The organism is Chitinophaga pinensis DSM 2588 (assembly GCF_000024005.1).
In the GTDB taxonomy this organism is placed as follows: Bacteria; Bacteroidota; Bacteroidia; order Chitinophagales; family Chitinophagaceae; genus Chitinophaga; species Chitinophaga pinensis.
In genome coordinates this window covers 7,496,205-7,726,890 of sequence record NC_013132.1, presented here as the reverse complement: position 1 = coordinate 7,726,890, position 230,686 = coordinate 7,496,205, and the positions used below count along the sequence as shown (strand labels likewise).

Below are 230,686 nucleotides of genomic sequence, written 5' to 3'. Positions count from 1 at the left end.
CACGTTTTACATCCTGGCCGCTTGCATGTGTGTCATCAATCAGTTCCTGGAATCTTCCGGTTGTAAATGCACTGACCGGGGAGACACACAGCGGATGCCTTAAAAGACTTTTAGGCGTGAAAATTATCAGCGGGATACGAAAGTCACGTTTTAACTGACGGCGTAGTACGTGGAAGAAATTGGCAGGAGTTGTACAATTAACTAATTGGATATTGTTATTAGCACAGAGTTCCAGGAAGCGTTCAATTCTGGCCGAAGTGTGCTCTGGCCCCTGTCCTTCATGACCATGTGGTAGTAGCATGACAAGTCCGTTGCCCAATTGCCATTTCGTTTCAGCACTGGCAATATATTGGTCAACTATTACCTGTCCGGTATTGAGAAAGTCGCCGAATTGCGCTTCCCATAAGACCAACGCATGCGGATTGGCAGATGCATACCCGTATTCAAATCCCAGTACACCGTATTCGGATAGTAATGAATTATGGATATCAAATTTTGTTGTAGTTCCCAGGCAATTGAGTGGTATGATCTCTTCTTCTGATTCGGTATCTGTTACTGTTGCATGTCGATGTGAGAATGTTCCCCGCTTTACGTCCTCACCCGTCAAACGAACGGTATGGTTTTCCTGTAACAAAGAACCATAGGCTAATAATTCGGCCATTGCCCAATCAAAAACCTTTGTCTCATTGACCATCTTATGCCGGTGCTCGAACAGTTTCTCAACTTTTTTTAAGAATATTTTTCCCTTCGGTAATGTGGTGATGCCATTGCCGATACGCAGTAAGGATGCTTCCGTTATAGCTGTATCAGGCGACTGACTGAAATCTTTGTCCTTTGCCCTGCGCAGACCTTGCCATACCCCCTGGAAAGCGGATGACGCAGAAGGCGTGTTGCCATCCTGCCTGGCTTCGTCCAGTGACGCTTGTAGCTGCTTTCTGAAAGAAGTCTCGATTTCACCGGGAAGTGTTACATCGATACTTTTTTCAGCAATGAGTTGCCGGATATAAATATCCCGTGGATTAGGATGTTGATCAATTGCTTTATATAAAACCGGCTGTGTAAATTTTGGTTCATCTGATTCATTGTGTCCATATTTTCTATAACATAGAATGTCAATGAATACATCCCCGTGAAAGGTCTGACGATAGTCCAGCGCCAATCTGGTTACATGTACCAAAGCTTCCGCATCGTCTCCATTCACATGAAAAACCGGTGCTCCGGTTATTTTAGCCAGATCTGTACAATAGATACTCGAACGGCTGTCTTTATAGTCTGTTGTAAAACCTACCTGATTATTAATAACCAGATGAATAGTGCCGCCTGTATGATATCCCTTCAGCTTTTCCATCTGTAATACTTCATACACGACTCCCTGACCGGTAATGGAGGCATCACCATGTAAAAGTATCGGTAAGATCTTTGAATGGTCGCCATTATATTTGTAGTCAGCTTTAGAGCGGGTCATACCTTCCACAACGGCATTGACAGCTTCAAGATGGGAGGGATTGGGGCTCAGGCTGAGATGCACTGTTTTTCCATCTGATGTGGCTACATCATTCGAATATCCCAGATGGTATTTCACATCACCACTTATCATGGTGTCCTGCTCATTTTTCTTGCCCAGAAATTCCCTGAAGATTGCTTCGTATGGTTTCTCCATCAAATTTGCCAGCACATTTAACCGGCCGCGGTGTCCCATTCCGATAACGATTTCCTCTACACCATTGCTGGCGCACTTTTGAATAAGGAGATCCATTGCAGGAATGAGCCCTTCTGCACCTTCCAGGGAGAAACGCTTTTGTCCGATAAATTTTGTTGCCAGGAAGCTCTCAAATACAACAGCCTGATTTAGTTTGCAGAGAATGCGCTTTTTCTCTGTTGATGAGAATGGAGGTTTATTTCCGGGGATTTCAATCCTCGCCTGAAACCACTTTACCCTTACAGGATCATTGAGGTACTTATATTCTATGCCGGTAGATCCACAGTAGACTTCCTCCAGTAACCGGCGGATCTGTCTTAATGTGCCTGGCCTGAGACCAAGCTCATTTCCAGCATTAAAAACTGTGTCCAGATCACTGTCGGCCAGGCCGAAAGATGTCAGTTCTTTTCCTGGGAGATGTTTTCTTCGTTCTCTTACAGGATTGGTTTTCGAAAACAGATGCCCTCTGTTACGATAGTCTTCAATAAGCTGAAGCACTTTTATTTCATTGGAAGATATTGCCGGATTGACAGACGGACTAGCTACTGTATCGGAGATATTTGTGGCTTCCCGGGAGAAGCCGAGATCAAACCCTTCAAAAAACTTACGCCATCCAGACTCTACTGATGCGGGATCATGTCTGTATGTGTCGTAGAGTGTATTGATATATGTTGCATTCCCGTCATTAAGATATGTAAAACGGTCCATGATGATGATGATTTAAAACGTCACATTTCATACATAAAGGTAGACCTAAATGAGGGGTTGGATTAGCTGGAACGCGCCAAAGGTTTGAGGAAGTGGGTCAAAAAAGGTAGCCGATATGATTGTGTAATGCCTGAAAATGATCGATCAGCATTGATAATGTGAAACCCCGGTTTAATCCGCTGGTATTAGGTAATACCCATACAATTGCATTACAGAGCGGTTCTTCCTGCAAGCCCCACTGAACGTTCTTTTTTTCTGAGAAAGCCATATAAGCAGCCTTCCCAAGAAAGGCCAGATAAGTAGGTTTGTATTGCTCTATCTTACGCTTGAATGTCTCAAAGGATTGATCAAATTCAGCTTTGGATAATTCATCTGCCCGGACTGTAGCACGTTCTACGGCTGTTGTCAAACCATAACCAAAATCAAGGATCGTGCTGTCGAGTGTTGGGTCTATCTCATGAGGCGTAAAACCTGCCTGATGCAATACTTTCCAGAATCTGTTGCTACGTCCGGAGAAATGATGCCCTTGGACGGCAGACTTTAATCCTGGATTGATCCCACAGAATAGGACCGTCAGATTTTCAGTAATAATATCCTGTAGATAATTGTCCATATGGTTACTTTAAATCAGCTGATATAAAACAGGATAGCCTGACCTTCGTTGAATACTGGCCGGATGAATTTCTAACATCTGTACCAGTGTATCATTGAAGTCAGGCATTTACTCCTGCATCGGGAAACGCACAGCAAAGCTAGGGAACTTTATATCGAAGAATCAGACAATTTGCGCCAGAATTTAGTGCTTTCCGGCCAGTGATAGTAAATGACAGTATTACCGATTTAAATTTAGATATGAACAGAACGGGTTTTGACAATATTGGCGCAAATCGTCTAATAATTGGCCGGAGATGGATCATTCAAAGGGTAGGCTGTTCGTAAATTTGTATGCGTCAGCCGGCGCCGGAGAGTTTGTTTACGTTTGGATCTACGCTGGTTGCCGGCTGACAAATTTTAAATACAGTGTTTAAACCATGCTGTTGAGATGAGCGAATTCTGAGGGCCGCATATTGGTCACCTGGTAAAAAGTATAGCTGAAGGACGCCAGGCTCTGATACCCGGTAAGGTAGGCGATCTCACTAAGTGAGTGCGCTTTTTGCTGGATAAGTTCAAATGCCTTCACCATACGGAGCAATTTGAGATACTGTAAGAAAGATATTTTTAATGTGTCTTTGAAAAACCTTGACAAAGTTCTGTCACTTAGTCCAAAACGTTTGCTGATTGTTTCAAGCGTATGTTTATCGGATATATTCTCTTCTATGTAGGATATGATCTGTAGCATACGCTTATTTTCTGTATATGGCAAGGCAATCGGTAGGTGCCTGATACTTATTTTAGGTAGAATGGATTTTATAGATTGTAAAAACATAAAACGTTCATCATCTGGCAGGATGTGTCCCTGCCATTGCTCTGTGTATCGCATCATTTCGATTAATAGATCATTGATAGGATATATTCCCACGTCATTATAAAATGCATGTTTGTTTTCTCCTTTGGTAGTGAAGAGAATAGATCGGAGATGCGTCCCGTTTTGTCCGATAGTAAGACTATGTGGAATACCTGCCGGTATCCAGCAATAGTGGCGCGAGGGGATTACCAGTAATTGATCCGCCAGCCGGATGTAGGCGATCCCTCCGTCTACATAAAATAGCTGACTTTTGGAATGTTGGTGAAGCGGAATCTGCTTTTCGCATTTTTCGTGTATAACAAAAATTGATGTCGCTTGTTGTTCTATTTCTGGTAGAGATGCTATGAGTCCCATCGTTATTGTTTTATAGATAATGCTTATTTCGTTGAATAACATCTGCTCCAGTAGTTCCATGTTTTACTGATAGCAGGGATAATCAGTGAGAGTATGGCGATAGCCAACATCAACAGTGCAAAGGTCATGAAGACAGCCCGGTTGGTCAGTAACTGACTTTGTTGCCCCAGGTTTTGCCAGATGATCGTCTTTGCGATGTATGATCCCTGCTCAGTGGAAAATCCTTTCGAGGTATACAATGACTGATAGATGTTCAGCCGGCTTGTTGTAGTGGGATTGTCTGCTGTCAGGGAACTGAGAAAGCTCTCTTTAAAATACTGGTTATGGTATAACTGAAGATTATAGAGTCCTGCTATAGATTGGAGTGTTGCGGTGAACCTTGTACAGGCTGCCAGTACGATACCACTGGTCCCGCTGAATCCGGGTGCGGATGTAAGAATGTATATAATAATAGGAACAAATAACAACCCCGATGCAGCGCCCTGGATAAATATGGGGAACAGTAGATCTGTGAAAGACAGATCAGGCGTCATTATATACCACATCCAGAGATTGAATAATGCCATTAAACTGAATCCTGTTACAAGGAAGACCTGGAAATGATGTTTCCTGAACATGATCAGCCGGGTTGAAAATATGGCAAAAGAAACAACGCCTGCAATATTGCAAAAGCCAAGCGTCGCCACTTGTAACGGAGTCCATTTAAGTGTACTGAATGCATAGTTATAGACCAGATTGATACTGTCCTTGCCTCCATAGTAAAGTCCCAGTAAACAAAGTCCTGTTAAGAAATAGAGGGACTTAAATACGCCGGGATGGATCAGCGGTCGTTTCAGTAGACTTTGTCTGTACAGGAACAGAATGGTACCTATCCCTGCCATACAACTACTGTAACAGATACGTTTGTCATTAAACCAATAATATTTCGAGCCGTAAATAAAAGTATAGGCCAGCGTAAGTAAACTAAATGCAAATAAGATGAATCCGGCCCAGTCAATCTGATACAGCGGAATTTTCCGGTGTCCGGAATGTCGCTGCAACATTGTTATCACGATTAGTAAAGTCAGTAGCTGTATAGCCATCAGGCAATAATAACTAGCCTTCCACTCTGATAGGTCAATGAATATGGCGGCTATCAGCGCAGCCACTATTATATTCCCGAGAATGGTCGGATAGAATACAGCTGCACCCATCAGTTGTGCACGGTGGCTGGGTACCCGCGAAAAGATCAGTATCAGCGTGCTGACACATATCCCCCCGGTAAGAACACCCTGCAGGAATCTGATGAATAACAGTAAATTGATATCCTGGCAACCAACACAAAGCCAGTTGAGCAGCATTGCCAGTATAACGTTGGTAGCGAGGTAATTGCGGATTTCAAAGTGCCGTATGAAACGGAATTGCATAGGTATGGAGGCAACGATGCCTGCATATGTAGATAGCAGACAAAAGGAGATGTCTTCCGGCTGTGCACCCAGATAGGCGATGATGTAGCTACCTGTTAATGCAAACACGCCAAGCTGCATCAACGAGGAGAGGAGAAGCAATAGTAACGCGATCCGTATACCCCAGTCCCAATCCTGTACCCAGGGTTTAAAATATGCTGGTTTCATGATCAGGCTCTTTTTTTAACAGCAACAGTGACATTCATACCTGCGACCACATTGCCCGTGCCGGGGCCTTCAAACGCGATCTTTACGGGAACACGCTGGATGATCTTGACAAAGTTTCCTGTCGAGTTATCTGGTGGCAATAATGAAAACCGTGCGCCTGTTGAACCGGCAATTGCCATGATCCTGCCCGGAAATACTTTTCCATCTATTGCATCGACCCTTATTTCCACTGATTGTCCCACATACATATCCGCTACCTGTGTCTCTTTGTAATTGGCAGTGATCCACTTTTGTTTTTCATTGATAATGCTTACCAATGGCTGGCCTGGTTGTATTTGCTGCCCTTCCAGTATATTTTTCCGTCCCAGTCGTCCTGAGTAGGGCGCACGGATGACCGTGTAGGAAAGATTAAGACGGGCCAGCTCCAGTGCTGCTTTTTTTCGTTTAATATCAGCCTGCAGGAGTGCAAAATGTGTTCTCAATTCTGCGATACGCGCTTCATTCGTTTTCAGGCTATTCCTGGCAGCGCTGTAGTCACTCTCTGCAACATCGTATCTTGCCTTCACCTGCTCGAGCTCCGCACCTGTAGCTGCTTCTTCTTTCACCAGGTTCGTATACCGTTTGATATCGAGTTGCTGTTGTACATATTTAGCCGCTGCGCCTTTTATCTGGTCCTGATTGACCCTGGTGCTGGTTACAGCTGCTGCAATATTGGCCGTAAGTACGGTTAGCTGGGCATGTGCATCTTCAGTGGCGGCTTCGGCAACCTGTAGCTGTGCGCGATATTCTCTGTCGTCCAGTATGACGAGCGTATCGCCTTCTTTGACCAACTGATGTTCTTCAAAGCATACACGCTGAATATAGCCCCCGGCACGTGCAGAAACCGGGTTGATGTAGGATTCGACCTGTGCGTCATTGGTTTCTTCGTATTGCTGACTGTACCGCCAGTACCTGGTGATATAGTATATTCCCGCAAAGAGAAGCCCTGCGGCAATGATTGTTAAGACAATATTGCCCGGGTGTATTTGGGTCTTTGTTGCTTTCATTTTTTTCCCTGTTATAGATTATAAATTGCCACTGGTATAAAGCAGGCGATAGTAAATGACGAGTGCTTCAGTTTGTGCTTTCACCAGGTTGAATTGTGATTCCTGGTACAGATTGTCTGCATCCAGCAGATCAGTCAGTAAGGCTAACTGGTTTAAATACTTATTGTTGACGATCCGGTAATTGACTTCCGTTTGTTGGACAGAATGCTCATTAACCGTGATCCGTGATAATGCTTCTGCATATTTTGCATAATACGCTTTGGCTTCTGACCGTATATTATCTGCAGATGCCTGTTGTCGCAGTTCGAGTTCTTTAACCCGGAGTTTAGCGGCTGCTATCCTGCTTTTATTATGATAGACCGATGAAATACTATACTGTGCTTTCAATCCTGCGAAGCCAATCGCATACGCTTGGTCAACAGGAGGGAAGAATAAATAGTTTGGGTAATTGATACCATAGCCGGAATAGAAGCTCAGATTTGGTTTATTATTACTCCGAACACCTTTTACCTTTTCCTTTTGTATTTCGACGTTTTTAGCGGCTTTTAGTACACTATAGGAGGATGTTTCCGCAGCATCAGCGATCGGTAACAGCGAATGAATGTCGGGCTTTAACATACCCGCAGAATCGAGTGGTATGATGTGTATGGCGTCCGGTACATTCATCAGTACCACCAGCTTCTGATTGGCGATTGCAATGTCATTTTCATTCTGTTCCAGGGAAAGCCGTACGTTTGATAGGTTTACCTCCGCACGTAGCACATCACTCCTGGTTACTTTCTGGTTGTCGTAAAGTGCATGAATATCTTTTACTCTTACAGCTGCCCGTTTTACCTGTTCGTGGATGAACTTTTCCTGTTCATTCAGTCTGACTAGTTCGAGGTATTGGGCGGCAGTCTGATACGCGATAATCCCCGACTGATCTTTTGTATTTAACTGTTCCAGCTTTTCACGGAAGGTATATTCACGCTGCAGGGCTTTCTGCTTGCCACCACTATAGATGTTGAATAATGCCTCAATACCCAAGGCTGCTGAAGTTGATGTGGGCCTTCGTGCTTCCGTATTGGCATGACGAAGACCATCGTTGAACAATGTGAGACCGCTGAATCTTTGATAGGAGCCATTTACACGGATATCCGGCAATACTGCTTTGTATACGTCCTTTTTGTCTTCACTCATGGCAGTTTCTTCAAAATTCGCTGCCTGAACAAGCTTGTTCTGGATCTTTGCAAATTCGACTGCTTCGTTAAGGCTGATTTTATAAGTATTGTTATTTGCTGTTTGCCCGTTTGCGATTGTGATATGCATCAGTAAGATGGCAGCAGACAGACAGCTTAATAACAAACAGCTGTATCCTGTGTTTGTATGTTTGATACGCATTTTTCATTGTTTTAAATTCATTTCTATCTGTACATGTAGCATCATTCATCATTGTTATCGCCCCGGGGGCCGGTGTGATAAGGCAAAAGATATCCACCTTCAGTCGCTGCGCTGCGAGCTGTAGTGATATATATAATATGCGTGATGGGTTGCTAAATGACACGTGTCAAAACAGCGCCGGAATTGGCGGCTGACCTGTGTGTTTGCCGTTAGTACAGGTTAGGTCACTGATTCGTTGTATGATCATTTTTCAACGGTTCATTGATTTCGACAACACAAATGTCTGATTTAATCATGCGGTAAATTGGATGGAAATGCCTCAATGTTCGTCGAAATGGCTGATGTGGACAGTCAGGAGATGTAAGCGTTGGGGATTAGTTGAATTTTTTGCGGTATTCAAGAGGAGACATACCAGTATTGGTGCGGAAGAACTTTCCGAAAACGGACTGCTCTGAGAAGTTCAGCATATTACTTATCTGCGCTACTGTAAGAGTTTTGTTCTGGAGTAATACTTTCGCCTCCAGTGCGATGGCGTCATCAATCCATTTCCCTGCAGATTGCCCGGATTGCTTTTTAATAGCCGCTGAAAGCGACTTTGGCGTTAAATGAAGTTCGCGGGCATAAAAGTCAAGTTTATGCTCCTGGATATAGTGACGCCTGAGCAACTGTTTAAATTTTGTAAATAAGGGATCTGGTTCCTGCGAAGCGGGGACATTCGAAACAGAGATCCTGCGACAGGCATCAATTTCAAATATAAGCGCAAAGATGTAACTGCGGATGATTAAACGCTGGGCATAACTGCCGGCGTCCTGTGTCATCTCCAGCAGTTCATATATCTTACTGAATTTCGCGACATAGGGCTCTTTCAGCGGCAGTACATGAAGGTCATTGTTGTCGAAAAATTCATACCGCGAGAGGAAAAAGACGTCTGCGTGATTCTCGAGCTGAAAAGTGTCTTTGAAGAATATAACATCCATATTCAGCTGGTCGCTGCTTTTTGTGAAAAAACGGACAACCGAAGGACCAAGCGTAATAATAGCCGGTGCGTGCACATCCCATGATACCAGTCCGGTATTGAGCCTTACACCGCCTTCCCTGATAAATACGATCGCATAACTTTCTGCCCGGTAGGGCTCTTCATGGTATGGATGCTGACCTGATCTGACAAACAGATATTCTCTGCTCGTGTCAGGAACAGAGAATAATCGGCTATGTCTGGAGAGTGAAAAGGTTTTTATGTCATCCATCATCATGAATTTACGACATTTGGCGGGGAAAAATCCCTGGTCTCTTCCGCTACGAGTGTCCGATTAAGGTGTTTTGCATTCACTCGTTCTGAAATAATAACTACAGCTAATGCCGCGGTACCCCATAGTAACATCTGCCAGGTGGACAGGTTCCACCCGCCGGTCTTCCAGGAAAGTAATCCAAAATAGGTACCTATGGCAGCTCCGATAAAATAGGTGGTCATGTAAATGGTATTTAACCGGCTGTGTGCATGTTCATGCAGACTATATATCCTGGCGAAATTTGTGATCTGTGTGGCCTGTACGCCAATGTCAAGGAAGAAAATACAAACGATCAGCGCAACAAAAGAATAGGGAAAGATTTTGATCAGTATAACACTGCCAATAACAAGCCCAACTGTGATCAACAAAGATTTGTAAGTGTTTCCCTTATCGGCAAGTTTACCAAAATAGGGGGCAACAAGGGCTCCGCCGATGGCAATGAGGCCAAAACTGCCAATGGTACCCGGTGAATAATGCAGCGGTGCAGATACCAGGTGGAATGTGAGCGTGGTCCAGAAGGAACAAAAGACGCCAAATGTGAGGGATCCCAGTAGGGCAGCCTGTCTTAATAACCTGTACTCTCTGATAAGCGATAAGGTGGATTGTAATAGTTTAAAGTAGTTGCCTTTAAACTTAGGCGCTACATCCGGAAGGAAAAGCTTTAGCAGGATAGCGACACTGCTCACCATCATCGCGGAAATGCCATAAACATACCGCCATCCCAGCCACTCGGATATTAACCCGCTCAATACCCTGGCGCCCAGAATACCTACCAGGATACCGCTAAAGACCCGGCCTACCGTTTTCCCGCGGTTCGTACTGTCTAAGGTCGCTGCCATGGGTAAAATGATCTGTGCAGGAGTGGAAAACAAGCCGATAAAAAAGCTGAGGACATACACCTGGGCGGGCGTACTGGCAAATGCAAATCCTGTCAGGGTCAGCGCAAGACATGCAGCAAGGAAGATTATCAGGCGCTTGCGCTTTAGCTTGTCACCGAGCGGAAGCAGGAAAAACATGCCGAGACCGAATCCCAGCTGTGAAAGCATTGCGATCCTGCCTATAGCAGCTTCGCTGGTGTTAATAGAAGCGCCAATTTCTTTAAGAATGGGCTGGTTATAATAGATGTTAGCTATCATAACACCTCCGGAAATAGCCATCAAAGGAATGATACCGGAATGTAATCTCGTTTTGTCTTGATTCATCTAAACGTAGTTTACTGATACAACTGGTTCTTTGCGTTTCCCTTTGATGGCGCGAAATTAAATAAATATTAAGAGTAATAAGCAGACCTGTCTATCTATAATATCTATCGGCTGGGGAAGAGATGATAAGGTTTTTAGATAGGGGTGTATTGTTATGGTGGTGTATAAACAATGATGTGCAGAGTTACACGTCGTATGGAGATACTCCGTATATACTTCGTGTATGAAGTATGTTTCAGGTAGCGATTGAATGGCTGATCTGTATTATCTGTTAGCTATATCTTAAAAAGAAATTGCCCGTCCGCTGCCTGTGAAGAGGACGGGCAATAAAGCACACGCGGGTGCCTTTGTATAGTCATACATGCAATCCGGAATCCGGTATGGAAATTAAAAAAAGGTACGACGAACTTAATTAGAGGACTGAATATTTTTATACTTCTCTGCGTGGTCAAAAGCCCCTTTTAATGTCTCTATATAAACCTTTATGATCATCTGTTCCTCCGCTTTACTATATGCCTTTTCCCCTCTGACGCCCGCTCTGCATTTGCGGTAATAGGTAGGGACACTCCAGTTACATTCTTCACAGATCCTGTCTCGTAGAACGATCGGAAGATGTGTCATTGTTGCATGAAAATCATTAAGTACGTTAATGGCCGTTGGATTGGTTTTGGATTTTAATTGATTGTTTTGCATATCATTGGATCTTTAATAGTTATCTCATCTTACTGATGCCTTTTGGGGCGATTTTCATCGCTGTAACCTGAGCGTTCTGTTGAGAGACCAGTTATAAAATTATTGGGTATGCTTCGGGCCTAAATACCGGAAACGGTTATATGCGCTACGCCGAAGCTCAGCAAGCATAGTTCCGCTGCAAAGATAAGTATAAACATCTGAAAATAGGCTATTATGATATACATATTTATTTATACCCTAATAAATAGGGTTATTTAAAATATGGATATTATATTAATTGCAGAATGGCTAAAAATAAACGCAAAGAGGAACGAAAGAAGGCTACGTTAGGGCATTTTGATCATGACGATTTCATAGAGAAACTAAGCAAAAGAATTAAGGCTTTGCGTAAACAGCAGGGATTTAATTCTTATGAGTTATTCGCTTATGATATCGAAATTTCCCGCGCTGGTATGTCCAAGTACGAATCAGGAGCGTTTGACGATATCAGAATGAGGACCCTGCTGAAAATAATAGATGGATTAGGTATTAGTCCGAAAGATTTCTTTTCAGAAGGATTTGAATAACCTGTGCAGGGGTAATGTACTATAGCAAGATAAACAATTGTAAAGCTATCCTATAGCAGACGGAGAAATGGGCCCACTAGCCTGTAAGTCCGGCACTGATTTATAGAAGATGATGTTGCTGCCGACTTTCATGGATGCTGGGTGGTGCGCCATTTAGAACTATTTCCCGGGCCCGGGTACTTGAAGCCGTAAAATAAGGACTGTATCCGATCATAATCGAAACGTCCTGATTATTGATCGATCCATCCTGAAAATATCTTTGCCCAATCGTCAACTTCGTCCTGTCAAAAACAATATCAGGATGAACATCGCATTGATACTCACAACGGCTATCGGTCCTATCAGCATCGGATTACTCTGCATCAGCATTATGTCTCTGGTGAAAGAGCCTAACAGACAGATTATAAATGCACTTGCTATTGCCGGCGCAGGAGCTGTATATTGGAGTGGGGGATTAGGGTTTTATGAATTTCCACTGGGAATTATTATGGTATACCTGGCTTTTAAAGGACTCAGAAACTATAAATACCTGGCTGCCGGTTGGATAGTGCATACCGTATATGACATTCTCCATCATTTATATGGGCAGCCAATCATACCTATGGTGCCGACTTCTTCATTGGGTTGCGCTATCTGTGACCCTGTATTGGCCATCTGGTTGTATTTCGGAGCGCCGTCTATCTTCGAAGTATTAAAACGAAGGAGAGCCGCGTAGCTCTCCTTTTGTCACTATTGCGCCGGATAATACCTCCTGCGTAATCTGAATGCAATATTTACGAGCGCGATCAATGCGGGTACTTCTACCAGCGGACCGATTACACCGGCAAATGCTTGTCCTGAATTGATACCAAATACTCCTATAGCAACCGCTATCGCTAACTCAAAGTTATTACCTGTTGCTGTAAATGAGATGGCTGCATTTTCCGAATAATTCGCCCCCATGAATTTTCCTGCGAAAAAACTGAGCAGAAACATGATGGCAAAATAGATAACCAGTGGTAAGGCAATACGCAGTACATCGCCAGGTATCTGCACTATCAATGCGCCTTTGAGACTGAACATGAGTATGATTGTAAATAATAAGGCAATCAGGGTAATAGGAGAGATCGCCGGTATAAACTTCTGTTGATACCATACTTCGCCTTTTAACTGTAAAAGCAGGTATCTGCTTATAATACCAGCTGCGAAAGGAATACCCAGATAAATAGCCACACTCTCCGCTATCTGTCCGATAGAGATGTGGATAGCCAATCCCTGATATCCGAACACCGGAGGTAACACCGTTAGAAAGAAATAAGCATAGACACTATATAAAAGCACCTGGAAAATACTGTTCAGTGCAACAAGTCCTGCCGCATATTCCCTGCTTCCATCCGCAAGTTCATTCCATACAATGACCATTGCAATACAGCGCGCCAATCCTATTAATATCAGTCCGGTCATATACTCCGGGTAATTATGCAGAAACAGCAGCGCGAGTGCAAACATTAATATCGGACCTACCACCCAGTTGAGCAACAGCGAGACACTTAATACCCTCACATTGCCAAACACTCTTCCTATCTGTTCATATTTAACTTTTGCCAGTGGCGGATACATCATCAGAATAAGTCCTGTAGCCAACGGGATATTGGTGGTCCCCGAAGAGAATGAATGTATAAATGTGTCTGTTCCGGGAATAAAATAACCGATACCAACACCTATTGCCATAGCTACAAAGATCCATAAAGTAAGAAAGCGGTCCAGGAAACCAAGTCGCTTCCGCTCATGTGCAGGATAACAGTTGTTTGCAGACATTGATCAGGAAATATGTTGCTGAATGAAATCGCTGCAATATTGCTTTATCTGTTTCCGTACCAGTCTGAATTGTTCCATAATAACCTCTTCACTGCCAGTAGCTTTTGCCGGATCCGGGAAGTTATAATGAAACTTGAGCGCTTTACCCGGAAAATAAGGACAGCGTTCTTTTGCATTATCACAGACAGTGATGACATAGTCAAAATCAATGTCCCTGTATTCTTCCATATTGTTGGAGGTATGTCCCGAAATATCTATCCCATCTTCCTGCATGGTGGCAATGGCACGGGGATTAACGCCATGTGTTTCCACGCCGGCACTATAGATCTCGGCCTTGTTTTTTGCAAAATGTCTCAGGTAGCCTTCTGCTAACTGACTACGACAGCTGTTGCCGGTACAGAGCACCAGAATTCTTTTCATATATGTTTAATTGCAGGTAAAATGATTAATCGCAGCAACCAGGTGCGCAACACGTCGCCGCTGGTTTTTCTGCATATACAGTAATGCTGTAGATGCCTGTATTACTGTTCCTGAACTGATCTATTTCGCTGGAAGAGAGATAAGCAGATAATATATCGTCCGGTATAAAAATGGCCTTTTCTTTTTGTATCGTTATATTGGTGAACTGATTACTACTGATCAGATGCAAATATGCCTCTTTCTGTATAGCTCCTGATACGCAACCTGCATACATTTCAGCCGCCTGCTGGATGCTAGTGGGTAAGACGCCTTCCAGTACAATGTCCGAGATACTGAAATGTCCCCCTGGTTTTAATACACGGAAGATCTCTTTGAATACATTTTCTTTATCAGGCACCAGGTTAAGCACACAATTGCTGACCACCACATCTGCTATATCGGCCGTTACAGGCATCTTCTCGATATCACCCTGTCTGAACTCAACGTTATTATATCCCCGTGTCGCTGCATTAATCCTTGCCCGCTCAATCATGGCAGGGGTGAAGTCGATACCGATTACCTTCCCGCTTTCTCCCGTTTCATGCCGTGCGATAAAACAGTCATTCCCGGCGCCACTACCCAGGTCAATGACCGTATCCCCGGTTTTTATACGTGCGAACTGTGTAGGTAAACCACAACCCAGACCGAGGTCTGCCTCTGCATGATAGCCCTCAAGAGCGGTGTAATCATCGCTCATGATGTTGTACACCTCACTGGAACAAGCACTGGCGCCACAGCAGGATGCCTGATTACCTGTTTTATCCTGTAAGGCAATCTCACCATACTTCTGCCTGACCAGGTCTTTCTTTTCCTGTTCTGTAGACATGATAATTAGTTTATTGTATTATTGCAATATTGCGATGAATTAAGGCAAAAAAAATCAACAGCATTTCGCACCTTCCAGGGTAACATCCCCGAAGAAACTATTAAACAATGCTTTATACTCCTTCCATACCACCGGATTGATACAATAACAAACACTCGCGCCCTCTATATTCCCCTGTATAATACCCGCCAGCTTCAGCTCCTTCAAATGCTGGGAAGTCGTAGCCTGGGCTAATCCCAATTCCTCCACCAGATCTCCACAAACACAGGAGTTCTTCTTTACAAGATATTGTAAGATGGCTATGCGGGCCGGATGTGCCAGCGCCTTTGCCATATTGGCTATCTCATTCTGCTCTTTTGTGAATAAAGTTGTTTTTGTTGCTCCCATAAATCTATCGCAATATTACGATGATTATTTAAAATGCCAAATCTTTCCGGAAAATAATTTTGAAAAATTCAGACTCCCTGGACCACCTACAAATCTCCAACCTGGATTAGCCGGCATTTTCCAACTCCATCTACTTTTGCTCTTTAATCAATAGCAAACCATGAAAGAAACCATCATCAATAACCTTCATACCGTTCACAACCGCATCGCACACGCCTGTGAAAAATCCGGCAGGAATCCGGCAGATGTCCGGCTTTTATTGGCTACCAAAACAGTTTTTCCTGAATACATCCGCATCGCTATCGAAGCTGGTGAACGGCTGATCGGAGAGAATAAAGTACAGGAGTTCCGTGATAAACACGAAGCCCTTTCTGATCTTTCTGTTGAAAGACACTTTATTGGTCACCTGCAACATAACAAGGTAAAAGATGTCCTGAAATACGTTTCCTGTGTCCAGTCCCTCGACAGGCTATCTATCGCACAGGAACTGGACAAACGACTGCAACAGGAGGGGAGAAATCTCGACGTTTTTATCCAGGTAAATACTTCTTATGAAGAAAGTAAATTCGGTTTGCAGCCTGCTGACGTAGCCGGTTTTATCCGAGAGTTGAAATCACTGGATACACTACAGGTTAAAGGCTTGATGACCATCGGTCTCCTTGATGTAGACAGAGAAAAAATGCGCCCGTCACTCACCTTGCTCCGGCAGACCAGGGAACAGCTTATCGCAGCTGGTATTGAAAATAGTGATCAGTTCAAATTATCAATGGGTATGTCCCAGGATCTCGATATGGCGATAGCGGAAGGCGCTGATATCGTTCGTGTAGGTACTGCCATCTTTGGAAATCGCGTGATTGGAAAAGAGATCTGGAATGAAAGTGAAGCAGAAAAGTAAACAGCCGGAGCAACTCCGGCCGTCGTAAGGAGAACTATTGTTGATTTGTATAGCCACTTGTTAAGGCATCCAGGAAAGTGAACAGTTGTTTGTTCATCGCGGTAAAGTCATATGCACGTAAGGTCTCCGCATCCTGTACGAAGAGATGCCGGCCTTTATTCAACAACTCCTCTCCGGCATGTTTGATCAGCAATTCTATCAGCGCGGTGTTAAACTCCATATGACATTGTAAGCCATACACCAGCTCCGTATAGGCTATTATCTGTCGCGGACAACCATCACTATAGGCCAGCACTTTGCTTTCGGGTGTCAGCCCCGGCATATCATTATGCCAGTGTCCTACTTCACAACCCACCGGGATATGTGCAGATTTGCTATCGTGCTTACCGGCTGCTGTCAGCTGAATGGGAAATACGCCGATTTCTTTCTGCGGACTTTGCTCAACGGCAGCGCCTAATGCTTGTCCGATCAACTGTGCTCCCAGGCAAACTCCCACCACTGCTTTACCTGCATTGATACAATTCCTGATCAGTGTCATCTCCGCTTCCGCATCAAAATAAGGACATTCTAATGTTGTCGTGCCCGGACTTTGCGGTCCTCCCATCACTACCAGCAGATCAATCCTGTCTATGGTATCAGGTAAGGTCTCCCCGGCATAAACACTGGAATAGCCGATGGAGTGTCCCCTGTTTTTTGCCCAGTCGATAAATGCCCCCGGTCCTTCAAATACTTCGTGAATCACAAAGTGTATGTGCATGTTGTTGATATTTCTGATAAGTGATTGTACAAAACTAATAAGCTGTCAATTGGCGATACTGGTGCAGATCGTACAAAAAGAACTGGTCCAGCCGGTTTATCCATACTTTGTTATCTCCCTAAAACTACCGAGATTGCCCATACAATAGCACCGCATGATCCGTCACGCTAATACAGATATCGCCAGTTACCAGTTCAAGGAAGGATTGCCCGTGGAGTTCGAACTGATCTCCCTGGGAGATCTTTATCAGAATAATAAAATAGTCCTGACTGCGCCGCATCGTGCCGCTTTCTATCATATCCTCTGGTTTAAGAAAGGTGGTTTCGATCATATGGTGGACTTCGAACCGGTACCTGTTGAAGATAATATGCTGCTCTTCCTTAATAAAGACATCGTCCACTTTTACGATAATGATGCAGACGTAAAAGGTAAAGGCATTCTCTTTACTGATGCATTCTTTGGCTCTACCGAAGCAGACGTCCGCCTCCTGAAAGAATCTATCCTCTTTAATGATCTCTTTGGCGTATCAGCCATCAGACTACCCGCCGGGTCTTCTGTCTTTAGCGCCATGTTTGCGCTGATGGAAACAGAGGTACAGAAAGCTGCCGATCCCTACCAGGGAAAGATCCTCAAAAACCTCCTGCACAACTTCCTCTTACACGCAGAAAGGGAAAGACGTACACAGGACTTCAAAGAGATCAAAAAAGGTCCCGATCTGGATTATATCCTGTTATTCCGTGATCTGCTGGAAACACATTACCGTGTACACAAACAGGTCAGCTTTTATGCAGGAGAGTTGAGCGTAACAGAAAAACGCCTGAACCAGGCCACTTCCCGGATACTAGGAAAAACATCCAAACAGATGATCGATGACCGTATCCTCCTGGAAGCAAAAAGACTGCTGGTACACTCTACCGATACGATCAAGGAAATCGCGTATCAGTTGGGATTTCTTGAGCCTACGAACTTCATCAAGTATTTCCGCAAACATAGTCAGCATACCCCTGTAGAGTTCAGAGAGAAGCTGACCGGCTCATAAGAAAAGCTGCCTCTGCTGTGTGCCGACAGGTCGGAAAAGTATCATCGAAAGGCTTAAATTTACCTTTCCCCAATGCTGTAGTATCAGGATCTTTGTATCACAAAAATCGTAGAAATGGCAAATATCATATTAATCGGAGCCAGTGGATTTGTAGGCTCAGCTATATTGAACGAGGCCCTCTCAAGAGGCCATCAGGTGAAAGCAGTTGTGCGTCACCCCGAAAAAGTAACAGTGAAGCATGATAAACTGGAGGTAGTAGCCGCTGATGTACAGGATGCTGCCGCACTGACTGATATTATCAAAGGTGCAGATGCAGTGATCAGCTCTTATAATCCGGGCTGGACAAATCCTGATATTTACAACGATACTTTGAATGGTTACAAATCCATCATCGGAGCCGTAAAGAATGCTGGTGTACAGCGTCTGCTGGTAGTAGGCGGCGCAGGTTCCCTCTTCGTGAAACCGGGTGTAACCGTTATGGATACAGGCGTATTGCCGGAAGCAATCATGCCTGGTGTAAAAGGTCTTGCGGAAGTGTATCACAACCAGTTAAAATCAGAAACTTCCCTGGATTGGGCGTTCTTCTCTCCGGCAGGTAATATCGCTCCTGGTCAGCGTACCGCTAATTACAGATTAGGCAAAGATGATCTGATCGTAGATGCAAAAGGAGAAAGTAATATTTCAGTGGAGGATTATGCAGTAGCTATGATCAATGAACTGGAAACACCAGCACATCATAAGACCCGTTTTACCATCGGATACTAGTCAATTCAATTAGGAATTAAGAATTAGGAATTAGGAATTATACACAAGCGCGTTTCAATTATAGAAACGCGCTTTTAGTTTTGGAGGAAGCTAATTGTTCTTAATTCCTAATTCTTAATTCCTAATTCTTAATTCTTTCCAGTTCATTCCCGATTTTTTCCACTTCACTCACTTCTCCTCTTACCGCTCCCCCTATCCCTCCGACCTTCGCCCCGGCAACCTGAAAAAACCTGCCTTAATCAAGAACATGAGTAACAATAGAATGCCGGCGCTACTGGCCTCTTTCGTGACATGGATCGTCCTGAATGCCTGTCAGTCCGGTAAAGCAAATGAAGGGGCAGCTCAATCAATGCCCGTTCCTGAATTGCCGGTGTTGACACTCGATACCACTACAGCACTTACCTCGCGCGAATACGCTGCTAACCTGGAAGGAAAGGAAAACGTGGACGTACGCACACAGGTGGAGGGATATCTGGAAAAAGTATTCGTAGAAGAAGGCAGTTTCGTGACGGCAGGTCAGCCACTGTTTAAGATCAATGACAGGCCCTATCAGGCGCAGCTGGAAAGAGATCAGGCTTCGCTGCGCGCAATGCAGTCGGCAGAATCAAATGCGGCGCTGGAAGTAGATAAAATGAAACCGCTGGCAGATAATAAAGTGGTATCCGATATACAGCTGAAGACAGCCCAGACAAACCTGCAGACCGCCAGTGCCAATGTTGCACAGGCCAAAGCTGCTGTCGCAGCTGCACAGGTGAATGTGGGTTTTACGCTCATTAAAGCGCCTGTAAGCGGTTATATAGGCAGGATCCCTAAACGGGTAGGAAACCTGGTAAATAGTTCAGATGCAGCTCCGCTGACCACCCTTTCAGATATCAGCAGGATCTATGCTTATTTCTCTATGAGTGAAAATGACTTTATCCGTTTTAGTAAAGGCGCTGCCGGTTCTACTTTGCAACAACAGCTGCAACGTATGCGTCCGGTGACACTTGTATTGTCTAATGGGGATGATTTCTCAGAGAAAGGTCGTATTGAAATGGTAGACGGACAGTTTAACAGAACGACCGCCGCTATCAGTCTCCGTGCTACCTTCCCTAATCCTGCCAGCGTACTGAGGTCCGGTAATACCGGTAAGGTGCGCATAGAGCAACTTAATGCCGGTGTTGTACTGGTACCACAATCCGCTACCATGGAAATGCAGGATAAACTGTTCGTATACCAGCTTACCGACAGCAATACAGTGAAAAGACAACCCATTGTTACCGCCGGTAGCAGCAAGGATCATTTCATCGTAGTAGACGGTGTGAAAACAGGAGACAGGATCATAACTGCAGGCATGGAAACCATCACCGAAGGTGCTGTGATCAAACCTGCCGCAAAGAAATAACAAGCCATAAGCCTCATCATCTATGCTTAATAAAATCATTCAACGACCCGTACTGGCTACAGTATTGTCGGTCATCCTCGTAATATTAGGATTGGTGGGACTAAGCCGTTTGCCGGTAACACAGTTCCCCGATATCGCTCCGCCCAGTGTAGTAGTCACTGCTACATTTCCTGGTGGTAACGCCGCTACCGTACTACGTTCCGTAGTAACGCCCATTGAAGAAGCGGTAAACGGTGTGGAAAACATGACGTATATACAGTCCACCGCCAGCAATGACGGTACGGCCACTATCTCCGTATTCTTCAAACTGGGTACCGATCCCGATCAGGCGGCAGTAAACGTACAGAACCGTGTAGCACAGGTGACCAGCCAGCTGCCGGCAGAAGTTGTGCAGGCAGGTGTTGCTACTACAAAGCAACAGAACGGTATGATCATGGTACTGGATCTGTTTAGCGAAAATAAGGCGACTTATAACGAGACCTTCCTGCAGAACTATACAAAGATCAACGTAGTACCCGAACTGAAACGTATTCCCGGGGTAGGACAGGTACAGATCTTCGGCGCCAAAGACTATTCCATGCGTATCTGGCTGGATCCCGCGCAGTTGTCTGCACATAACGTCACCTCCACTGAAGTACTCAACGCTATACAGGATCAGAGCCTGGAAGCTGCACCGGGTAAGTTCGGTGAAGGCAGCCATGAGCCCTTATCATACGTGATCAACTATACTGGTAAGTTCAATAAACAGGAACAGTTTGAAAACATCGTTGTACGCGCAGGAACTGACGGATCTGTGCTTTACCTGAAAGACCTGGCCCGTATCGAATTAGGTGCTGCCAACTATACAACCGATAATAAACTGAATGGTAAGGATGCTGTCACCATGGCCGTATTCCAGACAAACGGATCCAATGCCAATGCGATTCAGCTGGCTGTGGAAGCGGTAATGAAGAAAGCTGCTGCCAGCTTCCCTAAAGGCATTAAGTACCATGTGACCATGAGTACCAAAGAACAGCTGGACGTCTCTATCGAACAGGTAAAGCATACCCTGATAGAGGCATTTATCCTGGTATTCGTGATCGTGTTCATCTTTTTACAGGATTTCCGTTCCACACTGATACCAGCCATTGCGGTGCCCGTATCACTGGTGGGAACGTTTTTCTTTTTGCAGATGTTGGGCTTCTCCATCAATATGTTGACCCTCTTCGCACTTGTACTGGCTATCGGTATAGTGGTGGATGATGCGATCGTTGTCGTGGAAGCAGTACATGGTAAAATGGAACGCTCACACCTGAGTGCCCGTGCAGCTACCGTTTCTGCCCTGAGTGAAATCTCCGGTGCGATCGTGTCTATTACACTTGTGATGACAGCGGTATTCCTGCCCGTAGGTTTTATGGAAGGTCCGACAGGGGTGTTCTATCGCCAGTTCGCTTTTACACTGGCTATTGCCATCCTGATCTCTGCCTTCAACGCATTGACGCTGAGTCCTGCCTTATGTGCACTCATTCTGAAGAATAACCATGCGAATGGTCACGAAAAGAAAGGTTTTGGGAAACGCTTCTTTGCCGCCTTCAATACCGGCTTCAATGCGGTGACCAATAAATATACCCGTGGTGTAAAATCACTGGTCCGCTTTAAATGGATCGGATTGACAGCACTTGCCGTTATCACCGGTGTATCCGTATGGCTGATGAATACGACGCCGAAAGGGTTTATTCCCAATGAAGACGCCAGCTTTGTGGCAATGTCCCTTTCTCTGCCTGCAGGTGCAGGTCTGGACCGTACCACGGATGTACTCAAACGTGCAGATAGTCTGTTTCGTACTATTCCGGCAGTGGAATCCGCCACGACCATCTCCGGTTTCAACCTGTTAAGTAACAGTTCCGGTCCTGCTTATGCCCTGGGCTTTATGAAGCTGAAACCTATCCAGGAACGTGGACAGATCCAGGATATCAATATGCTGGTAGGGGTTATTAATGAGAAACTGGCCAGTATCAAGGAAGGTACTTTCAACATCTTCACTTTCCCGACAGTACCGGGCTTCGGTACCTTCAATGGTCTGGAACTGATGTTGCAGGACCGTACCGGCGGATCGATAGATAAATTCAGTGAAACTGCGAATAAGTTCATCGGGGAAATGATGCAGCAACCGGAGATCGCCGTTGCATTTACCATGTTCCGTTCCGATTTTCCGCAATACCAGCTGGAGGTAGATGCGGTGAAAGCAAAACAGCTGGGAGTAAGTATCAGTGACCTGCTGAGTAACCTGCAGACCAATTACGGTAGCCGTCAGGCGTCTGATTTTAATCTCTTCGGAAAATACTACCGTGTGATGGTACAGGCTAGTCCGGAGACCCGTAGTGCTCCGGAAAGCCTGGAAGGCATGTATGTGAAGAATGACCAGGGAGCAATGGTACCGGTGAATAGTATCATCAAACTGAAAAGAGTATATGGACCGGAAACCATGAACCGTTACAACCTGTATAACTCCATTTCTGTGAATGCGATTCCTAAGCCAGGTTACAGTACTGGTGATGCGATCAATGCGGTAGAGAAACTGGCAGCGAGTAAACTGCCTGCCGGTTATAGCTTCGAATGGACGGGTCTGAGCCGGGAAGAGAAACTCTCGGGTAACCAGATGGTGATCATCTTCGCACTGGCCCTCGTCTTTGTATACTTCCTGCTGGCAGCCCAGTATGAAAGTTATATCCTTCCGCTGGCTGTACTGTTGTCGATTCCGACAGGTATCCTCGGTGTATTCCTTGCAATACGGGCAGTGGGTATTGATAACAATATCTATGTACAGGTGGGATTGGTCATGCTGATTGGTCTCCTGGCAAAGAATGCGATCCTGATCGTAGAATTTGCCGTACAACGCAGAAAGGGGGGTAAGACCCTGGTAGCTGCCGCAATAGAAGCAGCGAAACTGCGATTAAGACCTATCATCATGACTTCCCTGGCATTTGTGGCTGGTCTGTTGCCGCTGATGACAGTAAAAGGGCCTTCCGCAGAAGGAAACCATTCCATCAGTATCAGTACCGCAGGAGGTATGCTGACCGGCGTTATACTGGGTGTTTTTATCATTCCGGTACTCTTCGTGGTATTCCAGTATCTGCAGGAAAAGGTATCCCGTAAACCGCCTGTGGATCAGTCAGCAGACCACGTAAAGTTATTGCACCATACTCAAATGCAACACTAATCGTCAACAATGAACAAGTACTTATATATCATAGGTTTTGCAGGTATTGCTGTTATAGCATCCTGTAAAGTAGGGAAGGAGTTCGCCAGACCATCCGTGGATATGCCTGCGCAGTTCCGCGGAGAGGCATCCGCAGATACCAATAACATTGCCGTATTGCCTGTATCGTCTTTCATCAAAGACGCCGCGTTGCTGAGATTGATCGATAGTGCTGTGGCAAAGAATTTCGACGTACAGGTAGCACTGAAGAATATTGAATCGGCCGGTGCGTCTCTTAAATCTGCCCGATCAGGCAGATTACCGGACCTGAACCTTAGTGTACAGGGGACCCGTAACTGGCCCTCTAAAAACAGCCTGAATGGCTCTCTGTCAGAACAGTTCATCGGTACCCGCTATATGGATGACTATAATGCTGGTCTGAACCTGAGCTGGGAGGTAGTAGCCTGGGGAAAGATCAGCCGTTTGAAAGAAGCTGCGCTGGCTACCTACCTGCAATCCACGGAAGCCTCCAAAGCGGTAAGAACAAGAGTGATCAGTGATGTGGCGCAGGCATATTATAATCTGCTGATGCTGGATACACAGAAGGAGGTGGCTTACAGAAACATGCAACTGACCGATAGTACCCTGCGTATTGTACGTCTGCAATACAGTTCGGGTATGGCGACCAATCTCGCCGTTGAGCAGATCGAAGCCCAGCTCCGTGTATCCCTGGCACTTATTCCGCAGATAGAACAGCAGATTGCTATACAGGAAAATGCATTGAAAACGCTGACAGGCGAAATGCCCGGCGGTATAGTCAGGAACCGACTGCAGGACCTTACAGCTGATACAACGCTTGCCGCAGGTGTTCCTGCCAGTCTGCTGTCCCGCAGACCCGATGTACGTGCAGCCGAAATGGCGGTAAAAGTCGCCAATGCACGTGCAGGCGTAGCAGAAGCAGCGATGTATCCGGCCCTCAATATTACTGCCGGGGTAGGAGTGAATTCATTTAAGATCGATAACTGGTTAAATATTCCGGGCAGCCTTTTTGAAACAGTAGGCGGCAGCATCACACAACCTGTATTCAGACGCAGGCAATTAAGAACAGAATGGGAAACAGCTAAAATCGATTGGGAAAAGAGCGTGATTGAGTTTAGGCGCTCTGTAACAACGGCTGTACAGGAAGTAAGTGATGCGCTGGCAAAAATGGACAAGCTGAAAGAGCAGTACATTTTTACACAGCAACGTGTGGATCGATTGGAAATTGCTACGCACGACGCCAGCCTGCTGTTTCAAAACGGTATGGCCAATTATCTTGAAGTGATCACCGCCCAGAGTAATGCCCTGCAAAGTGAACTGGACCTGGCAGCTGTCAAACGCGATCAGCTCAATGCCACCGTCGACCTCTACCGCGCACTGGGTGGTGGCTGGAAATAAAAGGCTTGTGCCGAAAATGGCTATCTTCATTTAGAATTAAGAGTTAAAAATTAAGAATTAAGGTATTCGGAAAAGCACCAATCTTCATTTTTAATTTTTAATTCTTAATTCTACATAAATGGCAGACAAGGATAAATTCTTCAACAAATACTACCGGGCATTCGTCATCCCTTTGGGGTTCCTCCTATACGTGTTTGTATCATACATCATTAATCCGTTCAGCAGATACTGGGAATATGTTTCACGCCTCTCTGGCGGCAGACAACTGGTCGAACTCTTTATCGCACTCATTATCTCCTGGATGATCGCAGAAATCAGTCTCGCTACTGCCCGCTGGATGGATAAATGGATGCCATGGGAGCGACAACCGCTGAAACGCAGTATTACCCAGACCATCGTAGTACTAGTGGCTGTGTTTATTGCACTGAATGTGTTAGACTACATATCCATGCTTTTATTCCCGCCCCCACCTGAAGTACAAGAGCTTTTTAGTAAGGTCGATACCTGGCAGTTTTTCGTCGTGTGTAGTCTTGTCTCCATCTTAATCAGCGCCGTGCATACAGGGAACTATTTTTTGAAACGCTGGAAAAACTCCATGCTGGAAGCCGCACAGTTACAACTGGATGCCGCTCAGCTAAAGGAGACCGCTATGCAGGCCCAGTTACAATCACTTAAACTACAACTTGATCCGCATTTCCTTTTTAATAACTTCAGTACGCTCTCCGCATTGATAGAAGAAGATCCTGCTTTGGCTACCTCCTTCCTGGAAAAACTTTCCAGGGTCTATCGCTATATGATCGCAAACCTGAACAGCGATGTGATCAGTCTTAATCAGGAATTGAATTTCATTGCCGCTTATATCTTCCTGATCGATATCCGGCATGGCAGTAACGTTAATATCAGCGTAAATGTCTCCGACGCCAATAAAGACAAAGGTATTCCGCCTATTACCTTACAACTGCTGATCGAAAATGCGATCAAACATAATATTGCCTCCGCACAGCAACCACTATATATCACTATCTACGATGAAGGAGATGACCTGATCGTTAAAAACAATATTCAACTGATACAGCATACACTGCCATCCACAGGACTCGGACTGGAAAACATCCGGAAACGTTATGCATTGCTCTTTGAAAGGGAAGTAGCGGTCAATGATACACAATCTGCATTCCAGGTACGCCTGCCTTTGGTTGATTTCTAAAAAAAGCTTATTTATGAGGGTAGTAATTATAGAAGATGAAAAACCAAATATCACACGTTTGAAGAAAATGCTGACAGATGTCGATCCTGACATCGAAGTCATCGCCGTACTTGATACCATTACAGAAAGTGTAGCCTGGTTTGCAGCACATCCACATCCGGATGTGGTACTGATGGATATCCGTATTTCCGACGGACTAAGCTTTGATATCTTCCCCAAAGTAAAATTCGCTTGTCCGGTAATCTTTGTGACCGCTTATGATGAATACGCGGTGCGCGCTTTTAAGGTCAATAGCCTTGATTACCTGCTCAAACCTGTAGAAAGAGATGACCTGCAACAAGCACTCAATAAAGTAAAAGCGGTAAAACAACCACCCGATACCGAAGAATTGATGAAGCACCTCCTGGACCTGCTCAGTAAAAAGGAAGCAACCTATAGAACCCGCTTCATGATTCCTTTCCGCGATGAATACAGAACTATTCCTGTTACAGATATTGACTTTATTTACTATAGTATCGCTGGTACCCATCTGGTACTGAAGGACCGTACGCAATTACCCATCAGCCTTACCCTGGAGGAACTGGAAGAGCAACTGGATCCGCAGGTATTCTTCCGTGTTAACCGGCAGCATATTATTCATGCGGACAGTATTGATAAAATACAGACTTATTCTACCAGTAAGTTGCGTGTGGTGCTGAAACGCGATCTGGAAAGAGAAGTCCTGATCAGCAGGGAGAAGGTGCCTTTGTTCAAACAGTGGCTGGACAGGTGATAGAGGACTAATTACCATATAGCTGTTCCCATTCCTCGCGGGTATATATCATCAGTTCTTTTTTCCGGAAGTCCCATACATTCACATAGCGTGTTGATATCACATAATGCTGTTTCCAGAAGGGATCGACACTATACAGCATTAATGTACAAACATCTGTGGCGGTTATAAACTGGTCCGCTTCATCGATATGGGAGTGTGCGCCGCCGGTAAAGGTGGTATCCAGTGCATTTCCTCTTACAAAGCTTAGCGTATTGATATGTTTATGTAACTGTCTGGAGTCTGTTAACTGATGTTTTACGTTGTAGGTCAGCAGATAATCATTTCCCAGCATCATCGTACCGCCATCTTTGGGTTGGGTCAGCATATATACTTTTCTTTTTCCACCGGCAATAATCGGTATCAGATGGTATTGAACATTTGAAAAATACCTGAAGAGGGTGTCTGTCTGCATGGCATGTTCTGCTTGTTTGCGCAGCGCATACAGTTCTTTTTCTGTAGGAGAGAGGTCCCGCTCTGCCATGGAACTGACTACTGTTTCCGGGGATGATTGCTTGTCAATGATAAAAGTGCCGATCACCCTGGGGGTATCACCGGAAGAGTAAAAAATACAGCGTGTGGAATCATTTTTAATGTAGGTAATATAACCACCTACAAATGAAGGATCTTTATAGGTTGTTCCCCAGAAGATCTGTCCACCTATCAGGGCGGCCATTTCCCTTCTGTATAACAAGATCCCTTCTGTTACTATCTCTTTTTTGACTATTTCAAGCCGTTGGCGTTCGGTCAGTGGTTTTCTGGTCTGGGCAGCCACACTAAAGCCGGATAGCAGGATAGTAAACAATATGCTTTTTTTCACCATGTACTGCAATTACTATTCAAATATCCCAAAAAAATTTGTGAGGGCCGCACAAATGAGACGAAACAATCCTACTTTCGGGTAACAATTCATAATCCGTACAACCATGGCAAATACTGAGCACCCCACCCTGGGCCACGGAAAGATCTGTTATATTGAAATGCCGGCTATTGATGTGAATGCTTCGGCTACATTTTACGAAAAGACATTTGGATGGACTATCAGGACCAGAGGAGATGGCTCCGTTGCCTTTGATGATGGTGTAATGGAAGTCAGCGGTACTTTCATTGAAGGGCTTCCGCCTCATAACGGCGAAGGTCTCACGATCCATATCATGATCGACGATATGGACAGTATACTGGAAAAAATCACTGCCAACGGAGGCGTCATTACAGTTGGCGTCGGTGCACATCCGGGTGAGCTCACTGCCAAATTCCGTGACCCCGCCGGTAATATCATGAGTGTGTATCAGCAGAGGGGCTAAGCCAACATTATTCGTTGTTATCACTCGTCATTATGTACCAATTATGGTGCATCCTTTTCCGCTTAGCGGAGGCGCTCTCCAGCTATTTATCCCGGCATGTTTTTAGTCCGCCGATATACGGCATGATATAGTACGGCATACGGCTGTATTGTATCCGCCTGTATTTCATCACCCTAAAAAGATATGTCATGAAGAGCTGTTCGCACAGGAAGCAGGAGTCCGCATTTGCTGCGTTGGGTACTGCTATCGGGGTAGGGCTGCTGGCCGGACTGGCAGGAACTGCGGCTATTACGATTTCACAGATGATAGAAATGAAAATAACTAAACGGCCACCGAGTAAAACACCTGTGGAGGCTGCTTCAAAAGTATTGGATGTGGACGCTGTTTCCGAAGAGAAAGAGCAGAAGGTATCCCAGGAGATACACTGGGCGTATGGTACTACATGGGGCGTAGCAAGAGGTTTACTGGGACTTACCGGACTGAAGGGATGGACGGCTACACTTGCACATTTTGCAAGCATATGGGGGGCGTCTCTGGTGATGCTGCCCGGACTGAAAGTAGCGCCGCCTGTTACTGAAGAAGACCCTAAAACGATTGGTATTGACGTATTGCATCATGCGGTCTATGCGATAGCCGCCGGACTGGTTTATGATGCGATTGAAAAACCCAGATAAAGTGTGAGGTTGTACCGGTTACCCCGGTACAACCTTTTTAATCTTAGTATTTTTTCTGCTGACCAGGAGCATAAGGTTTAGCCGATTTTGACCCTGTTATCTTTTTAGCCTGTCCCGGTGGCAATCCATGCGGATTCCCCCGGGGAGCAGCCTTGTAAGTACAGGCGCTCAGGGCTACCGCCAGCCACAGACAATATAACAGTGTGAACAATCCTGACAATCTTTCAGTGCGCATATATAGTGGTGTTTTAATACTTCCTTTATTATTCACAGGCAAATATAGTACCAGTTGGTGTTTTGGCTAAAATCAGCCTTTTTTCTGCCGCTATTCTCCCGGTACTGGTATGTGTATTTTACAAATTGTAAAGGGTATCAGTTTGTAAAACAGCTGAGCCGGTTTTTGCAGGAGGAAAAAGAGTAGATTGCATTTATATGATAAAGTATCCGTCTGCCTGCTTGCTATTGGCCCTGTTTTCAATGACTATTTTTTCCTGCGGAAGAGTAAAGGAGAAAGGCCAAGCCTTGATCAGTGAATCTAAAGAGACAGTTGCGGAAGGGATTGATGAGGCAAATACTGACATCAAAGATGCCAGGGAAAGTTTGAAGGAAGGAATTAATCAGGCGAAATCAACTACGAAAGAAGGTATCAGCCAAAGCAAAGCCTTTGCCAAATACAAACTGAACCAGGCGAAACAGGGTATAAAAGAGCGCATTGACAATGTTATTCCTGCTTATGATGCTGATCAGCCGGATACCGACAATAATAAGAAGCGTTTCCAGGAATCTTTCGGTATCAGGGCGGGTAGTGAGGTGAAGCAGCTGTATACCTATGGTGATTTTATGGGCATCGATTATACCGTGTTGATGACTTTTACCTGTGACAAACCGATGATCAAGACCATCGTTGAAAAGGACGGATTAAAGCTGGCTGAGCATAATGATGATCCCGGTCTTTCAGGCATGTATACACCTGACTGGTGGAAGCCGGTATTGTTGCCCAAGGTGGTATGTTACAAAAGAGGATCGGTAGAGGAAGGTTATTTTAAATACCTCTGGTATAGCCCTGTCAGCAAACAGGCATTCTACGAAGTATATAGTATATAAGGTCAGGCGTCTCTGCATGTATGACCGTATACCTGCCAAGAGGCTAATAAAGCAGCTGCCCGCAGGCTGTACTCACAACGGCTCCTTCTTGCGAAATATCGCCGGATATACACTATACATGTTCTTAAACGTTCTTGAGAAGTTATAATCATTACTATATCCCAGTTCCTCTGCGATATCCGCAACGGTCATATCCGTATTCTCCAGCAGGTACTTTGCACGCTGCATGACCTGTTCCAGGATAAAGTCGCTGATCTTAATACCGAAGGTTTTTACAAAGGTCCTGCTTAATGACTTTTCGTTGATAAAATGCTTCTTGGCAAGTGACCGCAAACTATGCACATGAATATTCGGATATAACATCACTTCATTTCTGATCAGCATCATCGTTGTATCCAAAGCCGTTTCAGCACTTAGGGCAGATACCTGCTTTTCCTGGTATTCCGTCAGCAGTTCGATGCCAATATGCTGTAAGGCATATCCGGGTAGTTGACCGCCTTGTATGGGTTCCGTGACATGATCGAGGTAACGCATCATGGATGGACTGATGGTAACAGGGGGGACTGTACCATCTGTATTTTCATGTGTGGATGCGGGCGCTACGGCTACCTGTTTTGTTCGTATCAGTTGCAGTAGTAACTCAAAAGGGGCCGTAGTTTGGGGCTTGTCGTCCGCCGGACAAGCATCTAGCTCAAAATGAAGAGCTGCGAATACTACCAGTTGCATACAGGTTAAATGATTAACAGTGATTAAGTTACGTTATTTAACTGCAACCGGGACGGATCCGGTCGGAAAAATTTACTGGTATGAGATCGGATATTTATCTGGTGTGTATACCTGAAACCAATTGCACACCTATCATGGCGGGAATGTGGCCCTGAACGGATCGTAAAAATGGGGCAGTCACGTTTTTCTAAATACTGTTCCAGAATAACTAAATCAATTCCCTGTCGGAAGTGGAATAGTGCTATTCCATTTGTAATAATAAGTGGTAGTTTTACAAAAAATATAAAGGCTATTTATATCTGATTTTTCAGATACGGATGTAAGTCCGGAATAGCTATCTGCATTCACAGCAAGGTGCTAACTGAATAACATGAAGCGAAAGGATCTATTGAAAGGTATAGTTGTTTGTCTGGCGGTAATCGGATTGTCGGCCTGCAATAACCAATCCGGCCAACTGCCCATACTTGGTGAAAGGACGCTGACGACCAACCCGGTTACGGGTAAAAGAGATACGGTTTATCCCTCCATTCCCACATTTCATCTTACGGATCAGGATAGCGCCCATGTAACAGGCGATAGTTTTTCCGGTCGTGTGTATGTCGCTGATTTTATTTTTCTTTCCTGCCCGACTATTTGTCCGAAAATGACAAGGGAAATGTTGAAGGTCTATCACGCATTTGAAAATGACGATCACGTCGGATTCCTTTCGCATACAATAGATCCTGAATATGATACTATTCCTCGTTTGAAACAGTTTGCTACGTCCATCGGTGTCAGTTCGCCGAAATGGCATTTTGTGACGGCGCCGGCTGATACTATTTACAAACTGGCAGCTTCGTATTATGCTACAGCTTATCCTGACAGTACAGCGGAAGGTGGTTTCACGCATAGCGGAGGTTTATTGCTGGTGGATAAATACAAACATATCAGAGGGGTGTATGATGGAACGGACAGCGTGGAAACAAAAAGACTCATTAAAGATATTTCGAAATTGCTAACCGAAAGCAGGTAGACGTCATTTGAAAAAGCCAGCAGTCATATTGCTCATTTTAGTGTTATTCGTTCAGACAACGGCAAACGTCTGGCTGATAGGCTTATTTCATCTGCAACGGAATTTTATTGCGAAGAACCTTTGTATTAACAGATTTGATCTTATACCCGTCTGCAGAGGTGCCTGTTTCCTGCAAAAGCAACTGGATAATGAACAGGAAAGGGAGAAGAAAGAGGTGGAATTAAAGCCCTCCGTCGTCACGCTCTGTATGAATGATATCGCCATTGAATTGTTCCTTTGCCCCGTTACAGCAAAACCATGTTGTTATCCTGTAACCGATACCGCACTGTTGACTGGTGTTGCAGGATCTATTCTCCGGCCTCCTATCGGATGATATTCTCTATCCGTTGTGCCCGATGCCTGCTGTGTTATCGGGTGTGTAAGACTGTAGCCTGTGGCTTCGGTTGAAATCTCATTTTCTTCATCATCACTCGTAGTCATTTTATGAAAAGGGAAACTATTTCAGTTTGCCCTCTCAGTGTTTTTAATTCACATATCAGCGATTTCTGGATAGGAAGCCTCTCTGCTGTGTCGGAGAATTATCCTTTTATAGAATACCCGCACAGGCCATCCTATTATATGCTTATATATATCTGGAAGGCGGCAGGAGAGCTGATAATCGATAATGAGAGGGTTTTACTGGATGGACCGAAGGTGGTTTGTGTCAGACCGAATGCCGTATTCAGTATGCGGATGATCAGTCAGGCTTCCGGATACGTCGTTTGTTTCAATGACAGCTTTTTTTCATTGCGATACAATAACAATGTACTGTACCGGTTTCAGTTTCTTGTACAACGTGCAGTTGCTGTTTTCAGAGTCAGTACTGAAAAGGCAGGCGCCTGGAATTATTTTCTTAACCAGGTCATTGAAGAGTTTACAGCTGAGATGGAAAGCAGCGAAGATCTGTTACGGTCTTTCCTGAATATTTTGCTACATCAGCTGGATCGTAGTTTTTACCGCTTATCCGGTAAGGAAGAGAAAAGCATCAAACATGCCAAGATGATCCGGTTTGAACAATTGGTAGAGCAATATTTTTCGGTGCATAGAAATCCGTCTTTCTACTCCGAGCAGTTGCACATCACCACGAATTATCTGAATAAGCTATGCCATGAGTATTGCCATACTACAAGTGGCAACCTGATAAGAGCGCGGACCATCAAAGAAGCACAGCGTTTATTGCATCATACACAGTTGTCAGTAGCCGAGATTGCCTATGAGATCGGATTTGAGAGCGCTTCTTATTTTAACACATTCTATAAAAAAGAGACCGGTGTGACGCCGGAGAATTTTCGCAAAATCAAACTCAAACTCAGTAAACATGAAAAATATTGAATCTAAAGTACCTGTTGTCGGATATATTCATTTTATCAACCGCATTACACTATTTCTTTTCACGGTACTATTGATCTTTTTTCTTTTAAGAATGATTGTGAATGGAAGAGTGAGTGTTGAAAATGTAAATATCAGGATTGATTCGCAGAATGAACAGTATCAAAAGTTGTAAGAGTTGTCCGTTTCATCATAACAAACCAGCCCTGGCTTATTGCGACCTTTGTGGTCTAAAAGTCAATATAGCATGGATTTTCCATTATTTCACCTGGACTGGTTGAATGATCGTTTCCTGATAGCGATGATCGCTATCATACATGTAATTATTAATCACGGACTGGCTGTAGGATTTATACCGCTTGTAACCTGGCTGGAGCAAAAGGGTGTAAAGAACAGTCATGCAATGGAGATTACTGATCTGTCATGGGATAAGCTGGCCTGGAAAATGATGAAGGTAGGTTTTATCATTACTACTACGCTGGGAGCCATGACAGGTGTGGGGATCTGGTTTTCCGTGGCATTGGTAAGTCCGGCTTCAATCGGTAGTCTGATACGTGTATTTTACTGGGCCTGGTTTACAGAGTGGATAGTGTTTGTAACAGAAGTGGTGTTAATATTGATTTACTTTCTCAGCTGGGAGAATGCCAATAAATCGCTTACATCAAAACTACGACATATCCGCTTCGGATGGTTCCTGTCTATATTCTCATGGATCACAATGGTTATTATTGTGTCTATTTTAGGGTTTATGATGGACCCGGGGAACTGGAATACACATCATAGTCTGTTGAACGGATTTACCAATCCCATTTATATTCCACAACTACTTTTCCGTACGCCGACTGCCATGGTGGTGGGCGGTGTATTCGGATTAATGCTGATCACTTTATTTACAGAGAACGGGACCAGCATCCGGAAACGTGCCATCCGCTCTGCATCTGCCTGGATACTTTGCTGGGCGCCATTATCACTTGCCGGTGCTGTTTACTATTATGGTGTAATGCCCTCAGCTATGACTGCCAATATGAGTACGGCTGTGGGCACTATGGACTTCTCACAATATTATGACCTGCTCCGCTATGTAATCGGTGGTGCTATATTTCTTGTTGTCTTATTATCTGTTACTGGTTTGATTAAATCCTCCCTGGTGAGATTTCCTTTTGCACTTTTTTGCTGTCTGACCGTATTTGGATTCCTGGGCATCTTTGAGCGCGTCAGGGAATTTATCAGAAAGCCTTATGTCATCGGTGGATATATGTACAGTAACCTGTTAAAAGAGGAAGATTATCCGCTGTATAAAAGAGATGGTATCCTTAAATATGCCACCTATACCAGTACGCCGACAGTTACCGCAGAAAATAAGATCGCAGCTGGCAGAAATGTATTTATGTTATCGTGTAGCCGCTGTCATACTACACAGGGGGTGAATTCTATTGTGTATGTTTTTGAGCGGATGTATGGATTTGGTAAACCGCTGGATGAAAATTCTATGGCAGGTTACATTCCGAATATGCATAATGCCCGTACTTATATGCCGCCGTTTCCGGGTAATCGGGATGAATTGCAGGCATTGGTCGCCTATATAAAGTATGTACAACAGACAGGGGAGGTGTTGGAAGGTGCGCAGACGGAAGGCGTTACGGTCAACAGTATGAATGATGTTAATGCTGCCAGAATTTTATTAGAAAAACAGCAACAGGAGAAAGCAGCACTGCTTACAAAAAAAGACACTACCTCCGCTAACTGATCGCTTACAATAATATTATTTCAAATTGAACTTTAGTATGTTAAATATATTGCCGGCAACGACGCCTGTACCGAAAGATATACCTTTAGATCTGCCATTGCCACAGTGGTTGCTCGTGACGATACTGGTCATTTCTTTTCTTGCACATATTGTTTTTGTGAACCTGATGGTGGGTGGATCTCTGCTGACTTTATGGGCGGAGATCAAAGGACTGAAGGATAAGGATTATGATAAGTTTGCCTATGAAATGGCGAAGACGATCACGGTGAATAAGAGTCTTGCAGTAGTATTGGGAGTAGCGCCTTTGTTAAGCATCAATACCCTCTACAGCGTATATTTTTATTCAGCAAATGCCCTGACGGGATTGATGTGGATATCGGTTATTCCGCTGGTCACGATCGCTTTTCTGCTGACTTATCTGCATAAATACAGCTGGTATAAATTATCAGATAATAAAGCATTACATATCGCTATTGTCGGGGCTGCAGTACTCATTTTTCTTTTTATACCCCTGATATTCCTGGTGAATATTAACCTGATGTTGTTCCCTGAAAAGTGGGGGACTGTGGGCGGCTTTTTAAGTGCGCTGGTGTTACCAAATGTCTTTCCCCGTTATTTACATTTTATCTTCGCTTCATTGGGGGTGACCGGTTTATTTGTCTTCTGGTATACGGGTCGTAAGAACTATCCCTTTGAAACCTATTATACACATCTTACCAGGTATGCCATCAAAAAAAAGGCGTATTCATTGACGCTTGCAGCTTCGGGAGCACAGTTTCTCATTGGTCCGATCGTCTTATTTACCTTACCCTCAAAAGGACTTGGCTGGAACCTGATAGCGGTGATACTGTCGGGTGCAGGGCTTGCCATTCCTGCTATGATATGGATATGGAAGGCGATTAATGGTCCGGAGGATAAAATAGATCGGCACTTTGGTAAAGTGGTACTGGCTTTAAGTATGACTGTTTTGTTTATGGGCAGTGGCAGACAGATATACAGGGCGAATGCACTGGCGCCACACCAGCAATTGATGGCGGCAAAAACAGAAGAGTTCAGACGATTGTCAGCAGAAGCGCGTGCACATCCACAGGAAGAAAATGTAGCATTAGCAATCGATACATCATTGGGAGCTGTTGCAAAAGGAGCGGCCTTGTTTAAGATGAATTGTAGTGCGTGTCATCAGAAGGATACAAAATTAGTCGGCCCTCCTATGCTTGAAATGGTGGAGATATATAAGGGGCAGGCAGATAAGCTGAAAGAATGGATCAGGAACCCCGGGAAGAAACGTCCGGATTATCCGCAGATGCCGGCTTTTGGTGACAGACTTTCCGCAGATGACCTGGATGAATTATCGAAGTATATATTAGCTGTAAAGTGATTAAAAATGACAATTATGACAAGTACTGTATTTGTGATAGCAGGTCTTTTGTTAGTGGCAGTTATTGCCCGCCAGCTTGTATTTATATATTCAAGGACATTGCTGCTACGAAAGGATACAACGATTACAAAGGTTCGTATCAGGGAGGAAAAGGAGTATCTTTTTATAAAGGGGCTTTATTAACAGCGAGGCATTAAAGCACCTCCTGAAGGAGGGATGTAAATGAACAGGGGCTGATCTTAGATCGGCCCCTGCTATTTTATTTAAACATGGTTACGGTACCTTGTTGTTTCATGGGTTGCTTCTTACTATCTGTGTAGATCACACTCCAGATATAGGTGCCTGATGGCAGATCAGCGCCGCGCATTTTACCATTCCACCCGGCTTCCGGATCACTGCTCTCGTATACGAGTTGTCCCCATCTGCCGAAGATGCTCAGGCGGAAGTCGGTGACGTCGTCCTGTACACGTGCTTTGAACAGATCGTTTTTACCATCGCCATTCGGACTGAATGCGGAAGGCATATACACTGCACAATCATTCATCCCTCTTTCTACTGTAATATTGCCTTCAACAGTACAATTATGGTCATCGGCAACTTTGTAATGATAACTACCAGCGTCCAGTCGACGGAAGCGGTTTTCCAGTTGCGTAGCTGTATCAGATATGCTGTAATGATAAGGCGTAGTACCACCGCTCATGGTGATAATGATCTGACCGTCTCTTACGCTGCTGCAGGAAAGCGACTTCGTACTGGCGTCTTTTACCTGGAGTACCAGAGGGTTAGGGATGTTGATGCTCTGCATCTTATTACAACCCATACTATCGGTTACCTGCAGTGTATAATAATTGGCGCGCAGGTTACTGAATACAGGGGAATCCTGTTCAGGAAACTGGTTGACCAGGGCATATTTATAAGGCGCTTTACTACCACTTGCATTTGCATTGATAGCGGCATCCGATTCTCCGTTACAACTGATAGGTGTTACGATGGGATTGATGTTGATATCCCATTGTTTGACCTCTACGGTTTCCGACCTGGAATTACCTTTCGTGGTATTGGTGACGGTCACCGTGTATTTGCCTGCCGGTAGCTGAGAGACTTCCGGTGTTGTATAACCTCCGGGCATCCAGCGAAATACGTAATTGTCTTTATCCATGGTATGCATCTGTACTGATACCTTCCCCTGACTGTGTCCATAACAGGTATTCTCTGCATAGGTATCGAAGTTGAGTGTTTCTTCGATCATGGAGATATTGTCGAGGAATGTGACGACATAACAAGTGTCGTCATAGTCAGTTACGTAAGGTTCAAAGCGAAGATGTGCGTATGTCTTTTTCGGTTTCAGTACAGCTGTGATTCTTCCCCATTTTCTGTCGTAGTAAATACCTGAGTACCAGATGCGTTCTCCTATATCCTGTTCAGAACTGGAGCCCAGTATTGCTAAAGCAGTAGAGGTAGCAGCTGTCTGATCACTCTTATCATCTTCGGGCATCAAGGCCATATCAAAAGATATGAGATAGGCTTTACCTGCTTCGATGGGATGTGATAATTGTTGTCCGATAGAAGTCCATACAGCATGACCGGCAGATGTATTATTCTCTGATGCTGCGAGCAAAGCGGCATATGTCTTACCATCTGAAGGGGGTATCTCATTGTTCGATCCAAGCGGTAGTGTGTATGCTATCAGATTTACAGAACGTTGGTACCAGGGTGCTGGTATACCATTCATTGTAGGTTGTCCTTCGAATGATGGATTCTGCAAATAAATCGGCATCGATTGTGACCCCGCTGTAAATGGTAGCATGATCAATAAAGATACGGAGATGGTTTTCAGTATGTTGAATAGTACACTGAAGGTTTTCATAGATTATATTACGGGTATAGGTAATACAAATTTACATAAAAACCATGAGAATGCACCTCAAAATGCCAGCTGGATCAGCTTTTTTCTGCTATCAGTACTGCTTGTCCGGCAGGCAGATTTTTCTCCCATACTGTTACGAAACTTCCAGTGAGTTGATATGGAAGTACTTCGGCAAGAGCGCCGTCCCATTTTTGAAGAATTCTTATCTTTTTTGTAAAAAAAGAAAAAGGAAAAACATCGTCAATAAAATTTGTTTTGCCGAAACGCACAATTTTAAACCGTGTTTTCCTGGCCAGATTTTCCAGTGATTGTTTGCTGAAAAACTGCACATGTGTGAGGTCATCGGCATCTGATTGTACAGTCGTGCCTTTATATCCCATTATTGTCTTGAGTTTCAATAAACATTTCCATAACCAATTATCTTTTTGCCGGAGGGCAATAACGGGTTTTGTGACCAGTACTTCTCTGGGTCCCATACCGTTAGGTACTGTTACGATCAATACACCTTCGTCGGTGAGAGACTGGAATAATACATCCAGCAATTTCTCAGGATGATTCAGGTGTTCCAGTACTTCGCTACAGATCACGGCATGATAGCGGTTGCCATCAGCGACAAGCGCTTCTGCACTGATGACGTCAAAGGTAACATGGGGCATATGGGTCAGTGAACGGGCTTTTTCGACAGCCTTATGACTCACATCGATGCCGTATACCTGGAAGCCTTCTTCTCCAAGTCCTCTGGCAATGATGCCGTTGCCGCAGCCTACGTCCAATACGGTGGCGCCTTCGGGGAGATGTTGTTTCAGGGTGTGGATAATAAACTGTAAGCGCTTTACATCAGCGAGCCTGTTGTATTCCATATGCATAGTGCTTAATGATTAACGAGCGGTCCATACTTCGGGTCTTTGGATGGAGGGAACTGGGGTAAGATTATTCTGCCATGTGTAAGTTCGTCAGCCGGAGGAATATGGCCATATCATTTACGGAAAGATTTACCCTCATTTGAGGACAAAATAGTAGTCAGACTATAATTATCTTACCTTGATGCTACGTCTTTTTCGGAGCATCAACGAAGCATAAGTATAGTATAATGGGGAAAGAACCGGTGCTGAGTATTGCTAAGATAAAGTAACTGACTGCTGATTGTTTACAGTATAATCCGCTTGTGAGTGAAAACGTGTTTTAAGGCATTTTAAGGGCATTAAGGACTATATTGACCATAATCGTATATTCATATGAAAAGAGGGCCTTCCTGACGTCAGGAAGGCCTTCTTTTCATATGAATATGCTGTTACTTTATCTGTGCCACTTCGAAGTGCATACCGTCTTTACGGGTGAAATGTCCGCCCCAGTAGAAACCATTCTTGTTGGCGATCTGTACGAGTTCGCGGACAGATCCTTTTTGTCCGACGAGTGCAGGTACGGCGCCCAGCGGGTTCCAGGCCACATTGATATCGAAAGCTGAACCGAATGAGTGGTTACTGAGTGTTTTTCTGCTACCTCTGATGAATCTTGGTACAAATGATCCCGCCCAGGTTAATACCAGCGGTAATAAGCCGGCATCTTCCCAGTCCTGCCAGAGGCTGATCAGCTGTCCTTCTGCCTTCCGGTGAAACTGTACCCTGTCTGATCCTTTGATGTTGATCAGCTGGGGGATAGATACCATCTTGATATTTTCAGTGGCCCAGTTGTCAGTGATACGGATGTTTTCGGGGTTGCCGGGTACCGGATCTGATACAAAAGAAAAGCGACCGAATACAGCGGCTCTTTCATCATTTGAAACCAATGGTTTGAAAGATGGCGATTTGGGGAAATCAGGACCTGATTTATCGTCCCTTTCGTCCAGGATGCCATCGAAGCCCAGCTGCATCGCAACGCCGTATGTTTTGTTGCCTACTACGCCATCGGGCTGGAGGTTGTGCTTTTGCTGAAAGGTGATGGTCGCCTGCTGTACTTCACGGGAAAAAACACCATCGGCTTCGCCGAAGTAAAGATGTTGTCCGATGAGAAAAAACTGCCAGCTTTCTACCAGTGGACCTGTACTATTGATTCTGATAAGTTTGAGTGCTTCCATAATATTGGAATGGGGTATTTGGTGAAATAAAGGGGTTGTGGTTTATGGGGATTCCTAAACATTCTTTTGTTGGGGTATACTTCTATAACGTCAAAAACAATGCTGCTAAGGTACGTTTTTTTTCAATGGAATGCTACAAAAAAACAGTGATTTTGTTCGCTTTATCTCTATCTGACTGCCGCCTCATTTCCCTCATAGGCTGTAAATTACAGCCTCTTAAACTCCCAAAATATGACCATTTATGCTGTACGTTCGTGGTGCATTTTCCTCTTTATTTCCCTCATTGTTGCTGCATGTAACAAAGAAGAACAGGCACCTTCCCCTGAAAACACGATTGCTGTCGCCGACCAGTCGGCAAGAACACCCGCTGGTGCCTCCATTCCCGTTTCCTGGTATCAGCTGGAATTTAAACTTATTAAGGAGACTCCTGGTTTCACACCTCCAGTTGCTGCGAGAGCACTGGCTTATACCGGTATTGCCCTGCATGAAGCCGTTGTATGGAGTGATCGCAATGGTCATTCGCTCAGCGGACAACTCAACGGTTTGTACAACATACCCCGCCCTGAAAGAGGGAAGCGATACAATTGGGAAATAGCAGCCAACAGCGCCATGGCTGACATTATTACCCGTTTGTACCCTAACGTAAATGCTGCCAATGCGGCTATTATCAAAGCGCAGGATAGCCTGAACCTGGTGAACCTCTCCGGAGGGTGTGACCAGGATGAAGTTAACCGTTCGGTGAACTTTGGTAAACAGATCTCTGCGGCCATCTACGCATGGTCAGCCACTGACGGTGGTAAAGACGGTTACCTGAATGGGTTCCCGACTGATTATATACCTCCTGTCGGACCGGCATTCTGGGTGCCTACACCGCCTGCTTTTCAGCGTGCATTGTTGCCTTACTGGGGTAATAACCGGCTGCTGGTTAAACCCCGTTATCCTGAAACAGCGCCTGTTCAGCATCCGGTGTTTTCTACAGATACCGCATCTGCTTTCTACAAGGCGGCTTACTATGTGTATAACAAAGTGAATACACTGACGCCTGAAGAAAATACCACTGCACTTTACTGGGCAGACGGTGGTGGTACCTTTACACCTCCGGGACATTTACTAGCCATTACTGCGCAATTGGTGACAGACGAAGGACTGAACCTCACCCAAAGCGCTACACTCTTCGCACAGGCGGGTATCAGCGTAAACGATGCAGGTATCGTTTGCTGGAAATACAAGTACAAATACAACCTGCTGCGTCCTGTTACTTACATCCAGCGTCATATCAATGCCGGCTGGGGTTCATTGATCGCGACACCACCATTCCCTTCCTATACTTCCGGCCATGCTTCCTTTACAGGTGCAGCCGGTACAGTACTGGCAGAATATTTCGGTAACGCGTATACATTCACTGACAACCAGAAAGTAGCGGAAGGATTTGCACCGCGTTCTTTTGGTAATTTCCAGCAGATGATCGATGAAGCTTCCATATCGAGAATCTATGGCGGGATACATTACCAGTTTGACAGCGAAGTAGGTGCGCAGACCGGAAGAGAGGTGGGATTGAGGGTGTTGTCGTTGAGATACTGATGTAATTAGGAATTAGGAATTAAGAATTAGGAATTATCTGGCAATTTTCTTTCGGAGGAATAAAAGGCGTCTGTATCATGAGATGATACAGGCGCTTTTTGTTTGGGGGACTTAACGGAGCAAGTTAGCCGGGAATAAGGAATTCCTAATTCTTAATTCCTAATTTTTAATCCTTAATTTTCCTACCGTTAAATTTGCTAATATGCCACGTGAAAACAACACCTCCATCAACAGACGTACATTCCTTACACAAATAACAGCCGCAGGCTCGGCTATCGTATTGGCATCTCCGCTGACTGCCATGGTAGCAGGATTTATACCGGTACAGGAAAAGATCACTGTCGGACAGATCATGGATGCCTTTATCAAAGAAGTACCCGGCGGACCATTTTCCAATACCGTAGATACATTAAAATCGGGCAACCGGGATGTCGTAGTAACCGGTATTGTTACAACCATGTTTCCTACAGTGGAAGTGATTAAAAAAGCCATTGCATTAAAGGCCAACTTTATCATTGCCCATGAACCTGCCTTCTACAATCATGCGGATGAAACAGACTGGCTGCAAAAAGATGATGTATACCGTTATAAGGCTGAGCTCCTTCAACAACACAATATTGTAGTATGGCGTAATCACGATTATGTACATAGCATCCGGCCGGATGGTGTGCGAAAAGGATTGAGTGAACAGTTGGGCTGGGAGCAATTCGAAGAGGGCAATCACCTGATCTATCATCTCGCACCTGCGATGACATTGAAAGCGCTGATCGCTGATCTGAAAAAGAAACTGAATATAGAAGCAGTCAGGTATATCGGTGATCCTGCACAGTCCTGCAAACGGGTGTTACTGATGCCGGGAGCAGCCGGTGGCAGAAGACAGATACAGAACATGATCGATACACAACCTGACGTACTTGTCTGTGGTGAAATAGCAGAATGGGAAACGGCAGAGTACGTACGCGATGCACGGGCAGCAGGTAAAAAATTATCATTGGTGGTGTTGGGACATGTCGTCAGCGAAGAACCAGGATCGGAGTTTATGGCGAAATGGTTAGCGGCAAAATTTCCTGCCGTCAAAGCAACACATATCCCAAGTGGCAGTTCGTTGAGGTTTTTGTAAGCGGCTTTCCTGAAACGTAAAAGACATTAGTTTATTGCAATCAGGAATCAGGAATTACAAATTAGGAATAAGCACAATCAAACGGCTTAATTCCCCATTCGTAATTCCTGATTCCTAATTGATTGAGCCTATATTTTGTGAAGAGGGTTTTGCTTTTAATGTTTTGATTATTAATATTTTCAGACTTCCGTCCTTCTTTTTTCTTCTATATTTTTCATATACTCTCACCGTGGTTGACACCTGATAAGTATTTTCACCGCGGAAAAGCCATATCATTCCAATTCTCAAAAGAACCATTTATTTATTCATCAAATTTCCCTCAAATGAGAACGCTATTATGGGCCTTGTGTGCCCTTCTGTTGTTCGCGTGTAACAAATCGTCACTCGAACCTGTCACTCCACGTCTGAAAGCTGATCTGAAAGCCGTTGTACCAGTCACCAAAACGACCAGCAAGAAGATCTTTATTCATTGGATGCCCTGGTTTGAAACACCTGCATCCAGAGGCGCCTGGGGTTATCACTGGAAAATGAACAACCAGAATCCTGACATTATCGTCAATGGTAAAAGACAGATTGCCGCTTATTTTTATCCTAAGACGGGGCCTTATGCTTCCGCTGATCCGGACATCATCGAATATCAGCTCCTGCTGATGAAGTATGCCGGTGCAGATGGTGTATTCATTGACTGGCCGGGTACCAGACAGCGGTATGATTACCCGGATAATCTGGCTAATTCCAATGCGCTGATCAGTAAACTGAATGCTGTCGGTTTACAATTCTCCATCGTACACGAAGACAGAAACTGGGATCCGGGTATGGCTGCGAATGCCAATGGCGATTTCGTATACATGCAGAATAACTATTTCAATCAGGGTAATTACCTGCGTAACAGCAGTAATGAGCCTGTTGTACTGAACTTCGGACCTATCACCTTTCATCAGCCTTCAGAGTGGAATACCATGCTGAATGGGATTAATCCGCGTCCTAAGATCATTCCGTTGTTTGGCTTTACCAATGAAGTAGGGGCGAACAATGCCGGTGGAGAATTCCCCTGGATCTACCAGGAGCATCCGGGTGTAGTAGACCGTTACTACACACAGGCAGCCAGCTTCCCGCTGTCTATCGGTGTGGTATATCCTGGGTTTAAATCTTTTTATCAGGCAGGCGGTGCTGATGGCCCTACCTGGCAGATTGCACACAATGGCACTTCTACCTTCTCTACCATGCTGGATAAGGCGTTGGCTTCCAGTGTGAAGATCATACAGTTTGCTACCTGGAATGACTATGGGGAAGGTACTATTATCGAACCTACAGAGGAGTTTGGTTATTCTTTCCTGACCGTTATGCAGCAGAAACTGGGGGTACCTTATGGTCAGCATGAACTGGAGGTGATCTACCGTCTCTATCAATACAGAAAGCAATATTCGGGTAATGGCAGTATACAGCAGCAGCTGAACCAGGTATTCTCTTACCTGGCGAATTTGCAGGTGGGAAATGCCGAGAACCTATTGAACAGTATCAGTGGTGGCAACAATCCGGGTAATCCGCCTGCTACGGGAGTACTGATCAAAAACAGGTGGCTGAACACTTACCTGTATGAACAGAACGGACAGGTAAGATATAATACCAGCAATACGGGTAATCAGTATCGCTGGATACAGGAAACGGTAAACGGGCATATCCGCTTTAAGAATGCGGCTACCGGCAATTACCTGAACATCGAGCACCTGTATAACTATGTGGAAAGTTCTAATGTGCCTGATACCTTTTACAGCAGTTACTGGGCCCTGGAAAGTTACAATGGTTATACCCGTTTGAGAAATGAGTGGCAGAATACTTACCTGAACCTGGAGAATCAAAGCGGTCTGGCGCAATGCACTAATGTTCCGGCTAATTTTGAGAGTGGTCAGTGGACTTTGCAGAATTAAGACTGCATATATGGAGGAAGGGCCGTTCCGCTGTAATGTGGACGGCCCTTTATATTATTTCGTTTATTCCGAACGTAAACTCTTCACAGGATTGATCGTGGCTGCCCTGATGGCTTTGATACTGACAGTCGCCAGTGTGACGATGACCATCAGTAAAATGGATAATACAAAGACTACCCAGTTGATATTGATCCGGTAGGCGAAGCTCTGCAACCACTTATTCATCAGTAACCAGGAGAGTGGCACTGCGATGACAGCTGCAAATGCAATGAGTTTGACAAAATCCGCAGAAAGCATTGCTACAATACTGGAAACAGAAGCCCCCAATACCTTGCGGATACCAATCTCTTTTTTACGTTGTTCTGCCGCATAGGTGATCAATCCGAATACACCCAGGGACGCAATAAGAATGGCGAGAATCGCAAAGGAAATAAAGATCTTACCGGTGCGGTCTTCCGACTGGTACAGGCGATTAAAATCATCATCCATGAAGGAATAATGGAAGGGCTGACCCTGCATGGATGGCCTTGCGTGATAGAGTTCTTCAATTTTTTTAATCGTTGCCTGGATGTTATTGGTATTGATGCGGAATGCCATCCTGGACGTGTATTCTCCCAGTGTAAAGACAGCTGGCGGGATCTTATCGCGTAAAGAACCGGCATTGAAATCTTTGACCACACCAATCACCTGCATTTTCTGGTTACCCCTGTAGAGATATTTGTCTGTGATATCATTAAAGCCTAAGAGTCTGGCTGCTGTTTCATTGAGGATAAGCGTATTGGAATCAGTCGGCATATCCGGAGAAAAATTCCTGCCACTGGCCATGTGCATACCAAGTGTAGGGAAGTAGTCTGTATCGATGTACCATTCGTTGATACCTAATACCTGGCCTTCGCTTCTGGCGGCATCTTTTGAAAAGATATTGGTATCGTGACTTGTTTCGGTCGGCAGACTGCGGGTCATGGTACCTGCAGTTATTCCCGGCAGTTTCTGTACCTCTTCTTTAAACCCTTTTGCATGGATCCACAAAGCCTGTGTATTGTCCAGGACTAATACCTGCTGACGGTCATAACCCAGTTGTTTATTACGGATATAGCTCAGTTGATTGTAGATGACCAGGGTACCTACCAGGAGCAGGATGGCTGCGGCAAACTGGAATATAACCAGGCTATTGCGTAGCCAGCTGTTTTTAAAGCCGGAGGCCAGTTTACCTTTCAATACTTTCACCGGTTCAAAGGACGACAGGAAGAAAGCCGGATAACTACCTGCGAGCAAACCGACTACAACGACGATGACCAGTAAGAGCGGTAGTATCCAGGTGAGTGCAAGTGGTGTAATGGCCAGCGATTTGCCGGAGAGGTCATTCAGGTAGGGTACCAGTAGTGCGGCGATGACGATGGCGATCAGCATGGCACAGAAACTGGTGATTACAGATTCGGCGAGGAACTGTATAATGAGGGTACCGCGTTCGGAGCCCATTACTTTCCGTAATCCGACTTCTTTGGCTCTTCCTGCAGAACGGGCTGTAGAAAGGTTCATGAAGTTAATACAGGCGATCAGCAGGATGATGATGGCGGTAATGATAAAGATGTATACGTACTGTATGTTGCCGGAGGTTTCCTGTTCGCTGGAAAGGTCAGAGTAGAGATGTATTTTTCTCAGGGCAATTGCTTTGTATCCAAAATGTCCGCCTTTCTTTTCCAGGTCCTCCATACCGCTGCCGGTAAGGCGGCGGAGATCCTGTTCCATATACTTTTTGGTAGCCTGACGCAGGTAGCCATTCAGTTGTGTTTCTGTGATACCCGGACGCAGCCGTACATAGGTCGTGAAGTTATCGGACATCCATTCTGTCTTTCTGCTGTCTTCCCGACCGGACATTGCCCTGAGGAAGTCAAAGTGCAGGTGCGCCTGTGCCGGTACGTCTTTGATGACGCCTGTGACGGTATAGGTGTAGATATTATCTGTTTCCAGGATTTTCCCTACGACATCAATGGAATTGAAGTATTTCTTTGCCATGCTTTCGGAGATGACCATGGAGTTAGGATTGCGCAGGGCCGTTAGTGGATCGCCGGCAATCATTTTCAGGTCGAACATGTCAAAGATGCTGGAGTCGGCATAACAGACATTGTTTTCCAGCAGGGTCTGTTGCCCTTTTTTCACCAGTATGTTGCTTTGTTGAGCGAGGCGTACATACTCCTCAATCTGCGGATAATCCTGTTTTAGTACAGGGCCAAACTGGGAAGGTGCATATCTTTCCCGGAATGCGCTGCCATTCACCAGGAAGTCGGCATTGATACGATAAATACGGTTGGCATCCTTATTATAAGCATCATAGCGCATTTCATCTATTACAAAAAGCGCGATCAACAGGCAGGTGGCTAGTCCGATAGCCAGTCCCATAATGGTAATGGCGGAAAAGCCCTTATTCCTCCAGAGATTGCGTGTGGCTATCTTATAATAATACTTAAACATGTGTTTTCATTTAGGGGAAATGATCCTTTAAATATACGTTTCACAGGAACCCAAAGGAATGCCAATTTGTAAGGGTGTTGATAATGAGTTATTTAGTGCGTATTTGCTCATAGAACTGTCCGCTTTTGATATAGGGCGTGTCCGATTTCAGCGGCATGTCCGGGTATGAAAATTGTGCATTGAGTTTTACATGAACGGGTTGCTGAAGCCTGAATTTATGAATATCTTACTTGTACTCATCTTTTTTAAAACCCAGCCCTTGTTATGAAAAACACAAGAAGACACTTTTTGCACAAAATTACTGCTTCCGCTATTGCATTGACCGTTATACCCCGCCTGGGAATGGCAGGCATACCAGATCTGACAGAAAAGCCATATGACGGCCCTGTATTGCGGGTGGCTATTATGGGACTGGGTGGTTATGGCACCCGTGTGGCAGAGGCCATGCAATCCTGTAAAAAGGCTAAACTGGTAGGTGTTATCAGTGGAACGCCTTCCAAGATCAAAACCTGGCAGGAGAAGTATGGTATCCCTGAGAAGAACTGTTATAACTACGAGAACTTCGACAAGATCAAGGATAATCCGGATATCGATGCGGTGTATGTGATCACACCCAATGCGCTGCACCACGACCAGGTGATCAGGGTGGCGAATGCGGGCAAACATGCGATCTGTGAAAAGCCAATGGCCCTGAACGCCAAAGAAGGGCAGGAAATGGTGGATGCCTGTAAGAAGAATAATGTGAAATTGCTGGTAGGGTATCGTATGCACTTTGAACCGCATACACTGGAAGTGATCCGGATGCGGAAAGCAGGGGAGTTCGGGAAGATACTCTTCTTTCAGGGATTGTGTGGTTTCAAGTCGGGTGATCCTAATCAGTGGCGTCTGAACAAAAAATTAGCAGGTGGTGGTTCGATGATGGATATTGGTATCTATGCGTTGAATGGAGCCCGTTATATGATTGGAGAGGAACCGGTGTGGGTGACGGCACAGGAGACGAAAACCGATCCGCAGAAATTCAAAGAGGGAGTGGACGAAACCATTCAGTTCCAGCTGGGTTTTCCCAGTGGGGCAGTGGCGTCCTGTTTGTCCACCTACAGTATGAACAACCTGGACAGGTTCTTCCTGAACGGAGATAAGGGGTTTGCGGAAATGCTGCCTTCTACGGGGTATGGTCCTATTAAAGGGCGTACGCATAAAGGGGAGCTGGATCAACCTGTGGTCGTGCATCAGACAGTGCAGATGGAAGAGATGTCGGATATTATTCTGCATGGTAAGCAGCCGGTAGTGGATGTGAGCGGGGAGGAAGGGGTGCGTGATCTGAAGATCATAGATGCGATCTATCTGGCGGTGAAAACCGGAAAGAAAGTAGACCTGAAATAGCCGGTTTTGCTGTAGGCATGAGAATGATGACGAGAAAGGAGAAAAGAAAAGTGTTATATCTTTGGATAGGAGAGATCATTCTCTTGCCTATACTTATTTTTACTTTGAGATAATCTTTGATATCGATATGAAAATTGATAAGCAATTTAAGCAGCTTACGCTAAAAGAGTATTTCTACTACATTGATCATCACAAAAAGTATACAGACTTCAATACACTGGGTTTGTACCGCTCGCTTACCGAGAATGAACGGCTTTCTATTGAAGAAAAGATTGCTGTAAGAGATTATGCGAATCAGTATTTCCATAAATTTTATGATTTCTTACAGGTAAAAGATCCAGACACTTACCTGGACGTATCAACACTGGGCATGGATGTGCGCAAGCCGGAGAGAAGGCAATTATGGGATGATCTCAGAAGAGATCAGCAAAAAATACTGGCGCGTAAGCGACTGAAGCATAGAAACTTTGGCGTCTATTCAAAACATGGTTGCGGCTATGATACCTGTCATCTGAATGGACTGATGATCAGGCAGGGAAGTAAAATAACTGAAGCGGAGATGTATTTTGATTCAGATAAACCCCGATGGACAGGGAAAATGAAGTCCATGCAAAATAGAAAAGAACGTAAGCAGCAACAGCAGATCATCCGTAAGCAGCTGCCGGATAGTGAATGATTATTCCTCTTTGGGAGTTTCTTCTCTTTCTACTGTGATGGTACATTCTCCGACGAGCGCTGCCAGTGCGCCTACTGCTGCCAGTACAGGCGCTACGAGCAGACCTACTACGCCGATGGTGAGCGGGAATGTCATTAATTCTTTGCCTGCTTTATCAGTGATGGTGATTTTTCTGACATTGCCTTCCGCAATGAGTTCCTTTACTTTTTTGAGCAGTTGTTCTCCGTTGAGTGAGAAAGATTCTTTGGTTGTCATGGGGGGGCTGTTTACAGTAAGGTACTGTTTTTTGGGGAGAACTTTATCAGGACAATGTGTATATTGCTGCAAATATCCTTACCTATGGAACAAGAGATTCCTCCGAAGCGGAAGAGAGACTGGTTTTTTATTCTTACTCCCTGTTTATTTATTACAATATTGCTGACTACTATCATTGTACTGCCGTTGTTGAGGCCTGGCGGAGCAATAGAGGCTATCTGGATGAGAATCCTTTTCCTGCCAGCGCTGTTGTTGGCATTGTTTGGAGATATTGGCTCCAGGGTGTTTCTGTATCAGCATGAGGACAGAGGCAGGATTATATGGATCGTGCAAACGATCATGATGATGGCTGGTTTTATACTTTGGAAAGTATTTATCCGATAATAGTGAAACGCCCGGTAATTATTGCCGGGCGTTTGCTTTTGTAAGATTATTTCATGATCACTTTCTTCGTCACATGCTCATTGTTGTGTATTAGTTTCATAATATAGACTCCACCTGGCAGGTGCGCGGCAGAGAACGATCTGTTGTAGCTGCCGGCAGCGAGATGTTCCCTGAATATAGTGGCCACCTGTTTTCCATTCATGTCATAGATCAGCATAGCTGTCACCATGCCATAGCCATGACCTCTATTTTAAGGGTGAGAATCGTTCTCTAAAAGGATATTTTGAGTTATGCTACCGGGCTTTTCAATATTTATAAATATAAGAATTCGCATAATATGAAGTGCGGTTTTGGATACTTTCCTTAATATCGTATCATTGTTTCTTCCAACACTCAACACCATCATTATGAAATTCAGAATATTGGCTTTCTGCCTTGCTGCATTTATAGGAAATGCAAACGCGCAACTCAGTACACCAGATACGATCAGGACAGGGAAAGGACCATTGGTGATTCAACCTGTTGAACATGCGAGCGTTGTATTTACGGTAGCCGGCAACGTTATCTATGCTGATCCGGCGGGTAAAAAAGAACTGTTTAAGGGACTGGCGGCGCCTGACTTCATCCTGATCACGGATATACATGGCGATCACTTTGATTCATCGGCTATTGCGACATTGAAGGCAGCTAAAACAAAGCTGATTGTGCCGCAGGCGGTAGCTGATAAACTGCCTGCTTCTTATAAACCTTCAGTGATTGTGTTAAAGAACTTCGGCGTTACAACACAGAATGGTATTACGATCAATGCGATCCCGATGTATAATCTTCCTGAAACACCTGATTCCAAACATCCGAAGGGAAGAGGAAATGGTTATATACTGACTGCAGGAGGTACGCGTATCTATCTTTCCGGTGATACCCAGGGCATACCGGAAATGCGTTCATTAAGAAACATCAGTGTAGCGTTTGTGTGTATGAACCTGCCTTACACGATGGATGTACCGGAAGCTGCAGATGCTGTGCTGGCGTTTAAACCCAAGATTGTATATCCGTATCATTACCGTGGTCAGAAAGGACTGAGTGATGTTAATGCATTTAAAGAGAAGGTGAATGCGGGATCTAAGGCAATAGAAGTACGTCTGCGTGACTGGTACCCGAAACAGTAAATAATCAGGCATGATGGATTTGGTGCAGTGGTGTAGTGTGACGGGATATCGTTTGCTATGATTGTTTTATTTGTTAACAGGTACTGTCCGGTTAATCATCGGATGATTATCGTCTGTAGGGCCAAAATCGCTATCCGGATGCCAGGTGATAAGGTCTATGGCTTCATTGTATGTATTGAATGAATGCAGGCAATCGGGCGGAATTACCCACAGGTGTCCGGGCTGTAACATTGTTGTTTCATTCTTCAGTATGCATTCGGCTTGTCCTTTAATGACAATGCCGACACGGTCTGAAGGATGTGTATGCGGTGTTTGTTTTACCTGTTTGGGAATATGTAAGTGATTCAGACAGGGATCGCCTGATTTTGCGGGCGATACGATGATGGTATCATAACAATTGTCGAGATATTTTAAGCGGCCCTCATCTTCGATAGGGCCGCAAAATTGCCTGAGTCCTTTGTAGTTTTCCATCCGGATAATGATGCCTTGTCCGTCGGGTAGTCTGGACGCATCCACTTCTCCTTCTGATACGACAAAGCTCATTCCGGCGCTGAGTGTACAGGTACCGAATTTATCAGTCACTGTGATATGTCCCTGATAAACGATTCCGAAATAAGCAACACCGGGCGGCAAGGAGATTTTATTGCCGCTGACCCCGATAATGGAATAATTGGGGGTTCTATCGGCATTAGTGTATAATACTCCCGTTTGTATTGATAGTTTCTGAAACGTGTTTTCCATGGGTGATGAAAGGTTTGGTTGAAGGGTGGGCGTCCAGATAATCAAGGTGCTCCTGGAACTGCTGTAATCCGATGCCAGCTGTGAAATCCAATTTTACCTGCGTACTGTGAATGGCTTCATATCCATATCTGTAAAAGCCAATGTATACTTCGTCATCAAATTTATACATGGAGAAGAGCGGCATTAAGTCATATTGCATGGCGATCAGGTTATCGGCATTGCAATGATGCCTGGTTTTTATCTCATTGAACAGTGTTTTTATTGTATCTCTATTGGTTTTTATCTTTTCTTTTACAAGATCCTTATCAATTTCCCCGGCAGCGGCGTTCAGAGGAGTTATTCCTTCTGATCTGAATACGGTGATGGGGGATTCGGGATTTAGTAGATATAATTTCAGCTTCAGGTTCGAGTTATGCGCGAAGGCGCGTATGAAATCCTGGTAATAATTATCCAGTCCGGGAATGTAGGTCTGGATGATTACGATTTCCTTTTTTGAATTGGCGATCAGCTCCCGTATACTGGGTAGTTCGTCATAGATGCCTAAGACACGATGCCTGTAATAACTATCAAATGAGGGTACATACCTGGATAAAATGGACTCTACTTTTTCATTGAAATCCTTTTTGTAGGAGACTTTATAAATCAGATCCACTATTGCAGCTGTTGCCAGGATGACGGCAATGTGGTAAAATAACATCGATAGACCGTGTCCATTTGTAGGGTCTTGTTCCAGTCTTACGGTGTCATTGGCATCAGGTACTTTAATGATAGTTCCGGAGTAAATCAGGTTTGGCTCAAGCTCATGCCCTATTAAATATGCAACTACCCCCATGATCAAACAAATCAACGCAATTAAGGTAGTTTTCGTTCCTATCCCGGATTCCACATACGACTCTTTGTTGTCAATTTTATTTGCCATAAGATTAAAAAGTTTCTTTTGTAAAATCTACTGTAGTATTATACAGCACCTGCGATGGCTCAATTGCAAACTGCACTTCTAATTTTCCATTCACCACTTTTGACATCCAGTGTTTATGGAAGCCCTGATGATCCTGTGGTCTTAATATCATATCGCCTTGTGGATAGGCGTAAGATTGTTTAATGGAAGTGGTGTCTTCCAGTGCTTCAATGAGTCTGTTCGTATCCTCTTTTTTGTTCTTATATTCAATTTTCTTCATTATTTCTGCCACCAGGTTGATATGCTGGAAAGATGCCCAGTAGTGGGAGCCAGCCAGTACCCGTTGACGGTTGCCGATCTCATATCCTTCGTTGTCTACATTCACCAGGGATCTGAGTTTTTTATTAAATGCATTATCTGCGTATTGTAATTGTCTGGGGAAATATTCGACGAGATACATTCCTTCTACTGCTGCACCGAGAGAGGCTACATCAATCGCTTCCAGCGTACATATCATTGTGAATTTCTGTTTGCGGTATCCATGTTCATACAGTTGCTGAATAAAGCCGGTGCTGTCTGCTCCGAAGAAAATGAAATAGATGCCTTCTGTGTCTTTGGGTATTTTACTCAAGTGTGGTGAAAAGTCTTTTGTGCCTACAGGTACACGGATTTTTGCCAGTACCTCTCCACCCTTTTTGGCAATGTCATGGGAGAACATTTCTTCGTGTGACCATCCCCATGAATAGTCGGCAACAACAATTGTCCATTTTTTTGCCAGTTGTTTCACCATCCATTCAGTGCTGGCCTGCGCCTGGGTGCATACTTCACTTTCCATCCGGTATATGTACCGGTTACCTTTTTCTGATGTTGCCTCACATGCCATGGCAATGGGCATATATAGTGTCTTCAATTCTTTGGCGAGCGGAACGGTGGCCATCATCACACCTGAATGGACTGATCCTATGACAAAGTCCGCGCGATGGTCATTGACCAATTTTCTGAATTTCCTTTGCCCTACCGTCGGGTTGGTTTCCGTGTCTTCTACCACTAATTTAAGTTGTCTGTCATTGATGCCTCCTACCTTATTGATTTCGTCAACTGCTGCAACCGCAGCCTTATGGATCCAGTAGCCCCAGGAAGAAATACCGCCGGTAAGATCTGCCTGGTGGCCGACTATGATGGGACCATTTTCCTGTCCACCAATACAGCTTCTGAACGTTGTCCCCAAAATGGTGCTCAGAAGAAGTCCACCCGTCAGTGTGGAGGACTGGGTAATAAATTCTTTCCGGGTTAAGTTTTTGTTCATATATGGAGGATTTTGTTGTTAGGTTGATTCTCCGGAACTGCGCCCAGCAGGCCGGATAATACTGTTTCGTTGTTGAGGAGGTAATCAGGTTCGCCTGTGTATACGAGCCGGCCTCTTTGCATTACCATTACCTTATTACACATGCTCAGAGACCAGTTAATCTTTTGTTCGATAAACACGATGGCGCATCCTGCTTTCGATTTTTCATGCAATAGTTTTTGCAGTTCTGTCATTACAGGTAGTGAGAGTCCGCTGGTGGGTTCATCAAAGAAATAAACGGGGCTGTCGTTGATGATTGTCCGGATCAATGATACTGCCTGGCGTTCACCACCACTGAGGCAACCGGCGTTCCTGTTCATCCTGGGTAATATCCTGTTCCTGAAATGTTCCCATAAGACGGGTGCATGTTGGGCGATCACCTTTTCTATGACTGCTACTATATTTTGCTTCCTGATGGTATTTCCTTTTACATTGAAAAGAAGATTTTCCAGCACTGTCAGCTGGTTGAAGATCCTGCCTCCCTGCGGCATATAAGAAATACCATGCTGGTAGATAAAATGAGAAGTTCTGTTGGTGATGTCCAGCTGATTTATGACAACGCGGCCTTCCCATTTATCGGTGATGCCGGCAATGACATTGAACAAGGTCGATTTACCTGCTCCGTTTCTTCCTATCAATGCCAGCAGTTGTCCGCTGCCAACTGTAAAAGAGACATCATCCAGGATCTTTAATTTTTCATATCCTGCGGAGATATTTTCTGCAAGTAATAAGACATTCTCAGGAGGCATAGAACTTCTCTTTTACATAGTTTAACTGAAAGATCTGATCAGGGGGACCAGCTGCTATAATCTCACCATCTGCCATAAAGCAGGTGGTGAAGCCCAGTTTTCGTACCACCTCCAGGTCGTGCTCTATCAAAATGAGCGTATGTGTTGATGACAATCTTAACAGGAGATTCGTTATGAGTACTATTTCATGTGGGCTTACACCTGCCGTTGGTTCGTCCAGTAATAATATCTGACCGCCAGATGCAATAGAGAGTCCTATGTCGAGCATTTTTTGTCTGCCGTAGGAAAGATGTTGTGCTGCTGTGTATTTTTCTTCCGTCAGATTGACCAGTGAAATGATTTCTTCGACGATTGTAAGACGCTGTGCTGCCTGTTCTCTGTCAGTGCTATAATCCCATTTATTGATCTTTGCCTGCGCGGCAATCTGAAAATTTTCAAGTACTGTCAGTTCGGGGAATAGTTGTACCTGCTGAAAGGTTCTTGTCAGTCCTTTTTCAACGATCTCGTGTTGACTGTATTTGATTTTTGAATAGCCTTTTTCTTTGACAAACAGCTCTTCGTTCAGCAATTTCATCTGGCCATGCGCCTTGGTATACACACCACTCAGGATATTGAATAAGGTTGTTTTGCCGGCGCCGTTTAATCCTATCATCGTCAGGCAGGGGAAATGTTCATTATTGTTCTCTTTAAGAAACCATTCCGTACCGGAGGGTGTATTTGTTTTTATTTTTATTTCACGGCAGGAGAGTTCCAGTGTTACTCCTTTAACGGCTTTCATGCCATCGAAGGAAATGCCCAGGTCATCTGTGGAAAGAATAAAATGCAATCCTGTATTATTGGATGGTGATGGAGGGGCGGTGGTGGCTGGCTGTGTCAGCTGTCTTTTTCCGGCGTAATTGTTTATCCATCCGGGGGGTAGGGGGATCATGCCCATGAGACCATTCTTTCGGTACCTGATCAGGAGGATCAGGCAGATGCCTACTATCAGCGGATAATATTCAACCCGGCTGCTCAATTCGTCTTTAAATAAAAGGAATCCGGCAGTGCCGATAAAAGGTCCGAGGAAAGTACCTCTTCCACCGGATATTGTCCAGATGATAGCCTCCCCGGATAAACTCCAGAGAAAGAAGATGCTGCTGGTATACTTGAATGCGAGCACATATAAGCTGCCGGCAATGCCGGCAAGAACAGCACTGACGATATACGCCAGGAACTGGTACCTATGTGTATTGTAGCCTAAAAACTGTGCACGTACTTCGTTCTCGCGCAGACCTTTTAAGATAAGGCCGACCGGAGATTTCAGAAATCTGTAACAAAGGAAAAGGACGAGGATGGCAAGTGAACAAACCGTCCAATACATATGCCTGGGGTTATAGGGGGACAGACCTGTACCAGGAATAAGCTTATCTGATAACTGAACTGAAATGCCATCGTCTCCTCCTGTAATCTGTGGGAAATGATTGGCGAGGTAGAACGGTATCAATGTAAGCAATACTGATACGATTACAAAATAGTGACTTCTGATTTTAAGGACGAGCAAACCTGTCAGGGTGGCCAAAGCGGTTGTCAGTGCAATAGCAAAAAGGAGGGCGCCCGGGATTGAAAGTTGCCAGTGTATCAGCGATAGGGCAAAGCCGTAACAGCCTGCGCCAAAAAAAAGAGAGACGCCAAAACTCAACAGCCCTGTATAGCCATAAATGATGTTGAATGACATCGCGAATAGTGACCAGATAAATATTTCCATGATAAATGACTGGAAATATGCATTGGCAAATGCACCAGCTGTCAACGGAATGAACAACAGAAAAAATGGAATATAGGTTCTGACTGTATGCATTTTATAATCGTCTTGCTGATTTGGGAACTACGAAGAGGCCTTCAGGTCTGAAAAAGATAAACAGGCAGGTTAGTAGCAGGAGCAGCACTTTTGCATATGCAGCTTCCATAATGGAGGTCAGTTCACATTCAATAATGCCGATGATGACGGAGGCTATAAATGTGCCCTGCAGACTTCCAAAGCCTCCGATGATGACTGCCATGAAGGCAAGCACAATGATATCTGTCCCCATTCTGAATTCAACGGCGGTGATCGGAGCAGCCAGTACGCCGGCTAATGCGGCAAAGCCGCTACTTAAACCAAACGTGATTAAATAAATACTTTTTATAGGAACGCCTGATACCTTCGCCAGGTATGGGTCCTGTCCTGCGCCTTTCACCCATAATCCATACCTGGTATAGTTAAGAAAGTAGGTAAACCCTGCAAACAGGATACAAGCCATGATAATAATGAATATCCTGTAAGCCGGATACCCTGTACCGCCCAGATTGAATATAATGCCGATGGGATCTGCGATCCGTTGTGGGGCTCCTCCAAAGAAATATAATACGATATATTGCAGACAAAGAGAAACCGCGTAGGTAGCAATGAGGGTTGCAGAGATGTCCCGTTCTATCTTTCGCAGCACAAATCTCTCTATCAGTAAGCCCAGGATCGTCACCAGTGCCGGCGCGATAATTAATGACAACCAAAAGGACCCTGTGATACTGATAACATAAAATGCGATGACTGCTCCGAGCATATAACATTCGCCATGGGCGAGGTTGATAATTCCCAGTTGTCCATATATCATGCAAAGACCAAGGGCTATCAATGCAATCAGCGAACCCCAGAAAAGACCGTTGAGCAACTGGATCAGCATAAAAAGATTTCGGTTTGGTAATAAATCAGATGTCAGTTACAGTGCAACCTCTTATCTCCGCTGCTGCTGAAAATCGATATCACAATTATTCTACCTGGGAATATCAGGTGTTTGGAGTTAAAAATTTGCTCACTGCAATATGGAATAATTGCTTTGATATCGTTCTCTGCACCTGCCGAATAGCTTATTTGACCTTTTGAAGATGGGGGATCTAACTTGTGAGGAGCAAAGTGCTTCTATATGAAGTGGATATATCTGTCTTATTTTCAATGTATTACATTACGTGTAGAATTAAAAAAATAGCTAATCGCGGAGTCTGCCGTTTCAACTTTTTACATATCTTGCCGTAAACTACCCCTTTATGTCTTTACCCCGGACCCTCGCCTTGTTATCACTTTCATTATTAGCCTGCCGTGATACTAAAACAGACGTTCCGATCAATTGTGAGTCTTTTAAACTGTTAATGTCAACAGCAAACAACGAAAAGGAAAAGTTCGCTGTACGGCTTTCTGCGATCCGGCGGGCATATGCATTTGCGAAACAACAAGGGGATGTTTCCGGACAGCTTGAAAGTCTGCGTACAAGAGGCGTCGTATATCTGAAAATGGATAGTACAGATGAAGCGTTGTCTACCTATCGGCAGGTGGTTACATTGGCGGCAAATGCGGGTGATGAGGAGAATCAGGGTATGGGGCTTAATAACATAGGCTCTATTATGATTGAGAGGTCGGCGTACGACAGTGCGATTATTTATTTTGAGCAGGCAGGTAAACTATTCAGACATATCGGCGATACTTTGCGTGTCGTTCAGGGTAATGTCAATACGGGAATCGCTTATAAGAATATTGGCGCTTATGAGAAGGCATTCAGTATTTCCATGGATGCAGCCGGTATGATGGAGAAGATGAAAACCTCAGCAGACCTGGCCACTGCATATAATACGCTTGGGAATACCATGAAGGATCTGCACCGGCCCGGTGAGTCATTACAGTACCACAACAGGGCAATGACGATCCGGCGAGGGCTGAATGACAGTACGGGTATCGGGAGTTCATTGAACAATATAGGGAACGTGTATAAGGAGACAGGAGAATATGCACGTGCATTGCAATATTATCTGCAGGCTTTGGAAATAAAGAGGAAAGCGGGTTCGAAGCGATCGGTGGTCACTACTATTGATAATATCGTGGAAGCTTATATTGGCATGGAACAATACACCATGGCCGAACAATATGAGCAGGAAGCATTAGGTATGCGGGATGAAAACAAGGACAAAGACGGCTGGATGACATCTGCGAACCGTCTTATCCGCATTTATGTGGCTCGTCAGGAAACCGCCAAAGCAAAGGAACTGGCGTTGTATGTGGCAAAAATTGCGGATGCATCTATCTATGTGAACCAACGACTGAAAAATACCTTGCTGCTGAAAGAAATCTATTTGCAGGAGAAAGATTATGCTAATGCTTTAATACAGTCAGGGATAGCATTGGGTTTAAAAGATAGCCTGTTCAATACTGATATGTCTACGGCCATAGCATCCATGGATGCGCGTTTCAGGGTAGAAGAAAAAGAGCAGCAATTGGAACTGGCAGGGAAGAATGCTATTATTCAGCAACAGCAGATCGGTATGCAGCACAGATTCCTGTTATTACTGGGGACCATTATCTTATTACTGCTGGTGGTCTCATACCTTTTATTTCTTTCCGGCAAACTCAGAAAAAAAGCCCGTGAACGCACAGAGTTGCTGATGAAAGAACTCAACCACCGTGTGAAGAATAATCTACAGATCATTTCAGATATTATGAATCTGCAGACTGCTACAGTAGATTCTCCTAAGGAGCGCGCGCTGATTGAAGCGGGTAAAAGTCGTGTACAGTCTATCAGTATTGTTCATAATCTGCTATACCGGCAGGCTTATACCGGTAATATCAATATGCAAGCTTTTATTAGTGAGATAGTAAAGAATGTGGAGCTGGCGTTTCATGGCCACGGGCGGCAGGCATCTGTTATATCAGGTGTGGATGACATCCTGTTAGATGAAGATCTGGCGATTCCCTTAGGGCTTATTACGAATGAATTGCTGACGAATATCTACAAATACAGTCAACCTGCTGTTGCCGGTCATTTATCTATCCGTGTGCAAATGCGACAAGAAGGGGAGGGCTACCTTCTGCTTATCAGTGATGACGGGTTGGCCTGGGATGTGCAGGCTGCCAGGATGCAAAGCAGCGGACTTGGTTTGTTATTAGTAGATATGCTGGTGAAGCAACTTAAAGCGTCCTGGCTGTCTTGTCGTGAAAATGAGATCACTATTCATCGCATTCGTTTTAGCAATGTTTAATCCCCAGGTTATGGAAAAGAAAAAGATACTTATTGTTGAAGATGAAATTATTGTAAGTACCAGTATGACGCTTACACTTAGCAGGAAGAATTACGATTGTATGGTCGTTACATCCGGGGAGCAGGCTATTAATGCACTGGATACTTATGAGCCGGATCTTATATTAATGGATATCGGACTTGATGGTAAAATTGATGGAATCTCTGCGGCCAGTATTATCCGCAAGCAATATGACAGTCCCATTATTTTTGTAACGGAGCAGCAGGATACCAATGTATTTCAACATGCGATGATCGCTTTCCCACAGAATTATCTCAGCAAGCCATATACTGATATAGCGCTCTTACAGGCTGTTGAGATGGCCATTCATCAACCTGTTGCAGCGGGTAATCCGGCTACTCCTAAGCCAATGGACGACCGGGTTTCGGATGGTATTTTTATTTACCTGCATAATCAGTATGTGAAGGTATTATTTGCCGATATTCTATATCTGAAAGCAGACGGAATGTCTACGGTTATGTATTGTGCTATGAATAAAGAGTATACTATCTCGCTTCCGTCGAATAAGGTGGTTGCTCAACTTGCCTGTCCGTGGATCGTACAAACCAACCGGTCATTTTATGTCAATATTCATCGTATTGATAGTATAAGACATGATACGCTTATTGTGAACAGGAATGAAGTGCCGATGGGTAAAAAGTACAAGTTTAATGTGTTGAGTCGCCTTAAGAAAATTACGCAAGGTAAACAGGAATAGACAAACGCCCCGGAAGCAAGTCCCGGGGCGTTGTGCTGCGAACAAAAGATACTATTGTTCGATCAGCTCATTCACTCTTACGCTGAAGGAGTCCACCACATTGATCATCGTATCGATCTCCTGGTAGCCGGAACTGTTTATTTTGAGGTGAAAGATTCCATTTCCTGGCAAGGTGAATGTGCATTCACCGGCGAGGTTGGTAGACAGCTGGATACTGTCTGTTTCGTTCTCATCGATCATTTTTACGTCAGCCAGCGGAATAGGCGTTCCGTTGCTTCTTACTACTTTGTGCATGATGATGGGATCGTCATCATCATCACCCCCACGCCGTGCATTAGCGAATGTTTCGGCTCTTTCGGTTCCCTGATTGGCAGGAGCAGGCATTACATCTCCTTTCTGGCAGGAGGTCATGAGAGTGGTCATTATGGCAACAAAGGCCAATATCAGTTTGAAGTTCATTTTTTTGCGTTTTAGAAAGCAGCGGCATGGCGGTCCCGGTCTGTCCGGCAAGGACAGTTTGATGTAACGGCTTCATGCCGCTGCTGATGAAGAAATAATCGGGGAGATTTGAGGCTGTGTGAGGTGTTGCTATCCGGTTGGCCTGCCGGACTGTCTATCCCCTGATAAGTCGCAACGCTACACACTTTTCACAGCCGCTGTTTGTAGTTGAAGAACGGGCGCCGCACCAAAACATATAAATTGTTAACTTAGCAAGCGAAGTATATGATCAGGTGCCATCCTTCTTTCTGATTTCAAAGTAACGACACCCCGGAATGTTTAGAAAAAATAGACCAGTTCTGACCAGCACTGGCCGGATTTGACCGGTCAGCTTATCATTAATAATTGGAAATCGCCCACGTGAAAGCTAAAATCATTATCGACGAGGTACGAAAGGAGAAAATATTGCGTATCTGTTCTGTACTTAAAAAAGGGGACTCCCGGGATAAACTTGCGGCATCCCTGCGTGATTTTATTAAAGAGGTGCTGATCAACATTGACAATAACCTGTATAGGAATATCGGAACGAAGCATTTTCCCGGCGAGTCGTCATTAAGGCGGTTATTGTATGAGGAGAACGGAGAATTACCCCGGGCTAATCATCCCTATCTGGAGAAAATACTGGACAGATATATTGAAACGTACCAGGACAGCATTGAACATATTGTTATAGCACCTCTTACTGACGCCGGGGTTATTTCCGATCCGGTTGCGTCAAGGTCGCCCTTTTCTCAGGCGACTATTGATGAATTATGTTATCGTGCCGCGCATCTTTGCTGCTACCCCGAATGTTATCAGCTTACATCGGGGTCTTCACTTGCCGGACATGCAGATACGCGTCCAGCTGGACAAGCTTGTCTGATCAGGGGGACGAAAGCAGGAGACATCAGATATGACAAAGCGGGCATTGCGGGAGAAGATGCAATCGGGAATGGCATCTGGCTTTGTGCACATCACGCAGCAATGATCAATCAACATGAAGGGAGGGAATATTCTGCTGAAATACTGGCATCATGGAAGGGTATTCATGAACAACTGATGCAGGACCTGCTCAAAGGGAAAAGCAAGGCGAATGTGCCTGCAGGTCCTTCCGATCATCGTCAGGAGACGATGGCGAACCTTATACTGGGATATTTGGATGCACAGTACGCCTTATTTGCCCCGTGGGGCACGCAGCCACCTCAAAACATAAAAGATACGGTGGCAGATATTGTGGCATTTCTTATGGAGAAAGACATCGAGATAGACCCATACAGCAGGCTGCAACAACAAACGGATGCCCTGTATGCCGTCAGCGATGGATTTATTAGGATGACTGCCTATACCAGTAACAGCCAGATGGGCTATACATTATCAGCATTTAAAAAGACAATTGGCATGATCCTGTATGAGATGTCTGCTGTATATGGATCAGCTTTACCAACCAACATCCGCACGATTATACCGGTATCAGATAATTCCATTGCAGAAAATATATGAAAAAGAATTACGGTCACACTATCTGGAAAATGTTACGGGAATACGCCATCTGGCAGCCAGGGGATATCGTCGCATTGGGCGATTTCGGCGTTATCAGGGACAATTGTTTTGAACGGATCGGGAATATCAGGGACTACATTTCCGATACGGAGATCAAGGCTAAAGCCAATGAATTGGGGGAGGTTTCGGTCCGGTCGGACTACGATGTGGAACGCAGTAACCAAAAGGATATCGTCAATCTGAATTATCAGTTTAAGAAAAACAATGGTGTGTTATTGTCTGCCAGGGAAGTACAGGTAAATACTTTTCTGGAATTGCAAAAGACGGCAAGGCTTATTGCTGCTGAAGAGCGATGGGACAGGTCCTGGTTTGTAGTGACCTCTGTCAGGACAGCGGGAAGATTTGTATTGGTGATTTCCAAAGATCTTAATATGTCTATCGAAGGGGAAGCCAATGCGGTGGATGAATTCCTGGAGGGTAGATCCGACAATGCTTCAGCAGTGAAATTGACGGGAGCGATCAATCTGAAAATTGTCGGGGGGAATGGACCACTTAGCGTAAGGCTGCACCAACTCAAAGAACAGGGGGATTCATTTAAACACCTGGAACATGGGGTGCCGGATAGAAATGCCTGGGTACTGGCACCTTACATGAACGCTATTCCTGAAGAATAATATTTATGAACAATACGATTACAACCAGAGAAGCTATTACGCTTTTACAGGAGGAGGCATTTGCTGCAAGTGGAATGACGTATTATGATGTGCAGTCATTTTACAAAAGAGAGCAGGAAAGGATCCGGCAATTTAATGTCGATAATCCTGGCTATCTACGTTCCGAAGAAGAACTACTTGCACGTGATCCTTCTCTTCACTATCTCGAAACGGATCTCTCAAAAAGATTTGTGGATGATGTTCCTGGACTGCCTTATCAGCATCCGTATCTATACACATGGCTACAGGATACCGTCAGGTACTGTAATGAGAAAACAGGGCGCACACAAAAAGGGCTATCTAATATAATCCTGGCAACGGCTCCTACGGGACTATTTAATGCAATTGCGCTACCAGGTGAAACCGAGAGTGGTATTATACTTGAAGACGGATTACTGAATGTTGCCAGTCATTATGCTAACGAACTCGCATTTCTTTTCTATGAAAAACTGGAAGATGGCAGATACTGTGAGTTGGAGGGAGATGAATTGAAACAGCATATTGAAGCTAATAAAGAAACGCTCGATTACCTGGCGGAGGTTATCTGGCAATATATTATCGAGGGATATAGTACATTGCCTGGTCCGGTGGGTGCAACCAGCGAAGAAGATTTTTCCATAAGGCATGTACTCAGGCAGGATTTTATACTTTTTGTGCTGGAACATGAGTGTTTTCATATCGATTGGTGGCATAGTAACGGGGTGCATGGTAAACATCCGTTTGACAAACGTTACGAACAAATGTGGCAGTTCTATGAGCGACACCTTGCAAGTGTCCTGCCAGATAATGACAAATTAACGTATGATCAGTTTGAACGCATTTACTATGCACAACAAGAGGAACTGCTTGCGGATTTTGCCGCATTTCAGGTTGTGATGATGATGGGTGAGAAGCAAAGAACATTTACTGCATCTGTAAAAGGGGCGCTTCTCTTTTTTGTGATGGCAGAGTTGATTCAACACCTGCTATTCCTGTTGAATGATCCCGACTTCGTGGATAAACTGGCTACTTACGATGGAAGCGTACTAGCCCTTACGGCGATAGCCGCCAAAGAAAGTCATCCTTACGCGTTTTTACGGAAAGCCAGTTTATTAAATCTGATCAGGCAGTCGCATCCTCTTTATTTGCAAAGTGTAGAGAATGAAAGCGCTAAGATGGACTTTATCATTGAAAGCGTGAAAAAGCTACTTGATGAAAAAGTGGCTACTGCAACTACACCCCCGATTCCCCATGCTAAATGGTCGGCCCTTGAAAAATTTAATGCCTTGTAACACATGTAGATGTGTTTTACAAGGCATTTTCGTATTAGGTAGCAACCCTCAATAATAAGTTCTGCTGGTAGATTTAACATCCTAACAACAGTACTTGGTCGTATATTCGGGTACGTGTTAACCGTATATTTTAAACAGTTTTTTTAACCCACAATTCCTTTACCATGAAAGCATTATTAGTGCTTGTTTTCGGCGCTGTGTCAAGTGCCACATTTATCCCTGCTTCTTCTTCAGCTACCAGACAAGCTGTGGCCTCCACTAACACCAGTGCGGATCCTTTTCCCTGCAGACAGGCATTTTTAGCCAATCCGGGTACGGATACTGCGGTTGTACAGGTACAGGCCTGCGGTGGTGAGACTTTCTCTTATACATTGGCTCCGGGTACATTCAGGACAACTACCTGTTTGAGTACTGCGTATGGCGCTAATGTGGTAAGAGGGGCAGTCGTAGTAGACTGGATGGCTTCCTGCGAATAGCAGCAACATTATTTAATGAGCAGCCGGCATCTTTAAAAGGTGCCGGTTTTTTATTGTCCGGGAAAATTATCCATCAGGTATGGAAATACCGTCATTCTTCCGCAGGTCACTTTGATGCAATTTTGTATCACACAAAAACACAAAACAATGACAACATCTGCAACAACAAAATGGTATATCAATGGCGCACTGCTCGCGGTAGTAATGGTAGTAATGAACCTTTTCGCAGCATCTGCTGCACTTGCCCAGAAAAAAACAGCTAAAAATATTGTAATCGTTCATGGCGCGTTTGCCGATGGTTCAGGATGGAAGAAAGTGTATGAGATACTGGTGAAGAAGGGGTATCATGTGTCCATTGTACAGAATCCGCTGACCTCTCTGGAAAATGACGTAACAGCTACCAAGAATGTGTTAGATAAACAGGATGGTCCTGTGGTACTGGTGGGGCACTCCTGGGGTGGTACTGTGATTACCCAGGCGGGTACACACGATAAAGTGGCTTCTCTTGTATATGTGGCTGCATTCCAGCCTGATAAGGGAGAAAATACGATTCAGTGGGTAAAATCAGCACCAGCGGCGCCTGAAAACGGTATCCTGGCTCCGGACGATAAAGGATTTGTATATTATGACAAGGCTAAATTCCATGATGGTTTTGCGGGAGACCTGCCTACAGCAGAAACTGATTTTATGTATGCTTCCCAGCAACCTATCGCTGCTGCCAGTTTCGGTACACCGGTAACTGACGCTGCGTGGAGAACAAAACCAAGTTATGCGATTGTGGCTACTGAAGATAAAAGTATCGTACCTGATGTAGAGCGTAATATGTACAAACGTTCAGGTGCGAAAGTAACAGAAGTAAAAGGCAGTCATGTAATATTTATGTCTAAACCGGCGGAAGTGGCGAAAGTGATTATTGAGGCGGCTGAGGGAAAATAAGTGTAGAGGGTTACCATCAAAGACAGACATCTGCCAAAAAGTAAAGGCCGTTATTACGGCCTTTACACATTTTTATCCCCAGGCTTTTTTCAGAGAGTTTCTATATGTCTGCGGAGAAGTTTGCGTGATATTCTTAAAGTACCTGCTGAAATGATATTCATCTTTAAAACCAAGATCATACGCGATTTCCTTGATGGCTTTATCGGTCAGGTACAGTTCACGTTTGGCTTCCACGATGATGCGGGTTGCGATCAGATCGGTCGGCGTTTTCTGATTATATTCCTTCACCACTCTTCCCAGGTTCTTAACAGAGGTATTCAGCAGTTCGGCGTAATCGCCGGGACTGTGTTTTTCCCTGAAGTACTGTTCGATGTAAGTTTTAAAGGAATGGAGCAGCACCGATTCGGTACTTTTTTCACTGAAAGGCGCCTGTTCTGTGGATTGGGCCATCTTAATGCGCGTAACGTTGATCAGCAGTATTTTCAGGTAGGAGGTGATCAGGTCATGTTGCGCCAGTCCGGCTACCTGCAATTCCTGCTGGATCTGATCCAGTACCTGTTCCAGCATAGGCGCTTCATTCACAGGAATATTCACGATGGGCGACTGATCGATGTTATTGAACAGGATACCGTCGCAGGCTACTTCCCGGTGATGTTTGATAATGCAGAAGAAGTCATGATGGAAATTAAGGATTACGCCCTTGATGTCCGTTCCTGTGATCTGGAAAGGCTGGAAGGGCATAAAGAACAGCATTGTGCCTGGTTTCAGGTCATAAGACGTGAAGTCGGCCTTCAGGGAGCCGTTACCTTCCAGAATCCATATAATAGAAAAGAGGCCGATTTTCTGTACTTCATTAAAGTCGGCGTCACTGGTGAAATGTTTGATCCGGAAACCCAAACTGCCGTCAACCGGGTTTGTGATTTCGGGAGAAAGTGTTGTTGTCATAATTAATACTTACCGGTTCTCCATCCAGGTCAGGAAGTTCTGTACTTTTTCCTTATTGACCAATAATTTCTCAGGTGTTGGAATGCTTAGGGTAACCAGCAGTTTTCGCGCAAAGTAGTGTTCTACTTCTTTTACTGCATGGAAATTGACAAGGTATTGTCTGTTCAGCCGGAAGAACTGTTCCGGCGCCAGCAGACTATAGATCTGATCGAGCGACTGGTTTATGCTGTATTCCTGCTGATCAAAGGTTTTGATCATGGTCGCTTCGTGTTTGATATAGAAAAAGGCGATTGTATCGGTTGCGATATTGAGGTATTTGTTCTGCTTAAAGACCAGGAAGTTTTTCTTACCGGCGGTACCTGCGACTTTCGCCAGCAGATCGTTTAACTGCGGGAGGGGATTCTGCTGAAAAAAGTTCTTCAGTTCGTCTACCTTTTTAAAGGCGTTTTCAATGTCCTGCTGAGAGAAAGGTTTCAGTACATAGTCAACGCCGTTTGCCTTGAATGCTTCCAGGGTATATTCGTCATATGCGGTACAGAATACCACGGGTGCGGATACTTTAGCTGTTTTGAAGATGTTGAAACTTAGTCCGTCGGACAGCTGTATATCCATGAAGATCAGGTCTGGTTGTTCATGTTCTGACAACCAGGCGACGCTGCTTTTTACGCTTTGCAGTTGTGCTACGATACGGGCTTCCGGCTTTATTTTGCCGATCAGTGTAGCCAGCGAGGTAGCTGCTTTGATCTCATCTTCGATGATCAGTATATTCATAGATTACTGGTAGTTTTACCTTGAAAATTTTATCAGTTTCTTCTACAACAATGTCTTTGTCCAGCAGGTGATGATACCTTTCATGGACGTTATTGAGTCCTACATGCAGGGAAGTTTCTGCGGGGTCCATTTTAGGCTGCAGATCGTTTTCTATTACGATAAAGTCCTTTTCCACATACAGTCTTATTTCCAGTGGTTCTTCCAGTGATACCACGTTGTGCTTTACACAGTTTTCTATGAGCAGCTGTAACGTGAACGGAGGGATCATGGTGTGCTGGTATTTTGCAGGAATGTCGTTTCTCATGCGGATACCATCTTCGAATCTGGCTTTCAGGAGGAACATATAGGCAGAGATGATGTCCAGTTCTTCTGAAAGCTGTATAAGGTCCAGTTTACGACTTTCCAGTGTGAACCGGTAGAATTCAGAGAGCTTCAATACGAAGTCAACAGATTGTTTATCGTTCACTTCGATCATTGTTTTTAGTGTGTTCAGACTGTTGAACAGGAAGTGAGGATTGATCTGCTGTTTGAGGAGTTCATACTGTGCGCCCAGGTTATCGGATTTACTGCGTTCCAGTTCTATGCTTACCCGTTGGTTGTGGTAGTTCTGGTAGAGCAGGTGGAGGAACATATAGAACATCAGGTTGATCAGGATACCTCTGACTTCGATCATGAGCATCACCGGTCCGAAACTGAGGGTGGATATGAGCAATTGCTGGATAAATGCGAGCAGCAGCATGACTGCCATACCGAAGACCAGGCTTCCCATGAGGCGTGTCAGGGAAATGCCTTTATAGATATCCTTTCTGGAATAGGTAGGTAGTGTATAGATATTGTAATACCATACGACCAATGCGAAGATGGCGGTGACCGCAGAATTGACTACGGCTTCTTTTGTATTGAAATGGTGTTCCGCTATTTTGGGTACAGATGCCAGTATTCCTAGAAAGATGGAACTGACCCAGATAATGAGCGGCGACACTTTAAATGAACGCTTGTTAGTCACTGTAAATAATTGACTTATGAAATATAATGCTCTTTAGCCAAAGATATGGCTAATTCCAGCTAGTCAGGCATTTGCGGTCGTGAACCGGGCGGATTAGTGGGAGAGGTGGACAATTTTGAGCTTCAATACACCGGCCGCTTTTGTGTAGCCGCCTTCCGCGCCATCTACGAAGTGGATATGTTCCTGTTTGAAGTCGCGTACATAACAGGACATGACGGACTCTTTGCTGACGTAGAAAGCATAAAAGATCCTGCCGGCTTCTTCCAGTTGATTAAGGTGTTTTACGAGCTGGAGGCGCTGGGTTTCGGTACCGGTGATCACGGTATTGATTTTGCCGTCAATGACCAGCGTGTCTGACATTTCGACGAGGCGTGTGAGGTAGGACTTACCTTGCCTGGTGCGGAAGTAGATATAGCCTAAAAATGTAGTAAACCATGACTGGATCAGTTTGAATAGTCGTTTGCGGCCGAATCGGGCGCGTAGTTCGAGACCCAGCTCTGCGAAGGTGGTTTTCAGGCGTAGTTGCGGGATAGAGATTGGCTGTCTTTTTTCAGGGGCGCCGTAAATAGCGTCGATATGTGTAATGACCTGCCGGAAGGCGCTGGCCTGTTCTTCGGGTTTGGTGGCCATTACGATCAGTGATACGACCTCATAATTGCTTTCCGGTGGTTTGATCTTATCCCAGCGGCATTGCATTCCACTGAGGTCAACTTCATCATCTGCCAGGAGGTCGCCGGGGAGGAGGTAGTCTTCTCCTTTGATCAGTCTTTCGGCATAGTTCAGTCCGTTGCCCAGGACAACCGGAATATGAAAGTTACCGCTGCTATTGAATTTACTGACCCTGAGTGTATGACCGGCGGCATAAATATCATTTACGGCTACGACGCCGATCCGGAGGTTGATATCAAAGCTCTCCTGCGTATTCTTTTTATACAGCAGGAGGGCTTTGATGGCCGCATCTTTTACTGAGGGAGGGATAATGAAGGTCGCTCCATCACCTCCGAAGAAAAAAGGTACGGTAATATTGGCTTTAAAACTGATGTTCAGTACGGCAACGATACTTCCTGTAGCAACCAGGTTGACGGTTTCGTGTTGTCCGCTTTGTACCACGGCAGTGGATCCTTTGATGTCGGTGACAATCACGAACCAGTCTTCCGGTATTTTGTAGAAGAGGTGGTCTTCCGTGAGTAATTCGCTTAGTGGAATACGGTTGACCGGTAACCGGGAATAAAACTGATCGCTGTTGACTGTCATAAACTATTACTGCCGCTTTTTCTGTTGTTATAAGTGCAACCTGAATTCCATCATCAGGGCAGGTCCGGTTTTCCGGTCTTTTATTTCGGTACCGGGCACCTTATCACCACCGTCGGTATATACGTTGGTGGTCTGCTGAATAGATGAAACAAGGAACTGTGCTCCAAAGCTCGCTATTCCTGGTATTACTTCAAAATACGGGCCTATTCCAGCCAGTTCGCAGAAGGCATGTCCTTTTACTTTGACGTAGGCTTCTTCTGCTCCGGCAGGAGACACCATGGATTTGATATTCATGGGACCCCAGGTTGCTCCGATAATCGGTTGCAGGAAGAAGGATTTGGTTACCGGGATGATGTATTGGGCTATAGGCCCAACGAGTAGGTTGACTCCCCTGTTGTACACGCCGGCGCTTTTCTTGCTGGCGACGCTGAGACCACCTGTTACGCTGAAACCGATAGACATTTTATCGATAAAATGGTAACCAGCTCTGGCTGATAGCTGGGCTGCTGTTCCGATGTACTGTCCCATGGGCACAACGGAGCCGGTCAGGCCGAGGCCACCGCCTACCCACCAGGATCCTTTGTTGATTTTAAGTGTATAAGGAACGTGTTTTTTCATGCTTTGCGCCGGATCGATCTGTTGTGCGGAACATACCTGGATGGTCGCGAACCAGCATACGGCGGACATGAGTAACGCGAAGATCCCGCTTGCAGGGATTCGACTGTGCTTGTTTTTCATGGGAGATAATTGGAGGTTATAAAAGTATAAGATAAGTCAGCTTTTTCCCTGCGTGTAGCGGGGAATGAAGCCTGGAGCTGTTGCATGTATTTAAGTCATATAGTGTCTTTTCTGATTTACCTGGTCTTTGCTGACGGGAAATCTTCGTTTACGAAGATGCGTGTGAAAGATCACTTCACCTGATAGACTGTCTTTGGCGATTTGTCTGGTCGTTATGGACAGGGATTCTCCGTTTTACGAAGAAAGGAGTGAAAGCTCATTTCACCTTTGGTGACTGTCTTTTCCGATTCGTCGGATCGTTGCTGACAGGGAATCTTGGTTTCAGGATGAAAGATGCGAAAGGTCATTTCACATGATATACTAATACTGGTTGATTTTTGACGAAAGCCTGGGGCCTGAATAGTTAGTTTTGGCGTTGCGGCACTACATTACTATGTAACAAATGTAATAACTTCTTTGGAAAAGTAATGCGTTTTGTACATATGTTGAAAATGTGTTATAAAAGTGTCATCCGGACAGGATATCAAGATAAAAAAAGCCGTTCATTTATTGAACGGCCCGGGGTCAGATAAGGACATGGTAAGTATGTCTTGTTTTTATTTTTTCATGTGGAGGTCCAGCAATCCTGTTACTTCTGTGGATATCTCACCTAACCAGCCTGCTTCTGCGCGCATACCGGTATATACTTTTATGAAGTCAACACCTGGGAGGTCTACAGTATTACCGTTTTTGTCGACCGCCCAACTGATCTTGATAGCTGCATTTTCTTCGGCGTCGCCTACATTATCTGCATAGCCCCAGGCAAAGGGTTTACTAACGAAGTAAGTACCGTTTCCTGACTGGTCTTCTATGTTGTTGCTGGTGAGCAATGTGCCGGTGAAGGAAATGCTGTCGCCTTTCCATTGCGGATAATAAGGGGCTGTATTGAATACGTTTTTAGAGAGAAATCCTGATTTGCCCCGGTTATCTTTCCACCGGATATAGGTAGTATCGAGCATGTACATACCATCGGGTTTCTGTTCTTTGTTTTCGTCCGGTTTGTAATAGGTGATCTGATAGCCGTGTGTCGTCTCGGGGCTGTTATAATCGGAGCCAGCGATCTCGTACCATTCATCATCGGGTAGTCCGTTGCCATTGGCATCTATAGCCACCATCACGATACCGGCTTCAGACCAGTTAGGAAAGGCATTACTTTTCAGGAGGAAATCATATTCCTCTTTTTTGCTGATGATCGTATGATCTGTTCCGAGTACAACATAACCGCCGAAGCCACCGAGGGAGATCATGCCATTTGTATTCAGCTGTTCCTGCGCTTTTGCGATCATTTCTTTATCTGTGTTACCTTCTTCCCAGGGAGGCAGACCGTTGGTGAACTGTCCTGGCGCGGGGAAGTAATCAAACACCGTTACAGCGCCTGTGTACGTCTTTCCCGTCACTTTTACAGTAATCTGTTGCTGTGTGCTGCCGGCGTTATTTTTTGCGGTAAAGGTGAGCGTAAAGGTGCCTGCATCACCGAATGCATACAGCAGATTTTTTGCTGTACTGATGGTATCATTATTCAATACCCAGGTGTAGGTGGTAGAGACGGAATCGCTTACTACGGCGGGGTTTACTTTGAACCATTTCCTGTTATCCACCGCGAAACCGCCGTCGGGAGTGGTAATGGTGATTTTAGGCGCTTCGGCAGGCGGTTGTTGTACATCTTCATCTTTCGAACAACTGCTGATGATAAGCGTAATCGCTGTTGCAGCGAGTAGAATTTTTCGCATGATAATCTTTTTTGTTAAATGGTAAATGACTCCGTGTCTCTTCTATCAGGTGATGAAGAAACACGGAGGGTTTATGAGTTAATGAAATACGGGCATGGCAGGGAAGTACCAGCCATTGAAGACATTTGAGTTAATCAGTGCACCAGTGCTTGCGTTGTAGCGGAGGACCGTGTTAACGCTACCGGTAAATGGCCCATTGACGGTGGTTACGACGAGTGTATTGTTACTCTTGTCGTAGGCAGTACCTGCGCCGTAGAAGTATTGTCCGGATGGCAGTGTAATGAACGGTGTAGACAGTGAAGCGGTGTTACCGATAACGTAACGATAGAGCGTGGTGCCACCCATGAAGCCATTGTTACGTACGATAAAAATGCTGCTGTCTGTCGTAGAAGACGTAATCGCGGAATGGCGCCATGCCCCCCATGGAGATGGTGTGGAGAATGGCAGTTTAACGGCGCTACGTGCCAGGGTAGTGGAGTTGATACGGATCAGGGAGTCTGTGTTAGCGGCATATACTGCGCCGTCTTTACCCAGTGCAAAACAAAGGTTTGCCGTACCGAAGGAACGTGCTACTGTGAGTGAGGAAGCGTTGTAGGCGACGATACCTTCTGTTTGTGCATGTACAAAGATATAATTGCCTGCTTTGATCATATCGCCGCTATAGCTGCTGATACCAGGCAGTTTGGCGCCGGCAGTGAGTCCGGGGAGGGCAATCGGATATACGCCACCGCTGGTGGTGAGTAAGCCTTTGGTACTGTCAAGTCCGAGGAAGGCGTGTCCGTCATTGTCGGGCATAGTCGTCAGCCGGGCTGTTTCCACCATGGTGTTAGCGTCTGTTACAACCAGCGGACCGCCAGCTTTGACAACGATGTACATTTTGTTTCTGAACGTAGTGGCGAACTGTAAAGTACTGGTAGCGCCACCTAATGTTTTGCCGGGGTTTGCGGCTGCGTAAATGTTGAGTCGCAGGGTATCGGCACTGTAGTCGTAGAAGTGCAGGTCACCGGAACCGTGTCCGTACCAGCCTTCATTGGCGATAAAGAAGCCGTTCGCGAAACCGGTAGCAGCGATGGCATTGTTAGCTGCGATAGCGGGCAGGGACAGTTGTTCTGTTTCATCTTTTCTGCATGCGTGCAGTAAAGGCAGTAGTGCTACGAGTACGAGCAGGTAATGTTTGATTTTCATATAAAGGGTTGAGTGATTAAGCACATCCATACCCTTCATTCAATGATGCGACCGAGTTTGAAATGTAGTCATACGTATGCCTGTCTACTGTTGATAACGGCATAGGTGGGAATACGTATCAATCATCTCTTACACACACGGTATGTATGTGATATGGTCATACGTATGCCTGTCAGCTGTTGTTAGCAGCATAGGCGGGCGTACGAATCAACAATCACATTACACACGGCAACAATTGCGGTGTACATGTAACATGGCGTATATGTATGCCTGTTTGCTACAGATAGTGGCACAGGAGCATACATATAACAATCACATCACACACACGACAGCTAATGCAGTATGCGCAAAGGGGGTAAATAAACACCAGAAAAGAATATAGAACCTTTACAGGCTACACTCTTCGCCTTTCACCCGAAAGCGCTTGAATGAAGTTGCAAGGGGCAGGTCTTCTGGCTCCCTGATGTTCCGGTGGCCTTCCCGTCCGCCTGAGGCGAGACAGTGGCAAAGAGAGAACCGAAATGATACTCAGGTTACAGCTACGGGGATAGCTCCGGTTTTGCACCGGATTCCCTTTTAATGCCCGGAGTGCGGGCAACCATTTGCAGGAGCGAAAGTACGGAAAAGAATTAAGAATTAGGTGATAGCCATACAGGAGATGGGAGAAGTCACAATAAATGTGCGTTCCGTTTTGTGGTATGAATAAAAAAGCGTCCGCTGTTGGCAGGACGTTTTTTTTATAATTTTTTAAGTTCTGATTGCTATCTGATGATAGTGGCATTTTGCGACAGCAGTTCTTTACCGTCTTTGGTGATCTTTACAAGGGCTGGCGGAGCCTCTTTTTCGCCTAATACGGTGAATACGCATTCGTAGGTGTAGCCATTGTTGACGAATTCGTAGTAATGATTACCACCTGTACCTTCAAAGACAACTTTGCCACCATCTATTACGAGGTCAGGCGTCTCATTCATCTTGCTTTGTAATTTCCAGGAAGAATAGCGATACTGGTCTTTTCCCATATTATCGATCCTGATGCGGAACTTTTGTGTTTCCAGCAGGTACACCGGTCGTTTATATTTTCTGACTGATTTGTCCAGTTCTTTTTTATCGCTGGAGATCAGTGCGGCTTGTTTTCTTTTTTCAATAGTGGATTGATAATTCACTGCAATCAGTTTACCATTATCATCCAGCCATACTTTACCGTGTTCAAGCATTATGCCACGCCATCCCATTGCTATCCAGTCTTTATCTGGTTTGGAATTGACGATTGCTTTTATGAGTGATTCATCAAAGATCTCGTTATATCTCTCCAGGAATTCTTCCTTTGTTTTTACCGGTGGGATAGGTGCATCTCTTCTTAGGGGGAATGCTACTTTAGCAGCCAGTGCTTCCTTGTTTTGTTGTTTTACGTTGCTGATAAATTCGGCAATTACTTTCTGATGTTCAGCTGTTGTTTCCTGTGCCTGTACTGCCACAAAACTGGTGGCCAGTAATAAGATGGCGATGAATACTCTTTTCATAAGTTCGTTTGTGGGTAGTTAACAGAAATGGATCTTTTCCACTGCAAGGTAAATTATTCTTCTATGCAACGTATAGCGTGTTTCCCTGGTATTTCTCATTCGGGAAAACTACGTCACTTTGACAGTGTTTTGTGCTCGTAGTTTCGGAATTCCGGAAGTAAATTGGCCCGTAGTTATAAGCTAGTGTATGTGTTTTGTGTTGACTATTATAATGTTATGGTTTGATTGTCCTGAATGCCCCTCATTTTCTGAAAAATAGGCTTGATACGATATATACATGCTTTATATACGGCGTATATACGACGCATCTATACTGGATCTCCCTATGACGCGTAAATCAGGTCAATCTGGCAGCATCAGAGATACTTACCCAGTAGGGTGATCCCTTCGGTCAACTGTTCTTCTGAAAGTGACCCATAGCTCAGTCTGAGACCGTTGACAGGTTGATCGATGCTATAAGTGTCGGGAGGGATGATGCTGACGCCTTTGACTTTTAGTTTGTCCAATACCTCAGTCCAGTTGATATCTTTTTCCGGGGTCAGCCAGAAGGCAAGTCCGCCTTCAGGAAGTGTATAACTCACTTTATCACCTATTTGTTTTTCCAGCAGTGCTGCAGTGAAGTCTCTTTTGGCTTTGTAGTGATGGGTGGCTTTTCTGATATGCCTTTTTATAGTGCCGTCTTTGATCAGTTGCAGTACGGCCTGTTCCATGATTGTATCTCCCTGTACATCGATGATCTTTCGCAGTGTTCCTACTTTTTCGATCAATTCCGGATTATTGCTGACGAGATAGCCGATGCGTAATGCAGGGGCTACGACTTTACTCATGGTGCCGATATAGATATAGTTCTTCAGTTCAGGGAAACTGGAAATCGGGAGGACAGGGCGGTATCCGAAGCAGAATTCATTGTCATAGTCGTCTTCAATGATAGTGAATCCGTATTCGTTGGATAATTTCACCAGTTCCAGTCTTCGTTGCAGGCTGAGGGTCACGGTCGTGGGATATTGCCGGTGCGGCGTGGTATAGATCGCTTTGATCTTTTTACGGGCCTGCAGGTGAGCGATCACTTCCTCTATGATCAGTCCGTCTTTGTCCACGCTGACAGGCAGGAGTTTGGCTCCTGCGTTTGCTACTGTTTGCCAGGCGGGTTTATAGCCCGGATTTTCTACCATTACATAATCTCCTTTTTCTATCAGGCATTGGGTGGCCAGGTACATGGCCATCTGACTGCCCCTTGTAATGCATATAGCGTGTTCATGGGTGTCTAGTCCTCTCTGTTGGTTCAGCATCTGGACAATAGCTTTCCGGAAGTCGGTATCGCCATATTCATCGCCATAACCCATCATCTGCCAGCGGGCTTTCTGGTTGAAGATCTGGCGGTAGGCTCTGGCGAGTTCGGTGATAGGTGCGATTTTACTGTCTGGATGGCCGTCGTCGAAATTGATATGATGACCTTGTGCTTTTGCTGATTTCTCTGCCGGCGGGTGGTTACTGTCTTTTTTCGGGATAAGGGCTGGGAGTACTGCAGATACGAAGATGCCTTTGCGTTCGCGGGATACGACCCATTCTTCATTGATCAGTACGTTGAATGCTTCTACTACGGTGTTTCTGTTGACATGTAGTAGTTGCGCGAGGTTTCTGCTGCCGGGGAGGGCATCGCCGGCTTTTAGTCGGCCGGAGTGAATGTCTTTGATAATCGCGTCGGCGATCTGGAGGTAGATTGCTTTGTCGGCGGTAGTGTCGAGTTGTATTTCTAATTGCCAGGGTCTTAGCATCTGGACTAGTTGTTTTTGTGAAAACTGTATCAGATTGATGGGCCAAATGTACGGTAGTTTTGTGGAAGAGTTTGTCTTTGCTGTGGATTGATAGTTGTTTTTAAGGGTGGTGGAGGGAGTTTGGGGTGGCTGCTTTTGCTGTGGTTCAGATACCTAGCGGACTGACGCCCGTTTTTAAGAGGATTGGGCGGTGGGAGTTGGGCTGTGCGGTGGAGACTTTGGGGGAGGGTAGCTGGATGCAGGGGACGGGCTAAGGTCCGCGTAGGCATCTGAAACCGCAGCAAAAGCGCCTAAGGTGGGCGGTAGGGTGGTTGAGGGTAATTGGGAGGGGGAGTGTGAGAGCGAATGATGGGAGTGAATGATGGGAGCGATTTTAGGGAGCGAATTATGGCAGTGAGTTATCGGGGCGAGTTATGGGAGCGAATGGAGGGGGAGAGTTATGGGAGCGAATTATAAGGCGAATGATGAAGGTGAATTATTTAAACATCATATCTAAATTTTAAAATTAAGTAAAATGGGAAAAGCAGTTTTTTATCATGCGGGTTGTCCGGTTTGTGTGAGTGCTGAACAGGATATTTTGCAATTAATACTGGCTGAGCAGGTAGAGGTGGTGCATCTGGGTACAGAGAAGGGAAAAGTGAAGGATGCTGATGCGGCTGGTGTGAAATCTGTACCGGCATTGGTGCTGGCGAACGGGAATGTGCTGCATATTAACTTTGGTGCATCTATAGATGATCTGAAGTAAGTATTATCTGTGTGTTGCAGGCGGAGCGGTCCTTCATGATGAGGGGCCGCTTTGTCGTGTTGGGGCAGGTTGGATTGACAGGAATGTGATGGTAATCATCGCGGTTATTGCTGGACGGGTTGAAGGAAGCAGTGGTGGAGAAAAGGGAAAAACAGGCATTAAAAAGGGAAAATCTGTCATGGTCGTTGCGGATAGGTACAATTATATTTGTTGTAAATATCCGGCGAGATAATGGCTAACGGTGTTCTTATCAGGATGGGCATATGCCGGCGTCTGTCAGGAGTCATTAAAAAGTTAGTATCATGTTAAAATTTAGATTAAGCAGTAAAATTTTGATCACCAGTGTGCTGTTTCTCGTATTTAATAGTGGAGTGTTTGCGCAGGAGATCAATTTCACAAATGGTAGCTGGAAGGAAGTGACTGCGCAGGCTGCTAAAAGCGGTAAACTCATATTTGTAGATGTCAATACGACCTGGTGTGGTCCCTGCAGGTTGCTGAAGTCGACTACATTTAAGGATGAAGGTGTTGCTACCTATTTTAATCAGCATTTTATCAGTTATAGTGTAGATGCGGAAAAAGGAGAAGGGGAGACCCTGGCAGAGCAATGGAAGGTAAGGGCGTATCCCACTCTATTACTAGTGAATGCGGAGGGAAAGATTGTATCCCGGCAGATCGGATATGTGAACGCAGATCGATTACTGGGCTGGGGTAAGGAAAGTGCAGTACAACGACCAGTGGCTGCAAAGTAAAAACCGGATGGTCTGAAAATTTTTGGATTTAAAAAGTTAAAAAGATGAAAACATTGATCAGGCAGATGGGTAGTTATTTTTTCCTGTTATTTTTTGCTCCTTTTATGGCATGTGCGCAGTCACATCCGGATATCAGCAAAAGCGGGACTTTTAAAGAAATGGAAAAGGCCGGGGAGGCAAAACATACGGGTAACAAGGCCGATACCGCTACCTTTGCGGCGGGTTGCTTCTGGTGTGTGGAAGAGCAGTTTAAACAGCTGGAAGGTGTCATTAGTGTGGAGTCTGGTTTTACAGGTGGTAAAGTGCCTAATCCGAGTTATGAACTGGTATGTACGGGTACAACAGGGCATGCGGAGGCATGTAATATCGTCTACGACCCATCGAAGATATCTTATGATGAATTACTTGCGGCTTTCTTTGTAGCGCATAATCCTACTACGTTGAACCGCCAGGGAAATGATGAAGGTACCCAGTACCGCTCAGCTATCTTCTATCATAATGAAGAACAGCACAAACTGGCACAGTATTATATCAAAAGGCTGGATGATGAAAAGGCGTATGATGACCCGATCGTAACGGAAGTGACTCCATATAAGCAATTCTACAAAGCGGAGGATTATCACCAGAACTATTACGCATCCAATTCAAAGGCGCCGTATTGTCAGTTCGTGATCAAACCTAAGAGAGACAAGTTTAGAGCGGCTTTCAAGGGAAAATTAAAACAGGAATGATGTTTGATTAAATCATATAAACATGAAAGCAGGATTTATCATTGTATTCGTTTCCCTGCTGCTATCAGCCTGTCAGGGGAATGCACAAAAGAAGAAAGATATGAACAAGGAAAACAACCCATACTACTCACGTACTGACACGAGCCATCTGAATGTAAGCAATGCAGAATGGAAGAAGATTCTGCCTTCGGATCTCTATAACGTATCCAGGGAGCAGGGTACTGAGCGCGCCTTTACCGGTGAATACTGGGATAGTGAAGCGAAAGGTACTTACTACTGTGCGGTGTGCGGTAATAAACTGTTCAGATCTGATGCGAAATTTGCAAGCAGTTGTGGCTGGCCGAGTTTCTTTGAACCAGTGCGGGAGAACAGCGTGATCTATAAGGATGATAACTCGTATGGTATGCATCGTATCGAAGTAGAGTGTGCCAGATGTAACTCTCACCTGGGGCATATCTTTGATGACGGTCCCGCACCCACGTATAAAAGGTTTTGTATGAACTCCGTATCATTGGACTTTGATCCGGATGTGAAGTAAGGTGAATATTTGTGTTAAGGCCGGCATGTGAATGCCGGCTTTTTTGTTATATCTAATCCATTGTTCTAAGACGTACTATACCATATGAAGGAATTGTTATATCCCCACAGGTCCTGTGAATGTTTATGCAGAGAAGTTACAACCCTCTGTCGGATTTCGTAAACAGGCGATTAAAGTTATCAGCACTATCGTGTTATTTCTGATAACCTACCTGATTTTACTGGCTGCATCTGTAGCTTTTGCTGTATTGTGTTGTTATATAGGGTGTTGGCTGGCAACTAAGGTACCAGGCGTTATGACTATTATCGCGGGGCTTGGTCTGCTCGTGCTGGGCGGTGCTGTTGTATTCTTCATGGTAAAGTTCGTTTTTACTGTTTCCAAAGATGAAAAAGAGGCAAGAGTGGAGACGAACGAGACGAATACCCGGTTTCCCAAGAAAATATATCTTTCTCAGGATGTAAATGCCTGTGTATTTTATCATTCCAGTTTCTGGAGCATGTTTCCTGCCTATTCCGAAGAACCTTGAAATAGGATTGGGACTGGTCAACAATATCAATATCGCGTGATGCAAAACGTATGCCGGCGAATGAACTGATGGAAGCTGTTTATAAAACTGTCCGGGAAAAACTGGATGAGCAGGAATAGGTCGAAGTTATGTTCCTTATTGCATGTTTAGCTTTTCTGCTACTGTTATCGCTGATAGTACGGCTCCTTCCATATAACCAGGATGTAAGGCGGCTGTTTCTGTGCCGCAGAAATAGAACCTGTTGTTCAGATATGCTTCGTGTAGCACCGGATGACCGTTGTACTGGTGTGGCCGGAAATCGGGTGAATTGCTGTAGAGCAGGTCTTCATCCACCCATACTTTGTCATAGTAGGCCGTCATACGCAGGACATCCTCTCCCAGGAGATCCTGCAGCTGTTTTATTACATATACTTTTCTTTCTTCCTGGCTATAAACAGCGGTAGCGCCGTTCAGGAAACCTGTAAATCCAAATCTGTTTTCTGTTGCATTTGTATGATCATACATTTCGGAGATGATGCCGGTATGGCTGAACAACATGCCGGAAAAGCCTTTTTTCCGCCAGAATGGAGATTCGAATTCCAGGACGAATTTTATAGCGCCGGCCATCCAGGTTTGTACACGATGTAGTATCGATCGGACATCTTCTGGCAGCGCAGGAGAGAATTCTATCAATGATACCGCCGTCTTAGGGGGCATACAACTTATCACAATATCAGCCTCGAATTCATTCCCATTTTCTGTTATTATGAGCAGGTTTTCCGGCCTTTCTTTTATTGCCGTGACCTTTGTATTTAATAACAGCCGATCTGCCGGTATTTGGGTCTGTAATGTTTTTATGAGTTGTTCCGTTCCTCCGGTTATTCTGTAAGAAGGCGCTTCGCCTGCTGGTATAAAGAACTGTTGCGGTGGTTCAAATGATTTGGTTAGAAACAGGGAAATACCTTCGGAGAATTGCGGGAACTTTTGCAGATGCAGTTCCTGTAATAGTGCTATCATTTGTGGATGCTGGTCGGAGAACCAGGTGGCGCCCAGCTCCAGTGGAGTGCCTGCTACGCCTATCTGCGTATGGATCCTGCCTCCGGGTCTGTCAGCAGCTTCCAGTATGGTTGCGTTAATTCCTTTCTTCTTTAATGTATAGGCCAGGGTAAGACCACTGAGTCCGGCTCCGATAATGACAATCCTTTTATCCGTTTTCATCTTGTAAAGATGTACAATCGTAGTTGGTTTAGTATTGTACTTACCGGAGAATTCATGGTAATTATCGGCAAATTATGGTCAGGGTGAGGGATCTTTGTAATTTAGAATTGAATATCTACCATATGGCTAAGGAGAAGGCAAATATTATCAGTGAATATCATCTGCATCAGCACCAACCTCAAAAACCGCAATTTGCCATTCATGATCTGCAAGAATATTTGCAGCAGCATCATGGTAATGCCTCCAGACCGCATATACACAGTTTTTATCAGATTATCTGGTTTCAGTCTGGTAACGGCAAACACTTTGTTGATTTCCAGGAATATGAGGTGTTTGATAATGCGATATTCTTCATTGCAATGAATCAGGTCCATTATTTTGACAGTAGCAGTGATTATAAGGGGATGCTGATCCATTTTAATGAATCTTTTCTAGTGCAGGATAGTAATGAGGTGGCCTATTTTCTGAAATGCAGTCTGTTCAATAATCCTTATCGGCAGCCATCCTGTTGTATAGGCAAGGGCATTGAAACCGTATTGGAAAGCTATATACAACAGATCCGCCGTGAGCTGGAAGATGGAGAGGAGTTTGGCCGGGAAGAGTTATTGAAGATCTACCTGAAGGCGTTCCTGGTACAGGTACAGCGCCGGAAGAATGCTTTTGAGCAGACGGAAGGAAAGACGCCGTTTATGGTAGACGAGAAAAGGTTGCAACTGGTGCAGTTTGTGAATTTTATTGACGATAATTATATGAAGGGGCTATCGGTGGCAGAGTATGCCCGGCTGATGCATATCTCTTCCAGGACTTTATCTGACCTGACCAGTCAGCTGCTGAATAAAACGCCCTCATTAATGATCCAGGAGCGGATTATCCTGGAGGCGAAACGTTTGTTGCTTCATTCCAGTCTTAATATCAACCAGATTGGTTACAGACTGGGTTTTGATGATCCTTCTTATTTTGTCAAGTATTTTAAGAAACATACGATTATTTCTCCGTCGGAGTTCAGGAAGGCTGTTTCCTGAATTTACCACTTGTTTTCCCGTCTGTCCATTTTCAGAAGGCGTGTGAAGTCAGAATTTTGCCTTGTAAATATTTTACTTTTTACAAGGCAAAAAGCATATTAAAAATGAAAGAAGCATTAATAGCAGGAGGTACCACAGGCATGGGCAGGGCAACCGCAGAGTTATTGCTTAACCAGGGAATCAGTGTGGCTATATTGGCGAGAAACAGATGGCCGGCAGGAATTAGTAGGACTGAGAAAAAAAGCTTTTGTCAGATAGTTAAGTGAAAGAGGCTGCTCAATATGTTGAGACAGCCTCTTTTAATATTATTTGTTGTGCAATCTGAAGAAGGCAAACTGCGCGTTTTCGTTTTTATTGCCGCTGTATTGCAGACCCAGTCGTGGACTTCTGTCCCATTGCGCTAAAGATCCTGTTGCTAAGCCGGTAGCCAGCGGTATCCAGGTAGCGTCGTCCGTTTGATAAAAGAACTCGCAGTTGCTGCCGCCAGACATGGCTATTTTCAGTCCGATAGCGGAGGACGGCACAGCGGCTGCCTTTATGGTGATACGTTGTTTGTTTTCAGTTTTCCAGACTTTTACACTGTCTCCTTCTACACCGATACCAATGGCGGCGTTTGCGTCCCCATAGATGACCAGTCCCTTGAGGGCTTTGTTGTGATTCGTTACGCTGGTGGACATTTCAAAGTTATCGGCAGTTGGTCTTACTGTCAGTACGATACCGGCTGGATTTTCTTTTGTTGCTACACCTGATAAGCGAAGCGTTCCTTTCTGTTGTTGTATGGAAGGGGTAGAGTGGCGGAAGTCCCATTGCCAGTATTTCTCTGTTTTTTTTCCATCAAACGGATCGTAAAGATCTACCGGTGTTGTTGTGCTGATATCGACTGTTTTCAGTGCGGGCCAGCCAGAAGGTGTTTGCCAGGATAACCGGGAGAGGAGTGCTTCTCGCCCTGTGAACACGGTGCTTTTCTTATTGTACGCATGGTGCAGGTAGTAGGTCTGATTATCATCAGCGGTAACGAAGGTACCGTGTCCCATACATTTCCAGCTGTCGTTTTCACTGAGGACAGGGTTGCCTGTAAAGTATTCATAAGGGCCTTTGAAGCTGGTGGAGCGGGCGACGTTTACAGAATAGGTACATCCACCGCCGCAGCAATTGCCGGCAGAGTAAAAGAGATAATAATAATTATCTTTTTTCAGGATGCTTTGTCCTTCCATGCCTGCGCGGTTATCATCTTTCAGTAAGGTGAATGCTTCGCCTTCCGTTTTCAGTCCGTCGGCAGACAATTTATACCCAAGTATTTCAATGGGTCTGTTTTCCAGTCCGTATGCCTTAAATGTGATATATCGTTGGCCATTGTCATCGTAGATAAAAGCATCGATGGCTTCTTTTCCATGTTCGATGATGACGCCATGGTCAATAAATCCATGATCGGGGTAGCGGGATGTTGCGACACCGATAAAGGATTGGTTGTCCGACTTTCGTCTGGCGGTATAATACATGTAATAGGTGTCGCCTATTTGATAATATTCCGGCGCCCAGAAGGAGCCTACTGTCCAATCCGGTGCTTTGTCAAACACGTAGCCTGTCTGTCGCCAGTCTTTCAGGTTAGACGACTTGTAGACAGGATAATAAGGCGCCCATTCTGAGGAGGTACCTGTTGCATAGTAGACGCTGTCGACTTTTATGATGGATGGATCTGCCAGGTCGCCTGCGATAACAGGGCCTGTTGTGGACTGAGCGTGGAGCGTGGCACACATTGACAGACAAACAAACGAAAGCAGTAGAGCAAGATACTTTTTAGTCCGATACATGTGGTTCTGGTTAATGAATATGAAAATGTGGAATCAGGTTGTTTCCGGCTGATTAAGGGGAATAAAGTTAAAATTAAAAATGAGGAATTTATGCTGATTTTGTGGAGGATGTCTATTAAAAAAGCACAGCTGGCGTTATAATTTATAGCGCCGGCTGTGCTCAGGAGATATTATATGTGTGATTGTTATATGTTGTGATTACTGCTTAATCCTGGCATATTTTTGTCCGCATAATTCGATGCAGAATCCGTTCAGTGTCAGGGTATCAGCGTCTAGTTTTCGTATGATGTATCTCATCGTATCTTTTGGGGTACCATTATGTTGGTATACAAATATTACACTGTCGAATGGTCGTACGTAATTGTAGTTGGTACCGACTTTGAAGGCATTGTAATCATGTCTGTAATAATCTCCCGTCATACTGCCATTTGCGTTAAGTGTCATCTCTTTCTCTCCCGTAGTGGGCGTCCAGAGGATTGGTTGGTCGTCATTGATATAATCATAGGTTGCGACCAGTTTCCATCGGCCTACGAGGGCTTTGAATTCGTCGGGAACAGGGGAAAGATGGTCGTCTTTCTTACAGGTAACAAAAAGCAGCGCGATGGCACATGTCAATAAGCTTATACGTTTCATAAGGTTGGGTTTAAGGCAGATCGGGTCTGCATTTGATGATGCAAGATAGGAAATGCTCCAGTCTGGTTAAAATTAAAGAAATGTAAATGAAGTGCCGTTGTATCATTATTGAAAATCATATACTTATACAGGCTGTGCTATATGTTTTTTTTGTTTATTTTGATTCGTATCTCTATCTTTAAATAATCCGTAGAGAGCCTGCGAATGTTTACTGTAGCTATGTTATAGCTGTTACATCCAGATTAAGCCATTAAGAGAATATATCCTTATTTATGCAAAAGATAATTGTACTAGACGACAATGAAGGCATCCTTGAGGCTGTGTCGTTGGTGCTAAGGAGAAAACAAATGGAGGTAATTGCTCTGCGGGATCCCGCTGACCTGGAAAAGAATATCGCCTTACATCAACCTGTTTTACTGCTCATGGATATTTTTCTCGGCGGTTATGATGGACGTAAGATCTGTCGCCGGCTAAAGGAGAGTCAATTATCTGATCAATTATGGGTGATTTTATTTTCTGCGCAGACTTATTCGAAAGATTCTGTAGTGGAGAGTGGGGCTGATGCTGTGTTGAATAAGCCGTTTTCCTTAAAGACCTTATATAGTGTCATCGATAATATGTTGAGCAAGCAGCATTGAGGCTGCAAAAGTGGGCAATAAAAAACCGGAGAAGGTTTCTCCGGCTTAAACCACTTTATTTATTCTGTCACCATGTCTGGTTGTCCGACATTTCTTTTTATGACGTCTTCGGCTATACTGATCAGCAATCTGGCATAATTGTAGCCAAATGGCTTTAAGCCATAGATGAAGCATTTATTGTCTTTTACCTCCACATTCACATCTCCTGCATTCAACATGGTGTTAAACAATTCGACACCTATTACCTGTTCTATCGTGCCTGCCTCTTCGGATTCCAAAATATATTTGTGATTAAAGGCCGGTACTGTTTTCACTTTAACAGAATTCGGGAAATACAGGTTCAGGAATTTATCACCCTGTGTATTTGCCCTGATAATAAAATCGGGCATTGGCTGATCGAACTTTACGTAGATACCTGCGTACTTCACTGTGGTATCAGCAGGAAGTGTCAGATCTGCCTGTGAGGGTGTTGTCGTGGTTTTGTGTGAATTGCGGTACTTTACAAAGTAAACCCGTTGTAAAAAGCTGGTGAATTTCCAGGCATAAGTCACTCTGAAATGCTCACTTCTGTGGAGTGAAGAAAATTGACTTAGATCGATTTCTTTCAGCGACTCTTTAGTCAGCGGGAAATCTTTTTTCAGTTCAGCGAGTATTTCTTTCTCCTGCTTTGCGTCTTCAGCCATGTTAAACCTTATTAACGATATTGATTATTTTAGATTGTTGCACCTGACAACTGCTGCTTGTAGATGGTTTTTCTGCATGCATTGTCCTTATCCGGGGATTCCCGGTTATTATTCCTCTGCTGAATAACGTTGAGCGCCGGTTGCGGATAGAAAGCGTGCCGCGGTACCGGTTGGTCGATTTTTAAAGAGTGATGTGTGTATGATGATTGTAGCTGTTGAGGACAGCCCAGTCATCGCAGCCAGATTACTCATAGTATAGTTCATGGGCATAAATATACTAACTCTTACAGTATTGTTCCAAGAATATGGTAGGAATGGGAGTTGGTGGAGTGAGTAATTGGTATATTTAAGTGTATGATTTTTATGTTTTTGTGCCATTTGGGGGTGGTTGGAAGGTGTGGTGTTATAAATCTATCTTTTCTTTGGTAGTGCTTATTTATTTGATTGAATATTAACATTTTTGTGGTGTTTTTTTGTCTTTGGTGTGTTAGGTTGACTGTGTCAGGTAAATAAGGGGGGCTTGTGATGAAAGCCGTTTTAAGGGGGATTAAGTTGTATCTTTGCGCCCGATTTTACATGTTCGCTGCGGTTTCAGGCCGCTGATTGATGTCTGTCAGGGGGAGGGACGTTGGGATACGCTGCGGTTCCACATGATGCCGCGGACTTTTTGGTGGTAGGGAGGGACGTGGGGGATACGCTGCGGTTTCAGATGATGCCGCGGACTGACGCCCGTTAAGTAGGTGGATTGGGCGGTTGGTGAAGGACTGTGGGTTGAGGCTTTGCTGGGGCTTTAGCTTTGTGCAGGGGACGGGCTAAGGTCCGCTTTATCATCTGAAAGCCTTCGCTTATTCCCGCGGTCAGTATGGGTAATGGAGGGGTGACGATTTAGGAGTGTAGGTGGAGATTGATGATAATTGATCTGGATTGATGGGGATGATGAATATTGGGGATTGGTGGTGGAGGATGAAGATTGGATTTGTGAGGGGGGATGAATATCGGGGATCGAGGGAGAGGCAGGAGATTATTGATAATTACAGCGTTTATTTAATAGTATGATAAGTCCAATTGAGATTACGATACCGGTTCAGCAACTGATAGACCGGATTGGGGCAGCATATATGCATGAGATGATTCCTGTACAGCCTGATCCGGCGGCAAAGGCAGGGCACTGTTATGTTAATGTACAGCAGAAAATGGCTAAAGATGGTGGAAACCTGGTGTATGGCTGGGCGGTATGGTTGGGTGATTTTATCTGTGAGGGAGAGCACCATGCTGTGTGGGAGGATGAAGATGGGCATCTGATTGATGTTACGCCGCATCTCGGAGCACCGGAACAACTGTTGTTTATTCCTGATGACAGGTATGCCTATGAAGGGAAGTATATCAGTAATGTGAGAGTGGGTATTGGTAGTAATCCCCTGATAGAACATTTCATCCTGTTATCTGAGATGAAGGACTTTCTGAGGCAGTTTTCTACACGTGTGGATGATGATAACATTCACTTCAATACCTATACGGGTAATGTGTATAATCACTATAATACCTTGTGTGATAATATAGAACTTTACATAAGAGAAGGCGGTAAGTCTGGTACACCGTGTTATTGTAAGAGTTCGAAGCCTTACAGTCAATGTCATGGCAAGAACCTTTTGTCTGCGATGGAAAATGACAGGAAGAATGTTACAAAAGTAAATAGCTGATCACATCTAATGTAATCATGATGCATACATTTGCCGAACAGGTTATTGCATTCAACAGTCATCTGCATTATACGGGTATACTGCCTCCCGGCATCCGGATCATGAATCCGTTTCGTGAACAGCCGCAGGTAATGGATATTATGCGGCAATTTTACCGTAAATATTATGGCGATCATCATCAACGCCGTATGATAATGGGAATTAATCCTGGCAGACTGGGATCCGGAGCAACAGGTATTCCTTTTACTGATACAAAGCGGTTGACAGAGGTGCTTGATATTGGTATTGAAGGGGTGAAGACGCATGAACCTTCCTCGGTGTTTGTGTATGATGTTATCAGTGCTTACGGCGGACCAACAGCCTTTTATAAGGATTTTTATTTTGCTTCTGTTTCTCCGCTGGGATTTACATCTGTGAAAGCGGACGGTTCGGAGGTTAATTATAACTACTACGATAGCAAAGCCCTGACAAATGCGGTGTATGACTTTATGGTGAGCAGTATCCGTGAACAACTGGCTTTTGGTATTGATACAGATGTGTGTTATTGTTTTGGAACGGGAAAGAATGCTGCTTTCCTGCAACAACTGAATGCCAAGGAACAGTTTTTTAAAACGATTGTTCCGTTGGAACATCCACGGTTTGTTATGCAGTACCGGCTGAAGCGTAAAGAAGAATATATTACCAAATACCTGGAAGCTTTTGCTGCCTATAGTAAATAAAGCGTAAGTGATACATAGATATACCAGCAGGGGCCACTGATACAATTGTATCAGTGGCCCCTGCTGGTATATCTATGTATGATAGTTGAGTGATTAAGGTCGGGTGAACAGAATACCCTCGCTTTTCCCTGCGTCGGAATTAAGGATAATCTGGTGTACTTTGGCGCCGTCGTTGATCTGCATGGAGGCTGTGTTAGGCGGAATTGATCCCAGGTTTTCCGCGTGCATGACGAGGTAGTTCTTTTTATGTATCAAGGGTACAACAATCTTCGCACCGGCTTTTGATACCACCAATCCTTTTATGATCCATTCACCATTCAGGTTAAGCGAGATAATGTCCCCATCTTCTTTTTGGGCATCGTTTATAAAGACGTCGACGTGATCACCATTTACCTGGATCGTCTTTGTGAAATCAACTTTCCTGCCTTGTAGTATGGTGGGTTGTGCATGTTTTTTCCGGAAACGGATATCAAAGAGGAAATTATTTTCATCAAAATCGCCTACAAAATGAATCAGACTGCCTTTTCGTTGCCAGTAACCTTTTTTATTACAGGTATAGGAGAGGTATTCATAATCTTCGGGCAGATACCAGGCATAAGATAAGCGGCTGTTGATACTACGGGTGACTTCCTTGTCGTCCATTATACGGATGCCATAAGAACCAGGGTATTTTACAGATTTGGCGCTGTCTGTTTTGTAGATGATGGTATCCCCTTTAAACGTGAGGTTGTTGGCCAGTTCTTTTTCTTCTATATAAGAAAAACCGCCTGTAGGGAATTTAATCTGTACTTCTCCATTATTCATAACTGTATCTACGGGGGCCGGAGAGAAATACAGGAACTTCCGGGCTTTGTCCTGTGCGGTCAGGAGCAGGGCAATACTGTCAAAGCTGGTGGTTTTTAGCTGACTGAATACGACTGCCTGTTTAAGGCCGGCATCCGGTACGAGAATAATACTGTTGAAGTTGCTTTTAGACCATTCGTCCCGCTTTTTCCTTAATACTTTCTCAAAAGTCGCCATTATTGTTTCGTTCATGGATGGGGCTTGGGCAGATAGTATATCGGGTATCAGCAGGCAAAAAGCTAACAGGGATGCATAGATAAGGCGCATAATAATTTCAAAGGTTTTAGGGAGCCGCAAAGATAGTTAATGCGCAAAATGTCAGAGGAAATATTATGCGGAAAGCGATCATCCGGTAATGTCAATGCCGGATGATCGTATTGATGGCATTATAGCCCGGTAGTAGTACACCAGAATGTGTTAGGAGGAATGGTGACAGCCTGCATTTTCTTTTCGGCGGTTTCACTCAGTCGTGCGATCTTCAATTTACTGATGTTCAGTTTTTTCTTTGTTTTCTTTTTCATGGACGGTTATTTAGGAGGAAATAAATGCCTACTCTTTTTTAAAGGTTTTCGGCTATCCCTTGGTGAAAAAAGGTGCGTTGTAAGCAATCAGCGGGGCCATATTACAGGTTAAATACAGTGGCTAACGGGTTATTAAATTTACTGCTTTTTATGCGGTAATCCCTCCCTGCGTGCTATTTATATACCATAAGTTATCTTGTGGATAAAGCAACCTTATCTACTTTTTCCTGTACACGTTGCACGTGTCTTAGCGCCAAGGATTTTTTCCAGTAAATGACCGCCTGGGCTGAGTCTCCTTTTTCCATGTAATAATCGCCCATGCTATCATAGGTATTGTAGCTTGCCGGGAAATATGCGATGTTGAGCTCAAAGAACATTTGTGATTTTGCGTAATTCTTTATGGATAAATGGTGGTAGCCCAAACTATTGAATTCCCATTCGTATGGAAGCACATTGTATCCCATTTCTTTGCTGAGTGTTTTGTAGTGTGTGGTAATCAGTGCGCGTAATGAGTCTGTATTTCCTGACTTATCCGGGTAGAGGTAAGTGGGAAACCAGTAAGCGCGGAAGATTGTCCGCAGACCGTCGTACTGGGCAATCAGCGGAATGGAATTGTGGTAGTCGTTGGGGTAATAGTTATAGGCCCAGTTGAGATGATTGCGGGGATGTTGTTTGAGTTTACTGGCCAGTTGCAGGATGGCGCTGGTATGTATGGAGCCCATCGTGTTATCTTTTTTTACCTGAATGGTATCAAGGCTTGCATTCATTGTATGGGCAATGGCCAGATAGAAACGTTTGTTGTTGAAGTCCTGGTGTTCCAGTAAACTGTCGAGGGCCTGAAGGATGCGGCTATCATTCCAGGAAATGCTCGGATCTGAGGCGATATAGGCGTTAAACAGGGACGGATGATGGAGGAGGGTATTAATAACCATCAGTCCTCCCAGGGAATGACCGGAATAGACCCTGTAAGGGGCGGTAGGATATTTATTATCAATATAGGGGATGAGTTCTTTTTCGATGAAGGCGGTAAACTGTTCACCGCCACCAGAACCGGGCATTTTAGGATCAACAGTAGGAGTAAGGTCGTGCATACGATTACCGTTTGTACTGGCGATGCCAACGATGATCATTTGCGGGAGGGCAGTAACGCCGTTCTCGCTCATTTGCCGGATTATGGTCTGGAGGTAGGAGAAATGAGCGTCCCCATCCAATACATATAGTACCGGGTAGGCTGCTTTTGCAAAGAAACTGGTGTCACTATTGGGGCTATAGATCCAAAGCTCCCTTTTTTCTTTGAGAATGTCAGAGTAAATGCTGTCGGGTTGTCCGAAAGAAACCAGCTGCTTAGGCGTTTGGGCGGATGCTATTAATGGTAGCAGGAGGACGAGGAGGAATAGTTGTCTCATGAGGCTTTTTAAGCAACAATGTCGGCAGATTATCAGATTCCCGGGTGAATATGTGATGTAAGTGCAGGTAAATGGGACAGAAGATGGCCGTTTAAGAATGACCGTTGGTATAGTATAGTTGACAGCTCGTCAATCAGGGTTGCCAGGTTGTGTGTGAATGACTAATTTAATGGGCGATTAGTCCTGTTTTTTAGGCTTGTAAATCATGTTTCTGATGGCGGAGCATAGACGTCTTTCCCGGAGAACTTTCCTGCGTAATACCGGTATGTCCGGAGTCGCTTTAACAATCGGGCTTTGCTGGCCTGCATTGGGAAGAAATGGTAGTAAAATTATCAGTGCCAGCGAGGTAGCCCATGCGGTGACGGAATTGATGTACTGGATATCAATTGACAGTACAGGGAGGGTGACCATCTGTAATCACCGTTCGGAGATGGGACAGGGTACCTGGCAGGCGATACCACAAATCATTGCAGAAGAACTGGAAGTAAGTATGGATCAGGTATCTGTACGTTCGCCGGCGGCTGATCCTAAAAAGTATGGTCCGCAGCCGCAGGAAGGTAGTTTTTCCATTCGTGGCTGGTATCAGCAGTTATTACGCGTTGGCGCTTCCGCCCGGGAGATGCTGATTCAGGCCGCTGCGCAACAATGGAAGGTGGAGGTAAAGGCGTGTTATGCAGAGAATGGACAGGTGATACATCGTGCAACGGGGAGAGCGTTAGGGTATGGGCAGCTGGTAAAAGCGGCTTCACAGTTGACTCCACCAGCGGATGTTACATTAAAAGCCCGTAAGGATTATAAAATCATAGGTAAACCTTTGCATAGGAATGATACCCTGCTGAAAACGAATGGCAGCGCCATATTTGGTATGGATAAAAAGTTGCCGGGGATGTTGTATGCAGTGGTGGAACGTAATCCACGGTTCAGGGGAAAAGTAAAAAGTTTTAATGATACAGCTGTAAGGGCGGTACATGGTGTAACGCATGTGCTGAAAGTAAAGCGGGATGTGTTCGGATTATTGTTTGAAGGCGTAGCTGTTGTGGCCAATTCTTCCTGGGCAGCCATGCAGGGGCGGAAAATGTTGAAGGTGGAATGGGATGATGAAGGATTTGAGCACCTTGATTCTGAGCAGTTGTATACAAGGATGCGGGAAGATCTGTATAAGCTGCCGCCATCGGCTGCTTTTGATATTGCATTAAAGGAAACGAGTGCCGGTTTTGAAGCCATTTATGAAGCGCCGTATCAATCGCATAGCTGTATGGAGCCTGTGAATTGTACGGCAGACGTAAAGGAGAATAGTATAACAATCTGGGGGCCGATACAGGAAGCGAACTGGATACAGGCTAGTCTGAGTGAACACTTGCATATTCCCGTTGAAAATGTTCATGTACATATGACGTTTTTAGGCGGTGGTTTCGGGCGTAAAGCATTTACAGACTATCCGCTGGAAGCGGCGCTTATATCAAAGGAAATAAAGGCGCCGGTGCAGTTGCTTTGTACGAGAGAAGATGACATGACGATGGGGCCTTTTCGTGCCGGTGCGGTGTACCGGTGCAGGGGAGGTGTGACAATGGATAAAAAGATTGGCGCATTACAGATTGTTTCTGCTTCGCAATATATAGGGCCTGGGCAGTTGCAGGATTCGACACCGGAGGCGTTACCAGTTAATGGTGGAAATTCGGCTGGGCTGGCGGAAGATTACTATAAAACGATACCACATTATAGTTTTGGAGGGATCTCTACCCGGTCGCCAATACCAACTATGTGGTGGCGTGCACCTGGCGCAAATGTGGATTTATTTGCCAGTGAGAGTTTTATCGATGAACTGGCGCATCTTGCCCAGGAGGACCCTCTGGTATTCAGGAAACGACATCTTAATTCTGCGCGTTATCAGGCGATGATCGATCAACTGGCTGCCTTCAGCAAGTGGAATACACGGGAACGGAACGCAGGTTGGGGCGTCGCTATTACGGAATGTTTTGGTAGTCGGGTAGGACAGGTCGTGAAGGTGTCTTATGCCAAAGATAAGGGTGTTAAGATTGATAAGGTGTTTGCTGTTATAGATTGTGGCTGGTATGTCAATCCTGATATCATCCGGGCGCAGGTAGAGGGAAGTATTGTTATGGGCCTGGGAGCGGCAGTACATCATGCGACTCATTTTAAAGTAGGAAAGGCTGTTGAGAAGAACTTCAATACTTATCCTATGCCGCGTATTTATGAGGTGCCTGCAATAGCCGTACATATTATGGAGAATAATGAAAATCCGGGAGGTGTAGGTGAACCAGGTTTGCCGGCTTTTGCGCCTGCATTATGTAATGCGATTTTTGATCTTACAGGAAAGAGGATCCGTAAGTTGCCTTTTGCACTGGAAGAGGTTTAAGTATTCATCCGCTTCATCTATGGAAGTTGGTTAACCTATTGTCAGACGAGCATCAATACAAAGAGATCAATTATGAAATTTATAACTACCGGCATAGCGGCACTGCTATGCTCCTTATTGCCCTTGACAAAGAGTGGCCCGACTATGCACATCCAACATGCTTATACTGTGGATTCGCTGGGTGCTTGTCAGGGAGTGTCTAATCAGCAGGGGAAATATTTTCTGTATGGGGATCGTGAAGTTGGCGTAATCAGAGAGTACAGACTGCAGGGAGACAGCCTTGTTTATGCCAACAAAGAGATGAAGCTGACACTACATGATACGGATGTCATCAATCATCCTACAGGTTTTGCTTATCATGAAGGGGCGCCTTTCTTTATCGGAAACAGTATCCGGCTGAATAAGGAAGGCAGCCGCTGGCGTGCAGTGATTTACTGTGTGGATTGGGAAGGGTTACAGCGGACGGGTACACTGGATGGTAATCTGATTAATACAATCGAGGATGACGCCTGTATTCAGGGTACAAGGCCGGAATATGTGGAATATAATAAGAAGTGGTATATTGCTACAGCAGATTATGGAGATAAAGGTAATGAGGTACGGTTGTACGATCATGCTGCGTTAAAGAACGCAAGACGAACGTCAGATAAAGGGGTATTGTATAAGAAATATACCTGTACGGCATGGGTACAGAATGTTCACTGGATGCCGGAGCAAGGGTGGTTGGTATTGATACAGAACCAGATAGAAGGACGGAAATGGCGGTTTACATACGTGGATCTCGCGGAGAGCATTGCAATGGGTAAACAGAAAGTGGTGAAAGTAGTGGATATTGACAATAGGGAGGATGAATTAGAAGGATTTACTTTTATGCCTGGCGCCGGTAAAGGAAGCGGGATTGCAGTAACTTCTTCAAGGAAGGAAAATGTAAATATCATGCATATCGGATGGAAATAATCAGGTAAGATATACGAATAAAAGAGGCTGCGTAAACGTATATTACGCAGCCTCTTTATTTAAGCATATTAACAATCAAGTGATACTCGTTTATTTACGCAGGCGTAACAAGAGTTCATCCAGTTTTTCCAGTGTTGCGGTCAGTCCCTGTTCTATGCCCATCTGTATAACGGTTTCCAGATCAGAGAGCGATTTATAGGTCACGACTGTTTCTACCAGTGCATTTTCTCCTTTATCAGTGAAGGTCACTAACCATTCAGCACGCGGCAGTGCTTCATTGATTTCACCTTCTGCATTACAGAACGCATCCAGGGAGGTGTAATAATCGATAGGATGGATCTTCACGTAGTCGGTATATCCCCAATATTCGGTGCCATTGGGATCTATCATTGCGTAGTGCCAGTGACCGCCTTCGCGAAAATCCATGGATTTTGTTTTTGTTGATAGCGGGGCTGGGGCAAACCATTGGTCAAGCAATTCGCTTTTCGTATAACAATCCCACACTAATTGCCGGTCGGCCAGGAATTCGCGTCTGATGGTCAGGGTATTTTTCTGTTTATCAGCAATAAAATCGAATTGCAGGTTGTGTTTCATTTATTGTTCTTTTATGGATGACGGTGATTGACAGTCTTTTATTATTTTTTGACCATTGGCAGGTATTTGTGCCAGTTTTCGATGATGACCCAGGTGATAACAGCGATTATTATCAGTACGATAGGTAAACCGGAAGGGGCCATGGTGATATTGGTCAGCAGGATACCGACCAGTATAGGAAGAATAACAATGGCTCCAAGTGCTCTGGTCCTTTTGAATATCAGCAGTATGCCGCCAATAGCTTCTACGGCGCCTACCAGTGGCATGAGCCAGCCGATCTCCATGAATGCCATGCCTGCTTTTACCATTTTCTCAGGCATATCCTTGGGAACAGGCATATAGTGGAAGAATTTGTCCAGGCCTGCATTGAGGAACATCAGACCTGTCAGTAAGCATAAAACAAAAAGAACTTTCGCTTTCATAGTTATTAGTTTTTATTGAAACCATTCGGTTGCAAATATACTTGCAACTAATCGGTTTCTCAAAATTATTTTAAGTAAAGTTACCGAGTGATGTTTTTGGAACTGTAAGATAAGATATGGAAGGCGGAGAAATGCCAGACTGAGCTGCCTGTGATCAGGTCTATTTGCTAAAACGATGTAGAATGCTGACTTGTTCCCTAAAATATGTGGTGTCTATGCCGACCACGTTTTCGGTTGGTTCGGAAGCTGTTGTCTGAATTAAATGGGCGATTGTTTAAGGTGTAGTTTTATTGTTATTGATGCGGTATCTTTTTCTTCCAAATTCGGTTTCATTTGCTACCTCATGCGGTTCATATTTTTTGACAAGGAAGATCTCACCGGCATCTTCCAGATATTGCAGGTCTTCTGTTAACAAATCATTGATGGAGAGTTGAATGGTTTGTTCCGGAGAGACTTCCAGTTGCCAGGGATACCAGTTAAGGCCCCATATTTCGAAGTAGTATTCAAATTCATTGCTGTTATATTCCTGGCATTGGTGTTTTATTTCCTGCAAGATCTGTCGTCTTCTTTCGTCCATCTTATAAGATTGATACAATAATGGGATATAGAAAGGTGGTAAAGCTAGTGCAAAAAGTATATAGATTGGAAGTGTAATTGGTGTATGATGTTTATCAGCCTGCTGTTTGATCGGGATCAGTGGTCATTATCAACAGGCAGGATACTTTTGCCCTCCTCATGAAACAGATTGTACGACTCACCAAGATATTCAGGTTTGAGATGGCGCATGCGCTTTCCGGTTATAAAGGACTTTGCAGGCATATTCACGGACATTCCTATCAACTGGAAGTGACGATCAAGGGGCAGCCGGATAATACGCCAGGGCGCAGCAGTGAAGGTATGGTGTTGGATTTTGGTGATCTGAAAGCGATTGTGCAAGAGGAAATTATTGCGCCGCTGGATCATGCGTTGATGTTAAAAGAAGGAAGTGTATTGTCTCTGGGTGGAGTGGATAATGAATTGTTTGCCCGGATTGTATGGACACCCTGGCAACCGACCTGTGAGAATATGGTGCTGGATTTCGCCGGACGTATTATTGCGCAGCTGCCGGACGGGGTAACCCTTTGCAGGCTAAAGTTATATGAGACGCATACTTCATATGCCGAATGGTATGCCAGTGATAATATTGATTGAAAGAAGTTACCAAACTATAGCAATATACTTCATGGCTGCTTTACTGTATTGGAATAAAAGGTGATATTCGCTTTATGGATATTACCAGGAGCATTTCCTGTTCAGTTAATATCGGATATTGAACAGATCAGCAAATGAACGAAACAAGTAAACAGCAATTAAGTCTTTTACGGCAGCGGATTCCTGTAGGTTTATCATCCGGATTGAAATTGCTTGAAAACGCAGGCGGAGACATCAACAAAGCAGAGCTCCTATTCAGGGAGGATATTTTACAAACCCTGGTCCGCAAAATTGGTTTGCCCGAGGATGTCATTCAGCGACATCTGATCAGCAATAACTTTGATATTGATGCTACGGTAAAGCGTATTGATGAAGAGCGTTTTACTTTGACAGAGCGCATTTTGAGGCGGTATAAGCATAAAGCGGAAGCCGTGGATCAGGTCAGGTTTGCAGTTCTGGGTCAAAATGATGTATACAAGGGTAGTTGGCTGGATTTTAAACAGCTTACCGCTTTTCCCAAGGAGGTATATTGCCTGCTGACGCTTAATGAATGGCTACTGTATGCAGACTATGAAGGATTGGATGTGGCATTGTCTTTCGAACTGGAGGTGATTACTAACCAGCTGGAGACCGTGTTGGGCCTTTCTGCATTGGCTGACGCACTGAGACAAACACAGGAATTGGCGGATTTACTTTATAAAAAGTATGAGATTACCGGGAATCATGAAAATTATATAAAAGCAGCACGGGAGCTGGACGAAAGTGATATTTACAGACAATGCGAGCAGATGTATAAAGAACAGCGGGATTTGCTGATAGAAAGGCTTTACGACCTCGTCACGGCAAACGTGCATCTATTCCCCTAAATACCTGTTTCAGCTACCGGAATGGCCGGCCTCGTACATCTGTTGTCCTCAAACGGACAGTTTTCCTAAAATTATATCCTTTAACAGGTTGCAAATCAGTATTTTTTGATTTGGCATAGGCATTGACGTAGCTTGATGTTCCAACTGTCTCCTATGTTTAAGAACTATTTCACTATTGCCCTCCGTAATCTGGCCCATAATAAAGTTTATTCTTTTATCAATATTGCCGGGCTGACCATTGGTCTAACCTGTGCGATGCTGATCCTGCTTTATGTGAAAGATGAGGTCAGTTTTGACCGCTTTCATGACAAAAGTGCGCGTATCTACAGGATAACGCTTAGTTCTTTCAACGGGGGGAAGCGCGCAAGTTTTCCAGTACTGGTTTGTTACAAGGCCCCAGGTTCACCCAACATGTCGCCGGGATTAAGTCATTTGTGCGTGTGCAGGATGGACGGGTAGACTTTAAGAAGGACGGGGATATTGAAAGCAGGAATGTATTTTTTGTAGATGCTAATTTCTTCTCACTATTTTCTTTTCCCCTGCTCCGTGGTGATGCGAACACCTGTTTGCAGCAACCACATACTGTTGTACTGACAAAGGATGAAGCAGAAAAGCAATTTGGTACTGCAGATGCTGTGGGTAAAGTGCTGACACTGGCGGAGGGTAAAACATTTGTGTCTTACGAAGTGACAGCTGTAACGGAGAACTGTCCACAGAATTCATCTATCCAATATAAAATACTGTTGCCTATCCGGCAGGCCGAGGCCGACATGCAGAACAATGATAACTGGTTTAGTTATTTTCTTAACACTTTTGTTGAGCTGGAAGAACGTGTTAATCCGGTGACCGTTTCCACACAAATGCAGCGATTTTATGAAAAGGATGCCCGGGGGGCGTTTGATGCGATGACCTTAAAATTTGGTGGTGAAAAAGGCGGTGATATGGGTACTTATGCTTTGCAGCCTTTTGCCGACATACATATGAGTACAACGTTTCCGGCGCAGAATGGTCTGGAGAAAGCCAGTAATCCGATCTATGCTTATATCCTTTCCGGACTGGCGCTTTTCGTGCTGCTGATCGCCAGTATTAATTTCGTAAATCTGACGGTGGCCCGTTCTGTAAGAAGGGTAAAGGAGATTGGTATCCGTAAAGCAATTGGAAGCGACAGAAGACAGTTGATCATACAATTCCTGGGCGAATCTTTTATCTTATGCGGCATTGCTTTTGTGCTGGCTATTGCATTAGCGCAACTGATTCTGCCCGTCTTTAATGAACTCGCTAATAAGAAACTGGCCATTGGTTATCTCGTAGATGCCCGGCTGATCACAGGATATATTGCGCTCTTTCTGCTGACTGGTTTACTGGCTGGCTTTTATCCGGCGCTGGTATTATCAGGGTATAGTCCAGTAGAAACGCTTTATAGCAGGTTCCGTTTAAAAGGGAAAGGATATTTACAGCAGTCGCTGGTGGTGTTGCAGTTTACACTTGCCTCATTTCTGATCATTGGCACTTTTACAATTTATTCCCAGTTTAATTATCTTGTTAAGGCCGATTTAGGGTATGACGATCATGATATCGTTCTGTTGGATAAGGGAAATATGACGCACCAGGATGCTGCTGTGTTCAAATCAGAGTTGCTGAAGTATCCTGATATTGTGTCTGTAGCTCCGAAGAATGGTGGTTCCTGGGCAACGATGGCGCAGCTGGAGAACGATTCTTCCATCAGGTTTGCATGGGAGACGGTAGATGAATCTTATTTAGCGACCTTAAAGATCCCCTTGGTACAAGGAAGGAATTTTTCTGTTACGCATCCGGGCGATTCTGCGCATGCGGTATTGGTAAACGAGGCTTTTGTAAAAGAGGCGGGATGGAAAGATCCGATTGGCAGACAGATTGTTTTTAATTTTCAGAACAATAAGACTTTTGAGGTGATCGGTGTAGTAAAGGACTATCATTATGCGGCGCTTAACAATAAAATAGCTCCGCAGTTGTTTACCATGAACAATGCGAATCCTTATGGCACATTTTATATCAGGATCAGTCCTCGTTCGGCTACGCGTAGTCTGGCATATATTCAGCAGCAATTCAAACAGTTTTTTCCTTTCAGTCCTTACGCCCCTATCTTTAAAAATGAGGTGAACCAGCGGAGCTATGAGTCTGAGGCCAGGTGGAAGCAGATTATCTTATTCGGTGCGATACTGACCATTTTTATATCCTGTATTGGTTTGTTTGGTTTGTCCGTGTTAGCGGCGGAAAAGCGTATTAAAGAAATTGGCATCAGGAAAGTGTTGGGCGCATCTGTGCAAAGCATTGCTACTATTTTGTCGATGGAGTTTGTAAAGCTGGTGATGATCGCGTTGCTCATTGCCATTCCTTTAGCATGGCTGGCAGCTAGTAAATGGTTGGAAAACTATCCATAACGTATTTCTCTGAGCTGGTCTCTTTTTGGCTGGGGAGGCGGATTGGTGGTGTTGATTGCTGTATGTACCGTTAGTTTTCAGTCGGTAAAAGCGGCATTGGCTAATCCTGTAAAAAGTCTGAAAAGCGAATAAGAAGGGGCAACGCTGATAAGAGACAATAAGCAGGGTTCAACTTTTCCATTTCACAGCGACCCGTTGCATTTCTTTTTGTTTTCCTTTTAGTTTGATCGGACCTAAAGTTTGTGCGGCGAAATGGCCATGCTACAATGACTTCATCACTTACGTATTGGTAGATCTCTCCTTTCTTGTCCAGGATAGGATTGGTGATGTCCGTGAATATATCTTTCAGGAATGCGTGATATCTTTTATCACCCAGTGTTTCTGCAATGGTGGTAGAGGAGTTCAGATCCAGAAACATAAAGATCCTGCGTTCTTCTTTAGGGGTATTGTATGGTATCAGAAAGGATGGGAGAGGTAGTTATACAACAATACACCCGCTACAGGAGCGGGTGTATCGTGTAATCAGGTGGGCTGTATGTAGCTTTAGATCTCTAATAAATTCTCTCCGGTTTTAAGCGGATACTTTTTGTTTTTCCATAGCAGGGTGCCGGTAGTTTTCGCCGGTAAGTGGATTTTTATTTTCCACTTATTCCTGTCGAAAGTATAAGTAGCAGCGACCTTTCCGTTTGGATGCGGGATCTCTCCGCTGATATTCTTCAAATCTCCCAGGTGCGGCGTTATTTTTATTTTGCGGAAGCCTGGTCCGTCGGTGTCGATGCCCAGGATCATCCGGAAGAATTCGATGTTAGGACTGGCGCCCCATGCGTGGCAGTCGGAACGGCTGTTGGGCAGATCGGATATTTCGGCCCAGGTGGTTAATCCCATTTTGATATTGTCCCGCCATACATCCAGCCATTTGATGTAATCATTACCAAGGCCACCTTTGGCCAGTGCCAGGTGCAGGTAATATTTGAAATAGATGGTGCATTGTGTGAGGGATTTATCCGTCAGCAGTTGCTGGCAGATGTCAGACAGGTCCTGCTGATTGGCTACACCCGCCAATATAGCGAGTGCATTGGCGTGTTGTGAATAGACGTCTTTTTCGTCAGTATCTGCGAATAGTTTTCTGCCGGCATTCCAGTATTTGTTCCGGATGGTTGTTTTTAGCAGGGCTGCCTTGCTTTTGTACAAAGCGACATATGCGGGCATCCCCATGCTGGCTTCGAGTTCGGCTGCCCATTGGTAGGCCATCAGTAATTGCAGATCAAGGATCGCGGATGCTCCGTCTGCGCCTTTAGGCGGCATGGCAAAGTTCCATCCTTTGCCACCGACCCAGTCTATGAAGTTCCAGTAAGGAGTACTTCTCAAGGAACCGTCCTGGCCCTGGTAGCGGCTAAAAAAGTCGAGTACGGCACGTTCTCCTGTCAGTTTACTTCGGATAAAACTACTGTCAGGTCTGTACATCCAGAAATCGTGTAACATACCGATATACCATAAGGAGAAGGTGGATATAATCTGCGTGCTACGGGTTGGCCAGCGGCTTTGTGTGGCGCCTTCAGTAATACGGGAATGATCCATCAGGTCGATGGCATTGCGTGCCAGTCTGTCGTCACCGCTGTTGTAGTAGCTGATCAGCGCCTGTATACGCGTATCGCCTATGTACTGCAACTGTTCATAATAAGGACAATCGAAATAGGTCTCCATAGCGCATAGACGGGCAGTACGCCAGCCGATATCCAATATCTGTTTTAACTCATTATCCTGTGTATTAAAAGCTGCGTTAAATGTAAAGGGATAGCCGGTAAATACACCGGAGATGTCGTCTATTATCAATGGCTCCTGCTGCGTATGTATTGTCACCAGGATATAACGGAAGGTTCTCCAGTATAGCGTCGTATAAGACTGTCCCATATCGCCGGCTGATACCAGGCTGTCTTTTCTGCCTTTGAAGTCTTTACCATCCACATCATTGCGGTTGCCTTTACGGTCGCCATACTTTGCCGCATCATCATAAAGGGATTCAGCATAACGCATGGATATGCCGGCATTTTTACCCTTACTGAAGTGCAGGTTAATATAGGCATTGGTCAGGAAAGTCTGGTCCAGGATAAAGGATACTGTTGTATCAGCAGGAATGGTAATGGCTGTTTTCGAAGCAGGGAAAGTTTCGGGCAGTGTAATACCGGTTGTCTTCCTGACAAGCGGTAATCGTTGCTGCGTCAGTTCCATCTGTGGTAAAGAGGAGGGTACCAGCATCCAGGCTAAACCATCCCCATCGCCCTTGATATGTCCCTGGAACAGGTGAGCGGCGGCAGGCCAGTTGTGGTCATTAAAATCGAGACTTGTCCAGTCTTTAACGGATTGGTTCATATCTACGAATTCGCCGGTACTGGCGGCAAAGAAGCCGGTAATCGGCTGATAGCCGTTGTCGCGTGTATATTTCCAGGAATTATTGGTATTTAAGATTTCTTCTTCCGGTCCCTTTCCTTGTAAGATAAAAGCCGTTCTCACTGAAATCTGTGCTTCAGGACGGTTTTCGGCCTCATTAAAGACGAGGGCTGCCACAATATTTTTACCGGCAGTCAGGTAGGGAGCGAGATCTACCGTTTCATAATTCCAGTAATAGGTATCACCACGGGCGGGCCCTAAAGAGACCAATATGCCATTAACATATAACTTATAGCGGTTATCGGCTGATACATGGATAATGAAGCTGGACGGTTTTGCAGGGAGATCAATTTTTTTCCTGAAATAGTAGACCCCATAATTGTTGCCGGACTCATTCTGTGGCGCAATCCAATTGGCATTCCATGGCCTGCTCTGCGAGGCATACACAGCGGATTGTGCATAGCTGAAGTCGGGTAGCAAAAGAAGGCAGAGCGCTACCACACTGAGTAATTTCTTCATCCAATAAACGTGAAATTGATTAAAAGTGTAATATAATTGTTATTGTACATCCTGCATCCTACACTGTCCTGTTTATGGGGCGTGTTGGCGATGCGGGATTAAAATATTTTCCGCTCCCCAAACTTTTTCTTTATTATTGAGCGTATAGTGAAAGTGCCTGAAAAGGGAAAGGAAGGGGATGCCCGGCTAAGAAGCGATGGGTCTGAAGTATAGCTAATAGTTTTTTATAAAATAAACATATGAACAGGATTTGTGTTTTCACGTTATTGGGTTTCATGTTAACCGCGACAATTCATACAGTCGTTGGACAGCAGTTATCTACACTCCGGGTAGTTGCCCCGGGGGCAGCATTAAAAAAGGTGGATGGCGTATTTGCGTTTTCTGAAGGACCAGCTGTTAATAAGCGGGGAGATATTTACTTTACTGACCAGCCTAATGACAAGATCTGGAAGTATGATATACATGGCAAACTGTCTTTATTTATGGATAAGACGGGGCGCTCAAATGGACTTTATTTTGACCGGCAGGGTAATCTGATCTCCTGTGCAGATGAAAAAGATGAGTTGTGGTCCATTCGTCCGGATAAAAAGGTAACAGTGTTGCTGAGCGATTTCGAAGGCAAACGTCTGAACGGACCTAATGACCTGTGGATAGATCCTAAAGGGGGAATTTACTTCACGGATCCTTATTACCAGCGCGACTATTGGGATCGTATACAGCCTGATATTCCGGGCCAGAAGGTGTATTATCTGCCACAGGGAAAGAGGCAGCCGGTGATCGTTGAGGACAGTGTAGTAAAACCGAATGGCATTGTTGGGACACCGGATGGTAAATATCTGTATGTAGCCGATATTCAGGCAAATAAGACTTATCGTTATGCGATCGGGCAGGATGGTAGTCTGCAGGACCGCCAGGAGTTTGTGCCACAAGGATCTGATGGTATGACGCTGGATAGCGAAGGCAATCTGTATATTACCGGAAGAGGCGTGACTATATACGACAACAAAGGGAAGAAGCTGGGCAATATACCGGTATCAGCCAACTGGACAGGTAATGTGTGTTTTGGCGGTAAAGACCGGAAGACGCTGTTTATAACGGCATCAGAGTCCGTATATACGCTGCGGATGCTGGTGAAAGGAGTGGAGTAATGCCTCTCTTTAGCTGCGGAGGATCTTTTCCATTTTCCTGCCCTTTGCTAATTCGTCGACCAACTTATCCAGGTACCGGACTTTCTGCGTTAATGGATTTTCGATCTCTTCTATGCGATATCCGCAGATCATGCCGGTAATAAGATGAGCGTTAGGGTGGAGGGAAGCGCGTTGGAAAAAAGTGTCAAAGGTGACTTTTTCGTTTATCAGTTCCAGCAGCTGACTGTCATCGAAACCTGTCAGCCATGTTATGACCTGGTCTAATTCTTCTTTTGTTCTGCCTTTTTTCTCCACCTTGGCGATGTACATGGGGTAGACGGAGGAGAAGGTCATTTTAGCGATACGTTCATTGTGTGTGTTGGATGTTTCCATACAGTGTAAGTTGACGAACTGATGATTGAAAAGTTGATGGCGCTGACTAAAGGTACTATAGAATGATGAATTCTTATTTTTATACATCCCGAACCATTTATTAAGTATGCGTAGTGTAGCTTTTTCTGTGTTTCTTTTTACTTTATGCTGTAGCATGGCTGCGCATGGACAGTCACTGTTTCATTTCAGGGATTCTGTCAATGGTTTTTCTATAGGTATACCATCAGGTTGGACCTATAAGGTGGCGACTGAATTACCCTCAATAAAGCTGATGGCCTGGTCGCCGGATTCCTCAGGGAAAATTCGCGAGAACATTAATGTTAATATAGTGGATGACGCAGTCGCCGGTATCGATGATGCTAAAGATAAACTGTTGAATGCTATCGAAGTTGCCAGTGAATTTCAGTTAATAGATTCTGGAAGAACCGTTAATAGTGGTCAGCAGGTCTTTTGGCTGAATGAATATCACAAAACGCCAAAAAGTAATAATCCGGTGTTTTCTACTGTATTTCTGGTTTGTGATAGTGGTAAGGCGTACATATATACTGCTACGAGTGACCGGACACTTGAGGTAAAGACGAAGCCGCTTTTTCAATATATAGGGAAGACATTTAAAACAGGTATTGCGAGCAGACGGGAATTTGTTAAAGTAGCATTTCCGGAGATAAAGTCCTGGCAAAAAGCGTATGAAGCAAGTGATTCTTCCACTTATATGATACAATGGTTACCTGTGAACGAAACAGCGGCAAACTGGAAAATCATGGTGTATCAATCTGCTATAAAAGACCAGGCTGTAGAAAGCATCCACAAAGCGGTACAAACTTTCGCTGAGGCAAGCCGGAAAGAGAGTGCACTCACTAAAGTAACTATATTAAAGGAAGTAAACCAGTCTAATCAAAAATGGGCTTTATTTAAAGCAGAAGCACCAGGTTTTCCCAACGACCCTCACCCTGAATCCCAGCTTTTTTATCTGGTGCAGGGTAAGAAAGCATTTCATGTGCTTTTTGTAGCGGTAAAGGAAAAAGAACTTTCGGCTGCTTTTGTCAGCAAATGGACTGCGATCTTCAGGAATAGCCAACTGATGTATGACTAAGCCGTTGGGTACTATTTTTTCTGTAACCAACGGAATGAAGCTGTATCCGCTACCAGGACTGCCGGTCCTCCTTTTACATCTTTGAAAGACAGTTTCAATAAACCTGTAGCACGTGGTGATACTTTTTCTTCCGAGTTATGTGTATGTAGTACGTAGTATATGTTATGCCTGCTGTCAGTGAATACGTCTCCGTGACCACTGCCGCTATGTCCGATGTTATGTCTGCTGATGACCGGGTTGCCGTCATATTTTTTCCATGGTCCGTAGGGAGATGTCGATGTTGCGTATCCTACCGCATAGTCTTTATTCCGGAAATCATTTGCAGAATAGATCAGGTAATAAGTTTTCTTATGTTTTAATATCGTAGGTCCTTCTGTGACAGGCCAGTCTGATGCGGCTGTATTTTCCCATCCTGCTGTACCCGATATGCATTCTTTTGCCGTGCCGGCTACGACGTCAGACAGATCAGGTTTCATCTCTGTAACAAAGATGCGGTTGCCGTTCTGTAATTTGACATGATAAAGGTATATTTTCCCATCATCATCAAAGAAGAGGAATGGATCGATCTGTTTGCCTGTTCCGCTGAGGGCTACGAGAGAATCCTGTTTAAAGGGCCCTGCCGGACTGGATGCTTTAGCGATCGCTATGTGTTCGTCGGCAGTGTATGCCATATAATAAATGCCTTTATAAGTAATGATCTGAGGCGCCCAGAAGCCACCGTTACCAAATGCGTCGCCGCGCCGCAAAGCCAGGTCGTCAGCTACACCTTCTACTGATTTCCAGGTTTTCAGGTCTGCTGATACATATACAGGAAATCCCTGATTACTGCCGGTCCCATATAAGTAAAAGTGCCCTTTATCCTTAAAGATTGTGGGATCTGCAAGAAATACGGAGGGTTGTTGTGCCAGGCTTCTGGAAGCAATACCGGCCACAAGGAATGCGATGAAAAAAGAGATCTTCAGGTTAGCCATACCTTTAAAGATAATATTGTGAACGAATATTTTCAGAAAATAATATTGTCGTTGGCCGGTATGCGTAAGTTCAGTAAGCCAGAGTGTATGGCTCCAAAGCATAAAGCCGCATATATCATTATGATTGATGCGGCTTTATACTTTGGAGCATATTAATTGTCGGCGATATCAGGCGTCTGGTATTTCCGGCTCTACTAATTTAGCCAACTTTTCCAGTGACTCCTGCCAGCCCAGGTAACACATCTCTGCGGGGATGGCAGCGGGAATCCCTTCCTGGGTAATTTTGATATCTGTACCTGCGATTGTTTTCTTCAACCAGACAGAAGTAGTCATTTCTCCTGGCAGGTTAGGGTCGTCAAATTTATCCGTGTATTTTAAAAATTCATTGGGTTTGAGTTCTACATATTCTCCGCCGAATGAATGACTATTGCCTGTTGTAAAATTCCGGAAGGACATTTTGAAAGTGCCGCCGGTTTTTACATTCATTTCATGGACGATGCAGATAAACCCATAAGGAGGCAGCCATGAAGCGAATGCAGCGGCTTCCGTGAATGCACGGTATACTTTTTCAGGAGAGGTTTTGAGCACCCTGTGTAGTGAAACAGAATTATTTGACATAAGATGTATTTTTGTTCCTACTCGTCTGGCTTTTCGGCTTCGCCCGTTTTTTGAGTGGTCGCTGCTCCACCTGGTTTATTGCTTGACGTTGATAACACAAAGGTGATTGGAAAAGTTGGCATTGATAGAGGTCGTATGCGACATTGTAAGGGGGGATTTTCGACCTGCCTGTGGCCGGATGATTTTAATAAACATTTATCTTTAATAAAACCGATCAATATGCCCTGGAATCCTGATGTGTATAACCAGTTTAAGGAAAAAAGAGCTGCTCCTTTCCATGACCTTATCAGCCATATTCATGCAGCACCGGGTATGCGTATGATCGATCTGGGCTGTGGAACGGGAGCGTTGACAAAAGTACTGGCAGATAAATTCCCGGAGTGCCAGGTGCTTGGTATTGATAGTTCTGCTGAAATGCTGGCCAAGGCTCCACAGCAGGAGAATATTTCCTTTGCGCAGCGGTCAGTAGAAGCGCAGCTGGCATTATCCGAAAAATGGGATGTCATTGTTGCAAATGCTTCCTTGCAGTGGGTGGAAGATCATCCCGTTCTTTTTCCTCAGGTTATTTCTAAATTATTGCCCGGTGGACAATTGGCGGTGCAGATGCCATCACAGCCGGAAAACGTGCTGAACCAGCTTCTCTATAAACTGGTACATGAAAGTCCCTTTTATGATGTTTTAAAGGATGTTATCCGAAATTCGCCGGTCCTGTCACTTGATGACTATACGACGCTGCTGTTTGGTAATGGGGCGAGAGAGGTGACCGTGTATCAGAAGGTCTATCCGATAGTCGCTCAATCTATCGAAACACTGTATGAGTTTATATCAGGATCTGCGTTGGTGCCTTATATGGAAAAGCTGGAAGAGCCTTTGCAATCAACGTTTGTGCGTGTATTTAAGGAAAGAATAGCACAACATTATCCTACTTCACCAATGGTATACGCATTCAAACGGATCATACTAGTAGCCAGTTTTTGATGGGTCCAGAAAACAAAGTGAATTAGGGCTTTCAAACAAAGCCGGCTGACGAGGGGTGTTCTACTTTTGTATCACAAAACAAAAATACAATGATACAGAACAACAATCAGGGAGCACTTCAGCATCCACTCGGCACAGGTTTTAACGCTCAGTCCACTGCTTCAGATGTTATCAGCGGCATAGATCTGACAGGTAAGATTGTTATCGTGACAGGCGGTAATGCAGGTATTGGTGTGGAAACTACAAGAACACTGGCAGCAGCCGGCGCTACCGTGATCGTTCCGGCGAGGGATGTTGATAAGGCCAGAAAGAACCTGGAAGGTATTCAACGGGTAGAGATCGAAGCGATGGATTTTATGGATCCTGGCTCTATTGATGCCTTTGCTGATAAGTTCCTTCACTCCGGCAGACCTTTACATCTGCTTATAAACAATGCCGGTATTATGTGGGTGCCTTTACGAAAAGATGCGCGTGGCATAGAGTCTCAGTTTGTTACGAATTACATCGGTCAGTTTCATCTGACGGCAAAACTCTGGCCTGCGCTTAAACGGGCAAATGGCGCACGTGTGGTGAATGTATCTTCTCTAGGTCATCACATGGGTAATATCGATTTTAACGATCCGAATTTCGAACACCGGGATTATGAAACACTGGCGGCTTATGGTCAATCCAAAACAGCCAGCAACCTGTTTGCCCTGGAACTGGATAACCGTGCCAGGGACTATCATGTACGCGCATATGCTGTACATCCCGGATCTATTGGTGGTACTGAATTAGCGCGTGAGGCTCCTGTAGCGCTTTTTCAGCAAATGGGTTTCCTCGATGAAAACGGCGACATGCGTCCTGAGGTATTGGCTTCACTGAAAACAATCCCACAGGGAGCTGCCACTACAGTATGGGCAGCAACCAGTCCGCTACTCAATGACCTCGGCGGCGTATACTGTGAAGATGGCGATGTGGCTGAGTTATTATCTTTTGATCCTGCTGTTGAGAGCAATGCTAAATTTCACCAGAGCGGGGTTATGCAGTATTCACTGGATGAACATAGTGCAAAAAGACTGTGGGTAATGAGCGAAAAGATGACGGGTATTGCATTTGACGTCAAATAAGCAAGCGATGTATGACATCTTAGGCTTTAAGGTGCATTGCTAATCCGAAAACATGCAGGATATGGAACATCAGTCGGTGTACTTAACACCAGATATCAAAGTTTCCAGTTACGTGGATAAGTTGTCCAAAACAAAAATCATGTTTGATCATCATATGCTGGTCTGGTTTATTGCCGGAGAAACGAGGATCGTTCAGGCTGATACCTGTTATACATTTAAAGCAGGAGACATTTTTCTGATTCCCCGCAATCAGCCGGCTACGATCATCAATTATCCCACCAATCATCAACCACATAAAACGGTTGTCATGCATCTTTCAACCGTCAGACTCCGTGCGTTTTATGCCGGATTAAATATAAAGGCTTCGGTCAGCAGTTCCGGTAAGATCAGGCGCTTTCAACATCATCCGTTACTGGAGAGCTGTTTTGCTTCGTTGCTCCCATACTTTGAGCTGAAGGAACTTCCGGAGGACATTGCTACCATAAAAATTACAGAAGCTATCAGCATATTGCGGCTGATTGATGCGGATATCGATGGAGAGCTGACCAACTTTGAGTTACCGGGAAGGATGGATCTTGTCGACTTTATGGAGCGGAATTACATGTTCAATATGCCCCTGGAACGTTTCAGCTATCTGACCGGCAGGAGTCTTAGTACGTTTAAGCGTGACTTTAAAAAGGCATTCGATATTTCACCACAAAGGTGGCTTACGCAGAAAAGACTGGAGCTCGCCTATGTTCATTTTACAGAGAAAAAGCTGCGACCTGCAGATGTGTATTTCCAGGTTGGATTTGAAAACCTGTCTCATTTCTCCTACGCTTTTAAAAAGCATTTCGGATATACTCCGACGGATTTGATTTCTTAATGCAATAGCGCTGCCATATTATTCGCTTTTGCGGTTGTGTGGCTTATGTGGATCGTTACTATCAGGAGCGATGAAGGCAGCCTATTGCTTAAAATAGCAGCTGGTTGCTGTCCTTGTTGTCTTTGTTGAGCGGTTCAGGAGATAGAGATTGTCAGGCAAATTATATATTCAGAGGGGGAGACGGTCCTCCGAACAAAGTAAAGTTGGTCTTATAAACAAAGTTAAATCATAACAGATCCACTACATTTGTTATGTGCTTCTTCAATATGGAGGAACGCCGGTATAAAACTTTAGCACATGGAATATCAGGCTAAATACATTACAGACGACATTAAGTTGTCCTGCTACCAGGACAAGTTCTTCAAATCGGATATCATATTTGAGCATCACATGCTTATCTGGTTTATCTCCGGGGAGACGAAAATTGTGCAGGCAGAAGGAACGTATATGTTTCAGAAGGGAGATATTTTTCTCATACCGAGGAACCAGTTAGCTACGATTATCAATTATCCTAAAGATGGTTTGCCGCATCAGACGGTTGTTATGCACCTGACGACAGACTGGCTGCGCAACTTCTACGATAAGATCCAGGTGAAGTCGAAGACGGTTGCAGAACAGAAGATCCGGCATTATAACAATCATCCGTTGCTGCAAAGTTGTCTGTCATCGCTCATTCCTTATTTTGATATGACGGAGTTGCCTGAAAATATTGCGAATTTAAAGATTACGGAAGCCGTTAGTATACTACGGTCTATAGATCCGGACCTGGATAATATGCTGGCGAATTTTGAGGAACCTGGCAAGATCAACCTGACGGATTACATGGAGAAGAACTTTATGTTCAACATGCCAATGGAGCGATTTGGCTATCTGACGGGGAGAAGTCTGACTACCTTTAAAAGAGATTTTAAGAAGGCATTTGACACCACTCCACAGAAGTGGCTGACGAAGAAGCGCCTGGAACTGGCGCATTATCACCTATTAGAGAAAAAAAGGAAGCCTATTGATGTTTGTTATGAAGTGGGTTTTGAGAACCTTTCACACTTTTCATTTGCATTCAAGAAGCATTTCGGTTATGCGCCTACAGCACTGTTGGGGGCGCGGCACTAAGGATAACTAATGCGTGTTATCTACCAGGCGATCTCCCATTATTGCCTGCAGGTATTCGTTAAACCCTTCTTCTGCTTCGACTTCGGAAATGTCTACCACTACTTTTTCCAGGTCTCCTGTTATGTTTGTATCCAAAACGAAGGTGATCGCATCCTTTTCTAAGATGACCTGTGTGCAAACCTTGTAGGCCGCATTTTCCTGTCCGTTTATCTCGAAATAGTGTCCATCCATACCTGTTTGCTTATCCTGTTCACTGAAGGAGAATGATTGCTGAAGCAGGATATAATTTTCGAAATCGTATTCATCGTCAGCCAGTCCTATCATAAAGAACTGATCTTGTTCATTTTTTTCCGCGGAAGCTACTGTTGCCTTAAAGCTGATCGTATTCATGGTTTACGTTTGTTGAGAAGGGCGATATGCGTTCGCCCTGCAATAGGCAAAGGTAACTAATTGTAGTTAAGGGAGCTGTATGTTTAGTGAGCAGACGTTTGATAAGTGCAGTTTATTGAAGATGTATATTAGCAGATAGCCGGGAGTATATCATTAGGACACATACTGTGCCCGGTATGAAAACTCCTGGAGATGCAGCCGGATCATGTTGACCAGTTTTTTGTGGAACCAGTCAATCGTTGCCAGGTCTCTGTTTGTCGAGATATATTCCATTGCCTGTCCTTCCAGAAGTTGCTTTAGCTTACCTGTATATTTTCTTGTCCACAGTTGGAAAGTGTTTTCATTTTTTAGTCTGTCCACGTCTTTAATGGAGAAGATGAACTCAGTGTAGATGGAGTTGGCAAACAGGTGTGCCGTTTCATCAAAAGTGTTCAGGAGATTTTCAGTGTGACTGAGCATTAGTATACATTTTATTAATTAGAAGAAGCATTGTCTTAAATGGTCCAGGCCATTTTAAAAGTCGTTGGGGATCTGTATGTTATAATAACATAAGTGGGTATGATATTATTGGGGAATGTTTGTTTTAGCGGATAAGCGTGTTATTCAAGGATCCACAACGGACTGTCGCCATTGGTGCTATACAGCATGATTTCCTCTTCTGTCATTTCCAGGCGGAACAGGCTCTCATTCGCTATTTGTTTTGAAACCTGGAGATAGAAGACGCCATCCAGCATATGGATTGCGATAGGAATAGTGGCACGACGGTCCAGCAGGAGCGCTTTGTCTGAAAACCTGAATTTATGTTGTCCGGTTTTCTCATAATAGGCTCTGCTATATAACCTTGCGTATATATCACTTATGGTCATAGTTTAAACTTTTAATGACAGGAAAAGGAAAATAGTAAGGACTCGGATTAGATATATGAAATATCGATCTCGTGAAAATTAAATTTGAGCAATGTTCGATTGAAATAACGTAGGTGGTAAAAGAAGGCTATAAAGGAAATGTGTTTACCAGTAATGATGAAACTCAAACATTTGATCTTCTTAAAGGTATGGATTATTATTTCGCCTACCTAATTTAATTCCCGCTGGTCTGACGGGGTAAATGACGTTGCAACGTATAAAAAGCAGGTATAACGGATATATTGTCATTTGTACATTTTCCCGTTTTAGACGGGTGTTGTGCTTTTGTATTCGTACCTTTCACCGCTATGGCATATAACGAACAGGAAAAAACGGTCATTTTTGATAAATGTGTCGCCTTTCTCAATCATGTTGGTATTCCGACTTTCTTTCGGAGTATCAGCCACGATAGCTTCTTACCAGGGTTTCTGATTGAAAATGGTACACTGGTAATTGATAAGGAAGCTTTGCAGTATCCCGGGGATATTCTGCATGAGGCCGGCCATATAGCGGTTGTCTCAGCTGCGGATCGTGGGCGTTTATCAGAAGGAGGGATCATTAAGAGAAAAGACAGGGAAGCGGAAGAAGTAATGGCTATTGCCTGGTCTTACGCTGCCTGTATGCATCTTGACATAGATCCGGCCTTTGTTTTCCACAAAGACGGCTATAGAGGTGGTAGTGCCAGTATCATGGAGAGTTGTGACAAGAACGAATATATTGGCATGTTAATGTTGAAGAGTGTAGGTATGGCTGCTGCTGATGCCAGTTTGTACCCTCAGATGAATAAATGGTTACGGGACTGATCCGTACAGATTATTTTAGTTTCCCCTCCTGCAGGGCGTTTTTATAGAAGTCTTCCACCTTTGTTCTTGCCCAGGGTGTCTTCCGCAGAAATTTTAAGCTGGATTGTATAGAAGGATTGCTGATAAAGCAATTGATCCGGATCTGATATCCCAGTTCATCCCATCCGTAGCTGTCTACGAGTTGTGTGATGATTTTTTCAAGCGTTATTCCGTGTAAAGGATCTTTTGATTTATTCCCCGTTTCCATATGCTGTTGTTTCCGGGGCAAAGATACAGTACATAATACAAAGAGGCTGTGTCTTATCGGATAGCGTGGTTTTTCCCATTTTGCTCCCCCCGGGACTGTCCTTTTAAGCACCAAATCTTATTTGTAATCAGCCGGTTATTTGGAGAGATTGATGTATTGTTACTAAATATTATGTGCAATATCTTGATCAGCATAATTAAACTGGCTTTCGGGTCTTGTTTTCCTGCTGTGGTCCATTGTCAGAGAAAGGGATCTGGTAAGGCGCTTTTTTCCCTTCAATTAACGACCTTTGTGCCCGGAAGGCAGTCGCCCGCCATTTTAAAATAAGAGATCATTGGACCAATCAATCAGTTTAAACAAGTTTATCAGTGATACCGGATATTGTTCACGTCGTGAGGCAGACAATCTCATCACCTCAGGACGGGTATTATTGAATGACCGGCCGGCTGCTTTGGGTAACCGTTACAAGCCGGGAGACACTGTAGAGGTAGATGGCAGCCTTATCACTGCTGCCAAAAAAGAGAAACGGGTATACCTGGCGCTCAACAAGCCGCCTGGTATCACTACGACCACAGAATTGCACATCAAGGATAATATTATCAGTTTTGTGAATTATCCACAGCGAATATTCCCGATCGGTCGTCTCGATAAGGACTCTGAAGGACTGATTTTCCTTACTAACGATGGTGATATCATCAATAAGATACTAAGGGCTGCTAACAATCATGAGAAAGAATATGTCGTAAGGGTGAACAAACCTATCGATACTAACTTTTTGCATCAGATGTCGCAGGGAGTACCTATTCTGGATACCCGGACCCTCCCTTGTAAGGTGCAGATGACGGGGCGTCAGACCTTTCGTATCACCCTGACGCAGGGGCTTAACCGGCAGATCAGGCGCATGTGTGAATACCTTGGCTATACGGTAGTTGGTTTGCAGCGTGTGCGTATTATGAATGTACGGCTCGACAAACTGCCCCTGGGTAAATGGCGCTATCTCAGTGAGGCTGAAATCGCATTTATAAAGGAAAGTGTGGCAGATTCCACGAAGGTTAGTGGTGAAAGTAAACCATCTGGAGCACGTAGGAAGACAGCGAAACCTGTTGAGGAGAAGGAGCATCTCAGAACTGGTTCTACACCGAAGAATAAGCCCGCTACGGGTCATAAGCGTGTAGCAGCACCAGCTAAGCACAGAGAAGAGCAGGAACCTGCTTTTATGCCCAAAAATAAGCCTTCTGCGGGTCATAATCGTGCAGCAGCGCCAGCTAAGCACAGGGAACAGCAGGAACCTGCTTTTACGCCTAAAAATAAGTCTTCGACGCATAAGCATAAACCTGCAGATAAAGATAGTAAACCTCAAACTGGCAAAGCGACAGAGAAATCCTGGAAAAAGGAGCATCCTGCACAAAAATCTACGACGTCCCGTAGGGGAAAGCCGGCTGGCGCAGCAAATAATACAGGTAAAGGAAAAGAAAAAAAGGACGGTAGGAGAGGAAGGCGGTAAAAGTATCAAAAGATTTTTTCCGTAGTTTTGCTCCCCAAAATTTGTAGTATGAGTCAGAGCATAACGTTATATCGTATATCGCAGGAGAGTTTTGAGGTAATGAAGGCAAATCCGGAAGGAACTGTTATACTGGATATCTCCAAAGAAAATATTGTTTTTCCGCAAACTTTTGAAGGATTGAAATTTGTTTTATCTAAGGAGCAGGATGAAGACGCTGTTTCTTTGCTGGAGCAGATATTTTATCCTGAAACGTATATAGGTAAGGAGATTGATCTGGATGAACTGGAGATGTTGTCAGATGATATTGACTTTGAAAGTACTGCTATCTATTATAACGATACAGATGATGTTGCGGATATGCACGCTGTATTAAGTAATATATCGATTGAACAGTTTCATAAGCTGTACGACGCAAACGAACTGAACGAAAACCGTATTTACCCTGATAATGTCTGGATCGAGGAAGGTGAGGAGGACAGAGCATTTACCCGTGAGCATCTGGCAAGGGAATTTACTGACCTGAAGAGTTTTATAGCAGCAGCGAATGCGGACAATGATTATGTTTTGTCTTTGGTAAGATAGTTGTCCGCTACTCCGGCAAACAGGCTATTTCAGCAAACAGCAGCAGAAGATATATGAAACGGTAAACCCGCACTACGGTGTGATCAGAAGCATCTGGCTTTTGGCCCACTCCATAGTGCGGGTTTCCTGTTTGTTGCATACCCTGCTTTTTCTATGCTATCATTATGACTGTTTTAGCGAATATTAGAGAATTTTATATTTTATTCATAAGTTGTGTATACAGTCCAATAGTATTCGATGGAAAAACATAAAGATATTCCTTCCGCTGCCATCTGGAATACAGCATGGAAAGAATGGATGCTGGGAGTGCAAAATGATCAGGGAGATAAAACCGGTATATGGGTAGCCTGGCATACAGATGGGCATCGCTGTGGAACGACCGACTATGGTGATGGTACTCCTCCTTTTTTAAACAAGCGCTTTCATCCTGATGGTACACTTGCGCAGCAAGGGTATTGGTGTGGCGAAAACAAATGGATAGGTTGTTATCGCTGGATTAAAAGTGAGCATGTTACCCCCGAATATTTTCCTGGTGGCTATGAAAATGCGGGGGTATGGAGTATAGAATATGATTATGCAGCAGAAGGAACTGCATATAATGCCCGGCGTTATTTTGACAGGGAACATCAGCCTGTCAGTGAAAAAGGCGCTCCTTTACCTGCACGTCCTTTATCTGTTCCTACCCGTGCTTATTTCGTGGATGCAGATGGTTCAAAGCAGCTCCTGTCACATTGGGTAATGAGTGAATTTGATCCCTGGAAGAACAGGTATATCGGTGAATATGCCGAGTGGGACATGGAGGGTAATTTGCTGTTGAAAAGGCACTATGATCAGTATACTGGTATGCCGGAGGAGCTATTCACGGCAGCTGTTGTACCTGAAAAGATCAGCTATGAATATTATCAGGATATTGAACCGCTGGTGGTCCGCCAGAGCAGACATTATGCGTACAACAAGAATGACTACAGACAGTTGTTTTATGATACAGGAGAAACGCTGCTTTATTCTGTCCGCCAGCAATATATAGCCAACTTCATTACCCGAAGATATTACAATAACATACTGGTCTATGAGATCGTTCGTATACCAGATGATGCAAAACAGGTGCCGGTTAGCGTGAAGTATTTTTATCCTGATGGCGTTACACTGATAGACTACATTTCCAATAACGATGGTACCGGCAACTGGTTCATGTATGATGAGGCGGGAGCATGCTTATTGACGATGCGACTGGAAAAAGAAGCGTTTGTTAATGAGGAAGAAAGATGGAATTATTTATACCCACATGGACGTCTGATCCGGAACATCCAACTATTGCCGCTTACTTAGATGCGATTATCCTGAACTTCCGCGGGGAATATGAGCAGCATCTTATAGTAAACAGTATAAAATCATTGCCTGTACCAGACTATCTGCAAAAGGAACTGGATAATATTGACTGGGATCATATTGAAACATCCAATAGACAAGGAGAAGAATTGCCTGCGGAAATAAACGGATTATTATCCGGAGATGATGAAATCGCTGCTGCAGCTGCGACGCGGATCTGGTGGAAGATCGTGTATCAGGAAGATGTTTTTGAAGCGACCTATACAACGGCAACAATAATAGCACGTATGCTGCCGTATTGCATAGATAAGCCAGTTGTAACGGAACGTTTATTCGGTTTTTTATATGAGATAATGATACAGCCGAATATTCGCAGGGATGGATATGAGGACATGGTATCTTCCATGGCATTTTTAATTCCCCGGCTATATCAACGGGCTGGCGTCGAAGACCGCCTAACTGCAAGTCAGGCTCAATATATACTGATACATGTCGGTAAAAACCTGCCGGAAACCGCTACTTTATTACGGCGTGAATGGCAGGATATAAATCATGCGAGAGAGCGAAGGGCTTATGCGCTATTTTGTTTGGGCAGGTGGTATGAATTAGCAGACGAGCTGAATGAAATGGATACTTATCTGGCGTCTGCATTTCAACTAGAGACGGATGTTTTGCTACAGGCGATAATTGCAATCAACCTGGTTAGAAACGCAGATGATAATGCACAGGATAGCTGGGTGACTTATATCATGGATATTTTGGGCAGTGAGGGTAAAATCATCGCTGCGCTTGAAGATATGCAACCTTTCATAGGGGAGAATGGTGCACCTCAATATCTGATAGATTTACTATATAATACGAATGGAACTGCATTGGCAAAGCATATCAGGTCCTTGATCATGGCGTTGCCATCATGTGCGTTGACACATCAGCAGGCATTGATGGGAGCGATCTGTTCGACATTATTTACACCAGGGTATTTTGAAATGATGGAGGTGATACCTGTGATTGGTCATGCATTACGGGCATTGACTGAATTGGGGGAGAAGGATCCGGCGTTTATTACTGTCCATCATGAGGTGTTGTCATCATATGAAGTCCGCTTAGGAATATAGGTGTCAGAACTACTCCTGATATCTATAATCCTAAGCGGATCAATTTTTCAATGAAACTTTGAGTATTGAAAGCCATTTTAGGCTGCTTTCAGTACTCTGCTAAGCACATTCAGGTTGGCGATATATCTGTCAGCATGTTCCCTGTTTTCGATAAGCTCTGCCCAGATGATCTGACGATCAATTGCAACCTGAATAACTGGTTTGTTTTCTGCTGCAATAGTGCCTTCATCTACCAGTTGAGCGAATCCCGTGGCAATAACTGAAACGTCTAACGTATAGAAATAGTAATCGTCATCGAAATCCTTATCCAGGATGCCTGCTTTTATTTTTTCGCGATCCAGCAGTTGCTCGTTATAATCTTCCAGTTGTATTTCTCCTATACTTTCTATTACCCATTTCAGACATTCTATGGTAGGCGTACTGGGGTTTTCCAAGCGCCAGTCACGGTATTCTGCTAATGCGGTATCACCTTCGTCTGATCCGAACGGTGCGCATTCGTCAAAGTTGCTCCAGAAGAAATCTTCAGGAATGAGTGCTATTGCTTTTTTATGTGCATTTTCAATGTCGATGCCGTATTGTTCTTCGTTCATATTATGGGATTAAATATTTCGTTCCTGATCTCTGCGGAAAGCTGATAAATCGGGGACAGGTAGGATACTACCTGTTCAGGTGACATTACGCCATTCCAATCGTCATCAGTTTGAATTTCTAAAACGACTGTACCGATAATTGCATCATCTATATCTTCTGTAGGGCTGATAGATTCAGAGATGCAAAGTTCTCCCCATCTAAACCGAAAGTAGAACATTTTACCATTATCCAGTGTGCCTTCATATTGCGTAGGGAAGGCAGAACAGGTACGTTCAATCTTTACAATTACGGCTTTCATCTAACTTAGCGCTTTTGGGCCCCTGCAGGAACCTGACCTTGTTTAAAAGCTTTCTGTTGCTCTTTGTTAGCCAGGTCCATGGAGAAGTTCTCCCATTTACCATCGGCATTTAATACCGCACAGTTCCATTCACCATCAGCGTCATCAGGGAACTGCCATAAAATATGATAGCCTTCTTCGTTGGTAAATCCTTCTTCGTCAGCCTGTAAAATGCCCTTTACTTTTTCCCATATGCAAGTCTGGACAGTGGTGATAATATCGTAATTATCATCTTCCATAGCCATCGGTAATAATCTGAAGGCATAAATAACCTGTACACGGTCAAAGAAGTCATTCAGCCATTTGGCGGCGCTGGCTGGCTGAAAATCAAGGATACTTGCCCTGAATTCATCCAGTTCTTCTTTGCCCATCCCTTCTGCTGTGACCGCATCTCTTTCAATGACGGCTAAGCGTTTATTATCTTCGTTCTTTAATTCGATATGCGTCCATTTTTCGGGCTTCTCATTTTTAAGCGCATCCAGTTGAGCGTTAAGCCCGTCCTGATCCAGTGCTTCTAAAATGTCATCTAAATGAATATCCGGATTTTCCGTCCCGAGAATGCGTATATAGTAACTCATATTTGCGAAAGTAGAATGAAAGTTTTTTCCGGCCAAATGTCAGATAGGTATAAGGAGAGGATGGGAGGAGGTAGGTTGACAGGACTCAGTATCGTTATATAGTGTGTCTGTGGCAGATTGTTGATTATCTTGTAATGCAAATACTGTTTATTTTAGTATAATGGAATCTATTGTTCTTACAAAACAACAGGCGCGAAAGATCATTCTTGAAGCCGCCGGTCTTGCCCGGAAAGCACAGTTCGGGACTGGGGCTGAGGCTGTTTTTAAAGTAATTGATCATTTAGGGTTCGTACAACTGGATACGAACTTTGTCGTGGAGCGTGCCCATCATCATGTAATGGCGGCGCGTATCCCTGATTATCAGCTGGAGTGGTTATCAGATCTTTGTGAAGACGGCCGTGTTTTTGAATATATGACATCAGACGCCGGTTTTCTGCCTATGCATGACTTCCGGTTTTCACTGCCCGTAAAGGAGGCTTTTAAAGCGCAGAGTAAACCGTTTACCCAGGCTGAGCAAAAGCTGATGAAACAGATTATCGATCAGGTAGAGCGTGATGGGCCTGTTAAGGTAGGAGACTTTGAAAATGATCGCCTGGAAGCGAGTTCTGGCTGGTGGGACTGGCGCCCTGCAAAGGTGGCGCTTGAAAGGTTATATTTTAACGGGAGTCTGATGATCAGTCGGACGAAAGCCTTTCAGAAAGTCTATGACCTGCCGCTTAACCTGGTGCCACAGGAGACAGATATAAGTGTACCCACCGATGAAGAATATGCCCGTTTCGTTATCCGGCGTACCCTGGGAGCGCTTGGTATTTCATCCGCCAGGGAAATAGCCTGGCGTGCCCGCCGTGTGAAAGGAAATCTGGTTAAAAAGGAGCTTGAGAAGATGGCGAAGGCTGACGAATTGAAAAGTGTGACGGTGGAAGGTCTTAAAGGGCCGTTCTATATGCTGCCCGGTCAGAAAACGAATATAGAGTTATCCAATGAAGTATTTATCCTTTCTCCGTTTGATGTGTTAAATGTTTTCCGTAATCGTTTAAAAGACTTCTTCAATTTTGATTACCAGATTGAATGTTTTGTGCCAGCACCCAAGCGCCTGTATGGTTATTTTTCACTACCTATACTTGCCGGGGAGACCTTTATAGCCAGGATGGATGCCAAGGCGGATCGTAAGCAAAAGGAACTGATCGTACACAATCTTCATTTTGAAGCTGTTAATCTTGATAAAAGCGTAATTGAGAAACTGGTCCAGGCATTAAAAGCATTTGTTCAGTTCAATAAATGCCGGACGATCACATTCAGTAAGTCTAATAAGAAAACTTATTTGCAGGCAATCCGTAAAGGGTTATCTGAATAGGTGGATAATTGTATAATTTTCTGCACATAATGGAAGCAAAAGACCTAGATGTTTTAAGAAACGCAATACAACGCTTCTTAAAAATAACGGATGAAGAATGGGCATTACTGACACCACATATCCGATACCGCTCATTGGAAAGAGGGGAGAAATGGATTGACGAAGGACAAAGGGAACAGGATTTCGGAATCGTGCTGGAGGGCAATATGCGGCATTATTATATCCGTGACGGTGAGGAGAAAACAACCTACTTCTACTTTGAGCATCACTTTGTCAGTTCTTATATCAGTGCTATAACCGCTACACCGTCCAGGTTGACCATCGAGGCACTGACAGATAGCCGGCTGCTCGCTTTTTCCTATAAACATCTGCAATCCCTTTATGAGCAATCTCCCAAGTGGGAGCGGTTTGGGAGGCTTGTTGCGGAGTACCTGGCCATCGGATTGGAAGAACGGATGGCAGGATTACTCATTCTGAGTCCTGAAGAGCGCTATCTGGAGTTGTTAGAGAGTAATAAACAAAAGATCGTCGAGCGGATTCCCCAACATTATATTGCTAACTATCTCGGTATCACACCGGTGAGTCTGAGTCGTATCCGTAAGCGTGTCATAAAAAAATAGTTGGGCCTGTTTTTATTATCTTTTGTTAACGTTTGTAAGTTGACCGGTGTTCGATCTTTGTGCTATCAAAATATAGAACACTATGAAATATCTCTTACAAGCAGAAGCAATCGTTCCTTTTATACTGTCAGTTGTCTTACTTAATCTGCTACCTGTGCATTTTGCCTGGTGGGCCTGGATATTGCTATTTTTAGCGCCGGATATGGGGATGATCGGATATGTTGTCAATAATAAGGTCGGTGCATTTGTTTATAATCTCTTTCATCATCAACTTGTGGCGGTTATCGTATGGGGAATCGGACTATTCATCCAGCAGCCATATGTGGAAATGGTAGGGCTTATATTATTGGGACACAGCAGTCTGGATAGATTGTTCGGTTATGGTTTGAAAAGGTCAGAAGGATTTAAATTTACCCATCTTGGCATCTTGGGACAAAAGTAAAAAGCCGCACATCAGGCACCGTTCATTCAAGGGGACATATGAAAGCATCTATCTATATCAAAAGCATACAGTTTAATAGTGTCCGGCTGTTTCACAGAAAGTATGAATACCATTATATTCTGAAAAATAAGGAATATAGATAAATCATGACAAAAAGGCCAGGGATATTATCGCTGGCTTTTTTGCTTCTATAACGGCGATGTTGGGAATGAAGCACTGCTAGCAGAGCGAACTCAACGAAAATGAAGCAATTAATTATGCGACTCCTTTCAAAAACAAATATTTAAATTAGTGCGTTCTCCTTATTGTTACTATGTCAAAAAATAAGGTTTATGACTACCAGATTACCAGTACAGGCTGTTGCTACCGCTTTGTTTTCTGTATCGCCTGAACGCGTTTTTGATGCATTCCTCAGTACGGAAATGGTGGGGAAGTTTATGTTTGGTCCTCAGTTGCGCGATGAAGAGATTGTCAGTCTGAGCAATGAGCCATGGGAGGGAGGAAGTTTCTCTTATCTTGTTCGCCGGCAGGGCGAATTAATCAATCATATCGGTAAATATGTAGAGATCGCATATCCGCGGCGTCTGGTATTCACCTGGCAGATAGAGGAGGAAGGATCTGATACGTCAGAGGTTATAATAGAGATAGCTTCCATCATTGACGGATGTGAACTTACGCTAACCCATGAAATGTCCCGCAAATGGGAGGATTTTGCAGCACAATCCAAAGCTGCGTGGGGCAAGATGCTGGATAAGCTGACGGAAGTGTTACAATAAGGAGGGTTTTATGTTGATGACGCCCCATTTGTCGAGGGCTTAATGTACCTTAGGAGGCGAACATGGCCATCAATGAAGAATTCCCGTAATATTCCTTTGCATACTTTACCGGCATTGCCATTTCTGGCATCTGATCAGCGTACCGCATTTGGAGAACACTGGCCCAGTCACCGGATTGACTTTTATGCGATTGTCTGGTTCACTGAGGACAGTGGTGTTCATTTTATTGATTTTGAATCTTATCCTATCAGGGAAAATACGGTTTATCTGATAGGGCGGAACCAGGTGCATTCTATCCCATCTGAAGTGTTACCCAAGGCGAAGACAATTGTTTTTGCTGCATCGTTCTTTCATCGGATAGAAGAGCCATTTCTCCGACAACTGTTCCTGCCCTTTTCGAATGAGGGGATCCTCATTCCGGATCAGATGCACGAGGCCTTAGTGAATCTGTTTAATCTGATAGTCCTGGAGAATAAAGGGCATAATGAGCTTAAGCTGTTGCTGAAATATACAACCGCCTTTTTGTGGCAGCTGTATCGTTTCGCCAGTCATCAGTTATCCCTGCCGGCAGGCGAAGACAGCCGCATTATTCAATTGTTTCAACTGTTGGAAACGCATTATACAGAAGAAAGGTCTGCCAGTTTTTATGCGCAGCAGATTGGGTTAACTCCAAAACGGATCAATGAGATTCTACGGGAAAAAACGGGGATGACCATCAGTCAGTTGTTATATCAGCTTTTGCTTATTGAAGCAAAACGTGAATTGTTTCATGGTAACTTACCTATCAAGGAAATTGCCTATCAACTTGGTTTTGCCGACCAGTCTTATTTCGCACGATTCTTCAAAAAGCATACAGGGATCACACCAGAAGAATTCAGGGAAAAGGAGAGCCTTCGTTTTCGTGTGTAATTACAGCCAACTAATAATGTTCAGATTGTGCTAATGCATGTACAGATTGTGCTGCATTTACCGCCACTTTTCCGGGAACTTAGATCTATGGGGAGCGGTTCTCCGGGAACGGGGAATGGCTTATCTGTTAGCCGTCTGACGGCTTTTGTTTCACACATTAAAACATAGATAGATGGGACGTTTAAAAGATAAGGCAATTGTTATTACAGGTGCGGCTATGGGTCTTGGTTATGCAGCAGCATTAGAGGCAGCTAAGAATGGAGCAAAATTATCTCTTGTGGATTATAACGGGGAATCGCTGGAGAAAGCGAAAACTGTGATCCTGGAACAGTACCCGGATACAAAAATCATCACACTGGTTGCAGATGTTTCTGATGAGGCAGCGGTGAAAAGGTATGTAGATGAGACCGTGAATGCGTTTGGTACGATTGACGGATTTTATAATAATGCAGGTATTGAAGGCAGACAGGCGCCATTGATTGAGTACGACCTGGATGTATTCAGAAAAGTGGTCGATATTAACCTGATGGGTGTGTATTATGGCCTCAGGTATGTGATTCCCGTGATGCAGCAACAGGGATATGGAAGGATCGTGAATGTTGCTTCTGTAGGCGGTATAAGGGGCGTAATGAATCAGACGGCTTATGTGGCAACCAAACACGCAGTGGCTGGTGTTACTAAAAATGCATCACTGGAATATGGCAGATACGGGATACTGACGAACGCAATTGCCCCGGGAGCTATTCTGACACCAATGGTAGCAGAGGCATTTAAGCAGGTAAATCCGGCAGATCCGAAGAAAGCGGAGGCTGAATATGCACAGGCGAATCCTACTAAAAGACTTGGTTTGCCGGAGGAAGTGGGTAAGTTGGTGGTATTCCTGCTCAGTGAGGATTGTAGTTATGTAAATGGTCAGACTATCGCAATTGACGGCGGACAGTCTAACAGCTATGGAAATGTTTAGTCAGATAATATACTTATAGAACAGTGGCTTTTCTGGAGGGAGATGCTATGTGCATCAAAATAAAACCTGCTCATAGAGCAGGTTTTATTTTGATATCGGGTTATAAAGGTTGCAGACTTAATTGCTTATTCAACGGTACATTTCACGGTTGTTTTACCGTTGCAGGTTGCACTCATGGTCAGACCGGATACGTCAAATTCAAACTGGAACTGAATGTTGGAGTCAGATTGTTCTGCAATTTTTTTATTGATATCGAATATCATGGTACCGTTACCAGTACCAGCACCAGTGCCAGCGCCATTTCCTTTATTATCGTTCTGCACCATACTCATGTCCATGGTAATGTTCTGTTTCAGATCAAAGATCGCTTTACGATCTTTAATTTCTTTCAGTGTATACTTTGTAACGAGCATCATTTTCATTTCCGCCTGCGGAATCGGAAGGTTCATGGGTACTTCCATATCGAATGAATCGCCGATTTTCAGCTCTTCCGTAGGAAATTTAATACTTTGCTGCAGGTTATTCACCATCTGTCGGAGGGACATTTTCAAGGCGTCGTCCAGTTCTCCTTTGATGGTGTCAATGGAGATTTTTCCATCCCCGTTGGTGGTTCCTTCAATGACAGCATCTGCGAAAGGGTTTTCGTTTTGAACAGTTTCTTGTCCGCTAACAGACTGGCTCATGCTCATCTGATCAAACGTCATTGTCAGCGGCGTTTTTTTATCTGCCCGTTGCTGACCAGTCTTTGTTGTGTTCGCGAACTGTTGTTTCATATGCATCACAATAGGGAGTTGCATACCACTGGCATTTAACTGGTTGATGATAGCAGAATCGCCTTTAACTGTCATTTCCATATCCATGATGGTCGTCATCTGGGTTTTGTAGGTCTTGCCGGGATCCATTGAAATTTTAAGCAAAACTTTATTCTGAGCAGATACGAGCTGGGTAATGTTACCAAGGAGTAATAACAAGAGCAATCGATAGTGATTCATTTATAAATTGGATTTTCCCAAAGATGAAGAATTTTTAATAAAATCTCTGTTAAGCTATGTAGATGGGTGGGAATCCTTATTGAAAGGGGATTATTATAGCTTTTATATTATAATGTAGTTTGAAATTTAATATATTGGCGGCGTTAAAACCATCACCTCAAATAAAATGGAAAAACCCGCACACATTCCCGAAGGAGCATTTTATAATGAACAGGACAAAGAATGGCTCCTCGGAGAAACAAATGAAAAAGACCAAAGAACCGGCCTCTGGCGAAAATGGCATGAGCAAGGATATCTTGGGTAACAATTGAATATGGTGATGGTACTCCGCCATACCATGTGCAACGTTTTCACCCCGATGGTACACTGGCAGAAGAAAGCAACTGGTACGGGGGATCGAAATTCCTGGGTACTGTTCGTATGATAAAAAGCGATCACCCTACTATCGAACCATTTCCTCCTGGTGGTGCGGACAAAGCTGCTAACGTATGGATAGCAGAATTTGACTATATAGAAGAAGCAATTTACGAGGCGCAACGATATTTTGACAGAGAACATAATCCTGTTAGTTCTGATGGAGATCCACTGCCTGCAAAACCGGCCAATGTGCCTGTGCGTGCTCATTTTGTAAGAAACCAGTTTGCAGCTCCTTATTGGGTAATGGGCAACGTTGATGTTCGTATACCTGGTTTTATCGGCGAATATTTTTGAATGGAACCTGGATGGCAACCTGCTTACGACGAGACAGTATAGTACAGCCGGTGCGGTCATTGAAAATCATGAATATGATGGAGGGAAGCTATATCGGTGGCAGGGAAGGAGCAGCGGCAGATATCAGTTACAATGGATGATAATGAACGTTACAAACTGACAAAGTGGAATGCATTTATGGCTGTATCGGCAGACTATAAGGCAAAGACAAACAATACTGACTGGGATATTATTGTAGCAAAATTCAACCGTTACTACAACCAGTTTAATATTATGCAGCGATTGGAGGAGCAGGAAGTACCCGCCTATCTGCAGACCGAACTGGATAAAATAGACTGGGAAACGATACGGACAGCCATGGGAGGCGGCCAAAAGCTACCGCTTGGTATTAAAGGGTTGCTCTCCGAAGATCAGGCGATGGCAGATATGGGCGCGAGGATTATCTGGATGGAGATAGAGCACCAGGGAAGTGTGTACGAATCTACTTACAAGGTATCGGTTATACTGGCGCGCATGGTGCCGCATTATGATCACTTACCGGCAGTGCAGATGAGGCTGTACAGACATTTATATGATGTACTGGATCTGACCTATATCAGCGAGGATGAAGATCTCTATGAAGAACTGATTCATACCATTAAGTCACTAGAAGCCCGTCTGTTGCAGATGGCAGTGAGTGAAGTTTCGGATACTGCCCGTATGGCAAAGTATATCCTGGCATATACCGGCAGTACGGCAACGGAGCAATTCCTGATGACGGAATGGCAAAATACTACGCATACCAGCGAAAGAAGGGGATACGCTGTTTATTCATTATCTGATTTTTATGCCGTCAGACAGGAGAGCGATAAGCTGATCAATACTTTCGCTAAGGCTTTCACTACTGAGACGAATGCCTTTGTCCGCTTTGTGATGGCAGTGCAACTGACATCGCTGAAAAGGAAAGAAGCAGCAGATGCCTGGTTGTCGGAGTTGCTGCAAGTACTGACAAATCATGAAGATATTGAAGAGGATTATGTTAATATGATTCTTTTCATTGGAGGTATCTACGATATAGAGGAATACATACTGATCGTATTGCGTAAATCCCGTCCGGAAACATTGGAAACAATGTAGAGCCAATGATTGCTACCTTGCCCACGCTGAACTGGCAGCAACAGCTCACTTATCTCCGGACGATATTCGCTGTATTGTTTAAAGAGAAAACTGCATTAGAGAACATAACGCCTATAAGAAAGAAAGCATTGCTGGCAGCAGCGGAGGCTGTGGCGCAAGATCCTGGTTTCATTAACCGTAAAGAGGTTTTTGACGATTATGGGTTGCCTCATGATGTATATCAGCTTAGACAGCTGGCAAAATAGAGCGGCTATCAGGCATTAAACAGGCAGGCGCCGGAGGTATCACATCTCCCGGCGTTTGCTTTTATAGTCTTTTGGGAATCAGTTGTTCATGATTATGGGTGGACATCAGATGAATGAAAGTCGGATATGTGGATGATAAGTTGTGTTCCTGATAATAGGATAGTTTGGACGTAAATAAAACGTTGTAAATCAATCGGGATATTAGATTTTATGTTATATTTATAGTATGTCAAAATTCAAAGATGTTGTTGTAACGCTTTCAAAGAAGCACCCCCAAACCGGCGAACCCGCGCAAGCCGGACATTCCTTCGTTATTGGAACCTTAGGTAAGAAGACAGGCTTTTATGAGATTGAAACAGAGCAATTGAATAAATTAAAGAACGAAGATCTTCAGCAGGAGCTTTTCAAGTTGTTACACCCGCAGACTCATCACTAATAGATGAATAGGGCTTTTTATAAATTATTGTCGCAATAAGTGTATTGTGGCAAGGGATGTTTATGCGCCGGATTAATGGTCGTATTAGTGCATTTATGTATTTCTTTTGACCTTACGGCAGTGTACATTTAGCGCTCTATCTAATAGCTAAAAAGCGGGCCTATACATATGCATAGGCCCGCTTTTTAGTATAGTGTATAGTCCCAATTCAGTTCTCATTGTAAACGATGTTTAACTAAGCTGAGATGTCTCGTATTGAGTGACTATATTATGATTATTGTTTGTTGTAATGAAATCTTATGCCGTACACTTCGTTAACGCCACGTGAGCCAGACTCAATATATTGAAAGGTTCTTATGGTGTTGTCTGTGTTGAATACTGCCGGAGAGGTATAAGTGAAATCTTCGGAAGATTCAATATTAGTGATGTAATCAGCACGGATTGTTCCATTACCGAACATCTTGTCGTCAGGAGAGAGGAAGTTAAATAATGCTTGTCCGCCAATCATAGGGCACAGCGTCATATCTTCTCTCTGAGCCATCAATAAGCGATATCCTTCAGGCATTGCATTCAATGATGCATTAGCAGGAGAAACATCTGTTGAAGGGGTGATTGTCCGACGTGTTATATTTGTTCCTCCCTCTTTATACTCCAATTGCAGCGCGATTGATTTTACGCTTCCTGAACTCTCTCTTGTATATTTTACCGTATGAATAAAAAGGAGCGAGGGATGTAAACTACCAAATGATGATGTCACTGATGCGACTTTATCATTGGTATCATAAGTTACTTTCAATTGATTTCTGCCGGTACCCATCATTGATACATGTTCAATGATGATAATGCTGTCCAGGCGGTTGTTGATATATTGCAGATTGAAGGAGAATGTGGGTTCCGGATTATTTATGCCCAGTAATACGGTAGACAGTTTTCCGGCGTCGTTATAGATAAATGTATCAATACGACTGGGATTACTAAAGGAGCCTTCTATTATTTTTACCAACTCTTTTTTCTCATTATAAATAAGCGAGTCAAGATACAGAGGAGCTTTTTCAGGATTGGCGGCGGTGTCACTAAGCGGTTTGAAATACTGCACTTTAGTCAGTAAATTAACTTTAGGTGTGGTATCGTCCGGTGTTTCTCCTGGAGGGTTGGTTTGGCCTGGTGAAGGTTTATCATCTTTCTTACAGGCAGTTAGCAGTGTGATACATGACATTATCAACAGCACAGATCCGAGTTTAACAAATTTCATAGATATTATATTTAGGAGGTGCAAATGTATAAAGATTTGATTATGTATCAAAATGAATAGATATTGTTGTTTCTGGATTAGGAACTTAATAGTTATTATGGTGTTTGTTTTTTTAATATTCAGTATTAGAGGATACGTGAAATGAGCTTATGAAGATTATCAATGCTGTATAAATCCTGTAATTTTGGATTGATTTCATAAATCGTATAATTTCATTCAATATGAATGTTAATAAGTCTGACATCCCGATTTACCTTCAGGGAGAGAAGTATCTCGTAAGTCTGAGGTGGATGTGAGGCGCGAATCGATATAATAATGGTGCGACACGGTATAAGAATAAATATTTTTTCCACTTATTAATTGGAAGAGTGAAGGGGGCTGCGCGACTTGCATAATAATGTTTGCTCAGAGAAGATTGTTTTGTAGGAATAATAAAGGGCTGGTTCTTTTGAACCAGCCCTTTATTATTCTTTTCTATCTTGATGTTGTTTTTCAACATAGTAGACACCTTCTTTTATATTTAGACGCCTTCAGGTATGAGAACTATCTTACCAATATGTTGATTGCGTTCTAATGTGCGATGGGCTTCCACTACCTCAGTTAGTGAAAACTTGGGTCCGATGACCGGTTTAAGCTTCTCATGCTGAACGCCGGTTTTTACAAAGGCGATCGCTGCGTTGATTTTCTTTGCGTCCATCAATGTATCGGTCATATCATAACCGGTAATAGAGATCTTTTTTAGTACGACTCCCAGCATAGGCCATGGTCCTGGTTCCAGATCGAGCGCGCCGTATGCAAACACCTTCGCATAATTTGCAGCTGCGTTGATAAGGAGTTCAAACTGTTTGCCTCCGACAGCATCCAGGATTACATCTGCACCTTTACCGTTGGTTATTTTGAGGACTTCTTCTGATATATGCTGTTCAGTTGTTACAATAATGTGTTGCACGCCGAGATCTGAAATGGCCCGTTTCTTTGATGGAGTGCTAGTTAATGCAATGGGAATACCACCTAACAGTTTGATGGTTTGAGTGATAGCGTGTCCTGTGTTACTGGATGCTGCATTGTACAGCACATACTGGCCAGGCTTCAGGTTTGCACTATCCACCAACATGCCATAGGCAGCAAGGTAACTTACCCATAATGCTGCAGCCTCTTCGAAAGTCAGATTAGATGGGTGTTTCTCCAGGCTGGCTGCCGGCAGTATAATAAGATCTCCGTATGTACCATAATCATGATTGGAAAATTTTGCGATAACGCTCACAACATCTCCCGGAGCGAAATCTTTTACCTGGTCGCCAACAGACTCGATAACGCCGGAAGCTTCAAAGCCTAAGAGTGAAGGGAAGATAGGTTGTTCGGAAAAGTAACCGCTTCTGAAGAATGAGTCGATACGGTTTAAGCCGATTGCTTTCACCTGGAGCCGCACTTCCTGTGGTCCGGGGGCAGGTACATCGACATGTTCAACTTTTAATACTTCTGGTCCACCAGCCTGATGGAACCGTACGCCTTTTTTTTGTCTTGTTTTTATTTCCATTATTTTGGATTTTCTGCAAGTTTAGCAGCAATACAGTAAATTTGTACTGTTACCAACCGAATGTCCGGTACGTACAAAAATGTTCGTAATGGCTAAAATTAAAGCTACTTCTACCAATAATTTAAACAGACAGCTCTTCCTGGATTGTAGTCTTACCTATGCTTTGCAGTTGGTCGGCGGGAGATGGAAACTGCTGATTTTGATGGAGCTAAGTTCAGGGGCTAAGCGCTATAATGAACTGAAGAAGAACACACCCAACATCACTGAACGAATGTTGACATTACAGCTACGCGAATTAGAGGCAGATGGTTTGGTGGTGCGAAAGGTGTATGCGGAAGTACCGCCCAAAGTGGAGTATACACTAACGGCTATCGGTCATGAACTCACACCCATCTGTATGCAGTTACATGGTTGGGGGGAGCGTCATAAGGACAACGCGGCATCTAAGATGCAGACGGTAGCTTTCGATGCTGTTTCTGTCTGCAAGTAGTATTGATTTAATTGTCTGAGTGGCTGTTTCAAAAGTATTGAGCAGCCATAACGAGTACGAATGGTATCAGAAGAAGTACATTGTCAAAATATAGATCACTGCAAGAGGAATGATAACCGTTCTGGCTATTTGTCTATATCCAATATAGGCGCCAAAATAGTCCGCTAACGGATCTATGCATAAGCAGTATGCAAAAAATCCCCTTATCATCACCGGTATCAGAAAACCGTCGATGCTACCATTATTTTTGAAATAACTGTATACCATGCCTATGTGAATGACCAGAGAGAACAGTTGTTCCACATAAATGTAGATCCAGCCCCACAGTTTCTTTGGTTTAGACAGTTTATAGAAGGCCAAGGGGATGTAGAATAGTGAAAAGAATTTCAGGAACAAGTAGAGATTTAAATGACAATCTTTACAGTGTATATAATCGTCTAGTATAATGAGTGTTCCTGCAATAGACCATGAATAGAAAATCACAAGGAGAATCACTAGGAATTTTACCCATATAAGGGGATTGTCTTTTCTAATAGAGTATATAATAGGTTTCAATATGGAGGCATTAAAGGCTTAAAATAATAAATTTATGTATTATTTTCAATCTATATGATTGTTTAGCGTTTAGGGTCGTTGATGCAATTCGCTTTTCAAATGATCGAATTGTGCAAAATGAGTACAGATCCTTCTAAATAAAATATTATTAAGGTATTGAAAAAGATCAGCAGGTAGATTACCTGCACGAATATTTATCAGCCGGAGTTGTTGAAAATAGAAAACGTAAGGAGATGCTTTCATATTCCGCAAAGCTGTTATAGCAAAGAAGCCGTCTCAATAGTAGTGAGACGGCTTCCTGATTTATATAGTAATTGGTAACATCTGACCAGCACAGCATGTACTGATTATAGGATTAATAAACGTATGCGACTATCGTCGGGAAAGCATAGCCAAGTGCTCCACTTCCCAATTCGTTCCAGTTGGTTGTATAAAAGTATACCTGATTTTGTGAATTGTAGTATCTATACAGCGGGCGCGTACCTGGTACCTGTGTAGCGTATACATAACATTGTACCCATTGATAAGCCCAACCATCTCTTCCGTTTCCAAATATGCTAAAATCCGTAGTATAATAGTGATCTCCTAAGCCTGCATGATAATATCGAATCACCAATACGTTGACGGAGATTACTTTCCTCTCCATTTTGCTGATTGCTTTTCTCATAGTGTTCACGCGCTGACTGCAGTGACATAATAGCATCACCACCAATGATAAACTCTTTGCTGGAGTCTATATATTGGATCTTAGCTTCTGAGACTTTAATCTTTCCACATAAAAATGACTTTAGGGTCTCTACTTCCTCAGATTGTGATACAATTTTCTCAGCGTTTTGTACTTCTTTGTTACAGGCTACAAACAGGACGCTACAACTCAACAATGCGAATCCAAACTTGACAACAACCGCAAGTGGATTTCTTTTTTAAGCATAAGGATATTTTTCTGAGGTGCAATTTTAAATAAATTATTTATCAACGGACTAAACTATTTTAGCATATTGTTATTTCTATCGAACTTAATTTATATCTTAAACCTATGGGACTATTTCTTACGTATTCTATTGTTCAGAATAATCATCAACAGGAATTAATCTCGGAAATCAGAGATTATGCATTAGCAAATGGTGGCGGGATTCAAGCAGCAGATGTGAACTGGAGTGATGATAACTTTTGTGCTGTTTCATCCAGTGACAACAAAACAGTCATTACGTATCCTTCACATTTTACAGAGTTTCTCTCATTTTCAGCGCAGCTTTCTCAGCATTTGCAGGCACCAGTTTATACATTTCATATACATGATGGCGATAAATGGGTATTATATACTTTTGACAAGGGAAGATTGATATCAACGTTCGATCCTATTGATGAAGATGAAAGTCACGGTTTTGATTTGCAGCGGTTCTGTACAGATTTAAATGTGCAGATTAGTGATGTTGAGAAATATTTTGTTTATTGGAATAAGAAGAATAGTGGAATAAGTGCGTATAGGGAAGATGCATACCCTTATGGTGATTGTATGCAGGTATTTGATCTTACTTTAAAAATAGGACTTACCTATGCTAATGTGATCAATTATGAAAGGAAAGGTACAAGTTTTAAATTGTGGACTAAGACTTTGCGACTTGAACCGGCACCTGGATTAACACTGTCAGATATTAAAAAAACAAAGCGTTATACCAAGCATCACCTGAGACTATTACCTGCTGAAATTGAGACTATTCTCAAAATGGACTTTAATTATTTTTTAGAGAGTATATTAACACGGGGATATTGTAAAAATTGCTGGCCTGCCACTGTGGCGATGGAGGACATAGATTATTATCTTTCCATCGACGAGCTGATAATTAAATATACGGGCCATTGTAAGTCTTGTGGTAAGCAAGCTGGCGGAGCCTGGGGAGTACAAGATCTTGCAGCTTTGAAAATAGTGCTGGATAAATAGACTGAGTGCATAAATTTCCGATGCCCGAGTACAAATTGAATAGATGAGCCTCGTTTTAACTGTTTTAAAGACAAAGCTGACTATAACAATGTACCCAGCAAGTGCCACAGGTACTTGCCGATGCAGTAATGAGTTAACAATTGGCTTATAAAATAATATCTGCTATACCTTGTGCAATAATCGCTGGATTACTCGGTTCTGAATTTGTAAGTATGATAATCGCGGTGCGCTCATCAGGGAACCTGAAATACTGAGACCTGAACCCAGGTAACGAACCACCATGAAAAACTGTCTTCCGGTTCTTATACCTGGTAACATACCACCCATAACCATAGCTCTTATCAATGTCATTTGTTTTTGCCAGGTCCTGCCACATCTGCAGCCATCTTTCTTTTGAAAGTATCTTTCCTTCCTGTATCAGCATCTCCCATTTCAACATATCATCAATAGTCGATAGAAACGCACCACTAGGTCTCAAAGCTACGTAATTCAACGCATTAGTGATGGTATCTCCACCAAGACGTACATACCCGCCTGCCCTGTTATAAACAAGATTATCCAGTGACGTTACCTGTGTTGTCAGCAATCCATTTTTTTTGAAGATCTCTTTCTGCATGTACTCAGAAAAACTTCGTTTATCTGTTTGCCTGATAATGTCAGCCAATATAAAATATCCCAGGTTACAATACTGCCATTTGCTACCTGTAGGAAAAACCAGTGAATCCTTATAAGCGGCCCTGATAAGTAAGGAATCTGGTTGCGCAGCCATACCGTCGAAAATAGGAGATTCCCTTACCAGACCGGATGTATGATTCAACAGATGCCGGATAGTGATTGCAGACCAATGCGATGGTGCATCCGGATAAAACTTCGTCACCGGGTCATCTAACTTCAATTTACCTTCCTGTGTCATTTTCATGATAGCCACCGCGATTAGATGTTTACTCACAGAGCCTAGTTTAAACACCGTTTTCGTCGTAACCGGGGTATTTAGTTCCAGGTTTGCCTGTCCATACCCCTTCGCTTTTATAACTTTTCCGTTTTTTATTACGCCCACCGCCAGGCCGACTATCTGTTGCCTTGTCATGGCATTCTCGATAAATGTGTCGATCCTGTCTTTTTGAGCATACAACCCAGCAGGAAAGAGGAGCAATAGTATGATTAATAACCGCATTTGGGTAGGAGGATTACTTAATAAAGATGGCATAAACAAAGGATTTCTATAAATTTATGCAAATAAGCTAGGAATACCACTACTCAATTAATCGCTTACTGTCAGATTGAGTTTTAACTTCTACAGTTAAAGAGATAAGCACACTTTAGCTTTGAAAAATCATCAGAATCGAGATCCAATTCTATTTTTCTATGTTAAATACTAATGGGCCTAATTTGTCGTCCGTAAAAAAACGAGTGTCCAAATTAAGGACTGGTTCATATCCGCAGCAATACAGCTTTGCATTAAGCTCATCTGCCAATACTCTTACAGCGCATTGTAAACCCACGATTGAAAATTTTGATTGATCAAAATAACTTTCAGGAAAGTCAATACTTAAATCGTAGATATTACTATACTTGTATATTTGAATTCCACCATAGGGAAGTCACAATTCAAGTAATTTAAAATCGGAAAACCTAAAATAAAATGAATCGCCCGTTGAGCTATCCATAAGCTGCTTCAGTTCAAGTGAAGACGGCAATTTATCTGTAATATCAGCGTCGATAGATGTACCACGAAGGAACAATAAATTACTTCTATTCGCCAAAGCTGAAAGGAATGTAATAGTCCTTTCGATTGAAACATGTTCTAATAAAATTTCAATATTTTCTGCCATATCATTTTAATCAAAAAATCCTTTAAATGCCCCATCCAGATTAAGCTTCAATCCACGGCGATCGCCAACTTTTTTTTCAAAAAATGTATCCCTTGATCACCACTTTTTTTATGGACAAAACTCTCCAGGTGCCCTCGTTATATCTTCAAAATGTTTGAGTGCTATGTTATGGTATGACAGGGCTGATGGGATAATTATCCGAATATTCCTTTTAAAAAAAGCACGAATTCCGTTGTAATTCGTGCTCCTGATCTTACCAGTGTCCAGTTTCTGGTTACTATTTCTCCGGTTGACTGTACTTCCCAGCGCCTATGCTTAATGCATAAGGCAACCTTATGACCACGTATGGGAATGTCCTGTACTTGTATTTCTGGTAGAAAACTCTTTGAGTGCAGTGATTGATCTTTGTATTCCTCTGGGACAATATTTTTCTCTTCCAGGAAGATATTAATTTCTTTAGAATCCTTTGTGGTATTGGCTAACTCGAAGTATTCCAAGATGCCTTCTGGAAGCATTAATTGTATTAACTGGCGGTAATTCTGATCCAAAATGTTGATTTATACAGCAAAACAACAGCTTTTGATCTAATCCCCCAAGTTTTCAACTTGATCCTTTTCAACTTGATCCATAACCATGCCCAGAGCGGGCTCAGACGACTATAAAAAGCAAAAGGTCGGAGATATCTCCGACCTTTCCGCTTTAGTGCCCAGTAGCGGTAGATTATCGATTGCGCTGTGCAAAGTCCGTGAGGTGGGGATTTATAAATGAAACACCTCGAAATTACCCGGCAGGTATTTAATCCTGTCCGACAAGGTCTAGTCAACCACCGGAAGCGAGTCTTGCGTAGTCATTAGAGATGATGGCACGAAGCGTAGACAGCGACTGCTGAAGGTATGCTATTGAGCCTCGAAACTGTCCTAGACGTTGAAGCTTTAGTTGTTCGAAAAGCTAAGGCAACATCAAACCTGCGTTATAGACGAGTGGGGGTGATTCGACCGGGGTCTAAGAACATATCAAAGGCAGACAGGGGTAATACGGGAACACAGGAGAGCCTAACGTCTCCAAACGAAAGTCGGTTGTTAATGGATTGACCGAGCAAGAATAATCCAGGCTTCCAAGGTTTATATCGTCACCTTGTTAAGCGCCAAGAAAAGGCGATATCGGGAGGTATCCGCGCCGAGAGAGATCGAAGGTAAGGAGAAGGACGAAGGCAGTCTTAGCATCCTCATAGTACCGTTAGAAGGGTGGGAAATCAGCTCTATGAAAGCCACTCAGTAGGGAAGGGGGATGTCTGTTTACGGAACTAGCATCTTAGCAACACTAAATGTACCAGAGACATGAAAGAAGTGTTAACAGTAGAGATGCAGATAGCGGCCCGGGCAAGGAAGTATCCGGGAGAAGCGCTGACAAACCTGCACGAGTTTATTGACATCGGGCTATTGCATGACTGCTTCGATTCCCTGAATAAGAAGGGATCAAGCGGAGTAGATGCAGAGAAATGGACTGACTACAATAAACAAAGGAATGAGAGAATCCCAAAGTTATTGACGGCCTTTAGAAGCGGTAACTACCGTGCACCCAACATCCGGCGGGTATTTATACCTAAAGGAGATGGAAAGCTACGTCCGCGTAGGTCTTCCAACAGTGGAAGATAAGCTGTTGCAGACGGCTGTATCGCGTGTACTGACACCAATATATGAAGGGATATTCTATCATGAATCGTATGGATTTAGGCCCGGCAAATCCCAACACCAGGCAGTAGAAGCACTGTCCAGAGAAGTGAGCATGAACCGGATGCGTTATATTATAGACGCAGACATGCAAAACTACTTTGGTAGCATCAACCATGGCTGCCTGCGAGAGTTCCTTGACCTGAAGATAAAAGATGGTGTGATAAGGAAAATGATAGACAAGTGGCTGAAGGCAGGTATACTTGAGAACGGTCAGGTAGTGTATCCTACAGAAGGTACTCCTCAGGGAGGTAGTATATCACCGTTACTGAGTAACATTTACCTGCACTATGTACTGGATACCTGGTTCAAAGAGCAAATCCAGCGATTACTAAAGGATGACAGCTTTATGATCCGTTATGCAGATGACTTTTTGTTGGGATTTACCAACAAGGAAGATGCATTGCGAGTGATGAAAGTTCTACCCAAACGATTAAGTAAATATGGGCTGACCCTGCATCCAGACAAGACCAGATTAATAGACCTGGACGATGATGGAGAAGGTCATCCCCGTACCACGTTTGACTTCTTAGGTTTTACTCATTATATAAGTAAAAGCCGAAATGGAAAGCGTATCCTTAAGCGTAAAACAAGCAGTAAGAAATTGAATGGAGCTTTGAAACGGCTAAGTGACTGGATCAAGTTCTATCGACATAAGCTACCCATAGCTGAACTTATAGAAGCACTGAACCAGAAGCTACGTGGCCATTATGGCTATTATGGTATAACATTCAATATCAGGAAGCTGCATACGTACTATAACCGGACTAAATGCCTGCTCTATAAATGGCTAAACCATCGAGGAGGCAAACGTGTCTGGACATGGGCTAAGATAGCAAAGCTAACTATGGAATGGATACCCCTTATAAGACCGAAGGTCTATCACAGTTATCAATTAGCGAAGCCGTAAACAGAGGAACCGTGTGCAGGAAAGCTGCTCGCACGGATCTGTGGGGGAGCGGGGAGGTAACGATCCGCTCTACCCGGAACCAAATTGTGTTGATTATTAAGAGATTAATTATTTAGACTTAGTTGTTTGATACTTTATTTAAAGTTTAACATCGGATTAACTTACCGGAGTCAACAGGGGAGTAATTTTGCAGGATTCATCCAATTGTATGACTATTTTTGAATAAGGAATATCAAGCGTGGCTTTCACAAATCAAATACAAAGTTCAACAGGCACAATTAAGAGCAGCTCAAAATTTCAACGTTGCTCTGATTGAACTATACTGGGAGTTGGGAAGTGAAATTGTAGCACGACAGAAAGATTTCAAGTGGGGAGATAACTTTCTTCAACAACTTGCAATTGACTTGAAATTGAGTTTTCCTCAAATCAATGGGTTTTCTCGAAGGAATTTATATACAATACGGCAGTGGTATTTGTTCTTCTCCCAACAGTTTGAATTTGTGCCACAGCCTGTGGCACAATTACCGTGGTCATATCAAAGGCTATTGATTTCCAAGGTAAAAGATATAGATATCGCCATTGTTTATGCAAATGCCACCCATAAGAACGGATGGTCTCGTGATACCCTTGAGACAAATATTAGTAGAAATTACCATTTAAGATTAGGTAAGTCTGACCATAATTTTGAAGTGGCGCTTCCCAAACCACAATCGGATTTAGCGCTCGAAAATATTAAAGATCCATATCATTTTGATTTTCTGGGATTGGAAGATGATGCACAAGAACGTGAAATCGAACAGGCATTGACCCAAAAGATAACAGATTTTATGCTTGAACTCGGAAAGGGGTTTGCATTTGTTGGTCGTCAATACAAATTGGAGATAAATGAAGCCGATTATTTTGGATTTGCTTTTTTATCATCTTCATCTTCGATGTTTTGTAGTAATAGAATTAAAAGCAGGTAAATTTAAACCAGAGTATGCCGGCAAACTGAATTTTTACTTATCTGCTGTAGATAGCCAATTGAGACATTCAACTGATAGCCCATCAATTGGTATCATTTTATGTAGAATGAAAGATAAAATAGAAGTCGAATATTCACTTCGCGACCTAAATAAACCTATTGGTGTGAGTGCATTTGAATTATCCGAAATTATTCCGGAAAATTTAAAAACGCAACTTCCTACAATTGAGGGAATGGAAAATAGCTTGTTTGATTAATTGCAATAATAAAAGTCGAAAATTTTTATTATGCTGAACGAAAAAATATGTCCTTTAAAAATTATTGAAATTTTAGCAGTTTTCATAAGGATCCTAAACATTTGTGTATTCCGGAGATGCTGACCAGCAGAACGGTATCTTGACCACCCGCTTTGACAAAACTTAATTCCTGCCGAAGGCAGGCCTTCCATACTTTTTGTGGAAGTGTAAGTACCCCGTTTAGCAAACAGTATTCTTCTGGAGAATCGTTTCTTCAAGAACCATGTTTTTCCACTCTTCTGGGGTAAGATTATTTAATGCTTCATGTGGTCTACGCTGATTGTATTCTTCCAGCCACTCCTCTGTTAACTCTCGTACCTGGTTAAGGTCAAAAAATAAGTATGCATCAAGAACAGCCTCACGATATAGACGGTTAAACCTTTCTATATATCCGTTTTGCATTGGCTTACCTGGCTGGATGTATTGAACGATGATATTATTCGTTTTGCACCATAGGCAAAACTTTGTAGAAGTGAACTCCGGTCCATTATCTACTCGTATACTATTCGGCTTACCACGTGTTGTCAATATTCGGTCCAGTACCCGCGTAACCCTCTTGGCAGATAGGGATGTATCGATCTCAATAGCCAATGCTTCTCTTGAACAGTCATCCATTACATTAAAAGTCCGGAAGCGTCTATTACCAGTCATACTATCACTCATAAAATCCATACTCCAACTAACGTTAATCATTTGTTGCCTGATCAGTGGTTGCTTTATCCGGGCGGGTAATCGTCTTTTCCCTTTCCTACGTTTGTTGAGTTTTAATAGCCTATAAACACGGTAAATCCGTTTATGATTCCATTTATGGCCTGCCCTCCGCAAATAAGAGGATAGCTTCCTGAAGCCGTAATTAGGATGCTTAAAAGCCAATTCCTGCAATGCAATAATAACTGCATTATCATTCTTACGGCTATTGTAATAGAATTGAGATCGTGGAAAGGATACAAGTCTACAGGCCCTACTCACAGAAATACCTTCTTCACTAACCAGCTCATGCGCTATTTGTCTTTGGGTGGCAGGGCCCAGCCTTTTTTTGTGAAGAGATCTTTAAGAAGTTGATTATCCAGGGATACATCAGCATACATCCTTTTCAGACGCGCATTTTCTTCTTCTAGATCTTTCAAACGCCTTACATCTGAGGCTTCCATACCTCCATAACGACTCTTCCAATTATAGAAAGTCGCTTCTGAAATGCCGTGTTGTCGGCAGATCTCTTTGGTCGGTATCCCGGATTCTTGTTGTTTAAGGATAGAAACAATCTGGGATTCTGTAAATCTTGTTTTTTTCATGATGAACAGATTAGTTTAAAATTAACACTTTTATCTAATTTTAAACTGTCTGCCGTTAAGGGGTACTTACAGCATATAAAATATGCTATTCATAAACAATTGTAGATGTAAAAAAGTTTACGCTTCAAAAAAAAGAGGGAAATGAATATTTCTATTTAAATAAAGGATGGAGTTGTGGCGTTAGGTCAATTTGCCTGTTGTCTATACTTAATATAATAAGTAAGTGTATTCACGCTCATCTCATTATATTTACTATCTCAACGCCCACATTTTAAATGAATAAGTACGTAATAGATAATAATAAAGCCTAAATCAAAAACGCCGGAGATATTATCTCCGGCGTTTTGCGTTTGTGCCCAGAACTGGAACGGTTCGGACTCTGAATATCAATTAGTTGCAGAGATTGCTTGTCAAAGATTTAGAACTCGGAGGAAGATTACCAGTTCTAAATGCTTCCTAACTCATTCTACCTATCCCAACAAATATAAGTAAAAAGGTTTTTTGCTATCATAAATATAACAGCCTGCCAATCCGCCTTCAATACTAATCAATTGCAGTAAATTCTGTAAATACTGAAACTTACCATTTGTTTGCAATAATGTACATCAATTTATTCTTCATCTTTCGTCAACTTTGCATCGAAATAAAAAAAGTATATCATTTGAATGTCTAATGCCTATTTAGTTATAAGAGAGAGGTCACCTAATTATGGGTGGCCTTTTGACCATCCCATATACTATATAAGTAATGCATCAAATTTCAAATTAAATTATCGTTCAGTGGCATGAAAACACAATGGAATAAAGTTATTATTTTATCAATTGCTCAATCACTTTTCCAAACTTCATCAATTATAGTTTTTACTATATCAGGCATGGTGGGGCTGAACCTTGCATCGAATAAAAGTTTGGCAACATTACCTATTGGCATGATGTCATTAGGGACAGCTATGATGATGATTCCAGCTTCCTTTATTATAAAGAAAATTGGTCAGCGAAAGGGATTTATGTCAGGTATTGCATTTGGTCTTAGTGGTGGGTTATTAGCATCTTATGCAATCGTTAGGGGTTCTTTCCCGCTATTTGTTATGGCTAACATGATGATCGGATTTTATCAGGGGTTTTCTCAATATTACCGATTTGCAGCTGCTGATGCAGTAACAGATGAGAATAAAGGGAAAGCAATCTCGTTTGTACTTGCTGGAGGGGTAGTGGCAGCTATAGCCGGGCCTAACCTTGCCAGATTTACACAGCATGTAGGACCAGTACCATTTGCTTACTGTTATTTATCTATAGCGATTTTGAGTGTATGTGCGTTGGCTATCATATTTAATATACAACAGCCAAAGGTTTCATTGCAAAATATAGTGGAGGATTTACAACCAGCCAGGTCTCTGAGGGAGATAGTTTTCAACAGGCTTACAATTAGTGCACTGATTTCATCTGCAGTGGGTTATTCGGTAATGAATATGGTAATGACGGCCACTCCATTGGCAATGCATCATTCCGGACACAACAGTGATGATGCAGCTATGGTGATACAATGGCATGTCTTGGGTATGTTCGTACCATCATTTTTTACCGGTACGCTGATAAAAAGATTCGGTGTACATAGAATCATCATCACCGGTATTATTATATTATTTATACATGTGTCATTTGCAATATCAGGTACCGATTTTATGCATTTTGTTTCTGGTCTTATTTTGTTAGGAATTGGCTGGAATTTTATGTTTATAGGTGGTACAACATTACTTACGCAGGCATATCGGCCACAGGAGAAAGCAAAAACCCAGGCAATGCACGACTTCTTTGTATTTACCGTTATCAGTGCTTCTGGCTTTTCCGCTGGTAACCTTCTAAATGCTTATGGGTGGAAGGGAGTTAATCTGGCTGTCATTCCTTTGCTGGTTATTTCGCTAACTACCATGGTTATTAATAGCATTAGAAAAACAGGTACGCAACCAAGAATACAATGAATATATGAGAGGCTGTGTATTATACAGCCTCTCATATTTAAAGTGATTATACTCCCAATGTTTTCATTATATTTTTCGCTACCATAACAGCCCCTTCCATATAGCCAGGATAATGAGGTGAACTTTCTGTTGCACAGAAAAAAAGGCGGTCATCCATATATCGGGATTGTAGTAATGGATGTCCATTATTTAAATGCCGTAACCTGATAATTGGATTACCTGAAAGTAAAAATTTACCTGTCCAGATTTTATCTTCGTATAATAACGGATATAACGCCCGATCTCCATAGTTGTGAGCTACTTGTTCCAGGACCATCTTTTTACGTTCTTCCTGACTAAATTGTTGCGCCTCTTCGTGCAAAAATCCGGTAAACCCAAATTTATTACCTTCATAATTTGTATGGTCATACATTTCTGTTATAATACCAGCATTGCTATAAATCATGCCTGAAAAACCCGCCTTTCTCCAGAATTGTTGATCATACTCAAGTATAAATTTAATGGACCCTGCCATCCACGTTTGTATCCTGGGCATAATTGAAAGTAGGTTTTCAGGTAATGAAGGCTCAAATTTTATATCGGATCCTGCGAGTTGTGGTGGTAAACATAAAAATATATACCGGGCTTTATAAATTCTATTGTCTGTTGTCTCCGCATATAGGTATTCGTTTTTAGCAGAAATTTTACTGACTTTTGTGTTAAGTTGTATAGTATTTTTTTCCAGCTTCCCCATGAGGTTTTTAATGAGGTTCTGCGTACCACCTGCCAGCCGATAGGAAGGAGATGTTTCTTCTGGTACATAAAATTGCTGGGGTGGTTGATCTGGCCGGGTATAGAACAAGGAAAGACCTGTATTATATTGCGGAAACTTATGAAGGCCCAATTCATCTAATAGTTCTATTAAGTTGATATGTGCATCTGAGAACCAGGTGGCTCCTAACTCCATCGGTGTACCTAAAGTACCGTTAACTGTTTTGATTCTGCCACCTGTTCTATCGGCCCCTTCCAGGATTAGTGCGTTAATTCCCTTTTTTTTTAACAAATAAGCTAAAGTAAGGCCACTTAATCCACCACCTATAATTAAGTAATCATATTCCATTGGTAAAAATTATATTAGCAAATGGCATACGGAAGTACTCCGTATGCCATTCAAGGTGCAAAAACCAATTATTTCAATCTCAACATTCTCATGTAGAAATTAAATTAGCTATGGCTGTAGATAAATTGAAATTCTTTTTCAATTCTGGCATCAATCGTATTACCCACATGACATTGCTTCTTTGCTGCATTTTCAATTACTTCCCGCTGTTCTGCCGAATAATCATCTTTAAAGAACAGTTTGATATTAATTTTCCCAACGCCACTTCCTGTCGTACTCATTTCATAGGTAATTTCACTTTTTGAATTGTTTACTTCAAAAAGTTTCGTTTGAGCTACGTAGTCAATGGTCCCTAATAAACAGCTGCCATAGGCGCTGATTAACAGATCTACCGGAGAAAATTGAACAGCATTTACTGTTATAGGGTTGTCATTCAGGGGTGCTTCTGTAGTGGCTTTGAATTTTCCCTGATAAGCAGTTGAAATTACATTTGACATAATATGAGTTTTAAAGAAATAATTTTAAAATTAACCGGCATTAAGCCAGATTAACACCGGTATTGTGTAACAGCGTATACACTACAAATTTGAGCTTTAATAGCATGCCTGAAAATGGAAATAACTGAAAAGAGCTGGTAATTTTAAGTTATAAGGTCACATTATGGATTTGCGAAAATCAGTTGGCGAAAAACCTGTTTGCCTTCTGAAGTATTTTACAAAATAGGATGGGTCATCAAATCCTAATCTATATCCAATTTGATTGACATTTAAACTTGAATGTAATAATAAACGTTTTGCTTCCAGAATGATTCTTTCCTGAATCATTTGTAACGGTGTTTTGTTGAGCACCAAACCAATCAGGTCAGAAAGGGTACGGGATGATATGCTCATAAATTTAGCATATTCAACGATCGAAAGACCTTTGGTGTAATTTTCGTTAATAAGATTAACAAATTTAATTACCTGCATTCTTTTTTCGTCAACCGTAAAAAGCGGCTTGCCGGTTCTTTTTTCAAATTCATACTTGCATCGCTGTGTCTGTACCAGAAATGCCATTAGATATATTCTTATCAATTCATCTTTGCCAAATGACAATGCACCTTCCAATTCTTCCTTAATTAAACCAATATACTTTTCAAGTTGGTGCTTAATGCCACTACCAATACAACAGGCTGGCTGCTGGTATGGATTGTTAAATAAACTGCATTTTAAAAAGAAGGAAAACTCACTGGCATCCGGTAATAGATATGGCTCATTAAAATGTATTAATATACCTTCATAATCGGAGTTTTCATCAAAATAATGTACTTGATTGGGAGCAATAAAAAACATCGCATTTTCAAACACATCATATACTTCAAAATCCACAAAATGTTTTCCCTGACCGGATTGAAACCAGATGATCTGGTAAAAACTATGAATATGTGGTTTTGAAACTGAACAATGATGCCCCTTTAGATAGTCTTTCATGTCATAAACTGCAAACTGGGGTTTATCTGGTTCATGATTATTCAGATGATATTCGGTAATAACATTTGCCTTTTCGCTATCCATAATTACATGCTATATCTTATATAACAAAGGTAATATTATAAGGAAAAATTTGCCCCAATCCAGGAGTTGATATGCTGAAAGTAACCATGATTTTTCTCAAAATTACCATCCTTTTAACTACCTGGCTACCTGTTATTACCATTTGTTTTCTGTTATCTCCATTTTTTTAAAATGAAGGTTTACTCAACTTTGCATCTGATAATTTTAAATCAACATTATGGACGTATTAGAGATTATTAAATCAGAGAAACCAACCTTAATAAATTTTTTCGCTACGTGGTGTGGTCCCTGCCATGCTATGAAGCCAAACCTGGACCAGGCAGCAGCACATTATGGTGAGCGAATTAATTACGAGCGTATAGATGTAGATGAATATGCGCAGTTATCAGGAAAGTTTGGTATTCGTAGTATTCCAACAACCATACTTTTTAAAAATAATGAGATCGTATGGAAGCATACTGGTGTTTATCCAGGAACGGAAATTATTAAGCGCATTGGAGAGCATATAACTGTGGAACAGAAATAAGGATTTTAAAAATCAATCGGTTGGATATTGTAAACCAGATTATGTATTTCATTAAAAATTTCCTTTTTTTAAAATTGGCGTTAGTGAATTCTTCCTTTAGCGTAATGCTGGTTAATAATTACCCTTGTACGAGAGGTTTTTAATTGTGAAGGTTACCTTAATCGGTAGCCTTTGCTGTTTTTGCTATAGCACTACAGCTTTTTGCTTAACTGTATTGCCAGCTCCTGCTGAATATCTACGCCTTTATTAGTATTATACCAATGTTGAAGTGCTGTTTTTATTTCTTCAAATGGTGCCTGATTAGCCAAAAGTTGATCATACATAAGCTGGCATTTCAAAGGGCGCGGCCCCCATACCATCACATCAGCTTCTTTATCACTTCTATAAATAACCTTAGGAATAGACTTGCTCCCCTTAGTAAGATAGCTGTTAATCCTATACGGTTCACTATCTCTTAATTCATATAAAACATTTATAAGTGGATTAGTATCACTTATCATTTTTATAAATGGTATACTGTGTGCAGCATCACCACACCATGGCTCTGTTATAACAATCCAGGTTTGAGGTATACAGATTTTTTTGACAATTTCCAGGAGCTCATCAGATAATTGGCCCTTTTTTAACCACCGGTTCATCCGGCTCCAGTTGAGCCTTGTATAATCTATGTATTCCTGTTTGTCATAAGGAGTAACTAGTGTAGATGGATCGTGATTGATGATACTTTCAAAGTAGGTATAGTATTCTTCAAATGTCATGTTTAAATATTAAGATATTTCGTCTAATTAATATTCGTCGCCACGCGATGTGCGGCTACGACTGCACCTTCCATATATCCAGGACAATTAGAGGATGTTTCAGAACCTCCAAAGAACAATCTTCCGTCCATATAACCCGACTGCAACAGTTCATGTCCGTTATGCTGATGAGGGTATCGGATGACCTGTGGTGAGGTTATTGTAAATTTGTCAGACCAAATTTTATCATTATAAGAAAGTGGCTCCATCGCTTTATTGCCAAGCAGGCCGGATAATTGCTCCAGTACGAGTTGTTTCCGTATTGAATATTCATATCCGGCGGCTCCTCCATTTAGAAATCCAGTAAAGCCAAACTTATTTTCTTCAAAATTTGTATGATCATACATTTCTGTAACAATACCGGCATGGCTGAATAGCATGCCGGAATAGCCACTATTTCGCCAGAAGGGGTGATTATATTCCAGTACAAATTTTACTGAACCTGCCATCCAGGTATGAACTGTGGACAGCAGTGAAGACAGTTCCCCGGATAGTTTGGGCAAGATATTGATTTGGTCACCTATTAGCTGAGGGGGCATACATAACACGACTTTATCCCCAGTGTAAACTTCCCCATTATTCGTAGTAATATTTATGGGATATTGCCCGGCGTCTATTTTTGTGACAGCATTATCAGTAATAATGGTTTGTCCTTTTAATTTATTTAATAATGCTTCAATTAGCTTGTATGTACCTCCTGCAATTCTATAGGATGGTTGTTCAGCAGCAGTAATAAAAAATTGCTGTGGGGGCTCAAAGGACTTGGTTTGAAATAGGGAAATGCCGCCGGAAAACTGCGGGAAGGTATCCAGGCCTAACTCATCAATTAATTCTTTTAATTTGCTATGCATATCTGAAAACCATGTCGCACCTAACTCAAGTGGTGTTCCTGTTTTCCCAGCTATTGTTTCTATCCTGCCACCTAACCTGGTGGTTGCTTCAAGTATAGTAACTGTTTTGTTTTTTTTAGTTAAGTACCAGGCTAGTGATAAACCACTTAAGCCCCCACCAACGATAATAATATGTTCAGACATGCCACGAAGGTAAAACTCAGTGGTTAGCTGATATTGTACTTTTAGGCAAAAACATGGTAACTTTAAGCAAGCGGAGAAGTAGCCGTTATCTTTAAGTAAATTTGATTCATTTTGCAGCAATATGTCAAAAGAACAGCATAGCAATATTGAAGAATATCATCTCAACCGGCACCAGCCAGGTGAAGACCAGTTTGTGATTCATGATCTAAAAACCTATCTGAATAGAAATAGCAATAATACAACAAGGCCACATATTCATAGCTATTACCAGATTATATGGTTTAAAACTGGAATGGGTAAACATTATGTTGACTTTATAAGTCATGAAGTGAATGACCAGATGATTTTTTTTATAGCAAAAAATCAGGTTCATTATTTTGATAAGAATATTGAATACGAAGGTTTTTTGTTACATTTCAATGAAACTTTTCTGGGACAGGATGATGAAACGGATTTCTTCTTAAAATGTAATTTATTCAACAATCCATACCAGCAGCCGTATTGCAGGGTTGATACTTCAACCATTTCAAAATTGGATATCAATATTCAACAACTGAAAGGAGAATTAGCTGAGAGTAATCCTTTTGGGAGAAATGAAATAATCCGGGCCTACCTGAAGTCAGTGCTGATATTGGTACAACGAAGTAAAAATGCATATAATATTCAGCAACCAGATTCTTTTACTGCAGATGATAAACGTATACAACTGGTTAAGTTTTTCAATTTAGTTGAAGAACATTATAAAGAAGGACTAACAATTAATGAATATGCACGTAAATTAAATATTTCCACACGTACACTTTCGGACCTCACCAATCAACAGGTAAATAAAACACCTTCTCAAATGATTCAGGAACGAATTATTCTTGAAGCCCAGCGTTTGCTTGTACATTCCAACCTTAATATTAATCAGATCGGCTTTCGAATGGGCTTTGATGATCCATCTTATTTTGTAAAGTACTTTAAGAAGCATACAAAGATGTCTCCTTCGGATTTCCGGAAGACCATTGCTTAAAATTACCATTGCTTTTCAGTATTGTCCATTTTAAAATAAGGGCATTAATACGAATTTTACAGCGTATTAAAACTTAATTAACATGAGTAAAGCATATTTGCAAATCTCTATGCAGATTGATGCAGCAGACAGAGCAAACGCAGCCGGTGTTTATAACAAATACAAAGCAGCATTTTTAGATAATGTCCAAGGTGCGAAAGCCAAGGAATTATTAATTCGTGAAGAGGATGTCCAGGTTTTGCATGAATTTGACACTGTTGAAAATGCATCGGCATATCTTCAAACCGAGTTATTTAATCAGGATGTGGTAACTGCATTGAAACCTTATCTGAAGGCTAATCCTGATGTCAGGATCTATACGGTAGCATAGGGTTACTCCAGCTTATAATAGATGATAACAGAAAAGAGACTATTTTAGATAGTCTCTTTTTTTATCTAAGGTAATGTTAACTTCAATTAATTACCATTTTTTCTCTAAATACTCCCTTTTCATTACCTAAGTTTTACATCATCTTTGTATAAAAAAGAAAATGTTTAAATATTTTAAAAGACCAGCGAAGGCAACTATTGTTAAATTAGTAATAGGGGCTTATTTTACAATTTCCGGAATAATTGATCAACAATGGCAAATTATTGTATTGGGAGGACTGATGGTTGTTTTTAGTCTTACCGTAAAAGGTGGTTGCAGTTCCGGCACCTGTGAAATTAACTATAAATATAAAAGATGAGTAAGGTAATCAGCAGAATGTATTTATATTTTCTACTGATCTGTTTTTGTTCAAAATTATTCACCTTTCTCAATAAGATCAGTCAAGGATTTTTTAATCTGGGTAGATGTATAGTCCTTAGGGCCGTCAAAGCGCAAGCGGATATTCCCCTTCCTATCGAGCACAACGCTTACTGGTATTCCATTACCCAGAAATTCTTCCGGTAAAAGTCTTTTTGCTGCATATTCATATACATCCAGGTCATATTTATTATTTATCAAAAAAGCGTTTGCTTTTTGAATGTCTTCTTCAATATCTACAAGCAGAAATACGATGCTGTCGTTGTTATTAAAAGATTGTTTCAATTTATTGATTGTAGCCATTTCGGCAACACATGGCGAACACCATGTAGCCCAGAAATTTATGAAAACTATTTTTCCTTTAAAGGCACTTAATGAAATATTGTTTCCTTTAATATCCTTCAATGGCAGTTCGGGAGTTATAGTACTATCAGCTGCCAGGATTGAATAATTTAAAATTTTGCGGTTAATATGACCTTTAACTTCAAAGATGAGACTGCTCATCAGGGCCAAAGTAAGTATTAATTTCATATTCTTATATTTCAGGGATGGTAATAATTTTCTTTTGAATAAGATAAGCGAGTGTTCCATTCTAACCCACTTTCTTCTAAAATATACCAGTCATTTTCCGATTTCACCATTTCTTATCCAAATTGCATAGATGATCTTTGTAAGATACTGATAAAAATGGGAAAATTAATTATCTCTAAAGGATATGCAGCAACGAATGATACAGATCCATTAGTTCCTTTCACTTTTGAAAGAAAGGAACCTGGTGTTGAGGAAGTATTAATTGACATATTGTACTGTGGTATATGCCATGCAGATATTCATCAATCAAAGAATGAATATGGGCGTACGAAATACCCATTTGTTCCAGGACATGAAATTATTGGACGTGTACATTCAATCGGTAGTCAGGTAAGAAATTTTATAATAGGCGATTTGGTAGGTGTAGGATACTTTATCAATTCCTGCGGACATTGTGTCAATTGTGTAAATCACGAAGAACACTTTTGTGATAATGGTATGATGCCTACACATAATGGAGTCCTTCCTGATGGTAGTACGACGAAAGGTGGCTATTCAAATTGCATTGTAGTAAAAGAAAAATATATTCTGAAAGTTTCAGAAAAACTTCTATTGCCAGCGGTTGCACCTCTTCTGTGTGCAGGGATTACTACTTATTCAGCAATAAAACATAATCAGATTGGCATAGGACATAAGGTAGCTATACTCGGATTGGGAGGGTTAGGCCACATGGCGGTGAAATTTGCCCGGTCATTTGGGGCCATTGTTACTGTATTGAGCAGTGGTGTATCTAAGAAAGAAAGTGCTTTTGAACTGGGTGCTCACAATTTTGTTCACACAGATGATGAAGCCCGGTCCAAAATGGAAATAGGAAGTTTTGATTTTGTTATAGATACAGTGTCTGCCAGACATGATTATAATAAGTATTTAAATCTGTTAAGGAAAGATGGAACATTGGTTTTATTGGGAGTACCACCTGAAATAACGCCTATTCATCCTGGTTTGCTAATCTTTCGCAGAAGGAAGGTAGTTGGATCTTTTATTGGTGGAATAGAAGAAACACAGGAAATGCTTGATTACTGTGCAACGCATAATATTACAGCAGATGTTGAAGTCATACAGCCGGATTATATTAATACTGCTTTTGAAAGAATGCTTAAAGGTGATGTGAAATACCGGTTTGTGATTGATATGTCAGGATTATAGTCAATAATAACTTAAACAGAACAAATATGCAGCCGACAGTAGAATCAAGGTATCTTGGAAATGGCAAATCATCAATTGTGTCTCCATTAAATACTGAAGCATTAAATGCCGATTCCGAAAATTTCAGGCCTATGAATTTTTTAGTAGGTGGTTATGGGACTTGTATGATGAGTGTGATGGATATGATAGCGGGCCAAAATGGATTTAATCTTTCAGAAGCGAGAACGGAGATTAGATTTTCGCCAATGCCTGATATGAGTAGATTAGATACAATAGATATTAAATGCTTTATTAGAAAAGGGGATTACAATGCTGCGGAAAAACAAATTCTGGAGGATGCAGCGACAAAGATGTGTCCTATAGGAAACAGCCTGAACCCGGAAATTAAACGTTCTTATGAATTTGTTTATGGAGTAGAATAAGGCAGTATTGAACTATTCAAGATATCAGGCATGTTATAAGTAACTGCCTGATATTTTTTTACATCAAAAAAAGATAAAATATATATTAATGGAGGATTATTAATAATGTTTGAATAAATTAGTATCCTTAACCTTTTTTAATTGCTATCGCCGGCCATTATGTTATAGTGTCGCCCTGAGTAAGCAGATTGTAAAAGATATTGGTTTACCTTATTTTTGGGTAATTAATACAATAGTACCCTGCTATTATAGGCGCTAGCAGATCCGGATTTCACTGTTTGCCTGAAATTACCATTTCTTTTCATGCTTGTCCATTTTCATACTTATCGGAATAATTCACCTTTGTACTGTCAAAATTGATTATAGTAAATTAATTCAATACAATGGAACAAGCATTAATTGTCGGCGGTACAACTGGTATGGGAAAAGCAACAGCTGAATTATTGTTGCATAAAGGAGTTGAAGTAGCTATCATTGGAAGGAGTGAAATAAAACTCCAGGAAGTCAAACAGGAGCTATCTAAATTGGGCAAAGTAAGAATCTATGCCCTCGATCTTTCCAAACAAGATGAAGTAAATACTTTCAACGGTAAACTAGCAGCTGAGCTATCAGGTCTAAAATACCTGGTAAATGCAGCAGGATATTTTAACCCCAAATCTTTCCTGGATTACACTGAAGCTGATTACAATATTTACCACGATTTTAATAAGGCATTCTTCTTTATTACACAGGCAGCGGCGCACATAATGAAGATCAATGGTGGAGGTTCAATTGTCAATATAGGCTCTATGTGGGCTAAACAGGCTATTAAAGCAACTCCTTCCTCAGCATATTCTATGGCCAAAGCTGGTTTGCATAGCCTCACTCAACATCTGGCAATGGAACTAGCAGATGCAAATATTCGTGTAAATGCGGTTTCTCCCGCTGTAGTAGTAACTCCTATCTATGGTTCGTTCATAGATAAGAATAAGATTGAAGAAACTTTGCAGGGCTTTAATAGCTTTCATCCACTCGGTAGAGTTGGTCGCTCAGTTGATGTAGCTAATACAATCGTATTCCTGCTTTCTGATGAAGCAGCATGGGTTACAGGTGCGGTCTGGGATGTTGATGGTGGAGTAATGGCTGGTAGAAACTGATAATTTTTAAAATGGGATAGTCAAGTTAGGAAGGCTATGTCATAAGACATAGTCTTCCTATTCCAGGCCAAAAGAGTCATCTCATTTTGCAAAACCTGGTTCGTCCTTAAATTAAAGAATAATGAATACGTTAAAAATTTTCCTCCTTTACACCCGGCATCTCAAATATTTGTAGAATACTGCGAACTTGTTTTACATTGTAATACTTCCCCTCTCTTATACCAATTTTCTTCTTGTGGAATTGCAACAAAAAAAAGACGGTAAAAAAATTGCTGAATTCATAAACTTAAAAGAGGGGGCCTCATTGATTTATGAGACACCCTCTTTTTTATTATACAAGCTGTTGTAATGCGCCTTATGTTTAGATTTTTTTATAAAATATGATCCTATTAGCTTTTATGGAACGGGTGGCAATAAAAGAAAGTATCTTAAAATCGGATTCTTCCACTTTTAAGATATTTTCTTTCTCAGATTATGTGCTAATTCCAGTAATTCAAATATCTATCCATAAGGTTGATGGTATGAAATTTTTAAAAAGCCGTATCCTATCAGGGTACGGCTTTTTTTGTACCTTTAAATCATGGCCCCGGGATTCTACTTATATAAGCGTATTGTACAGGCAAAGTTGTTTATTGATAATAACAGTGCCGAACCTATTGACCTTGATCAAATTTCTGATGAAGCGTATTTTTCAAAATTTCATTTTATCCGGTTGTTTAAGAAGATGTATGGCCGCACACCCCATCAGTACCTGATTGCTGTAAGGCTGGAAAAGGCAAGGCAGTTATTGACAAGAGGTATGCCAGTATCTGATGTGTGTGTGTCTATTGGTTTTGAGAGTCTTAGTACATTTAGCGGTAAGTTTAAACAAGCATTTGGGATGACGCCTACTGCATTTATTGCTTACCGGGCCGAACAGCAGCAGCAGCCGTTGAAATATATCCCCGGTTGTTTTATTAGCAATTTTGAAGAAACCACCATGTAATAAAAGTCGTTAATTCGCTTAAAACGCTAAGTAATGATTACAAAAGTAACGCACATGTGCGTGTACGTTCTTGATCAGGATCGTGCATATGATTTTTATGTCAATAAGTTAGGTTTTAGGGTACACACTGATGTGCCGATGGGTAAAGATGGCCGTTGGTTGACTGTGACACCACCGGAACAGCCGGAGCTGGAAATCACCCTTTTTCTTGTAGCGGAAGGTGGTATGTTTGACAATGAGTCTGTGGCGATGATGCGGCAGCTGATTCAAAAGGGTACGTTTGGTGCAGCGGTATTTACCTGCAATGATTTGATGGCAACGTATGAGGAGATGAAGGCAAAAGGAGTAGTGTTTAAGAAACCACCTACAAAGGAGTTTTATGCTTATGAGGCGTTGTTCTCAGATGATTCCGGAAATTGGTTTTCGCTCTCACAGGTGGATACAGAAAAATAATTAAAAAGAAGGTGTCTCACAAGTAATCATCATTTAGGTGAAATTCCGTTCAATCAGTAACTGGGTTATGATCAGGGAAAATTTACTTTTGAAACACCTTCTTTTAAGTTTATGATTCTGATTCTCCTTCCGGAAGATGGAGAAAATATTTATTTATATCAACTGATGGCAATTTCATAATGGTAGAAAGTTGGTCTTTAAGCCTGTGCCTTCTGTAGGTCTTATTAACCTGCTTTGTTGTTGTAGGTCCTAATAATGTGTAATAGTCAGTACTTGATCTGACAGTACAAGGGATTTTGTACGATTAATTGATAGCTAAAGATAACTGATTTAATTGTTTTTCTTTTGCCAGGTGTTTAGTTGCAATAAAAGTCTCCATGGGAGTTTTACCATAACAGTATTTTCCGCTGTGAGGTCGCTCGTTGTTGTAGTAAGTAAGCCAGTTATCTAAATCAGCCTGTAGTTGCTCTAACGTAGTGTAAATCGTCTTACGGAATGCAATAACGTAAAACTCCTCTTTTATTGTCCTGTTAAGCCGCTCACAGATCCCGTTTGACTGAGGGCTGCGCACCTGTGTTTTAGAGTGTTCTATGCCCTCTATAGTAAGATATAGCTCATATTCATGATGCTCGTATTTACCTTTATATTCTGATCCTCGGTCTGTCAAAATACGAAGCATAGGAACATCTTGATCTTCGAAGAATGGAAGTACTCGATCATTAAGAATATCAGCAGCTACGATTGCATTTTTTCGGTCGTAAACTTTTGCAAAAGCGATGCGGGAATAGGTGTCGATAAATGTCTGTTGATAAATTCTTCCAACGCCTTTAATACTTCCAACGTAATAAGTATCCTGGGCTCCAAGGTAACCAGGATGTTCTGTTTCTATTTCTCCGTAAGCCTCTCTTTTCTCCTTTTTCCGTTCAAGAGCCATCATTTGAGCTTCCGTGAGAATAATACCATCCTGAGCAATCTTGGCTTCAAGGGACTTTAATCTCTTATCAAATACCTCCAGGTCGTGCCTTTGCCAAACACTACGCACACCGCCTGCAGAGATAAATATGCCTTGTTTACGAAGTTCATTACTCACCCGTTGCTGACCAAAGGCAGGATAATCACAAGCCAATTTTACTACGGCTTCTTCAACAAATGGTTCAACTCGGTTTTTAAGAATGGGTTTAGAGCGGCTTATCTCTTGCAAGGCCAACTCTCCGCCTGTATCATACATCTCTTTGATGCGATAGAAGCTGTCTCGGCTGTAACCCATCACTTTAGAAGCACGGGATACGTTACCTAAGTTTTCTGCTAATTTCAGCAGACCTAACTTCGTTTTGATTAACTTGTCATTACTTTTCATATCTGACAGTTTTAAAGGGGATTAATTCGAAGTGTGGTTACTTAAAGTTAATCCCTTACTGTCAGATTAAGTCTTGACTATTTCAAATAATGTTGCGATCGTGGCATCATCTACAAGGGCATCCCTAAGTAAAATTGAAAAAGATAGACGGGCGCAGGACCCGGTAATATGCTTTTCTATACCTGCTGTTTTTATCCATGCCTCAAGAATTTTATTACAGCCATTTCGCCCTGGAATTTGGAAGAGCTTCTTGTTTCCAGATATACTACCTCGTTTTTTCCTTTGTATTTTGATTATCGCCTGGGCTATAGGATGGAGGGTCAATGTTACCGGATGTCCAGTTTTCTTTTTGTATTATTCGAGTAGTAAGTATATCTTCTATTATATCATTATCCCAAATTCGGTCAACATCAACCCATCTAAGCCCTGTATAGCAACAAAATATGAATGCATATCGAACCTCCTCATTTAAACATGCGTTTTTAATAAAGATAAATACTCTTCTACTTCCAAATTTTCTTTTAGATCTGTACTTGGATTTGTAATAGCAGAAACATCTTCCGTAGGATTATCCTGAAATTATTTGTCTTTTGTTGCAGCGTTTAAGACCCATTTAAACCTGGTAATTAGAATAAACGGGAATAAGTGAAAATAAGGGTGGATAAAGTATTTTTCGAAATTTTTCCTGCATGGATGTCAGTTCTGACAGATTTACCATTTTGAACCTGTCAATGGGATGTCAATTTTTACCGCTCGATATGAACGGGTCTTGAAATTTTGTTGCTGACCGTTTTGGTAAGATAAAGGGGAGAGGTACGACAAATTCTGCTTGGCATGCTGCTTGTCAATTGCTTGTCAATAATAGTGGTAGAAAGGGTTAAAACCTGTGATTTATTGACAAGCACAAACTAAAAATGGCCCTGTAAATCAATTGATTACAGAGCCATTACGTGCCCAGAACTGGATTCGAACCAGCACACCCTTGCGAGCGCTGCGACCTGAACACAGTGCGTCTACCAATTTCGCCATCTGGGCATCCTTGTTCCGTGTTAGGGATTGCAAAGGTAGACATTTATTCCAATCTGCCAAATTTTTCTTTAAAGATACTTACACAAGCTTTATACTATAGTTATCTTACGTTAGTGCTCCGTTATAAACGGAACACTAACGTAAGATAACTATAGTATAAACACTAGAACACCCAGACGCCATTCATCATTGCGACTCCACAAGTGGTCTCAAATGAATTTACGTAGGTATCCGGTGTTCTTCGCCACCATTGACCCCACATCAAACCGTTCGAATTTCTGTAGTTCCATGCCTCTGCGGCGTTGTAATTCAACCAGGTGGCGTAATTCGTCTGCAAATTATGATCTTTCACAAATCTGCAGGCCCAACGGGCGAAGATGGCTTTAAATCCCTGGCAGTCGTCGCAGTCATACTCATCAGGCATGAGTCCCTGTGCGTTGCACATATTATTTTTCGTGTAGTCCATGGCCTTCATTCCCATGGCTTTAAAATTAGAGGAAGGATAGGCGTTGTGCAGCATACTGCAGGCGCCGATAAATGTCCCTTGTGTATAGGTACGGGAGCCTTCGGTGATGGTACCGGCAGCATTGATTGCACCTTTGACTTCACCGGTGGCGGATACGTACAGACGGCTGATCATCCAGTCGGTGATCATTTTCGCTTTATCCCGGTAATTGACATCGCCGGTTACCTGGTAGAGATACATTGCGCAGATGGCGGCAGGCGCATTTACACAGGCATTTTTAGTGGCCTTGGCAGTCGTCCACCATAGTCCGCCGCCAAGGTTGGTATCCCAGGCACGGTTCCAGACCATGTCAAAGTTGTTTTTAGCCATATCCTTCATCCCACCGTCGTTGGTGATAAGAAAGGCCCGTACACACATAAGAGCGCCCCAAATGACATCGTCATTGAAGGTATTGGAGGTCCAGAGTAGGCCGTAGGCATCACGCATACCGTTATAGAGGTAGACCATTTTGTTACGGAGATCAGCGTCATTGTTGACGTTGTAGGCGTCTATTAAGGTTTCAATCGCTTCTGCCTGTCGCCAGAAATCCATTCTACCGGTACGGTTGACGTCAGAATAGTAATAGGCTTTGAAAGACGAGCCATAGGTGCCATATTGATTGTAAAATGCATTGTTATAGCACTGCATGGCTAACAGGGCTTCTGAGCGTACGGGTTGTACGGAATTGACGGTCATCAGACCTTTGGTAGTCGTTTTGGTGGACAGCTTTTCTATGCTACTGATCTCCTTTTTTCCGCAGCTGGCCATAGTAAGGGCCAGGAGTAATGCCGCAATCGGTGGAATTTTCATGTTTTTCATGTTTTATGAGTGAAGGGTATTGCTAACGTGGATAAAGTGCTCGTGGAAACCGGGTTTTCAATCTGCTACGTAATAGGACAGGGGAATGAGAAAAACTACTTACAGGGACATAAAAAAAGCCGCTTCCGATGAAGGAAGCGGCTTTTTTCCATATTTTCAGATAGCTTATACAGCTACGTTAAATTCTCTCAGGGTGTCGTTCAGACTGGTTTTCAGGTCTGTAGATGCTTTACGCTGACCGATGATCAGTGCACAGGAAACCTGGTATTCGCCGGCAGGGAATTTCTTGGTATAAGTACCTGGAATTACCACGCTGCGTGCTGGTACACGGCCTTTGTACTCAATTGGTTCCGGACCGCTTACGTCGATGATTTTGGTGCTCTGGGTTAATACTACGTTAGCACCCAGTACCGCTTCTTTCTCTACGACTACGCCTTCTACAACGATACAACGGGAGCCGATAAAGCAACCGTCTTCAATGATTACCGGACTAGCCTGCAGAGGTTCCAGTACGCCACCGATACCAACGCCACCGCTCAGGTGAACGTGCTTACCGATTTGTGCGCATGAGCCTACTGTCGCCCAGGTATCCACCATGGTACCTTCGTCAACGTAAGCGCCGATGTTTACATAAGATGGCATCAGGATCGCTCCCTTAGCAATAAAAGCACCGTAACGGGCAACTGCATGAGGTACAACACGTACACCCAGATCCTTGTAACGGGATTTCAGCTTCATTTTGTCATAGAACTCGAATGGTCCTACTTCTATGGTCTCCATTGACTGAATGCCGAAATACATCAGAATGGCCTGCTTAACCCACTCATTCACTTTCCAACCGTTCTCTCCAGGTTCAGCGACTCTTGTTTTGCCTTTGTCTACAGCCTCGATCACGCATTTTACTGCATCACTGTATTGTGACTCCTGTAGCAACGCACGATCATTCCAGGCCGCTTTTATTAATTCTTGTAGCTCCATCGTTGAAATTTTCTGCAAACATAAGGAAAACATGTTAGTAGTTGCAAGCTGGCAGCGATTCCTTACCTTTACTTCCCTTTAAATAATGCTATGAATATTGCCTTCGACGCAAAGCGGGCTTACCAGAATAATACCGGACTGGGGAACTATAGTCGCACATTGATAAGTTCTCTGGCTACCTACTTTCCGCAGCACAGTTATTATCTCTATGCACCTAAGCTGACTACGCTTTATCAGACGGCCGCTTTCTCCAACATGGAATCTGTATTACCTGAAAAACGCCTGCACCGCTGGTTTCGCAGTGCATGGCGCAGTAAATACGTCGTGGGAGAACTCGCAGCAAAAAGCATTGATATTTACCACGGACTGAGTCACGAAATTCCTTTTGGTATACATACCAGCGGCGTGAAAAGTGTCGTAACTATGCACGATCTGATCTTCGAACGCTATCCCGGACAATATAATCCCATCGATGTGCAGACCTACCGGCGCAAGGCCAAATATGCCTGCCAGTACGCAGATAAGATCATCGCTATCAGTGAACAAACAAAACAGGATATCATTCACTACTATAAAATACCGGCTGAAAAAATAGAAGTTGTCTATCAGAGCTGTGATGAATCTTTCGCCGTAACACACGATGAAAGCCAGATCCGGCAGATGAAAGCGCAGTACGGTCTGCCGGAGTCCTACTTTCTTTATGTAGGTTCCATCATCGAACGTAAGAATCTGATGGGTATTATTCATGCCATGCTGCAACTGAAAGGCGATGTAGATCTTCCGCTGGTTGTACTGGGTGGTGGCAGCAGCTATAAAAAGAAAGTAAAAGCATTTGTGGAGCGGCATGGTATAGCTGACCGAATCATCTGGCTTAATGAAAAGGCCCGTCTGGCGGATGCAGATCTGCCTTTATTGTATCAGGGTGCGGAAGCATTGATATATCCTTCTATCTTTGAAGGTTTTGGTATTCCTATTCTGGAAGCGCTCTGGAGCCGTACGCCGGTTATTACCTCCGCCGGTTCCTGCTTTGGTGAAACGGGTGGAGATGCAGCACTCTATGTGAATCCTTTGCAACCGCCGACGATTGCGGATGCCATGCGGAAAATACTGCGAGAGCCGTCATTCGCAGCAACAATGAGAACAAAAGGTTGGGCACATGCCCAGTTATTCAGCCGTGAAAAATGTGCGGCAGGTGTAATGAAGGTCTACGAAAGTTTATAAGTTATGATTGAATTTGAAAATGATATAAGCGCCTCTCTGCAGGTGTTACGTAGCGGAGGATTGATCCTGTACCCTACAGATACAATCTGGGGTATAGGTTGTGATGCGACCGACGAAGCGGCCGTAAAAAAGGTATTTACGCTCAAAGACCGGCCCGAGGCAAAAAGCCTTGTGATTCTGCTGGCTGATGTAAGGGACCTGCTGAAATACGTGGCGCATCCCAGTCCGGAGATCGCAGATATCCTTGCAGGATTTGACAGACCTACAACCGTCATTTATGAAGGCGCCCTTGACCTCGCTCCGAATGTGATCAACAGCGACGGTACCGTAGCGATCCGTATCGTAAAAGATACTTTCTGCCGCCATCTGATCAAACGTCTACGGAAACCGTTGGTTTCTACTTCTGCGAATCTCAGCGGACAGCCATCACCGGCAACTTTTGCAGAAGTATCGCCTGAAATCATCAACGGTGTGGACTATGTGGTGTCTTACAGACAGGATGATACTACGCCCGCACAGGCTTCCAGGATTATCAAGCTGCTGAAAGATGGCAGTGTTCAGGTGATCAGATAAAAAAACTTACTTTTGCCGTTTTATTCGTTTATGATCAGTAGAAAGCCTATAGATATTCCCTGTACCTTACAGGAACGGAAAGTGTTAGAACAGATAGCATTAGCAGCCCACGAACTGGGAGTTGCCTGCTACCTGATCGGCGGCTTTGTGCGGGATAAAATACTGAACAGACGTACCAAAGATATGGATGTGGTATGCGTGGGGGACGGTATTGCCCTTGCACATAAAGTGGCCGGATACTTTGACAATGCCAAAGTGAGTTTCTTCAAAACTTATGGTACTGCCCAGGTAAAATGGAACGACCTTGAAATTGAATTTGTTGGCGCCAGAAAAGAAAGTTACCGCCATGAGTCCCGTAATCCTGATGTAGAACCAGGTACGCTCAGAGATGACCAGTTACGCAGGGACTTTACCATCAATGCCCTGGCTATCAGCCTCAACGAAGCCGACTATGGCAGCCTGGTAGACCCTTTTGGAGGTATTGCAGACCTGGAAGCGAAAATTATCAGAACACCCCTGGAACCGGCGCAGACGTTTATTGACGATCCGCTCCGTATGATGCGTGCCATCCGTTTTGCCTCACAGTTACAGTTTACGATCTCTGAAGAATCCTTCAAAGGGATTAAGGAAAACGCGGAACGTATCAAGATCATCTCCCAGGAGCGTATTACAGATGAATTCAACAAGATTATGTTGTCTCCTGTTCCTTCCGTAGGACTGGATCTGCTCTATAAAGCCGGCATTATGAAGATCATACTGCCGCAGATGGTAGACCTGGTAGGCGTGGAAACAGTAGATGGCAAAGGCCATAAAGACAACTTTTATCATACCTTGCAGGTAGTAGATAACATCGCCCGCAATACCAAAGACCTCTGGCTGCGTTGGGCTGCCCTGTTACATGACATAGGTAAACCGGCCACCAAACGTTTTGAACAGGGACACGGCTGGACATTCCACGGACACGATGCAGTAGGAGGAAAGATGGTGACCCGCATATTTACCAAAATGAAACTACCCCTGCATGAGGATATGCGGCTGGTAAAGAAACTGGTAGAATTGCACCTGCGCCCCATCAGCGTTACAAAAGAAAATATAACCGACTCTGCTATACGCAGATTGCTCTTTGATGCAGGTGATGATATCGAAGGACTGATGATGCTCTGTGAAGCGGATATCACCTCCAAGAATAAGGCAAAAGTGAAACGTTACCTGGAGAATTTTGAACTGGTACGTCAACGGCTGAAAGAAGTGGAGGAAAGTGACCGTATTCGTAACTGGCAACCCCCGGTAACCGGAGAAATGATCATGGAAACTTTTGGGCTGTCGCCGTCAAGAGTGGTGGGTGACCTTAAAAATGCCATTCGTGAAGCGATCCTGGATGGGGTGATTCCCAATAGCTACGATGCTGCTTATGCATTCCTGCTTGAAAAAGCCAAATCAATGGATTTGACACCAGTTAAATAAAAATGTTAATTTAGTAGTGTTAATTAATGTTAACATTGCCCTTTTTCAGGATTGGGTGTGATGTTTGCACATATCACTTAATCCTGAAATACCAGATTATTAATAAAATCCTTTATTGTCATGCCTGTTTTGAAATTCAGAGTTTACTGGGAAGAAGATGAAAGTGTGTACAGGGATATTTCCATTAAACCGGACCAGACATTTTTACAATTTCATCAAACTATTTTACAGTCATTCGAATTTGACAATAAACATAAAGCGACTTTTTTCCGTAGCAATGATAACTGGCAACGGGGCAGAGAGATCATTCTTGAACAGGATGGCGCTGCACGTAAGGTTGAACCGCTCCTGATGGAAGAAACGCCTATCGCCGCAGCTGTAAAAACGCCCAACCAGAAGTTCATATACCTGTATGACTATGCGAAAAACTGGACGTTCCTTGTAGAGCTGATCGGTGTGTCAAAAGACGAAAACTCAAAGGTTGCCTATCCTTTCTGCACCAGGAAAGAAGGTCTCGCACCAAGCCAGTATGGTACCAAAGGTCTCGTAGGCGATAAACTCGTTGAAATGGAGGAGAAATATGACCTCAATAAAGAGGGTATGAGCGAAGACGGCTTTGGTGAAGAAGGTGAGGAAGATAATACCGACGCAGAAGATGACGGCGGTGAAGATCAGGGCACCGACGATATGTATTAAATCAATTAAGAATTAAAAATTAAGGATTAAGAATTATTGCACTATTCACAGCATTCTTAATTCTTAATTTTTAATTCCTAATTCTTAATTGAGAATTTGTTGAAGTCTATTATTATAGTCGCAGGCCCCACCGCATCGGGCAAAACCGCCAAAGCAATAGAAGTGGCCCAACACTTTAATACGGCCGTTATCTCTGCGGATTCCCGGCAATGTTACCAGGAAATAAGTATTGGTACTGCTAAACCCAGTGTCCAGGAATTACAGACCGTTCCCCACTATTTTATCAATTCTCACTCGATACAGGAAGAAGTCAATGCTGGTCTGTATGAACAGCTGGCCCTGAATTATGCAGCAGAAATCTGGAAAGATAATGATGTCGCCGTTATGTGCGGTGGTACAGGGCTTTATATTAAAGCTTTTTGTGAAGGCATGGATAACATGCCCGTTATCCCTCCCGGTATCCGCACGTCTATTCAGACCCGTTATGAGCAGGAAGGAATGAGCTGGCTGCAACAAGAGGTACAGGAGAAAGATCCCGGCTTCTATGCCAATGCAGAAACACAGAATCCACATCGTTTAATGCGGGCATTAGAAGTGCTGTATGCTACGGGGCAGTCTATTAACAGCTTCCGGACAGGCAATGTGGTAAAAAGGGATTTTAATATCATTAAAACCGCCATTACCTTACCTAAGGAGCGGCTGCACGATAATATAGCCCGCAGAGTACATATGATGGTAGCGGAAGGCTTACTGGAAGAAGTACGCGCTGTATTGCCTTATCGTACACATAATGCTTTGCAGACAGTGGGGTATAAAGAAGTGTTTGATTACCTGGATGGGAAAATATCCTGGGATGAAGCAGTTGAACAGATCATTATTCATACCCGTCAGTATGCTAAGAGACAGTTGACCTGGTTTAGGAAGGATACTGGTTTTAAGTGGTATGAAGGAGGGGAGGGGCTGCTGCCTGACGTGGTCAGGCAATTAGGAATTAACAATTAGGAATTAGTGGGACAAGGCAGACGAAGATGAAATTGGCTTCAATAATTACTTAATTAATATTTGTCTTAAAATAGAAAGGCGCTTCAATTAACTTGAAGCGCCTTATTTATATCATTCCTATTCTTAATTCCTAATTGATTTAGAACTTCCACCCGAAAGTCGCATTAACGTTGGTAGACTGGCTCTTAATAGAGGCAGCTGCCGGAGTAGTATAATGATCATCAGGAGCAGCGTTGGAAGCCAGCACGTACGGCTGATTAGAACGGGTATTGTTACCCCATACCAGACCCAGATCCATATAGAAACCACGGTTTCTGTAACCGATACCGCCGGTATAGTACTCACGCTTACCGTCGATAGCGCCATTCTTATAAGGACTGGCGTATAATGAATAACCCAATCTGAAGGCAATTACATGCAATTTCAGTTCACCACCTACACGGATGTTTGAAACGCCTTTGTAAGTCGCTTTAATTGCCTCATTACGTGCATCTGAATCTTCTTTGTCGGTAGACTGGTCATTACGGAAACGGAGTCTCATAGATGTGTAATCCATATACTCATAGTCGAAGGAGAGGAAGCCGGTTGGCTTTCTGGTATCTGCTGAAGGACTGAACAGGTAAGTTGCACTTAATACGCCTTTCCATGGTGTTCTGAGTGAGTATTTGGATTCGTCAGAGAATCCGTCATAAGTATCTATAGAAGAGAAAGTACGTACGCCCAGTGTTTTGGTGGAAGTCGTCATGTCTGTTCTATAAGTATCAGTGAATGTCATCCAGGACGGGCTGTGGAAAGTAGCGCCGAGGTTGAGTGATCTGATCGGTTTAAAGATACCGCCTATTTTCAGGTTGATACCGGTTCCTTCTGATTTCAGTGATTCAGTTACTTCAAAGCTATTCAGGTCTGTCGGAGTGGTGTTCATATTTGTCTCCTTCCAGGTCCTGTCATGTTTGTAGGTAATATTCGGAATATTGATGCTACCACCGAGGTACATCTTATCATCATAGTTAGCGCCGAAAGCGAATGAGATTTCATTGGAACCGCCTCTGGCATTGATGATGTTTTCCTGTTTAACAAAGATGCTTCTGTCTGTCGCCTGTGCTGCAGAGTAGAAAGATCCGTCCGGCTGGTCATTACTATCCAGGTAAGGAGATATCAGACCTGTCTGATACGCAAGCGCAGAAGTATGTGCCAATGAACCGATGGTGTGCTCGCCACCCAGCTGATCGTCAGGATTAGTTACACCTGCTGCTTCTGCATCCAGGTAGTAGTTCAGGGAGAGGGAAGAACTCTTGTTCTCACCGGTATAATAAGTTCTTTCGTTGTAATTCTGTGTACGGTTCAGTCCCAGACCGAAGCTGAAGTTCTGCCATTTGCTGTCAGGTTTTTTCCTGCGGCCACCGAATATCATGGAGATATTGGAGACCAGTGGGATAAACTTGTTGTCGCTGTCGGTCGTACCCAGGTAAGTACCTTTGTTGTTAATATTCTGAAGGCCTACTGTGAAGGAGAAATCGTTTGTTCTGAAAAAGCCTACGGAAGCAGGGTTAACATACATAGAAGACGGTTCACCGCCCAGCGCTCCCAGCGCACTACCTATTGACTGACCCCTTGTCGTACCTGAAGGTGAACTGGTGCTGAATCTTAAAGCGTCGTCTATATTTTGCGCATGAACGGAAACGCATGTTCCTGTCAATGCAATGGCAACCACCATTCTTTTAATCATATAGTAGAATTAAAGGGTAAGGGTTAAAAAATACCCTGGCTTTTAGACCAGGGTACAGTTTAGAATATCAATGATCAAATCATTTGTGAGATTAGTTTCTGCCCCTTCCGCCACGGCCACCACCGCCGCCGCCGATAGAACCTCCACCTCCACCGCCAACTGATCTGGTAGGCGGATTATAAGATGGAGCCGGCGTATAAGAACGTTGTGGCTGCTGTGAAGGCTGATAGGATCTTGTCGGAGGGTTATATGAGCCGCTGCTGCGACCACCACCGTCATTACCTACCGGACGTTCACCCGTTGAAGGTGTGAACGATCTTCTTGGTGTGTAGCTACCATCGCGGCTGGTTCTGCCACCACTGTTGGAATCACCGGTTACAACACGACCACCAGGATTTGTTCCGACAGTTCTTCTGGAAGGTGTGTAATCAGTTCTGCCTGTGCGGCCACCCGGGTTAGGAGTAGTACCACCTACCACTCTGGTAGGGTAGGAAGAACCGAAGCTTCCGCGTGTACGACGACCAGGGGAGGAATAACCGTAGTATCCGCCGTGACCACCCCAATAGCCTGGATAACCATAGTATCCGCCACCGTAGTAACCACCACCGTACCAAGGGCTATAATAACCCCAGCTGTTCCATGGGTTGTAACCCCAGCCACCGCCCCAGCCGTAGCCAATGCCGATGCTCAGAGAAGGACCCCAGTAGGAACCGTAGTATGGATAACCCATTCCACCGCCCCAGCCACCATAACCATAGTAGCTGTTCATACCCCAGCCGCCACCGTAGTATGGACTACCGTAGAAACCTGAAGAGTATACGTTCGGAGAATAGTAATCGTAATAAGAACCTTTATAGTTGCGGTTGAACATGTCTATACGACGGGAGTAATCACCCTGATCCTCATCGTCATATGTAACATAGGTACCGTCACCATTTGTATCTGCATAAGCAACGTTATCATCGTTGCGATTATTGTTGCCTCCGTAGTCGGGTTTCACTCGCGGAGAGTAGTAAACGTCATCCGGCGTTTGCGTAGTTTTGTATGCTGAGGAGCAACCGCCTAATATAAGCGTAGCCAACAAAGCAAGGTATGGAATTGATTTCATTGTCGGAATTTTTTAGCCTGATTTCTATAGTAAATTTACACTATTTTAACTCAAAGAAAGGTTAATGCTACAATAATATCTAACCACTCATAATATTTTATCAAATTGTTTGCACGTTTCTGATTTTCATGTAGGTTTGTGACATTTTACCTTTTGGTAATATATTTAGTGCAAATATTAAGCCAAATTAATATATTGTACCAGACAAGATTATAAATATTTCAATTATCATATGAGTAAAGAGATCACAGCCCGTTCTGAAGATTATTCACAATGGTACAATGATTTGATTATTAAAGGCGGATTAGCGGATTATTCTGCTGTGAGAGGTTGTATGGTAATAAAGCCATACGGTTTTGGATTGTGGGAAGGCATGAGAGACGTGCTGGACGCTAAATTTAAAGAGACAGGACATCAGAACGCTTATTTCCCCTTATTCATACCCAAAAGCTTTCTTAGCAAAGAAGCTGAGCACGTAGATGGTTTTGCCAAAGAATGTGCGGTTGTGACTCACCACCGCCTGATGCAGAATCCTGATCCGAATGTAAAAGGACTAGTGGTAGATCCTGAAGCAAAACTGGAGGAAGAACTGATCGTTCGTCCGACTTCTGAAACGATTATCTGGAATACATATAAAGACTGGATTCAGTCATACCGTGACCTGCCGCTGCTGATTAACCAGTGGGCGAACGTCGTACGCTGGGAAATGCGTACCCGACTGTTCCTGCGTACCGCAGAGTTCCTGTGGCAGGAAGGTCATACTGCCCACGCAACCGCCGAAGAAGCGATCGCTGAAACCAGGCAGATGCTGGAGGTATATGCTGACTTCGCTGAAAACTATATGGCACTGCCGGTAGTAAGAGGGGTTAAATCTCCCGCTGAACGTTTTGCCGGTGCGCTGGATACTTATTGTATCGAGGCCCTCATGCAGGATGGTAAGGCGCTGCAGGCAGGTACTTCTCACTTCCTGGGACAGAACTTCGCTAAAGCATTCGATGTGAAATTCTCCAACAAAGAGAATAAACAGGAATATGTATGGGCTACCTCCTGGGGGGTTTCCACCCGTTTGATCGGTGCACTGGTTATGGCGCACAGTGATGACGACGGTCTGGTACTGCCTCCACGTATCGCGCCATTACAGGTTGTGATCGTGCCTATCTATAAAGGTGAAGAGCAGAAGAGCAAGATCGATGCAAAAGTGGACGAAATCATCTCCGGACTGAAAAAGCTTGGTATCCGTGTGAAATATGACGATTCTGACAATGCCCGTCCAGGATGGAAATTTGCAGAATATGAAATGAAAGGCGTACCTGTACGTATCGCTCTGGGCGCACGCGACCTGGAAAACAACGTAGCAGAAGTAGCCCGCCGCGATACGAAAACCAAAGAAAGTCTGTCACTGGACGGACTGGCTGAACGTATCAGCGCATTACTGGAAGAAATTCAGTCGCAGATGTATAACAAAGCGCTGACATTCAGAGATGAGCATATCACTCCTGCTAACACGATGGAAGAATTCGAACGTCTGCTGGATGAAAAAGCTGGTTTCATTTCCGCACACTGGGACGGTACAACCGAAACGGAAGAAAAAATCAAGGAACTTACAAAAGCAACCATCCGTTGCATTCCTTTGAACAATAAACAGGAGGCTGGTACCTGTATCCTTACAGGTAAACCGTCTACTCAGCGTGTTCTTTTTGCACGTGCTTATTAAAAGACATGCCGGCAGTACCCATAGTCAGGTGGTACTGCCGGTTTTTTAATCAAAATCCGACCAGTCTTGATGCCTAAGGTCCGTTATATATTCTTATGGTGGATGTTAATGGTCCTGAGTACAGGTTACCATGCTGTTGCTCAGGGACTGATGATCCGTAACTATAACGTAAAGGATGGCCTGGCGAATGCCACTGTCTATGCGGCAGTACAGGATAAGGAAGGATTTATCTGGTTTGCTACCCCCACCGGCGTCAGTAAATTTGACGGAAAACGCTTTCGCAATTATTCTAAAAAAGACGGCCTCACCGACAATGACGTCGTAAAACTCTCTGCGGATTCCAAAGGGCGTGTCTGGTTTTCAACGCTTAACGGACAACCCTCTTTCTACTGGAATTCTACTATTCACACCGGACAGAATGACTCGTCCCTGCACGTGGATGCCCGCGGACAGTACATGCAGTTCATGTTTGAAGATTATGCCGGCTTTATCTGGTTCCTTAATACAGACAACAGGATCATCCAGTATAGCGGCAGAAAGACCACCTACGATAAACTAGGTGCGCAACGTACGGACCTTTTCTATTTTCTCCGGAACGATACCATCTTCAAGCCCTTGCAGCCATACTTTAATATGGTCAACCTCAGAGACAGTTACAACCCGGATCAACATATTCTCAGCGCCTGTAATTTTCCGATGGAACGTGCAGCTGCAGAAAGAGCCCGTTCTTATCCCGTGATCATTGTTGACAATAATCTTTATACCTACAGCAACAAGGAAGCTATCTGCTTTTTTAATGGTGATGACTGGGGTATCCGGGAAGAGATCAGTAATATCTGTGTCGACAATGACAACCTCTGGATCGGTACACCCCGTGCCCTGTATTATCTGAAAGGGTTTTTTAAGGGAGAAAGAAAACCGGTCAAATTACTGCAGAACCACTATATCACCTCATTGCTGAAAGATCGGGATGGCAACATCTGGATCACTACGTTCGGAGACGGTGTATACAATATCCCCTACAAGAATTTTTACTTCAATTACCTGGACAATACCAACGGACTGTACTCGCACTCCATTTTCAGTATTGCCAAAGACCCGAATACCGGAACGCTGCTGGTAGGCCAGAATGCGGGGGTACTTAATACTATCGACAAGAATAATAAGATACGTCAGTTTAACCTCGATACCACCAGCGGGCGTAATAGTATTGTCAGTATACTGCCCTATAAGCCCAATGAAATGCTCATTGGGGCAGACAACGGTCTTTTCGTTTTCAATACACTCAAACAGAAAGCATCGCTGCTGAAACCTATAAAGACATTAAAAGATGTAGATATCGCTCCCGGAGGCAAGGTTAGGCTAGTGACCAAAGACCAGGTGATCACAGATGATTATAGCGTAGGGGTGGAGGATGACCTGATTACTTCTATTACCAGTATTAATGATTCTGCTTATTATGTAGGTACAAATGCCGGTTTGCTGTACGGGAATGATGCATTACGCACCTTACGTATACCCGGAGAAGATTCTGCCCTGCACAGGAGTATTAAAGATCTGAAGTGGATTGATGGTAACCTCTGGATCGGCACCAGCGACAATGGCTTGTACGTACTCCACAACAACAAAGTGATCAAACATCTGAGTACTGCGGATAAACTGGTCAGCGATATCTGCCAGCAGCTGTATTATGATGGTATCGGCCGGCTGTATGTTTCGACCAACAAGGGTGTTTCTGTCATTGATGTCAAAACCCAGTCACTGATCCGGAATATTACTTCGAATGATGGCCTGATGAGTGATGATACCCGTGGGGTGTATTACCAGCAGGGTATCTTATATATAGCCACATCCAACGGCCTCAGTTATTTCCAGGATGATAAGATGCCTCTGGACACAGTACCACCAGCTATTTACCTGAATCATGTACGTTACGGTGACAGCACCTATCTGCCAGGGAAACAGTTTGTGCTGCTGTATCAGCGTAAGGCGTCTTTTGAGGTAGAATTCGGGGCGATCGCCTATGATCTGCCTGACCTCGTTGAGTACCAGTACAACTTTTCCAGCGATACCTCCAGCGGATGGATCACGACAATGTCCAATATCGTACCTTTCCCCGACCTGCAACCAGATACGTATCAGTTGCAGATCAGGGCCAGAAAATACAGGAGCAACTGGAGCCAGCCGGTAAGCATCACGGTAACGATACTACCACGGTGGTACCAGCAGTGGTGGGCGAGAGGGATACTCATTCTCCTCGGACTGACACTGGTAGCTTTCGTACTGAGAGATGTGATCAGAAGGATCCAGCGGGCAGAAATGCGGAAGACTGAGTACAACCGGCGGATTGCTGAACTGGAAGCCAAAGCCCTGACCAATCAGATGAACCCTCACTTTATCTTCAACTCCCTGAATTCAGTGCAACACCTGATCATGGAAAAAGAAGAGAAACAGGCGCTCAACTTCCTGGCAGACTTTGCCACCCTGATGCGGCAGATGCTGAACAATTCCAGGAAGTCGCATATTTCCCTGGAAGAAGAGATCGCTTTCCTGACCCGGTATATCGAGCTGGAAAAGATCCGGTTTGCGAATGTGTTCACTTACCAGTTTATTTTACAGGATGACCTGAAAGATTATACGATCTATATACCTCCTATGATTATTCAACCCATTGTGGAAAATGCTATTAAACATGGACTGGCGCCTAAAAACGGCAGCGGCAGACTGGAAATGAAACTGGTGCTCCGGGAGGATATGTTATACTGCTCCGTGGACGACGATGGGATAGGTTGGGAACGTGCCAATGAGATCAAAAGTGGCCGTCTGATAAAGCACGAATCCACCGCTTTGAGTGTGATTAGGGAAAGGTTGCAGATTATAAAATCTTTTAATGGAAATGTTGGAAAGTTAGAAATAATTGATAAATTTAAGTCTGGTTTCGGCAATAAGGAGGGTACCCTGGTTGAAATACTGATTCCCATTGTTAAGATGTTATGAGTAATATTAAAGCTGCGATCGTAGACGATGAAGTCCGCAACATCCATATTTTGCGAAATATTCTGGAGAATTACTGTAAAGATGTTACGGTAGCGGGAGAGGCGCAGAACATTCATGACGCGGCGGAAATGATTAAAAATACCCAGATCGACGTACTGTTTCTGGATATTGAAATGCCGCCCCATAATGGTTTCCAGTTACTGGAAATGTTCCCTGTCCTGAATTTCGAAGTCATCTTCATTACAGCCTTTCAGGAATATGCATTGCAGGCGATCAAATTTGCTGCATTAGACTATCTGCTCAAACCTATCAAGGTTAGTGAGGTGGAAGATGCTTTGGAAAAAGTAAAGAAGAGCAAAAAAGGACGCCTCAACGAACTTGCTTCTATCCTGAAGGATTACGTTAAGAACAATGATAACGCTTTCTCCAAGATAGTCATTCCTGTGAATGATGGTTACAACGTCATCGATCTGAAAGATATTATCTATTGCGAAGCATTTGACAGCTATACCAAAATACAGCTGATCAACAACGTGTCTCACCTGATCTCTAAATCCCTGAAGGAATACGAAGAGATGCTGTCTGACAAGGGCTTCTATCGTGTGCACAAGTCTTTCCTTATCAATATTCACCATATCGTAAAGATCATCAAGGGTCTCGGTACTGCCGTTGTCATGAGCGATCAGAAAAACATTCCTATTTCTTCCCGTAAGAAAGATGAATTCTTCGCACAGCTGAAAGGCGTCATCAATTTATAAGCAGGAGATATTTAAACTGTACACTTTAATACTGGCGCTGTAGTGGCGTCTTTTTGTGTTTCTATACAAAAAAGAAAGTCCCGGTCATTACCCCGGGACTCTCCATCCTTAACCTATAAACCTATATGAAATCTTAGAACTCCTGTCCGTTGGCCAGATCGATGTTGTAATAGTATACGCCATTCAGTTCCGGGTATACACCTTCCATCTGGACTTTCTTCTCTTTATCGAGTATCTTCTTCAGATCTTCAATTGAATTCACTGGCTGTCCGCCGGCTTTCAATATGATGAACGAACGCTTCATATTCGTCTGTTTCTTGAGAATACCGCTACTGATGTTATCTACATATACACCACCACGTACGCCTACTTTCGCTGCATCCGCTTTATTCAGTGTAATGAGATCTGCACCCAGTGCATCCAGTACGCTGCTCTTCACAATTTCTGTATTACCGTCTGCATTTTTCAATACTGTAGATTGGGTAAACTGTTTGCCTTCACGCAGGTAGCTGATGCTGATCTTATCACCGGGTTTATAACGTGCGATCTGCTCGGTCATCTGTGGGATGGAAGGAGTAGATACGCCATTGATACCTGTGATGATATCACCTTTCTGGATACCGGCAGCAGCTGCAGATCCGGATTCAACCACACCTGTAACAGCTACTCCGTTGATGTCTCTTCTGATACCAGCTTCTTCCCATCTTTCTTCAGGGATACTATTTGGATCCTGGTAGTAGATGCCCAGATACGCACGTTGTACGTTACCATACTTCATCAGGTCATTCACAACTTTCTTCACCAGGTTCACCGGAATAGCGTAGGAGTAACCTGCGTAGGCGCCGGTTGGAGAAGCAATCGCAGAGTTGATACCAATCAGTTCACCGGAAGTGTTGATCAATGCACCACCACTATTTCCCTGGTTCACCGCCGCATCTGTCTGGATGAAGGATTCAATCGCATTTCTTCTTACCTGTTTGTTGATACCGATGGTACGTGCTTTTGCACTCACGATACCTGCGGTCACTGTTGTTTCCAGATTTAACGGATAACCTACTGCCAGTACCCACTGTCCGATCTCTATATCATCAGAGTTACCATACAGCAGATAAGGGAGGTTCTTCGCGTCTATCTTGATGACCGCCAGGTCGGTGTTCGGGTCAGTACCAATGACTTTTGCCTTATAAGTCTTATAGTCATTCAGCGTCACTGCTATTTCATCAGCGTCGTCTACCACGTGGTTGTTAGTGATAATATAACCGTCATCAGAGATCAGTACGCCGGAACCGGAGGCCATCTGACCTGGGACGTAATATTTACGGCCGCCACCTTCACCCTGGAATTCATCTCCGAAGAAATCATCTCCGAAAAGGTCCTGTAAAACGCTTCTTCTTCGCTGGAGGTTATTGCTAACCTGCCTTGGATTAATTTTCGTCTTAATGTGCACTACACCGGGAACAGCAACTTTTGCTGCCTGGCTGAAATCAGTTGGAGGTGTGGCATTTTTCACTTCAGCCCCTGGCATGTAACGGGCGTAATTGACAGGGATATCCTGGGATCCATTTTGGTATGGGCCTGTCTGCCGGGGTTGGAACCTGTTGTACGCATAGATGCTGGCAACAGCAGTGGCCGCGCTGATAAGAACAGTTGCCGCAATTTGCCGGAATTTCATATGTTTCGTTGTTTAAATTTTGAATGTTGTATAAGGAATGAATAACAATTTACATGCCTTCTGACACAAATTTAAGGGGACGTAACACTGTAAGTAAGATACTTCTTTTACTTTAACACATTTTTATATGAATAGTTAATATGATCTTAACGCCGGGACTGACAAATTGTTGCTTAACATGACAAGATTGTGTCTGTTTAAATAACAAAAACCGTCATTATTACAGTTGCTGGTGGCTGGATGGGCTAAATGACTACGGGCAGCTTGCCTGTCAGGAGCTGCCCGTATCAATAAGAGGAAAGAAATACACTTATAAACTTGTCAGGAACTGCATGGTGTCCACTCCATCCGCGAAATCGGAAAGGCTGGGTTGTTGTGCGGTACCGAAAGGAGTAAAGCCATGTCCTACGATACATTGCAGGTCATTATTGGCTTTCAGTTCTTCGGTCAGCACTTTTTTATCTGCATAATGGCTGTAATGTAGTACGCTGAGCGGAGAGAAAAGGGAAGCAGATTCCTGTAAAATGATATTGTCGTTTGCCATGTATAGTCCGCTGTTCAGCAGGATCAGGGCAAGGTTATAATCGTAGTTATTCTTGTACTTATGATGATCTGCGAGATAGGTATACTTCCGCAGTCCTTTGATCAGGGCTTCGAAATTATATTCATCCGGTACGAAGATCTTTGTTACGTTTCTGCATCCCAGTCCGAAATACAGCATGACATCATCTGCCAGTGCTTCCAGTTCCTCTGCTGTTTCCGTTCCGTCCAGGATTGCCACGGAGGTACGGTTGCGACGGATGATATGCGGATATTGTGCAAAGTAATATTCAAAGTACCGTGCGGAGTTGTTGCTACCTGTCGCAATATAGGCATCACAATTCTTCAGCATTTCCTGTACAAGTGTCTGCTTTGCATATTGCGGATACCATTCGCTGATCTTATCAATGACATGCTGCATCAGCACAACATCTTTGGTAGACAGTTTCAGGCGTACCTGATGGCCGCTCAGGAAGCCGCATAACCAGTCATGGAAACCTACCAGCGGAATATTACCGGCTGCTACGATACCGACTGAACGGGGATTGACCGCCGGAGCAGGATAACCCGCGAGCCAGCTGTTAAGCCGGGTTTCGTCCAGATAATAGCGGCAAATATTTTGCAGGGATAGGTCTATGAATTCGTGGGTAAACCATCCGTTAGCCTGAAATGCCCTGTCTTTCACAGCCTGTAACGCAGGATCGTCGCCTGACAGGTACTGACCCAAACGTACAAGGGCTGCTACTTTTTCTATACTGCTCATGAATCTCTATATAAATAATTAACTTTTTAAACCTAGATATTCTATTTTTGTCTGCAAAATTAATGGCTTACTACTTAAACAAAAAGTTTATACTATGGCAATCAAGATAACAGACGAATGTATTAATTGTGGTGCTTGTGAACCTGAATGTCCTAATAACGCTATTTATGAGGGTGGTGTTGAATGGGCGATGGCTGATGGTACCTCTATTAAAGGCGGTTTCGTGATGATGGACGGCTCTACTATCGATGCTGACCAGCGTAATGCGCCAATTGCTGTAGACAGTTATTACATCGTTCCAAACAAATGTACAGAATGCCAGGGCTTCCATGAAGAGCCTCAGTGTGCGGCTGTTTGTCCGGTAGATTGCTGTGTTCCTGACGAAATGTACCAGGAAACAGTAGATGATCTGCTGGCTAAGAAAGAAAAATTACATATGTAATATTATCATACAGGAAGCTTAAGGAACTAACCGGTAACTGGTCATCGATAATCATCGGAACGCATGCCGGAACCTGAAGGGAAGAAAGGATCAAAACTTTCTTCCCTTTTCTTTTAACCTAAAAAAAGTTCACATCCACCATTTTTCTATTAACTTTATCCGCTTATTATTAAATTATATATGAAAAAGAACATCGCCCTGGTAGCCGGTGGATACTCCGGTGAATATGTAATTTCAGTTCAAAGTGCAGCCGTAATAGAGAAACATCTTGACAGCAGCAAGTATAATGTCTATAAGATCTCTGTTACCCGCGATGGATGGAACTACACAGGTTCCGATGGTCAGCTGATCGCAGTAGACAGGAACGATTTTACATTGACTATCAATGGGAATAAGGTGATATTCGACGCTGTTTTCATCGGTATACATGGTACGCCGGGTGAAGATGGCCGTCTGCAGGGATATTTTGAAATGCTTGGCATTCCATTCACCAGCTGTGGAATGGTTACGTCGGCCCTGACATTCAACAAGAGCTACTGTAACAAGGTAGTCGCTTCTCTTGGTGTTGTAAATGTTTCAAAATCAGTACATATTTTCAAAGATCAGCCTTTTGATATCCAGGCTATCCTCCAGGAACTGAAACTGCCCGTGTTTGTGAAACCGGCAGAAGGTGGCAGCAGCATCGGGATGTCCAAAGTGAACACGGCAGAAGAACTGGCGCCGGCTATTGAAAAAGCCTTTAATGAAGATGTACAGATCCTTATAGAAGAGTTTGTGAAAGGCAGAGAGATCACCTGTGGTCTCTACAGATCAAATGGTGCATTTACCGTACTGCCTGTAACCGAAATCATCAGCAGCAAAGAATTCTTCGATTACGAAGCGAAATATACCCCGGGTGTATCCAGAGAGGTAACGCCTGCGGAAGCGCCAAATGAAATAGTGAACCAGATTCAGGAGACTGCTAAAAAGCTGTATAATAAACTGAACTGCCGTGGTATTGTGAGAATGGACTTCATCTGGGAAGAAGCCAGCAACCGTTTGTTCTTCCTGGAAGTGAATACGATGCCGGGACAGTCTGAAAACAGCATCGTTCCTCAGCAGGTAAGAGCCGCTGGTAAAACCCTGCAGGAGTTTTACGGCACATTAATTGAAGAATGCCTGAGGAAATAACAACACCTGAGTTCATTTTAACGTTAAAATATAATCTGTGTTCAATTCAATAACTAAACGCTCCTTCGGCTTTAATCTGCTGGTTATCATAGGGATCTTTGCCGTTCTGGGGTTGCTTTTCTTTTCATTACTGGGAATTATTACAAAACACGGGGATACCCTTACCGTACCTGACGTTTATAAGAAAAATATACAGGAAGCCACTATGATCCTTGAAAAAGAAGGATTCAGCGTGGACGTGAGAGATTCAATCTATGTTGACAGTCTTCCGGGCCTGGCCGTATGGGAACAGACACCTGCCAGAGGATCTGTTGTAAAAGTTGGTCGTACCATCTACCTGACCGTTAACAAAGTAATACCGCCAATGGTACAGATGCCTGATCTGACCGGTCTGACCTTCCGCAGTGCTGAAATGACCCTGCATAGTCTCAGACTCAACGTTGGTGATACCATCTACAAACCTGACTTCGCTACCAATACTGTATTACAGCAGCTGCTCAACGGCAAAACCGTTAAGCCTGGCAGAGATATTCCTGAAGGTAGCAATATCACCCTCGTACTGAGCAGCGGTACTGGTAACACTGAAAACCCTGTTCCGGACCTGACCGGTATGACTTACCTGGAAGCAAAAGAGACACTGAGCGCCAGCAACCTGGGCCTGGGTACAGTCATCATAGATCCTTCTGTGACCGATACTGCGAATGCCTTCGTGGTAAAACAGATCCCGCTGCGCAAAAACCCCCTGAACGAAACAAATATGATCCGTGCAGGTGAGAGCATCGATATCTGGTTGTCCAACACCCGTCCTGAAAAGGATAGTGGTGTAGCACCGCCTGCTCCGGCAGACGAACAGCATTAATAAGCACACAATACCTTAATATTGCTGTATAAATCAAAAACATAAAAATTTACAGCCATGGAAAATATAAGCGCAGCAGACGTGAAACAGCGCATTGACAGCGGCGAAACCCTGAACCTTGTAGATGTAAGGGAACCGCATGAACATGAGGATTTCAATATCGGCGGTAAGCTGGTGCCATTAGGCGAGATCCGTGCAATGCAGGTAGATGAACTGGAAGATCTGAAAGACCAGGAAGTAATTGTTTACTGCCGTAGCGGTGGTCGTAGCGGACAGGCAGCAATGATCCTGGAAACAATGGGTTTCCAGAATGTAAAGAACCTGACCGGCGGTATGCTGGCCTGGCAGGACCAGTTCGGTAAATAAACTGATCAGTCGCATATCATTCATAAATGCCTTCCGGCTTGTACTCCGCCAACAGCGGGTCAGTGTCCGGAAGGCTTTTTTACAGCTATCCACCTTTACACGCATCGCCAACTGATGCTCACCCAGATCCCCGCTAACCCGTTAAATCCACTGTTATGAAGCATATATGGCTCATTTGTTTCTGCTCCCTATTGACTTTCGCTGACACCATCGCCCAGACAACCACCGAAACCGATATCGTCATCTATGGCGGTACATCTGCTGCTATTACGGCCGCCGTACAAGCCTGCAGAATGCACAGATCTGTGGTAGTGGTATCGCCCGACCAACATCTCGGCGGACTATCAGCCGGCGGCCTTGGTTTCACTGATACCGGGAATAAAGAGGTCATCGGCGGACTTGCCCGTGAGTTTTATCATCGCATTTATATGCATTATCAGCAGCCCGCTTCCTGGAACTGGCAGGAACAATCCGCTTATGGAAACAAAGGCCAGGGAACACCCGCTATTGATGGTACAGACCGCACGATGTGGATCTTTGAACCTCATGCGGCAGAAAAGGTATTTGAAGACTTTGTAAAGGAATATAAGATTAAGATCTACCGCAATGAATGGCTGGACAGGAAAGCTGGTGTCACGAAAAAAGGACAGCAGATTACCGCTATTACAACACTCAGCGGTAAAACTTTTAAAGGAAAAATGTTCATAGATGCAACCTATGAAGGTGATCTGATGGCGGTTGCCGGCATCTCTTATAGTGTGGGCCGTGAAGCGCGTAATGAATTCAATGAAACCTGGGCAGGTGTGCAGACAGACGTCTTTCAGCATGGACATCATTTTAAGAAACCAGTTAGCGCATATAAGATACCCGGGGACCGTAATAGTGGATTACTACCACTGATTTCTGACCAGGCGCCTGGTGAAAAGGGGAGTGGCGATAAGAGGATACAGGCGTATTGCTTTCGTTTATGTCTGACTGATTTACCGGCGAACCGTATTCCATTCACGCGTCCTGCAGACTACGATGCTACACAGTATGCATTGTTGCTGCGCGTATTTGAAACGGGCTGGAATGAAGTCTTCAACAAATTTGATCCCATTCCCAATCATAAGACGGATGTCAATAACCATGGTCCATTTAGTATGGATTACATTGGTATGAACTATGATTATCCGGATGCTTCTTATGAGAGAAGAAAGGAGATTATAGCAGCGCATAAAGTTTATCAGCAGGGATTATTATATTTTATTGCGACAGATCCGCGTGTACCGGATAGCATCCGCCTACGTATGGCGAAATGGGGCCTTTCCCGTGACGAATTCAAAGATAATGGTAACTGGCCTCATCAACTGTATATCCGCGAAGCCAGACGTATGAAAGGGCTGGAGACGATGACGGAAAATGAAGTGTTAGGCAGGAACAAAGTATCCAACGCGATCGGTATGGGTTCTTATACGCTTGATTCGCACAATGCGCAGCGTTATGTAAAAGAAGATGGTACTGTACAGAATGAAGGCGATATTGGTGTAGAAATACCTGTTCCTTACCGTATCAGCTATGGTTCCATTGTACCGAAAAAGGAGGAATGTACTAATCTATTGGCGCCGGTATGTCTTTCCTGTACACACATTGCTTATGGCTCTGTACGGATGGAACCTGTGTTCATGATTCTCGGACAAAGCGCTGCTACTGCCGCCATCCAGGCCATTGACAATAAAAAAGCCATACAGGATATCAGTTATGAACAATTAAAGACACAGTTGCAAAAGGATAAGCAGCGCTTATAAAGCATCTTCAAAAAAAGCACAACTACCACCGGTCCAGTTCTGCGGTTTGCCCTGTGATACGCCGATCATTTTACTCTTACTGATCCTGGCGAGGTTGTGTGCGAGAATTGGTACCGGACTACCATCCGGCCAGATGTACATCATACGTATTTCGCAATAGGCAGGACCTTCCGGTGTTTCTATGGCAGGAGCATATTGCACTTTATGTTGAAGGATCCAGTTACCGGGGTCGGTGATTTTGTCAATATCCGCCTGTGTGACGTCTATGAGCACACCTTGCCCGGCAAAGGAAAAGAGCGGTTTTAATACATAGTTTTCAAGATCCGAAGGGATTACTGGCAATTCATCCAGGAACCAGCTTTTGGGTGCATATTCGCTGTGTATGAAAGGCAATATGTATTTGCTGATGCGATAGAACCAGTTGGGATGTGTGATCCATTCTACATCAAGGTCCTGGAACAGGCTGACGTGTTTGCCTAGTTTATCATGCTGACGATGCAGGTCATCAAAGATGACGCGGTTATAGATCCTTTTGATCTGAATTTTTCTGCCGTCTTTTTCATAGTACAGTTTCTTACCCTCCTGTATCAGCTCTGTTACGCAGACAGGCTGAATACCTAACATCTTTTCTGTATAATAAAAATCGATTCTTGTCTTCTGTTCGTGTGGCTTTACTTCCAGCAGCACTACTTCTTCCGGCAGGTATTCTCCCACGATGACATCTTTCAATAACTGAAAATAACTGTCTGCATTTAGTCCGCCGAAGAAGTTATTCACCGTATCAGGAATATTAAAGTGCGTTCTGAACTGTCTGGCCATTAATTCCTGGAATGCGTACAGCGATGGGAAGCCCTGTAATTCGATCAGTCTTGGCGTCAGTTCACCAGCTTCATCGCGACACACTGCAAAGTCGATCACCATGAAGTGAGGGTGATCGTTTTCATGCGGTACTTTCAGTTGGTGGGGAATCGCGTTCCGTGTCAATTCCTTAAAATCGGGACGCAGGATCACCGCAATGATTTCATCACAGGCCTTTCTGAGTTGAGCTGTCAGTTGTGCGGGAATAAACACAGGGGTTTCCGCTACTTTAAAGACAGGCGCTTCTCCTGCTTCTGCGGCAATGCCTTCGAGGAAATCCTGGTATTGCCGGTGTGTGAACTGATGGTTATATGCTGTACGTATTGAAGGGATCATGGTGGTGAGTTAAAGTCCATAGGCCGGTACGCTGCACGGTCTTACGCTTCAATTTTGCCGGAAACGGACTGTTTAAAAATAGCGTTGTCCAGGAATGCAGGAATGAATTCGTCATGGGTGAGCATGATCTTATCCGGATCGGAAAGGTGTTCCAGCATACTGTAATATTTTTCAGCACCATAGTTGGTGATGACCTGGTTCTTTTTTTCCTGTTGGAGAAGGTACATCCGCATACCGGTGGCATCTGCTTCCGGATGGAACTGTGTACCGATGCAATAATCGCTGAAACGGATGGCCATTGTCGCTCTTTCCAGCGGTACATGCGGCCTTTCCTTTTCCAGTGCCAGGACGGTAGCGCCGGTAGTGGCCATTTTCTCCTGATCGAGTTCTATGACCTGCCAGTTGCGGCTATCTACGATGAAGTAAGGATCGGGTAGTTCGTTGAATACCAGTTCTTCTTCGCCGGCAGATGTTTTATGTACAGGAAATACGCCGAAAGCAGGCGATCTGCGACGGCATACGTTCCCTAATTTCAGATAACGGCACATCAGCTGAAAGCTATGGCAGATCAATAATAGCTGTTTCTTATCGTCCTTTGTTTTATTCCATTGTCTGATCTCTTCCATCAGGCGGAAGTAGCGGGCTTCCCACTCGCTGCCTTCGCTATCCAGGGGGCTGCCCGGACCACCAGTAGAAATGTAGATATCATAAGAGAGATCGGGTACCTGTTGCGCTATCCGCACTTCATATTCATGGAATACCATGTCCAGCGCATGCTTTTCTGCATAGCTGGTCAATATCTCCCGTATACAGCGCATACCTTCATTAGGCACCTGCTCGTACATGTCCAGGATGGCAATTTTCCAGTGCTGCTTTGTCGGTATCATACTGCAAAGGTACACGTTTAGCAGTCTTTCAGAAAGCTATTAGTGATGAAGTCGGTAACAGATACCAGATCTTTGGTATCTGTGTATACTTTTAACTGCTGATCGGCGCCGGTACCGTTTTCGAGAATGTCGAGGGTGCGCTGTATATAGTGACGGCTGCCCAGTTCATCTACTACATCGTCCACGAAGTCGAGCAGTTCATGAATCAGCGCTCTGGCATTGACTTCCATTTCTTTACCGAAGTCGATCAGGTTACCGTCAATACCGTAGCGGGATGCCCGCCATTTGTTCTCATTAACCAGTGCACGGTTATAGATGATGAAGTTGAGGTTCTGCATACGCAGTTTATAAATCTTTGCGCAAACAGCCTGGAACAGTGCTGCCAGGGTACAGGTTTCCACTACGGTGAGCGGTACGTCGCAGATGCGGAATTCCACTGTATTGAAGAAGGGGTGTACCCGCAGGTCCCACCATACTTTCTTGGCGTTGTCGATACAGTTGGTTTTTACGAGCAACTGTATATACCGGTCATATTCTTCGATACTGGCGAAGTAATCGGGAATACCGGTACGGGGGAATTTATCAAATACCTTGGTCCGATAAGATTTGAAGCCGGTGTTGCGACCTTCCCAGAAAGGAGAGTTGGTACTGAGTGCAAACACATGGGGCAGGAAATAACGTACGGAGTTGGCGATATGGAGGGCCATTTCCCTGTTTTCCATGCCTACATGTACATGTAATCCGAAGATGAGGTTGGAGCGGGCGGCATCCTGCATTTCATTGACGATCTCAAAGTAACGGGGATTGTCTGTAATATGCTGGAGTTGCCATTTGGAGAAAGGATGTGTACCGGAAGCGCCGATGCTGTATCCCAGGTCGCCTGCTATGCTGGCAATTGTCCTGCGCAGCATTGATACATCTTCGCAGGCTTCATCTATATTGGCGCATACCTCTGTGCCTACTTCCACAACTGCCTGGTGAAATTCAGCTTTTACTTTATCTCTGAGCACCCTGTGGGCTTGTTCTACGATCTTTTGTTCATGAGATCTCAGTTCTCTGGTCTGGGGGTCCAGGACCATGTATTCCTCTTCAATACCGAGGGTGAAGTTATTGAGCATGCGGTGATTCAATTAGGAATTAGGAATTACGAATTAGGAATTGAGTACAATTAGCTGACACTTCAATTCCGGATTAATTTTCCTAATTACCCCAAAGTTATTCTTTCTTTTCAGTCGAAAATCATGTTAAAGAATAATTTCGAATCAGGAATCCAAAGGGAATAGCAATAAGGACAATGGAAGTCCTCCGGAAAATATGCAGGACTGTAGTCGACAATTCCTAATTCTTAATTCCTAATTCCTAATTGAATTAGTCTTCTTTCTTTTTTGTCTTTTTTACCGAAGTTTTTTTGGCCGGCGTTTCTTTATCTTCCACTTTCGGCGCCTTTGGCTCCTTCAGTGTTTTAGTATCTTTTGGCGGCTTGGCGGGAGAGACAGCGGTCGGCTTTTTAGCGGCAACTCTCTTTGCGCCGGGTACGATAGCGGTTTGTTGTCCCTGAATGGCATGTTGCAGGAAATTGCCCCAGGTCAGGTTATCTGTTCCAGGCGTTTGCTGTTGCGCACGCTGTATGGCGTAGGTAGCGGCTGTTTCCACCACCCATTCGAAGTTTTCGGTACCAATCACTTTTTCATTTGTTTCCGGAGCGGGATTCCAGAAATCAATGACATAAGGCACACCATTCTGAATAGCAATTTCAACGGAGTTGAAATCATAGCCGAGGTATTGGTTCAGTTGTGCGACCTGGTCGGCAATGGTATTCAACAGTGTGGTATCTCCGGAATCTTCTGTCAGATAACGCTGATTTTCCGGCTGATATGGATCGTAAGGTATTACGCGTACATATCTGCCACCTATGCAATAACAACGATAATAAGATTCGTATTTGATTTCTTCCTGCAGCATCATAACCAGTTGTCCGGTACGGGCATGTTGTGCAAAGAACTCCTCACGGTCATGTATTTTGTACACATGTTTCCAGCCGCCGCCATTGTATGGTTTCATGTAGGCAGGAAAGCCGATATGATCAAAGATAGCGTCCCAATCGAAAGGGTAGACCAGGTTTCTGAAAGATTGATCGCTTGTATTGAGGGGTAGGTCTCTGGAGGGGATCAGTGCTGTTTTAGGCACTTTTACACCTGTGCGGTGTGCCAGTTCATTGTTGACAAATTTGTCGTCAGCACTCCACCAGAAAGGGTTGTTGATAACCGCAGTACCATCAAGTGCGGCCTGTTTAAGCCAGGTACGATAGAAGGGTACGTCCTGGGAGATGCGGTCAAGGATGACGCTATAGCCGGAGGGGGTACCCTGTATCACTTTCTCGATGGATATTGCTTCTGCTGTGATTCCGTCTATCTGTTTGTCATTCACACGATCGATAAAAGCCTGCGGAAAGCCATTTTCCTGGCCGAAAAGGAGTCCTATTTTTTTCATCTGTAAAGAGTTTTACTGTTTGGTTATCCGTCGTTTACAACAGTGGCCGATGAAAATCAATATTCGCGCCAACAGTAGAGGCTATTTGATCAGGGACAGGTAGTAAGGCAGCATCTCCAGCCAGGTGGGCCAGTCGTGTGTCTTGTTGGGCCTTACGTCCAGCCAGTGCATAATGCCTTTATTATGAAGGATGCCGGACATTGTCTCATTCTGGCTACGGGTAATGTCTTTTTCAGCTACGCCCAGTATAATTCCCATCCGCCAAAGGGCTTCATGCGGATTTGCCGGCATAAAATCTACCGGGTTATTATAATACACATTGTCGTCATAATGGCCGTTCAGCCGGGATTTTACATCAAAAACACCACTGAGGCTGAACAGGTAGGATACTCTTTCCGGGTACCGGAAGGCAAAGTTGGCTGCGTGATAACCACCGAAACTACATCCGGCTACCGCAATGCGTTGAACGCCTGTTTCTTCGGTCACTTTTTCCAGTACCTCGTGGCGGAGCATACGGTCATATCTGATATGATGAAGGGCTCTTTCAGCAGGGGAAATGTGTATGTTGTACCAGCTGTGTACGTCCACCGTATCCGGACAGTACACCTTGATCAGCTGGTTGTTGATAAACCATTCCAATGACTGTATCACACCCCTGTCTCTGTGCTCATAATGCCTTCCCATGGAGGTAGGGAAGAGTATCAGCGGATAGCCCTCTTCTCCGTACACCAGCATTTCAAATTCATGGCCCAGGTGCGGGGAATGCCATTTGTAATGTTGTTCCAGCATGGTTATAAATATAAGGAAAAAAAATTAAGCACTTATCTGGCAACATGTTGATATACCATGGTTTTTGACGGACGGTTAATGGCATAAAAAAAGCGTCCCTTATGACGGGACGCCTTCCTTTGTCTTAATATATTAATACAGGTTAAAGCGGATATTGACCTGTGGTAAGTTACAGATCGCTTGGCAGCAAGAATGTATACTTCAGGTTGTATGAAGTGGTCTTGTTGGAAACCATTGTGCCACCTCTTGTCAGTTGTTCGTTCTGACTCACGGAGGTGGCAAAGTTATCAGCGTCGTAGGTATAGGCATTCGTGATGGTCTGTACAGAGCCATCAGGATATTGTGTCGTTTTTGTAATCGCGTTGTTGGCAGACATCCAGCCGGCATTTTCTTCTGCATCGAAGATAAAGTGCGTAAAAGACGCGCCTTTATAGTTCGGCTTCTCATCATAGGTATAGGAGATAGTCGTGATGCGGGTGCTTTCGGTATTTCTGTACACCGGTATTTCCCGGCGATCAGTTACCCTGCCTCTGGCATCTCTTACCATCAGGTCTTTACGTGTCAGCAGGTAAGGAGCGATCACGCCGTCAATTTCATAGTGATAAATACCTATGATCTTATTGGCATTATCATACGCGAGACTGTCATAGCCATTTTTCAGGCCACTATACGAAGAGAATAGTATTACTTTTCCGACTCTGCCTTCTGTGTCATACTCCACTTCTTTGGCCTTCGCACCTACGCTGCCCAATTCACTGGAAACATAAGTAAACGAGATCTTGCCTGTGGTGTCAAAGCGGATCATTTCGGAATGGAAATCCTCAGCGGTGACATCTGATGTCTGGAAGATCGCTACCCTGTTACGTCTGTCGTAGGAATAGGAACTTGTTTTCAGACCGCGGTCGTTCTGAGGCTCCATGGTGGAAAAAGCTCTTTCTCCCTGTGGACCGTCGTCCTTCTTACAGGAAGCAAAGCAAGTGATAAATAAAGCTGCAGTTAGTAGAAGTCTAATCATGTATTATGAGCAGTTATTTGTCGAGAATTTTATACTTGATGGCAAATTTGCTGGTATTGTTATACACTTCGGCGCCTCCCTGAGTGGCCTTTCTGGTGTGAAAGATTGAGTCCGGGTAGTTGCCTCTGTCGTAAGTGTATAAATTGTTGATGGTCACCACAGAGTCGCCTGCAGGGTATCTTGTAACCTGCGTAAGCGGATTATTAGCTGATAACCAGGTGATACCATTGTTCAGGTCCATTACGAACAGGTCTGCCGGTTTGATCATGAAGTTGATCGCGTCGTCATAAGTATAGGTAGCGGTGCTGATGGTATCCTTGCCTTCTGTATCGCCGGAGAAGGGCAATATGTGTCTGGCAATGATGTTGCTTTTGCTGTCCCATACCATTGTCTCCTTGCTGTAAAAGGCAAATTGAGGCGTGACTTCGTTGTTTGGTTTACTATGATAAATGGCAGCCAGTTGTCCTTCACCGTTGTATACCAGGCTGTCGTAACTCAGTCTGTTCCAGGTGCTAGGGGATATATGATTGATAATGACCAGTTTATTGTTGCTGTTATACGCGAAAGTGGCTGTTTTCAGCAGGGCAGAGGGATCTGCTTCGGTATTGGTGTTCATGCCGGTCATACGGCCGTCTGCATCAAATATCGGGTCCTGTCTGAAGTAGTAATTTCTATCGAGATTAGCTATTATATAATAATCAACCCTTTGTTTGTCATCGAGTTGCAGCATGGTGTAGTTGCTCATATTACCGCCGTCGAGGGTAAAGAACACCCTGTCCTTAGGGATAGGATCTTCAGTAACGGGTGCGTCTTCCTTTTTACAGGATGCGAACAATGACGTAAGGAGTACTGCGCTCAGCAGGATCTTTCTCATAGAGTAATAGGGAACCATTTATAATAGCCGGATCATATCTGAAGATACGGATCCGGGTACAAATATATGTCTTATTTTAAATGTGTGTATCACTTTGTGGGCCTGCAATTCCGCTAAATTTAGGTCAACGCTGACGGGTATTTGTTAAGTCGTTCAGTGTGAGCAGGTAGCAAAAAAAACGTCCCGCCATAGGCGAGACGTTTTTTTATATTTTTGCTGAACGCTGCTTATCTGAAGATATAGCGGAAGCCCAGCTGACCCTGCCAACGAGCAGACTGTAAACCGAAATCATCGATCTGAGCAACAGTCTTGTTGTCGTATTTGGTAGGCGCTTTAAAATTATACGTCGGAGTAGTTCCGTTAGCTGCAAAACCAACGAAGTCGATCAGACCGTAGTTGTTGTAGCTCATACCTGTACGGGTAGAGTATACGCGACCCCAGTCGTTATTGATCATATTACCCAGGTTGAATACGTCGAAGGAGATCTGTAATGTATGACGTTTACCATTTTTCTGGGTGATGTAGATATCCTGTGCGATGTGCAGGTCAAAGATGTGTGTGAACGGAGTTCTCAGACCATTCTTCGGTGCATATTCACCTCTGTGTTTGCTCAGGTATTTATCACCATTGATGAACGCATCCAGTGCAGCCCACTGTTGTTCCGGAGTAACGGTTGCACCGTTAGCCTGGTAGGATACGAGGTTGATCTCTGATGCACTTCTCGGGATGTAGATCAGGTTCAGACCTTTATCACTGCTGGAACCGTTGTAGTCGCCAACGATGTTGGTGTTAGGAATATCTCTGTAACCGTAAGAGAATCTTTCGCCGGACTGACCAGTGTAGTACAGGGTAACAGTCGTACCGAAGTGTTTCAGGTATTCTTTCTTGTAAGTTACAGAAGCAATGATTCTTGAACCCAGGTCGAAGATAGACGTACCCAGATCGATGTCGTTACGACCTCTCACGTTTGGTACTCTCCACTGAGAAGAGTTTTGAGAAGACTGACCGTCGTTGATGCTTTTAGAACGACCGTAAGTGTAAGCGGCCATTGCGCTGAAACCACCATAGAAGGTTTTTTGTAACTGAGCAGTCAGGTTGTAAGAATAACCTTTGCTGGTATTATCAGCATACATGATATCAGTGTAGTTACCCAGAATTGGTTTACCTACGTTTTTCCACATCGGACGGTTGTCGCTACCGCTACCGGTTACATTCGTACCAGCAGGGATGTAAGACAGGTTGTAATAAACAACGTTGTTGATGTTTTTGGTGTAGATCGCTTCTAAGCTACCCACCATACCCCAAGGCAATTTCTGATCAACAGCGATGCTGGTTCTGAATACCTGAGGGAATTTGAAATCTTTTGCAAACAGATCAATTTTACCTGATGGCGCAGCAGTGATGCTAGGCTGCGCATAAGGATCAGATACAAAAGGAATCGGGTTGTTGGTACCGCCGGTTGGTTTGGTAGAATCGTAAGCGAGTCTCATACCACCCAGGGTAACACCATTGTTGTTATAGATACCACCTAACCAAACATAAGGGATGCGGCTGGTGAAGATACCGGCGCCACCACGGATCTGGGTAGTCTGGTCACCTTTCACGTCCCAGTTAAAGGCAAAGCGTGGAGACAGCAGAAGCTTAGCGTCTGGCTTAACACCTGTCTGTGCACCTTTGATATCCCATTTACCGGCAGCAACTACCTGAGGCAGTACATTGGTATTGAAATCATTGTTTACAGCAGGATCAGTCAGCAGCATCGGCAGGTCAGCACGAACACCCAGTGATAAACGTAAACGATCGTTTACCTGGTAGTCGTCCTGTGCATACAGACCCAGTTGCAGTGCTTTGAATTTAGCAGCACCGTTGGTGTTATCACCGGTAGTTTTATCTACAGCTGAGAAGGAACGGTTGTACTGGGTTGGTGATTTGTCATTGAGGAAATCATCCAGGGTAGCGAAAGTATAAGAACCAAAGTTCTGACCGATAAATACGTTGGTCATGTTATAGAACTCGTTACTTGTCCCCAGGGAGATGGTGTGTTTACCTCTGTACAGTTCCAGGTTATCAGTCAGGGTCAGTACGTCCTGTTTCAGCAGGTTAGCTGCAGAAAACTCTTCTGTACCGAAGCTGATAGATTCTCTTGAAATGAATACGGAAGTATATGGAGCGCCGGTGATACCGCGGTCGTCTCTTACGAAGTTAGCACCTAACAGCAGGGAGTTAGACGCCCTGTTACCAAACTGGCTTTTCAGCTCAGCAGTGGTAGCGTTGGTGGTAGAAGGGAAGGAGATACCTTTATTAGAGAAGGTGATAGTAGAAGCGCTGGATTTACCAGGACTTACGCTCTCACCATGTGTATACTGGTGACGGATAGTGAACTTGTTATTTTCGTTGATGTTCCAGTCAATTCTTGCAAAGAACTTGCGGCCATCCAGTGTATTTTCAGTTGTCTCATATCCGCCCGGATCGTAACCTGCTGAGCGCAATTTAGTTTGTAGTGTATCCAGCTTACCCCTTGAAGCCGGAGTAGCACGACCATTCGCATATGTTTCATAAGCGAATGGCTGCGGACGGTTTTCTTTCTGCCATTCTGCGTTGACGAAGTAGAACAGTTTATTCTTGATGATCGGACCACCTAAACGTACGCCGTATGTTTTGGAAGAGAAATCTGCCAGTTTGGTACGTTTGCTTTCGTCTTTTGTTGGAGTCTTACCAGCGAGGCTTTCGTTACGTACGAAGTAATATGCAGAACCTTCTATTTCATTAGTACCGCTTTTGGTTACAGCGTTGATGGCGCCACCTGCGAAACCACCCTGTTTAACGTCGAACGGAGATACGTTAATATTGAACTGGTCAATGATGTCAATGCTGAACGGAGAAATACCGATCTGACCACCATTGGTACCATTTTCTGCCAGACCGAATACATCGTTCTGTACCGCACCATCAACGAAAGTAGCGTTGTACTTGTTGCTGGTACCTGCGATAGATATAGTCTGGTTACCGCTACCGTCTTTGGTCAGTTTCGCCTGAGGCGTTAAACGTACAAAGTCAGTGAGGTTTCTACCTACTGAAGGCAGGGCTTCAACCTGTGTGCGGTTCAGGGTAGTCTGTGCTCCCTTACGGTTAGAATTGAAGACAGTGCTTCTTTGACCAATTACCTGTACTTCTTTGATATCCTGGGCTTTTTCGCCAAGGCTGATGTTCAGTCTGAATGGCTGACCGAGTGCGAGGAAGATATCGCCCTGATTGTATTCAGTGTAACCGATAAAGGTAGAAGTTACTTTGTAAGGACCACCAACGTTCATGTTGGGGATACGGTAGTAACCTTCCGCATCGGTAGTTGTTCCGTACTTGGTACCTGAAGGCTGATGGATCACAACAACGGTAGCCCCGGGTAACGCCTCCTTCGAAGGGCCGGTGATTCTACCAATCATGCTACTGGTAGTTACCTGCGCAAACGAAGTGATTGTGCTAAACAGAACAATGAATGTAAATAGTAGTCTTCTAAATCCCATATAAGAGCAGTTTGATTTATGACGCAAAATTGGGGAATAAATTCTAACGAATTTTAACTTGAAATTAACAAATTGTTATGCGATTGATCTCATTAGGGTTTAGGGATACAATTTTGGACAGTTGCCAGTTTTAACAGCCATTTCATTGAGTTTGTTCAAGAAACTGCTTTGGAATTTCTAAAAAATCGAATAGAAAACTTTTAAATACCTTAAATATAGCCGCGTACGTCATGAAATTATCCAGTTTTAGCGATCATAGGTTGATATACATATAATAATATATGCATTGGCTTACCTGAAGGTAACCAGAAAGGAAAGTGAACAGTTCTTATTTTAGCATAACTTTGCACATTAATCTATAATAAAGCTCTATGTTAGATACAATAGAATCAGCCATAGAAGATATCAGGAATGGTAAGCTGGTAATAGTCGTAGATGATGAAGACAGGGAGAATGAGGGTGATTTTGTTACAGCAGCAAGGAACGTTACACCGGAGATCATCAATTTCATGAGCCGTTACGGCCGTGGTTTAATATGTGCCCCCCTGGTGGAGGAGCGTTGCGAGGAACTGAAACTGGAAATGATGGTGCGCGATAATACCGCCCTGCACCAGACTCCCTTTACCGTATCCGTTGACCTCCTGGGTCACGGCTGCACCACCGGCATCTCTGCACATGACCGCGCCAAGACCGTACAGGCCCTGATTGATCCTAATACCCGTCCGGAAGAACTGGGCAAGCCAGGACATATCTTCCCCCTGAAAGCAAAAAGTGGTGGCGTACTTCGCCGTACCGGCCATACCGAAGCAACGATCGACCTGGCCAGACTGGCTGGTTTCGAACCTGCCGGCGTACTGGTGGAAATCATGAACGAAGATGGTTCCATGGCACGTCTCCCGGAATTGCGGGAAATAGCCGACCAGTTTAACCTGAAACTGGTTTCCATAAAAGACCTGATCGAATACCGCCTCGCAAAGGAAACCCTGATCGAGGAACAGGTAACCGTAAACATGCCGACTGAATACGGTGATTTCGAACTGGTTGCTTTTAAACAGCTTAACTCAGGTGAGCTGCATATGGCCCTGAAAAAAGGTACATGGGAGAAAGGCGAACCCGTACTGGTGCGCATCCACTCTTCCTGCGTAACCGGCGATATCCTTCATTCCCTCCGCTGTGACTGTGGCGAACAGCTGCACAAAGCCATGGAAATGGTAGAACGCGAAGGAAAAGGTCTGATTCTGTACATGAACCAGGAAGGTCGTGGTATCGGTTTGCTTAACAAACTGAAAGCCTATAAGCTCCAGGAAGAAGGCCGCGATACTGTGCAGGCTAACCTGGAACTGGGTTTCAAAATGGATGAACGCGACTATGGCGTTGGAGCACAGATCCTTCGTCATATGAACATCTCCAAAATGCGCCTGATTACCAATAACCCACGTAAAAGAGCGGGTCTGAATGGATACGGTCTTGAAATCGTGGAAAATGTAGCAATTGAAGTACATCCGAATCCGCATAACGAATTCTATCTCAAGACAAAACGTGATAAGTTAGGTCACGAGATCCTGAAAGGGTAATATCAATTAGGAATTGGGAATTAGGAATTAAAATGCAGCGAAGATCGTTGCGAAAGTTAATACAAAAGGAAAGGCGCCTCTTATCAAGAGGCGCCTTCCCTTTTATATATATAATAATATTAGGTCGTATCTGTGCTGCTTAGGTGTCTTCAGCGTTGGCGGAGTTGGCTAATGTCTCTTTGTTGATCTCCCAGGCATTCCAATTCTTAATTCTTAATTCTTAATTCTTAATTCTTAATTCTTAATTCTTAATTCTTAATTCTTAATTCTTAATTCCTAATTCCTAATTCTCTTCAACGAGTCTTCCCTTCTGTCTTCCCGTTCCTTCTCTTCCAGTCTCGCTGCCTCTGCTCTGCGCATAGAGTCCAGCATACGACGTCTGTTCCGTTCGTTGAACAGCTCAGAGAACTTGTTATACTCACGTACATAAGAGATACCCAGACCCGCTTTGTTACGGTTTACCAGGTTATAGACGTCATAATCCGATTTACTGAAGGCATTGATACGTACGCGTCCTTCCGGTGTGAGCAGGTACTCTGCCCGGAAGTCACCTGCGAAACGGTTCGCATTCGCAGAGGTATTCGCTTTACCCCAGTCATAGTCACCACCCACATATAATCTGATCCTGTTGTTATACAGGTTACTGGTTACACCAGCGCTTACCTGGTTCCGATCCAGAGAAGCATTGTCCTGGTTACCAATGTTATAGGCACGATAATTTACGTTGATACCAATACCACTGTTTTTCAGCAGTACACCGGTAATATTATTAAGGATGGCGGAGGCCTGTGCACTTAATGCCTGTCCCACACTGTTCTTACCGGTAGTTGCCACGTTTGCACCACCAGCGGAGTTTGGATCTTCCGGCAGGAACTGGTTGAACAACAGGAGGCCCGCCATCTGTTGCAGGGCTTTGTTCTGGTCCTGATTCACCTCACGGAGCTTGGCAGCTACACCACTTTCATAAGCCAGGGAACCTACTTCAGGGAGATTGATCTCATAAGTGATATCCGGTTTCATCAGCTCATTACGCAGGTTGATCAGGATATCCACTCTTTCGGTACGGGTAGCCAGCTTGTCGCTTGCAGTAGAGGCGGTTCCTACCAGGTTATACAGACTGACTTTAGGCAGGGTGTATTTGGCATGAACGTCTACTTTCGCTTCATTAGGGTCGCCGTTCCAGGTGATCGTACTGCTTTTATCAATGTCAAATTTCCAGCTGGTCAATCTTTGCAGGGTGAAGTTGTAAGATCCGGAGACGATCTCGTAGTTCCCGAACATATTGAAATCTCCTTCGGTATTTACCATGATCTGTAAGTTACCGTTACCATTTGCAGAGATCATATCACCGGAAGCAGCATCCATGATCACATCGATCTGTGCATCCGGCGTAGCCGAAATATCCAGTTTCACATTCAGCCGCACATTGTCTTTCTTCTTTTTCTTTTCTTCCTTCAGTTCTGTACCATAGCTTTTAAAGGTGATATAGTCTGAACGACCGATATCCTTACTATCAGACAATGGCAGATAGAAGTGAGTGCCTTTGCCCGGTCGGGCCTGTATGCGTAATTGAAGATCATTCAGCGGACCGGAGAAATAGACTTTACCATCCGAGATCACATCACCATAGAACAGGTCGCTGTCAGCAGCCCCGGTATTCAGGAATACAAAGTTGCGGGCAGTTACATCGAAGTCGAAGTTCAGGTTATTGAAATGATCATGAGAGATGTAACCGCTGGCACTTGCCCTGCTGTTATTCTTATCGATAATAGAGAAATTACCGAATTCAATCAGATTGTCGTCCACATTTACATTCAGTCGCGGAATCGTATAACGGGTTCCCAGGTACAATACCCTGACTCCCACACTGTCGATACGCAGATTTCCCCGTACGGACGGTACTTTGGTCGTACCGGCGACAGACAGTTTTCCGCTCACATTGCCTTTCAGATCCGTCACATATTCGTTTACAAAACGGTCCAGCATACTGAGGGAGGTACCGTTCAGTTCTACGTTGGCTTCCAGTCTGTTATTGGTTTCGGACACACCAATCAGTCCTTCCGCAAAGAGGTTCTTGCCTTTATTCTCTGATCTTACAGAAAAGGTCACATCATCTGTTTCCTGTCTGTATCCTCCTTCAAAAGCAACCAGACCAATAGAGTCATTATCGATGCGTAATTCGCTGGTAGTGATATTGGCATCAACGGACAGGTTATGTATGGGATCAGAGATATCAATCTTGCCGTCAGCAAAGCCTTCTATGCGTAAAGCGGTCAGCTGGGAAGGGATCACATCCGTCAGATTGAGGTTCTTCAGGTTGACGATGAACCGGGATTCATCCGGATTGAACTCATTGGTTTCCACTGTGATACTCTGTTCATTCCTGGTCACCTGCAGATTGTTGATTGTCAGGAAGTCTTTGCTCCAGTAGATCTCATTACCTGGCGTTACATTCCATTGCCGCTCGTTGACGGTAAAGGCGCTGTTCAGGAAACTTACCTTGACCCCTTCTGGTACAGTTACGACCCGGGCATAGAATCCATCCAGACTGGAGGAGTCGCCGGCCTGCAGGTCCACTTTTATATAGGATGTATCTCTGCCGGAGTTTGCCAGTATCAGCGGATGCTGTAACCATACGCGGTCACCGGAAGAAACTTTTCCGATGCTCGTGCTGATATCGATCTTATTGAAGGTGCCGGAGCTCTTGAGTTGCAGGTCTTCAAAATGGAAGTTCCTGTAGGACGCCAGCGGCACATTCACCTGTATGCCCAGATTACCTTTGATTGTATTTAGTGAACCTGCTATAGTTGAATTATCAAAACCGGAAATGTCTTTGGAGAAACCACGGATCAGTTTGTCCACCTGTCCCAGATTGAAGGCAAAAGAGAAGTCCTGCTGAATATTATCTTTTGGTGCATCGGGGAAGTAGCTTGGATAGTATTTGTTCAGCAACAGGCGGAAGGCATCAGGCAATTGCATGAAACTGTAATCCCCTTTTACATATCCTCCGATCTCACTACCCTGTATGGCCAGTACTTTCACATTGTTCTCAAAGTGAGTAGACACGTTGAGGGAGTCAAATTCCAGTCTGCGCTGGTCTTTGAAGAGAGAAACGTTATATACCCTGGCAGAACCGTTAAAGTTGTCAATATTGCTACCGGCAAAGTTGAGTGCCAGTTTTGCCTGTAGCATGATAGAGTCCTGGGTCAGCTGTAAGGCACGCAGATTACCATGGCGGATATCAGCGTCAAAGTCAAAAACAGGTACCTCTTCGTTGAAGTCAATGGTACCGGCAAAGTCCATGTCCAGGTTAGGATCATCGGCAGTCAGTGAACCATTGAAGAACTTACGGTTCATATCGCCTTTCGTCTTGATATTGCTGTAAGAGTATCCGTTAAGAGTGATCTGTTGTACGTCTGCATCTACTGCAGCCTTTAGGGTTTTAAAGTTAAAACCTTCTCCGTTCAGCTTTGCACTGAGGGAAATGCTGGTCAGTTCGGGTACGCCTAAAAGGCTTCCCACGTTAAAGGCATCTGTGGTCAGACTACCAGAATACACTGGTATATCCTTGCTGGTTTTGAAGTTGATATCCGAGTTCAGGTTTCCCAGGTTCGTCTGGAACTTACCATAGGCAACGAAGTCATTCACGAACCCTGTGAAGCTACCCGCGAAGCGGATATTGGTCAGACGGTCCAGTCGCAGCGGTTCTGTATTCCTTAACTCCGGAGCGATACTAAGGATATCCGCACCGGTAGTCAGCAGTTCATCTGCATGAAAATCAATAGAAGTGTTATTGATATCCGGCAGGCCACGCAGTTCAACGCCGCCGAGTAAGCGGGTGGTTGTGCCGGCTTGTAGTTCTATATTGTTGGCTTTCAGATTGCTTACAGGACCTCTGGCGTCTCCGTTGAGTAAGATCTCTTTTTTCCAGTCTGAAAGGATGGGTGCGAAGTACGCGATATCATCAGAATGCAGCTTACTGTTCACGATATGGGCGCGCATATAAACGGCATTCACATAGTCATTCATATCGCTGATATCAGCATACTGCATGGTATAGTAGTCCCGCAGATGGCTGCGGTTCGTCATGAGGTCCATGTGGGAGAACTCCATTTCAACTGGCGACATCTTAAAGCGAGCTGTCAGTTTCTTTACCTGGAAACCACAACGCTCTTTGGTGCTCATGGTCAGATCACCAAGGATGCTGTCTTTTACCAAACTGGTATTCGCCAGTGAGAGATTGATGCTGTTGAAACGGATGTGATTCGGCGCAAAATAGCCGTCTTCAATTTTTGTAGCATCTTCAAGGTCATCCACGCCCAGCGTACCATCCTTGATGGAAATCTCTTTTACCAGTAGTTTCCAGTTGGCACTGTTCCAGCGTAAAGCCGGGATGGCAGCAGTATCTGTGAGCTCCGGAGCAGGAGGGGCGGGTCTCTTTTTACGCAGCGGAGAGGCCGGGTACCGGGTAATGATAAACGTAGGTTTGTCCAGTGTCAGTTCCTGGATATCAATGTTATGCAGATTAAGATCTATGTTCTTGGCATCCACATAAATGCGTTTAGCAGCCACACGCATGTCTTCGCCGATCCAGGCATCGATCTGGTTAATACGGACATTACGCAGGTCCGTTTTACGCAGGTCAAGGGAAACGCCTCCGCTTCCTTCTTTTTTCTTGCGGGTGGTATCTGGCGGCGCGCTGAATTCATCGATGATGAACTGATAATTCCATAGTGAATCATTCCTGTGGCGGATCAGGTTCACGTCTGCATCTTCCAATCCGATGAACTTCAGTACAGGCTTCTCCTGGAAGAAGAACCAGTCTGTAATACGCAATTGCAGTACGCGGGCATACAACAAGGTATCCTTGTGACGGTCCTCAATCAGGGTACCCTCCAGCCGCAGACTGTTAAAGAGCCGAATATTGACGTGCTCTATTTCAACTTTGGTTTTCAGTTGTTGGGATAACCGGCTTGTGGCCTCATGTACCAGGAAGTTCTGTACCACCGGAATATTTACCAGGACGCTTATCAGGATAACAAGGCCCAGTAAACTCAGCAAGATTACAGTTAATATTTTGCGTACTTTTTTCAGGCTGCGAGATTTAATCCGGCAAAAATAGTTGAATTAGTCCATAGTCCATAGCTGAATAGTCTATGAAAGCAACGATTTAATATCCGGTGGTGTGTTGATAGAATCCCATTCAGAACGCCTGATCGCTGGTTATGGTCTGTAAGCGGGCGTTTGTAACAGGTATTTAACAGTTTATTACATTGGGATGGGGGTGACAGTATAGCCTTCTTTACGTAGTAATGCGATCAGTCCTGTGGGGCCTCCCAGGTGGGCGGCTGCTATTGCAAAGAAGGTCGGCGCCCATGAAGCCTGATCGATAATGAGAGGCGCCCATTTACGGTTGCGTCGGTCCACTATCATGGCTTTGTGGCGTTGGCTGTCTTCTGTAGCCGTCATTGCCACGAGAATAGAATCGATATCCTGTGATTTATAGGCATTGACAATCCCATAGAATAGGCTATTCATCCTCTCTGGTTGTCTGATTATTTTAAGCATCATCTGAGCTTCTTCTTCATCCGGAATACTATCCGTCAGCGCTATCATATCAGCTAATTTTTCCAGTCCGAATATAGGCAATTGCCTCGTCTGAGCGAGTTTTATCAACTCTGTAGCGTCATACACCTGCTCCTTGCAAAAAGGTGCAAAAGCCACATAAATTATCAGGGTATTTATGACTGTTGGTCTGAATCTGTCCATTGATGGCAGGCGCTTTTTTAGAGAGTCGGGCAGCCATTCATACAGCTCTTTATATTCCGCTTCACTGAACAGTTTTTTGAAAGAATATCCTTCCGGCATCGTTATAGCTGCTTTTATTGCCGCTGCCTTTTCAGGGCCAGGTACGGATGCATCTGTTGTCAGATATAATGAACGGGACTGTTTTAGTGCGGTGAGTACGGCATCTGGCATGTGAGGTTGCTGCGAACAGAAGATGTCTATTGTTCCGTAGAGCCAGGATGGTTGATCCAGATCTTTACCGGATATTTTCCATAAAAGAGACGATTTTATTGTAGACTCCTTTACTGCTTGTTCAGATAGCCGGCTTGTAGCCGTATGACATGTAAACTGTTTTACTGCCGGTATATTCATCAGGACAATTGTCAGAGCAATAAGCCCTGATATACTAAGGAGTATAATGGCTGGTTTCTTAGGTATTCTTTTCAGGTTGCGGGATTTTATGACGCAAAATTAGCAGAATTGCGCCATAGTTCATAGCTGCATCAGCTATGAAGACATTCAATTTTTCATCCCCTGAATGACCTGATGGATACAGGACAAGCCGGCTATCGTTGATGCACCGGCGCTTATTGCACCGGTTTCACCGTATATCCCTGCTTGCGTAATAACGCGATAACACCGGTATTACCACCCAGGTGTCCTGCGCCTACGGCAAAGAAGGTGGGTTCTTTCGCCGCTGCTGCTGCAATCAGTGGTACCCAGTTACGGTTACGGTCATCCAGCAGAATATCTTTATAACGCACCATATCTTCTGTTTCTGTCATCAGCTTAGCCAGTGCGGTAACATCCTGTTCGCGGTAAGATTTCAGCATCTGTGAATAGGTCTCACGTGTTTTTTCAGGTTCCCCGATTGTTTTCAGGATCATCTGTGCTTCTTCTTTATCAGGGATGCTGTCGAAGATAGCTACCTGGTCCAGTGCTTTTTCCAGTCCGTGAACAGGCAATTGCTGTTCCTGTGCGAGCTTCAGCAGTTCTGCTTCGCAATAAGCAGGGTTCTGGCAAACGGAAGTAAAGTACTGTCTGGTGATCAGCGATAATAATACAAGTGGTTTGAACCTGTCGAGTACTGCCACGTCCATATGCATGGAGTCCTGGCACCAGTCTTTTAATTGCTTGTATTCTGCCTCATTGACGAAGCTTTTAAAGGAATAACCTTCCGGCATCATCATAGCGGCCTGCAGGGATTGCATTTCCTGCTTATCGGACATGTTGATTTCAAGGAACAATGATTTCGTTTGTTTGATGGCTTCCTTTGTAGCGGCGGAGAAGTGCAGATCGTCCTGGCAAACGATATGGATGGTGCCATATAACCAGGATGGGCTTTTAAGGTCTTTACCGGATATTTCCCATAACAGGGAAGACTTTTCTTTGGGTTGTTGCTGAGCTTTGGCGGTTAACAATGAAAAACTGCAAAGCAGCAGTGTACCGATCTTTTTAAGTAACATACTTATTGGTTTATGAGTAATGTGTGCAATACTTCCAGATCTTTGTCACCGTGCTGGGCTGAAATGATGATTCTGTTCACCGGCGGACTATCAGGATTCGGATAGCCAAAAGAAGAAATCATAATGTCATGGTCCAGCAGGTATTTTTCTATGCCCGAACGATCCTTTATCAGAAATATGGGTAAATGAAAAGGATTGTACAGATACCCTATTCCTGCTGCTAGCGCCTTAAAGTACCGGATCTTATGCTGTAATAACATAAGCTGTGCAGCATGTAAAGGAAAGCTTTGCAGGAATGCCCAGGCATTTGCGGGCATCATCGGCGTTGCTCCTGTAAACAAGGGCGTTTTTTTAATCGCGGCAACATCTTTTGCATGTCCGGCCACGACGCCTCCCTGTGTACTATATGCCTTTGCCAGTGACGCGGACAGCAGATAGCGCAGCGCAGACAATTGCGGTAAGCGATTTACAATACCACTGCCGTCATCAGAGACAATTCCTATGCCATGCGAATCGTCGATCAGTACCAATACCTGCCGTTTTATTTCAGTTAACCAGCTGAAATCATTGATAGTGCTGGTTAAAGGATTCACCCCATCTGCAACGATCACAAAAGTGTGATCAGGATGCGCATTTACTTTTTCTGTTGTTTTGTCAGCCCAGTCCGCCCAGTTCTCTGTCGGGATGGCTGGTTTCCCTGTTCTTAATGCCGGATGGGCGTTTGTTGCGTATAATAACTCACCTTGTGTAGCAGCATACTGTACAGCTGCCTGAGCGGCTAAATAGCCTGAAGAGAATGTAGCGGCAGCCTGTTGTCGCAGGTGCACAGCCAGCGCATGTTCCAGTTCTTCATAGAGGTGTAGCCGTGTATTGGCGATCCTGGAAGAAATGAATACGGTACCATACCGGTCAATTCCTTCTTTCAGCAATGTATTGAAGGTCGGATGACTATGCAGCCCCAGATAAGAAAAACCGGAAAAGAAGAGATATTCTTTTCCGGCAATACTGGTGGTGCTGGTGGGCGTGGAATGTGTGAACTGTGCCTCCATGCGTATATTACTCAGCTTTTGTTTTCAGTATAAAATAGTACTCGCCTGTGTACACTTTCATATCAAAATGTGTGGCGTCGAGTTTTACTATCGTTACGAGGTTTTCAGTTATCTTGTCCGCAGCGGAACGTAGTCCGTTGGCAGCCGTCACTGATATGATCTTCCCGTCACTCAGCAGTTTATATCTACCGGAGTCCGGTCTGTTGTCAATGGTAGCGATAAAGAGGTTGTTATCCAGGAACTGATAATAGACATTGGTGTAATAACCTCTTTTCAGATCGATTGCCTGTGTGATCTGTGTGTTGTCATACGGACTACCTGGTGGCACTACTACATCGTATACACGCCATTTCTTATGAAGGAGCAGTTCGTTGTTGCGACTGCTGTTGCAGGCGCTGAATAGGATGGCCAACAGGGCCATGAACAGGAAGATGCGTGATGGGATGCGCATGTTTATTATTGTTTTTTGCCGAACATTTCCTGGTTGAAGTCCTGCGATTTCCCTTTGGGAATAGACAGGCTTTGCCAGTCGTTCTTTTTAATCATTTTGCCAATGTACACAATTTGCCCTACATGGTAGGGGAGGTGTGCCAGTTGCCTGTTAATGGCGTCGAGGGCAATATGTGGTTCATTGCGGATGTACACTGTTTTTTCCAGGTCTGCCGGCTGTAATGCGCCGATTGCATCCAGCATACATTTCCAGCCATCTTCCCACAATTGTTTAATCGCTGCTGCAGATAAGTCATCTGCTTCAAACTCCGTATCCCTGTTACGCCAGGGCTTTTCTCCGTCGCTGGTCAGGAAGTCGGTCCAGCGGGAGCGCATATTACCGCTCATATGTTTAATGATGTGGCAGATGCTGTTAGGCTCGCCTTCCGGTTGCCAGTGTAGTTGTTGTTCTGTCAGTACAGCGATGGTCTGGTCACCTAATGATTTATAATAGGCAATTCTTTTTAGTACGCTGTCCAGATATATTTTTCCTATCATGGTCAATAGTTTTTGCTGTTATCAGTAACCGGCGGCGCTGTCATCGCCTCGTTTGTCGCCTACTGCTTCCAGTTGTCCTTTTCCGTTGATCCGGATCAGTTCCACGCGTCCGATAGGACTGCTCGGTTCGATTTTATATCCCATCTGCTTCAGGCCATTCAGGGGCGTCTGATCAAAGTCTTCTTCTACATATACTTCATCCGGCAGCCATTGGTGGTGGAATTTCGGTGCATCTACAGCCTGTTGTGCAGAGAGATTAAACTCCAGCAGGTTCAGCAGCGTCTGGAAGACAGAGGTGATAATAGTAGAGCCGCCCGGCGTACCTGTTACAATATAGGGTTTCCCCTGTTTCAGCACGATGGTGGGTGTCATGGAACTGAGCATACGTTTGCCCGGTGCAACTGCATTTGCCTCTGCGCCGATCAGTCCGTACATATTAGGTACACCAGGTTTTACACTGAAGTCATCCATTTCATTGTTCAGGAAAAAGCCTGCACCACCTACTACTACTTTGGAGCCATAGCCACCATTCAGGGTGGTGGTAACCGCAACGGCATTCCCCTCGTTGTCCATTACGGAGAGGTGGGTAGTTTCTTTACTTTCGTAGATGTTACCGGCAGGTACATTGGTGCTGACACTGGCTTTTTTCGGATCGAAGTCCTGCATACGCGTTTGCAGATAAGCCGGATCCGTGAGCTGTTTTACCGGGACTTTTACGAAATCAGGATCACCGAGGAACTTCGCACGATCCGCGTATGCACGACGTTCTGCTTCGATCATCACGTGCATGGCTGCAATGGAGTGGAAGCCCCAGTCATGCAGCGGGTATTTTTCCACCATACCCATCATCTGCTGTAAAGCTACGCCACCGCTGGAGGGTAATGGCATGGTAACGATATCGTATTTTTTATAGGCGAAAGTAACGGCTGTTCTTTCTTTTGCTTCATATGCCTTCAGATCAGCAGCTGTCATCAGACCGTGCCCGCGTTGCATCTCTGCTACGATCAGCCGGGCTGTTTCACCTTCATAAAAGCCTGCTTTACCATTGTCTCTGATTCTTTTCAGTGTCGCTGCGAGATCTTTCTGCAGCAGTGTATCGCCTGCTTTCCATGGGGTAGCTTTTATGAAGGCATTCCCCTGTGTATTTAATTTCTTGAAATTATCCTGTGTCCTGTTCAGTGATTTTGCTTCTCTGTCTGTGATAGCATATCCTTTTTCAGCTAATAAGATAGCTGGTGCAATGAGTTGCTGTATCGTCAGTTTTGCATAGGGGAGAGAAGCAAACAGACCTGCTACTGTGCCGGGTACGCCGGCAGCCAGATGTCCGTCCTGACTAAGGGCTGTATTGGCATTACCACCGGCGTCGATATACATATCTCTGGATGCGGCGCCGGGTGCTTTTTCCCTGTAGTCGATCGTAACGTTTTTCCCATTTTTCAGGTGTGCGACCATAAATCCGCCGCCACCGAGATTACCTGCCGCAGGATAGACTACTGCCAGTGCCAGCTGAGTGGCGATGGCGGCATCCACTGCATTACCACCTTGTTGCAACATCTGCAATCCTGCCTGACTCGCAAGGGGATGGGCCGATACGACTGCTCCACGCGAAGCAGTAATCGTTTTCTCTATCTTGTAGTGATATGCGTCATTCTTTACAGAACGCTGCTGAGCATAAGCTGTACTGGTGAGGGTCATAACCAGTAATAATGAGACCTTGCGCATGTTGTCTGGATTTTCCTTAAGTTATCGTGACTGGATTATTTGCAAGTTATTATAAAATGCGCATCCAAATTAGTATTTTAGACGTAGACCAGGAACAGTGCCAACACATGTAGCAATAAAATAGAAGACCGACTCATCACCATAAAAACCCGGATAACCGAAATCTTTAAACACTAAATCTAAATCGAACCCTATGTTACACGTGGTAACCCACCTGAGAAGCATTGTGCTTCCATTGCTTGCATTTTTATGCCTGTCAACCCTTGCATACGCCCAGACAGGCACCATCACCGGTACCGTTACAGATGGCAGAGGCCCTTTAGCTAATGCGACTGTCCATATTGAACATACCAATAAAGGTGGTTATACCAATGCCCAGGGGCGTTTCTCACTGGAGATAGTACCCGGTACGCATACGGTGCAGATCAGCTATGTGGGCTTTGTCGCGCAACGTAAAACGGTGACAGTGAGCGCCGGACAAACCACCTCGCTTGACGTGGTACTCGCCGCCAGTACAACCATGAATGAGCTGGTCGTACTGGGTTCGCGTAATCTGCCCCGTACGCAGACGGAGACGCCTGTTCCTGTCGATGTAATCGATATTAAAAGGATTGCGGCCGATGCGCCACAGGTATCCATTAACCAGATACTCAACTACGTAGCGCCTTCATTCAGCTCCGGAACACAAACCGTTGCTGATGGTACTGACCATATCGATCCCGCTTCCCTGCGTGGTCTTGGTCCGGATCAGGTGTTGGTACTGGTGAATGGTAAGCGTCGTTACAATACTGCCCTGGTCAATGTAAACGGTACCTTCGGTCGTGGCGCTGTAGGTACGGATATGAACAGCATCCCCACATCTGCGATTGATCGTGTGGAAATCCTGCGTGATGGCGCTGCCGCACAGTATGGTTCCGATGCGATTGCGGGTGTGATCAACATTATTCTGAAAAGCGCTGTGAATAAACTGACCGTGAATGTGACAACGGGCGCGAATGTGACTTCACAGGCGGATAATAATATCGACGGACAAACCGTGCAGACGGGTGTGAATTACGGTATTCCTGTCGGACAAAAAGGTGGTTACATCAACTTTGGTGGTTCTTATGACTATCGCAATTATACCAACCGTTCCGGTCCCTGGGAAGGAGCTATTTACAGAACATATCCCGGTGGTGTCGATAAGACGGATTCTTTCCTGCTGGCTAATAATATCACCCGTAATGATATCCGTATGCGTGCCGGCCAATCCAGGTTACGCAGTGCACAGCTCTTTGTCAATGCCAATATCCCGTTGGAAAATGATGCGGAGGTTTATTTCTTCGGAGGGATCGGTTATCGCAACGGAGATGCAGCCGGTGTATACCGTTTACCACATGACAGTCGTAACATCATCGATATCTATCCACTGGGCTTCCTGCCGATGATACAAAGCGATATTTACGACCGTTCACTGGCAGCAGGTATAAGGGGCCATCTTGGTGACTGGAAAGTTGACTTTAGTAACACTTACGGTCGCAATGAATTTGGTTTCAAAGTAGAAAATTCACTGAATGCATCATTACAGAAAGCATCTCCTACACGTTTTACCTGTGGAGGTCCTGTTTTCACCCAGAATACCACGAACCTCGATTTCTCCCGTCGCCTGGATGTATTGCAGGGATTGGATATCGCTTTTGGTGCGGAGCATCGTTTCGAACAATATGAACTGGTGGCAGGAGCAGAAAACTCCTACACTGACTATGGCCGTGCATCACAGATCGGCACAGACGCCAATGGGAATCCTATCCTGATTCCTGATCCGCAGGGCGCTGTCAATACAATCTTTGGTCCTGATGGTACAGCAAGACCCGGTGGGGCACAGGTATTTCCTGGATTCCGTCCGGAGAATGCGATCAAAGCGACCCGTAGTGCTATTTCCGGATATGTGGATGTAGAGGCCAATTTTACAAACGCCTTCCTGTTAGGTGGTGCATTACGTTTTGAGAATTATAATGATTTCGGGAGTACGCTTAATGGTAAGCTGACCACACGTTATAAGCTGAGTGAAAAGACGGCTGTACGGGCTTCTGCCAGCACTGGTTTCAGAGCGCCTTCGCTGCACCAGCGTTATTATTCTTCTACCTCTACGTTGTTTGTGGATGGAGTACCTTATGAAGTGGGTACTTTCACGAATGATAGTCGTCCGGCGCAACTGCTGGGTATTCCTGAACTCAAACCGGAAAAATCAAAAAGCATCAGTGCCGGTTTCACCGGTAGTTTCGGCAAATTCAATCTGACCCTGGACGGTTATTACACCCGTATCAATGACCGTATCGTATATACGGACCAGTTCTCCGGCAACAATGCAGATACAGCTTCTGCGATCGATAAGGAAATATATCAGCTATTGTCGCTTGCAAACGCTAATAGAGCAGCCTTCTTTGCGAATGCCATCAACTCCGAAACAAAGGGTGTGGACCTGGTATTGACATATAGCACCCGTTTAGGCGGAGGTACTTTCCGTGCGGATCTTTCCGGTACGTATAGCTATACGCAAAGGGTAGGGGAGATTAAGTCCTCTGAAAAACTAAAAGGCAAGGAAAGTATTTATTTCAGCCGGGCGAGCAGGATCTACCTGGAAAGAAGTGTGCCCCGTGAAAAGGTGAATCTGACATTGTCCTATAACATTGGTAAGTTCAACGCTTTCCTGCGTAACGTGCATTTCGGCAGCGTAGAAGAAGCGACTAACGATCCTAAGTTCTACCAGACTTTCTCCGCGAAAGTAGTGACAGATGTGGCGGTTGGTTATAAACTCACCCCGGCCCTGAAACTTAGCGTGGGATCTAATAACGTTTTCGACGTTTACCCGGACCTGGTAGAGAATCCTGCGAACACGACCAACAACCAGTTCAGGTATTCCAGGAGAGCTACCCAATTTGGTTATAATGGACGTTTTCTGTTCGCAAGACTGGAACTGAATTTATAACCCTGTGAATATCATGTAGTAACCTACACAATAATTAGGCACAAAAATCGCTTATAGTAAAATGTAAGCGATTTTTGTTACCTGCCCTTTCTTTATATTAAGATATTTCTCTATATTCGATAGGGCTTTTTAGAGGACAATACCAGCACGGCATGGCCCTGCGAACATATTTCTATGACTAAATACGGCAGATTACTTTCAGGATTACTGTTGCTGTCTCTGACAAAAATGGAGTCAGGCTGTACGGATGCTGTGGAGCATGACACCCAATTGTTGCGCCAGGTAATGCGTGAAGAGAACGGTTGTATCCGCTGGAAGGTATATGGTTTTCAGGACGATCCTAATAAGGAGAAAGTGGAGCTTTACTTTACCAATGGTAAGCTCAGAGAAGTATTCTACCGTTATCAGGGACAATTGGAAGGACAAAGGAATGTTTTCTATGATAACGGAAAATTATCAGAATCCGGCAACTGGCATGCAGATAACAGGGTAGGCGAATTCCATTATTATCGCCAGGATGGAAAGCTGGAATGCGTACAGTATTACGGTCTGATAGGCGAAAGCGTAGAAGCGCCCTGATTTCCGTCGCCTACATCATCCACACATATAAGGCTGCAATTGATTATCTTAGGTAAATAAACCTAAGGATCAATTATGCGCAAATTGCTGTTATCATCCCTACTACTGCTCTTCGTGCAGATGGGGTTTTCCCAGACCCTGCCTACACCTGACCAGTTCCTCGGTTATGCGCTCGGGACACAATTCACGCCCTATCACCGCGTACTGGACTATTTCAAAGCCGTTGCCGCTGTTACACCCAACATGCAGTTTACCCAATACGGTACTACTTACGAAGGCCGCCCACTGATGCTGGCGGTGATTTCTGCTCCGGAAAATATGGCTAAGACAGAAGAGATCAGGCAACACAATCTTGACCTGTCTTTTGGTACAGGCAAACCTGCTGCCAGCGATCCTGTTATTGTATGGCTTAGTTACAATGTACATGGTAATGAAGCGGTATCTACAGAAGCTGCGATGAGTACCTTGTATCTGCTGGCCAATAAAGCCAATACAGAAACACAGGAGTGGCTGAAGAAGGTCGTTGTACTCATTGATCCCTGTCTGAATCCTGATGGAAGGGAACGTTACGTTAACTTCTATAACCAGGTACATACCCGTTATGCTGATCCACTACTTTTTGCACGTGAACACAATGAACCATGGCCAGGCGGAAGAGCCAATCACTATTATTTTGATCTGAACAGGGATTGGGCCTGGCAGACGCAGCGGGAATCGCAGCAACGTGTAGCTCAGTACAGCCGCTGGATGCCACAGGTACACGTGGATTTCCATGAACAATCTATTGATGCGCCTTACTACTTCGCTCCGGCAGCAGAACCCTTTCATGATATCATCAAACCCTGGCAGCGTAGTATGCAGATGCTGATCGGTAAGAACAATGCACGCTATTTTGATAAAGAAGGCTGGTTGTATTTTACGAAGGAATTCTTCGATATGTTCTACCCCAGTTATGGCGATACGTACCCGACTTACAATGGTGCTATCGGTATGACTTATGAGCAGGGTGGTGGCGGAAGAGCAGGTCTCGCCGGACTTAAACAGGATGGTGATACCCTGACTTTATCCCAGCGTATTGCACATCACCGCACTACAGGTTTATCTACCATAGAAATCGCTTCACAGCAGTCATCGCAACTGCTGAATGAATATTCCCGATACTTCTACGAGGCTGTTCATACACCGGAAGGACCTTATCAGTCGTATGTTATCAAGGCGGCAGGTAATAATGAAAAACTGGCCAGTCTGGGCGTATTGCTTAACAGAAACGGTATTCGCTTCGGATATGGCGCCGGTGTTGCAAAAGCCATAGGTTTTAACTATTTCAACGGTAAAACGGAAAGCTTTACAATCGATAAAGAAGACATGGTGATCAGTGCTGCACAGGCAAGGTCTAATCTGCTGAAAGTATTGTTTGAACCAGATTCCCGTCTGACAGACTCCGTGACCTATGATATTACAGCATGGTCCTTACCTTATGCTTACGGTTTGCAGACTTACGCCTTACGTCAGTCCCTGACGCCGGCAAAAGATAGTTTACAGGTGACTGTCAATACCGCCCTGGCAGCTGTTCGTCCATACGCTTATCTCGCACGCTGGAACAGTATCAAAGATGTACGTTTTCTTTCTGCATTGCTGCAAAAGAAGATCCGTGTAAGATATGCGGAAGGAGCGTTTATGGCGGGAGGCAAAAACTTCCCTGCCGGTACCTTGATTATCACCCGCTCCGGTAACGAGGCGGCTAACGGACAGTTTGACGAACAGGTTGTGCTTCTGGCGGATACCTATAAAACGACCCTGGATGCTGTTACCACTGGTTTTGTAGAAAAAGGGGTGGACTTCGGTTCTGAGAAGGTACGTTTCATCAAACCCGTCAGAATTGCCGTAGCAATGGGAGAAGGTGTTTCCTCGCTCGCCGCCGGTGAAGTATGGCATTTCTTCGAACAGCAGATCAATTATCCGCTGACTGTCGTGGATGTAAAACAATTGCCCAACGTGAACTGGAAAGCACTTGATGTGTTGATCCTGCCGGATGGCAACTACCGGTACCTGGCTGATAAAGACTTTGCGAATAAGCTCCGCGACTGGGTAACAGGTGGCGGTAAACTGATCGTCATGCAGGATGCACTGGCACAGATCGCCGGACTGGATTGGGGGATTCACCAGAAAAAGCTGGAGGAAGAAAAGGACGAAAAGAAAGACGAATATGCGCTCCTGAAATCGTACGCCAACCGTGAACGTGAGGGCGTAAAACAGCTCATTCCAGGCGCTATTTATAAGGTGCAGCTGGATAATACGCATCCGCTGGCATTTGGCTTTCCTTCGGTTTATTATACCCTTAAACAGGACAGCAGAATATACGAGTACCTGGAAGAAGGAGGCTGGAACGTTGGCATTATCAAAAAAGACAATTACCTGAGTGGTTTCGTAGGCACAGAGATGCGTAAGAAGCTGAAAGATGGGCTGATCTTCGGTGTGAAAGAAATGGGAGAGGGGAAGATTGTGCTGATGGCAGATGATCCTTTATTCAGAAGCTTCTGGGAGAATGGTAAACTGTTGTTTGGCAATGCGCTGTTTATGGTGTGGTAGCCGCATGAAATAAAGATTATAAAAGGATAAAAAAGCCTGACAGCCCGTATTGCTGTCAGGCTTTTTTCGCTTTACTTAAAAATGCTATTATTTAATTGATTTACAGATATTTATTTCAAAAGTTCCTTCTGCAAATTTTCTTTCGTATCGAAAGAACAGGTGCTTTTGATATAGCAACAAAACCATCAGAAATATGACAGATAAAGACCTCAAAAGAATTATAGCAATTGCAAAAAGAAAAACGCTCTGCGCTCTTTGCGACGTGCCGGACACCCTGATGAAAACGGCAATTTTACTCCTCCGTATCAGACGCTTGCGAAGTATATAAAATTTAAAACCGCTTGATATTACATCCCAACGCCATTGTTGAATTTACCTTTACAACCTTTCCTGCCAGCATATCATTGATCGCATTGTGCAGATGTCGCATCTTCACTGCCTCCGCATTACCCGGATTATCATCAATAGCGCCCTTATAAACGAGTTTCGCCTGCTGGTTGAATAGATAACACTCTGGCGTATGATTCGCCTCAAAAGCGTCCGCTAATTCCGCTTTTTTATCTGCTACATAATACCAGTTATACTGCTGGTCAGTAGCATATGTTTTCATCGCCGTCAGTATTGCTTTTTCATCTGCTGCCGCAATATTGGAATTGACCAGTACCACGCCGATATTATTACTGAGCGCATACTTGCAGATCTCCTGTGTTCTCAGCTGATTTCTTTCAATATAGGGACAGGTATTGCCAGAGAACATCACCAGCAAGCCGTTATTCATTTTTGCCTTATTCAAAGTAATTTCCTTACCTGAGCAATCCTGTAATACAAGATCTGCTTTCGGCAACGGTGCACCTATCTCCAGTGGCAGATCAGCTGGAGCGCGCATGGCCATTAGCCAGCAACTAAGAAAAAGTAGACAGTGTAGTGTTTTCATAAATATAGGTTTCAGGTTAACGATGCCCCCTTGCATATGCACGGGGAAAAAACAATGTCTGGAATCCGACCTCAGATTCCACTACAAAGATACGAAATATGTGATGTTTTTATCTAATTTATGCGGGTTCTTCTTGCAAACTTAAAGGTGTAGAATTCCCCGACAGTAAAGGGTTTTGGCTTTCTTTTGGTGCTTCAATACTCGTTGAAATCCAGTGGATTGTAGTTTTCCCTTTTTGTTGGTTGAGGTGCTTCCCCTGCTGCGGGGCAGGTGTAAATAACTGGCTGTAGTTCTTTGAAGTTTCTGAGTATGTGGCGGTGGATTGGAGATTTTGGCAGTTGAGGGGCGATTAAACCCCTGGGTGCATAGGCTCAGCATACTTCAAATAACTAAGGCTGCTGGATTTCACCTGTCCCCCTGCGCAGTCAATAAGATGAGGTGGGCTTTACTGGTTTTAGTAGTAAGAAGGGGGAGATAAAAAGTAGTGGTAAATAGTAATTAGCGTAATGTGGCTATAATATTATCAGATGGTATTTCATAGTATCTGATGGTGTCTGATCGTATCAGGATAATCCCTGTACTTCCATTGGTAAATCTTCTTTGCGCAGATTGGCGATTTCTTTAAGAATTCGGATACTCGCATTCAACTCGAATCCTATCAGCAAAATGAAAGAATAGAAATATACTGAGAGCATCAATATAAGAATCGTTCCAACGGAACCGTAGATTTTATTGTAATTCCCAAAGTTATTTACGAAGTAGGAAAACAGGATTGTTACTAAAATCATCAGAATAGCAGCAAACGTTGATCCGGCAGTAATAAACTTCCACTTCTTTACTGTCGCTGGGACAAAACGATAGATTACCGACAGCATGGAAAAGAACAGCAGGCCGATTAAAATCCATCTGGCAACGTCTGCCAGTGAAAGGATCCGCTTATCTGTGATACCAAGATAATTGAAAATATATCCCAGTACAGTACCCTGTGCGATGATGAGAATGATTGTAAGGAGCAGTAGTATGATGAGAATAAGTGTCAGCTTTAATGCCATGAGACGCTTCTGCCACCACTTTCTGCGACGGAATCCCGGGAGTTTTTTATTGAACGACCTGGCGATACCCATTACTGCATTGGATGAAGTAAAGAAGCCCATAATAAATGCGAGGGACAGCAAGCCATTATGGTGAGTATACAGGAAGTCATGGATCATATCCCGTATGATAATGTAGGTATTGTAATTTGGGGTCACATCTTCTGCTAACTCATACAAGGTGGCCTCTACGTTTTGCATCGGTATGTAGGGGACGAGTGTGAAGAGGAAGATAAAGAATGGGGGAATAGCCAGCAGAAAGTTGAATGAAATGGCTGCTGCCCGTTCCCCCAGGCTTTGATTACGCATTTCTTTCAGAAAGAACTTGATCACATCATACAACGGCACTCCTTCAAATCCCGGTAATACCAGTGTCTTGCTGATATCTACGAGTTTGCGGAAAGGCTTTGAATGGAAGATGATGTTTTCTGGTCTGAAAGGCATTGTTTCTTGCTGGTTATATGCCTCTAGCATTCAGCGCCTGATGGAATGCGTGTGCATTTTTCATGTGCTCTGCGTAGGAGGCGGCAAAGGCGTGATATCCGGAGAAATCGGCCTTTGCACAAAAATAGATATAATCAGTTTCAGGTGTGTTCAGTACGGCTTCAATTGATTTGATAGAAGGTGTACAGATGGGGCCTGGTGGCAGACCGGTCACCTGATAGGTATTGTAAGGAGATTCAAAGGCAATGTGTCCTTCGCGGATCCTTCTGATGGAGAAGTCCTGCAACGCAAATTTAACGGTCGGATCTGCCTGGAGACGCATTCCTTTGCGGAAGCGGTTCAGGTATACGCTGGAGATAAGCGGCTTCTCATCGTTTTTGTTGGTTTCTTCATCAACGATAGAAGCGAGGATCACTACCTGTGTCGGCGTCAGACCCAGTCGCTGTGCAGCGGCTTTACGGGTATCGTTCCAGAAAGCGTCGCTTTCCTTTTCGATTTTTTTGAAGGCATTTTCTGCGGTCGTGTTCCAGTAGAACTGGTAACTATTTGGCAGGAAAGCGCTCATAACGGTATTGGTATCGAGTCCGAACTGGCGCAGGTATACCTGGTCGCTCAGCAGGGCGCGGAAAGTAGCGGAGTCTGCTTCCAGGTTAGAACAGATCTTTCTGACCAGGTCCTGTTTGGTGCGCAGTTTAGTGATCGTGAGGTTCACAGGCGTCTGGTGACCCGAACGCAGCAGTTTTACGATCTCAAAATTGCTCATGCCTCTGCTGATTTTGTATTTACCGGCTTTCACGCGGTCGCGGTAGCCTAATTGAGTGGCGACTACTTCAAAACTGAGTTTGCTGCGGATAATGCCTTGTTCTTCCAGTCCTTCCAGTACGGTGCCATAAGTGCTGCCGGTGCGGATGTAAAAGAACTTGCTATCGCCGAAGGCTTTTGTATTTGGACCAAAGACATAATATACAACGTATACCAGCAGGCCGGCGAGGATGGCGGCGGCAGCTACGAGCAGACGTTTGATCCAAAGGTTCTTAGCTGGACTTTTTTTTGCTTTGCTTTTCTTTGCCATAGGGTGGTATTCAATAAAAAACCTCGCTTGTGACGGCGAGGTTCGAAAATAGCTTTAACAGCAGGAATTATTTGTTCGAGTCAGCAGCTGGAGCTGGCTGGCTCTGAAGTGGCGTTGCTGGAGTTTGTGCCGGAGCCGGAGCGGCTGCGTTCTGCTCCATGATTGCTTTTCTCTGTTCAGAAGTAGTACCTCTGGAAATAAACAGGGAAGAAGTCAGACACAGTACGGCAATGATAGCTGACAGTACCCAGGTACCTTTTTCAAGTACATCTGTAGTCTGGCGTACGCCCATCACCTGGTTACCAAATCCACCCAGGGTACCGGATAACCCACCACCTTTCGGGTTCTGTACCAGTACGAAAAAACCCAAAAGCACACAGGCCAGGATGATTAAAATGCCGAAAATCAATAACATAGTATATAAGTTAACTTTTTTCTGTTAGTAACTGAAGTTCTTTAATCTTTTGCGCAAAATAAGCGCTTTTGTTGGGATTAAGCAAACTTAATTTTTGATATATATGGATAGCTGTCTGGTACTGTTGCTGACGTGCCCAGATCTCCGCGAGGGTCTCTGAAACGATGTCATTATTCAGTGTGATAGACTCCATTGCCATCTTTTCAACTTTCTCGGATACCTCCGGATTGGAATCCTCATAACTCCGCTGCATCTGCTCCTGGTACCACTTCTTACTGGCTTTTTCAGCAAAGGTCTGTTTCATATCTCTCAGCCAGGAAGTGAAGCTTTTCATTTCCGCAGCACCTTTTTCATTCAGCCCTTCAGCGTGCTCAGGATCTTTCAGCCGTTTGTAGGCGAAATAGTCATCACTGTACAGCGGTTGGAAGGTAAGTGCGCCTTCTGGTTCTGCAGAAGTGTCCAGCGGGAATATTTTAATCGGCTCTGCCTCCGCAGCTGTTTCCGCAATAGTCTGGGCGACTGGCTGTGGAACCGGAGCAGGTTCCTGAACCGGAACAGGCTGTGGTGCTGGCGTAGCTACAGGAGTCGCCATCACAGGTGCTTCCGGTATTGGAGAAGCTACTACCTCATTGGCAGTAACAGTAATCTCTTCTTCGGTATCTTCTTCCGGAGCAGGTGCTATTGCTGCCGGTATTTCAGGTGTGTAAACAGTAATACTGGTTTCCTGTACCGGACTGGATGGCTGGGTAGCTGCTATCGTCGCAGCTGTAACCGGCGCTTCCGGTGCAACTACAGCTGGCACTGGCTGAGGCGCTGTTACAGGTATTTCCACAACCGCTTGTGGTACAGGTGTTTCCAAAACAGGAACTGGTGTCGTCTCAACGGTCGCAGCTGTAACAGGTGCTTCCGGTGGTGCAACAGGAGCAGGCTCCGCTACAGGCGTCAGTGCAATCGCTTCGACCACAGGAGTTGCAGACTGACCGGATGCTGCTATTTTCTCCTCTTCCTGTGCAGCAGGTACAGGCACGACCGGCGCTTCTTCTGGTACAGCGAGGCTTTTCTCGTCTGTAGTGACAAAGCGGTAGAAATAATGCATGTTATTGCTGTACTGCTGTGCCTTCTTAACGGCAGGAGACAGCAGGTTCTTGTTCACAGTGTATTGTTTGCGCGCCAGCAGCAGGCGGGCAGCCGTAAAATACGGATAAGAGGATACCAGCCTTTCAAGGGCCGACTCATCAACCTGCCTGATATCAGGTTGTTGGAATATGTGTTGGACGATCCTATTTGCGGTCATGCTGCTAAAGTATGAAAAAAAGTTAAATACGAAAGTTTTTGTAATACTTACCAGTTAGCGAATGCTTTGTTGAAAATATCATCCACAATCTGCGGCAGAATATTGTTCTCAAGCAACCCGTTTTCTACCGTCGTCGGCAGCTGTGAAGCCGAGAAATCGGCAGAGCGGGTAAATGACTGCGAATAGCCTTTTTTGTCGCCGATTCTTTTTACAAAGGTAATGTTTACGGTCACCGTCAGCCTGGAGGTAGCTGCCTGATCCACATTCGTTACTGCGGCGTTACTGAAGGAGTAACCGGTTACCGAGCCCTTGAACTCATAATCTGCTCCTTCTTCATTGATCTGTACCAGGCTGGTCTGGGATTGTACTTTGGTACGTAGTCGCTCAGTCAGGTTCTGACTCAAAGTCGGGTTATTGATCGGCGCCCTGTTTTCAATAAATCTTACGTTGACGGTCTTTGCGCCTGGTTCGATACTGGCGCCGGTAGCGGAATAATGAACGGAACATCCGCCCAGTACAAGCAATAAGCTGATGGTAACTATCCCCTGAAGTAATCTGATCATCGTAAAAAAATTAAGTCTGTCCGCCGCCGGCGGACAGACATCTTATTCGTTAATGTTGTATTCTTTTAATTTCCTGTACAGTGTTCTTTCGGAAATGCCCAGGTCCAGCGCTGCGTCTTTCCTTTTACCCTTGTGTTTTTTCAGGGCTTTGACGATCAGTTCTTTCTCTTTGTCGGCAATGGATAAAGTTTCCTCTACTTCTTCGTGGTGATCTATCTTGTTGTTATCCTGTTGTAAAATAATAGGTTGTGGAGACGAGATAGCGGTTGGCACCGGTACTGCGGTCGATGTTACTTCCGGCTGCGGATGGAAACTATGCAGTACATGGCTATCCTGGAAGTTGCCGGAATGTGCCATCGCAGGGTTCTGAAGGATGTCGAAGAACATCTTCTTCAGTTCTGTTACATCTTTCTTCATGTCGAAGAAGAGTTTGTACAGGATATCCCTTTCGCTGGCAAAGTCGCCGTTGCTCTTGCCTTGTGGCGCTGCGATCATCGGCAGGCGGGAAGGCTCTGGTATATCTGGCAGGAAACGTCTGAGTTCCTGTGCATTGACCAGTTTATCCTGTGCCAGTACGGAGATCTGCTCCGCCATATTCTTGAGTTCACGTACGTTACCTCTCCATGTATAGTTGATCAGTATATTACGCGCTTCTTCATCCAGCTGGATGGCAGGCGTTTTATAACGTTCAGCAAAGTCTACACAGAATTTACGGAACAGGAGTATAATATCTTCTTTCCTGTCTCTGAGGGCTGGTACGCGGATAGGTACGGTGTTCAGGCGGTAATACAGGTCTTCCCTGAACTTACCCTGTTGTGTATGTTCCAGCAGGTCTCTGTTGGTTGCTGCCACAACACGTACGTCTGTCTTCTGTACTTTGGAAGAACCCACCCTGATAAACTCGCCTGTTTCCAGTACGCGCAGCAGGCGGGCCTGTGTGCCCAGCGGCATTTCTCCGATCTCGTCGAGGAAGATGGTACCACCGTTCACGGTTTCGAAATATCCCTTACGGCTGTCAACGGCTCCTGTAAAGGAGCCTTTTTCATGGCCGAAAAGTTCTGAGTCAATAGTCCCTTCAGGAATGGCGCCGCAGTTAACGGCGATGAAAGGGTTATGTTTACGGGCACTCAATGAATGGATAACATTTGAAAACGCCTCTTTACCAACGCCACTTTCTCCGTTTATCAACACTGTCAGGTCCGTATTGGACACCTGCGCTGCTACCTGCAGCGCATAATTCAATGCTGGTGAGTTTCCTATAATGCCAAACCTGTTTTTAATGGACTGAATGTTATTATCCATATCATCCTCAATTTACCCATTTACAGACTGTGGAGTCCGTAAATGGTGCTGTGATCCAATTAATTTGTCTTTTAAGCTCGCCCTGTCGAAGTTCCCAGTAAAGTGCCGGCAGTACAATCCTCTACCTTCACCCAGATATATTCCCCTTTACGGAAATCCTCTTTCGGGAATACCACTACCTTATTATGATCTGTTCTGCCAAAAAGTTGATCTTCGGAACGTTTTGAAACGCCTTCGATCAGCACTTTAAACGTTTTACCAACATCCTGCTGCATACTTTTCAGTGATTGTGCGCGATGCAGGTCCACTATTTCTGACAGCCTCCGTTTCTTCACTTCTTCCGGCACGTCATCCTGGTAACGGCGTGCAGCCAGTGTACCGGGACGTTCGGAATAGAAGAACATATAGGCGAGGTCGTATTGGCCATAATCCATCAATGTCATGGTATCCTGGTGATCTTCTTCTGTTTCTGTACAGAAGCCGGTGATCACGTCGGTGGACAATGCACAACCTGGCAGTATTTCGCGGATGCGGTCAACCTTTTTGATGTACCATTCCCTGGTGTAAGTACGGTTCATCAGTTGCAGTATGCGGGTACTTCCACTCTGCATCGGCAGGTGAATGTATTTGCAGATGTTCTCGTATTTCGCCATGGTGTACAGCACATCATCGGTAATGTCTTTCGGATGAGAGGTACTGAAGCGTACTCTGAGCAGTGGACTGATCAGGGCAACTGCTTCCAGCAGATTGGCGAAGGTGGTGATATCATTGTCATTGTCCGGGCTTACCCAGTAGTAGGAATCCACGTTCTGCCCCAACAGTGTTACCTCGCGGTAGCCTCTGTTGAACATGTCGGTTGCTTCCTGGAGAATAGACGCTTTGTCCCTGCTGCGTTCACGGCCGCGGGTAAACGGTACTACACAGAAGGAACACATGTTGTTACAGCCACGCATAATGGATACGAAGGCAGTAACGCCATTACTGTCCAGTCTTACCGGACTGATATCGCCGTAAGTCTCCTCGCGGCTGAGCAGTACGTTCACGGCTTTCTGACCGGTTTCTGCTTCTTCAATGAGGGCCGGTAATGTTCTGTAGGCATCAGGACCTACTACCATGTCTACCAGTTTTTCCTCTTCCAGCAGTTTGGCCTTCAGTCGTTCAGCCATACAGCCCAATACTCCCACCAGGAGTTCCGGGTTACGCTGTTTTATTTTACGGAATTCTGTTAAGCGTTTGCGTACAGTCGTCTCCGCTTTTTCGCGGATCGAACAGGTATTTAATAATACCAGGCTCGCTTCCTCCACGTTACGGGTAGGACCGAAGCCTTCTTCTTTCAGAATGGATGCCACGATCTCACTATCGTTGAAGTTCATCTGGCAACCATAGCTCTCTATATAGAATTTTTTTGTATAAGTCTGTGATTCTCCGGCCACAGGCGCGTAAGCCTCGCCCTGGCGACTTTCGTCATGCACTTTTGTAACCTGTTCCAGCATCCTTTTCAAGTAATTTTAGGAAAGCAAAACTAAGCAATAAAATCCGAAAATGACAGAATGACATGGCAGGTACTGTGGCTACCGGTTACAGCCCTTTTTCCAGGAGAAAACGAGTGAGCGCAGCCGGACTTTTCAGTTGTAATTTCTGCATAATATTTTTCCGGTGGGTCTCCACTGTATAAATGCTCAGATACAGGTGTGTGGCAATCTGCTGATTTGTAAATTGTTGATTAATAAGGTGTAGTATCTCCAGTTCCCGACGGGTCAGATTGAACTCCCGGAAGGAGTGATCGATTTCCGCTTCCTGTATCCGGGGGAGCTGTGGAAAACAACTTTCTCCCCTGACCACCCGGGTGATTGTTTGCAGGAGGTCATATTGATTGCAGGTTTTCATGAGGTAGCCATCTGCACCGTAACTACGGGATAAGGATATCAGGTGGGGATCGCTGTAACTGGAAAGTATGATCGTCCGAATATGCGGCATATCCTTACGAATGATCTTCGTGACTTCCAGACCATTCAGGACCGGCATACTGATATCCAGGATCGCAAGATCCGGCTGATGCCGTTGTAACATTTCGATTAATACCTGTCCGTTGGAGGCAATACCCTGGACGGTAATATAAGGCGTCTGCTCCAGCAGAGAGCGGATGCCGTCGGCAAAGAGGGTGTGATCATCGGCAAGGATGATGTTAACAGGGGGCTGCATGTTGTGGAATTACGGGAATATGAATGATAAAGGTTGTGCCAGAGATGCCTGAGTCAATGTGCATTTGTCCGCCCAGGGATTTTACCCTGGTTTTCACGCCTGAAAGTCCGATACCCGATGGGCGGCTATTCAAAGGCAAGCCGATTCCATCGTCCTCTACCAGTATCTCCAGGTATTCGGGATAATAAAGCAGTTGAATGGTCGCTGCGGATGCCCTGGAATGTCTGATAATGTTGGTCGTCAGTTCCATGACGATCCGGTATAACATCAGTTCCTGGCGGGCATCGAAACAGGGTTGGTATTTGTTGCTGCAAAAGTGAAAAAGTACTTCCGGGGTCCTTAGTAAACTAAAATATGACTGAAGAATATCTGTTAAGGGAATATGTCCGAAAAGGGGAGGGACCAGGTTGTGTGCGGCTCTTCTTACGTTCTGACTGGTCTGGTCTACCAGTTGCAGCAGACTATTGGCTTTCTGCTCGTCCTGAACGGTGCTGTAATGAAGACTTTGCAGGTTGACCCTGATAGCGGCCAGGTTACTGCCTATTTCGTCATGAATATCTGCTGCAATTCTTTTGCGTTCTGCTTCCTGTATGCTGACCTCCTGAATGGCCATCATGGCTTGTTGCCGTTCCAGTTGTAATATCAGCTCGTTTTGCTTTTTCTCATATACGTCCAGCCGTTTTATCATCACAATGATCCATAACGCGACGATTCCCCAGCAGGTAGCTGGCAGGATGCCTGAAGATAAAAGGAAACTGCCTACGGGATAAGTAAGCCGTAAAGAATACATGATCGGTTCCTGGGTAACCGTTATTGAGGGGATCAGGTGCGTCAATAATTCCTCGCTCATAGTACAGAGAAATAAGAGGATATAAATAGTAAAATTTGATAGCTAACTGACAGATTATCTACTGGGGTAGTGCTGAAAAGTTTGTCCCTGAATTCACTACAATTGTACAAAAAAAAGTGTTGCCACGGTAATTTAATAGGGCCTTTGTTCAAAAAATAACATGGAAACCCTGAAATGTATAACCTTCATAATCAGTTCAAAACAATGGAGCACTGCTTTTACGGGATACCGGCTTCCCTCATACCGCATCAGAAAACCGAAGGCATGTCTTAATTAGGTCTTTCCGGTAGTTACCGGACTTATTTTAATAAAAAAAGCTGGTTCGGTTTTGGGACGCTTTTTTTAGATGATCTGTCGTTATATTTATAGTGTCTTCTTTTTGGCCAAATAGTACTCAGATCATAGTGATTCTTCGTTGAATTTCCGTTTTTCAACGATAGATGAATGTAGGATGACTATTGTCTGACTACACTCATAAGGAAGTCAGGTAATTCCCCCTTTATACCGTTAGCGGAACAATGCTTTTGCCTTACCTATACAGTATATCCGAATACCCTGCGGATAAAAATAGTTCAATTCACTAATATATAGCTTCATTGATACTCTTATTCTTGATAAATAATATAAATATTATATCTTTATCATCTCACAGTCATAATATTTAATCTCAAACTATGGAATTAGGCGCAAACGGGGAAAAGCTCATTAAACACTTCGAGAAATGCCGTCTGGCAGCATACCAGGACAGCAAAGGCATCTGGACAATCGGTTGGGGTAATACCGTATACGAAGACGGTAAAGCAGTAAAAAAGGGAGATACTATTACGCAGCAACGTGCGGATGCACTGTTCACCAATATTAAAAAAGGCTTCGTAGCAGATGTAAATAAGCTCACTACAGGTATAAAAGGTCTGAAACAACAGCAGTTTGACGCGCTGGTATGTTTCGCTTACAACGTAGGTAGCGATATGAACAAAAACGGTATTGCGGAAGGTCTGGGTGATAGCACTCTGCTGAAAGTAGTGAAAGCTGATCCTAAGGATCCTTCTGTCGTGATGGAGTTTCTGAAATGGAATATGTCAGGAGGTAAAGTGTTGGATGGTCTGACCCGCAGACGTAAAGCAGAAGCTTACCTCTACATGAGCGGAGAAGTTGAGTTCTTCGATTATTGATTGCATTTTTTCGGTGCATAATGATATGCCCGTGTAAATATTGCCGGCCTTTCTTAGAATCAGCTGTGTAAAACAGCTGATTCTAAGAAAGGCCGGTTTTTATTCAGGGCTTGCGTCCACCATGAATTTATTAATTTAGCCTGCCGTTGTTATCCATGAAAGGTCAACGCAATTTCAGATTATATTAAGCTGTAAGGATGGTAAAAAAGGCATTTCCGGTATACGATGTAAGTACGCTCACAGGGTATAAACATGATGATATTCAGATCAGCAGATTTGCGCCTTACCTCAGTGTGCATGAGAATCTTCGTGATGCGCACAAACATAATTTCTATCATGTTACTTTATTCACCGAAGGCGCCGGTACGCATACGATCGACTTCAAAACCTTCACTGTAAAGCCTTACCAGATTTATTTCATGATTCCTGGTCAGGTGCACAGCTGGCAGTTTGAAGGAAAAGTAGACGGCTATATCATCAACTTTTCATTTAATTTCCTGCAGTCGCTCTTACAGAAACCTGATTATCTTGAGCAGTTTCCTTTCTTTACCGGTGATGTTGATGAAGCGGTCATCAACCTGCCGGAACAGCTGCATACGCCTATCACAAGGATCTTTGAAGAACTGATCCGGGAGATTGAACAGCCCGCAGATATGTCTGTGGATATGATACAGGTACTGATGTTGCAGGCGTTTATTCTGATCGGAAGACTCAGTTTTGAAAAGTCGCCGGTGCCGTCGAATAACTACAATTATATCCTGCTGAAGAATTTTCAGAAACTGATTGAGAAGAATTATACCACATTGAAGTTGCCCAGAGAGTATGCAGAATTACTCTTCATTACCCCTAATCATTTAAATGCATTGTGTAATAGTACGGTGGGTATGTCCGCAGGAGAACTGATCCGTAACAGGATCATACTGGAGGCAAAAAGATTGCTTGTGAACAAAGACTCTACTATCACTGAAATAGCGTATCAGCTGGGTTTTGCAGATAATTCTTATTTCACTAAATTTTATAAGAAGTACACGGGACAAACACCTGAAGAGTTCAGGAAAAGCCTCCGTTAATTCTTTCTTCTTCACTTTACATCGCAAGCACCACTGCAGCTCCTGCCAGGATAATGGTCAATACTACTTCGATCGTGATTTTACGTGCCATCCGCTGTTGCTGAACGGTAGCATTAGCTGTTGTGGAATTCATAATTATGGAATTGTACATTGATCAAACTTTCATAAGTTAAATCAATATACTGAAAAAAGTACATAATGAGTGGAAATTGAGCACTTTTTGGAGTATTTGATAAGAAGATTTAGTTGAGACCGGTATGAATCCTTACATTCGGAAGGGACAATTAATCTCCGTTTACCCGATGAAAAAGATCTATGTTTACCTCGTTGGCCTTATGGCCTGTATCGCTTTTCAATCCTGTGCCTGTGTGGCCCTGAAAAGGATGAATGACAGGCATATTACCCATTATGTACAAAAGAACCTGGGAGATGTAACTGCTGTTGCAGATACTTTGCGCCGGATGGCCGGTAATCCCACACAGCGATTTCCGGTGAGCAGTCTGCCGGACGACCTGCGTAAAAAGGTGGCAATACTGGGAGAGGAGGCGACGGTTAGCTTTCCCGAAAATTATCCGTATCGGAAGGACGAGCCGTGTGATAGTGTGGTGGTCTTTGAACACACCAGTATACTATTGGGTGTCAGGGAGCTTATTTATGATTTCTCGGTAATAACGCAGCCGGTAAATGAAGACAGGCAATACAGGAATTTTTATGGCTTTATCAGAATAGCGCCCCGGATTTATATTCGCAGAAGCCAGATTCCGCTTATGTAAATCACAGTTTTCAGGGAGGAAGGAATCAGGCAAAATCTGTTACCTTTAGTGCCGCTAGCATAAACATATGAAACAATTATTTATTGGATTACTGTGCAGTCTGGGTGTCGCGACAGGCTGTTTTGCACAGGACGGAGAATTATTAAAAAAGAATATCAGCGACACAATGTTATCTCCCACACGTGTATTGGAAATCCCGGAGCCTTTCGACGGACAGCAAACATTGTTAAAACTCTTCCCAGGTAAACATTATAAAATCGTTTCCGGCGACTACACCAATGAAATGATCAACTGGGATTGTAAAACCTGTAAAGCCAAATCTTACATTGATGCCAATGAGGATGCTGCTTACGATTTTCCCTATGCGGAAGGGGTGGCTACCCGTTTGCTGAATGTGATCAGTTATAAGGATTCTTCCGGTATGCAGTACAAAATGCTGACGTTTAATCATTCTGAATATGATGCAGATGGGGCACAGGTTTCCCGCTTTACCGGCGGTACGCTTGGTATTGCGAAATTTGCTTTAACCGGTAAGGTATGGTCCATGAAATTCTTTCAGCCTGCTATCGGTGCATATGGTGCTTTCTCTAATTGCCCTGATCCTAAGGCGCTGATGATCGGACATGACCAGTATGCATTTATGCTGAAGGTGGTGAACGGTCCTGCCGGCGGACCATTCGCAGGTGTATTATACCTGATAGCGGGTACCGGTGGTACTTACAAGCAGGTGATGACGATGTATGATGCACAACGTACAGAGGTATCGGAAGAAGAAGATCTGGCTTCCTGGGATTGTACGTATAGTTGTCCGGAAAGCGACAAACGTTTCTTCCGCGATATCATTGTAACGATCAAGGGAAAATATACGGCGAATGATCTGGAAAGTCTGCCGGACGAAGTAAGACCTTACGCAAAAACGAATAAGAAGGGCACTTTCACACTTGCGAGACGTTATGTCTTCAAATGGGGAAAGGGCTATCAGTTGCAGGGCCCTGCCGGTGTAACCGTTGATTAAGGAAATCAACAGCCGCAGCAAGCGCTTCATTGGCGTTTGTATGACCTGTATCGATGATCAGATCCGGACTGAGAGGTGTGTCAAACGTATCATTCAGTCCGGTGAGATTATGAATCTTTTCAGGATGATCATCGGGTAGCAATGCCTTTTTATACAATCCTTTGGGATCTCTATTGATCAGCGTGTCTATATCACATCGCAACCATACCAGCGCAGCATTATAAAGCTGTTTCAGCTTTGTTCTTCCTTCTTCATAGGGATTGATAGCGGCAATGATGACAAAGTCATAGTCCGCCGCAATAGTCGCCGCATAAGCGCCCAAGCGGGCAATATTTTCCAGCCGGTCAGCTTTACTAAACCCCAGATCTTTACAGAGTGTTTGTCTGTATACGTCTCCGTCTATCAGTTTAATTGAAATATCATGTGTTTGTCCCCATGTCAGCAAAGCGGCTGACAGCGTAGTTTTACCGGCGCCGGAAAGTCCGGTAAACTGAATGATCTGCCCCATCTCGTTATTTTATCTGTGCATTCAGCTGTTCGTAAGCAGCATGACAATCTTCGTGAAAATACTTTGCATCAGCAGCAGCATCTGGTTTGAATACATCGCCTTTATACTTGCTGTGATATTTTAACCGTTCGCTTAACAGGGCGGCATCCTTTATGGGAATCCGGGAGAAGGTGCTGAAAGCTTCCATCATTTCAAATACGCCATCGGCATAGTCAAAAAACCCGTTAAGCGGATGCTGCAGTCCATGGATCGCCTGTAATTGTATGAAGTACTCATACAGTACCGCGGAGGTATACTGGTTAAAATCGCTGCCAAAACGTTTAACATCGCCTACTTTCAGCAGGGCAGGATTGATCATACCGGGAACGGCCTGTAAACCTCTGCGTTTTTCATGCGAAGCGACTACCTGGTCGGGCCGGCGGTACAGGAAGAAAAAGGGTGTGTTCGGGTACCAGGCTCTCAGTAGTTCGTAGAAATGAATATGCCAGCTGTCCAGTTTGATAATGTAATCGGTCTCCTGTGCATTGCGGTGTTGTCCCATGAGGTTGATGGCCGCTTTGAACCAGTTTTCCCGGGTTTGTGGATCGAGATCTGGCTGTTGCTCGTTACTACGGAGTATTTCATCCAGCAAAGGTGCTTCTGCCACCACTATATTTTCGGCTGATGTTGTGAAGGCTTGTGAGACCAGTGTCGATCCGCAGCGCGATACATGAAATACGAAAGCGGAAGGCTGTAATCCGGGGAGGTCTTTACAGGCATCCATGAGGAAATCAGCGGTGGAAATGCTTTGCAACCGTGATCTTTCCAGCTGTTTTATTCTACACAGCTGAATGGTTTCATCAAAGAAAGGCAGGTCCATGCGTTGATCGGCGAGGTCCAGCCATTTTACCATCCATCCCTTTTCCGCATAGGTGAGTTTATAGGGAATCCAGTTATTGATAGCGGTGTACTGCATTATTGTTCTGCTTTTAAACGGGCAATAAGCGCTCTGGTGGTATCGGTATCCATTCTCTCCAGTTCTGCTATCATAGCAGTACGCGTAGCCGGATCCATTTGGGGAGATTTTCGTTTGGTAGCAATATCATACCCATGCCCCGCAAATAGCTGGTCGCTCCATTCATTCCGGATACAATCCATGATCAGGTGTACTCTTGCTGTATAACCTTTGTTTACGATAGCGTGTGTACAGCTGAAATCCATGTACCAGCATTCGCCGGACTGCAAACGCAGTTTTTCCTCTTCCAGCATAAAGTATACTTCCGGGTTGGTCATGATCGGAATGTGTATTCTGAAAACACCATCCCGGTAACCGCATCCGGGATCTTTATGTGGTTTGATCTCGCTGCCTGGGGATAAGGACAACAGTCGCACGGCTTCTTTCTCACATTTCCAGGAATCGATGATCTCTTTGGCGTAGGGCATCATGGCGAGTACGGGCGTATCCTGGTATTGTGCTTCCGGATGAGCCAGTATATCCTGGCTGTTTCCGCTGGCGGAACGCAGGGATATGCTGCGCCATTCTCCGTCGAAATCACGGGTATTAAAATGGAGTGGCCAGTCTTGTTGGAGTACGTTTTCCAGTTCAGCGCAAAGCTGCTGGTGATTGTAGGTAGAGGAAAACCTGATGTAATTCATTGGAAATCTTAATGATAAGGCTAAGATAGGGGTTTAAATTGATTCAATTGTGAGTATTTTATTAAAGTATTTTTAAATGCATTGGTTTGGCTGCTTTTCGCAGGAAGGGTTTGAGGAAAGGCGTTTGTTTGAGTTGGTGAATATGTTCAGCAGCATCATCCTGATGGTAACTAAAAGTCCACTAAAGCAGCTGTTACCTGCTTCAGCGGACGACGCATTACGCGCCCAGCATATAAGGATGCTTTACTATTACTTCCATTGTCAGACCAGCATGGCGCAATGCTGCATTGAACTGTGCTTCAAATTCATCATGAGATGCGGGCAGGTTTTCTTCTGCTGTAATATGCCAGCAATAGCCTTCGGAAAAAAGTTCGGGGTCATGGTGCCATTCCCAGGAGTTGCGTTGCTTTTCAAATCTCCATTTATTCCAGCTTTTTTCCAGTGAACCGGCGGGATAAAGTTTCTTCAGTTGTCCGGAAAACAGCCATTGTATTCTTTCCTGTTGCACATTGCTCACTGCGGACTCCTTCATTAATGCATGGATGGTTTTCTCACGTACGATCTCTGTAAACGCTGGATTAGAGAGCAGATGGATCAGATCGAAAATATCCTTGAAACGTGCTCTTACCAGTGTCTGATGTAATTTCCAGGATACCTGTAGCGACAAGGGTACGGTGTCAGGGACGATAAATGAAGGGCCTCTCATGGGTTGATATAGCAAGGGAACCGGCTTGTCTTCTATGTCGAGGTTGAAGGAAATATCTATAGATATCCGGTCTCTTTCGCCGTCGATGGTGTAGGCCAGATCAGTATTTACGGTCGGAAAATCATCTGCCATAAAGTAATCTATTCTTCTCCAGAAAGCATCCTCTCTGAAGCTACGGAACTGAACACCGTCCTGTGAATCGATATCCAGTTCAGTTACTTTTATCGCCCAGTCATCAAATGTATTTTTGGCCGTTTCGGGATCTTCCACCCTTAGAAGATATACCCAATCCAGATCCATCGGTATTCTCATGGAAGGGTCTTTAAAATACTGACGTGTTACATAACTTCCCTTTAACATAAAGGGATGACCGGTAAGTGCGGCGCGGCGAATGGCCGACTCTGTCGCAATGATTTCATTCCGGATAAAATTGTCCATTTGATTTAATTTAAAGGATTATTGGGTTAACCAGCCTCCGTCTAAAATTATGTTGTTGTCGTATATGCAATATTCTGATTGCTGTTTAATAACTGTCCATCCGCCGTCATTAAGCGCTGCAGAGAGCTTGTTGATCCGTTGCTGAAAGATATTTATATCTCCGAATTCCCGCAGGGTAACAAACCTGGTAGTCTGCTCCTGTTTAAGGGCATTCCTTGATAAATGCACCTGGTACGTGGCACAACATTCCAGTAAAGCGTGTACGTTGTCATACATCACTTTTCCATGCCATTCGAAGTAAGGTGTAAAGTTTGCTGACATATCGGGTACGGCGTCAAACTGATCTGCCGGGACTTCAATCTTCAGTCTTTTTACAGGGAAGCCGCTTGTCTGTAGTATACCAGACAGCATTGTTGCATCCATCAATGCCTCCTGAAGGGAAGATGTGATTACAACCTTGTTCATCATCGGCTGATGAATATATGTTCCTCTGGAAAGCTCAATCATCATCGGCTTAGCTTCCTGTGCAGTGCAGCAACTGACAAAATGTTCAATATCAGCGGTTAACAGGCCATGTATTGTGAGGTGCAGTTCAAAAGGGATGCTATTCACGAACAAACATTGTTTAGGTATAGATACTATATATAGCTGCAAAATTAGGATATTCCTTTTGAAATACCCGTTAGTAGTCCAGCAGGGATGTGTGCTGTGAATGTAGAATAAGCTTTTGAGTGATTTAATTCTTCTTCCAGGTAGCGGTTTCCCAGCCTTCGGGTTTCTCCGGTACAGAATTACTAAAGCGTATATTATCGGTCAGTTCTCCGGAAATATTCACCACGACTTTATTGGCGGGGTTGATAACGTGTACCTTATCAAAAGTAATATTCCTGCTATCGGTCAGTGTTACAGCGGAATCTGTTGTATATATGTTTGCGTTGGAGATACTGATAACATTGGCGTCTATACTCTGTAAGAACTTCGTACAATGCGCTTCTACATTTTGCAGGTGAAAGCCTGTCATAGGTGATTCCGGAATACCATCCACTCTTACCAGCGCTCTCGCGCTGTCTACCACAATGTCTTTAGCGTAAATGTTCCTGTATACCGGCGTCAGTTTATTGACAGGTAAGGCGGGCAGGCGATCAGCCAGCGCGCCTACATACATTCTTGCGCCCAGCATATCCCATCTGAAAGCATCGAGCCGCAGGCGCATACGGATACGTTCATAGTGCAGGTTTTCACCACCACCGCCGCGCGGACGTCTTGTTTTAAAACGGAGACCAACTTCTGTATCGTCAAAAACTACATCATGTACATACAGGTTCCGGATCATGGCAGCTGTTTCGCTGCCAACGGTGATGCCACCGTGTCCCTGCCGTGCCAGTGAATAGCGGATAACGACGTTTTCTGTTGGTTTGCCGATACGTAAACCGTCCTCTCCGCGACCGGCTTTTAATGTAAAGCAGTCATCGCCGCAGTTCAGCGTACAATATTCTATCAGTACATTTTTGCTGGATTCAATGTCAATACCGTCACCGCTGGGAATACCGACAGAATTGACGGTTATACCCCGTATAATGACGTTATCGCAATAGATAGGGACAATGTTCCAGAAAGGGGTATTTTCCAGTTGCAAGCCCTCTAAATAAACATTTTTACAGTTGACGGCAGAAACGAACATTGGCAGGTACACAGGACCGCCATCATGGCCATCATATATCCGCTGCGAGACCGGTTTATTGGCAGCTACGACATTTTCTATCACATCCTGGCGCATGACCTGTTTTCTGACAGGACAATTGGCCGGCGGACCAACCAGTTTCCCTTTGCCGGTTACGGCAATATTATGTTGTCCGTTCGCATAGATACAGGCGCCGAGAGACATGACCTCGACCCCTTCCGTACGGGTGAAGACCACAGGGAGATAATCTCTTATTTCTCCACCGAACTCCAGTACCGCGTTTTCTTCCAGGTGGAGATTGACGTTGGATTTCAACGCGATACGGCCTGAATGCCAGTTGCCCGCAGGTATGATAACTGTTCCGCCGCCTTTTTTGCTAACGGCGTCAATGGCCTGCTGGATCTCTTTTGTTTGTGCGCTTCCCTGTCCCTTGATGGTGATCGTGTATTTCGGGAATATGGGTTTTTTAAAAGCCGGTACTGAAAAAGGGGCATGCACGGGAGCTATGTTAGCGGGAAGCCTGGTGGCGCCTACTTCATCGATGGTGGGGACATGGACGTTCAACTGGGCAGCGGCCGACAGGCTGAAGCATAGCAGGGTGGCAGTCAGTAACTTTTTCATAACCGGAATTTGGGAGTAAGATAGGGAATTATTATTGTTTATTTGACACTTGATATTTCAGTGCGCAAATTAGTCATTCCGGAAAGAGCTATCATGTGATGTTCATTTTGTTCATTCTTGTATCATACACTTTTTGATATATAGAAAGGGATATTTTTGGAAATACATATTTGCAGGATGAAAGTAGGCTTTTGGAATATTAATAATAAGAATAACAGCGAAATGTATGATGCTGTTTCATTGTTTGCAATCCATAATAACATTGATTTTCTAATTCTGGTTGAAAGCAACTTAGATCCAGATGTGCTGCTTTCAAGGTTGAATAAAGAACATCCAAAGTATTTCTACTATGAGCCTATCGTTTCGACATTTACCGTGTTATTTACCACTTTTCCTCCGGAGAGATTGAAGGAAATAAATGATGATGACCGCATTACCTGTAAGCAATATATGTCGTCGTTGGGAAGCGTCATTAACTTTATTATCCTCCATTTTCCGAGTAAGTTGTTTTTGAGACAAATGATCAGAATGCATTTGTTTCGGAAACGAAAGCTTTTATCGATCTTATTGAAGAAAGAACTAAAAATCAGCATACAATTGTCATTGGTGACTTCAATATGAATCCCTTCCAGGATGCTATGATACAAACTACCGGCCTGCATTCTACATTTGATAAGAGAATCGCATGCAAAGGAAGCCGCATTGTCAGGGAGAAAACCTATAATTATTTCTATAATCCGATGTGGAGCTTTTACGGAGAATATGGGAAAGGAGATGTTAACGGTACATATTACAAGCCGGTAAACAAGCCTGTTGATTTTGGCTGGAATATGTTTGATCAGGTGCTGGTGAGACCATCATTACTTGCAAATGTGTTCGATGAATCAAGTTTAAAAATTATAACCCAGATAGGTTCTGTGAATTTATTAAATAACAATAATGTTATAAAAAAAGGGTTAAGTGATCACTTACCAATTGAATTTAATTTAAACAATATTTAAAATGAATAGTAATAATAATCTCTGGCCGGTCTTTGATGATATTCCTAATGTAGTCACTCCTGCACACATATTAAAAGAACAGATTAATTTCC

The 230,686-nt window shown here is 44.0% G+C and carries 218 protein-coding genes, 1 tRNA gene, 1 pseudogene and 1 riboswitch (2 of these 221 only partly in view); of the genes and pseudogenes, 106 read left to right on the top strand and 114 right to left on the bottom strand.

Features of this window, described 5'->3' with window-relative positions; genetic code table 11:
- The 9 genes from CPIN_RS30295 to CPIN_RS30255 all read right to left on the bottom strand — a co-directional run.
- Positions 1 to 2,407, bottom strand: partial view of a 2-oxoglutarate dehydrogenase E1 component gene (locus tag CPIN_RS30295; RefSeq protein WP_012793700.1) — the 5' portion only. Its footprint begins 362 nt before the window's first position; 2,407 of the gene's 2,769 nt are visible here — the first part of the coding sequence; it begins with the start codon at positions 2,405 to 2,407; its stop codon lies off the left edge, out of view.
- Between the two features lie 97 nt (positions 2,408 to 2,504).
- Positions 2,505 to 3,020 carry a G/U mismatch-specific DNA glycosylase gene (gene mug / locus CPIN_RS30290; RefSeq protein ID WP_012793699.1) on the bottom strand — a complete coding sequence of 172 codons (516 nt, stop codon included), beginning with the start codon at positions 3,018 to 3,020 and terminating at the stop codon, positions 2,505 to 2,507.
- A 411-nt stretch (positions 3,021 to 3,431) separates the two neighbouring features.
- A complete protein-coding gene (locus tag CPIN_RS30285; protein WP_044222823.1) occupies positions 3,432 to 4,226 on the bottom strand; it encodes an AraC family transcriptional regulator in 795 nt (264 codons plus the stop codon).
- A 23-nt stretch (positions 4,227 to 4,249) separates the two neighbouring features.
- Positions 4,250 to 5,839: an MFS transporter gene (locus tag CPIN_RS30280; RefSeq protein WP_012793697.1), complete on the bottom strand. Its 1,590-nt coding sequence runs from the start codon at positions 5,837 to 5,839 to the stop codon at positions 4,250 to 4,252.
- Positions 5,840 to 5,841: 2 nt separating this feature from the next.
- Positions 5,842 to 6,885: an HlyD family secretion protein gene (locus CPIN_RS30275; RefSeq protein WP_012793696.1), complete on the bottom strand. Its 1,044-nt coding sequence runs from the start codon at positions 6,883 to 6,885 to the stop codon at positions 5,842 to 5,844.
- Between the two features lie 18 nt (positions 6,886 to 6,903).
- Positions 6,904 to 8,265 (bottom strand): TolC family protein, encoded by a 1,362-nt coding sequence (locus CPIN_RS30270; RefSeq protein ID WP_012793695.1) that lies wholly within the window; start codon positions 8,263 to 8,265, stop codon positions 6,904 to 6,906.
- A 374-nt stretch (positions 8,266 to 8,639) separates the two neighbouring features.
- Positions 8,640 to 9,512, bottom strand: coding sequence for a helix-turn-helix domain-containing protein (locus tag CPIN_RS30265; RefSeq protein ID WP_148230674.1), 873 nt, complete (start codon positions 9,510 to 9,512; stop codon positions 8,640 to 8,642).
- Positions 9,513 to 9,514: 2 nt separating this feature from the next.
- Positions 9,515 to 10,756, bottom strand: coding sequence for an MFS transporter (locus tag CPIN_RS30260; RefSeq protein ID WP_012793693.1), 1,242 nt, complete (start codon positions 10,754 to 10,756; stop codon positions 9,515 to 9,517).
- Between the two features lie 408 nt (positions 10,757 to 11,164).
- Positions 11,165 to 11,449 (bottom strand): hypothetical protein, encoded by a 285-nt coding sequence (locus CPIN_RS30255; protein WP_012793692.1) that lies wholly within the window; start codon positions 11,447 to 11,449, stop codon positions 11,165 to 11,167.
- A 284-nt stretch (positions 11,450 to 11,733) separates the two neighbouring features.
- Between CPIN_RS30255 and CPIN_RS30250 the strand changes: the two genes are divergently transcribed.
- Complete coding sequence (locus CPIN_RS30250) at positions 11,734 to 12,015, top strand: helix-turn-helix domain-containing protein (protein WP_012793690.1); 282 nt, start codon at positions 11,734 to 11,736, stop codon at positions 12,013 to 12,015.
- 301 nt (positions 12,016 to 12,316) lie between these two features.
- Positions 12,317 to 12,730 (top strand): DUF6010 family protein, encoded by a 414-nt coding sequence (locus tag CPIN_RS30245; RefSeq protein WP_012793689.1) that lies wholly within the window; start codon positions 12,317 to 12,319, stop codon positions 12,728 to 12,730.
- Positions 12,731 to 12,744: 14 nt separating this feature from the next.
- Here CPIN_RS30245 and arsB read toward each other — a convergent pair whose 3' ends face one another.
- Genes arsB through CPIN_RS30225 form a run of 4 tightly spaced genes read right to left on the bottom strand, consistent with a single transcriptional unit; the run spans position 12,745 to position 15,484 of the window.
- Positions 12,745 to 13,812, bottom strand: a complete 1,068-nt coding sequence (gene arsB, locus CPIN_RS30240) for an ACR3 family arsenite efflux transporter (RefSeq protein WP_012793688.1) — start codon at positions 13,810 to 13,812, stop codon at positions 12,745 to 12,747.
- Positions 13,813 to 13,815: 3 nt separating this feature from the next.
- Positions 13,816 to 14,232, bottom strand: coding sequence for an arsenate reductase ArsC (locus tag CPIN_RS30235; RefSeq protein WP_012793687.1), 417 nt, complete (start codon positions 14,230 to 14,232; stop codon positions 13,816 to 13,818).
- A 25-nt stretch (positions 14,233 to 14,257) separates the two neighbouring features.
- A complete protein-coding gene (locus CPIN_RS30230; protein WP_012793686.1) occupies positions 14,258 to 15,097 on the bottom strand; it encodes an arsenite methyltransferase in 840 nt (279 codons plus the stop codon).
- 54 nt (positions 15,098 to 15,151) lie between these two features.
- Positions 15,152 to 15,484 (bottom strand): ArsR/SmtB family transcription factor, encoded by a 333-nt coding sequence (locus tag CPIN_RS30225; protein ID WP_012793685.1) that lies wholly within the window; start codon positions 15,482 to 15,484, stop codon positions 15,152 to 15,154.
- A 160-nt stretch (positions 15,485 to 15,644) separates the two neighbouring features.
- Between CPIN_RS30225 and CPIN_RS30220 the strand changes: the two genes are divergently transcribed.
- A complete protein-coding gene (locus CPIN_RS30220; RefSeq protein ID WP_012793684.1) occupies positions 15,645 to 16,379 on the top strand; it encodes a YggS family pyridoxal phosphate-dependent enzyme in 735 nt (244 codons plus the stop codon).
- Between the two features lie 34 nt (positions 16,380 to 16,413).
- Here CPIN_RS30220 and CPIN_RS30215 read toward each other — a convergent pair whose 3' ends face one another.
- Complete coding sequence (locus CPIN_RS30215) at positions 16,414 to 17,136, bottom strand: type 1 glutamine amidotransferase (protein WP_012793683.1); 723 nt, start codon at positions 17,134 to 17,136, stop codon at positions 16,414 to 16,416.
- A 154-nt stretch (positions 17,137 to 17,290) separates the two neighbouring features.
- Here CPIN_RS30215 and CPIN_RS30210 point away from each other — a divergent pair, with 154 nt between their 5' ends.
- The 7 genes from CPIN_RS30210 to CPIN_RS30180 all read left to right on the top strand — a co-directional run bounded on the left by CPIN_RS30210 (position 17,291) and on the right by CPIN_RS30180 (position 26,918).
- Positions 17,291 to 18,175: a helix-turn-helix domain-containing protein gene (locus tag CPIN_RS30210; RefSeq protein WP_012793682.1), complete on the top strand. Its 885-nt coding sequence runs from the start codon at positions 17,291 to 17,293 to the stop codon at positions 18,173 to 18,175.
- Positions 18,176 to 18,289: 114 nt separating this feature from the next.
- Positions 18,290 to 18,940 (top strand): NAD(P)-dependent oxidoreductase, encoded by a 651-nt coding sequence (locus tag CPIN_RS30205; RefSeq protein WP_012793681.1) that lies wholly within the window; start codon positions 18,290 to 18,292, stop codon positions 18,938 to 18,940.
- Between the two features lie 247 nt (positions 18,941 to 19,187).
- Positions 19,188 to 20,324, top strand: coding sequence for an efflux RND transporter periplasmic adaptor subunit (locus tag CPIN_RS30200; RefSeq protein ID WP_012793680.1), 1,137 nt, complete (start codon positions 19,188 to 19,190; stop codon positions 20,322 to 20,324).
- 22 nt (positions 20,325 to 20,346) lie between these two features.
- Entirely contained in the window at positions 20,347 to 23,523 is a 3,177-nt protein-coding gene (locus CPIN_RS30195; protein WP_012793679.1) for an efflux RND transporter permease subunit, read from the top strand.
- Between the two features lie 9 nt (positions 23,524 to 23,532).
- The gene (locus CPIN_RS30190) at positions 23,533 to 24,939 is read left to right on the top strand and encodes an efflux transporter outer membrane subunit (RefSeq protein WP_012793678.1); all 1,407 of its coding nucleotides are present in this window, start codon (positions 23,533 to 23,535) and stop codon (positions 24,937 to 24,939) included.
- 118 nt (positions 24,940 to 25,057) lie between these two features.
- Entirely contained in the window at positions 25,058 to 26,146 is a 1,089-nt protein-coding gene (locus tag CPIN_RS30185; protein ID WP_012793677.1) for a sensor histidine kinase, read from the top strand.
- A 13-nt stretch (positions 26,147 to 26,159) separates the two neighbouring features.
- Positions 26,160 to 26,918 carry a LytR/AlgR family response regulator transcription factor gene (locus CPIN_RS30180; RefSeq protein WP_012793676.1) on the top strand — a complete coding sequence of 253 codons (759 nt, stop codon included), beginning with the start codon at positions 26,160 to 26,162 and terminating at the stop codon, positions 26,916 to 26,918.
- 7 nt (positions 26,919 to 26,925) lie between these two features.
- Here the strand turns inward: CPIN_RS30180 and CPIN_RS30175 are convergent, their stop codons facing one another.
- Positions 26,926 to 27,780, bottom strand: coding sequence for a hypothetical protein (locus tag CPIN_RS30175; RefSeq protein ID WP_012793675.1), 855 nt, complete (start codon positions 27,778 to 27,780; stop codon positions 26,926 to 26,928).
- A gap of 103 nt (positions 27,781 to 27,883) precedes the next feature.
- On the opposite strand from CPIN_RS30175, the gene CPIN_RS30170 reads away from it, so the two are divergent.
- Both CPIN_RS30170 and CPIN_RS30165 read left to right on the top strand, forming a co-directional pair.
- Positions 27,884 to 28,261: a VOC family protein gene (locus tag CPIN_RS30170; RefSeq protein ID WP_012793674.1), complete on the top strand. Its 378-nt coding sequence runs from the start codon at positions 27,884 to 27,886 to the stop codon at positions 28,259 to 28,261.
- A gap of 188 nt (positions 28,262 to 28,449) precedes the next feature.
- The gene (locus CPIN_RS30165; protein WP_012793673.1) at positions 28,450 to 28,935 is read left to right on the top strand and encodes a hypothetical protein; all 486 of its coding nucleotides are present in this window, start codon (positions 28,450 to 28,452) and stop codon (positions 28,933 to 28,935) included.
- Between the two features lie 43 nt (positions 28,936 to 28,978).
- Here the strand turns inward: CPIN_RS30165 and CPIN_RS30160 are convergent, their stop codons facing one another.
- Complete coding sequence (locus CPIN_RS30160) at positions 28,979 to 29,170, bottom strand: hypothetical protein (protein ID WP_012793672.1); 192 nt, start codon at positions 29,168 to 29,170, stop codon at positions 28,979 to 28,981.
- Between the two features lie 242 nt (positions 29,171 to 29,412).
- Between CPIN_RS30160 and CPIN_RS30155 the strand changes: the two genes are divergently transcribed.
- Entirely contained in the window at positions 29,413 to 30,039 is a 627-nt protein-coding gene (locus CPIN_RS30155) for a hypothetical protein (RefSeq protein WP_012793671.1), read from the top strand.
- 72 nt (positions 30,040 to 30,111) lie between these two features.
- Here CPIN_RS30155 and CPIN_RS30150 read toward each other — a convergent pair whose 3' ends face one another.
- Positions 30,112 to 30,765, bottom strand: coding sequence for a helix-turn-helix domain-containing protein (locus tag CPIN_RS30150; protein WP_012793670.1), 654 nt, complete (start codon positions 30,763 to 30,765; stop codon positions 30,112 to 30,114).
- Between the two features lie 370 nt (positions 30,766 to 31,135).
- On the opposite strand from CPIN_RS30150, the gene CPIN_RS30145 reads away from it, so the two are divergent.
- The 5 genes from CPIN_RS30145 (at position 31,136) to CPIN_RS30120 (ending at position 36,270) form a co-directional block, all read left to right on the top strand.
- Complete coding sequence (locus CPIN_RS30145; RefSeq protein ID WP_012793669.1) at positions 31,136 to 31,777, top strand: SCO family protein; 642 nt, start codon at positions 31,136 to 31,138, stop codon at positions 31,775 to 31,777.
- 7 nt (positions 31,778 to 31,784) lie between these two features.
- Positions 31,785 to 32,150, top strand: coding sequence for a hypothetical protein (locus CPIN_RS30140; protein WP_012793668.1), 366 nt, complete (start codon positions 31,785 to 31,787; stop codon positions 32,148 to 32,150).
- Positions 32,151 to 32,395: 245 nt separating this feature from the next.
- On the top strand, positions 32,396 to 33,148 hold the full coding sequence (locus CPIN_RS30135) for a helix-turn-helix domain-containing protein (protein ID WP_044220047.1): 753 nt from the start codon (positions 32,396 to 32,398) through the stop codon (positions 33,146 to 33,148).
- 244 nt (positions 33,149 to 33,392) lie between these two features.
- Positions 33,393 to 34,892: a c-type cytochrome gene (locus CPIN_RS30125; RefSeq protein WP_012793665.1), complete on the top strand. Its 1,500-nt coding sequence runs from the start codon at positions 33,393 to 33,395 to the stop codon at positions 34,890 to 34,892.
- Between the two features lie 37 nt (positions 34,893 to 34,929).
- A complete protein-coding gene (locus CPIN_RS30120) occupies positions 34,930 to 36,270 on the top strand; it encodes a c-type cytochrome (RefSeq protein ID WP_012793664.1) in 1,341 nt (446 codons plus the stop codon).
- Positions 36,271 to 36,529: 259 nt separating this feature from the next.
- On the opposite strand, the gene CPIN_RS30115 is transcribed toward CPIN_RS30120, so the two are convergent.
- The 3 genes from CPIN_RS30115 to CPIN_RS30105 form a co-directional block, all read right to left on the bottom strand.
- Positions 36,530 to 38,137, bottom strand: a complete 1,608-nt coding sequence (locus CPIN_RS30115) for a T9SS type B sorting domain-containing protein (protein WP_012793662.1) — start codon at positions 38,135 to 38,137, stop codon at positions 36,530 to 36,532.
- Positions 38,138 to 38,211: 74 nt separating this feature from the next.
- Positions 38,212 to 38,997, bottom strand: a complete 786-nt coding sequence (locus tag CPIN_RS37180) for a class I SAM-dependent methyltransferase (RefSeq protein ID WP_187294709.1) — start codon at positions 38,995 to 38,997, stop codon at positions 38,212 to 38,214.
- 431 nt (positions 38,998 to 39,428) lie between these two features.
- Positions 39,429 to 40,211, bottom strand: coding sequence for a M15 family metallopeptidase (locus tag CPIN_RS30105; protein WP_012793660.1), 783 nt, complete (start codon positions 40,209 to 40,211; stop codon positions 39,429 to 39,431).
- Between the two features lie 231 nt (positions 40,212 to 40,442).
- On the opposite strand from CPIN_RS30105, the gene CPIN_RS30100 reads away from it, so the two are divergent.
- The 3 genes from CPIN_RS30100 to CPIN_RS30085 all read left to right on the top strand — a co-directional run bounded on the left by CPIN_RS30100 (position 40,443) and on the right by CPIN_RS30085 (position 44,840).
- The gene (locus CPIN_RS30100) at positions 40,443 to 41,792 is read left to right on the top strand and encodes a vanadium-dependent haloperoxidase (protein ID WP_012793659.1); all 1,350 of its coding nucleotides are present in this window, start codon (positions 40,443 to 40,445) and stop codon (positions 41,790 to 41,792) included.
- Positions 41,793 to 41,994: 202 nt separating this feature from the next.
- A complete protein-coding gene (locus CPIN_RS30095) occupies positions 41,995 to 42,912 on the top strand; it encodes a Nif3-like dinuclear metal center hexameric protein (protein WP_012793658.1) in 918 nt (305 codons plus the stop codon).
- A gap of 323 nt (positions 42,913 to 43,235) precedes the next feature.
- Entirely contained in the window at positions 43,236 to 44,840 is a 1,605-nt protein-coding gene (locus CPIN_RS30085; protein WP_012793657.1) for a glycoside hydrolase family 99 protein, read from the top strand.
- Positions 44,841 to 44,903: 63 nt separating this feature from the next.
- Here the strand turns inward: CPIN_RS30085 and CPIN_RS30080 are convergent, their stop codons facing one another.
- Complete coding sequence (locus CPIN_RS30080; protein WP_012793656.1) at positions 44,904 to 47,312, bottom strand: ABC transporter permease; 2,409 nt, start codon at positions 47,310 to 47,312, stop codon at positions 44,904 to 44,906.
- A 264-nt stretch (positions 47,313 to 47,576) separates the two neighbouring features.
- On the opposite strand from CPIN_RS30080, the gene CPIN_RS30075 reads away from it, so the two are divergent.
- Together CPIN_RS30075 and CPIN_RS30070 are read left to right on the top strand one after the other, a co-directional pair.
- Entirely contained in the window at positions 47,577 to 48,695 is a 1,119-nt protein-coding gene (locus tag CPIN_RS30075) for a Gfo/Idh/MocA family protein (RefSeq protein ID WP_012793655.1), read from the top strand.
- Between the two features lie 127 nt (positions 48,696 to 48,822).
- The gene (locus CPIN_RS30070) at positions 48,823 to 49,371 is read left to right on the top strand and encodes a hypothetical protein (protein ID WP_012793654.1); all 549 of its coding nucleotides are present in this window, start codon (positions 48,823 to 48,825) and stop codon (positions 49,369 to 49,371) included.
- Here the strand turns inward: CPIN_RS30070 and CPIN_RS30065 are convergent, their stop codons facing one another.
- Complete coding sequence (locus CPIN_RS30065; protein ID WP_044220040.1) at positions 49,372 to 49,626, bottom strand: DUF4342 domain-containing protein; 255 nt, start codon at positions 49,624 to 49,626, stop codon at positions 49,372 to 49,374.
- An 84-nt stretch (positions 49,627 to 49,710) separates the two neighbouring features.
- Between CPIN_RS30065 and CPIN_RS30060 the strand changes: the two genes are divergently transcribed.
- Positions 49,711 to 50,010, top strand: coding sequence for a hypothetical protein (locus CPIN_RS30060; protein WP_044220037.1), 300 nt, complete (start codon positions 49,711 to 49,713; stop codon positions 50,008 to 50,010).
- 46 nt (positions 50,011 to 50,056) lie between these two features.
- On the opposite strand, the gene CPIN_RS30055 is transcribed toward CPIN_RS30060, so the two are convergent.
- Positions 50,057 to 50,239 carry a T9SS type A sorting domain-containing protein gene (locus CPIN_RS30055; protein WP_044220033.1) on the bottom strand — a complete coding sequence of 61 codons (183 nt, stop codon included), beginning with the start codon at positions 50,237 to 50,239 and terminating at the stop codon, positions 50,057 to 50,059.
- A 178-nt stretch (positions 50,240 to 50,417) separates the two neighbouring features.
- Here CPIN_RS30055 and CPIN_RS30050 point away from each other — a divergent pair, with 178 nt between their 5' ends.
- Positions 50,418 to 51,176, top strand: coding sequence for an MBL fold metallo-hydrolase (locus tag CPIN_RS30050; protein ID WP_012793653.1), 759 nt, complete (start codon positions 50,418 to 50,420; stop codon positions 51,174 to 51,176).
- 66 nt (positions 51,177 to 51,242) lie between these two features.
- Here CPIN_RS30050 and CPIN_RS30045 read toward each other — a convergent pair whose 3' ends face one another.
- The 6 genes from CPIN_RS30045 to CPIN_RS30020 are packed head-to-tail and all read right to left on the bottom strand — an operon-like array spanning position 51,243 to position 57,608.
- Complete coding sequence (locus CPIN_RS30045) at positions 51,243 to 51,917, bottom strand: cupin domain-containing protein (protein WP_012793652.1); 675 nt, start codon at positions 51,915 to 51,917, stop codon at positions 51,243 to 51,245.
- On the bottom strand, positions 51,865 to 52,836 hold the full coding sequence (locus CPIN_RS30040; RefSeq protein ID WP_012793651.1) for a hypothetical protein: 972 nt from the start codon (positions 52,834 to 52,836) through the stop codon (positions 51,865 to 51,867). The genes CPIN_RS30045 and CPIN_RS30040 overlap by 53 nt, the downstream gene beginning before the upstream one ends.
- A gap of 4 nt (positions 52,837 to 52,840) precedes the next feature.
- Positions 52,841 to 54,121, bottom strand: a complete 1,281-nt coding sequence (locus CPIN_RS30035) for an ABC transporter substrate-binding protein (protein ID WP_012793650.1) — start codon at positions 54,119 to 54,121, stop codon at positions 52,841 to 52,843.
- Entirely contained in the window at positions 54,118 to 54,909 is a 792-nt protein-coding gene (locus CPIN_RS30030) for an ATP-binding cassette domain-containing protein (protein WP_012793649.1), read from the bottom strand. The genes CPIN_RS30035 and CPIN_RS30030 overlap by 4 nt, the downstream gene beginning before the upstream one ends.
- Positions 54,899 to 56,746, bottom strand: coding sequence for a branched-chain amino acid ABC transporter ATP-binding protein/permease (locus CPIN_RS30025; protein ID WP_012793648.1), 1,848 nt, complete (start codon positions 56,744 to 56,746; stop codon positions 54,899 to 54,901). Before CPIN_RS30025 ends, CPIN_RS30030 begins: the two co-directional genes overlap by 11 nt.
- A 1-nt stretch (position 56,747) precedes the next feature.
- On the bottom strand, positions 56,748 to 57,608 hold the full coding sequence (locus CPIN_RS30020; protein WP_012793647.1) for a branched-chain amino acid ABC transporter permease: 861 nt from the start codon (positions 57,606 to 57,608) through the stop codon (positions 56,748 to 56,750).
- Positions 57,609 to 57,969: 361 nt separating this feature from the next.
- Between CPIN_RS30020 and CPIN_RS30015 the strand changes: the two genes are divergently transcribed.
- Both CPIN_RS30015 and CPIN_RS30010 read left to right on the top strand, forming a co-directional pair.
- Positions 57,970 to 59,949 carry a tetratricopeptide repeat protein gene (locus CPIN_RS30015; protein ID WP_012793646.1) on the top strand — a complete coding sequence of 660 codons (1,980 nt, stop codon included), beginning with the start codon at positions 57,970 to 57,972 and terminating at the stop codon, positions 59,947 to 59,949.
- Between the two features lie 10 nt (positions 59,950 to 59,959).
- Positions 59,960 to 60,706 carry a response regulator gene (locus CPIN_RS30010; RefSeq protein ID WP_012793645.1) on the top strand — a complete coding sequence of 249 codons (747 nt, stop codon included), beginning with the start codon at positions 59,960 to 59,962 and terminating at the stop codon, positions 60,704 to 60,706.
- Between the two features lie 51 nt (positions 60,707 to 60,757).
- Here the strand turns inward: CPIN_RS30010 and CPIN_RS30005 are convergent, their stop codons facing one another.
- Positions 60,758 to 61,165: a hypothetical protein gene (locus CPIN_RS30005; protein ID WP_012793644.1), complete on the bottom strand. Its 408-nt coding sequence runs from the start codon at positions 61,163 to 61,165 to the stop codon at positions 60,758 to 60,760.
- 399 nt (positions 61,166 to 61,564) lie between these two features.
- Here CPIN_RS30005 and CPIN_RS30000 point away from each other — a divergent pair, with 399 nt between their 5' ends.
- From CPIN_RS30000 to CPIN_RS29980, 5 genes are all read left to right on the top strand, one after another.
- A complete protein-coding gene (locus CPIN_RS30000; RefSeq protein WP_012793643.1) occupies positions 61,565 to 62,683 on the top strand; it encodes a hypothetical protein in 1,119 nt (372 codons plus the stop codon).
- Positions 62,680 to 63,357, top strand: coding sequence for a hypothetical protein (locus CPIN_RS29995; protein WP_012793642.1), 678 nt, complete (start codon positions 62,680 to 62,682; stop codon positions 63,355 to 63,357). The genes CPIN_RS30000 and CPIN_RS29995 overlap by 4 nt, the downstream gene beginning before the upstream one ends.
- Positions 63,358 to 63,362: 5 nt before the next feature.
- The gene (locus tag CPIN_RS29990) at positions 63,363 to 64,667 is read left to right on the top strand and encodes a hypothetical protein (RefSeq protein ID WP_012793641.1); all 1,305 of its coding nucleotides are present in this window, start codon (positions 63,363 to 63,365) and stop codon (positions 64,665 to 64,667) included.
- A 164-nt stretch (positions 64,668 to 64,831) separates the two neighbouring features.
- A complete protein-coding gene (locus tag CPIN_RS29985) occupies positions 64,832 to 65,143 on the top strand; it encodes a hypothetical protein (protein WP_012793640.1) in 312 nt (103 codons plus the stop codon).
- A gap of 147 nt (positions 65,144 to 65,290) precedes the next feature.
- Positions 65,291 to 66,079, top strand: a complete 789-nt coding sequence (locus CPIN_RS29980; RefSeq protein ID WP_012793639.1) for an alpha/beta hydrolase — start codon at positions 65,291 to 65,293, stop codon at positions 66,077 to 66,079.
- 72 nt (positions 66,080 to 66,151) lie between these two features.
- On the opposite strand, the gene CPIN_RS29975 is transcribed toward CPIN_RS29980, so the two are convergent.
- From CPIN_RS29975 to pdxR, 9 genes are all read right to left on the bottom strand, one after another.
- Positions 66,152 to 67,024 carry a helix-turn-helix domain-containing protein gene (locus tag CPIN_RS29975; protein ID WP_012793638.1) on the bottom strand — a complete coding sequence of 291 codons (873 nt, stop codon included), beginning with the start codon at positions 67,022 to 67,024 and terminating at the stop codon, positions 66,152 to 66,154.
- A gap of 9 nt (positions 67,025 to 67,033) precedes the next feature.
- Positions 67,034 to 67,795 carry a LytR/AlgR family response regulator transcription factor gene (locus tag CPIN_RS29970; RefSeq protein ID WP_012793637.1) on the bottom strand — a complete coding sequence of 254 codons (762 nt, stop codon included), beginning with the start codon at positions 67,793 to 67,795 and terminating at the stop codon, positions 67,034 to 67,036.
- Positions 67,770 to 68,801 (bottom strand): sensor histidine kinase, encoded by a 1,032-nt coding sequence (locus CPIN_RS29965; RefSeq protein ID WP_012793636.1) that lies wholly within the window; start codon positions 68,799 to 68,801, stop codon positions 67,770 to 67,772. Before CPIN_RS29965 ends, CPIN_RS29970 begins: the two co-directional genes overlap by 26 nt.
- Before the next feature lie 93 nt (positions 68,802 to 68,894).
- Positions 68,895 to 70,055 carry a DUF3095 domain-containing protein gene (locus tag CPIN_RS29960; protein WP_012793635.1) on the bottom strand — a complete coding sequence of 387 codons (1,161 nt, stop codon included), beginning with the start codon at positions 70,053 to 70,055 and terminating at the stop codon, positions 68,895 to 68,897.
- 27 nt (positions 70,056 to 70,082) lie between these two features.
- Complete coding sequence (locus tag CPIN_RS29955) at positions 70,083 to 70,793, bottom strand: hypothetical protein (protein WP_012793634.1); 711 nt, start codon at positions 70,791 to 70,793, stop codon at positions 70,083 to 70,085.
- Positions 70,794 to 71,389: 596 nt separating this feature from the next.
- Positions 71,390 to 72,562 (bottom strand): PKD domain-containing protein, encoded by a 1,173-nt coding sequence (locus CPIN_RS29950; protein ID WP_012793633.1) that lies wholly within the window; start codon positions 72,560 to 72,562, stop codon positions 71,390 to 71,392.
- 78 nt (positions 72,563 to 72,640) lie between these two features.
- Complete coding sequence (locus tag CPIN_RS29945; RefSeq protein WP_187294708.1) at positions 72,641 to 73,747, bottom strand: DUF5074 domain-containing protein; 1,107 nt, start codon at positions 73,745 to 73,747, stop codon at positions 72,641 to 72,643.
- 425 nt (positions 73,748 to 74,172) lie between these two features.
- Positions 74,173 to 74,365: riboswitch (cobalamin riboswitch) on the bottom strand.
- Positions 74,366 to 74,508: 143 nt separating this feature from the next.
- Positions 74,509 to 75,267: a hypothetical protein gene (locus CPIN_RS29940; protein WP_012793631.1), complete on the bottom strand. Its 759-nt coding sequence runs from the start codon at positions 75,265 to 75,267 to the stop codon at positions 74,509 to 74,511.
- A 356-nt stretch (positions 75,268 to 75,623) separates the two neighbouring features.
- Positions 75,624 to 77,042 carry a MocR-like pyridoxine biosynthesis transcription factor PdxR gene (gene pdxR / locus CPIN_RS29935; protein ID WP_012793630.1) on the bottom strand — a complete coding sequence of 473 codons (1,419 nt, stop codon included), beginning with the start codon at positions 77,040 to 77,042 and terminating at the stop codon, positions 75,624 to 75,626.
- Between the two features lie 514 nt (positions 77,043 to 77,556).
- Between pdxR and CPIN_RS29930 the strand changes: the two genes are divergently transcribed.
- The 5 genes from CPIN_RS29930 to CPIN_RS38805 all read left to right on the top strand — a co-directional run bounded on the left by CPIN_RS29930 (position 77,557) and on the right by CPIN_RS38805 (position 80,331).
- Positions 77,557 to 77,787 carry a thioredoxin domain-containing protein gene (locus CPIN_RS29930; RefSeq protein ID WP_012793629.1) on the top strand — a complete coding sequence of 77 codons (231 nt, stop codon included), beginning with the start codon at positions 77,557 to 77,559 and terminating at the stop codon, positions 77,785 to 77,787.
- 302 nt (positions 77,788 to 78,089) lie between these two features.
- A complete protein-coding gene (locus tag CPIN_RS29925; RefSeq protein WP_012793628.1) occupies positions 78,090 to 78,536 on the top strand; it encodes a thioredoxin family protein in 447 nt (148 codons plus the stop codon).
- A 44-nt stretch (positions 78,537 to 78,580) separates the two neighbouring features.
- A complete protein-coding gene (gene msrA, locus CPIN_RS29920) occupies positions 78,581 to 79,267 on the top strand; it encodes a peptide-methionine (S)-S-oxide reductase MsrA (protein WP_012793627.1) in 687 nt (228 codons plus the stop codon).
- Between the two features lie 22 nt (positions 79,268 to 79,289).
- A complete protein-coding gene (gene msrB, locus CPIN_RS29915; RefSeq protein ID WP_012793626.1) occupies positions 79,290 to 79,805 on the top strand; it encodes a peptide-methionine (R)-S-oxide reductase MsrB in 516 nt (171 codons plus the stop codon).
- 295 nt (positions 79,806 to 80,100) lie between these two features.
- The gene (locus CPIN_RS38805) at positions 80,101 to 80,331 is read left to right on the top strand and encodes a hypothetical protein (protein ID WP_148230673.1); all 231 of its coding nucleotides are present in this window, start codon (positions 80,101 to 80,103) and stop codon (positions 80,329 to 80,331) included.
- A 135-nt stretch (positions 80,332 to 80,466) separates the two neighbouring features.
- Here CPIN_RS38805 and CPIN_RS29905 read toward each other — a convergent pair whose 3' ends face one another.
- Positions 80,467 to 81,528, bottom strand: a complete 1,062-nt coding sequence (locus CPIN_RS29905) for a flavin monoamine oxidase family protein (protein ID WP_012793624.1) — start codon at positions 81,526 to 81,528, stop codon at positions 80,467 to 80,469.
- Between the two features lie 122 nt (positions 81,529 to 81,650).
- On the opposite strand from CPIN_RS29905, the gene CPIN_RS29900 reads away from it, so the two are divergent.
- Positions 81,651 to 82,550 (top strand): AraC family transcriptional regulator, encoded by a 900-nt coding sequence (locus tag CPIN_RS29900; RefSeq protein ID WP_044220016.1) that lies wholly within the window; start codon positions 81,651 to 81,653, stop codon positions 82,548 to 82,550.
- 305 nt (positions 82,551 to 82,855) lie between these two features.
- Here CPIN_RS29900 and CPIN_RS29895 read toward each other — a convergent pair whose 3' ends face one another.
- Together CPIN_RS29895 and CPIN_RS29890 are read right to left on the bottom strand one after the other, a co-directional pair.
- Positions 82,856 to 84,361: a family 43 glycosylhydrolase gene (locus tag CPIN_RS29895; RefSeq protein ID WP_012793621.1), complete on the bottom strand. Its 1,506-nt coding sequence runs from the start codon at positions 84,359 to 84,361 to the stop codon at positions 82,856 to 82,858.
- 198 nt (positions 84,362 to 84,559) lie between these two features.
- Positions 84,560 to 84,994, bottom strand: coding sequence for a lipocalin-like domain-containing protein (locus CPIN_RS29890; RefSeq protein ID WP_012793620.1), 435 nt, complete (start codon positions 84,992 to 84,994; stop codon positions 84,560 to 84,562).
- Positions 84,995 to 85,266: 272 nt separating this feature from the next.
- Here CPIN_RS29890 and CPIN_RS29885 point away from each other — a divergent pair, with 272 nt between their 5' ends.
- Positions 85,267 to 85,632, top strand: coding sequence for a response regulator (locus CPIN_RS29885; protein ID WP_012793619.1), 366 nt, complete (start codon positions 85,267 to 85,269; stop codon positions 85,630 to 85,632).
- A gap of 59 nt (positions 85,633 to 85,691) precedes the next feature.
- On the opposite strand, the gene CPIN_RS29880 is transcribed toward CPIN_RS29885, so the two are convergent.
- A complete protein-coding gene (locus tag CPIN_RS29880) occupies positions 85,692 to 86,315 on the bottom strand; it encodes a hypothetical protein (protein WP_012793618.1) in 624 nt (207 codons plus the stop codon).
- A 1,052-nt stretch (positions 86,316 to 87,367) separates the two neighbouring features.
- Between CPIN_RS29880 and CPIN_RS29875 the strand changes: the two genes are divergently transcribed.
- On the top strand, positions 87,368 to 88,015 hold the full coding sequence (locus CPIN_RS29875) for a hypothetical protein (RefSeq protein ID WP_012793617.1): 648 nt from the start codon (positions 87,368 to 87,370) through the stop codon (positions 88,013 to 88,015).
- A 17-nt stretch (positions 88,016 to 88,032) separates the two neighbouring features.
- Positions 88,033 to 88,734, top strand: a complete 702-nt coding sequence (locus CPIN_RS29870; RefSeq protein ID WP_012793616.1) for an SMUG2 DNA glycosylase family protein — start codon at positions 88,033 to 88,035, stop codon at positions 88,732 to 88,734.
- 93 nt (positions 88,735 to 88,827) lie between these two features.
- Here the strand turns inward: CPIN_RS29870 and CPIN_RS29865 are convergent, their stop codons facing one another.
- From CPIN_RS29865 to CPIN_RS29860, 3 genes are all read right to left on the bottom strand, one after another.
- Positions 88,828 to 89,769, bottom strand: a complete 942-nt coding sequence (locus tag CPIN_RS29865; protein ID WP_148230672.1) for a hypothetical protein — start codon at positions 89,767 to 89,769, stop codon at positions 88,828 to 88,830.
- Between the two features lie 194 nt (positions 89,770 to 89,963).
- The gene (locus CPIN_RS39505) at positions 89,964 to 90,098 is read right to left on the bottom strand and encodes a hypothetical protein (RefSeq protein ID WP_012793614.1); all 135 of its coding nucleotides are present in this window, start codon (positions 90,096 to 90,098) and stop codon (positions 89,964 to 89,966) included.
- 191 nt (positions 90,099 to 90,289) lie between these two features.
- Positions 90,290 to 91,504, bottom strand: a complete 1,215-nt coding sequence (locus CPIN_RS29860; RefSeq protein WP_012793613.1) for an alpha/beta hydrolase-fold protein — start codon at positions 91,502 to 91,504, stop codon at positions 90,290 to 90,292.
- 214 nt (positions 91,505 to 91,718) lie between these two features.
- Between CPIN_RS29860 and CPIN_RS29855 the strand changes: the two genes are divergently transcribed.
- On the top strand, positions 91,719 to 93,881 hold the full coding sequence (locus CPIN_RS29855; RefSeq protein WP_012793612.1) for a xanthine dehydrogenase family protein molybdopterin-binding subunit: 2,163 nt from the start codon (positions 91,719 to 91,721) through the stop codon (positions 93,879 to 93,881).
- Between the two features lie 72 nt (positions 93,882 to 93,953).
- Positions 93,954 to 94,838 (top strand): hypothetical protein, encoded by an 885-nt coding sequence (locus CPIN_RS29850; protein ID WP_012793611.1) that lies wholly within the window; start codon positions 93,954 to 93,956, stop codon positions 94,836 to 94,838.
- Positions 94,839 to 94,928: 90 nt separating this feature from the next.
- On the opposite strand, the gene CPIN_RS29845 is transcribed toward CPIN_RS29850, so the two are convergent.
- The 3 genes from CPIN_RS29845 to CPIN_RS29835 all read right to left on the bottom strand — a co-directional run bounded on the left by CPIN_RS29845 (position 94,929) and on the right by CPIN_RS29835 (position 96,431).
- Positions 94,929 to 95,432 carry an SRPBCC family protein gene (locus tag CPIN_RS29845; RefSeq protein ID WP_012793610.1) on the bottom strand — a complete coding sequence of 168 codons (504 nt, stop codon included), beginning with the start codon at positions 95,430 to 95,432 and terminating at the stop codon, positions 94,929 to 94,931.
- 41 nt (positions 95,433 to 95,473) lie between these two features.
- On the bottom strand, positions 95,474 to 95,854 hold the full coding sequence (locus tag CPIN_RS29840) for a DoxX family membrane protein (RefSeq protein ID WP_012793609.1): 381 nt from the start codon (positions 95,852 to 95,854) through the stop codon (positions 95,474 to 95,476).
- Between the two features lie 274 nt (positions 95,855 to 96,128).
- Positions 96,129 to 96,431: a hypothetical protein gene (locus CPIN_RS29835; protein ID WP_012793608.1), complete on the bottom strand. Its 303-nt coding sequence runs from the start codon at positions 96,429 to 96,431 to the stop codon at positions 96,129 to 96,131.
- A gap of 158 nt (positions 96,432 to 96,589) precedes the next feature.
- On the opposite strand from CPIN_RS29835, the gene CPIN_RS29830 reads away from it, so the two are divergent.
- From CPIN_RS29830 to CPIN_RS29820, 4 genes are all read left to right on the top strand, one after another.
- Positions 96,590 to 97,045 carry a 6-pyruvoyl trahydropterin synthase family protein gene (locus tag CPIN_RS29830; RefSeq protein WP_012793607.1) on the top strand — a complete coding sequence of 152 codons (456 nt, stop codon included), beginning with the start codon at positions 96,590 to 96,592 and terminating at the stop codon, positions 97,043 to 97,045.
- A gap of 134 nt (positions 97,046 to 97,179) precedes the next feature.
- Entirely contained in the window at positions 97,180 to 97,911 is a 732-nt protein-coding gene (locus tag CPIN_RS29825) for a hypothetical protein (protein WP_012793606.1), read from the top strand.
- A 153-nt stretch (positions 97,912 to 98,064) separates the two neighbouring features.
- Complete coding sequence (locus tag CPIN_RS39240; protein WP_222838163.1) at positions 98,065 to 98,370, top strand: ABC transporter permease; 306 nt, start codon at positions 98,065 to 98,067, stop codon at positions 98,368 to 98,370.
- Positions 98,346 to 100,331, top strand: a complete 1,986-nt coding sequence (locus tag CPIN_RS29820; protein WP_222838162.1) for an ABC transporter permease — start codon at positions 98,346 to 98,348, stop codon at positions 100,329 to 100,331. Before CPIN_RS39240 ends, CPIN_RS29820 begins: the two co-directional genes overlap by 25 nt.
- 100 nt (positions 100,332 to 100,431) lie before the next feature.
- Here the strand turns inward: CPIN_RS29820 and CPIN_RS39235 are convergent, their stop codons facing one another.
- Together CPIN_RS39235 and CPIN_RS29810 are read right to left on the bottom strand one after the other, a co-directional pair.
- Entirely contained in the window at positions 100,432 to 100,749 is a 318-nt protein-coding gene (locus CPIN_RS39235; protein WP_044220009.1) for a hypothetical protein, read from the bottom strand.
- A gap of 125 nt (positions 100,750 to 100,874) precedes the next feature.
- Positions 100,875 to 103,238, bottom strand: coding sequence for an alpha-L-rhamnosidase-related protein (locus tag CPIN_RS29810; protein WP_012793605.1), 2,364 nt, complete (start codon positions 103,236 to 103,238; stop codon positions 100,875 to 100,877).
- A 239-nt stretch (positions 103,239 to 103,477) separates the two neighbouring features.
- On the opposite strand from CPIN_RS29810, the gene CPIN_RS29805 reads away from it, so the two are divergent.
- Positions 103,478 to 104,386, top strand: a complete 909-nt coding sequence (locus CPIN_RS29805) for an SMP-30/gluconolactonase/LRE family protein (RefSeq protein WP_012793604.1) — start codon at positions 103,478 to 103,480, stop codon at positions 104,384 to 104,386.
- 9 nt (positions 104,387 to 104,395) lie between these two features.
- Here the strand turns inward: CPIN_RS29805 and CPIN_RS29800 are convergent, their stop codons facing one another.
- Positions 104,396 to 104,758 carry a DUF2200 domain-containing protein gene (locus CPIN_RS29800; protein WP_012793603.1) on the bottom strand — a complete coding sequence of 121 codons (363 nt, stop codon included), beginning with the start codon at positions 104,756 to 104,758 and terminating at the stop codon, positions 104,396 to 104,398.
- 154 nt (positions 104,759 to 104,912) lie between these two features.
- Between CPIN_RS29800 and CPIN_RS29795 the strand changes: the two genes are divergently transcribed.
- On the top strand, positions 104,913 to 105,851 hold the full coding sequence (locus CPIN_RS29795) for a hypothetical protein (protein ID WP_012793602.1): 939 nt from the start codon (positions 104,913 to 104,915) through the stop codon (positions 105,849 to 105,851).
- Between the two features lie 11 nt (positions 105,852 to 105,862).
- Here CPIN_RS29795 and CPIN_RS29790 read toward each other — a convergent pair whose 3' ends face one another.
- A complete protein-coding gene (locus CPIN_RS29790) occupies positions 105,863 to 106,822 on the bottom strand; it encodes a glycoside hydrolase family 43 protein (protein ID WP_012793601.1) in 960 nt (319 codons plus the stop codon).
- A gap of 168 nt (positions 106,823 to 106,990) precedes the next feature.
- Positions 106,991 to 107,440 carry an SRPBCC family protein gene (locus CPIN_RS29785; RefSeq protein WP_012793600.1) on the bottom strand — a complete coding sequence of 150 codons (450 nt, stop codon included), beginning with the start codon at positions 107,438 to 107,440 and terminating at the stop codon, positions 106,991 to 106,993.
- A 219-nt stretch (positions 107,441 to 107,659) separates the two neighbouring features.
- Here CPIN_RS29785 and CPIN_RS29780 point away from each other — a divergent pair, with 219 nt between their 5' ends.
- The 4 genes from CPIN_RS29780 to CPIN_RS29765 all read left to right on the top strand — a co-directional run bounded on the left by CPIN_RS29780 (position 107,660) and on the right by CPIN_RS29765 (position 111,502).
- Positions 107,660 to 108,418 (top strand): methyltransferase domain-containing protein, encoded by a 759-nt coding sequence (locus CPIN_RS29780; protein WP_012793599.1) that lies wholly within the window; start codon positions 107,660 to 107,662, stop codon positions 108,416 to 108,418.
- An 89-nt stretch (positions 108,419 to 108,507) separates the two neighbouring features.
- Positions 108,508 to 109,527 (top strand): SDR family NAD(P)-dependent oxidoreductase, encoded by a 1,020-nt coding sequence (locus CPIN_RS29775; RefSeq protein WP_012793598.1) that lies wholly within the window; start codon positions 108,508 to 108,510, stop codon positions 109,525 to 109,527.
- 61 nt (positions 109,528 to 109,588) lie between these two features.
- Positions 109,589 to 110,392, top strand: a complete 804-nt coding sequence (locus tag CPIN_RS29770) for a helix-turn-helix domain-containing protein (RefSeq protein ID WP_012793597.1) — start codon at positions 109,589 to 109,591, stop codon at positions 110,390 to 110,392.
- Between the two features lie 297 nt (positions 110,393 to 110,689).
- The gene (locus tag CPIN_RS29765; RefSeq protein WP_012793596.1) at positions 110,690 to 111,502 is read left to right on the top strand and encodes a helix-turn-helix domain-containing protein; all 813 of its coding nucleotides are present in this window, start codon (positions 110,690 to 110,692) and stop codon (positions 111,500 to 111,502) included.
- Between the two features lie 6 nt (positions 111,503 to 111,508).
- Here the strand turns inward: CPIN_RS29765 and CPIN_RS29760 are convergent, their stop codons facing one another.
- The 3 genes from CPIN_RS29760 to CPIN_RS29750 all read right to left on the bottom strand — a co-directional run bounded on the left by CPIN_RS29760 (position 111,509) and on the right by CPIN_RS29750 (position 112,758).
- On the bottom strand, positions 111,509 to 111,892 hold the full coding sequence (locus tag CPIN_RS29760; RefSeq protein WP_012793595.1) for an Imm10 family immunity protein: 384 nt from the start codon (positions 111,890 to 111,892) through the stop codon (positions 111,509 to 111,511).
- 153 nt (positions 111,893 to 112,045) lie between these two features.
- Positions 112,046 to 112,351, bottom strand: a complete 306-nt coding sequence (locus CPIN_RS29755; RefSeq protein ID WP_012793594.1) for a hypothetical protein — start codon at positions 112,349 to 112,351, stop codon at positions 112,046 to 112,048.
- 140 nt (positions 112,352 to 112,491) lie between these two features.
- Positions 112,492 to 112,758: a hypothetical protein gene (locus CPIN_RS29750; protein WP_012793593.1), complete on the bottom strand. Its 267-nt coding sequence runs from the start codon at positions 112,756 to 112,758 to the stop codon at positions 112,492 to 112,494.
- A 347-nt stretch (positions 112,759 to 113,105) separates the two neighbouring features.
- Between CPIN_RS29750 and CPIN_RS29745 the strand changes: the two genes are divergently transcribed.
- Positions 113,106 to 113,600, top strand: coding sequence for a hypothetical protein (locus CPIN_RS29745; protein ID WP_012793592.1), 495 nt, complete (start codon positions 113,106 to 113,108; stop codon positions 113,598 to 113,600).
- Between the two features lie 10 nt (positions 113,601 to 113,610).
- On the opposite strand, the gene CPIN_RS29740 is transcribed toward CPIN_RS29745, so the two are convergent.
- Positions 113,611 to 113,847, bottom strand: coding sequence for a VF530 family protein (locus CPIN_RS29740; RefSeq protein WP_012793591.1), 237 nt, complete (start codon positions 113,845 to 113,847; stop codon positions 113,611 to 113,613).
- 334 nt (positions 113,848 to 114,181) lie between these two features.
- Between CPIN_RS29740 and rluF the strand changes: the two genes are divergently transcribed.
- From rluF to CPIN_RS29720, 4 genes are all read left to right on the top strand, one after another.
- Complete coding sequence (gene rluF / locus CPIN_RS29735) at positions 114,182 to 115,351, top strand: 23S rRNA pseudouridine(2604) synthase RluF (protein WP_012793590.1); 1,170 nt, start codon at positions 114,182 to 114,184, stop codon at positions 115,349 to 115,351.
- 48 nt (positions 115,352 to 115,399) lie between these two features.
- On the top strand, positions 115,400 to 115,933 hold the full coding sequence (locus tag CPIN_RS29730; RefSeq protein ID WP_012793589.1) for a DUF1877 family protein: 534 nt from the start codon (positions 115,400 to 115,402) through the stop codon (positions 115,931 to 115,933).
- 237 nt (positions 115,934 to 116,170) lie between these two features.
- On the top strand, positions 116,171 to 117,262 hold the full coding sequence (locus tag CPIN_RS29725) for a hypothetical protein (RefSeq protein ID WP_012793588.1): 1,092 nt from the start codon (positions 116,171 to 116,173) through the stop codon (positions 117,260 to 117,262).
- Positions 117,199 to 118,377, top strand: coding sequence for a hypothetical protein (locus CPIN_RS29720; protein ID WP_044220002.1), 1,179 nt, complete (start codon positions 117,199 to 117,201; stop codon positions 118,375 to 118,377). The genes CPIN_RS29725 and CPIN_RS29720 overlap by 64 nt, the downstream gene beginning before the upstream one ends.
- Positions 118,378 to 118,454: 77 nt before the next feature.
- Here CPIN_RS29720 and CPIN_RS29715 read toward each other — a convergent pair whose 3' ends face one another.
- Genes CPIN_RS29715 through CPIN_RS29705 form a run of 3 tightly spaced genes read right to left on the bottom strand, consistent with a single transcriptional unit; the run spans position 118,455 to position 119,883 of the window.
- Positions 118,455 to 118,967: a hypothetical protein gene (locus tag CPIN_RS29715; RefSeq protein ID WP_012793586.1), complete on the bottom strand. Its 513-nt coding sequence runs from the start codon at positions 118,965 to 118,967 to the stop codon at positions 118,455 to 118,457.
- Positions 118,964 to 119,266 (bottom strand): hypothetical protein, encoded by a 303-nt coding sequence (locus CPIN_RS29710; protein WP_012793585.1) that lies wholly within the window; start codon positions 119,264 to 119,266, stop codon positions 118,964 to 118,966. Before CPIN_RS29710 ends, CPIN_RS29715 begins: the two co-directional genes overlap by 4 nt.
- A gap of 5 nt (positions 119,267 to 119,271) precedes the next feature.
- Complete coding sequence (locus CPIN_RS29705) at positions 119,272 to 119,883, bottom strand: hypothetical protein (protein WP_012793584.1); 612 nt, start codon at positions 119,881 to 119,883, stop codon at positions 119,272 to 119,274.
- A gap of 160 nt (positions 119,884 to 120,043) precedes the next feature.
- Between CPIN_RS29705 and CPIN_RS29700 the strand changes: the two genes are divergently transcribed.
- From CPIN_RS29700 to CPIN_RS29675, 6 genes are all read left to right on the top strand, one after another.
- Positions 120,044 to 121,237: a winged helix-turn-helix domain-containing protein gene (locus CPIN_RS29700; protein ID WP_012793583.1), complete on the top strand. Its 1,194-nt coding sequence runs from the start codon at positions 120,044 to 120,046 to the stop codon at positions 121,235 to 121,237.
- Positions 121,238 to 121,266: 29 nt separating this feature from the next.
- The gene (locus CPIN_RS29695; RefSeq protein ID WP_012793582.1) at positions 121,267 to 121,857 is read left to right on the top strand and encodes a Crp/Fnr family transcriptional regulator; all 591 of its coding nucleotides are present in this window, start codon (positions 121,267 to 121,269) and stop codon (positions 121,855 to 121,857) included.
- An 82-nt stretch (positions 121,858 to 121,939) separates the two neighbouring features.
- A complete protein-coding gene (locus tag CPIN_RS29690; protein ID WP_012793581.1) occupies positions 121,940 to 122,299 on the top strand; it encodes a DUF4260 domain-containing protein in 360 nt (119 codons plus the stop codon).
- Between the two features lie 332 nt (positions 122,300 to 122,631).
- Positions 122,632 to 123,075, top strand: coding sequence for an SRPBCC family protein (locus CPIN_RS29685; protein WP_012793580.1), 444 nt, complete (start codon positions 122,632 to 122,634; stop codon positions 123,073 to 123,075).
- A 72-nt stretch (positions 123,076 to 123,147) separates the two neighbouring features.
- Positions 123,148 to 123,984 (top strand): AraC family transcriptional regulator, encoded by an 837-nt coding sequence (locus CPIN_RS29680; protein ID WP_012793579.1) that lies wholly within the window; start codon positions 123,148 to 123,150, stop codon positions 123,982 to 123,984.
- Between the two features lie 172 nt (positions 123,985 to 124,156).
- Positions 124,157 to 124,948 (top strand): SDR family oxidoreductase, encoded by a 792-nt coding sequence (locus CPIN_RS29675; RefSeq protein ID WP_012793578.1) that lies wholly within the window; start codon positions 124,157 to 124,159, stop codon positions 124,946 to 124,948.
- Positions 124,949 to 125,073: 125 nt separating this feature from the next.
- Here the strand turns inward: CPIN_RS29675 and CPIN_RS29670 are convergent, their stop codons facing one another.
- Positions 125,074 to 125,940, bottom strand: coding sequence for a DUF6263 family protein (locus CPIN_RS29670; protein WP_012793577.1), 867 nt, complete (start codon positions 125,938 to 125,940; stop codon positions 125,074 to 125,076).
- Positions 125,941 to 126,106: 166 nt separating this feature from the next.
- On the opposite strand from CPIN_RS29670, the gene CPIN_RS39095 reads away from it, so the two are divergent.
- The 5 genes from CPIN_RS39095 (at position 126,107) to CPIN_RS29650 (ending at position 128,448) form a co-directional block, all read left to right on the top strand.
- On the top strand, positions 126,107 to 126,244 hold the full coding sequence (locus CPIN_RS39095) for a hypothetical protein (protein WP_187294707.1): 138 nt from the start codon (positions 126,107 to 126,109) through the stop codon (positions 126,242 to 126,244).
- A gap of 35 nt (positions 126,245 to 126,279) precedes the next feature.
- Positions 126,280 to 126,651 (top strand): hypothetical protein, encoded by a 372-nt coding sequence (locus CPIN_RS29665; RefSeq protein WP_044219998.1) that lies wholly within the window; start codon positions 126,280 to 126,282, stop codon positions 126,649 to 126,651.
- A 132-nt stretch (positions 126,652 to 126,783) separates the two neighbouring features.
- On the top strand, positions 126,784 to 127,767 hold the full coding sequence (locus tag CPIN_RS29660) for a hypothetical protein (protein ID WP_012793574.1): 984 nt from the start codon (positions 126,784 to 126,786) through the stop codon (positions 127,765 to 127,767).
- A gap of 5 nt (positions 127,768 to 127,772) precedes the next feature.
- A complete protein-coding gene (locus CPIN_RS29655; protein ID WP_012793573.1) occupies positions 127,773 to 128,012 on the top strand; it encodes a hypothetical protein in 240 nt (79 codons plus the stop codon).
- A 226-nt stretch (positions 128,013 to 128,238) separates the two neighbouring features.
- Entirely contained in the window at positions 128,239 to 128,448 is a 210-nt protein-coding gene (locus tag CPIN_RS29650) for a hypothetical protein (RefSeq protein WP_012793572.1), read from the top strand.
- A 274-nt stretch (positions 128,449 to 128,722) separates the two neighbouring features.
- Here the strand turns inward: CPIN_RS29650 and CPIN_RS29645 are convergent, their stop codons facing one another.
- The gene (locus CPIN_RS29645) at positions 128,723 to 129,700 is read right to left on the bottom strand and encodes a hypothetical protein (protein ID WP_012793571.1); all 978 of its coding nucleotides are present in this window, start codon (positions 129,698 to 129,700) and stop codon (positions 128,723 to 128,725) included.
- A 520-nt stretch (positions 129,701 to 130,220) separates the two neighbouring features.
- Entirely contained in the window at positions 130,221 to 131,237 is a 1,017-nt protein-coding gene (locus tag CPIN_RS29640; RefSeq protein WP_012793569.1) for a zinc-dependent alcohol dehydrogenase family protein, read from the bottom strand.
- An 88-nt stretch (positions 131,238 to 131,325) separates the two neighbouring features.
- Here CPIN_RS29640 and CPIN_RS29635 point away from each other — a divergent pair, with 88 nt between their 5' ends.
- A complete protein-coding gene (locus CPIN_RS29635; RefSeq protein ID WP_012793568.1) occupies positions 131,326 to 131,727 on the top strand; it encodes a winged helix-turn-helix transcriptional regulator in 402 nt (133 codons plus the stop codon).
- A 910-nt stretch (positions 131,728 to 132,637) separates the two neighbouring features.
- Here the strand turns inward: CPIN_RS29635 and CPIN_RS29625 are convergent.
- Positions 132,638 to 132,928, bottom strand: coding sequence for a hypothetical protein (locus tag CPIN_RS29625; RefSeq protein WP_012793566.1), 291 nt, complete (start codon positions 132,926 to 132,928; stop codon positions 132,638 to 132,640).
- Positions 132,929 to 133,318: 390 nt separating this feature from the next.
- Here CPIN_RS29625 and CPIN_RS29620 point away from each other — a divergent pair, with 390 nt between their 5' ends.
- The gene (locus CPIN_RS29620) at positions 133,319 to 134,224 is read left to right on the top strand and encodes a hypothetical protein (RefSeq protein ID WP_012793565.1); all 906 of its coding nucleotides are present in this window, start codon (positions 133,319 to 133,321) and stop codon (positions 134,222 to 134,224) included.
- A 145-nt stretch (positions 134,225 to 134,369) separates the two neighbouring features.
- Here the strand turns inward: CPIN_RS29620 and CPIN_RS29615 are convergent, their stop codons facing one another.
- From CPIN_RS29615 to CPIN_RS29605, 3 genes are all read right to left on the bottom strand, one after another.
- Positions 134,370 to 135,431: a serine hydrolase domain-containing protein gene (locus CPIN_RS29615; protein WP_083781168.1), complete on the bottom strand. Its 1,062-nt coding sequence runs from the start codon at positions 135,429 to 135,431 to the stop codon at positions 134,370 to 134,372.
- A gap of 394 nt (positions 135,432 to 135,825) precedes the next feature.
- Positions 135,826 to 136,056, bottom strand: coding sequence for a hypothetical protein (locus CPIN_RS29610; RefSeq protein WP_044219993.1), 231 nt, complete (start codon positions 136,054 to 136,056; stop codon positions 135,826 to 135,828).
- 194 nt (positions 136,057 to 136,250) lie between these two features.
- Entirely contained in the window at positions 136,251 to 136,604 is a 354-nt protein-coding gene (locus CPIN_RS29605) for an ISAon1 family transposase N-terminal region protein (RefSeq protein ID WP_245552045.1), read from the bottom strand.
- Between the two features lie 789 nt (positions 136,605 to 137,393).
- Here CPIN_RS29605 and CPIN_RS39230 point away from each other — a divergent pair.
- The 3 genes and pseudogenes from CPIN_RS39230 to CPIN_RS29595 all read left to right on the top strand — a co-directional run bounded on the left by CPIN_RS39230 (position 137,394) and on the right by CPIN_RS29595 (position 139,917).
- The gene (locus CPIN_RS39230; RefSeq protein ID WP_222838161.1) at positions 137,394 to 137,711 is read left to right on the top strand and encodes a hypothetical protein; all 318 of its coding nucleotides are present in this window, start codon (positions 137,394 to 137,396) and stop codon (positions 137,709 to 137,711) included.
- Positions 137,668 to 138,696 (top strand): reverse transcriptase domain-containing protein, encoded by a 1,029-nt coding sequence (locus CPIN_RS29600; protein WP_222838160.1) that lies wholly within the window; start codon positions 137,668 to 137,670, stop codon positions 138,694 to 138,696. Before CPIN_RS39230 ends, CPIN_RS29600 begins: the two co-directional genes overlap by 44 nt.
- 218 nt (positions 138,697 to 138,914) lie before the next feature.
- Positions 138,915 to 139,917 (top strand): annotated as a pseudogene (locus CPIN_RS29595) (PDDEXK nuclease domain-containing protein).
- Positions 139,918 to 140,136: 219 nt separating this feature from the next.
- Here the strand turns inward: CPIN_RS29595 and CPIN_RS29590 are convergent.
- Positions 140,137 to 141,248, bottom strand: a protein-coding gene (locus tag CPIN_RS29590; RefSeq protein WP_148230517.1) for an IS3 family transposase whose coding sequence is annotated in 2 segments (ribosomal slippage) — positions 140,137 to 140,996 and positions 140,996 to 141,248 — 1,113 coding nt in all. Because the reading frame shifts where the segments join, the coding sequence is not laid out codon by codon here.
- Positions 141,249 to 142,032: 784 nt separating this feature from the next.
- Here CPIN_RS29590 and CPIN_RS29580 point away from each other — a divergent pair.
- Positions 142,033 to 143,226, top strand: coding sequence for an MFS transporter (locus tag CPIN_RS29580; RefSeq protein WP_012793562.1), 1,194 nt, complete (start codon positions 142,033 to 142,035; stop codon positions 143,224 to 143,226).
- Positions 143,227 to 143,272: 46 nt separating this feature from the next.
- On the opposite strand, the gene CPIN_RS29575 is transcribed toward CPIN_RS29580, so the two are convergent.
- The 3 genes from CPIN_RS29575 to CPIN_RS29565 form a co-directional block, all read right to left on the bottom strand.
- Positions 143,273 to 144,325, bottom strand: a complete 1,053-nt coding sequence (locus tag CPIN_RS29575) for a flavin monoamine oxidase family protein (RefSeq protein ID WP_012793561.1) — start codon at positions 144,323 to 144,325, stop codon at positions 143,273 to 143,275.
- A gap of 104 nt (positions 144,326 to 144,429) precedes the next feature.
- Complete coding sequence (locus CPIN_RS29570; RefSeq protein WP_012793560.1) at positions 144,430 to 144,822, bottom strand: OsmC family protein; 393 nt, start codon at positions 144,820 to 144,822, stop codon at positions 144,430 to 144,432.
- 156 nt (positions 144,823 to 144,978) lie between these two features.
- Positions 144,979 to 145,878, bottom strand: coding sequence for an AraC family transcriptional regulator (locus CPIN_RS29565; RefSeq protein WP_012793559.1), 900 nt, complete (start codon positions 145,876 to 145,878; stop codon positions 144,979 to 144,981).
- A gap of 217 nt (positions 145,879 to 146,095) precedes the next feature.
- On the opposite strand from CPIN_RS29565, the gene CPIN_RS29560 reads away from it, so the two are divergent.
- Positions 146,096 to 146,404, top strand: coding sequence for a thioredoxin family protein (locus tag CPIN_RS29560; RefSeq protein WP_012793558.1), 309 nt, complete (start codon positions 146,096 to 146,098; stop codon positions 146,402 to 146,404).
- 191 nt (positions 146,405 to 146,595) lie between these two features.
- Here the strand turns inward: CPIN_RS29560 and CPIN_RS29555 are convergent, their stop codons facing one another.
- Together CPIN_RS29555 and CPIN_RS29550 are read right to left on the bottom strand one after the other, a co-directional pair.
- Complete coding sequence (locus CPIN_RS29555; RefSeq protein ID WP_012793557.1) at positions 146,596 to 147,162, bottom strand: thioredoxin family protein; 567 nt, start codon at positions 147,160 to 147,162, stop codon at positions 146,596 to 146,598.
- Positions 147,163 to 147,185: 23 nt separating this feature from the next.
- Positions 147,186 to 148,355 (bottom strand): flavin monoamine oxidase family protein, encoded by a 1,170-nt coding sequence (locus CPIN_RS29550; protein ID WP_336469980.1) that lies wholly within the window; start codon positions 148,353 to 148,355, stop codon positions 147,186 to 147,188.
- A gap of 1 nt (position 148,356) precedes the next feature.
- Between CPIN_RS29550 and CPIN_RS29545 the strand changes: the two genes are divergently transcribed.
- Both CPIN_RS29545 and CPIN_RS29540 read left to right on the top strand, forming a co-directional pair.
- The gene (locus CPIN_RS29545) at positions 148,357 to 149,250 is read left to right on the top strand and encodes an AraC family transcriptional regulator (RefSeq protein ID WP_012793555.1); all 894 of its coding nucleotides are present in this window, start codon (positions 148,357 to 148,359) and stop codon (positions 149,248 to 149,250) included.
- Between the two features lie 82 nt (positions 149,251 to 149,332).
- Entirely contained in the window at positions 149,333 to 149,620 is a 288-nt protein-coding gene (locus CPIN_RS29540; RefSeq protein WP_012793554.1) for a hypothetical protein, read from the top strand.
- Positions 149,621 to 150,034: 414 nt separating this feature from the next.
- Here the strand turns inward: CPIN_RS29540 and CPIN_RS29530 are convergent, their stop codons facing one another.
- Entirely contained in the window at positions 150,035 to 150,568 is a 534-nt protein-coding gene (locus CPIN_RS29530; protein WP_187294706.1) for a TlpA family protein disulfide reductase, read from the bottom strand.
- Between the two features lie 156 nt (positions 150,569 to 150,724).
- Here CPIN_RS29530 and CPIN_RS29525 point away from each other — a divergent pair, with 156 nt between their 5' ends.
- The 5 genes from CPIN_RS29525 to CPIN_RS29505 all read left to right on the top strand — a co-directional run bounded on the left by CPIN_RS29525 (position 150,725) and on the right by CPIN_RS29505 (position 154,770).
- On the top strand, positions 150,725 to 151,774 hold the full coding sequence (locus CPIN_RS29525) for an NAD(P)-dependent alcohol dehydrogenase (protein ID WP_012793551.1): 1,050 nt from the start codon (positions 150,725 to 150,727) through the stop codon (positions 151,772 to 151,774).
- A 26-nt stretch (positions 151,775 to 151,800) separates the two neighbouring features.
- Positions 151,801 to 152,196, top strand: coding sequence for an OsmC family protein (locus CPIN_RS29520; protein WP_012793550.1), 396 nt, complete (start codon positions 151,801 to 151,803; stop codon positions 152,194 to 152,196).
- A gap of 383 nt (positions 152,197 to 152,579) precedes the next feature.
- Positions 152,580 to 153,332 (top strand): SDR family NAD(P)-dependent oxidoreductase, encoded by a 753-nt coding sequence (locus tag CPIN_RS29515; protein WP_012793549.1) that lies wholly within the window; start codon positions 152,580 to 152,582, stop codon positions 153,330 to 153,332.
- A 625-nt stretch (positions 153,333 to 153,957) separates the two neighbouring features.
- On the top strand, positions 153,958 to 154,317 hold the full coding sequence (locus CPIN_RS29510) for an AraC family transcriptional regulator (protein WP_222838157.1): 360 nt from the start codon (positions 153,958 to 153,960) through the stop codon (positions 154,315 to 154,317).
- A 33-nt stretch (positions 154,318 to 154,350) separates the two neighbouring features.
- Positions 154,351 to 154,770 carry a VOC family protein gene (locus CPIN_RS29505; protein WP_012793547.1) on the top strand — a complete coding sequence of 140 codons (420 nt, stop codon included), beginning with the start codon at positions 154,351 to 154,353 and terminating at the stop codon, positions 154,768 to 154,770.
- Between the two features lie 304 nt (positions 154,771 to 155,074).
- Here CPIN_RS29505 and CPIN_RS29500 read toward each other — a convergent pair whose 3' ends face one another.
- From CPIN_RS29500 to CPIN_RS29480, 4 genes are all read right to left on the bottom strand, one after another.
- Positions 155,075 to 156,127 carry an IS481 family transposase gene (locus CPIN_RS29500; RefSeq protein WP_012793546.1) on the bottom strand — a complete coding sequence of 351 codons (1,053 nt, stop codon included), beginning with the start codon at positions 156,125 to 156,127 and terminating at the stop codon, positions 155,075 to 155,077.
- Between the two features lie 951 nt (positions 156,128 to 157,078).
- A tRNA-Leu gene (locus CPIN_RS29490) sits at positions 157,079 to 157,162 on the bottom strand.
- Positions 157,163 to 157,319: 157 nt separating this feature from the next.
- Positions 157,320 to 158,471 carry a glycoside hydrolase family 76 protein gene (locus CPIN_RS29485; protein WP_012793545.1) on the bottom strand — a complete coding sequence of 384 codons (1,152 nt, stop codon included), beginning with the start codon at positions 158,469 to 158,471 and terminating at the stop codon, positions 157,320 to 157,322.
- 174 nt (positions 158,472 to 158,645) lie between these two features.
- Entirely contained in the window at positions 158,646 to 159,458 is an 813-nt protein-coding gene (locus CPIN_RS29480) for a 2,3,4,5-tetrahydropyridine-2,6-dicarboxylate N-succinyltransferase (RefSeq protein WP_012793544.1), read from the bottom strand.
- Positions 159,459 to 159,548: 90 nt separating this feature from the next.
- On the opposite strand from CPIN_RS29480, the gene CPIN_RS29475 reads away from it, so the two are divergent.
- From CPIN_RS29475 to miaA, 5 genes are all read left to right on the top strand, one after another.
- Complete coding sequence (locus CPIN_RS29475; RefSeq protein ID WP_012793543.1) at positions 159,549 to 160,679, top strand: glycosyltransferase family 4 protein; 1,131 nt, start codon at positions 159,549 to 159,551, stop codon at positions 160,677 to 160,679.
- A gap of 3 nt (positions 160,680 to 160,682) precedes the next feature.
- A complete protein-coding gene (locus tag CPIN_RS29470) occupies positions 160,683 to 161,252 on the top strand; it encodes an L-threonylcarbamoyladenylate synthase (protein ID WP_012793542.1) in 570 nt (189 codons plus the stop codon).
- A gap of 30 nt (positions 161,253 to 161,282) precedes the next feature.
- Entirely contained in the window at positions 161,283 to 162,716 is a 1,434-nt protein-coding gene (locus tag CPIN_RS29465) for a CCA tRNA nucleotidyltransferase (protein WP_044219984.1), read from the top strand.
- Positions 162,717 to 162,836: 120 nt separating this feature from the next.
- On the top strand, positions 162,837 to 163,412 hold the full coding sequence (locus tag CPIN_RS29460) for an IS1096 element passenger TnpR family protein (RefSeq protein ID WP_012793540.1): 576 nt from the start codon (positions 162,837 to 162,839) through the stop codon (positions 163,410 to 163,412).
- A gap of 99 nt (positions 163,413 to 163,511) precedes the next feature.
- Positions 163,512 to 164,414 (top strand): tRNA (adenosine(37)-N6)-dimethylallyltransferase MiaA, encoded by a 903-nt coding sequence (miaA, locus tag CPIN_RS29455; protein WP_012793539.1) that lies wholly within the window; start codon positions 163,512 to 163,514, stop codon positions 164,412 to 164,414.
- Between the two features lie 139 nt (positions 164,415 to 164,553).
- Here miaA and CPIN_RS29450 read toward each other — a convergent pair whose 3' ends face one another.
- Both CPIN_RS29450 and CPIN_RS29445 read right to left on the bottom strand, forming a co-directional pair.
- The gene (locus CPIN_RS29450; RefSeq protein WP_012793538.1) at positions 164,554 to 166,140 is read right to left on the bottom strand and encodes an OmpP1/FadL family transporter; all 1,587 of its coding nucleotides are present in this window, start codon (positions 166,138 to 166,140) and stop codon (positions 164,554 to 164,556) included.
- Between the two features lie 91 nt (positions 166,141 to 166,231).
- Positions 166,232 to 167,248: a hypothetical protein gene (locus CPIN_RS29445; protein WP_012793537.1), complete on the bottom strand. Its 1,017-nt coding sequence runs from the start codon at positions 167,246 to 167,248 to the stop codon at positions 166,232 to 166,234.
- Between the two features lie 232 nt (positions 167,249 to 167,480).
- Here CPIN_RS29445 and proS point away from each other — a divergent pair, with 232 nt between their 5' ends.
- The 3 genes from proS (at position 167,481) to CPIN_RS29430 (ending at position 172,717) form a co-directional block, all read left to right on the top strand.
- The gene (proS, locus tag CPIN_RS29440; protein WP_012793536.1) at positions 167,481 to 168,962 is read left to right on the top strand and encodes a proline--tRNA ligase; all 1,482 of its coding nucleotides are present in this window, start codon (positions 167,481 to 167,483) and stop codon (positions 168,960 to 168,962) included.
- Between the two features lie 69 nt (positions 168,963 to 169,031).
- Positions 169,032 to 171,959: a sensor histidine kinase gene (locus CPIN_RS29435; protein WP_012793535.1), complete on the top strand. Its 2,928-nt coding sequence runs from the start codon at positions 169,032 to 169,034 to the stop codon at positions 171,957 to 171,959.
- Positions 171,956 to 172,717, top strand: coding sequence for a LytR/AlgR family response regulator transcription factor (locus tag CPIN_RS29430; RefSeq protein ID WP_012793534.1), 762 nt, complete (start codon positions 171,956 to 171,958; stop codon positions 172,715 to 172,717). Before CPIN_RS29435 ends, CPIN_RS29430 begins: the two co-directional genes overlap by 4 nt.
- A 133-nt stretch (positions 172,718 to 172,850) precedes the next feature.
- Here the strand turns inward: CPIN_RS29430 and CPIN_RS29425 are convergent, their stop codons facing one another.
- The gene (locus CPIN_RS29425; RefSeq protein ID WP_012793533.1) at positions 172,851 to 174,389 is read right to left on the bottom strand and encodes a trypsin-like peptidase domain-containing protein; all 1,539 of its coding nucleotides are present in this window, start codon (positions 174,387 to 174,389) and stop codon (positions 172,851 to 172,853) included.
- 310 nt (positions 174,390 to 174,699) lie between these two features.
- Positions 174,700 to 175,692 (bottom strand): acyl-CoA reductase, encoded by a 993-nt coding sequence (locus CPIN_RS29420; protein WP_012793532.1) that lies wholly within the window; start codon positions 175,690 to 175,692, stop codon positions 174,700 to 174,702.
- A 94-nt stretch (positions 175,693 to 175,786) separates the two neighbouring features.
- Between CPIN_RS29420 and CPIN_RS29415 the strand changes: the two genes are divergently transcribed.
- The 5 genes from CPIN_RS29415 to CPIN_RS29395 all read left to right on the top strand — a co-directional run bounded on the left by CPIN_RS29415 (position 175,787) and on the right by CPIN_RS29395 (position 180,316).
- Positions 175,787 to 176,134, top strand: coding sequence for a 4Fe-4S dicluster domain-containing protein (locus CPIN_RS29415; RefSeq protein WP_012793531.1), 348 nt, complete (start codon positions 175,787 to 175,789; stop codon positions 176,132 to 176,134).
- A gap of 180 nt (positions 176,135 to 176,314) precedes the next feature.
- Entirely contained in the window at positions 176,315 to 177,304 is a 990-nt protein-coding gene (locus CPIN_RS29410; protein ID WP_012793530.1) for a D-alanine--D-alanine ligase, read from the top strand.
- Between the two features lie 37 nt (positions 177,305 to 177,341).
- Positions 177,342 to 178,163 carry a PASTA domain-containing protein gene (locus CPIN_RS29405; RefSeq protein ID WP_012793529.1) on the top strand — a complete coding sequence of 274 codons (822 nt, stop codon included), beginning with the start codon at positions 177,342 to 177,344 and terminating at the stop codon, positions 178,161 to 178,163.
- Positions 178,164 to 178,220: 57 nt separating this feature from the next.
- Positions 178,221 to 178,529 carry a rhodanese-like domain-containing protein gene (locus CPIN_RS29400; RefSeq protein WP_012793528.1) on the top strand — a complete coding sequence of 103 codons (309 nt, stop codon included), beginning with the start codon at positions 178,221 to 178,223 and terminating at the stop codon, positions 178,527 to 178,529.
- A gap of 155 nt (positions 178,530 to 178,684) precedes the next feature.
- Positions 178,685 to 180,316 (top strand): FAD-dependent oxidoreductase, encoded by a 1,632-nt coding sequence (locus tag CPIN_RS29395; protein WP_012793527.1) that lies wholly within the window; start codon positions 178,685 to 178,687, stop codon positions 180,314 to 180,316.
- On the opposite strand, the gene CPIN_RS29390 is transcribed toward CPIN_RS29395, so the two are convergent.
- From CPIN_RS29390 to CPIN_RS29355, 8 genes are all read right to left on the bottom strand, one after another.
- On the bottom strand, positions 180,311 to 181,510 hold the full coding sequence (locus CPIN_RS29390; RefSeq protein WP_012793526.1) for a hypothetical protein: 1,200 nt from the start codon (positions 181,508 to 181,510) through the stop codon (positions 180,311 to 180,313). The two genes, CPIN_RS29395 and CPIN_RS29390, sit on opposite strands and share 6 nt — an antisense overlap.
- A gap of 41 nt (positions 181,511 to 181,551) precedes the next feature.
- On the bottom strand, positions 181,552 to 182,397 hold the full coding sequence (locus tag CPIN_RS29385; protein ID WP_012793525.1) for a type 1 glutamine amidotransferase: 846 nt from the start codon (positions 182,395 to 182,397) through the stop codon (positions 181,552 to 181,554).
- A 17-nt stretch (positions 182,398 to 182,414) separates the two neighbouring features.
- Entirely contained in the window at positions 182,415 to 183,515 is a 1,101-nt protein-coding gene (locus CPIN_RS29380) for a carboxylate-amine ligase (RefSeq protein ID WP_012793524.1), read from the bottom strand.
- Between the two features lie 250 nt (positions 183,516 to 183,765).
- Entirely contained in the window at positions 183,766 to 184,887 is a 1,122-nt protein-coding gene (locus tag CPIN_RS29375) for an ATP-grasp domain-containing protein (RefSeq protein WP_012793523.1), read from the bottom strand.
- An 81-nt stretch (positions 184,888 to 184,968) separates the two neighbouring features.
- Positions 184,969 to 185,676, bottom strand: a complete 708-nt coding sequence (locus CPIN_RS29370; protein WP_012793522.1) for an alpha/beta fold hydrolase — start codon at positions 185,674 to 185,676, stop codon at positions 184,969 to 184,971.
- A gap of 169 nt (positions 185,677 to 185,845) precedes the next feature.
- On the bottom strand, positions 185,846 to 186,691 hold the full coding sequence (locus tag CPIN_RS29365; RefSeq protein WP_012793521.1) for a hypothetical protein: 846 nt from the start codon (positions 186,689 to 186,691) through the stop codon (positions 185,846 to 185,848).
- Between the two features lie 13 nt (positions 186,692 to 186,704).
- Complete coding sequence (locus tag CPIN_RS29360; RefSeq protein WP_044219976.1) at positions 186,705 to 187,565, bottom strand: hypothetical protein; 861 nt, start codon at positions 187,563 to 187,565, stop codon at positions 186,705 to 186,707.
- A gap of 227 nt (positions 187,566 to 187,792) precedes the next feature.
- The gene (locus tag CPIN_RS29355; RefSeq protein WP_052306902.1) at positions 187,793 to 191,005 is read right to left on the bottom strand and encodes a TonB-dependent receptor; all 3,213 of its coding nucleotides are present in this window, start codon (positions 191,003 to 191,005) and stop codon (positions 187,793 to 187,795) included.
- A 452-nt stretch (positions 191,006 to 191,457) separates the two neighbouring features.
- Here CPIN_RS29355 and CPIN_RS29350 point away from each other — a divergent pair, with 452 nt between their 5' ends.
- Complete coding sequence (locus CPIN_RS29350) at positions 191,458 to 192,660, top strand: bifunctional 3,4-dihydroxy-2-butanone-4-phosphate synthase/GTP cyclohydrolase II (protein ID WP_012793518.1); 1,203 nt, start codon at positions 191,458 to 191,460, stop codon at positions 192,658 to 192,660.
- 276 nt (positions 192,661 to 192,936) lie between these two features.
- On the opposite strand, the gene CPIN_RS29345 is transcribed toward CPIN_RS29350, so the two are convergent.
- The 7 genes from CPIN_RS29345 to ggt all read right to left on the bottom strand — a co-directional run bounded on the left by CPIN_RS29345 (position 192,937) and on the right by ggt (position 203,671).
- Positions 192,937 to 197,721: a translocation/assembly module TamB domain-containing protein gene (locus CPIN_RS29345; protein ID WP_012793517.1), complete on the bottom strand. Its 4,785-nt coding sequence runs from the start codon at positions 197,719 to 197,721 to the stop codon at positions 192,937 to 192,939.
- 207 nt (positions 197,722 to 197,928) lie between these two features.
- Positions 197,929 to 198,819: a TraB/GumN family protein gene (locus CPIN_RS29340; RefSeq protein WP_012793516.1), complete on the bottom strand. Its 891-nt coding sequence runs from the start codon at positions 198,817 to 198,819 to the stop codon at positions 197,929 to 197,931.
- Positions 198,820 to 199,034: 215 nt separating this feature from the next.
- Positions 199,035 to 199,913: a TraB/GumN family protein gene (locus CPIN_RS29335; protein WP_012793515.1), complete on the bottom strand. Its 879-nt coding sequence runs from the start codon at positions 199,911 to 199,913 to the stop codon at positions 199,035 to 199,037.
- Positions 199,914 to 199,915: 2 nt separating this feature from the next.
- Positions 199,916 to 200,962, bottom strand: coding sequence for a pyridoxal phosphate-dependent aminotransferase family protein (locus CPIN_RS29330; RefSeq protein ID WP_012793514.1), 1,047 nt, complete (start codon positions 200,960 to 200,962; stop codon positions 199,916 to 199,918).
- Positions 200,963 to 200,969: 7 nt separating this feature from the next.
- Complete coding sequence (locus CPIN_RS29325; protein ID WP_012793513.1) at positions 200,970 to 201,413, bottom strand: hypothetical protein; 444 nt, start codon at positions 201,411 to 201,413, stop codon at positions 200,970 to 200,972.
- 5 nt (positions 201,414 to 201,418) lie between these two features.
- Positions 201,419 to 201,949, bottom strand: coding sequence for a DUF1572 family protein (locus CPIN_RS29320; RefSeq protein WP_012793512.1), 531 nt, complete (start codon positions 201,947 to 201,949; stop codon positions 201,419 to 201,421).
- A gap of 21 nt (positions 201,950 to 201,970) precedes the next feature.
- Entirely contained in the window at positions 201,971 to 203,671 is a 1,701-nt protein-coding gene (gene ggt, locus CPIN_RS29315) for a gamma-glutamyltransferase (protein WP_012793511.1), read from the bottom strand.
- 193 nt (positions 203,672 to 203,864) lie between these two features.
- Between ggt and CPIN_RS29310 the strand changes: the two genes are divergently transcribed.
- The 3 genes from CPIN_RS29310 (at position 203,865) to CPIN_RS29300 (ending at position 209,807) form a co-directional block, all read left to right on the top strand.
- Complete coding sequence (locus CPIN_RS29310) at positions 203,865 to 206,639, top strand: TonB-dependent receptor (RefSeq protein WP_012793510.1); 2,775 nt, start codon at positions 203,865 to 203,867, stop codon at positions 206,637 to 206,639.
- Positions 206,640 to 206,813: 174 nt separating this feature from the next.
- The gene (locus CPIN_RS29305) at positions 206,814 to 207,218 is read left to right on the top strand and encodes a toxin-antitoxin system YwqK family antitoxin (protein ID WP_012793509.1); all 405 of its coding nucleotides are present in this window, start codon (positions 206,814 to 206,816) and stop codon (positions 207,216 to 207,218) included.
- 75 nt (positions 207,219 to 207,293) lie between these two features.
- Complete coding sequence (locus CPIN_RS29300) at positions 207,294 to 209,807, top strand: M14 family metallopeptidase (RefSeq protein WP_012793508.1); 2,514 nt, start codon at positions 207,294 to 207,296, stop codon at positions 209,805 to 209,807.
- A gap of 331 nt (positions 209,808 to 210,138) precedes the next feature.
- Here CPIN_RS29300 and CPIN_RS29295 read toward each other — a convergent pair whose 3' ends face one another.
- The 10 genes from CPIN_RS29295 to CPIN_RS29250 form a co-directional block, all read right to left on the bottom strand.
- Positions 210,139 to 210,741, bottom strand: a complete 603-nt coding sequence (locus CPIN_RS29295; protein ID WP_187294705.1) for a redoxin domain-containing protein — start codon at positions 210,739 to 210,741, stop codon at positions 210,139 to 210,141.
- A 563-nt stretch (positions 210,742 to 211,304) separates the two neighbouring features.
- Positions 211,305 to 212,276 (bottom strand): YihY/virulence factor BrkB family protein, encoded by a 972-nt coding sequence (locus CPIN_RS29290; RefSeq protein WP_012793506.1) that lies wholly within the window; start codon positions 212,274 to 212,276, stop codon positions 211,305 to 211,307.
- 13 nt (positions 212,277 to 212,289) lie between these two features.
- A complete protein-coding gene (gene mltG, locus CPIN_RS29285; RefSeq protein WP_012793505.1) occupies positions 212,290 to 213,348 on the bottom strand; it encodes an endolytic transglycosylase MltG in 1,059 nt (352 codons plus the stop codon).
- A 67-nt stretch (positions 213,349 to 213,415) separates the two neighbouring features.
- Entirely contained in the window at positions 213,416 to 213,763 is a 348-nt protein-coding gene (gene secG, locus CPIN_RS29280) for a preprotein translocase subunit SecG (RefSeq protein ID WP_012793504.1), read from the bottom strand.
- Positions 213,764 to 213,773: 10 nt separating this feature from the next.
- Positions 213,774 to 215,057 (bottom strand): DUF8458 domain-containing protein, encoded by a 1,284-nt coding sequence (locus CPIN_RS37175; RefSeq protein ID WP_012793503.1) that lies wholly within the window; start codon positions 215,055 to 215,057, stop codon positions 213,774 to 213,776.
- Positions 215,058 to 215,104: 47 nt separating this feature from the next.
- Positions 215,105 to 215,620 carry an LptE family protein gene (locus CPIN_RS29270; protein WP_012793502.1) on the bottom strand — a complete coding sequence of 172 codons (516 nt, stop codon included), beginning with the start codon at positions 215,618 to 215,620 and terminating at the stop codon, positions 215,105 to 215,107.
- Between the two features lie 42 nt (positions 215,621 to 215,662).
- Positions 215,663 to 216,922 carry a sigma-54 interaction domain-containing protein gene (locus CPIN_RS29265; protein WP_012793501.1) on the bottom strand — a complete coding sequence of 420 codons (1,260 nt, stop codon included), beginning with the start codon at positions 216,920 to 216,922 and terminating at the stop codon, positions 215,663 to 215,665.
- Between the two features lie 71 nt (positions 216,923 to 216,993).
- The gene (gene miaB / locus CPIN_RS29260) at positions 216,994 to 218,415 is read right to left on the bottom strand and encodes a tRNA (N6-isopentenyl adenosine(37)-C2)-methylthiotransferase MiaB (protein WP_012793500.1); all 1,422 of its coding nucleotides are present in this window, start codon (positions 218,413 to 218,415) and stop codon (positions 216,994 to 216,996) included.
- An 85-nt stretch (positions 218,416 to 218,500) separates the two neighbouring features.
- Positions 218,501 to 219,124 (bottom strand): response regulator transcription factor, encoded by a 624-nt coding sequence (locus CPIN_RS29255; protein WP_012793499.1) that lies wholly within the window; start codon positions 219,122 to 219,124, stop codon positions 218,501 to 218,503.
- Complete coding sequence (locus CPIN_RS29250; protein ID WP_012793498.1) at positions 219,108 to 219,974, bottom strand: sensor histidine kinase; 867 nt, start codon at positions 219,972 to 219,974, stop codon at positions 219,108 to 219,110. Before CPIN_RS29250 ends, CPIN_RS29255 begins: the two co-directional genes overlap by 17 nt.
- A 674-nt stretch (positions 219,975 to 220,648) precedes the next feature.
- Here CPIN_RS29250 and CPIN_RS29245 point away from each other — a divergent pair.
- The 4 genes from CPIN_RS29245 (at position 220,649) to CPIN_RS29230 (ending at position 224,004) form a co-directional block, all read left to right on the top strand.
- Positions 220,649 to 221,146 (top strand): lysozyme, encoded by a 498-nt coding sequence (locus CPIN_RS29245; RefSeq protein WP_012793497.1) that lies wholly within the window; start codon positions 220,649 to 220,651, stop codon positions 221,144 to 221,146.
- A 197-nt stretch (positions 221,147 to 221,343) separates the two neighbouring features.
- Positions 221,344 to 222,216, top strand: a complete 873-nt coding sequence (locus tag CPIN_RS29240; protein WP_012793496.1) for a helix-turn-helix domain-containing protein — start codon at positions 221,344 to 221,346, stop codon at positions 222,214 to 222,216.
- 302 nt (positions 222,217 to 222,518) lie between these two features.
- A complete protein-coding gene (locus CPIN_RS29235) occupies positions 222,519 to 222,989 on the top strand; it encodes a hypothetical protein (RefSeq protein WP_012793494.1) in 471 nt (156 codons plus the stop codon).
- A 67-nt stretch (positions 222,990 to 223,056) separates the two neighbouring features.
- Positions 223,057 to 224,004: a hypothetical protein gene (locus CPIN_RS29230; protein ID WP_012793493.1), complete on the top strand. Its 948-nt coding sequence runs from the start codon at positions 223,057 to 223,059 to the stop codon at positions 224,002 to 224,004.
- Here the strand turns inward: CPIN_RS29230 and CPIN_RS29225 are convergent.
- The 6 genes from CPIN_RS29225 to CPIN_RS29200 all read right to left on the bottom strand — a co-directional run bounded on the left by CPIN_RS29225 (position 223,949) and on the right by CPIN_RS29200 (position 229,593).
- Complete coding sequence (locus CPIN_RS29225; protein WP_012793492.1) at positions 223,949 to 224,512, bottom strand: adenylyl-sulfate kinase; 564 nt, start codon at positions 224,510 to 224,512, stop codon at positions 223,949 to 223,951. The genes CPIN_RS29230 and CPIN_RS29225 overlap by 56 nt on opposite strands.
- A gap of 4 nt (positions 224,513 to 224,516) precedes the next feature.
- Positions 224,517 to 225,467: a hypothetical protein gene (locus CPIN_RS29220; RefSeq protein WP_012793491.1), complete on the bottom strand. Its 951-nt coding sequence runs from the start codon at positions 225,465 to 225,467 to the stop codon at positions 224,517 to 224,519.
- On the bottom strand, positions 225,467 to 226,147 hold the full coding sequence (locus CPIN_RS29215; RefSeq protein WP_012793490.1) for an aspartyl/asparaginyl beta-hydroxylase domain-containing protein: 681 nt from the start codon (positions 226,145 to 226,147) through the stop codon (positions 225,467 to 225,469). Before CPIN_RS29215 ends, CPIN_RS29220 begins: the two co-directional genes overlap by 1 nt.
- Before the next feature lie 217 nt (positions 226,148 to 226,364).
- Positions 226,365 to 227,291, bottom strand: a complete 927-nt coding sequence (locus CPIN_RS29210) for a nucleotidyl transferase AbiEii/AbiGii toxin family protein (RefSeq protein ID WP_012793489.1) — start codon at positions 227,289 to 227,291, stop codon at positions 226,365 to 226,367.
- Between the two features lie 18 nt (positions 227,292 to 227,309).
- Positions 227,310 to 227,903, bottom strand: a complete 594-nt coding sequence (locus CPIN_RS29205; RefSeq protein WP_012793488.1) for a hypothetical protein — start codon at positions 227,901 to 227,903, stop codon at positions 227,310 to 227,312.
- A 124-nt stretch (positions 227,904 to 228,027) separates the two neighbouring features.
- The gene (locus tag CPIN_RS29200) at positions 228,028 to 229,593 is read right to left on the bottom strand and encodes a glycoside hydrolase family 28 protein (protein ID WP_012793487.1); all 1,566 of its coding nucleotides are present in this window, start codon (positions 229,591 to 229,593) and stop codon (positions 228,028 to 228,030) included.
- A gap of 638 nt (positions 229,594 to 230,231) precedes the next feature.
- Here CPIN_RS29200 and CPIN_RS29190 point away from each other — a divergent pair.
- Both CPIN_RS29190 and CPIN_RS29185 read left to right on the top strand, forming a co-directional pair.
- A complete protein-coding gene (locus tag CPIN_RS29190; protein WP_044222774.1) occupies positions 230,232 to 230,594 on the top strand; it encodes a hypothetical protein in 363 nt (120 codons plus the stop codon).
- A 1-nt stretch (position 230,595) separates the two neighbouring features.
- Positions 230,596 to 230,686, top strand: partial view of a hypothetical protein gene (locus tag CPIN_RS29185; RefSeq protein WP_012793484.1) — the beginning only. Its footprint extends 326 nt past the window's final position; the window shows 91 of its 417 coding nt (coding positions 1–91); it begins with the start codon at positions 230,596 to 230,598; its stop codon lies off the right edge, out of view.

Coding starts and splice junctions, on each gene's coding strand:
- CPIN_RS39095 (WP_187294707.1), top strand. CDS start 126,107: ATGGAAAAACCCGCACACATTCCCGAAGGAGCATTTTATAATGAACAG.
- CPIN_RS29425 (WP_012793533.1), bottom strand. CDS start 174,389: ATGAAATTCCGGCAAATTGCGGCAACTGTTCTTATCAGCGCGGCCACT.
- mltG (WP_012793505.1), bottom strand. CDS start 213,348: ATGGCAAAGAAAAGCAAAGCAAAAAAAAGTCCAGCTAAGAACCTTTGG.
- CPIN_RS29870 (WP_012793616.1), top strand. CDS start 88,033: ATGATGCATACATTTGCCGAACAGGTTATTGCATTCAACAGTCATCTG.
- CPIN_RS29580 (WP_012793562.1), top strand. CDS start 142,033: ATGAAAACACAATGGAATAAAGTTATTATTTTATCAATTGCTCAATCA.
- CPIN_RS30135 (WP_044220047.1), top strand. CDS start 32,396: ATGCTTATATATATCTGGAAGGCGGCAGGAGAGCTGATAATCGATAAT.
- CPIN_RS30120 (WP_012793664.1), top strand. CDS start 34,930: ATGTTAAATATATTGCCGGCAACGACGCCTGTACCGAAAGATATACCT.
- CPIN_RS29325 (WP_012793513.1), bottom strand. CDS start 201,413: ATGCGCATCCCATCACGCATCTTCCTGTTCATGGCCCTGTTGGCCATC.
- CPIN_RS30220 (WP_012793684.1), top strand. CDS start 15,645: ATGAAAGAAACCATCATCAATAACCTTCATACCGTTCACAACCGCATC.
- CPIN_RS30280 (WP_012793697.1), bottom strand. CDS start 5,839: ATGAAACCAGCATATTTTAAACCCTGGGTACAGGATTGGGACTGGGGT.
- CPIN_RS29635 (WP_012793568.1), top strand. CDS start 131,326: ATGGCTAAAATTAAAGCTACTTCTACCAATAATTTAAACAGACAGCTC.
- CPIN_RS30190 (WP_012793678.1), top strand. CDS start 23,533: ATGAACAAGTACTTATATATCATAGGTTTTGCAGGTATTGCTGTTATA.
- CPIN_RS29465 (WP_044219984.1), top strand. CDS start 161,283: ATGATCAGTAGAAAGCCTATAGATATTCCCTGTACCTTACAGGAACGG.
- CPIN_RS29680 (WP_012793579.1), top strand. CDS start 123,148: ATGAAGAATTCCCGTAATATTCCTTTGCATACTTTACCGGCATTGCCA.
- CPIN_RS29640 (WP_012793569.1), bottom strand. CDS start 131,237: ATGGAAATAAAAACAAGACAAAAAAAAGGCGTACGGTTCCATCAGGCT.
- CPIN_RS30115 (WP_012793662.1), bottom strand. CDS start 38,137: ATGAAAACCTTCAGTGTACTATTCAACATACTGAAAACCATCTCCGTA.
- CPIN_RS29560 (WP_012793558.1), top strand. CDS start 146,096: ATGGACGTATTAGAGATTATTAAATCAGAGAAACCAACCTTAATAAAT.
- CPIN_RS29845 (WP_012793610.1), bottom strand. CDS start 95,432: ATGAAACACAACCTGCAATTCGATTTTATTGCTGATAAACAGAAAAAT.
- CPIN_RS29795 (WP_012793602.1), top strand. CDS start 104,913: ATGGCTGCGCATGGACAGTCACTGTTTCATTTCAGGGATTCTGTCAAT.
- CPIN_RS29995 (WP_012793642.1), top strand. CDS start 62,680: ATGAAAAAGAATTACGGTCACACTATCTGGAAAATGTTACGGGAATAC.
- CPIN_RS29485 (WP_012793545.1), bottom strand. CDS start 158,471: ATGAAAATTCCACCGATTGCGGCATTACTCCTGGCCCTTACTATGGCC.
- CPIN_RS29265 (WP_012793501.1), bottom strand. CDS start 216,922: ATGGATAATAACATTCAGTCCATTAAAAACAGGTTTGGCATTATAGGA.
- CPIN_RS29530 (WP_187294706.1), bottom strand. CDS start 150,568: ATGAAATTAATACTTACTTTGGCCCTGATGAGCAGTCTCATCTTTGAA.
- CPIN_RS29210 (WP_012793489.1), bottom strand. CDS start 227,291: ATGGACAATTTTATCCGGAATGAAATCATTGCGACAGAGTCGGCCATT.
- CPIN_RS30050 (WP_012793653.1), top strand. CDS start 50,418: ATGAAATTCAGAATATTGGCTTTCTGCCTTGCTGCATTTATAGGAAAT.
- CPIN_RS30235 (WP_012793687.1), bottom strand. CDS start 14,232: ATGAAAAGAATTCTGGTGCTCTGTACCGGCAACAGCTGTCGTAGTCAG.
- CPIN_RS29975 (WP_012793638.1), bottom strand. CDS start 67,024: ATGACAACAACACTTTCTCCCGAAATCACAAACCCGGTTGACGGCAGT.
- CPIN_RS29190 (WP_044222774.1), top strand. CDS start 230,232: ATGATACAAACTACCGGCCTGCATTCTACATTTGATAAGAGAATCGCA.
- CPIN_RS30270 (WP_012793695.1), bottom strand. CDS start 8,265: ATGCGTATCAAACATACAAACACAGGATACAGCTGTTTGTTATTAAGC.
- CPIN_RS29250 (WP_012793498.1), bottom strand. CDS start 219,974: ATGAGCGAGGAATTATTGACGCACCTGATCCCCTCAATAACGGTTACC.
- CPIN_RS30245 (WP_012793689.1), top strand. CDS start 12,317: ATGAACATCGCATTGATACTCACAACGGCTATCGGTCCTATCAGCATC.
- CPIN_RS29270 (WP_012793502.1), bottom strand. CDS start 215,620: ATGATCAGATTACTTCAGGGGATAGTTACCATCAGCTTATTGCTTGTA.
- CPIN_RS29885 (WP_012793619.1), top strand. CDS start 85,267: ATGCAAAAGATAATTGTACTAGACGACAATGAAGGCATCCTTGAGGCT.
- CPIN_RS29400 (WP_012793528.1), top strand. CDS start 178,221: ATGGAAAATATAAGCGCAGCAGACGTGAAACAGCGCATTGACAGCGGC.
- CPIN_RS39230 (WP_222838161.1), top strand. CDS start 137,394: ATGAAAGAAGTGTTAACAGTAGAGATGCAGATAGCGGCCCGGGCAAGG.
- CPIN_RS29945 (WP_187294708.1), bottom strand. CDS start 73,747: ATGAAAATCAAACATTACCTGCTCGTACTCGTAGCACTACTGCCTTTA.
- CPIN_RS29860 (WP_012793613.1), bottom strand. CDS start 91,504: ATGAGACAACTATTCCTCCTCGTCCTCCTGCTACCATTAATAGCATCC.
- CPIN_RS30025 (WP_012793648.1), bottom strand. CDS start 56,746: ATGCATACAGTCAGAACCTATATTCCATTTTTTCTGTTGTTCATTCCG.
- CPIN_RS29230 (WP_012793493.1), top strand. CDS start 223,057: ATGAAACAATTATTTATTGGATTACTGTGCAGTCTGGGTGTCGCGACA.
- CPIN_RS29645 (WP_012793571.1), bottom strand. CDS start 129,700: ATGAAATTTGTTAAACTCGGATCTGTGCTGTTGATAATGTCATGTATC.
- CPIN_RS29450 (WP_012793538.1), bottom strand. CDS start 166,140: ATGATTAAAAGAATGGTGGTTGCCATTGCATTGACAGGAACATGCGTT.
- CPIN_RS29750 (WP_012793593.1), bottom strand. CDS start 112,758: ATGACCATAAGTGATATATACGCAAGGTTATATAGCAGAGCCTATTAT.
- CPIN_RS29805 (WP_012793604.1), top strand. CDS start 103,478: ATGAACAGGATTTGTGTTTTCACGTTATTGGGTTTCATGTTAACCGCG.
- CPIN_RS29675 (WP_012793578.1), top strand. CDS start 124,157: ATGGGACGTTTAAAAGATAAGGCAATTGTTATTACAGGTGCGGCTATG.
- CPIN_RS30285 (WP_044222823.1), bottom strand. CDS start 4,226: ATGGGACTCATAGCATCTCTACCAGAAATAGAACAACAAGCGACATCA.
- CPIN_RS29555 (WP_012793557.1), bottom strand. CDS start 147,162: ATGACATTTGAAGAATACTATACCTACTTTGAAAGTATCATCAATCAC.
- CPIN_RS29725 (WP_012793588.1), top strand. CDS start 116,171: ATGGAAAAACATAAAGATATTCCTTCCGCTGCCATCTGGAATACAGCA.
- CPIN_RS29765 (WP_012793596.1), top strand. CDS start 110,690: ATGGAATATCAGGCTAAATACATTACAGACGACATTAAGTTGTCCTGC.
- CPIN_RS30265 (WP_148230674.1), bottom strand. CDS start 9,512: ATGGATGACATAAAAACCTTTTCACTCTCCAGACATAGCCGATTATTC.
- ggt (WP_012793511.1), bottom strand. CDS start 203,671: ATGCGCAAGGTCTCATTATTACTGGTTATGACCCTCACCAGTACAGCT.
- CPIN_RS29790 (WP_012793601.1), bottom strand. CDS start 106,822: ATGGCTAACCTGAAGATCTCTTTTTTCATCGCATTCCTTGTGGCCGGT.
- CPIN_RS30015 (WP_012793646.1), top strand. CDS start 57,970: ATGTCTTTACCCCGGACCCTCGCCTTGTTATCACTTTCATTATTAGCC.
- CPIN_RS29710 (WP_012793585.1), bottom strand. CDS start 119,266: ATGAAAGCCGTAATTGTAAAGATTGAACGTACCTGTTCTGCCTTCCCT.
- CPIN_RS30065 (WP_044220040.1), bottom strand. CDS start 49,626: ATGACAACCAAAGAATCTTTCTCACTCAACGGAGAACAACTGCTCAAA.
- CPIN_RS29950 (WP_012793633.1), bottom strand. CDS start 72,562: ATGCGAAAAATTCTACTCGCTGCAACAGCGATTACGCTTATCATCAGC.
- CPIN_RS29695 (WP_012793582.1), top strand. CDS start 121,267: ATGGAAGCAAAAGACCTAGATGTTTTAAGAAACGCAATACAACGCTTC.
- CPIN_RS29940 (WP_012793631.1), bottom strand. CDS start 75,267: ATGAAAAGAGTATTCATCGCCATCTTATTACTGGCCACCAGTTTTGTG.
- CPIN_RS29955 (WP_012793634.1), bottom strand. CDS start 70,793: ATGAAAAACAAGCACAGTCGAATCCCTGCAAGCGGGATCTTCGCGTTA.
- CPIN_RS30215 (WP_012793683.1), bottom strand. CDS start 17,136: ATGCACATACACTTTGTGATTCACGAAGTATTTGAAGGACCGGGGGCA.
- CPIN_RS29740 (WP_012793591.1), bottom strand. CDS start 113,847: ATGGAAACGGGGAATAAATCAAAAGATCCTTTACACGGAATAACGCTT.
- CPIN_RS29730 (WP_012793589.1), top strand. CDS start 115,400: ATGAGTCAGAGCATAACGTTATATCGTATATCGCAGGAGAGTTTTGAG.
- CPIN_RS29300 (WP_012793508.1), top strand. CDS start 207,294: ATGCGCAAATTGCTGTTATCATCCCTACTACTGCTCTTCGTGCAGATG.
- CPIN_RS29310 (WP_012793510.1), top strand. CDS start 203,865: ATGTTACACGTGGTAACCCACCTGAGAAGCATTGTGCTTCCATTGCTT.
- CPIN_RS30255 (WP_012793692.1), bottom strand. CDS start 11,449: ATGCAAAACAATCAATTAAAATCCAAAACCAATCCAACGGCCATTAAC.
- CPIN_RS29810 (WP_012793605.1), bottom strand. CDS start 103,238: ATGAAGAAATTACTCAGTGTGGTAGCGCTCTGCCTTCTTTTGCTACCC.
- CPIN_RS29375 (WP_012793523.1), bottom strand. CDS start 184,887: ATGAAAAAAATAGGACTCCTTTTCGGCCAGGAAAATGGCTTTCCGCAG.
- CPIN_RS30160 (WP_012793672.1), bottom strand. CDS start 29,170: ATGCGCACTGAAAGATTGTCAGGATTGTTCACACTGTTATATTGTCTG.
- secG (WP_012793504.1), bottom strand. CDS start 213,763: ATGTTATTGATTTTCGGCATTTTAATCATCCTGGCCTGTGTGCTTTTG.
- CPIN_RS29215 (WP_012793490.1), bottom strand. CDS start 226,147: ATGAATTACATCAGGTTTTCCTCTACCTACAATCACCAGCAGCTTTGC.
- CPIN_RS29235 (WP_012793494.1), top strand. CDS start 222,519: ATGAAAAAGATCTATGTTTACCTCGTTGGCCTTATGGCCTGTATCGCT.
- CPIN_RS30105 (WP_012793660.1), bottom strand. CDS start 40,211: ATGGAAGCACTCAAACTTATCAGAATCAATAGTACAGGTCCACTGGTA.
- CPIN_RS29540 (WP_012793554.1), top strand. CDS start 149,333: ATGAGTAAAGCATATTTGCAAATCTCTATGCAGATTGATGCAGCAGAC.
- CPIN_RS30045 (WP_012793652.1), bottom strand. CDS start 51,917: ATGGAAAACACGTTTCAGAAACTATCAATACAAACGGGAGTATTATAC.
- CPIN_RS30020 (WP_012793647.1), bottom strand. CDS start 57,608: ATGCTGATCCAGTTGCTCAACGGTCTTTTCTGGGGTTCGCTGATTGCA.
- msrB (WP_012793626.1), top strand. CDS start 79,290: ATGAAAGCAGGATTTATCATTGTATTCGTTTCCCTGCTGCTATCAGCC.
- CPIN_RS29880 (WP_012793618.1), bottom strand. CDS start 86,315: ATGGCTGAAGACGCAAAGCAGGAGAAAGAAATACTCGCTGAACTGAAA.
- CPIN_RS29545 (WP_012793555.1), top strand. CDS start 148,357: ATGTCAAAAGAACAGCATAGCAATATTGAAGAATATCATCTCAACCGG.
- miaB (WP_012793500.1), bottom strand. CDS start 218,415: ATGCTGGAACAGGTTACAAAAGTGCATGACGAAAGTCGCCAGGGCGAG.
- CPIN_RS29240 (WP_012793496.1), top strand. CDS start 221,344: ATGGTAAAAAAGGCATTTCCGGTATACGATGTAAGTACGCTCACAGGG.
- CPIN_RS29970 (WP_012793637.1), bottom strand. CDS start 67,795: ATGAATATACTGATCATCGAAGATGAGATCAAAGCAGCTACCTCGCTG.
- CPIN_RS29430 (WP_012793534.1), top strand. CDS start 171,956: ATGAGTAATATTAAAGCTGCGATCGTAGACGATGAAGTCCGCAACATC.
- CPIN_RS29520 (WP_012793550.1), top strand. CDS start 151,801: ATGCAGCCGACAGTAGAATCAAGGTATCTTGGAAATGGCAAATCATCA.
- CPIN_RS29650 (WP_012793572.1), top strand. CDS start 128,239: ATGTCAAAATTCAAAGATGTTGTTGTAACGCTTTCAAAGAAGCACCCC.
- CPIN_RS30165 (WP_012793673.1), top strand. CDS start 28,450: ATGAAGAGCTGTTCGCACAGGAAGCAGGAGTCCGCATTTGCTGCGTTG.
- CPIN_RS29700 (WP_012793583.1), top strand. CDS start 120,044: ATGGAATCTATTGTTCTTACAAAACAACAGGCGCGAAAGATCATTCTT.
- proS (WP_012793536.1), top strand. CDS start 167,481: ATGAGTAAAGAGATCACAGCCCGTTCTGAAGATTATTCACAATGGTAC.
- CPIN_RS39240 (WP_222838163.1), top strand. CDS start 98,065: ATGTTTAAGAACTATTTCACTATTGCCCTCCGTAATCTGGCCCATAAT.
- CPIN_RS29350 (WP_012793518.1), top strand. CDS start 191,458: ATGTTAGATACAATAGAATCAGCCATAGAAGATATCAGGAATGGTAAG.
- CPIN_RS29830 (WP_012793607.1), top strand. CDS start 96,590: ATGAAACAGATTGTACGACTCACCAAGATATTCAGGTTTGAGATGGCG.
- CPIN_RS29415 (WP_012793531.1), top strand. CDS start 175,787: ATGGCAATCAAGATAACAGACGAATGTATTAATTGTGGTGCTTGTGAA.
- CPIN_RS30010 (WP_012793645.1), top strand. CDS start 59,960: ATGGAAAAGAAAAAGATACTTATTGTTGAAGATGAAATTATTGTAAGT.
- CPIN_RS29875 (WP_012793617.1), top strand. CDS start 87,368: ATGATAAGTCCAATTGAGATTACGATACCGGTTCAGCAACTGATAGAC.
- CPIN_RS29335 (WP_012793515.1), bottom strand. CDS start 199,913: ATGTTACTTAAAAAGATCGGTACACTGCTGCTTTGCAGTTTTTCATTG.
- CPIN_RS29320 (WP_012793512.1), bottom strand. CDS start 201,949: ATGATAGGAAAAATATATCTGGACAGCGTACTAAAAAGAATTGCCTAT.
- CPIN_RS30125 (WP_012793665.1), top strand. CDS start 33,393: ATGGATTTTCCATTATTTCACCTGGACTGGTTGAATGATCGTTTCCTG.
- CPIN_RS29570 (WP_012793560.1), bottom strand. CDS start 144,822: ATGTCAAATGTAATTTCAACTGCTTATCAGGGAAAATTCAAAGCCACT.
- CPIN_RS30070 (WP_012793654.1), top strand. CDS start 48,823: ATGAAAATTGATAAGCAATTTAAGCAGCTTACGCTAAAAGAGTATTTC.
- CPIN_RS29905 (WP_012793624.1), bottom strand. CDS start 81,528: ATGAAAACGGATAAAAGGATTGTCATTATCGGAGCCGGACTCAGTGGT.
- CPIN_RS29385 (WP_012793525.1), bottom strand. CDS start 182,397: ATGATACCGACAAAGCAGCACTGGAAAATTGCCATCCTGGACATGTAC.
- CPIN_RS30040 (WP_012793651.1), bottom strand. CDS start 52,836: ATGGCAAATAAAATTGACAACAAAGAGTCGTATGTGGAATCCGGGATA.
- CPIN_RS30225 (WP_012793685.1), bottom strand. CDS start 15,484: ATGGGAGCAACAAAAACAACTTTATTCACAAAAGAGCAGAATGAGATA.
- CPIN_RS29330 (WP_012793514.1), bottom strand. CDS start 200,962: ATGGAGGCACAGTTCACACATTCCACGCCCACCAGCACCACCAGTATT.
- CPIN_RS29340 (WP_012793516.1), bottom strand. CDS start 198,819: ATGAATATACCGGCAGTAAAACAGTTTACATGTCATACGGCTACAAGC.
- CPIN_RS29305 (WP_012793509.1), top strand. CDS start 206,814: ATGACTAAATACGGCAGATTACTTTCAGGATTACTGTTGCTGTCTCTG.
- CPIN_RS29720 (WP_044220002.1), top strand. CDS start 117,199: ATGGAATTATTTATACCCACATGGACGTCTGATCCGGAACATCCAACT.
- CPIN_RS29930 (WP_012793629.1), top strand. CDS start 77,557: ATGGGAAAAGCAGTTTTTTATCATGCGGGTTGTCCGGTTTGTGTGAGT.
- CPIN_RS30200 (WP_012793680.1), top strand. CDS start 19,188: ATGAGTAACAATAGAATGCCGGCGCTACTGGCCTCTTTCGTGACATGG.
- CPIN_RS29660 (WP_012793574.1), top strand. CDS start 126,784: ATGGATGATAATGAACGTTACAAACTGACAAAGTGGAATGCATTTATG.
- CPIN_RS29960 (WP_012793635.1), bottom strand. CDS start 70,055: ATGACAGTCAACAGCGATCAGTTTTATTCCCGGTTACCGGTCAACCGT.
- CPIN_RS29505 (WP_012793547.1), top strand. CDS start 154,351: ATGATTACAAAAGTAACGCACATGTGCGTGTACGTTCTTGATCAGGAT.
- CPIN_RS39505 (WP_012793614.1), bottom strand. CDS start 90,098: ATGAAAAAGAAAACAAAGAAAAAACTGAACATCAGTAAATTGAAGATC.
- CPIN_RS29625 (WP_012793566.1), bottom strand. CDS start 132,928: ATGGAGAGGAAAGTAATCTCCGTCAACGTATTGGTGATTCGATATTAT.
- CPIN_RS29985 (WP_012793640.1), top strand. CDS start 64,832: ATGAAAGCATTATTAGTGCTTGTTTTCGGCGCTGTGTCAAGTGCCACA.
- CPIN_RS29370 (WP_012793522.1), bottom strand. CDS start 185,676: ATGCTGGAACAACATTACAAATGGCATTCCCCGCACCTGGGCCATGAA.
- CPIN_RS30275 (WP_012793696.1), bottom strand. CDS start 6,885: ATGAAAGCAACAAAGACCCAAATACACCCGGGCAATATTGTCTTAACA.
- CPIN_RS29200 (WP_012793487.1), bottom strand. CDS start 229,593: ATGAAAAAGTTACTGACTGCCACCCTGCTATGCTTCAGCCTGTCGGCC.
- CPIN_RS29760 (WP_012793595.1), bottom strand. CDS start 111,892: ATGAATACGATCAGCTTTAAGGCAACAGTAGCTTCCGCGGAAAAAAAT.
- CPIN_RS29850 (WP_012793611.1), top strand. CDS start 93,954: ATGAAATTTATAACTACCGGCATAGCGGCACTGCTATGCTCCTTATTG.
- CPIN_RS29410 (WP_012793530.1), top strand. CDS start 176,315: ATGAAAAAGAACATCGCCCTGGTAGCCGGTGGATACTCCGGTGAATAT.
- CPIN_RS29685 (WP_012793580.1), top strand. CDS start 122,632: ATGACTACCAGATTACCAGTACAGGCTGTTGCTACCGCTTTGTTTTCT.
- CPIN_RS30155 (WP_012793671.1), top strand. CDS start 29,413: ATGACTATTTTTTCCTGCGGAAGAGTAAAGGAGAAAGGCCAAGCCTTG.
- CPIN_RS30180 (WP_012793676.1), top strand. CDS start 26,160: ATGAGGGTAGTAATTATAGAAGATGAAAAACCAAATATCACACGTTTG.
- CPIN_RS29890 (WP_012793620.1), bottom strand. CDS start 84,994: ATGAAACGTATAAGCTTATTGACATGTGCCATCGCGCTGCTTTTTGTT.
- CPIN_RS29615 (WP_083781168.1), bottom strand. CDS start 135,431: ATGCCATCTTTATTAAGTAATCCTCCTACCCAAATGCGGTTATTAATC.
- CPIN_RS29825 (WP_012793606.1), top strand. CDS start 97,180: ATGAACGAAACAAGTAAACAGCAATTAAGTCTTTTACGGCAGCGGATT.
- CPIN_RS29770 (WP_012793597.1), top strand. CDS start 109,589: ATGGAACATCAGTCGGTGTACTTAACACCAGATATCAAAGTTTCCAGT.
- CPIN_RS29785 (WP_012793600.1), bottom strand. CDS start 107,440: ATGTCAAATAATTCTGTTTCACTACACAGGGTGCTCAAAACCTCTCCT.
- CPIN_RS30035 (WP_012793650.1), bottom strand. CDS start 54,121: ATGAACAAAAACTTAACCCGGAAAGAATTTATTACCCAGTCCTCCACA.
- CPIN_RS29780 (WP_012793599.1), top strand. CDS start 107,660: ATGCCCTGGAATCCTGATGTGTATAACCAGTTTAAGGAAAAAAGAGCT.
- CPIN_RS37180 (WP_187294709.1), bottom strand. CDS start 38,997: ATGGAATACAACAGGCTCGCTGATGTAAAGCGCTTACAGTTTATTATC.
- CPIN_RS29800 (WP_012793603.1), bottom strand. CDS start 104,758: ATGGAAACATCCAACACACACAATGAACGTATCGCTAAAATGACCTTC.
- CPIN_RS30055 (WP_044220033.1), bottom strand. CDS start 50,239: ATGGTGACAGCTATGCTGATCTATGACATGAATGGAAAACAGGTGGCC.
- CPIN_RS29365 (WP_012793521.1), bottom strand. CDS start 186,691: ATGATTAGACTTCTACTAACTGCAGCTTTATTTATCACTTGCTTTGCT.
- CPIN_RS29445 (WP_012793537.1), bottom strand. CDS start 167,248: ATGAAATCAATTCCATACCTTGCTTTGTTGGCTACGCTTATATTAGGC.
- CPIN_RS29690 (WP_012793581.1), top strand. CDS start 121,940: ATGAAATATCTCTTACAAGCAGAAGCAATCGTTCCTTTTATACTGTCA.
- CPIN_RS29420 (WP_012793532.1), bottom strand. CDS start 175,692: ATGAGCAGTATAGAAAAAGTAGCAGCCCTTGTACGTTTGGGTCAGTAC.
- CPIN_RS29670 (WP_012793577.1), bottom strand. CDS start 125,940: ATGAATCACTATCGATTGCTCTTGTTATTACTCCTTGGTAACATTACC.
- CPIN_RS29840 (WP_012793609.1), bottom strand. CDS start 95,854: ATGAAAGCGAAAGTTCTTTTTGTTTTATGCTTACTGACAGGTCTGATG.
- CPIN_RS30085 (WP_012793657.1), top strand. CDS start 43,236: ATGAGAACGCTATTATGGGCCTTGTGTGCCCTTCTGTTGTTCGCGTGT.
- CPIN_RS29705 (WP_012793584.1), bottom strand. CDS start 119,883: ATGAGTTACTATATACGCATTCTCGGGACGGAAAATCCGGATATTCAT.
- CPIN_RS30230 (WP_012793686.1), bottom strand. CDS start 15,097: ATGTCTACAGAACAGGAAAAGAAAGACCTGGTCAGGCAGAAGTATGGT.
- CPIN_RS29295 (WP_187294705.1), bottom strand. CDS start 210,741: ATGAAAACACTACACTGTCTACTTTTTCTTAGTTGCTGGCTAATGGCC.
- CPIN_RS29610 (WP_044219993.1), bottom strand. CDS start 136,056: ATGGCAGAAAATATTGAAATTTTATTAGAACATGTTTCAATCGAAAGG.
- CPIN_RS29755 (WP_012793594.1), bottom strand. CDS start 112,351: ATGCTCAGTCACACTGAAAATCTCCTGAACACTTTTGATGAAACGGCA.
- CPIN_RS30095 (WP_012793658.1), top strand. CDS start 41,995: ATGCCACGTGAAAACAACACCTCCATCAACAGACGTACATTCCTTACA.
- CPIN_RS30005 (WP_012793644.1), bottom strand. CDS start 61,165: ATGAACTTCAAACTGATATTGGCCTTTGTTGCCATAATGACCACTCTC.
- pdxR (WP_012793630.1), bottom strand. CDS start 77,042: ATGCTAAGACCCTGGCAATTAGAAATACAACTCGACACTACCGCCGAC.
- CPIN_RS29360 (WP_044219976.1), bottom strand. CDS start 187,565: ATGAGAAAGATCCTGCTGAGCGCAGTACTCCTTACGTCATTGTTCGCA.
- CPIN_RS29290 (WP_012793506.1), bottom strand. CDS start 212,276: ATGCCTTTCAGACCAGAAAACATCATCTTCCATTCAAAGCCTTTCCGC.
- CPIN_RS29480 (WP_012793544.1), bottom strand. CDS start 159,458: ATGGAGCTACAAGAATTAATAAAAGCGGCCTGGAATGATCGTGCGTTG.
- CPIN_RS30195 (WP_012793679.1), top strand. CDS start 20,347: ATGCTTAATAAAATCATTCAACGACCCGTACTGGCTACAGTATTGTCG.
- CPIN_RS30030 (WP_012793649.1), bottom strand. CDS start 54,909: ATGCCTCCTGAGAATGTCTTATTACTTGCAGAAAATATCTCCGCAGGA.
- CPIN_RS29395 (WP_012793527.1), top strand. CDS start 178,685: ATGAAGCATATATGGCTCATTTGTTTCTGCTCCCTATTGACTTTCGCT.
- CPIN_RS30250 (WP_012793690.1), top strand. CDS start 11,734: ATGGCTAAAAATAAACGCAAAGAGGAACGAAAGAAGGCTACGTTAGGG.
- CPIN_RS29515 (WP_012793549.1), top strand. CDS start 152,580: ATGGAACAAGCATTAATTGTCGGCGGTACAACTGGTATGGGAAAAGCA.
- CPIN_RS29600 (WP_222838160.1), top strand. CDS start 137,668: ATGGAAAGCTACGTCCGCGTAGGTCTTCCAACAGTGGAAGATAAGCTG.
- CPIN_RS29525 (WP_012793551.1), top strand. CDS start 150,725: ATGGGAAAATTAATTATCTCTAAAGGATATGCAGCAACGAATGATACA.
- CPIN_RS29745 (WP_012793592.1), top strand. CDS start 113,106: ATGGCATATAACGAACAGGAAAAAACGGTCATTTTTGATAAATGTGTC.
- CPIN_RS29990 (WP_012793641.1), top strand. CDS start 63,363: ATGAACAATACGATTACAACCAGAGAAGCTATTACGCTTTTACAGGAG.
- CPIN_RS29925 (WP_012793628.1), top strand. CDS start 78,090: ATGTTAAAATTTAGATTAAGCAGTAAAATTTTGATCACCAGTGTGCTG.
- CPIN_RS30060 (WP_044220037.1), top strand. CDS start 49,711: ATGGAACAAGAGATTCCTCCGAAGCGGAAGAGAGACTGGTTTTTTATT.
- CPIN_RS29390 (WP_012793526.1), bottom strand. CDS start 181,510: ATGATCCCTTCAATACGTACAGCATATAACCATCAGTTCACACACCGG.
- CPIN_RS29865 (WP_148230672.1), bottom strand. CDS start 89,769: ATGAACGAAACAATAATGGCGACTTTTGAGAAAGTATTAAGGAAAAAG.
- CPIN_RS29475 (WP_012793543.1), top strand. CDS start 159,549: ATGAATATTGCCTTCGACGCAAAGCGGGCTTACCAGAATAATACCGGA.
- CPIN_RS29220 (WP_012793491.1), bottom strand. CDS start 225,467: ATGCAGTACACCGCTATCAATAACTGGATTCCCTATAAACTCACCTAT.
- CPIN_RS30205 (WP_012793681.1), top strand. CDS start 18,290: ATGGCAAATATCATATTAATCGGAGCCAGTGGATTTGTAGGCTCAGCT.
- CPIN_RS29895 (WP_012793621.1), bottom strand. CDS start 84,361: ATGTATCGGACTAAAAAGTATCTTGCTCTACTGCTTTCGTTTGTTTGT.
- CPIN_RS29655 (WP_012793573.1), top strand. CDS start 127,773: ATGATTGCTACCTTGCCCACGCTGAACTGGCAGCAACAGCTCACTTAT.
- CPIN_RS37175 (WP_012793503.1), bottom strand. CDS start 215,057: ATGACCGCAAATAGGATCGTCCAACACATATTCCAACAACCTGATATC.
- CPIN_RS29245 (WP_012793497.1), top strand. CDS start 220,649: ATGGAATTAGGCGCAAACGGGGAAAAGCTCATTAAACACTTCGAGAAA.
- CPIN_RS30150 (WP_012793670.1), bottom strand. CDS start 30,765: ATGCAACTGGTAGTATTCGCAGCTCTTCATTTTGAGCTAGATGCTTGT.
- mug (WP_012793699.1), bottom strand. CDS start 3,020: ATGGACAATTATCTACAGGATATTATTACTGAAAATCTGACGGTCCTA.
- CPIN_RS29900 (WP_044220016.1), top strand. CDS start 81,651: ATGGCTAAGGAGAAGGCAAATATTATCAGTGAATATCATCTGCATCAG.
- CPIN_RS29835 (WP_012793608.1), bottom strand. CDS start 96,431: ATGGACGAAAGAAGACGACAGATCTTGCAGGAAATAAAACACCAATGC.
- CPIN_RS29980 (WP_012793639.1), top strand. CDS start 65,291: ATGACAACATCTGCAACAACAAAATGGTATATCAATGGCGCACTGCTC.
- msrA (WP_012793627.1), top strand. CDS start 78,581: ATGAAAACATTGATCAGGCAGATGGGTAGTTATTTTTTCCTGTTATTT.
- CPIN_RS29470 (WP_012793542.1), top strand. CDS start 160,683: ATGATTGAATTTGAAAATGATATAAGCGCCTCTCTGCAGGTGTTACGT.
- CPIN_RS29855 (WP_012793612.1), top strand. CDS start 91,719: ATGGCGGAGCATAGACGTCTTTCCCGGAGAACTTTCCTGCGTAATACC.
- CPIN_RS30145 (WP_012793669.1), top strand. CDS start 31,136: ATGAAGCGAAAGGATCTATTGAAAGGTATAGTTGTTTGTCTGGCGGTA.
- CPIN_RS38805 (WP_148230673.1), top strand. CDS start 80,101: ATGACTATTATCGCGGGGCTTGGTCTGCTCGTGCTGGGCGGTGCTGTT.
- CPIN_RS29435 (WP_012793535.1), top strand. CDS start 169,032: ATGCCTAAGGTCCGTTATATATTCTTATGGTGGATGTTAATGGTCCTG.
- CPIN_RS29380 (WP_012793524.1), bottom strand. CDS start 183,515: ATGCTCAATAACTTCACCCTCGGTATTGAAGAGGAATACATGGTCCTG.
- CPIN_RS39235 (WP_044220009.1), bottom strand. CDS start 100,749: ATGTTTCTGGATCTGAACTCCTCTACCACCATTGCAGAAACACTGGGT.
- CPIN_RS29620 (WP_012793565.1), top strand. CDS start 133,319: ATGGGACTATTTCTTACGTATTCTATTGTTCAGAATAATCATCAACAG.
- CPIN_RS29715 (WP_012793586.1), bottom strand. CDS start 118,967: ATGAACGAAGAACAATACGGCATCGACATTGAAAATGCACATAAAAAA.
- CPIN_RS29255 (WP_012793499.1), bottom strand. CDS start 219,124: ATGCAGCCCCCTGTTAACATCATCCTTGCCGATGATCACACCCTCTTT.
- CPIN_RS29500 (WP_012793546.1), bottom strand. CDS start 156,127: ATGAAAAGTAATGACAAGTTAATCAAAACGAAGTTAGGTCTGCTGAAA.
- CPIN_RS29355 (WP_052306902.1), bottom strand. CDS start 191,005: ATGATTGGTAGAATCACCGGCCCTTCGAAGGAGGCGTTACCCGGGGCT.
- CPIN_RS30260 (WP_012793693.1), bottom strand. CDS start 10,756: ATGAATCAAGACAAAACGAGATTACATTCCGGTATCATTCCTTTGATG.
- CPIN_RS29775 (WP_012793598.1), top strand. CDS start 108,508: ATGATACAGAACAACAATCAGGGAGCACTTCAGCATCCACTCGGCACA.
- CPIN_RS29460 (WP_012793540.1), top strand. CDS start 162,837: ATGCCTGTTTTGAAATTCAGAGTTTACTGGGAAGAAGATGAAAGTGTG.
- CPIN_RS30100 (WP_012793659.1), top strand. CDS start 40,443: ATGACCATTTATGCTGTACGTTCGTGGTGCATTTTCCTCTTTATTTCC.
- CPIN_RS29565 (WP_012793559.1), bottom strand. CDS start 145,878: ATGGATAGCGAAAAGGCAAATGTTATTACCGAATATCATCTGAATAAT.
- CPIN_RS29575 (WP_012793561.1), bottom strand. CDS start 144,325: ATGGAATATGATTACTTAATTATAGGTGGTGGATTAAGTGGCCTTACT.
- CPIN_RS30210 (WP_012793682.1), top strand. CDS start 17,291: ATGATCCGTCACGCTAATACAGATATCGCCAGTTACCAGTTCAAGGAA.
- arsB (WP_012793688.1), bottom strand. CDS start 13,812: ATGTCTGCAAACAACTGTTATCCTGCACATGAGCGGAAGCGACTTGGT.
- CPIN_RS30185 (WP_012793677.1), top strand. CDS start 25,058: ATGGCAGACAAGGATAAATTCTTCAACAAATACTACCGGGCATTCGTC.
- CPIN_RS30170 (WP_012793674.1), top strand. CDS start 27,884: ATGGCAAATACTGAGCACCCCACCCTGGGCCACGGAAAGATCTGTTAT.
- CPIN_RS30075 (WP_012793655.1), top strand. CDS start 47,577: ATGAAAAACACAAGAAGACACTTTTTGCACAAAATTACTGCTTCCGCT.
- CPIN_RS29225 (WP_012793492.1), bottom strand. CDS start 224,512: ATGGGGCAGATCATTCAGTTTACCGGACTTTCCGGCGCCGGTAAAACT.
- CPIN_RS30175 (WP_012793675.1), bottom strand. CDS start 27,780: ATGGTGAAAAAAAGCATATTGTTTACTATCCTGCTATCCGGCTTTAGT.
- CPIN_RS30080 (WP_012793656.1), bottom strand. CDS start 47,312: ATGTTTAAGTATTATTATAAGATAGCCACACGCAATCTCTGGAGGAAT.